This window comes from Enterococcus sp. FDAARGOS_375, from assembly GCF_002393265.1.
GTDB lineage: Bacteria > Bacillota > Bacilli > Lactobacillales > Enterococcaceae > Enterococcus_D > Enterococcus_D innesii.
In genome coordinates this window covers 1,427,501-1,658,186 of sequence record NZ_CP023515.1, presented here as the reverse complement: position 1 = coordinate 1,658,186, position 230,686 = coordinate 1,427,501, and the positions used below count along the sequence as shown (strand labels likewise).

Here is a 230,686-nt window from a genome sequence, read left to right as displayed (position 1 = left end):
GTTGGCCGATCAAACAATGTACTTTCTTGGACAGTTACTTGATGTTTCGCCAGATGTTCTTGCCAATAGGCACTGCTGTCTTTTGGAATGCGAAACGCGATCGTGCCGACTTGTCCGCTTCCTACTCGCCCAGGATGGGCCTTTGCCCAAGGGAAGAAGGTGATGATGGTCCCATTTTCTAACGCTTGATTGCTGTAATAAAGATGATACGTGTAGGGATCATCAAAATTGACGGTTTGTTTGACGAGGCGCAACCCCAACACGTCGCGGTAAAAGGCAACGTTCGTTTGCGGATCGCCTACGATGGCTGAAATATGGTGGATCTGTTGAATGGGTTGCATACTGTGTGCCTCCTTAGGCGCGTTTTGTATTGAAGGGTTTGATGACTCCTTCGATGTATTCACGGCGATTTTCTAAAAATGGTGCCAATGATAAGGACTCACCCAATGTTTCGTATGGCTCATCCCCCATGAACCCTGGTTCATCTGTTGCTAGTTCAAAAAGAATATGGCCGATGCGCACATACAAGGATTCAAAATAGTAGCGATCCACATAGCCGGAGTTGGCCAATCCCAAGTTATCAAAGATTTCTTGCCAAACTGCTAATGAGTCGTGGTGAGCTAAACGAAAAGCGACATGATGCACTTCGCCATCGCCTTGTTGTGCTTGCGGGCTCGTGGTATCTTCCACTAAAACGACTTGAGCGCCATTGCCGCCTTCACCGACTTCTAGCAAATAGCGATTGTCTACTTGATCAATGGTTTTGAAATCAAAAACGGATTCCAGCAGCCCTTTGAAATCTGCCAAGTAAGAAACAGACATTTCGACAGGACCTAAGCCATAAATCGCAAATTCAGTAGGAACCGGTCCTTTTTTCCAAGGGGTACCAGCTTTCACGCCAGTATTGTGTTCATCAGAGATCAATTGATAGGCTTGCGTATCAAAATCCCAAAAGCGCAACACTTTTTTCCCAAATTCGGTGGTGATTGCTTCGTGTTTTACCTCAAATTCATCAAAGCGTGCGGCATAATAATCAAGGGCAGCATCACTGGGTACTCGGAAACTGGTGCGGGTGATCGAGTTGGTTCCTTTGCTACCGCGAGCGGTATTGGGAAAATCAAAGAACGTCATGGTCGTTCCCGGTGTCCCTAAATCATCCGCAAAGTAGGTATGGTACGTATAAATGTCATCTTGATTGACGGTTTTTTTCACTAAACGCATCCCTAACACATCCGTAAAAAAATGGTAATTCCGTTCCACATCACTTGTCATGGCCGTCACATGGTGTACCCCTAATAATTGATCTTGTTTTCTCATTTTCTTTTCCTCATTTCTGATCGTAAGTTATTTTTCGTAAAATTGTTTTTAATTGTTGCAATTCTTCACTGCTGAGTTCGGAAAAACTCGCCGCAATCTTTTGTGCATGACTGGGAAAAATTTTCTCCATCAATGCCCTGCCTGCTTCCGTAATACTGACGTAAGTTACTCGTTGATCTTCTTGGCTAGGTTCCCGTTGCACGCAGCCTTTTTTGACTAATTGATCGACTACATAGGTTGTCGAGCTGCTGGCGATCAAGATTTTTTCCTTGATGGCTTGCGTCGTATGGGTGCCTTTATGGTAAAGCAATTCCAGTACGGAAAACTCCGTGATGTTTAAGCCATAACAACGGACATCTTTTTTTGCCACTTGTTCCAAACGACTCGCCGTGCGCAGCAAACCGATGTACGCTTTGAGCGCTTCTTCTTGATGCGCCATTTTCCTCACCTCTTTATTTCGAATTCGAGATAATCATAACTTACTTTTTGTAAGTTGTAAAAAGATATGCTTTGGTTGTTTAAGAAAATCATTCAATGCTTATTTTTATAGAGGTTAAGAACGGTTAGACACTAACGAAGGTCCCACCTTTTCTCTATGTCCCCTTCAAATCTAATAAAAAAGCAGAACTCATGAAAGATTCCATAAGTTCCGCTAAATATATATTTTACTGAAGAGGATTCGATCCATTCCATGTACTGATCGATGAAGCGCTGATTCCTACGCATAGTTATCTCTTTTTAGATCATTGTGGTCGGCTGCACCTGCTTTTCCAAAGCCAGTAACCACTTTTTGCGTTCGACACCGCCGCCATAGCCGCCGATGCTGCCATCACTATTGATGACACGGTGGCATGGAACAATCAACGCCAATTGATTTTTTCCGTTGGCATTAGCAACAGCTCGGGTGGCTTTTTCATTGCCGATTCGCTGTGCCAATTGTTTGTAAGAGTATGTTTCTCCAATCTTCATTGTCAACAGCTGCTGCCAGACGGCTTTCTGAAAATCAGAGCCGATCAATGCGATGGGTACCGTGAAGGCAGTTCGATTCCCTGCAAAATATTCCGTCAATTCTTGCTTGAGTTGCTGAATGATTGCTGTTTGCTGGGGAATAATCACTGCATTCAAGCGGCTTCTCAAAACAGCAATCTCCGTTTCTAGCCCTCTGCGATCCACGAATTCTAACAAGTAAAGCTGCTGCTGGTCGCTGATTGCCAGCATCGATCCCAGCTTAGTCTCAAGCCAAGCAGAAGAAAGAATCGTTTTTTCGCGGCTGTTGGAAGGCAATTCCCCCATAATCCGGGAAAACGCATCTCGAAAGCCGTTGCCAGAATCGAAGCCGGCTTCTAATTGTGCTTGGATCAGCGGTTCTCCTTCACGAATCTGCTTAAACGCTAACCCTAAACGGCGTGCACGGGAATATTCGATAAAGGTCATGCCAAAATATTTTTTAAATTGTCGACGCGCGGTATTGGGATGGATCGCTAGCGCTTCAAAATCTTTGTCGGTCCACTTTTTCTCCGGGTTGCTCTCCACCGCTTCCACAAGGCTTTTCACGTCAGGGGATAAGTGGCTAGGTGAGCTGAGCGGGCGACATCGTTTACAGGGACGATACGCCGCCAGCAACGCTTCTTGTGCCGTCTGAAAAAACTCGCAATTTTTTTTGAGCGGTTTTTTCGCTGAGCAGGTGGGACGGCAAAAGACGCCGGTGGTTTTTACCCCAACGTAAAAGATCCCTTCATATTGGGAATTTTTTTCAATCAGCATGTCGTAATAGTGGTCCCGTTGTCGGCTATCTTCAATCATCTTGCGCACCCTCCTTCCTTTCTACACTTACAAAAATACTTCGTGCCTGTCCAAACACACGATCAACCAATGCAACAGCCTGCATTGGCAGTTCGAAAATTTGCCCACATCCTTCTGATGACATACGATCACCCTTTCCTCTGAATGACCTTAGTGTACAAAGAATGGTCTTGGCACATCCCATAAAAATTAACACCAATTTTTTAAAAAGGATCGAAGGTAGTTATCCTCCGATCCTTTTGATTTCCCGTTGACCTATTTTTCAGCGAATCTTAAAGCGACACCTACAGGAACCTAGACCGTCGCCTTTCGCTTGACTTGCAGGGCACTTTTTTTCCGCAATACTCGCTCTAAACGGGGGCGATTGTAGCGTTGGATCATGATGAATGGGCAGTTAGCCAATAACGCATAGACGATCATCACCCAGCCCGCCCACGCAGGATTCCAGAGGAAGAAGAACGGTGCTGGAACCATCAGCAGCCAATGGGTCAGCTCTGCTCGGCGTGTCTCGATGACGAATTTTTCCAGATAGTCCTTTTGCTGTTGAGCCAAGCGGGATTTGTCAAAGCCTTTTTTGGCAATCACAGTGCCGTCGGGCAATTTGTCTTTCCACTGACGAATACGAAATACCTCCGCCCAGATCCTACCGCCTTTTTCAAAGGCAAAAGAACGGAACCAGTTGGCATGACGTTCAAAAAAAGCATCACTGACTTTGCGCAAGCCAAAGGAGATGCCTAGATGAAACAGCAGCCAAGCCAAGCTGTCTGTAATGAGCAAGAGCAGTGGGGATAAGGTGATCAACGGCATGTACATCGCCTCCTATAAATTGATTTTGCGTCCTTTCCAGGTCACGGATTTCAACAAATGGGTTTGGATCCATGACCAACCAAATAAGCCTAGGAAAAAAAGAAAGTAACATGGAAAAAAAAGCAGCAAGACTCGGTTGAAGTTGCCGACACGGCGAGCAAAGCACAGAGTTTGTCCAAAATAAGCAGCATAAAAAAGCAGGCCTAACCAAAGCGGTTCCATCAGAAACGGTGCCGCCAGTACCCCAATGCCGCCGCTGATCCACAAGATGACCCCCGCCATAATCAAAGGGTGAGTGGATTGCGAAGCAGTGGCAAAGTCCTTCGTCCAGCCTTGAACAAGTGGACGAACACCAGCTGGATACATCCGAAAGGCCAACAGGTCTTTTCCACCATACAAGGCGATCGGCAAGCGTTTTTTCTTAAAGCGTCTCGCTAATGCTAGATCATCTAAGATTCCTTGGGGCATGTCCTGATGCCCATTGGCTTGAAGGTACGCTGTTTTGCTGCACAAAATACACGGACCAAAGGCGCCGCCAGCTGAGAGTTTTTCGCCTACGATAGAAAAACGGTTCAACCCGACAGGTAAGACGACATTAAAGACGGCAGATAGTTGTTCATACAAGCGCTTCGTTTGATGATAGGGCTGCACCGAGAGCAGTCCTTGTCCCAATCGCTCCTCAAACGCAACGAAAAGACGCTCTAAGCCATCTTCTGCTAGAAAGAAGGTATCAGCATCCAAAAATAATAGATACTTACCCACCGCTTGTGAGGCGCCTAACCAGCAAGCCGCCGCTTTTCCAGCAGAATCAGCAGCGGTTTGCAAGACCGTCACACCGAAGCCCTTGGCACAGGCGATCGTCTCATCTTCCGATCCGTCATCAACCACCAAAATCTCCACAGGATGGAGGGTTTGCTGCTGCAAGGATGCCAACAATTGCGACAAATTTTCTGCTTCATTGCGGGCGGGGATGATGATCGACAGTTCTCCCCTCACCGTAAAGTCTTTGGATGTGGCTGTCTCCTTGCGGGTGGGTATCGTCGGCAGGCGGAAAAAAATCAGCCAGCCTGCCAGCCAAGCAGCGCAGATACCAGCGAGCAGTAGATACACAGTCATCATCCTTTCTTGTCTTAGTGTTCTCTTTTGGTGATCATCTCACTGACTTGCTGGCCACTGAGGGTCACCATCGGCATGCCGGCACCGGGATTGACCGTACCGCCAACGAAGTAAAGATTGTCGTAGCGTTCGCTGTGTTTCGGGTGTTTAAAGCCATGATTTTTCTTGCGATTAGAGACCGTGCCGTAGATGGCGCCGCGATGTGACAAATAATTCTTTTGGATGTCTTCAGGTGTCCAGCGGTCTTCATACACGATGTGCTTGCGTAGATCCGTCAAGCCCATGTTTTCCAGCTTGATCAAAATCCGTTCACGAAAGGCATCGTATTCCGCTTCCGTAAAGGGTTTATCCTGCAAATAAGGGATATGAGGCAAGATTTTGATGTTTTCATGCCCTGCCACTGTTTGCGAAGGATCGGTTTTGTTGGCATTGACCAAGTAGATCGTTGGGTCTTCCGGCAGCTGATGCTGATGGAAATTTTGATCAAAGTTTTCTTTTGAGGCATTGGAAAAGAAAAAGTTGTGGTGCGCCAGTTGCGGATAGGAGGTTTTGACCCCTAAGTGCAAGACGAAACCAGAACTTGCTGGTTCAAATTTTTCTTCCAGTTTTTGAGTAAAGGTCGGCGCTTCTTCTAACAGCTCTTCATAAGCCGGGATCACTTCCATGTTGGAAACAAAATAGTCGGCTTCGATCAACGTACCATCATCCAAACGAGCGGCACGGATTTGTTCCTGTTCAACGATCAATTTTTCCACTTTGTGTCCCGTGTGGAAATTGACCCCAATCTCTTTTGCTAAGCGAACGATGCCTTCGGCTAAACGATGCATCCCACCTGGCACGTACCAGACACCTTGGGCATGCTGCATATAGATCATCATGTTCAAGACAGCTGGGGCGTCATAAGGAGACGAGCCGACATACTTGATAAAATAGCTCAGCATGTCTTGCAGCTGCGGATTGCTGACACGTTTTTGAATAGCATCATGCATCGAAGAGAAATAATCAAAACCTTTCAACGCTTTGATTACGCCATGATACTTCAAGATTTCTTTCGTGGTATCTAAGCCTTTCTCGAAATAGCCTTTTTCCGTGATTGCATAAATCTTTTGCGCATAGTCCAAAAAGTCTTGGTACTCTGCCATGTCTTTTTCCGACAAGTGCGGGTTTTCCTTTGCCATGCGGGCAAGATCGCCATAGAGATCGATCTTGGTGCCGTCGGGGAAAAAGGAGCGCCATTCCAATGGCAATCGGCGAATCGCAACATAATCCGCCATATCGCGATTGCTGCCAGTAAATAATTTTTCGAAAATCTGCGGCATCGTCAAAATCGAAGGACCTAAGTCAAAGCCGAAGCCGTTTGTTTCCAGTCGGTTCAACTTGCCGCCTAAATGGTGATTTTTTTCATATAATGATACATCAAAGCCATTTTGGGCTAATGAGACCGCCGCTGATAGACCACCAAGTCCGCCGCCGATCACTACAACTGTTTTTTTCTCTTTCATTGAATTGCTCCTCGTTTGCTTTAATGAACGTCCCTATTTAGCCAAACCTTCTCGTCAAAACAGACGGTTGTGTCTCACTGCAACTGCGTGTCTTGACACTGTTTTGGTATTGACGACTTAAATCAAAGGATCGTTTTTCTAGATAATTCTATAGTATCACACCTTTGAAAAAATGACGGAGATGAGCCTAGCGCCCATGGGATGACAGGAAAGCCTTCAAGCGTTCGCCAACTTCACACGAAACACATATTGACCACATATTCGGCTAACCTTCTTCCTGTATACTTTCGCATATCAAAGGAGGAATTTTATGAACTTTTTTACTCGTATCATCAAAAGTATCACCAGTCTCAAAAAACGGACCGCAATCATTGGCGGGTTGTTTCTGGTCGTCTCAACGTTTTTGATCACGGCGAGGCTGACCCAATACGAACTGCAAAAAGTATTGGAAAATGTCCAAAAAGACTTGAATTCAATAGTAACCATCGAGCTGGATTATGAGAAAATCCTTCAGTCCATGTATTCCGGCGATCTGCAATCTGGTACCGATGTGTTGAATGAAGAATTGCTGGAGAAAATTGAAAAATCCAGTTATGTCGAAGATTTTTCCGTCAGCGCTGCGACCCAGCTATTCACCCAGTATGCTGACCGGACACCAAAACATGAAGACAAGGTGCCGGGAGGTATAATCGAACCTTCCAATGAAATCGAAATTTATGACAGCAACGATCCTGAATTAGCAAAATACAATCTGCAGATCATTGAGGGCGATCTTACTACCAATAACAAAGAGACTTATCCAATCATGGTCTCGAAAAAGTATGCGGAAAAACACAAACTAAGCATTGGTGACCCTTTAACGTTGGATTTCAATTCGGGTTTCGATGAAGAACAAGAAGCTTTGAAAAAAAGCGGAGTTATCACTGGTATTTATGAGTTAGCTGCCAATAGTCCTCGCCCCCACAAAGATAATGAAGAGCGGTTATTTTTTTCGACACGAAGGGTTCTCAAAGAAGTCAAAGAACTGCAATTTGGTGAAAACACTCCTTTGATGGCGGGTTATGACAAAATCAAAGTCAGCTTGAAAGATCCGATGGATACTCAAAAGTTCTTGAATGAATTAGATGCTGAAAACAGCAAATACCAGCAGGTCGCATTCAAAAGCTCCTACGAGCAATACAAAACGATCCAATCAATGATTACAGATTTTTCTTCGATCTTGAACTTCATTCAGCTTTTCTTGATCCTTTTTGCCTTGATCGTCATCGGGTTGATTATGATGCTCTCGTTACGAGAGCGTAAATACGAAGTCGGCTTGTTACTGTCATTGGGAGAAACAAAAATCAACATCCTTTTGCAGATGTTATTAGAAGTCGCAATCGTTTTGGTCGTCAGCTTCGGTATCAGTTTCGCCTTATCCACCACAGTGATCGCACCTCAAGCAAGTGCAGTCGTCAATGAACAAATGCAAGCTTCTATGGGGGAACTTAGTGACAATAGCAGCTTGAGCATGCCGCGAGGAGACAATTATGTGGAAGATGAAAGCACCAAACTCAACACCGAGGTCTCTATCCAGCAAACCGATTTCAAAGAGTCGCTCATTTTTTCTTCAGTCATCTTTTCATTATTGGCAGTCATCACTTGTGTCACAACGATCCTGCCAACTATGAAGATCATTAAGAGAAGTCCCAAAGAGATCTTGTCCAATAACGAATAAGAAAAATGTTAAAAAAAGTTAAAAATACCTATTTTTTTAAAGAAACCTTCACAGATTTGATGAATACTAAAGGAGAAGATCAAATGCTCAAAATTACAGATATCAGTTACTCATACAAAGATGAGACTATTTTGCAAAATGTCAGTCAAGTGTTTGACGCTGGCAAGATCCACACGATTATTGGTCAATCTGGTGTCGGAAAAAGCACTTTTTTGTCTTTGATTTCCGGTCTTGAATTTTTGCAAAGCGGTTCAATCGAGTTCAAAGGCCAGTCAATGACGAATTTAGTCTCCTATCGCCGGCAAATCAGTTACATTTTCCAGTCCCTCAACTTGATCCCTTATTTGTCACCGTTGGAAAACATCACGATCGCCACAAATATCCACAAAGTTAAAAACCCTCAGTCTCCCAGCAGCTATTTAAACAAAGTAGGGATTTGTGGCGATATACAGCACAAAAAATGTCACCAGTTGTCTGGGGGACAACAGCAGCGGGTGGCAATCGCCCGAGCTCTCGCCTTAGATTCTGATCTGATCATCGTCGATGAGCCGACTGGCAGCTTGGATCTGGCAAACAGTGAAAATGTCATGACGATCTTTAAAGACTTGCGGGATGCAGGCAAGTGTATCATCATCGTCAGCCATGACTTAACTTTTAAAGAAATCTCAGACTATGTATATACGATCAAAAACGGACGATTGACCCTTCTTTAGTAATAGAAAGGAGTAATCCATGGCCACAGAAATTCTTCTTATTGAAGATACCGATGAAATCAGAAGAGGCATCCAGTTGAGTTTACAAAAAGAAGGCTATCAAGTCACAGCCTTTGATGAAGCGGAAGCTGCTTTGAACGCCCTAGAGACAAAAACTTTCGCTTTGATTTTACTCGATTTGATGTTACCTAAAATGAGCGGAGAAACGTTTTTAAATGAGTTAGGCGAAAACAACCCGATCCCGGTAATCGTGATCAGCGCATTGAACGATGAATTCACTCAGATCAACCTTTACAGCAAGCGGATCGATGATTATGTAATCAAACCTTTTTCTACCAACATCCTCGCTTTAAAAATCGATGCGATTTTGCGCAGAGTCGGTCACAAAGAAAATGCGGCGGTCACGTATAACGACTTGACATTGGAGATCAATAACTATCAAGTTCACAGGCAAGGCCAGTCGATCGAATTGACTTCAAAAGAATTTGAGCTCTTGCAAATGATGCTCTTAAGTCAAGGAAAAGTCTTTTCCCGTGAAGAATTTTTAGACACAATTTGGGGCTATGACTCCTTTGTCGACTCTAGGGCGATCGATGTTCACATTAAAAACCTCCGTAGCAAATTAGGCAAAGACATCATCCAAACTGTTAAAGGGATCGGGTACCGAATTGAAAAAGAAACGAATTAAATGGAAAACGACTCGCATCATCTGCTTCTTTACATTGACAATGTCATTCGTGACTTTTGTGAGCGTGATAGGTTTTTTCTTACTAAATATCGGTCCTCGGATCGAAATGAAACAACAAGCGGTCTTTGACACTGTAGTCCGGGAAATTTTTGATATTGTCAATGACGATGAACTTTCTTTCCAACGTTTGGACAGTTATCGAATCGATGGCTATACCATAATCATTTTTGATGCCCAGCAAAATACCATCTATCCCATCCAGCAACCCATCACCGCAAAAAATGGTGAGCTGATCCATCTCACCAATGGTTATCAATCGACGTTTGACACTAATGGCTACAAAGTTTATGTTAGTTACCCTGTCCAAATCAGTGCCGTCGATGTAAAAGAGATCATTTGGCTAGCAACGCCTTTTGTTTTGCTGCTAGTTAGCCTATTGTCCTTGGCTGGAAGCGGCTTGTATACCTACTTATATCGAAACGAAAAGAGCAAACTGGCGTCTGTCTTCCACATGATGGAAAAAAATATTCCGTATGAGGAGATTCATGCCGTAAATACCATGATCAAATTGCATGATTATCTAGTGATCGAAACTCAAGTAACTGCCCTATATCAACAACTCCAATGTGCCCAGCGGGCCACCTTGGAACAAGTTCAGCAGATCAAACAGCTGGAGTTAGAGAAAAAAACATTGCTAGAAGGATTCACCCATGAGATGAAAACACCGATCATGGCAAGCCAACTGCTATTAGCGAATGTCAGAGATGACTCTTTATCTGAAGAACAGCAAGAGTCCCTTCTAGCCACAGAAAATGAATTGAAAAAGCTGCAGCAGTTGATCAAAGAAATCCTGTTCGTTTTTCACAACCAACAGGCCCATGACGACCAACCACTTTCTGTGCGGGAAATGATCGATCACTTGATCGAAGAATATGAAGTTTTATGGAGTGATAAAGGTTTGCGGATCGAAATTGATCAACAACAAGAGCTGACGTTTTTCTACAACCCGAAATTGGCAAAGAAAATTTTCTCAAACCTTTTGAGCAATGCGATTTTTCATTCCCCACCCAACAGCGTCGTCACGATCATTCTTACTAACAAACAATTAACGATCAAAAACCCTATCAAAAAAACTGGGCCGCTGAAACACTCAGATTTGGCCAAACCCTTCTTTTCTTATGGAGAAGAGGCTGGTACAGGTTTAGGTCTGTATATCGTCAAAACAATGCTAAAACACTCGCACTATGGTTTTACATTTGACTGTCAAAAAGATTTCACCGTATCCATATATCTAAAACAGGACTAAGCCGCTATACTCGCCCTCTTTTATTTTTTATAACAAAAGATATCGTATATTCTCGACTTTATTGACTGATTCATCAACGAAAAAAAGTTCTTCGTATGGATGCGAAAAAACGCGTTTGAGACTCCATGAGAAATCAAGTACATTGGATGTAACGAAAGTCCTCGTTGATACTGCGACTGCAAAACGCTCCTGTAAATACGAGTGCCTCCTGTCAGATACCCAGTTGCCGCAAATGCTTTCGATGATCGAATCAAATAGGTTTCACTACAAGTCAACTATAATGAAGGAGTATCGATATGAACTTAAAAACGATTCAATCAGCTGAAGAATATTTAAACTTTTTCGATGAAGAATTTATTCATTCTAGCTGTTCTAGCGAAGACCCTAAGATCTTTAACTTTTATTTATCCTTGCGCCAACGTTTTCTAAACATCTACAACGACTCCGATAATAGTTTTTTCAAAAAGATGTCGTTGTTGCTGGACATTGATGCTCAGTTGCAGATCTTAAAAGAGCTGTACAACTTAAAAAAAAGTGCTTTAAACGAATACACGCAAGAAGAGATCATTCAGCTGACTGTCAAAGACAAAACCTGTTTTTATCGGGAATTGACCGGAATTCAACTGAATCAAAAAGCTCCTTGGAGCTTGATTTATTTAAGCGAAGCACAGTAAATAGCTAAACTGGTTCTCCCTAACTCATTTGTTTTAAAAGGCTTGTACTCACTATCATTGACACTTCCCCATCCCCAAAATCGATGTTTTTTGTGTAAAAACAAGCCTTTAAAACCAAAGCCCAATTCCTTGACTGCTAGATAGTTTGAAGGAACTGGGCTTTGCTTATGCTATTCGTATAGAATTGGAATAGACCTTTTCTAGCGACTCTTCATAATTGCAGATGAAGAGAAATTAGAAGAGGTCTTTTAGCGCGAACTGTCGCGTGACATCCGGGTTGATTCTTTCCAATAGCCGATTCCAATCAGAGGAAGAAGGAATCGTTTTGAAGACAATGCATTCGATGGTATCGCGAAAAGCGGACGCATGCTCTGCATAGTTCGTTACTATCAGGTCGATCTGATTTTGCTTCAAATAGTGGGGGGTGACTTCGCCAGAATCCGGATAAAATGCTCGGTGAGAGCAGCTGAAATACCGATTGGACCACCCTTCAATGTACTGAACGATATGGTGATTGCCCTCGAAAATAAAGGCAATGTTTTTTCGGGGAAACCAATAGCGCTCACGAACAGACTCGATATAAATAACTAAATTCGCGCAAAAATCCGGCAAATATTGAGGAGAATACAACTCTTGATAAAAAGGATTGTTCTCTAAGAATCGTTGATAAAAAGCAAATTCTTTCGGAAATGTTTTACGAATAAAAGTATTGACGTCCCAAATATTGCGATTCGCTGAAGTCGATAAGCATTCCCTCAATTTAGCAGTAGTAAAAAAAGATTCAATCAAAATCAAATCATTTTTTGGGTTTGGACTGGTGACATTCAAGAGTTGATAAAAACTGTTGGTCAATTCGCGAATTTTTGGCCAGTGATTATACGAGAGACAGAATTTTTGCTCTACGATGACATTTTGCAATTTTCTTTTAGTGATAATACTCACAAACAAAAAGACCAACTCATCGTGAGGAAACTGAAACTCAAAATACTTGTCTATCACTTCATTGATCCGTTGAAAGTGCATCAGTTGGATACTATGTCTCAAAGCATGGTATAACTCTTCTTTTACCTGAATCCTTTGCCCTTGTAAAAATCGCTCGATCGAAATATGCAGCAGATAACTGTATTGAGAGAATGAGGCGGTATGATAGCTATTTTTTTCAAACATCCCACTGATTTCAGTGACTGCCTGTTGAACCGCTACCGACGGAAAAACCGTGTGAGGGGTAATATCTGTCTCGTAGAAAAAGGTACAGAAGAAATTCCGAATATCTGCTTCCTCGCCTACGATATTCACAGGATCCAGTGTTAAGGTCAAATCAAAATGAGTAAGCTGTTGATGGATACGCCGCAAATATTTCGATAAGGTGCTTTTAGATAGAAAAAGACAGTCGGTCCACTCATCAATAGATTTCAACTCACCCATAAAAATATTTTCCAGCATAAGAAACAAGGGCTCATTCGCTAGCAGGGATGCTTTTTTCTTTTCATAACTTGGGTAGTTGTTCAATTCAAATAAATACCCTTGATTCGTCGAAGAGATTTGCAATAAGCCAGCAAAGTACTCATTGATGCCGCCAATATCTTTTCCAATCGTTCTTGTAGTACTTTCTGTGACTTCTGCCAAGCTACTCGCACTGCAGATCTCACTTTTTTCAAAGGCATTGAGAATTTGGAACCATCTAGCCGTTGATTTATTTGTGACAAAACTTAACTGGAAATTCTTCAAAAATAAGCTCCTTACTGAAAAACATCGTTTTTACTGATTTGCGCAAGAAGGCGCCTAGGAGATGTCATTATACCGGGTTTTCTTTCAGCTAAAAAATTTGTTTTTTCATAGACGGGTGAAAAAAGTTGCTTTCCCCCATTCTGTTGTACAACAATAATTGTAACTATTGATTAAAATAGTGCAAGGAATTTGCGTTTATTTAAGAAAAATAGTAAATTTCAGGATGGTTCTTTGATTTGACAGTCGAAACTCTTTCAGTTGATACATATCTGACAACGAAGGAGGCATCTTTTGGCTATCATGGAAATTGCATGAAGGCTCCGTTTTAGCGTCAGATTGTTTCCATGAGTCGCTTTGCGTTATTCTTGCTAAAAGGCCATCGATGACCGACACAAACCAAAGGATTGCACACCTTTTTTATAAACGGCTATTTTATATGATGGGAGACTACTATGAAAACATTTCAATTAAAATTCATGAAAAATCGTTCTCTTGTTCGTTGGTTACAATTATTAGATGAATTTGAAAAAAATCCCACTTGTACTCTTAACGACTTGGCTAAAATAACCAAAAGTAGTACGCGGACGGTTATCTCAGATATCGCCAGTATTCGGAACTATTTTAGTGACTCAATCGAAATCCATGCGGCTAAAGTCGGGTATTTCTTCGAAGAGCTTGATCACGAATCTTATCGCAGAAAAAAACAAGCCATGGTCAAGGATGAACCAATTTTTTTGATTTTCGAAAGTATCTTTTTTAATGAGGTCCAATCATTGATGGATTGGAGCCTTTCACTCAACCTTTCTGAGCAGTCATTGCTTAGTTATTTTAAAAAAATCGAAATTTACTTACATCCTTTTAACCTTCGTCTTAAGACTAATCCAGTGACATTTGCAGGATCTGAAATTGATATCCGTAAATTTTTTTGTCTTTTTTACTATGAGTCTGACATCAACATCAACACGATATTTCCTTCAATCAATGTACAAGAAGCGATCAAGGAGATCACTACTCTTCTGCAAGCAAAACAAATGCAGTCTTCTTCCTTCTCCTATTTTGCCTATGTTCTTTACATCAGCATCGAGCGCAGCAAACGAGGTCTTTTGGCAAAACCATCTTCTGAGCTCTATGAACTGATCAAGAAAAATAATTTGTTATCACAATATCAAGAGTTGCAAAAAATCATGCAACGACATTTTAATTATGAACTTCCTAAGGCGGAAGCTGTTTATATTTTCACCTGTATTATTTGCCGTCGTAAAATCAATAGTCCTTCTTGCGAAGAATTTTGTCGAACATATAACTATTGGCCTGAAATTAAACAGATCGTCAGCGATTTTTATGCAGAAAACCAAGGCAACAGTCTCGATGAACGAAAAGACTTCCTTTGGCTTGAGTCTTTTTTCATCGTAGTAAAGTTACGAGAGTTGCTCTCTTTGACGATGAACATAAACATTGATGATTTAAATCAATTTGTCAAAGAGAAGTTCGCAAAAGAGTATCAAAAAAATTATGATTTCCTCTTTACACACACCTTAGTGAAAAAGCTCTATTCTCGAAAATACTTAGATGACTTTTGTGCCAGTCTCACTATGTACATGGAATCCATCAAGGAAGCAAACTGGGGCTCCCCACGGACGATTGCCGTGATTTTTGAAGGCAATGAATATGTCTGCGAGTATGCTGAAAATATTATTCGTCGCTACCTAGGTGCCTATCATACGATGTACTATCCTGATTCGAATGAACTGTCACACGAATATTTGAAGGAAAAAAATATTGAGCTTTTGATTACTAATTACTCTGAATATGCCACAGAGTATTTATTGGACGTCGAAAGCATCTTGCTAAAACCGATCCCCGATGCCTCCGACTGGAATCGATTATTGAATAAAATCAACACACGAATATTACGCTTAGTCGTATTAGATAACAATTGATTTGCGATTTCTGAATCAAAGGAGATCTCAAGGGAACACGGGTAGCTTATCATGCTACAAAAAACCGTCCATAACAAAAAGCAAGCTAGAATGCGATTCTAGCTTGCTTTTTATCGTTTGTCTATTAAGAAATCTACTGTTGCTTATTCCGCTGATTCAATATCTTTGGCGATTTTTGCAACATCGATCTCCCGCTGCAAGTAATCTTGATTATCAATAGGAAAATGCTGACGAAATTCAGCTAGTTCCATCAATTCGACTTCGCCTGCCGCCACTTCAAAGTCCAAGACATGACCAGCAAATGTGCGGTCATCACTAATAAAATGCAGGTGGAAACCGGCGGCCGCAGCACCGTGGAACAACAACGGGGTAAAGAACCCGACGATCGTACCACTGATATCTTCTGCTTGAAATTCCGGCTGATGCTGGATGATCTCAATGAATTTTGGGTATGGTTTTTCTTGCTTTGGGGCAACGCGGACGTGCATCTTGGCAAATACCCCATGGATTTTGACAGCGGAAAACAAATTCGGACTGACTTCTGTCAGGACGTGATTTTTCACTTCTTCATCGGTCATCTCTTGACTGATCTGTAGGTGCTTCGCCGCAGAAAAATCAACGACTGCCGCATAAGGGGTTCCTTCATTTCCTTGGAGCACTTGCACCTTGCCCGATTCGTCTACATGGTAGATTTCACCATCTAAAATGATTACTTCCCCATTGGAACCAGCCAACGTACCGATCCCAAAATTGCCATATTCAAGCATTTTGCCGATTTGCTCCGTGCCATCCATTAAATCCTGCATCAACCCACCTAGGGTGCCATGCTGATATAAATAACTTTTGTTTTTCACTTTCATTTTGCTGCTCCTTTGGTCTTAATAAAATTGATCAGGTAGGATCGTTTTGCCTAGATCGGCATTATCTGAATAATCCACAGGGATGTCAATGATCACTGGACCATCCGTTGCAAACCCTTCTTCGATGGCTGCCATCAATTCCTGTTTAGTGGTTGCCCGTAGGCCTTTGGCACCAAATGCTTCGGCATATTTTACGAAATCAACTGGTCCAAAATCAACCCCAGAAGCACGATCATATTTCATTTCTTCTTGGAATTTCACCATATTGTAGGTACCGTCATTCCAAATCAAGTGAATGATGTTTTGTTTCAAACGGACGGCTGTTTCTAACTCTTGGGCAGAAAACAAGAAGCCACCATCGCCAGATACAGAGATCACTTGAGTATTTGGTCGCACGAGCGCTGCAGCGATCGCCCATGGCAAAGCGACTCCTAAGGTCTGCATGCCATTACTAAAGAGCAGGTGCCGTGGCTCATAGCTGCGGAAATGACGGGCCATCCAAATGTAGTGGCTGCCGACATCCACCGTCACCGTCATGTCATCGGTCACTTCTTGTTGCAAAGCATCGATGATTTCTAGGGGATTTAAGGTATTGTTGCTGCCTTCGACATCCGCTGGTTTTTCATTGAGTTTGGTTTGCAGCGTCGTTAAATAGTTGTGAGCGTCTTCGCTCAAGTGATACTGATCGATGGCTTTTGATAGCTGTTCAATAATTTTCGCGATACTGCCCATCAGTTCAACTTCGGGCTGCATAAATGGATCGATCTCCATCGGTACTTCATCGATGACGATCACGCGGGCATCTTTTTCCGCATTCCAGTTGCGAGCTTCGTATTCGATCGGGTCGTACCCCACAGCGATCACTAAGTCGCTGCGTTTCAACAGCATATCACCGGGCTGATTGCGGAACAAGCCGACGCGGCCAAAGAAATGCTCTTCTAATTCACGAGAAATGATCCCAGCACCTTGGAAGGTCTCTACGACAGGCAACCCAGTTTTTGCAACTAAATGACGAATCGCTTGTGTTTCTTTGACGCCTGAAGCCCGCATCCCTAAGAGTAAGACAGGCAGTTTGGCTTCTTTGATCCGATCGACGAGTGCCTGGATATCTTCTGCATCGGCACTGCCTAATTTAGGCGAAGATAGTGGTTTGATCGCTGGCCCTTGGACAGTTCCGTCTGTCACATCTTGAGGAATGGATAAAAAGCTCGCCCCTTTTTTGGCTGTTTTTGCGATGCGAAAGGCGTTGGCAATACTTTCAGAAAGGGTTTCAGGATCTTGGACTTCACTGCTGAATTTCGTGATCGGCGCAAACAATGCCGCATTATTCATGCTTTGGTGGGTCAATTTTGAAAGGTCAGAACGCTTCACTTGGCCTGCTAGTGCCAAGACGGGATCACCTTCGGCAGTTGCCGTGACCAACCCAGTCGCTAAATTACTGGCTCCTGGTCCACTTGTTGCAATGACGACTCCTGGCTCTCCTGTCAGGCGACCGATTGCTTGTGCCATAAATGCCGCGTTTTGTTCATGTCGTGCCAAAATCAACTCTGGTCCCCGATCACTCAACACGTCAAAGACGCCATCGATTTTTGCACCAGGAATCCCAAAGATATAAGGCACCCGATGATTTTCTAAACTTTCAACAATGATTTCTGATCCTTTTGCACTCACTGTATTACCTCTTTTCAAAAACTGTATTAATCACAATACATATAATAGCACTTTTTATTTATTTATCAACGAAAAACACTTATTAACATCTGTACTATTAAAACGCAGTTTTTTAGAGAGCGTTTGCATCTGCTTCAGACTGCAGGTGTATGTCTTTCCATTTTTCCGACAAAAAAGGAGTGGATCGCTCCACTCCATACATCCTTTTCTATATCAGAACACCGCTTAAAAAGAAGTTCTTTCGTCGGTTTCTTATTCTGCGGGGACATTTTTTTCCGTCAGCCAACCGACAGCCAGTGTCATGGCAGCTCGTGCGGCTTGGGTCTGATCCATCGCATTGACCATCACAAAATCATGGATGATCCCTTGCATCCGTGCTTGGGTGACTTCCACGCCAGCTGCTCGTAAATGCTGCGCATAGGCTTCCCCTTCATCCCGCAAGACATCTGCTTCGCCTGTAATGATCAACGCTGGCGGCAGATCGGCTAACTCCTCTTTGGTCGCGCGTAGAGGAGAAGCGGTAATTTGATCCCGCTGTGTTTCATCCGTCGTGTATTGATCCCAGAACCATTGCATCCCTTCTTTGGTCAGAAAATAATTTTCACCGAATGCTTCATACGAAGGCGTATCAAAGCGGGCATCTGTCACAGGATAGAACAATAATTGTTGTGCGATCGGAATGCCACCACGAGCTTTCGTTAACAAGGTCATAACGGTCGCCATGTTCCCACCTACGGAATCGCCAGCCACGGTCAAACGGCTAAGGTCTAAGCCTTTGACATCGACAAATCCCGGTAATTGCTGCAAGACCGCATAATTTTGTTCGATTACCGTTGGGTATTTTGCTTCTGGTGAACGACTATATTCAGGAAAAATGACGATCGAGTTGGTTCGTACCGCCAATTCACGGATCAATTTATCATGAGTCGCGGCACTGCCGAAGACCCAACCCGCGCCATGGAGATAATAAATGACAGGGAGAATCGCATGATTTCCTTCAGGACGAACAAAACGAACATTGATGGTCCCCCATTCGCCTGTATCAACGGTCTGATCTTCTATCTCAACCGCCAATTTATTGACGGGTGACTCTTGGACTTGTTCCAATAATGCGCGCCCTTCTTCTGGCGGTAATTCATAGATCCGTGGGTGCGGTGCATTTGCCTCACTAAATTCAACGGCTGCTTTTTCCAACGAAATTCTATCTGTCATACGATTCTCTCCTTTTGTTTGAAATCGTTCATGTTGACCTTAAGGGTACCACCAAGTCATTCTGATGCAAAGAATCTTGCTTTCTTCTGTTTCCAGGCATTTTGTTCGACAAAAAAGGTGGTTTTTGCACTCTTAACTGCCTTGCCTTCATGACCGATAACTGTAAGACACTCGCTGTGTAAACTTCCCAAAAACTGAAAGGCGTAGGTAAGTACGTATGAAATTCACATTAGATGAAACACAAAATAACCGTCTGCTCGCTGCTATTTTTCAAGAACTCGCTGTCATAGTCTTTGATCCGCAAAAAGAAGTTGTTTTCGCCAATGCCAACATGACTGATATCCTAGGGTACAGCCAAGAAGAAATCATTGGCTTACCGCATCGGACCTTTTGTTTTGACCATTATGCTGTCAGTACGGATTACCAAGCTTTCTGGAATCAACTGCTTTACTCAAAGCAACGGTTTCAAGACAAAATCATTCGGAAAAACAAACAAGGAGAAAAACTGATTTTAGAAGGGAGCTACTTCCCTGTCCTCGATGAGCAGCAAGAAGTCGTCAACGTCGTCAAAATCGCTTTTGACATTACCCAAAGAGAACAAGCCTTAGCGGTCACTATCAAAAAAGTGCAAGAAAGTGCTGCCTCCCTGACACGACTTTCTGCCAACGGGCACCAGCAAGTCGATCATTTGTCAGAGAACTTGGCGCAAGTCAAACGGCTGTCTGATCAAAATCAAGCAACGACCCATGCCTTAGAAATGGATAGCCAACAGGTGACAGCGGTGCTGCATGACATCGACCGCATTGCACAACAAACCAAACTGCTATCCTTCAACGCTTCCATCGAAACAGCACGGATCGGCGAACAGGCAGCTGGTTTTCGGGTAGTTGCCGATGAAATGCAAAAATTAGCCGAACAGACCAAGCAGTTGACCCAAACCATTGCCGCAACCATGCAAGCCATCAACCAACAAGCCTTAGTCGTGTTAGATAGTGCCGATTCGACGACCATGAAAATCAGTGATTCACAAAAAAGCCTCGCTGCCGTTTTGCATTCTTACGACACGCTGCGAACGACGGCCAGTCTTTTAAACGATGAAGCCGAGTATTTATCAGAAACCAACGACGCTGAGTTGGAAACCTAGAAACCAAATGAATAAAAAAAGAGCGCCGCTGTTTGCGACGCTCTCTTTGTTTTTTTTGACCAATAAATTGATCCGTTATTTGATTTTATTGATACTCAGCACTAGCCAGCCTCCCACTCTTGCAACAACTGCTGTAATTCTTGCAAAAATGATTGGGTCGTAAAGCCCAATGCTTGGAGAGGAACACGATATTCCTGTTGAACCACCAAAAAACTGCCAAAGATTTTATGTTGGAACGAAAAGGAAAGAGTTTTCCAAATACTCCACGAAAAACTGGCTATTCGTTTTTCTTTCTTTTCGTACGTGCACAAATACACTCGCTCGATACCAAAAAGTAGCCCCGCATTCGCTTTCTTGCCAGTCATCTTTGCCGTTAGCAGCGCCAGAGGTGTCTCCGTTTCAGGCACTTGAAAACTAGCAAGGACTTGGCTTTGCCATTGCCGTGGCAGCACTTGTCTTTCTCCAGAGAAATAGAACAAAAAATTTTGTTTTTGAAAAAAGGCAGTCAAACGGTTTTGTCGCTGGTTGTGCTGATGGATGGGCGCCCTTTGAATCGGAGACGCCTGGTTTCCTGACGTTGGTTTTGGCTGCTCCCGTCCAACGAAAACGTCGGCTGATGGTGCGTTTTCCCTAGGAGCAACAGATGACAGACTGATTTTCTTCAGGAGAGCTGCCAGCTGGGTCAGCGCAAGCTGTTTGTCCGTCAGGGAACTGGACTGGTCAATTTTGGCGTGGTCAAAGGGCAATTTGATGACCATTTTGCCTCGGCAATACAGACAGACTGCCGTGCCAACACCCCAGTTTACTTCTAGTTCCCCTAAACAATGGGGACATTGAATGGGAATGATATCCATGAGATCATCCTTTCGTTTTGATACAGGTATCGGAGCTATTCGTTGTAAAAATACGGATCGTATTCCAGCTGACAAACGCCAGCAGCACTAGAAGCGATAAGCCATAAAAACCGAAATACCAAATCAGGAATGCTAAAAAAAGGATCAAGGCGAATTCAAACGCCATATTTTCGAGACTGCTGTAAAATACTGTTTTCCGGACGAGTTTCTTCCTACGCGCATCAAAAGCTTTCTTCACGGCAGCTGTTGATGCATCCGGCTGACTCAATGCTTGAGAAAGTTCCGCTTTGAATCTGCCGTATTCTGAGAAAAACTTGACCTCTGGTACGAGCAAGAAATACCAAGTCGCAAGACAAGCAATCAGCAAGATGACCGCTGAAGCGAGCAGACTAAAGGCAACAGCCGGTAATAAAAACCCATCAAATAGAAGATTCGAAGTAATTCCAGAAAAAAATCCCACAAAAAAGAAGGTATAGCAGAACCGCCAAAGAACACTGCTGGTCCTAGAAAAACTTTTCTTGACTTGCACCAGCTGTTCACATTCAGGAAGCTCGGTTGGAAAGAGCTGTTCAGCATCGGTACCATCAGCCACGAAAGAATAGGTTTGGTTTTCGTACCTGAATTCGCCGATGTAATAAGGAAAATACAGTTTTTCCGTATCACAATGCTTAGGAAAAAGGGTTAGTTGAAGCTCGCTTGGGGTTTCTGTTCCAATCAAATAGTCTCTCGCTCCCGCTTCAAAGGCTTCCAATAAATGGGGATCAGCGAGTGCCGTTTCTCTAGAAATATCAAAAGGTAGCACTTGGACGTCTTGGTTATGTGCCGAAAACTGCTGCATCTCTGTGCAATAAGCGGCTCCTTTTTTAATATGCAGCGGCAGTTTGCCATTGATACTGTAGTCAGCCTCTTTTTGGGCATCCGTCGGAAACACTTCACTGAAAACCGTGGTGTTGCCACTGCTATGTAAATGAATACTGGCACTGATACGCCCCTGTCCCCTCTGCTGTTCCTGATGCACATAAGCCCCTCTTACTTGGGCTTCATAGTCGATCTGAAAATAATACAGGGGGATAAATACACGTTTCAGCTGAACTAATTCGAGCTCAAAAAAGACACTTTCCGAAATGGTGTCCTGCCAAGCCAGCTGCTTTTTCAAGGCCTGGAGACACCCCTCTTCGTCATAGGCAAAGGGATAGAAGCCTTCTTTGACTGATCCTTGAATGTGCGCTAAATCTTTGAGTGTGGCCTCTGGTTTCTTTTGTTCCGTTTTTTGAAGTTCCGGTTTGATCAGCAACTCGTTCAAACAATACTGACAGACAGCTTTTCCTGAGTCCCAATCAACTTCTAGACGTCCCAAACAGCTGGGACATTGAATTTGGGTGATTTTCATTTTTACTCCTTTTTTTGAATACATATTTTCTTGTTGATAACCTAGTTGATTTTTTAGAGGGGAGAACCGTCTATTTTTATGGCGGCTTTTGGGGGAAGATACCACAGGAACCTGCTGATTTACAGATGTTTGCTCGTTTCATTATGTATGATCTTAACGTCTTTTTTCAGTGATGAAGTAAAAAAACGTACTAAAACTAAGTGCCCTTTCGAAAAAGACAATACAGATAAAACAGCCAGTTACGTATAATATTATAACAAAAAATAAAGTAAATCTATTTTTTATTGATAAAAATAGACATTGATTTGCGATTGCTCCTCCCTTCTACTCTTATCAGCATTGATTACCGGTTATGGATGGCTTATAAGTTAGGAAAAATGTTATAATTGAAATATTCACAAGAAAGGAAATGAAGAAAGTTATGGGGATGTTTATTTTTTTTATTGGTTTTTTGACAATGGTTGTAAGCGGAATCTTTTTTATTCTTGGGTTGATCAAGAAAAAGCCGCTTCGCAACAAGATCGTTATTTTTATGGGTGGTTTTCTCTTATTGATTGGCGGGGCATTATTGACTCCTGCAGCAACACCGGAGCTTCACGTAGATGAAGCAGAACTGGTTACCAACGAGCAAGGCGAAGCGGCGATTACGGGTCAAACCAACCCAGAAGCGCAACTGACGATCAACGGGGTGGAGGTTTCGCTGGCGGACGAAACATTTTCTTACACCGTGCAACTTGAAGATGAAGAGGAACAGGAATTTACTCTCCAAGCCTCAATGGGTGGAAGCACCAAAGAAGAAGTCGTCACCGTCAAACCTTCTCGCGCATTTCTAGCAAATTTACAAGCTGAAAGACAAGAACAAGCAGCACTGGAAAAAGCTGAGACGGCACTGGCTCTTGCCGAAACCCAGCCAAACCAAAAGAATTATGACGAAGCCGTGACGCTGATTCATGCTTTAAGTAAAACCTACGAAGATCTCGCTACTCGGCTAGCTGTAGTTGAAGAACACCTTGCCATCGGCAAAGCCCTTGATACCGCTGAAGCTTCTCTTGAGCGCAGGGATTTCGATCAGGCAAAAGAATTGGTCGCACAAGCGGTTTTGAACAAGGAAACGTTTGAAGGTCGGTTATCCACTGTAGAAACTAAGATTTCTGAGAAAGAAGCAGAAGCACTCGTTGCAGAAGCTGTCCAAGCGGTGGAAGCGGCAGAGGCGGAGCCGACAAAAGATACCCTTGCTCGTGCAAAAGATGCTGTCGCTCGTCTCAAGACCCCCGATGAGGAATTAGCTGCTCGAACGAAAACAGTGGCGCAAACGATCACTGCCAACGAACAAGCAGCCGCACAAGCTAAGGCGGAGGAAGAACGGCAGGCAGCCGCCGCTGTGCCAGAACAAAGTCAGCCAGCCGCTGCTAGCAATCAAGCCCAAACGTCGGTCCTCGTTACACCAACAGGTTCGAAATATCATACGAGAAAATGCGGCAACGGTACCTACACGCCTGCCACTTTAGCAGAAGCGCAAAGTCGCGGACTTACTCCTTGCGCAAAATGTTTTCCGTAATAGTCACTAATATTTTGCAACGAAAAAAAACAAACCTCATTTTTGCCTAAGGTTTGTCCACAGTCTGAAGCGGTTGTCTCTTCGGAGACAGCCGCTTTTTTATCACTTGCTATTTCTCATCGTAAGAAAACTCGTACTCGTTTTGTTCGTCATCGATTAGACGCTTGTCATTGTTGTCCGCCATTTTGAATACTTTCTCAAAATCATCACCAGTCATGCGCACTTCCTTTTTCTCTTGATCAATGATCACATGGGCATTTGTCACTTCAAAAGTGTGCATAGGACCAATGTCTGCCGCAGTCAGTGCTTTGCTTTTGGGAAACTCTGCTTGCAGATGTTCATTGATCTGCGCTAACTGTTCTTCTTGTTTCTCCGCGATATCCGCAGGTGATTGATTCGGATTGGTAAAAAAAGTCAGCGTTTTATTGACAGTGATCTTTCCATCTTCAAATAGATACAAAGCATATTGTTGATGACTGTTGCTATTGGTCAATACTTGATTCGCAGCTGCAGAGTCAACCCCTGAGCGACTGCAGCTTGCCAAAAAAAATAACGCCGCTAAACAAACGGTAGCAAATATTCCTCTACCTAACTTGCTTTTCACTTTCATTTCCCCCTCCTCGTTGTGCCTCAGTTTCCTTCTTTCATGATTTTTCGCGTGGTTTGGTTTATCCTATTCGATTCAGTTGCTTTCAGTATAGCACAAATTATTTGCTTACATAGCTGTTTTTTGTAGTTACGTTAATTTTACACAAAAAACCAACCTTATTAAAAAGATTGGTTTTCTACATTTATTAGGATTACTTGCTTCATTTGATGTCGTTGAAAGCCCGTTCCGTAGTATGATCGCTGCCTATTGTCCAATTAGTCCGACAACAAGTCCTAAAACGATCACTCCTAGAAACCCATTCACAAGGTGCAACCCGACTAATTTGCGGGACTGTCCCGAGTAAACAGCCATCACGAAGGTGGCGACCCCATAAACCCCTAACCACAATAAGCAAGCGACTTGCAAGGAGGTCATCAGCCAACCATCATGATCGAATGTGGCAAACCAATAGACGACTTGATAGGTCGCTGCCGATAAGAGAATCCCACCAACGATCGTTCCGCCAAAGGTAAAGAGCATGTCTCCGGTCGTCATCTGTTGACCGTTCATCTTCTCTGCCATTCCTGATTCTTTCGCCCAAAACTTGCCCCACTTATGCATCGGATTGTAAAGCAGACTTTCCACCACGACCCAGCTGAGGGTACCGAAAATCAATGTCCAAAAATTAACCATTATCGTTTTCTCCTACACTTTATTTTATCGTCACATTCCTGAGAACCGAAGAAACAACCGAACGCGGGGTTCCTTCTCCATCAGTTTATGTCTTAAGGGATGTTTCTTCAACTTTTTTCACTGGTTTCCCCTATTTTTCGATGGTTCCAATAAAAACTAAGAAAAATGATCGTATACAGCAATGCGGTGAAACCTGTGACCGCTAATGGGTTAGTGATCAAGATACCGGCAAACAGCAAAAGCAACGCAAGGATCGCCCCACCCAAAAAAATCGTATAGCCCATTTTCTGCTGCTTGCGTACCAAAACAAACGCCGCCACACTGATCAACAACCAAATCAGCAATACAGTATAAGACAGGGAGCCTGCTAGATAATTGAAGAGTTTGTCGCCTAAAAAGTAAGAAAGAACGACTCCAAGATATAAAGTACCGCTGCAAAACATGATCGCTCGTTGGGGCACGCTGTTTTTATTCAGCATCGTAAAGCGGCTTTTTTTCTGGCCATTGTTGCTTAATCGGAAAAACAACGTTCTTGAAGAAGCATAGACTCCAGAATTGATTGACGAAAACAAAGCCAAAATAATCACTAAATTGACGATGTCGGAGGCAAACGGGACATGGATTTTTTGAAACACCATCACAAAAGGACTGACATTTGGATCGGCTAATTGATTCCACGGATAAATGATCAGTAAAAGAAACAAGGGAATGATGTAAAAAGCGGCAATCCGAGTCATCACTCCTTTGATTGCTTGCGGGATCGCTTTTTTGGGATTTTCTGCTTCACTGATCGTAATGGCTACTAATTCAGAACCGCCGTACGAATAGATTACGACCAATAACGAATTGATAAATCCTTTGAGACCATGAGGGGCAAAACCACCATAGTCTGTCATTTGGCTCATCGTCGGGAAAAAGCCCAAATCAAAGATTTGCGTGGCAACCAGATAGAGACCCACCAAGATCAACGCGATCACCACACTGATTTTGGCCCAGGAAAGCCAGTATTCCGTTTCCGCAAACAAGCGAACCGAAAACAAATTGATGATGGTCGTGAGTAGTGCCAAAATCAACACAAAGATCCAAGCTGGAATATTGGGAAACCACAACTGCAAAAAACTTGCGGCAGCAACTGCTTCGGCGATGACGTTGATCATCCACATCGACCAGTAGATCCAGTCGATGAAATCGGCTGTATGCACGCCAAGATATGGCTGGACTAAGCCCGAAAGGCCATGTTGTTTTTGGTCAGATAAGACCAACTGTCCCAGTCCTGTCATGACGACAAATAAGATCAGCCCGCAAAAAATAAACGCCAGCAAGACCGCAGGTCCCGCTAACTGGATCGCTTCACCGCTGCCTTTGAATAGGCCAGCACCGATGGCGCCACCTAGTGCCAACATAGTGATATGTCTGGTTTTCATCTGCTTTTTTAATTGATTTTTTTCTGTCATAGGTTCCTCCTTGAAAACCGTTGATCCTCCATACAAGGTGATTCTCTCACTGTTGCTATTTTTAATTATATAAATGATTTTTTTAAACTACCTCATAGAGAATACCAGACGCTTCTGCTATTGCAACTAAGAATTGAAAAAATTATCTATTTTTTCTGAAAATTCTATCATCCTCTAATCTTTTTCACCTAAATCAAATCTTGGCGAGCTTTTCTCTAAGTGAATGCACGAAAAAAGCCATCTCCCAACTTGCGGGAAATGACTTCCTGTCCTTTTTTTCAAGCAGGCTTGATGATCAATGAGTCGTAACCAACTCGTCTTTGACGGCGTCAGGGAGATCTTGCTCGGTCACCTCTTGATACGACTCCACATGTTTGCCCTTTGCATCAAGCTCTAGGTAGGCATTTTCTTTTAGCTTTTGTGGTGTCCAAAACGTGATTTTGATCTTTTGCCCATCTTCATTGACTCCTTCTTGTGTATATTCGTAGGAATCGTGTTCTTGCAACACGCCATACTCGTCGGATGTTTTGACATAGACCTTTTTCTCCGGTACGAACGGATTGAAACGATCCACCAGCTGAACCAGTTCGCTGGAATCATCTTTCGTAAAATAAGACCATGTAACCAATGTGACGGTCCCGATCGTTAACACGAGCAGGATCATACTAATTGCTTTCTTCAAGTGATTGTCCTCCGTTTTTTCTATCTACCTTCAGTATAAAAAAACAAGCGATAAATATAATCAAACTTAAGGCGTATTTTTCCGTCGGTCATTGTGACTAAGGTATCAATGGAATATTTCTGCTTTTTCCAACCTCAACGTATAGACAAACAACTAAGTTCTCCTACAAAATCGTCCCTTCTCACAGGAAGACTAGACTGTTTAATAAGTATCGTGATTTTTCATTCTTTGTAGTAAACTAAACTGCAACAACTTACTTTTAAATACTCATGATTGAAATCTATAGAAAATCGAGGTGCCCCATGCTAGAAATCAAACGGATCGATCAAGAACACCAAGCTGATATCCGCTTGAAAAACGAACCCTTCTCCTTATGGGGGAAAATGCTGCCGTCTTATAATGAGGGCAGCTGGCAGTACACGATCTGTAAATTTGCACCTGAAGACATTCAGACGATGCGTTTCCCAGATGAAAATTATTGCTATGATGAAATGAGCCGAAACAGTCTGTTTATCGGTGCTTATGATGATGGAAAATGCATCGGCTTAGCAATCGTTCAAGACGCTTTTTTCAAGTATCTGTACCTCTATGACTTAAAAGTCAACACAGACTACCGCCAGCAAGGAGTCGGTCAACTGCTGATCCAACAGGCACTGAAAGCGGCCCTTGCCAAGGGCTATCGCGGCATCTACACGCAAGCGCAGGACAACAATCCTTCTGCCTGTCTGTTCTACTTGCGGGCAGGCTTTCGCATCGGAGGTCTGGATACGGAGGTATACAAAGGCACCAATCAGGAAGGCAAAAGTGACATTTTGTTTTATTTGGATGCAGCGGAAACGGCAGGCAAAAAATAGCTGAAAAAAGAAAAAAATTCCTCCTGCCAGATGGTACACTTAAGGCAACAATGTTTTAGAAGGTGAGGAAGAAGAATGTACGTAGGATTTGATATTGGCGGAACAAGTATTAAATATGGTGTTTTGGATGAAACCGGCGTGATCCTTGAAAAATCAGCGATCCCCACAAGTTATGAGCCAGCGCAGTTTTATCAGGATCTACTCACGATCATCGAAGATGCCCAGAGCCGCCACACGATTGATGGTATTGGGATCAGTGCCCCAGGGATCGTTCAAAAAGACGGGTTTATGTTAACGGCGGGCGCTATCAAATCGTTGTATGGTGAAAATTTTAAAGCAGCCTTGGAAGCGCGTACAGGATTGCCTGTGGCGGTGGAAAATGATGCCAATGCAGCAGCGATTGCTGAAAAATGGATCGGCAATGCGCAAGAGGCTGCCAACTATTTGTGTCTTGTCCTAGGCACTGGTGTAGGCGGTGGGATCGTGATCAATAACCAAGTCTACCGAGGTGCTCATGGCATGGCTGGTGAATTTGGCTGGATGGTGATCGATCAGCTGCCAGAAGAAGGCAATATCGAGGAAAGTTCCATCAATAAAAAAACTGCCGTCGTGGGCGGCTTGATTCGCCTCTACAATTTAGCTGGCGCAGCAGTTCCTGGCTTTGAACCCACCCAAGACGCCAAAGAAATTTTTGACCGCGCGCAGCAAGGCGAAGCGTTGGCGCTGAAGCTGACGGACCAATTTCTAACGGATTTATCTGTAGGACTGATCAATTTGATTAGCTGTTTTGACCCAGAATTGGTGTTGATCGGCGGCGGCATCAGCGCCAATCCTTATTTCTGGGAACGCCTGCAGGCTCGCTTGACGATCACGGAAACACGGCATGAAGCGATCAATTATTTGCGCGGACAAACCATCGCGCCTGTTCGTCCAGCGAAGCTAAAAAACGATGCCGGCTTGATCGGCGCAGTCTATCAGATCCACCAACAGCTGCACCGTTAAAAGTTCGAATATGCTATACTGGTGTAAATTGATTATCTAGGACAGCGAGGAACCAGCATGGCGCTTTTTGAACAATTAAACTTGAACAAGCTCTCTGCGGTAGAACAAGAAATCTACCGTTTTATCGTCAATCACTTAGAAAAGATCCCGTATATGCGCGTACGCGACATTGCCGATGATGCTCATGTCTCTTCGACTTCGGTCTTTCGTTTTATTCAAAAAGCCGGCTTTCAGTCGTTTCCAGAATTTCGCTTCTATATCAAAAATCATTTAGAAAAAGCTCATTTTGATGCGCATCCGGAACACTTAGGTTTAGAAGCGCGCATCAAAGGCTTGAATATGCAGATCTTCCACCCTGATGCGGAATACCAAATACGAAAACTTGCCGAAGCGATGCGGGATGCTGATTTGATCTTATTTATGGGGATGGGGGCATCCGGTGCGATCGCGCAATACGTTGCCCGCAAGTTGGCCAGTCTCGGTTACTTTAGTATCAGCATAGACGAGCTGACCTACCCGATCAAAAGTTTTTTGCGTAAAGATCAAAAAAATGTTTTGGTTTTTCTGAGTGTCTCTGGTGAAACCAAAGAACTGATCGAAGTCATTACTGGCTTAGAGAATCAGGCAATCGTGCAAAAATATTGCATTACCCCCAATCGGGAAAGTACGTTGGCACGCCTGTGCGATTATTCGATCGAGTATGCGATCAAAGAGGAACGCAAAGACATCTTTCTTGATTTGACTAGTCAATTGCCTTCAGTAGCGATTTTAGAAACACTGATCGGTTATTTGCAAGATTATCGTTCCAACCCTTGATGGTTCAGTTTACTGAACCATCTTTTTTTGTAACACTGTGTTCCGGCTGCGGAATTTTTTTCATTTCTTGAGAGATATGTACGGAATCCGTATCCGCTTACTTTTAGCCGCTTTCATTCGCTATAATGATGGCATCAATTAAGGAAAGGTGTTATTATTATGCAAAAATTCAATGACCTGTTAGACCGCTCGTTGGTACCAATCGCAACAAAGTTGAACAATCAACGCCACGTAGCAGCGATCCGGGATGCGTTCATGCTGATTTTCCCACTGACCATCGCTTCTTCTCTCGTTATTTTGGTCAACAATATTTTATTTTCCAATGAAAGTTTCATCGTGCAATTATTTCAACTGAATCGACTTTTCCCAAATCTGGAAAGTGCCCAGCAAGTCCTAGCTTCCGTGGCGAACGGGACCATCAACATCATGAGTTTATTCATTGCGTTTCTTGTTGCCCAACTTTTAGCCAAACATTTCCAAGCAGATGCTACGCTAGTTGGTTTGACAAGTGTCGCTGCCTTTATGATCTTGTACCCGACCTCCTTTGCAGTAGAAGATGTCAATGTGATCTCCACACAATATTTAGGCGCCCAAGGGTTGTTCGTAGCTATGATCGTGGCTTGTTTGGTCGGTGAATTCTTGCCGAAGCTTTTCAAAGTCAAACGACTGCAGATCAAAATGCCTGAAATGGTACCGCCAGCAGTTTCTCGTTCCTTTTCTGGCATGATTCCGATCGTGATCATCGTGGCAGTCACTGCTTTGATCAATTTCTTAGTTTTGATGATCGCACCAGAAGGCATCAATGAACTGATTTATAATGGGATCCAAAGTCCATTGCGGGATCTGGGGGGCAATGTCGTCGGTGTCTTGATCTTGGCGTTCTTGCAAACTACGTTGTTTGCGATCGGGATCCATGGACCAAATACTTTGAATGCGGTTCGTTCAGCGATTTTTACCGAACAGGACCTAGCTAACCTAGACTTTATCAACCAAGGCGGCTCCTTGTGGGACGTTCCTTACAAAGAAACTTGGGGCGTTTTAAATGATATGTTCGCAAATATGGGCGGAACTGGTATGACATTGGGCTTGATCATTGCGATTTTCATCGCCTCAAAACGTCCAGAACAACGTGAGATCGCTAAGATGTCCTTAGTTCCAGGGATTTTCCAAATCAATGAGCCGATGATCTTCGGTCTACCGATCGTCTTGAACCCAATCATGATCATTCCGTTTATTTTAACGCCAATGGTCAATATTTTAGTGGGTTATTTTGTCACTGTTGTCTGGCCGATCATGCCGACCCCAGCGATTGGGGTACCATGGACGACCCCCGGAATCATTAATCTCTTTTTAGGAACTGGAGGAAATGCGATCGCTGCGGTTGTCGGTGTCGTTTGTCTTGCGATTTCGGTCTTGATCTATTTGCCATTCGTGATCGCCTCTAACCGTTCCCAAAAAGTAGAATTATAAGCAAACGAATGAGTCGAGGAGGAATGAAATTTATGTCCGCAAAAATGCCAAAAGATTTTTTATGGGGCGGCGCGATCGCTGCCCATCAAGCGGAAGGCGCTTGGAATGTTGCTGGTCGTGGAATGAGTACCGCCGATGTCATGACGGCCGGCGGCAACGGTATTCCCCGTAAAATCACCAAAGGCGTCATTGAAGGGGAATATTACCCGAACCATGAAGCCATTGACTTTTATCACCGCTACAAAGAAGATATCCAGTTATTCAAAGAACTGGGCTTGAAATGTCTACGGACATCGATTTCTTGGAGCCGGATCTATCCAACTGGAACAGAAGAAGAACCAAATGAAGCCGGTCTCCAATATTACGATGATCTTTTCGAAGAATTGCAGGCAAATGGCATCGAACCCGTGATCACTTTGTCCCACTTTGAAATGCCCTACGCTCTCTATGAAGAATTTGGTGGGTTTGCTAACAAAGAAGTGATTCCCCTCTTTGTCAAATTCGCTAAGACTGTCTTTCAACGGTATCGTGACAAAGTGACGTATTGGATGACTTTCAATGAGATCAATAATCAAGCAGATGGGCAAGAGCCGCTGCACGTTTGGACCAATTCTGCCATGATCATCGAGGATGACAGTCAAAAAGAAGCACTCGTCTTTCAAGCGGGCGTCAATGAGTTGATTGCCAGTGCGGCAGCCGTGATCGAAGGCAAAAAAATCAATCCAGAGTTTCAGATTGGCTGTATGATGGCCTATGTCCCGGTCTACCCCTACTCTTGTGCGCCAGCTGATTTGATGGCATCCGTCAAAGCCAATGAACGGCGCTATTTTTACAGCGACGTCCACGTACGAGGCAAGATCCCAACCTATGTGCAAAAATATTGGGCAAAAAAAGGCATCACGATTGAGATCACGCCCGAGGAACAAGCGCTATTAAAAGGGGGAACCGTTGATTATATTGGGTTCAGCTATTACATGTCAGGAACGATCTCAACCCTTGATGAAGTGGCTGGCACACCAACTGAGGATATCCCGGGAGCAAAAATCGTGAGGAATCCTTATATTAGTGCTTCTGATTGGGGCTGGCCTATCGATCCAGTCGGGTTGCGCTATGTGTTAAATACGATCTATCAACGCTATGACTTGCCGCTATTTATCGTAGAAAATGGCTTTGGTGCTTACGATCAATTAACCGATGAACAGCAAGTCCATGATGACTACCGCATCACTTACCTGAAAGAGCATATCGAACAGATGGAAAAAGCGGTGGTTGAAGATGGTGTACCGCTATTAGGCTATACGCCTTGGGGGATCATTGACATCGTCAGCTTCGGCAGCGGCGAAATGGAAAAACGCTATGGCATGATCTATGTCGACAAAGACAATACCGGCAAAGGAACCTTGAATCGTTTGAAAAAAGATTCCTTTGCGTGGTACCAGCAAGTGATCGCCTCTAATGGTGAAACGCTCTAATTACTGCTTCCATGACGAACACAAAAACCGCCCCCTCGTTGCGCCATACTCCTTTTCACATTAGGAGCCTGGCAACGAGGGGGCGGTTTTCTTATTAAAGAGGGGCGCCATTGCGAGGATGGCTTTTCTTATCATCACTAAACACTACCTCGATGCTGTGGTACACTATAGCTATTCATTTACTTTTACGTTAAGGAGGAACTGCATGAAGCCGATATTTCGTCCGATCCAATCTCAAGATGATGCGCCCTTAGCCGCTATCATTCGCAAAAGCTTGACCGACCACCAGTTGGCGGTTCCAGGAACTGCCTATTTTGATCCCGAGTTAGACCACTTAAGTGAATTTTATGCAGCGGATCCTGCTACCCGCCATTATTTTGTCGTCACCGATGAATCGGGTACCCTTTTAGGTGGCGGTGGTCTTGCCGCTTATGATTCAGAAGGGAAAATCGCCGAGCTGCAAAAATTTTATCTCAGTGATGCCGCCAAAGGGCAGCGCCTCAGCTATCCCCTGCTGGCGAAGATCGAGGCCAAAGCTTTTCAACTAGACTATCGGCAACTCTATTTAGAATCCCATCATTCTTTAGAAGCTGCCTTGCATGTCTATCAAAAAGCCGGCTATCGCGCATTGTCCCAACCACTACTGGCGGCACAGCATACCACGATGGATCGCTTTTATGTGAAAACATTAGAGCCGCAGCAACCAGATCAATGCAACAGCACCCACGGTTTGGACGGCGCCAACGGAAAGACCATAGAATAAAAAGCGCGGGCCTTCTTTTAAAAACTTGCGGAAATCCAGCCGCAAACCGATGGCTGCCAACGCCGTCGTTTCAAACCACGTACTGATAAAATGAGCCCCCTCATTCAACCAGCTAGGCAGTGGCAAGAAGCTGTTCAAGATACAGATGGTCAAGAAGCCCAACACATACCAAGGGATCGGCAGCCGTAGTTTGCCTTTTCCTTTGGTTTTGGTGGGGGTCTTTGTCGTCATTCGTTCAAAAACAATGACGACGACTGCCAACATGATGATGCGCGCGATTTTAAAGAGCATCGCGTATTTGACGGTGTCGGCATCAATCAAACTAGCCCCCGCCACGACTTGCCCGACGGATTGCAGCGTGCCACCAAGTAAGGCGCTTTTTTGCAATAGATCATCGCCGTATAAGGCCAAGCCTAAAAACGGCAGCGTCAGCATCATCACCGTTCCTAAAAGATTGACCAAGGTGATGATCTGCCCTTTTTCTTCATCATCGGCATCAATGGCTGGTGCGATCGCCGCAATCGCAGAGGACCCGCAGACAGCGTTGCCGCCTGCCATCATCAGGCTCATCTTTTGATTAAAGCCCATTTTTTTCCCTATCAAATAAGCAGCGGTAATGACCAAGCTCATCATCAGCAAAATAAAGAGAAAGCCCCGAAGGCCCATTTCACTGATGGTCTGGAAAGTGACGGTAAAGCCCAGCAAAACCACCGAATATTCCAAGAGCCGACTTTCCGCAACCTTCGTCCCGACTTGATAGCGTTCTTGCTTGAACAGTGTATTTCCTAAAATGATTCCTAATAAAATAGCAAGGGTTGCTCCCCCTAATTTTGGCACAGCCAAAGCCATGATTCGGGCGATGACGGCTACCGAAAAGGACAGGAACAAACCGGGAAGTATCAAAGCTGTTTGTCGTTGCTTCATTGCTTTCATCCTTTCATATAACATCCATTATACACAGATTGACCGATCAGTAGGATTTATTGGTATAATAGTTATGATTGAATTTTCTAATGGAAGGGATTGCAATGCTAAAATTACTGGAGACCTTTAAGATGGTCTATGAAACGAAAAATTTTTCGAAAGCTGCCGAATTGCTGTTTATTTCGCAGCCCACGGTTTCTGCTCAAATCAAGCAGTTGGAACAAGACTTGGATACACCGCTTTTTTTACGCAATGGTCGCAAAAACGTGATCGCCACGCCCCAAGCAGAGTACCTTTACGAAAAGGCACTGAATTTATTGGATGAGTGGTCGACGATCGCCAGCGAGATCCATACCAACACGCAACATCAAAGTCACTGTGCCCTAGGCATCTCTCATACCTATGCGATGGCGTTGATGCCTGACTTGATGATTGCTTTATACAACGCCTTTCCCACGGTGCGTTTTCGGGTATCGATGATGAACTCCGCTGAAGTCTTAACAGCGCTTGAACAACATCAACTGGATTTAGGGATCATTGAAAAACCCTTATCCGCACCAAGTATTTTGCGTTTCCCGATTTTGAAAGATCAACTCGTCTTAGCTGGCGATCCCCAAACCGGACCTTGGCTCGTCCGAGAAGCGAGTTCTGGTGTCTACTATTACACTAAGCGCTATCTGGAGGAACAGAACATTCAAGGATCGATCATCGAGATCGCCAGCAATGAACTGATTGTCGCTTTGCTGAAAAAAGGTTTCGGCTGTTCGATCCTTTCCAAGCGAGCCGCCCACGGCATTGGCTATCAACTGCTGGATAAAAACTTTGAGAGGCAATTTTACCTCATTCAGCGCAAAGTAGTCACAGAACCAGCCATCGAGGGATTGCGGACCTTCATTCAGGAGTGGTCTCAAGAGGATTCCTTACAAGCAGAAAGCAAATAAATTCACCTGTTTTTAAGGGAGGAAATCACCGCCTCGTGGGATTTCTTAACCTTTTCTTACGATTACGCTTCCTCGCTGCCGATCTGGTCCGATTGATTGTTTCTTAAGAAATTTGTGCTAAAATGAAGAGTACTGGCTATGGGCTCTAATGTTCCCCTTTTTGAGGAGAGCTTAGACCACCCTTTGACTACTTTTGCAGTTCGTGAAGCAAACCAGTAAGAAAGGATCTTGAAATGAACGAACAAATCAAGAACAAATTAGCGCTGCTTCCTGATCAACCTGGTTGTTATTTAATGAAAGATAAAAATAACAAAATCATCTATGTTGGGAAAGCCAAAATTTTAAAAAATCGTGTCCGTTCGTATTTTACCGGCAGCCACGATACGAAAACCGAACGGCTCGTTCAAGAAATCAATGATTTTGAGTACGTCGTTACCGAATCAAATACGGAAGCCTTGCTGCTGGAAATCAATTTGATTCAAAAAAACAAACCAAAATACAATATCATGTTAAAGGACGACAAGTCGTATCCTTTTATTAAAGTGACCAAAGAGCGCTATCCGCGTCTGATCATCACTCGTAAAGTTTTAAAAGACGGGGCTTTATATTTTGGCCCTTATCCTGATGCACGAGCAGCCAACGAAACCAAACGGGTGCTAGATCGCCTCTTTCCTTTGCGAAAATGCGGTCCTTCTCAAAAGCGGCCTTGTCTTTATTATCATTTGGGTCAATGTGTCTGTCCTTATGTCAACAATGTAGACCCTAAGGATTATCAGAAGATCGTTGATCAAGTCAAACACTTTTTCCATGGCGGTCACGTCGATATTTTGAAAGATCTGAAAGAGAAGATGGGCGAAGCCATTGAAACGTTAGAGTTTGAGCGAGCGGCTGAGCTGCGGGATCAGATCCAAGCGATCGATACCGTCATGACGCGACAAAAAATGACTCTGACAGATCTGATGGACCGTGATGTCTTTGGCTACAGTGTCGACAAAGGCTGGATGTGTGTCCAAGTCTTCTTTATCCGTCAAGGAAAGCTGATCGAACGAGAAGTCTCTTTGTTTCCTTTCTACAATGAAGCGGATGAGGATTTCTTGACCTTCGTCGGCCAGTTTTACCAAAAGAATGAACACTTCATTCCCAAAGAAGTCTTTGTTCCGCAAAATGTCGATGCCGCACCGTTAGAAGCGCTGCTGGAAACCAAAGTCCTGCAGCCCCAACGAGGCGACAAAAAGAAATTGGTCGATTTGGCCAATAAAAATGCCCGCATTGCCTTGGCACAAAAATTTGCGTTGATCGAGCGTACTGAAGAACGGACGATCGGTGCAGTGGATCGTCTAGGCGAAGCCATGGGGATCCCGACACCTTATCGGATTGAAGCCTTCGATAACTCCCACATCATGGGGACCGATCCGGTTTCTGCAATGGTGGTTTTTGTCGACGGGAAGCCGTTTAAAGATGATTATCGGAAATATAAGATTCGTACCGCACAAGGCGGCGACGATTATGGCTCTATGCAAGAAGTCATCTACCGCCGATACTCTCGTGTCCTAAAAGAAAACCTGCCTTTTCCTGATCTGATCATCATCGATGGCGGGAAAGCCCAAGTCGGTGCTGCCCAAGAAGTGCTGCATAACCAGCTAGGTTTAGATATTCCCGTTGCCGGTTTAGTGAAGAACAACAAACACAAAACCAGTGAGTTAATTTTCGGAGAATTTTTAGATCCGATCCAGCTGGAACGCAATTCTGTAGAATTCTTTTTGCTGCAACGGATCCAAGATGAGGTCCATCGTTTTGCGATCACCTTCCATCGCCAACTGCGCAGTAAAAACAGCTTTTCTTCCAAGCTAGATGAAATTCCTGGCTTAGGACCAAAACGCAAGCAACAGCTCATGAAAACCTTCAAGTCGTTAAAAAACATCCAAGCAGCTTCCGTGGAAGAGATCCAGCAAGCTGGTATTCCCAAAGCCGTTGCGGAAACTATCTTAGCCAAACTAGGCGATCAAAACCAACCCACTTCTTAAGTCAAAACAAAAACGCTCCATAGCCAACAGTAGCTATGAAGCGTTTTTTCGTTGAAGAAGCATTTTGTAAGCCGTTACTTTTTGCGGTGCTGTAACAGATCAGGCTTCATGTCTAACATGGAATAGCCACGAACATCATACCGATTGCGGCTGCAGGAATAGTCCACTGGCCGTCCCGATTCTAAATAGATGATCTGTTCTAATTCCAATACTGGATCATCTACTTGGCACGCTAAATAGGTTTGATCGTATTCATCACTTTTGGCGGCCTGAAAGGTCCGATAAGCACCAGCAAATTTGTAGCCTAAATCTTGCAACAGATAGTCATAGACGGATTCTTCCAAGATCTCTTTCGTCAAACCGCTGACCAGATCCAATGGCATATAGGAATGCTCAAGTATGTAGGGATTGCCTTCTAAGATCCGCAAACGGATCACATGGTAGATTGGTTGTTCAGCAGTGATCTGAAGCATCTCTTGAATTCTTGTTGTAGGAAAACAGACTTCAAAGGTGATGACTTGGCTAGTCAACGTCCGTTTTTCTTGTTTCATTTGATAGCTCAGGCCTTTGTATTCTGTCACCGATGAGGTATCTTTGCCCCAAAAGGAATGATTCAAAACTTTGGTCCCTAAGCCGCGCTTTGTCAGCAGCAAACCTTCCATAATCAGGATATTCACCGCATTTTTAATCGTCATTCGGCTGACGCCAAACTCTTCCACTAACTCTGTTTGATAAGGTAAAAGACTGTCTTTCGGATAAGTTCCGTCCTTGATTCTTTTACGCAGAACATCTGCGATCTCCATATATTTGGGCATTTTGCCACCTCCAAAACGTGTGTTGTATTGTATTGATTGAAAAATGAGAAAAGAACCGGCCAAACGAAAAGAGTGTCATCACACCACTGCACCTTCCAATGAAGCAGTGTGATAAGGGGTATTGCACTCTGATCGCGGCCGGATAAGGTCTATTACGTTTGGCGCTTGTTTCTAATCGACTCGATCAGACATTACGCATTTTTTAAACGGCGTGTTTCTTGAATTTGCGCCATTTTCACGAACGGCAAGTAGATAACGATCGACAAGATCAAGTTAACAGCTGCCAAGATTCCGCCAGCAATACTTTGTGTCGACAAAATACCGCCGATGATTGGTGGCGTCGTCCATGGTGCGATGACGGTACTTGCAGGAACTAAGCCAGTTGCGGTTGCAAAATAAGCAGTCGTTACTAAAACAAGTGGTGTCAACACATATGGGATGAACAAGATTGGGTTCAAGACAACGGGTAACCCAAACATCACTGGTTCATTGATCATGAACACACCTGGTGCAACGGATAGTTTTGCGACAGTCATATACGCTTTATGATGACGAGCAACTAAAAAGATCGCAATCAGAAGACCTAGTGTCGCCCCTGTTCCGCCGATGTTCACGAAAGAATCAAAGAATGGTTTGTTGACGATATAAGGCAAATCTGTGCCTGCTTCTAATGCTCGTGCGTTTGCTTCGATCGCTGGCACATTGATCGTTTGCATGAACGGGTCGATGATGTTGGCACCATGCAAACCAAAGAACCATAAGAATGCAGAGATAAAACCTAATAGCAAAGCAGCTGGATAAGAGTTTGCCAAGCCCATGAATGGTTGTTGCACCAATTCATAGAAGGACAATACGATACTTGTCACACCAAATGCTTGGAAAATTGCTGTAAACAAAGCAAAGATCGATACGGTGATCATTGCTGGGAATAACGCAGCAAATGAACGTGATACTGCTGGTGGTACGCCATCAGGCATGTTGATGACTAAGCGTGGGTTGCCAGCTAGACGACGGAAGATCTCAGTAGAAATGATCGATACGATTAATGCTAAAAATAATCCTTGAGAACCAAGTCCGGCAGCTGTTAACAAACCATCTGGGCCTGTCGCCATTGCACCTAATGCGAAGAAACTTGCAACTGAGATCGCCCCAGCACCTAATGCGTCTTGATTGTAGCTTTTAGCTAAATTATACGCTACTGTGAAAGCGATTAACAGACCAAGTATTGAAAAAGTACCTGCTGACAAGTTGTTCCCAAAGGCTTGCCATGTCCCTTCACCAAAAATGCCATTCATAAAATCAATATAGGCAGGAATTGGTAAGTTGTTGATCAATACCCCAAAAGAGCCTAAGATCATCAACGGCATCGTTACGATGAATCCGTCACGAATGGCCACTAGATGTCTTTGAGAGCCTATTTTAGAAGCGATCGGAATAAAGTGCTTCTCCATAAATCCAATAAATTTATCCATTGTTTTTTCTCCTTTCAAACCCAAAACAAAATAATGAAACCGATTTCTACTAAAGAATACCACGAGAACGTTTCCATGTCTAGTCTTTTCTTTATCAAAACTGTTCTTTTATTTAACCCAGCTTATCATTTGCAAAAACAGGTGGTTTTTTAATAGAATACCCCCTTTGAAATCAGCCAGAAAAATCCGCGATTTTACACAAAAAAAGCAATGCTGATTCCTACAGCATTGCTTTTTTCATTGTTATTAAAAGCCGTTATTATCTGAAACTTCTTTAAACCAACGACCTGATTTTTTCACCGTTCGTTTAGCATCATTTGCTAAGTCAACGGAGATAAATCCGTAACGGTTCTTGTAAGCATTGGTCCATGACCTGTTGTCCATGCAGGTCCACATATGGTAGCCGACACAATTGGTTCCTTCTTGGATCGCTTGGTGGACGTACTTTAGGTGGTCAGAGACAAATTCGATGCGGTAATCATCTTCGATCACGCCATTAGCATTGACGAAACGTTCTTCTCCTTCGACACCCATGCCATTTTCAGAAATGTAGCACTTGATATTGCCATAGTTTTCTCGCGTGTTCGTCAAAATATCATAGATCCCTTTTTCATAGATTTCCCATCCGCGATACGGGTTCATTTTCTTGTTTGGCATATCATAGTTATCAAAGTAATCATCAGGCATTGGACTTTTCGCTTCATCGATCGGTGATTCTTTCTTCATGATACGACGAGGTTGGTAATAATTGATCCCCAACAAGTCGATCGTATTTTCGCGAATCGTTTGTAAATCATCTGCTTCCATTGCTGGTACCATATCCAATTCCTTGACGATGGTCACTAATTCTTCTGGGAACGTCCCTTTGACCGCTGGGTCTAAGAAAGAACGATTAAAGAAGGCATCTGCGATTTGCGCTGCTTTGACATCCTCTGGATCGTTCTCATCTCTTGGATAGCTTGGCGTCAAGTTCAAGATGATGCCGATCTCCCCATCAAGGTTCATCTCATGATAGACTTTGATGGCTTTGGCACTCGCCAACGTTTCGTGGAACCCAACTTGGACTGCATGTTTCATGTTGATCTCATTCGGATAATGGAATTGGTAAAGATAGCCGCCTTCAACAGGGACAATCGGTTCATTATGAGTGAACCATTTCTTGACACGATCACCAAATAATGTAAAGCAGGTTTGCGCAAATGCGACATAGGCATCCACGGTCTCTCGGTTCAACCAGCCGCCTTTTTCTTGCAGCGCCATTGGCATATCGAAGTGGTATAAATTCATGAAAGGTTCGATCCCGTTGGCGATCAGCTCATCAATGTAGGCATTGTAAAAATCAACGGCTTTTTGATTGACTTCTCCTTTGCCTTGCGGGAAAAGACGACTCCATTGGATCGACGTCCGAAACGTCGTATGGCCGGTTTCTTTCATGAGTTGAATATCTTCTTGATAGCGTGTGTAGACTTGCGAGGTTTTTTCAGGACCTACCCCATTGAAAAATTTCTCTGGTTCTTGCTGATACCAGTAATCCCAGATGCTTGCCCCTTTGCCATCACCTTCAAATACACCTTCTGTTTGTGGGCCACTAGCGGCTGACCCCCACCAAAAGCCTGCTGGAAATTGATAATCCATCTTCATTCACTCCTCATTTTTTCTTTGCTGCCCTAATCATAAAGGAAGCAGTTACAAAAATCAATCTTTTTTAAAATAAATGTATAGACATTTAAAATAAAACATGATACATTATCAATGTAATCGATTGCAAAAAGAAATTTAAGGAGTGAACTAATAATGAATGGTTTTATGGATAAGTTATCTGAAAAGATTTTGCCTTTGGCGAATGCCTTAGGACAAAATCGCTACCTGACCGTCTTGCGGGACGCGTTTATGCTTTCGTTCCCAATCACTATGTTTGGATCGATCGTGGTCGTTTTAAACAACCTGCCCTTCTTCAGTGATGCCACTAAAGGAACATTAGGAACACTGTTTGGTAATGGGCAAAATGCAACAATGAGTATCATGACTGTTTTCGTTACTTTCGGTATTGGCTATTATTTATCAAAATCATATGATGTGGAAGGGATTTTTGGCGGTGCCGTTTCTTTTGCCAGCTTTTTGATCTTGACTCCTTTCTTTATGACTACTGAATCTGGCGAAACGATCTCCGGTGTGCTGTCTCTTGATCGTCTTGGCGCAAAAGGGATGTTTATCGGGATGATCGCAGCATTTTTGGCAGCTGAAATCTATTGCCGCATCACAAAACGCGGCTGGCAGATCAAAATGCCTGATGGGGTGCCACCAGCAGTTTCTAAATCTTTTGCCGCTTTGATTCCAGCAATTATCACCTTAACGGTATTCTTAGTGATCAATGCCATCATGACGGGTGTCTTCAATGCCAACTTGCATGACTTGGTTTATGAATTGATCCAAAAACCATTGACTGGACTAGGCAGCAGCTTGCCAGCAACTCTACTGGCTTTGTTCTTTGTTCAATTCCTTTGGTTCTTCGGTCTACATGGTCAAATCATCGTCAACTCTGTGATGGACCCGATTTGGAATACATTGATGTTAGACAACTTAGAAGCGTATCAAAATGGGGATGCACTGCCGCATATCGTCACAAAACCATTTATGGAAACCTTTACCGTTGGATTAGGCGGTTCTGGTATGACGTTAGCCGTTGTTATCTTGATGGCTTTCGTATTGAAGAAAAAACAATACCGCGATGTGGGTCGTTTGGCTTTAGCACCAGGGATCTTTAACGTTAACGAACCAGCCATCTTCGGTATGCCGATCGTCTTGAATGCGACGATCCTGATTCCTTGGGTCGTGGCACCTCTTGTGGTAACGACCTTCAACTACTTAGTGATGGCGGCTGGACTTGTTCCTGCACCAACTGGTGTATCTGTCCCTTGGACCGTTCCAGTGGTCTTCAGTGGTGTCTTAGCAACCAACTCTTGGTTAGGTGGTTTGCTACAAGTCATTGACGTGGTGATCGTCGGCTTAATCTGGTATCCATTCTTACGTGTGTTAGATCGTCAAGCAGAACCATCGATCGATTAAGCGCAACGGCTGGCTGAATTTTTTCAGTCAGCCATTCTTTTTATAAAAAAACCAAGGTTTGATTGTCGAAACCGCTTTTTTCAGCTATACTTCTTGCGAGGTGATCAGATGCCAAAATACCAAGAAATTGCCAATATTTTACGCACACGTATCAAAAACAACACGTATCCGCCTGACAGCTTACTTCCGAATCAAACTGATTTAGTCGAGGAATTCGGAGTCAGCCGGATGACCGTCAAAAAAGCCATCGGTATTTTAGCCATGGAAGGACTGGTTTATTCTCAGCGGGGCGCTGGAACAAAAATATTGAACCACCCATTCTTAAAAAAAGACACCACTGCTTTAACGGTCTATGAAGGCTTGTCAACGGAAATGGGCAAAGCTGGCCGCAAGCTAGTCAGTCAGGTCATCGATTTTCAAGTCGAATTTCCTGACCAAACGATCCAAGAAAAGTTGATGTTGACGGAAGAACAGCCGATCTATAGTATTGTCCGCTTGCGGATTCTTGAAGACCAACCGTTTATTTTAGAATATACCTATATGCCCGTCCATTTGGTGCCCAATTTAACTCGTGGCCATTTAGAAAGTTCTATCTACCGTTATGTCAAAGAGGAACTAGGGGTCCAGTTTGCTGGCGCTTACCGCACCATCGCCGCTGATAAAAGTACCGCGTACGATCAACAGTATTTGGACTGTAAAGCCGATGATCCGGTCTTAGAGATCGAACAGATCGTCTATCAGAAAAATGGCTCACCCATTGAATTTTCCCGTAGTCGCAACCGTTATGATGTGCGGGCCTACTCTTATTTAGATGTCCAGAACTAAAAAGACCTACCCACGGTTTCTGATGGAAGAAAACCGTGGGCAGGTCTTTTTGTTGTTTCATTCGTTACTTCGGTTATTTTTTCGCTGAGGGTTGGAATCGTTTCAGCCGCAAGGCATTTAATAAAACGGATACCGAGCTGAAGCTCATGGCCGCCCCAGCGATCATTGGATTGAGCAAGGGGCCGCCGAAAAGATGCAGCACACCCATTGCAACAGGGATGCCTAAGACGTTATAAGCAAAAGCCCAGAAAAGATTTTCTTTGATGTTTTTGATGGTTGCCCGACTTAACTCGATCGCGGATGGGACGTCCATCAGATCGCTGCGCATCAGTACGATGTCTGCCGATTCGATGGCGACATCGGTACCGGAGCCGATCGCGATCCCTACATCGGCTTGGGCTAACGCGGGCGCATCATTGATCCCGTCACCTACCATCGCAACCTTTTGGCCTTTGGCTTGCAGGCCAGCTACTTTGGCGGCTTTATCTTCTGGCAAGACGTCACTGATCACTTCATCGATACCGACTTGTTTGGCGATGGCTTGGGCCGTTCGGGCATTGTCGCCCGTGATCATTGCTACGTACAAGCCCATTTGATGCAACCGTTCAATAGCTTTTCGACTGCTTTCTTTGATAGTATCTGCCACAGCGATGATCCCGATCGCTTCGCCGTCTTTGGCAACATACATCGGTGTTTTCCCTTCGTGAGCCAATTGTTGGGCTTGCTCGATCAGGCCATCGAGGGCAACGTTTTGTTTTTCCAGCCATTTCTGGTTGCCTAATAGGACTGGACTGCCAGCAATCGTGCCTTGTATCCCATGCCCTGGGATCGCTTCAAACCCGTCAACTTCTTGCAGGGAGAGCGCCTGCGTGCGGGCTTCGATCACAATGGCTTCGCCTAATGGATGTTCTGAGCCTTTTTCAACAGAAGCCGCCAGCTGCAGCAATTCCGTCGGCGTGTGGTTGCCGGCAGGCAGGAGATCGGTTACGACTGGTTTGCCTTCTGTGATCGTGCCGGTTTTATCAAAAACGATCGTCGTCACGTTTCTAGCTGTTTCTAACGCATCGCCGCTTTTGATCAAGACGCCATTTTCTGCCCCTTTGCCCGCACCCACCATAATGGCGGTCGGTGTCGCTAATCCTAAGGCACACGGACAAGCAATCACTAATACAGAGATCGTAATGGTCAATGAGAAGATCCAGGTTTCTTGTCCTAAGAAAAACCAGGCAAGTCCTGCAAAAACCGCCAAGACCATGACGATCGGGACAAACACACCCGAAACTTTGTCAGCCATGCGGGCAATCGGCGCTTTGGAACCTTGGGCATTTTCTACTAACTGAATGATTTGCGCTAACGTTGAATCTTCTCCCACATTGGTGGCTTCATATTGAAACGAGCCGTTTTTGTTGATACTGGCGCCGATCACCCGATCACCGACTTGTTTTTCGATAGGTAAGCTTTCTCCGGTGATCATTGATTCATCGATGGCAGAGCGTCCTTGGGTAACGATCCCATCCACAGGAATCTTTTCACCAGGTCGTACGACTAAGATATCGCCGGCTGCGACTTCTTCAATACCCACTTCGACTTCTTCGGCTTGATGCCCGCTGCCGCGAAGCACACGGGCTTTTTTCGGTGCGAGATCCAACAACTTCTTGATGGCTTCGGAGGTTTTGCCCTTCGAGACCGACTCAAGGTATTTTCCTAAGGTCACTAATGCCAAAATAACGGCGGCCGTTTCATAGTACAAGTGCATCGCATAGTGGGTCGTGCCCAGGTAGACCATCACGGTCCCATAAATACTATAAAAGAAGGCAGCGCTGGTTCCCAATGCGACGAGGGAATCCATGTTGGGATGGCCTTTCCAAAGCGCTTTGAAACCAGCAATGTAAAAGGCGCGACCGAGGACCATCACCGGTAAGACCAAAAGCAATTGAGTGGTAACGAAATTGACTGGATAGGCCATCGGATCTAAAAAGCCAGGGATCGGCAAACCGATCATTTCCCCCATCGTCAAATAGAACAAGGGGATCGTAAAGAGCGCTGAAATCCAAAACCGTTGCCATAAAGCACGAATCTCTGCCTGTTTTGAATCCACCTTGTCGGCAGAAGCGGTCGGCAGCTGTGCATCATAGCCCGCCTCTTTCACGGCAGCTGCGATCTTCGCGGCGGTCACTTGATCTTGTTGATAGCTGACCGTCAGTTTTTCTGTTGCCAGATTGACGGAGGCTTGCTCCACACCCGCTAATTTTTGGACAGCTTTTTCTACTGTTTGGGCACAAGACGCACAGGTCATGCCCGAGATGGCAAAGGTCTCTTGTCTTTGAGAGCCGATCAGTTGATAGCCCGCTGCTTTGATGGCCGCAGCGAGTGTTTCTTCGGTGAGCTGCTGCTCATCATAACGAATATGTAATTTTTCAGTAGCCAAATTGACCGCTGCTTGGTCGACCCCCGCCAGCTTGTTGACTGTTTTTTCGACTGTCTGGGAACAAGACGCACAGGTCATCCCTTTTACCCCATAATTCTTTTCGATCATTGTTTCCTTCCTCCTTGCTTGCTAGGCAAACCCATTAACCTTTTATGTTTACAGTTGTAATCTTCTTCTACTTTACAATTATCGTTTACACTTGTCAACGATAATACTCAAAAAAAGGACGTTCTCCTTTGAAGCACCCCAAAAAGCGAGACTTTTGGTCTACCTTTGGGCGGTCGCTACAGGTGGATGGGCAGCTAAAAGATAGCCTAACGAAGTAAAGATATTTTGTTCATTCAAGCTGACCCAATAGTGGACTTTGCCGCGAAAGGCTTCAAACAATACGGCCGCATAGTTGGTGAAATCTTCAATGATTTTGCGAGATTCCCAGCCACCGTATTCTTCTTGCAAAGCTCGTGGCAGATCCCAATGGTACAAGGTCACCATCGGTTCGATCCCTGCTTTTATCAGTTCATCGATCAAGGCTAAATAAAAGTCTAACCCTGCTTGATTGACTTCTCCTCGTCCTTCTGGAAAAATCCGTGTCCAAGCAATGGAAAAACGATAGGTTTTCAATCCTTGTTCTTTCATCAAGGCAACATCTTCTTTGAAGCGGTGGTAATGGTCGACCGCGACATCTCCGTTCGTTGCTTTAAAGGTTTTTCCTGGAATGCGGACAAAATCGTCCCAAACCGAAGCGCCTTTGCCGTCTTCTTGCCATGCGCCTTCTACTTGATAGGCTGCTGATGCTGAACCCCATAAAAAATCATTGGGGAATTCTTTTAGTTGTTTATGATCCAATTGTTTCCCTTCTTTCTGTTTGATGATACCCCTTTCTTAAGTATACCGATAATTGCCTGATTTGTCATAAGAAGATTTTGTACCTATGCCAAGAAAGCCGATGGCACGCAAAAAACATCCGTGCAAGCAGTGGGTTACTCCTTGCAAGGATGCGGACTAGCTATGGATAATGCGTCAAATTGTGCCTGATAAAGTGCGGCATAACGCCCCTCTTTGGCTACTAACTCTTCGTGGGTCCCTTGCTCTACGATATTGCCCTGTTCCACCACGAGGATCGTGTCGGCATGTCGAATCGTGGACAAGCGATGGGCGATCACAAAGGAGGTTTTGCCTTTCATCAATTTGGTCATCGCTGCTTGGATCAGCAGCTCTGTTTGCGTATCGACATTCGATGTGGCTTCATCAAGAATCAATAGATCGGCATCCAACAGCATCGCTCGTGCAATCGTCAACAGTTGTTTTTGTCCTTGTGAAATACCGGTTCCGTCTTCAGAAATCAAAGTATCATAGCCTTTTGGCAGGCTCATAATAAAGTCATGGATATGGGCGGCTTGTGCAGCAGATTGGACTTCTGCCATCGTCGCATTCGCCTTGCCGTAGGCCAAATTTTCAAAAATCGTTCCCGTGAACAGCCACGTGTCTTGCAGCACCATTGCATAGCTTTGCCGTAAGCTGCGGCGTGTCGCTTGGCGGATATTTTTGCCGTCTAAACGAATCGCTCCTTGGTCAGGGTCATAAAACCGCATCAAGAGGTTCACAATGGTGGTTTTCCCGGCTCCGGTCGGTCCGACGATCGCGACCAAGCTGCCAGCCGGTACTTCCAGCGAAAGGTCTTTGATGATGGGCTGCTGTGCTTGATAGCCGAAGGTCACATGGTCAAAGGCGACCTCACCAGACACCTCGTGGTATTCGTAGGCTCCAGGAACATCAGAAACTTCCGGTTCTTCATCCAGCAAACGGAAGATCCGTTCTGCCGCCGCCAATGCCGATTGCAAATCACTGAAGATGTTGGCTAACTCATTGATTGGTCCTGAGAATTTTCTGGAGTATAAGACAAAAGAAGAAACGTTTCCGAGTGTCAGATGACCGAACAAAAACAGCAAGGCGCCAAACATACTGATCAAGGACAACGACAGATTGTTGATAAAGTTGATGGAAGGACCAGTCATACTGCCGTAGTACTCGGCATTGTAATAAGCATCCACCGCTTCTTGGTTTTTTTCGTCAAAACGGCTGATGATCGCTTCTTCTTGGTTATACAGCTTGATCGTTTGCTGACCAGAAATAATCTCTTCCACAAAGCCGTTCAGCTCACCTAATTTGCGGGACCGACGGCGAAACAATGGTTGAAATTTGCTCATCAAAAAACGAGTCAAAAAGATCGAAGCGGGAACCGTTACGACAAAAATCAGCACCAGCAGCGGCGAAATCAAAACCATCATCACAAACGAACCAATGATCGTCACAAGACTGCTGAGAACTTGAATGGCATCGCTGGCCAATGACGTATTGATGGTATCGACGTCATAACTGATGCGGCTGATGATATCCCCAGTGGCGACCCGGTCAAAATACCCCACTGGCAATTCGGTGATTTTATCAAAAATCGCCTTGCGCATCGCTGCCACCACCCGCTGACTCAAGCGGATCATCATGAGCGAAATCAGATAACTAAGAAGGGAAGACGCAAGATAAAACAGCAGCATCAGCCCACAATAAAAGAAGACTCGGTCAAAAATGACCTTGCCGGGACCCGGTTGAATGGCATCAATGGCGTACCCTGAAAGCAAAGGGCCCACCAAGGCGAAAATATTGCTGGCCATCATCAATACAGCGGCTGCCAGCAGGAGACCTTTGTACCCGTAAAGATAGCCCCACAAACGCCGTAGTGTTTTCTTACTATCCTGCGGTTTTTCCGTTTTTTTCTTCGGCATCGTCGGCACCTCCTGTCTGACCTTGATAAATGGCTTGGTAGATCGCATTTTCTGCTAGTAATTCTTGGTGACTGCCAAAGCCGTTCATTTGACCGTTTTCCAGTACCAAAATTTTGTCGGCATGCTGGATCGAGCTGATCCGCTGCGCGATCAAGACCGTCGTCGTCTGTTGAAACTGCTGTTTCAGGACCTTGCGCAACTGAGCGTCGGTCCGATAATCCAGCGCACTGGCAGAATCATCCAAAATCAAAATCTCTGGATCCCCCGCCAATGCCCGCGATAACAAGACCCGCTGCTTTTGACCGCCGCTTAAATTGCTGCCTTTGGCATGCAGTGGATGAGCTAAGCGCTTGGGCAGTTGATTGATAAACTCCTTGGCTTGGGCGCGAGCCGCCGCTTCTTCGATCTGCTCTTTGGAAAACCGCCGGCCAAAAGCGATATTTTCTTCGATCGTTTCCGCAAAAAGCACGTCTTTTTGTAAGACGACACCGAATAACTGATGCAACTCTGTCGGATCGATGGAGCGAATGTCGCGACCAGCGATGCGGATCATACCCTTCGTTGGGTCATAGAGCCGCAGCAGTAGTTTGACGATCGTTGATTTTCCACTACCAGTCGCACCGATGATCCCTAAGGTTTCTCCCGGCTGCAAGGAAAAATCGATGTCTTTCAGCACCCGAGTGCCATTAGGATAGGTGAAGGAAACTTTTTCAAAAACGATATGCGCCGACTCTTCTTTGACAGGCGCCTCAATGACTTGCATATTTTGCGGCAGGCGCAAGACGGATTGGATCCGATCGGCAGAAGCCAGCCCCTTCGACACGATCACAAAGATGCGCGTGATGCTGAGCATGGCATTCAAAATGATCGTAAAATAGGTCAAAAAGGCGATGATGACCCCTGGTTGGGTCAACCCTTGATTGACGCGAAAGGCACTGACAACGATCACCAATGTCAACCCGATATTCAAAAAGAGGTCCATCAGGGGTGGTGTCGCAGCCATCGTTCGATTAGCAGTGGTTTCCGCAGCTACTACGTCTTGATTGACGTGGTCAAAGCGTTTTTTCTCGTAATCTGCTTTGGACAAGGCCTTGATCACCCGAGCCCCAGTCACATTTTCACGGACAGTTCGCACCAACACATCCACTTGCTTTTGCAATGAGGCAAACAAGGGAATCCCCCGTTTTGAGATGGTGACTGCCGCCACTAAAGTGAAGGGCAAGACGCCTACTAAGACCAGTGTCAACACGGGATCTAATGTGGCAGTGATCATGATCCCCCCTAATAACAGAATCGGGGCACGAATCCCCATCCGCTGGATCATCCCTACCGTTTGATGGATGTTGTAAGTGTCTGTCGTCAAGCGAGACACCAAGGAAGGAATCCCGACTTCTTCGACTTGCGGAATCGACAGATAGGAAACTTTTTCAAATAAATCATGGCGAATACTACCGGTGGTATCGCGAGCAACACTAGAGGCCATCCGATTAGCGATGATATTGGTGACGACTGCGATGATGGAGCAGACCACCATCGCCCCACCCCAAGCAAAAATCGCAGATACTTGCTTCGTGGGAATCACAGAATCGATGATATACGCCAAAATCCAAGGCAATAGCAAGTCCATCAATGACCCGAAGAATTTGATGCTGACGCCAAGGGAGATGCGGCCGATATAGGGTTTTAAATACTGAGTCAAAAGATTCATTCCATCGCCTCATCTTTCGCTAAAAGCCGCTGGGAATTTTCTTTGACGATTTCCAGATCAGCGATCAACTGCTGCTGTTGGGCAGCAGAAAAACCTGCTACGACTTGTTCATTCCAGCTTTGAAGCAGCTGTTGGATCGCTGGTTGGACGGCGAGTGCTTTTTCGGTTGGATAAACCAGTAATTGTCGTTTGTCGGTGGGACTGCTGGTTCTAGTGATAAATCCTCGTTCTTCTAGGATCGCAAGTTGACGGGCAACATTGCTTTTATTCACAAAAATCTTCTTGGCTAAGGCTTCTTGACTGATCCCCGGTTGGCGGCAAATGTTTAAGATATAGGTATGATGCATCCCGCCTAAACCAAATTTTTTCAGTTCTTTTTCCCGATAAAGGGTGGCGAGACGGGCAATATGATTGATTGAGCGGATAATGGCTTCCATGAGCACTCCTGCCTTTCTTAGTTCTTCAAAGTGTCTTATCTATTATACGGAATAATCGTTGCGTGCGCAACGATTATTGTTTCTCTCGGAAAAAAATAGGTACACTGTTGCTGATCAACAAAAAAAAGAACTTCAGCCCTCTCGCTGAAGTTCTTTTTTGATTCATTTTATTCAGATTCTTTCAATAAAGCTTGTACGACCTTACGACGACGATACAGCTGTCTTGTTTTCCAGCTGATAAAGCCGATGAGTAAAGCGAGCCAAGAAATGATCGTCAGCCATAAAGCTCCGTCGAAAAACCAAGGTGCGTCATAGTCAACGACTAAGACATTCTCCCCTGCTTGCTGTTGGACAGAAACGGCACCAATAGCACTCAAAGAGACATCTTTCTCAGTTAGTGGCTGCTGATTGAGGGTCAATTCAGTATATCGGTAATTGATGATCGGTAACGCCTTCCACGCCTCTTGATCACCTTGCCAACGTAAAGTAAGTTTCCCGTTTTCCACGGTTTTTGCCACGGTATCATTTTTTTCAATGATTTCTTCCCCGTACAAATTGTACTTGTTCTTCTTGGTCTCTTGATAGAGGGGCAGATAATCTGGGGTAGAACGTTGATACAGCGCTAAGGCTAAGGACTTGTCTTTACTAAAATAGGCTTCCTTCAATTGCGCTTCAGATTCCGCCGAGAGATAGGTGTGGTTTCGCAGTGAAACCGCCGCTTCATCGGAGTGCCAATCCTGCATTTTGACCGTGTTTTGGATCAGGATTTGACCAACACTCAAGACTAAAACGAGGACGAACCAACGCGGATTTGCCAATGGCTTGCCCCGATAATAAGGAACTAGCAGGCACAAACCGACTAAGATCAAAATCGTGGCCGGAACAAAGAACCGAAAAGGAAATTGCAGTAAATTGATCACACCATTGTCCAGACTGCCTAGCCATTGCCAAGGAACAGCGTTCGATGATAAAACGAAAAAGACTCCTGCAGCTACCGTCATTAATTTGAAGCCACCAGATAGTCGAGGCCATACACGGATCGCACCGCAAAAGAACAGGGCACATAAGATGGGTAGCAGGTACGGAGTCGTCCACCAATAGCTACTGGTTCCAGTAATGGTATTGTTCTGCATGTTGCGATTCACAAAAGGCGCGATCAACGTGTTACTCGTATAAAGATCCAACATCCCTAACCAAATATTGGCGGTCAGCAGCAAGAAGATCCCGATCGCTCCTGCTAAGCGCAGCACCAATTGTCGTTTTTCTTCGCCGGAAGTTCCAACAAAAAAGGCGCGTAAGAAAAAGGGCACATATAAGAGCACTAACAAGATGCTTGAAAACACATGGATTTGAAATAAGACCGCCACGGAAACTCCTACCGCAAAAGGCCGCAACCGTTTATGTTCCCCTAGTGCGATCAGTGGAATCAGGCACAGCGGCAGCACAGCCGCCCCCCAAGCAGAAAAGCCCTGCCGCTCAATCCAATACTGGACAGAATAGGTCGCCATAAACAGGATGCTCATCCCCACTGACAGCCAGCCATTGACTCGTAATTTCTTTAATAAGCCAAACATCGAAAACCCTGCTAGCAGATAGAGCAGCCCATTAGCGAGCAGCTGGTAAGAAAACCACGAAGGACTCAGCAAGACCAGCAGTCCTTGGAAGTAGGCAAAAAAGGGACCATATAATGCATTGACGATACGAGCAGATTGCTGAAACCCGTAGATAGAAAGAAAATATTGAAAATTGCCCTCTTTGATCTGCTGGCTAGTCTCATAAAAACGATTGAAGTGAAAGACCACATCAGAGCCCAAAATCATGCCTTGGCCTAAGATCTGCGGTAATAAAAAAACACCACTCATTGTAATCAGAATCACCACTTGCCAGAAAAGCGGCTTTTGTACTATTTTTTGTTTCAAAAAAAAACCTCCTTGCACCTTTTCGGTACGCTCATAAAAAGAGTACCAGATAGGGACGAGGAGGGGAAAAAGAAAGCTTAGTGAAAAGGGATACATGGTAAAAATTTAACCAATTACTAAACTTTTCTAGGTTTTAGGTGGTCGTTTCTTTGCTTTTTCTCAAATTTATTGGGTGATCGTTTGCCAGCTTTCCAGTAGTTCGCTTAAAAGCGGGACGACCGTCTCTGCAGGGGCTGCCTCTTTTTGGACATTGGCACTGACCAGCTGATCGTACATATAGCCATACAGCTGATCGAGATCTTCAGCAATAGCGCCGCCTTGCTCACGGTCTAAAGAGACCCGTAATTCCAATAAAATATTCTGCGCCTTGACAAATTGCTGATGGGCTTGGCTCAACTCTTCTTTTTCCAATGCGATCACTGCTAATTTGATATTTTTGATGGCTGCTTGCAACAGCATTTCAATTAGTTTGTTGGGGGAGGCACTCATTACTTGGTTCTGCAGATAGTTGTTTTGCATTTTTTGATAATTCATCTTTTTTTTCCTCACTATAAATCAAATTCGACGAAGGCGGCACTATCTTCTTGCTGCAAATACGTTTTGACAAGATTGTTTTTGCGGTTCAAACGCCCCAATTCTTGTTTGATCTCTTGCTGCTGGGCTTTGACCTGGTCTAAGAACGCTTGATACGCTTGGATCACTTGTTGCGCCAATACACTGGTTTGTGGACTATGGCTCTGTGCTTCTGCTTGCATGGCTGCTATGACCGCTGCATTGGCTGCCATCAAACGACTGGCTTCTTCGCTGTCGCCGCGCCATTGGGCAAAACCAGTTAAGATCTGATTCAAACGTTCATCTAATGATACGTGTGGCTCCATCGGTTGTTTCCTTTCATGTTGACGAGGGTTTCTTATGCGAATGAAAAAATGACTGCTTTAATCGGCTATCCAGCCTAGTTTGACGTATTGGCAAACTGATTGCTTAGGTAGCTCAGCTGATTTTCAGCCTCCATCATCACGGAGTCTAACTTGGTAAACATTGTGATGTAACGCTCTTTTTTCATTGCTAAAATATCATCAAACCGTGTGATCTGCTTGTTTAAATCCTTGATGGTACTGTCATAGGTCGCAGATTTGGTGGCAATGATCCCTTTATTGGCTGAAGTATTGACGACATAGCTGTTGGCTAATTCTTTTAGGGCTAGTGTATAGCCGGTCTCTTTCGTGCTCGCAGTACCATCAGCTTCTTTGGTTTTCGTACTTGCATAAAAGAAAGACTTCACAGCAGCGGGATCTTCCGCTAAGGCTTCTTTTAACTTTGTCGTATCCAATCCCAATGTACCATCATTATCGACGGTGGAGATGCCTAGCTTATTGGCGGTCAGCTTTGAGCCGCTGACGGCTGGAATGGTGATCAAATTTCGCAATTGGGTCTGTAGACGGGTCAACGCACTGTCTCCCACCAAGGTCCCCGTCTTGTTGTTTTCACTACTAGGATCTCCCACGGTCAAATTGTCGCCGATAAAACTCATCAAGCTATTGTATTGATCCACTAATCCTTGCACTGCATCAACGACTTTCGAGGTATCATTGGCTAAAGAAAGCGTCACATGCTCCTCGCTTTTTTTCGCTAACGTCAGCGTGACACCATCGATAACATCCGTCACACTGTTGCTGTCGCGAGTGATCTTCATGCCGTCTAGCTCAAAAATAGCCGGTTGGCCTTGCGTCGTTGTCGCAGTTGAACCGATTCCTAACCCTTCGGCGGCATTGCCGTCGATCAAGAAATTTTTGTCGCCCATTTTGGTATTTGTTAAAATCAAACGGTTATCCACAATGCTCGCCGCGACGAAGGTCGTCTTGCTTTGGCTATTGATCTTGGCTGCCACATCTTTTAAGCTGTCTTCGGCCGTGATCTCGATCGAAGCGGTGATCGGTTTGCCATCTTCATCGACTTCCGAACTGGTCAATGACAGCTGACCACTGACATTTAGGGCCGTTTTGCTGCTTTGAGCTACTTGACTCCCCGTCACCTTCGTGGCTGTTGCTAGTTGGTTGACTTTTAGATCATAGGTGCCTTCTGGAGCTTCCGTTGTTCCTGCAATTGAAGCGATGCTGCTATTGGTGGTCGTCGCTTTTTTCGTTTGATAAGCATCATCTTTTTGTAATGCATCGACTTTTGACAAAAAGTTAGTCAAGCGAGTGCTGATATCACTCCATGCCGTTTTTTGTGCTTTTAGCGTCGTGATTTTATTCTCAGCGCGGGTCTTGTTGATCGCATCTGCCGCCAATAATTTTTCAATATCTTCTGAAGTCACGCCAGAATAACTCCCTAGCGTTGTACTGATTCCTGAACTGCTGGTTACACTTGCCATGTTTTCATCCCTTTCGATCGACCGCGATGCCCATGTCATCCCATATTTTCCCAATCACATCTAGCATGTTGGCGGGCGGGATCTCTTTGATCACTTCGTTGGTCTGCATATCCACTAAACGCACCATCGTACGCCCCGTGCGCTCATGTACTTCATAAGCCAATTTCATATCTTTGCCAAGTAGTCGCTGATTCACTTCCTCCACGGAGGCTGCGATCTTGTGCTGATCGGCTACTGAAAAATAGTGGATCGGCGGTTCAGTGGCCACTGTCTGTTCCTTTTTCTCCGCCAGTTTCCCCTCTTGGTGTTGCGGCTGAAGGTTGGCGGTCTCTTGATCTAGGGATTCGATCGGACGTGCTTTAGCGACCGACGCAACGGCTTCGATCGGGTGTATTCCTGACATCGGCTGAATATCCATCAGAGCTTCCTCATTTCTAAGCGTTTTTGTGCTGCTATGTAAAACACAAGAACTGCGCTTCCCCTAGGCAGTCCTTGTGTCAGTGGTTCACTTGATCAAAAATTATCCTTGTAACAAGCTCAATACGCTGTTAGGCATTGAGTTTGCTTGTGCCAACATTGAAGTTGCTGCTTGAGAAAGGATGTTGCTCTTCGTAAAGCTCATCATTTCTTGCGCCATATCAACGTCACGGATACGTGAGTTTGCTTCAGATAGGTTTTCTTGCGTTGTACCTAAGTTGTTGATTGTGTGTTCTAGACGGTTTTGCGCCGCACCAAGATCCGCACGTTGTGCAGAAACTGCTTTGATCGCTTCATCGATTTTTGTGATTGGGTTGTTATCACCGCTGACAGTTGCCGCTGCTGCTGCTTTGCCTTCAACAGAAGCGGTAAATGTTGCTAAAGCATCATCGTATGTTTTTTGAGCTGTTGCTTTTGCTGTATCATCCGCTGCTGTATCGATGGCTGTTTGTAATTCAGCAACTGTTTTACCAGCTGCCGCATCAACTGTGCCGTCCTCTGCATATTTTGTTGTAGTATCTGCTTCGAAGGCAGTCGCTACTGCTTTATCTTTTGCTGCAGCAACAGCTTTGACATCGCTTGTGTCAAATGCTTGTGTTAAATCTAAGCCTTTTACTTTCAAGACAGATGAGCTCATGTTATTGATCGAAACGCTCATTGTTTGGTTTGCGTTGGCACCGATTTGGAAAGTGAATGATTTCGCATCATCACCTTCACCAGTTAACAATTTTTTTGTATTGAATTCAGTGGTATTGCTGATACGGTCGATTTCATCAGACAATGCGGTGTATTCTTTTTTGATCGCATCGCGGTCATCATTACTTAACGTACCGTTTGAACTTTGTACCGCAAGATCACGCATACGCCCTAAGATGCTGTGGGTTTCATTTAATGCACCTTCTGCTGTTTGGATCAATGAGATACCATCTTGTGCGTTGCTTTTTGCTTGTGACAAACCGCCGATTTGGCCTTTCATTTTTTCAGAAATTGCTAAGCCAGCTGCGTCGTCCCCAGCTTTGTTGATGCGTAAGCCTGAAGATAATTTAGACAAAGAATTGCTTTTAGAAGCATTTGCTGCCGTTAGGCGTGAGTAAGTATTCAATGCTGAAACGTTTGTATTGATTCTCATGTGTAGTTCCTCCTAATTTTTATTCGCTAAGGTTTCCCTCTGCTACTATTTATCGGAAGAAACCGTTCAGGGTTAAGCCTTTTTTCTAAAAAAATTAAAAAACTTTTGCTCTCAGCAAAGAACAAAAGTTTTTGGGTTAATTTAAATAATCTAGAATGGACATCTGCATGATCTTTGTTCCCATCGCTAATGTTGAACGGTAGGCAGTCATTTGATTTTGATATTCCATATACTTTTCCGCAATATCGACGTCTTGTTTGTTGGACAGTGTTTCGGTCAAGTTCAGCTTTTCCGTCTCATTTCGATCAGCTGCCGCCTCCAAGCGATTGTAGAGGGTGCCGATCTGCGCCCCTACATTCACCACATTAGTGGCATGCTGGTCATGAGCGGTTAAAAGCTCGCCCCCTAAGGCATCTTTATCATCACTGCGCAATGCAGACAACAAATCATTGAAATAGGTGCTTAAATTTTGGGGATCCGCAGCTGTGCCCGTCTCGTTCATCAGACGATCACCGCTGGCTAACAGATCCACTGAGACCCCATTTGCGATTTCTCGCGGCAAGTCTTCGCTGGTGCCATTGTATTTGATACCGACGATGGCGTCATTTTCTTTGACGATCTCAAAAGGCGCCGTCGTCGTATTCGTTCCGCTAAATAGATAGCGGCCATCAAAGTTGGTGTTTAATGATTCAACGATGCCTTCGATCTCTTGCTCGATCTCTGAACGATTTGCCCCTAATTCCTCACTGCCAGCTGTCGCATTGGCAGAAGATTGAACCAACGAGCGAATCCGCAGCATCGAAGTACTGACGCTTTCTAAAGCAGAATCTTGGGCTTTTGTCCAAGAAATACTGTCTTTGATCGTATTGTTGTAAGTTTTGTTTTGATTTAACGACACATTGAGATCCATGATTTTTGAAACCAGCAGCGGATTATCCGAGGACTTGCTGACTTCTTTTAAGCTCGATAGCTGATTCAACGTGGATTGGACTTTGGAGGCGTTGGTTCCTAGATTTCGTAAAAAATCATTGTAGGTGATTGAATTGGAAATACGCATGGTCTACACTCCTGTTCGATTGATCAATGTGTCTAACATTTCAGAAACGACCGATAATATGCGGGCATTGGCCTGAAATCCTTGTTGGAAACGAATCACATCTGACATTTCTTCATTTAATGAAACCCCAGACACCGATTGATTTTTGTATTCTAGTTGATTCAGCAGCGACAATTGGGCACTGACCGTATTGTCGGCTTGCTGTTTTGAGATTCCGTTTTTGGTGACAATGCTGTTAAAATAACTGTTGACACTCATGCCCGATGCTACATTAGCAAACGTCAATGTCTCAGAATCAAAAGAAGCGATCGTCTTTTCTGACAACGGGAAATCCAATTTGGCACTGCTGAGTTTCGCCATTGCAGCAGCTCTTGAACCATCTCCTGCTGCATTGCTCGTTCCGCCGGTCACCAGACTTGGGTTATCTAACAGTGCTTGGCTGACCCGAATCGTCGTCGCTGTGCCGGTATCATCTTGGCCGATCTCAAATAGTCCGCTTGTGCGAGAAGCGCCGCCGATAAAGACCATGTTCATGGCTTGCGCGATCGTCGTCGTAAAGTTGTTCAATTCCGTCAAGCGGCTGCCGATTTCACTAGATGATGCTTGCAGGCCACCAATCGCGCCTTCTTTGATCGGCAATTCTGTATAGGCGGTTTCGCCATTGTCGGTGGTTTTCGTCAACAAGACGGTTCCAGCTGGATAAGACCCTGTAATGGTTTCGGCAGGATTCAAGGCGTTGCCGTCTTTGGAAACCAAGGCGCCTGTATCGCTTTGTCCCACCACCACACTAAGGGTATTGCGTTCCTCCGCACTTAAAATCGTCTGTCCGCTCATGGATACAAACCCACGGCCATACTGATCGGTCTTGGTTTCGATCCCTGCTAGACCCGAGAGATCTTTCAACAGACTGTCTCGACGATCTAAAAGATCATTGGGTGTCTCACCACTCGTCGTCAACCCATAGATCTGTTCATTCAAGGATTGCAGCTGTTTGACCTTTTCATTGAAGTCCAGCGCGGATTTTTCGATGGTATCCAGCGTGTCGCTTTGCAACTGCGTCATTTGTTTGCCCATTTGGTTGATGGTATCGGCAAACGTACTGCTGTTTTCCAGCACGAGGGTCTTAGACGTATCCAGTTCAGGATTGTTGGCTAATGCGGTCCAAGAATCAAACATCGTTGCCAGCTGTTTGGACAGTCCATTGTCAGAAGGCTCATTCATTAAACTTTCCAGCTGTCCTAATATGTCTGCTTTTTGTTCATAATATGTATAGGTAGAATTGGCATTGCGTACTTGTCCAATGACAAAATCATCGACGATCCGTTCGACACTGCCGACTTTCACACCCATACCGATACTGCCGACACCCGCTAAATGATAAGACGCTTCGGCTTGCAAGTTGACTCGTTGTCTTGAGTAGCCGTCTGTATTGGTATTTGCAATGTTATGGCTGCTGGTTTGCAACGCTGCTTGATTGGCGGTCATGCCCCGGGTTGCGGTGCCTAATGAACCAAATAGTCCTGTCATAGAAGTACTCCTTACATTTTTTGATCGATGATCGCTGTTGAGACAGCTTGTTTTTCTTGGTATTTCGAATACGTATTTGCCGGTGTCTTGATATTTTCTTTGACTGCATCCATCAAAACAGTTTGGAAACTAATGGCTTGCTCCGTCAGCAGGAGATTTTCGGCTTGCTGCACTTGGATCTGGCGGATGAGTTCTTTGATCGCCACTGAAAGAGTTCCTTCATACGTGGAAAAAACGGGTACGAAGGCGGTTTTTTTCTCGACGAGTTCTGGTAATTTTTCTGCTTGATTTTTGATCAAGCAGGTCTTTTCTTTTTGCAGCAACCGCAAGAACTGCTGAAGCTGACGCTCAAATTCCCGTTCTGTCATCTAGTCGACCTGCTTTTCATCTTGTTGCAGCATTTTATCTGCGATCGTTTCGGCAGATACTTGGTAGGTGCCTTCTTTGATCGCTCGTTTCAATTCTGCCACTCGCTCACTGCGACTGGCTGTTTGATTGGCACTCTTTTGAATGGCTTGAGCTGTTTCGGACAATTGAACATCGACGGTTTTTTCTGTCTGAGCAGCAGATGGCTTTTCTTGTTTGACCGCTTCACGTTTGATGGCCTTGTCGCTGTATTCTGCGTAACCTCTTTCGATTTTCATAGGTTCTCCTCCGTTCTCATTCTTCTACCCTCTACTATCGGTCAAATCACAAAAAAGTTAAACCCATATGTTTAACTTTTTGCGATTTCTTCAAATTAATGCAAATTGTGGATGCGTTGTTTTTGCGAAAGAATGTTGGTGATCCGCACACCAAAGTTTTCATTGATGACCACGACTTCCCCAGTGGCGATCAGTTTGCCGTTCAACAAAATCTCTAGCGGTTCATCCGTCAGTTTTTCCAGCTCGATGACGGACCCCGTATTGAAAGATAAAATATCCTTAATGGTTTTTTTGCTGCGGCCTAACACGACACTTAGATCCAATGGCACATCAAGGATCAAGTCCAAATTATCCCCATCGCTCACTCCGCTGGAGGCCAATGTTTGAAACGCCGGTTTGCTGACTTCCACGGGCTTTGATGCAGCCGCTGGTTCTGGCGTAGGTGCAGCAACGGGTGCCGTTGGCTGCGGTGTTGGTGTTTCCCGAGTAACGACAGTCGCTTCATCGGACAGCATCGCACTGGCGATATCGTTGACCACCGGATCCGTAAAGATCTGCATGATTTTGCTTTTGATCAGACCTTCGACGCGCAAAGAAAATGAGATACAATAAATCTCTTCCTCTGCCTCGATCCCGCTATACTCAATGTTTTCTGGCGTCTCCCATAGTTTGACGATCGGCGGTAAGATATCCACTTTGCGGCTGATCATCGTTGCCATCGAAGTCGAGGCCGTCCCAATCATTTGGTTCATGGCTTCGGCCACAGCACTTAGCTCTAATTCTGTAAATTGAGTGTTGCTGGTTTCACCGGTTCCACCCATCATCAAATCAGCGATCACGATGGCATCCTTGACTTCTAACAGCATCAAATTACTGCCTAAAAGGCCTTCTTTAAATTCAACTGTCGTCGCTACTTTTGGTGCAACGAGGTCGTTTAAGATCTCACCAAATTTGATTTTAGACACCCGGGGAGTCGTGATGCTGACCCGACGATCAAGAATGGAAGACAACGTCGTCGCCGCTTGCGACATGGAGATATTGCCAACTTCGCCGATAATGTCGACTTTGACTTGCTCTTCTAATCCTTGCGGCTGGGTTGGGGCACTTTGATTCAACAATGCATCGATTTCTGCTTGGGATAAACGTTCACTCATAGTTCTTGCTCCTCTTCTAACTTGTCTAATAATTCAATGGCTAAACGGTCCTCTTGCTTCCCAGGTTTTGCTCGGAAGTAAGGTTTTCCATCGATGAAGGTCTCTAATGGTTCAGTAATTTTTTTATCTAGTTTGATGACATCGCCTTCTTCTAAGTGGAGAAACTCAGAAAGACTCATTTGAGCATGGCCCAGCAGAACTTCTAAATTCAAACCGACCCCATTCAAACTTTTTTGCAACTCGCGGCTATCGTCTTGGTTGACGGGCTGATTGCTATCAAACCAATTGCGGAAACTTAATTTATCAATGATCCCTTCAAAAAAGACATAGGGGATACATAGATTGATGAAATGTTTCACTTCAAAAATTTTGATAGTAAAGGTCACTAATACGACGGGTTCGTTGGGCGACATGTTTTGCATCAATTGCGGATTCGTATCGATTCCATCCAAAACCGAATCCAAGGCAACGATGTCCTTCCAAACATTTTGGTAGACCCGTACAAATTGTGCTACTACTTCTTCCAAGATCGCTGTTTCAATATCAGTAAAACTTTTTTTCTCGCTAAAATCCATTTCGATCGGCTTGTTTTGATAGACATCCAAGCCGCCGCACAACAACTCCACCAACATCATACACAGTTGTGGGTTCATCTCGATCATTTGGATCCCGCTCAAAGGCTGCGAATGAAAGAGCCCCAACAAAGTAAATTTTGGTATCGAATGGATAAATTCGTCATAACTGACTTGTTCGATAGCTGCCAACTGCAAAGAAACATTGGTCCGCAGTTGGGTAGAAAGCATGCTGCTGCTCATCTTCGAGAAATCCTCGAAGATCATGTGCAGGGTATTGACGTATTCTTTCGACAGCTTTGTTGGTCGGCGAAAATCGTAGGCTTTCACTTTGGCTTGTTTGTCTTCTATCTCAATAATTTCTTGATCGATCTCTCCGCTGCTCATCGCATTCAACAATAAATCAATCTCTTGCTGCGTCAATACCTGATCCACACTAATCCCCCATTTTTTTAAAAAATCATGTGATCGATTTGAATCACACTGGCTACTTTTTCACCGATCGGCACGACCCCAACGGCGTGTTCTGTCTCTTGATTGCCTAGTTGGATATCGTCTTCGGTGATATCAAGAACTTCAATTACTTCTTCTACGAGGACCCCTTTGGTCTCCTCTTGCTTCTTCATGATCAATATGTTTTTTTCGTAGGCTGGTTCCATGATGGGAATCAATTTTGCCAAACGAATCACCGTTACGACAGACCCCCGCAGATTGATCAACCCTTCCACCCACTCTGGTGCTAAGGGCACCTTCGTAAAAGAAGGGGCATCAATGACCTCGTCCACCGAGTCCGCCGAGATCAAATAGTACTGCTGAGCCATTTTGAAAAGAATCATCTGCATGTCGCTATCCTCCTAGGCATTAGGCAAAGGCTTTGTCGATGGCAGTGATTACGCGGTCCGTATCAAAGGGCTTCACGATAAAGTCCACCGCACCGGCGCGAATCGCATCCGTCACCATTCCTTGTTGTCCCATGGCACTGCACATTACGACTTTGGCCTGCGCATCAAACGTGCGGATCATTTTTAATGCCTCTAAGCCATCCACTTCTGGCATCGTGATATCCATGGTCACTAAGTCTGGTGTCGTTGCTTGGTATTTTTCAAAAGCCTCTTGGCCATTTTGGGCTTCCCCCACGACTTCATAGCCGTTTTTTTCTAAAATATCCTTTAATTTCATGCGCATAAATACCGCATCATCCACGATCAATACTTTTTTTGACATTGTATTTGCCCCTTTCAAATTCCTAATGAATCAAATATGTTTTCTAGTACACCGATTTCTGGAATCAAAAATAACGATGCCTCTAATGTTTCTTTGGCGTAGACGAACTCATTACGGATCACCATCACCTGCTCATCATACTGGGCCATCGCCAAATAGATGGAGCTGATCGCTGCGCCAAAGAAATCATAGCTGGCGCTTGGTAAAGACGCACTCAGCTGGGTTTCCAACAGTTGCCCGATCGCGATCAAAAAAGAATTGGTAAGGATGTTGGTCAACTCGTTGATGACCGATTGCTTCAATTCTTCAGACGGATCGCTTTCTTGGATCATCAACTGACGCAATTTTGCGGCGGATTCATCCGTTAAGACAAACAAGAAGATCCCTCGAAATGCCCCTTCGATCTGGCTCATCACCACATGAACTTCTTTGTCTTCCGCCATGATCTGCTGATACAGGTCCTCATACGCTAGAATCTCGACTTCCGGTACCCGCATATCGATCGGTTGTTGGACGAGCTTTGATAAACTAGTCGCAGCGTGACCACCGCCGATATTGATCAGTTCTTTTAGGCCATCGATCTGCAGCGCTGTATAGCTCATAAGCGGTCATCCTTTTTTTCCTGACAGATGGCATGAATGTCTAGGATCAGTGCGATCGAGCCGTTGCCCATAATCGTTGCCCCTTGATAGCGATTCAGCTTTTGCAGCAATGGATCGATTTTCTTGATGACGATTTCTTGCTGGCCGATCAGCTCATCTGCCAAAATGCCGTGAAACTGCTGGTCATTGTTGACGATGATGGCGAATTTTTTCTCAGATGGATCGCCTTCGATCGCTAAGAGTTGATCGGTCCGAACCAAGGGAATCAACTCCTCTTGAAAACGATAGACCTCATCCGAGACCGTCTGGATGATCTCTTCTTCTTTGACCATCACCACGCGTTCGACGAGATTTAGTGGGATCGCAAAGGTTTCTGCTCCGACGCGAACCATCAACGCTTGAATGATCGACAGAGTCAATGGCAATTTGAACACAAACTGCGTGCCTTTATTTGGCTGACTCTTCATTTCGATCGTGCCCCCTAGTTGGGTGATCTTGGATTGCACGGCATCCATCCCGACACCGCGCCCAGAAATGTTAGTCACTTCTTGCGCAGTTGAAAAACCAGGATGGAAAATCAGCTGCTGCAACGCTTCATCGGAAAGACCTTCCGTTGCTAAGCCTTTCTTTTCAGCACTTGCTTTGATTACTTGCGGATCAAGGCCTTTGCCATCATCCTCTAAAGTAATGATCACGCGATTGCCTTCTTGGTAGGCCGCCAAGCGAATCGTGCCCTTGCGCGGTTTGCCCAGTTTTTCCCGAACATCGGGTGCTTCGATGCCGTGATCGACAGAATTACGCAATAGATGGACCAGAGGTTCACTCAACTCAGAAACCACTGTTTTATCCAATTCCGTTTCTTCCCCAAAAATGACAAGTTCCATTTCCTTTTGCAGTTCATTGGATAAGTCCCGAACCATTCGCGGAAAGCGACTAAAGACGACATTGACTTGCTGCATGCGGATCCGCAAGACCAAATCTTGCAGCTCAGAGGTCAATCGTGAAACTTGCTCTAAGGGGTCTTTGACTACTTCGATGTTTTCCCGCTCACTGACATCTTCTAATTGATTGCGATAGACCACCAATTCGGACACGAGATCCAAGAATGAATCTAAGCGATTCAAGTCGACTCGGATCGATTGATTTTGGGCGGACGCATGATGCGCGGGCGCCGGCGATTTTTCTTTCGTTTCTGTTGTCGCTTGCTGAAGAGCAGAAGTCTCTGACTCTGGGGTCGGTGCTGGTTGAAGCAGCTCTTCTGCCTCCTCCAACACAGCAGCTGAAGGATCAAACGGTGCCACCACGAAGGCTTCGATTTCACTATTGCTGGCGATGTTTTGCTCGACATCAGCCAGTGTTTGCTGCGTCAAATACAGCAGTGAAAAATCTGATTCAAAGGTGCCTTCTTCGAGTGTTTGGGCATCTGGTTCTGTATAAAGAACATCCCCTGCTTGGCCAAGCTTTTCCATGATCAAGAAGGCACGAGCACCTTTTAACATGGATTGGGCATCTAAGCGAACAGCAATTTGGACCGCTTGATAGCCATCTCCAGCCGCTTGCTCGATCACATACAGATCAGAAGGATCGATCTGTTGAAGCTGTGGGGTTAACGCGCCCACTGCGGTGGGGTTTTGGCTTGCTTCTGTCTCGGTTGATATACCGCCAGAATGTTCCGTTTGGTCAAGTTCGGCCAATAAATCGGCAATTTGAGCTGGCTGCAGGTCTCGTTCTTCCCGCAAGTCCTCCACAAGTTCTGACAGCCGATCCAGACATTTGAAAATCAATGAGATCGATTGCTGGGTCACTTGCAAGGTCCCAGTTTTAAATAACTCAAAAATATTTTCCATTTTATGGGTCAGCTGCGTCATGACGTCATAGCCCATCGTTGCCGCCATCCCTTTAAGGGTATGGGCAGAACGGAAAATATCATTCAGCAAGGCGCTATCTTTTGGATCGTTTTCCAATTGCAAGACATGATCATTCAACTGCGCTAAATGATCGTCTGTTTCTTCAAAGAAAAGGGTACGATAGACACTATTGTCATCCAAATGGGTCCCTCCTTTACAAAATTATACTTTTTGATAGATAAACGAATCGATTTTCTTGAGGCCGAATTGCTCCGCAAAATTGATCGTTTCTGTCGCTCCCGTAAACAAAATGCCCCCTGGGACCAATGCATCGCTGAATTTTTGATAGACGGCATCCCGAGCATCACTTTTGAAATAAATCGTCACATTGCGGCAAACGATCACATCAAAAGGCCCATTGTACGGGTCTTTCAAAAGATCGTGTTGCTTAAAATGAACCCGCCGTTTGATTTCTGGTTTGATCTGAAATTGGTTCTTTTCTTTTGCATCAAAAAAACGGGTACGTTCTGCCGCTGAGACATTCCGCAATTCGTGGTCTCGATAGAGTCCTTGCTTGGCTTTTGCCAAAATTTGCGTATCGATATCGGTAGCCAAGACATTGGCTGCGGCAATTTGGTTTTTTTCTAGCAGCATCGCGATCGTATAGGGTTCTGCCCCAATCGAACATGCGGCACTCCAAATTTTGGGCAGCGGGGTTTTCGGGAGAACAATGGTTTTCAAGACGCGTTCAAAGGCGTCAAACAGTTCTTTGTTGCGATAAAATTCCGTTACGTTAATGGTGATATGAGCTAAAAAAGCCGCCCGCACCCCGTCATCGCCTTCGATCAATTGCTGGTATTCCCTCAACGTCTTTGCCCCGCTGTTTTCCATGATCGTAAGGATGCGGCGCTGCATTTGATTTTCTTTGTATGCGGCTAAGGGAATCCCTAATCGGCGATCCACCCACGCATTAAATAAGGCAAATTCTTCTTCCATCTTCTTCACCTGACCATCTGTGCAATTTTTGCTTCAATGCCCTGCAATGGCAGGACTTCATCCACGATTCCTTGTTCAATGGCATACCGCGGCATCCCAAAGACTGTACACGTTTCTTTGTCTTGAACGATCGTATAGCCCCCAGCCGCTTGGATCTGTCGTAAGCCAGCGGTGCCGTCTTTTCCCATCCCCGTCAAAACCACTGCCGCTAGTTGCGGGCCATAGTAGTCAGCTGCTGAGGAAAAAAGATAATCGACGGTTGGCCGCGTCCCATGCCGTTTTTCTCGCTGGTCCAGCTGCAGGTGCCCTTGTTGGACCGTCATGTGGTAATCCCCTGGACAAAGATACACTTGATTTTCGATCCGCATGCCGTCGACTGCTTCTTGTACTCGGACGGTTGTCTCTGTGTCTAAGCGTTTTGCAAAGGAAGCCGTGAAGCCCGCTGGCATATGCTGAACGATCAAAATCGGGCAACGCAAACGTGCAGGCAGACGGCGAATAATTCCCAGCAAAGCACGGGGTCCGCCTGTTGAAGCACCAATGACTAGCGCATCAAGTGATACAGGCAAGCTGTTTTGTGTCAGCTTAGTGGGCTGGGCAATCGTTGGCACTGGCGGGTGAACCGTACCGACTTCATGATCCATCGCCAAAATCTTTTGATGAAATTCAGCGATCCATTCTTTTTCGATCATCGATAGACTGACAGGTTTTTCCACAAAATCTCGGGCGCCAAGCGCCAAAGCCTCAATCGTGGTTTCTTGATTGGTTAATGAACTAAGCATGATAACGGGAATGGCTGATTGCTGTTTCATCCTCCGCAAGGTCTCTAATCCGTTCATCACTGGCATCTCCACATCCATTACTACCAAATCGATCGCTTCTTTGGTCAGATAGTCCAATGCTTGTTTGCCATTGCGGGCAGCGACGGTCACCTCGATATCAGGCAGCTGATTCAATAAATCTGTCACTACTTTCCGCATGAATGCCGAATCATCGACGATCATTACTTTTTTCATGTCCCTGTACTCCTTTTACAAATAAACGATTTCTTGTTTGACTTGCCGAACCATGGTCTTGAAATCCTGAAGATCCACGATCATCGTTCGACCAGCGCTGCCGCCAACATGTTTGGCTACGATCGGAATGTTTAGCCGAGCCAAGACTTCCTCGACGGCTTCAATATTGCGCTGACCAATATTGCTGGCAGCGTTAAGCGTCTGGAACTGAAACATATTGGCGCCACCAACGATTTTCGCTTGAAAGCGAGGCCGACGGATCTTTTGTTCCAGCTCAGCCACCATCGCTGGCAATGCCAAGTCCGCAAACTTCTCGGGCTTGATTTCCCGCTTGTGCAAAAAAGGCTGACTATCTGGCAGCATAATATGACTCAAGCCGCCGATATGACTGGCTTCATCGTAAATGATCGTGCCGATGCAAGAACCTAAACCCACCGTGATCAAACGCGTCGGCGCTTGGGCGATCTTATACTCCGAGATCCCCACATGCAGTTCCTCATTCACGGTCATCATTGTCATGGTCATTGGCGGCTGCCAATTCCTCTGTCTGATAGGCGTCTAACTCCGCCGTCATCTCAGCGGCTTGTTCATAGCTGAAGAGAAACGGCAGCTCCAATGCCAGCACAAGTTCATCGTCTTTTTTCAGAAAGGCTTCGATATAGTTTTGCTTGAGTCCTGATGTATTTAGTTCCGCATTGCTAGGACTTTCAACGAGCGGTAAAATGCCGACGATCTCTTCCACGTAAAGGCCGATCGCCTGCTCTTGCCAGTGACACAACAAGACCACATTTTGCCCGGTTTCCGGTGTAAATTCATCAAACAGCTTTTTGCGGATGTCAATGATCGGCACCATCGCCTCTTCAAAAGGCTGGATCCCCAGCACGAAATCCGCCACTTCTGGCAGCTGTGTAAAAGGAGCAGCCTCAATGACCCGTACCACATAGTCGATACGCAAGGCAAAGAGTTGTTGATGACTTTTAAATACAACGTATTGTTCCATTGGCGTCACTGCTCCTTTTTAGAATTTGAAACTATCCACTTGGAATTTAAGGATAGTGGCGATCGTTTCGATCTCTTGCACATTCCGTTCAAAGTCTTCGATGACTAAGTAGAAGTCTTCTAAGTTTGCCGTTACTTCTTGGGTGCCGGCAGAGGTTTCCGAAACAGCAGCCGAAATGTTGCTGACGGAAACTTGAACCATGTCTTTTTTCTCAACGATCCCGGTAATATGGGCTTCCACGGCTTGAATACTTGAAACCAATTTTTCGACAATATCAGAGATCTCATTGGCTGACTCGATCGCTTTGTTGATATTGTTGGTTTGTTTTTCGCCGCTTTCAAAGGAATCCGTCACTGCAGAGACCACTTTTTCCGATTTTTTGCGGATCGTTTCAATGATCGAACGAATGCTTTTCGTTGATTGACTGCTTTGTTCCGCCAAGCTGCGGACTTCTTCCGCAACGATGGCAAACCCTCGGCCCGCTTCTCCAGCTCGAGCTGCTTCAATGGATGCATTCAATGCCAGTAAGTTGGTCTGATCAGAAATGTCATTGATCAGCTGAACGATCTTACCGATGCTTTGGACATCTTCGTTCATGTCGTTCATGCTTTCTACTAATTCTGCTTGGTTTTGCCGTTCGATCTCCCAGCTTTCAAATACATGGAACATCATTTCTGAATTGTGGACATTGCTGCTTTGGGATTGACCGACATAGTCATTCATCAATTCGATCTCTTTGTAGATCTCTTCGATATTTAAGGCTAGCTCGTCCATATCAAAGGAGGTTTGTTCCGCTTCGGAGGCTTGTGAACTAGTGGCATCTGCGATGGCATTCATCGTCTGACGCACATTTTCAATTGAATTTTTGGCATTTTTTGAGGTTGTCGTTAGGCCGCCTACCATTTTTTCCATTCGGCTGCTTTCTTCGTACATACCAACGATCACCGCTTTGAAGGTGTTTAAAACCCCTTGAAAACGATTTTGAACTTGCCCAAAAAGAGAAGTCTGGTCGCTGCTGCCGATCTCATCGATATGCGACAGATCGCCAGAACCGACTGCTTCTAGTTCTGTCAATAACGTATCCATGCCCGAATGGGTCTCTTTTTTTACCAAATAGGTCATTCCTACTAACACTGCGATTTCTAGCAGCAGTACGATTACTGAAAAAATAAAGAAACTTTTTGCTGCTTGTCCGTCTCCGTGGGTGCGGATCACGAAGAAATAGCATCCTAATAATACGATCAGGGTAAATCCTAGCGGAATCAACGCCGCCAAGCGGATTTTTTTGATGATAGCTTGTACCTTCTTCTTCATAACAGTATCCTTTCCTATGCAAAATGATCAGTCGTGCTGTTTATCAAGATTCGCTCTTCACTTGATAATCGTTGGGTCACTCCTTCTTTATCCGATTATGAAAACAATCTTCTAGTTCTTTAATCGGATCTTTTGCTAGAAAAGTTAAGCATCTTCACCAGACATATGTATCTTTTGGATCAGCAAAGCGCGTATAGCCGCCTTGGTATTCATCCCGAACCAAACGACCGTTTTGCAGCTCGACTACTCGATTACGGACCGTATTGACCATCGTACTGTCGTGGGTCGCCAAGAGGATCGTGGCACCGACTTGATTGATCCGCAAGAGTAGTTTCATGACTTCAACGGCTGATTTGGCATCCAGATTGGCAGTGGGCTCATCGGCGATCAAGACTGCTGGCTCTGTGACGATCGCTCGCGCGATCGCTACTTTTTTGCGCTGTCCCACGGAAAGCTCCTCAGGATAGTGATCCTTTTGAGGAAACATGCCTACCAGTTGTAGCGCTTTGGCGGTTTTTTCCTGACGCAGCTTGCGGGGAGTGCCTAGTACTTGCAGCGCATAATCGACGTTTTTGGCAACCGTCAGATAAGGAAGCAAAAGGTCTTCTTGTCCGACGATACCGACTTGTCGTCGAACCATATAGAGATGACGGTCTTTGAGTTGTTCCAACAAGACATTGCCGACTTGGATAGAACCAGCCGAAAGCTCTTCTTCTTTCAAGAGCAATTTGAATAAGGTCGATTTGCCCGCACCGCTGGGACCCACCACATAGATAAATTCTCCTTGAGGGATCGCAACAGAAATATCGGCCAATGCCAACGTACCATTGCTGAATTTTTTACTGACCTTGGTTAAGCGAATCATGTTCTTTCTCCTCTAATCTGTAAAACGATTGATCACAGACCACATCTCATCGGCTGTCTGCATGGCTTTCGTGTTCAATCCATACGCACGTTGGGTCGTTAACAAGTCTGTCATGGAAGTCGCTAGATCCACCGTCGACTGTTCTAACTGTCCTTGCAAAACGCTGCCAAAGGCTGCCGGATTGGTTTGCGAAGTAAGCAACGCTTGATCACCGGCACGGTACAGTTGGTTGCCCACTGGTGTGATGTTTTCTGTATTCGTTGGCTGATAAAGGGTCAGCTGCCCCAACACGCGAGTCTGACCATTTTCTTCCGTCGTCAACTGACCGCTGGCACCTATTGCGATTTGCTGCGCATCTGGCCACTGCGCGGTTGGTACGTTTGTGGTCATTGCCACAGGGTACCCTTCACTATTGACTAATTGCTTGTTCTCACTTAAATGAAAATTGCCTGCTCGACTCAGCAGTAATTGACCGGTTTGGTCCCGAACCCCGAAAAAGCCATTGCCTTGGATCGCGAGATCTAATGGCTGAGCAGTGCCCGCCAGATTGCCTTGGGCAAAACTGGTAGTCGTAGTCGCTTTTGCCCCCATTGACGCACCATATTGGGCGGCGTTGCCATTAAATAGCGTTTCTTCTGCACCGATGGCATTTTCCATCAATGTTTGAAAGTGCGTCGTTTGTGCTTGGTAGCCATTGGTATTGACGTTGGCGATGTTGTTGGCTGTCGTGTCTAAGTTTGTCTGCAAATGATTCAACCCAGAACGGCTGATTCCTAATAATCCACTGATATTCATTGACTCATCCTCAAATCTTTCCTAATTCGTTGACCGCTTTTTGCAATGTTTGATTCGTTGAACTCAAGACTTTCTGATTGGCTTCAAATTCCCGAGAAGTCTGGATCATCGCCACCATTTCATCGGCAACCGCTACATTGGCTTGTTCTAAGGCACCTTGCTGGATCACTGGTGCATTCACCGTGGTTCCTGCTGCGTTGCTAGTCACGTAGTTTTGACCAGCTGTAGTCAATGCTTCTTGGGGGAATGTTTGGATCTGAAAGTTCGCTGGTCCTAAGGCGCTGACTGCTTGTCCATTGGCACCCAAGACAAGATAGCCTTCTTGTGTCACGTATTGATTCTGCTGATTGACGGTAAAGTCGCCATTTCTCGTATACAACCGCTGACCCGCATTGTTTTGAACGACAAAGTAGCCTTCGGAAAGCAGTGCAAAATCGCTGGCTTGTCCCGTCTGTTTGACAGCACCTTGGTCTTGACTGATCGTACTGCCTGCCAATTGGGTCCCTAAAGACAATCCACCAATGTCACGGCGGGTATCCGCATTGGGCCCGCTTTGGTAATTATGCAATGCCACTTCATCTAGCGCCGACTGGAATAAGGTTTTTGCTTGATATCCTGTTGTATTGACATTAGCAATATTGCCGCTCGTCGTCTCTTGTCGCTTTTGTAATAATGAAATGTTCCGTGATAAGACATCCAATCCTCGAATCATGCCAGTTCCTCCTCAATCAATGTGCGCAATTTGGCAATCGTTTTGCCATGAATTTGTGAAACTCGCGGAATCGAGACTTCTAAGATTTCAGCGATTTCTTTTAACGTCAGTTCTTCGGTATAGTACAAACTTAAAATCAATTGTTCCCGTTCCCCTAATTTTTTGATGCACGCCACCAAGGCGGTGCGTTTTTCTTCAGCGACCAAGGTCTCTTCGACATTTTCGGCTGGATCCCGAACCATATCTTTTAAGGTCATGCCTTCTTCTTGGTAAGCAAACAAGGTATCTTCCAAAGAGACGCTGGCTAAGTAGTGCAGACTCTCATAAATATCCGCTAGTTGACTTTGGTTGATTCCCAGCTGTTTGCAGATCTCGGTGTCGGTCGCTTCTCTTTTGAGGCTTTGCTCCAACTCTTGCCGTGCTTGATAAAACTGATTGACTGCCGCCATTTTGTATCGGGAGATTTTGGCGTGCTTGCGTACTTCATCAATAATTGCCCCTTTGATGCGAATCGCTGCATAGCTTTCAAAAGGAACTTTTTTTGAGGGATCGAATTTCCGCAAGGCATCCATCAGCCCAATCACCCCAATATTGTAGAGATCGCCTGATTCATAATCGGCGGTTTTGATAGACAGGCGCTGAACCACCCGTTCCACTAGCGGCAAATACTTGATGATCTCCGCTTCTCGATCGACTTCATACATCGGCGATGCCCCTTCCTAAGAAAATTCTGCTTAAATGTCAATACTGCCCACCGTTTCGATCGCAATTTCATTGGGAATCTCATTTAGAGAAAGAACGGCGATATCTGGAAAATTAAAAACGATCATTTTTTTGAATGCTAACCGGATCTTAGGCGATGCCAGAATCACGAAATTGATATTTTGAGCGATCGCTGCATGTTGGATCCCACTGATGGAATCCAACAGCTTGGTCACGGTATCTGGTTTTAAGACCGGGTACGAGCCAGTTGCGGTTTTTTGGATACTTTGAGCGATGATTTCTTCTAGTTTCGGCTGGATCACCGCTACTTGCAGCTCGTGGTTCTCATTGGCATACTTGGCAGCGATCGTCCGTTTCAATGCTTGGCGGACATATTCTGTCAAAACTTCTACGTCTTTCGTGACAACGCCGTAATCGGCTAAAGTTTCTAAGATCGTTGCTAAGTCATTGATGGGAATTTGCTCATCCAATAAATTTTGTAAAACTTTTTGGACCTCGCCGAGCCGTAAAATATCGGGGATCAATTCATCGATCACGACATTGTACTGCTCTTTGATGCCCTCCAATAATTTCTTGACTTCTTGGCGACCTAACAGCTCTGGTGCATGGGCATAGATGATTTCTTTTAAGTGTGTTGCGATCACGGTCAACGGCTCGATAATCGTAAACCCTTGCAGATCCGCCATCTCCTTATCGGATTCATCGATCCACATAGCATCCAGATGAAAGGCTGGTTCTTTTGTTGCGATTCCTTGAAAAGGAAACGGCTCTTCATTCGGACTGATCACCATGACTTTATTCGGGTAAATATCGCCGCGGCCGACTTCGTTGCCGCGGATCTTGATCACGTAATCGTTGGCATCCAAATAGAGATTGTCGCGAATACGAACGGGACTGACTAAGATCCCTAATTCTCTAGCACTCTGTTTACGGATCGCCACGATGCGGTTCATCAAGCTGTTGTCGATCGAACGATCCACGATAGGGATCAGACCATACCCGATTTCCACTGAGATTGGTTCCACTTGGAAGGAAGCCACGGAATCGTCTTCTTCCTGTGCTTCTTTTTTGCGTTCCAGTGCCAATTTTTGTTCCCATTGTTTTTGTTCCACTCGCTGCTTTTCTTCTTTTTGCGTCACCAGAAAGCTGGCTGCGAAAAGGCCTAAGCCAATCAACACAAAAGGCACAAACGGAAACCCAGGAACTAAGGCTAAGACGAAGAGAATCGCCCCCACGATCCGAAACAGTTGGGGATTACGCATCACATCTGACGCAATATCTAAACCAAAGGAACTATCGTTATCAGAACGAGTCACGATCACCCCAGAAGCAATGGAAATCAATAAAGAGGGAATCGAGCTGACCAAGCCATCCCCGATTGCCAGTTTCCCGAATTGGGCGAAGGCTTCCATGACGGTCATTTGTCCCCCCATGGAGAAAATGATCGCCCCGCCGACTAGATTGATGACAGTGATCAAAATCCCTGCGATCGCATCCCCTTTGACAAACTTGCTGGCACCATCCATCGAACCAAAGAAGTCAGCTTCTCGCTGCAGATCTTTTCGTCGTTTGCGGGCATCCGCTTCCGTGATCAATCCGGCATTTAGGTCGGAATCGATCGCCATTTGCTTGCCGGGCATCGCATCTAATGTGAAGCGAGCAGTTACCTCGGAGACACGCCCTGCACCATTGGTCACGACGACTAGCTGAACCACCATGATGATCACGAACAAAATGATCCCCACGATATAATTGCTGCCGGCAACGACATTGGCGAAGGCATCGATCACGTGTCCGCCATTTCCTTGGGTCAAGATCAACCGAGTGGAAGATAGGTTCAAACCTAAACGAAACATCGTTGTGATCAGCAGCAAGGTTGGAAACGTAGTGAATTCCAACACTGATTTTGTAAACAGGGTGATCAGTAAAATGTTGATCGCGATCGTCAAATTGATAATGATCAAAATATCTAATAGTGCACTCGGTAATGGAATAATAATCAAACCAATAATAGCTAGGATGATCACCGAGATTAAGATATCCGCCAGACCAATGCCTTTTTTCGGTTTTGAGGCAGCCTCATTCATTTTTGTTCCTCCTGTTTCCTTAAATCTTGCCGCGTTGGCTTTCTTCTAACTGATAGACCAAAGCGATGATTTCGGCAATGGCTTCATACATTTCAACAGGGATCAGATCCCCGGGTTCTACTTGGCGATAAAGGGCTCGTGCCACTTCACGATTTTCGATCTGTGGAATATTTTCTTTCAGTGCTTCTGCTTTCATCCGCTGCGCCAGCTGATCTGCCCCTTTGGCCAAGACCCGCGGCACCCCTTCACTGCTGGCATCGTAACGAATCGCAATGGCGAAATGGGTCGGATTGGTGATCAAAACCGTCGCTTCTTTGACGTTGGCGATGGCATTTTGGGTCATCGCACGGTACTTCGCTTTGCGCTGTGCTTTGACTTGCGGATCACCTTCCATTTGCTTGAACTCTTCTTTGACTTCCTGCTTGCTCATCATCAAGTTCTTGCGATGGCTATAGCGTTGGTAGCCGTAGTCGACTACTGCCAATATGATCAAGAAAATCGAGATCTGTAAAAACAATTCTTTGGCCCGCAGCAGCATGAACAGGATCGTTTTTTCCAACCCCACTTCACTCAAACCCAGTAAAACAGGGACGGCGGCTAAAAATTGTTGATAGCACAAGTAGACGATCACGCCGAATTTCGCCAATGTTTTGCCTAAATTCATCAACGAGCGCAAACTGAATTGCTGCTTGATCCCGCTGATAGGGTTCAGCTTTTTAAAATCTGGTTTGACGGCCTTGCCAGAAAACAACAGACCGACTTGGGCATAATTCGTGATAAGCCCGACTCCGAGCGCGACCAAAAAGACGGGCGCACACAACAAAAGCAGCAGCAAGATACTCTGCACCCCTAGTTTCGGCAGATCTGCCAAACTGGTTTGATAATCAGCCAGCTGCGCCAAACTTCGGGAAAAATAAGGCAAAAAAGAAGCGGCGAAAAACTGCCATAAAGACAGGATCAAAAACGAGAAGACCAATAGCGAAACAGCTGCTGCTAATTCCTGGGTCTTAGGGACCTCCCCGCGTTTGCGGGCATCCCGCAGCCGCTTGGCACTGGGTAGTTCGGTTTTGCCATCTTTTTCTGCCATCTTCTCACCTCCTGCTGGCTACCTGTTACTTTATTGAAAGGACTCGATAAACTCCTGCAAGTAGCGGACCGTATCTGGCAAGTGTTTGCCTAAGTACGAAAGGACATTGGGTAATAGCAAGAGAAACACCACAAAACTGATGGCAGTTTTCATCGAGAGACTCATCATCAAAATATTGATCTGGGGGATCGAACGAGAGATCACACCTAGCACCAGGTCCACCAACAGCAGCGCAATAATCATTGGTGCCGCAAGATTGACTGCCATCACCATCATTTGGCTGAAAAGTTTAACGATGCCTTCAACCGTCGTGCCTTGGATCACCACAGAACCTAAGGGCACGATCCGAAAAGACAACAGCAGTGCTGTGATCAGTCGATGATGCAGATCAAGTCCAAAAAACACAGCGATCGTCAGCCAATAGTACGTTTTGCCATACTGGGAAGAGGCGATTTGCAACGTCGGATCATAGGCTTGCGCCATCGAAAAGCCTACTTGAAAGTCGATCAGTTGGCCTGCAATTTCTACACCGGTAAAGACCAGCTGACTCAAATAGCCCATCGCCATCCCAAACAGTACTTCCTTGATGACGAAAACCGTCAGCATAAAGAGGGAAAGCTCGGGAATCGCAGGTGCCGTCGGCAGACATAGGACCGTCAACGCCATGCCGATCACGATTTTTGCCAGTGACGGAAAATTTTGCTGTGAGAAGATCGGACAAAGGACGACAAACGCCAATATTCGACAAAAAATCAACACCGTCGCTTGAATCGGCGCCATCAGGTTTCCTCCTTACATTGCCGCAATCATCTTGAAAATCATTTTGGTAAAATTCAACAAGAGATTCAGCATAAAATTCCCCGCCAAGATCAAGGTCAAAAAAATCGCTAATAGTTTCGGCACAAAGCTCAACGTTTGTTCTTGGATTTGGGTAGTGGCTTGAAAAATACTGATCACCAATCCAACGAGCATGCCAACCAATAAGGCAGGGCCAGATATCGCTAAAATTCGAAGAAAGGCTTCCCTTAGCACATCAAGTACCATTTCTACTGTCATTTCCTCTTGGCTCCTTTCTTAGCGGCTATTGAAAGCTCTTGATCAGCGACTCCACGATCAGATACCAGCCATCCACTAAAACAAATAGTAAGATCTTGAAGGGCAGTGAGATCATGATCGGCGACAGCATCATCATCCCCATCGACATCAAGATACTGGAGACGACCAGATCAATGATCAAAAAGGGGATAAAAATCAAAAAGCCGATACTGAAAGCCGTTCGTAACTCACTGATAATAAACGCCGGTACCATAACGGTCAGAGGAACATCGTCAGAAGAATGATATTTTTCGGTCTCCCCATCAGCTTCCGCAAACAAGGCAATGTCTTTTTCCCGTGTCTGTACCATCATAAAGGCCTTGATCCGTTTTTCTGAGCGGTCAAAGGCTTCGGCTTGGCTGATCTCTTGTCGATCAAACGGTTCGATCGCTTGCTGGTAGACGTCGGTATACACAGGTTTCATAATAAAAAATGTCAAGAATAAGGCCAACCCGATCAACACTTGATTGGGCGGGTTTTGCTGTGTACCTAACGAACTGCGCACAAAGGACAGGACCATGATGATACGAGTAAAAGAAGTCATCATGATCAGCAAGACTGGTAAAAGGGAAAGCAGCGTCAGCAACAAGAAGGTATTGATCGTATCACTTGAGCCATTCCCATTCGACAATAAATTGTTGATGGTGGAACTGACGTCTTCCGTGTCTAGCGCAAATGCCGTCTGCGGAAGCATCAGACTGCTGAAAAGGACCGCAGCCATGATCTTGATATCTCTGCCTTTGATCTTCATTTTTGCTTGCCTCGTTTTCCAGCAATTTCCGCCTTGGCTTTGTTGAGCCATTCAGAAAAGTCTTTGCCAGCTTGCACTTGGGTGCTTTCTAGGCTTTGCTGTAAAAAAGCGGCCGTTTCTTCTGGCGTCAACTCTTTGATGATTTGGTTTTGCTGTTCAGAAAAGCTCATGACATAACATTTGTCCATGATTTGGACGATCCCGATTGAAGACGACTTGCTGACGGCGATTTTTTGCAAAATACGCAGCTGGTGATTGTGCTGGTTCGTGTAACGATTCAAGTATTTCAAACTGATGTTGATCAAATAAAGAATAAGCAGCAAAAACCCAATCATTTTGACCAGCGATAAAAATGTTTCCATCAACATGCCTCTTTCTATTGGATCACTAAATCCGTCACATAAACATCCTTGGCGATTTCTGATCCGTATTCCTGATTAATTGTTTCTTTCAATGCTTTTTTTAAATTCGGTACACTTTCGGCGGAGCTCAAAATACCGCTGGCCTTTTGTTGGCGCAATAAATTTACGACGCTGTCACGAATGACGGCCACATTTTTCGTGGCTTCCGCGCTTTTTTCCTCATCCGCCACTAAAATCGATAAATTGACCTTCATGTATTGCTGCTCTTGGTTGTCTTCTTTGGCCAGATTGACTAAAAATTCATCCAATGCCACGATCGCTTCGTCTGAGGAGATTTTGCTGCTGTCTTTTGCTGTTTCAGCAGCTGCTGTTTTTTCCCCCGTCAAAAAGTGATTCGTCACTAAGGTTCCACCGATACTGCCGCCGACTACCACGATCAAGAGGATCGGCAGTAAAACAACCATACTCAAGCCTTTTTTCTCTTTTTCTGCTTTTGGTGCTTTTTCTTCTTTTGCCATCTTTCCCACCCTTACGTTTTCACTTGGTTCGAATGGATCACCGTATGATACTCGATCACCCGCTGCGCAACTTCTTGCGCAGCTTCCGTCACCACTAATGTTTTGCCGTCTGTCAGTGTGATCAATGTATCCGGCATTTCTTCGATCCGATAAATCAATGTTGGATTTAAATAGAATGGCTTGCCATTCAATGCTGTCACTAGAATCATGGTCAAACTCCTCTCAATGATGAAGCGTCACGTTCTTAACGTTTTAGATTCAATAATTCTTGCAGCATTTCATCAGAAGTCGTAATACTTCTTGAATTTGCTTGATAGGCACGGCTCGCAATGATCATTTCGGTAAATTCTGTCGAAAGATCGACATTGGACATTTCCAAGGCACCTGCTTGCAGCGTTCCTGCGCCATTGTTGCCAGGTCCTGCAACGATCGGATTCCCTGAGTTGCTGGTTTGGATATAGTTGTTGCCGCCGACTTTTTCTAAGCCTTCTGGGTTATTGAAGGTTGCGACACCGACTTTTCCCATCACAAAGGTTTGATTGCCGTATTTTGCCAACACTAAGCCATTGGCATCGATCGCCATGGAGTTATAGGTCAAGGTTTCCCCATTGACGGTCAGTGTGCTTGGGATCGACAAGGGAGATACCGCATCTTGTCCGCTCAATGCCGTGTTTTCATCAAAGTTGTCATCATAGACAACTGGTTGACCGCCATTGACTGAACGACCTAAGACTTGCATCCCATCACTATTGGTCAAGGTTCCGTTGCTGTCGCGCACGAATGCGCCATCTCGTGTGTAATAGGTTTCGCCATTTGCTCCTGGTCCTTGTACCATAAAGTAGCCCTGTCCGCTGATATAAAAATCCATGCTGCGACCTGTCGATTGCGGGGCACCGACTGTATTGATAGTATCGATGGAGCCCGTCTGAACCCCTAAACCGATCTGCGTTGCGTTGATCCCGCCTAAGCCATTGCCTGGCGCAGTTGCGTTAGACATCGTTTGGCTCATCATGTCTTGGAAAAGTACTCGACTTGATTTGAATCCAACCGTATTGACGTTGGCGATATTATTGGAAACCACGTCCATTTTCGTTTGAAGATTTTTCATTCCACTGACACCTGAATATAATGATCGTAACATGCTTGTTTTCCTCCTTATGGTTGGCGTATTTTCCTCTGTCATTCAGAAAATACTTGCAGCCCCTTTTCAGTCCAGCTGCTATTTGATAAATGTGGCGCTGTCAATATTGGTGACGGTGTGAAGCTCATTCATCCCCATCGCCGTAATGATGGTTCGTGAATGGACATCGGCGATCAAGCCCATATCTTTGTACACGAGCAGTGATTCTTTGCTGCCTTTTTCCGCGAGCTCACTAAGCGCCGTTGAAAGGGATTGATAATCATCGTCTTGTAAGGTCAATTCTCTTGCGGTCAAACGCTTTTGCGCATGATGGGAGACTTTGATGTCGCTTTGTTTTTGTTCAAGCATTGCAGAAAAGGCTTGTTTGTCCACGCCTTTGCGGGGATGTTGATAAGGCTCCCCGGCAACTTTTTGCAGCCCCTGTTGAATCGTCAAACTCATTTTGCTTCGCCACCAATCTCTTGGATCGCACTCATACTGTATTCTTTGCCATTTACGACGATCGTGGCGTAGCCATTGGCAAAGCGGACTTTTTCGATGGTTCCTGACAATGTTTCTGTGCCGTCCATCAGAGTGACTTGTTTATTGATCAAGCTAAAGGCTTGCTGCTGTTGCTGTAAAATCACCGAGGTCGTCAACGTTTCGCTCAATTCATTCAAGCTCTCTAAGGTCGTAAATTGAACCAGTTGCGAGATATAGTCGGTGCTACCACCACCAGAAGAATCGCTGCCTCCCATCGATGGGTTGCTCATAGATGCGGCTAAGATCTTCAAAAAATCATCCATGGAGATATCTGAAGATTTTTTTGTTTGCGTTAATGCCGATGTATTGGCAATACCGGCCGCAGCTGCTGTAATTTCATCTGCCATAGGTCTCCTCCTTTACACTAAAATACTGATCGCATGATCGATCGGTGCTAATTGCTGCTCTTCTTCAGCCGTATTGCTTTGATGAAACGGCTTTTTACTTTGTCCTTTTTGGGCCTGTAAAAAACGTTGTTGGCTTAACTGACTGTCACTTGCCATCATACTGCTGGCAAAGGATTGATTTGCCAGCGAACTAGCCTGCTGGACAGAAGCTAACGTAGGTTCTTTGATCGCTAGGATCGGCTGCTCTTGCTTTTGCAAAACTTGCTCTAGCTCATGCTTGATGGACAGCAATAATTCTTTGGCTTGTGGCTGCTGAACGGTCAGTTCTAAGCGGCTGCCTTGGGCATTCGTTTCTAGGGAAAGCTGGATCGTGCCTAATTTTTCGGGAACGAATTGCAGCGTGATTTTTTTCTCGCTTGCCGTGCTGCTCGTTTGGACGAGTTGGGCAGTCGCTTTTGCTAAGGGTAGGACCGCTTGTTCCATATTCGCTTTTGTTGGCGTTGGTCCTTGCTTGGTCAAAAGGGGAGAAACATCAAGCAGCTGCAGTGCTGGTGCCGCCATTTCATTGTCAGTTACTGCTGAAGAAGCAATGGCTTGTGCAGAAACAGCTTCCGCTTTTTTGGCGACTGTTTCATTCGTGCGTTGCAAGGTGCTAGTCGTATCCGTCGCTTGGTTGGTCACTGGCGACACTTGATTTAATGGTCCCGTTTGGCCCAATTGCGCGGTCCCTTCGGTGGACTGTTTCCGCTGTGCTTCTGTCGTCTGCGCAATCGCGGCTTTTGTTACTAAATCGATTTCCTTGAAAGTCGCGATCCCTTTTGCCGTGGACTGCTCTTCGCTTACTAAGTCTTCTGGCAAAGGCGTTTCAAGCGTTGGTGCTGCGGCTTCACTTCTGTCATTTGTCATCAAAGCTAGACCTTCAAGCGTAGACTCGGAGGGGTCGATGACTGTGGTGGCTACGTCTATTGGTGCTAAAGTTGCTGTGGCGCTCGTTTGGTTCTGCTCCGTCGTTGCCATTGATGCCTGTGGCGCTTCTTGAACCAAGCCTGCAAAAGGTGCCTGGCTGATCTGGCTCATTCCTGGCGCTTGTGTCGTTGCAGGTTGTTCGACTGCTGGAGTGATTTCTGGCTCCTGCGGCAGATGTTCCATACTGCTGGCAACCCCCATTTCTGGTGCGGCGACGGTTTGCTCCGTCATCCCTGATGGTTCGATAGGGGCTGGCAGGTTGCTGTCTGCTTGAGCTGTCAGCTGTTGCATCAGCAAACTGAAGACTTCTGGTGAAGCCTCCATCTTTTTTGATTTGCTACCGACAGGTACAGCGGTTGCGGCACTTGTTGTGATCTCTTTCATTGTTCACCTCCTCTCAGCTGATGCTTTGAACCCAAGGTCATCTCATCACTAAAACATTAGTGCTTTAAGAAAATAAGGCGCGATTGCCGAACTCATCCAATTGTTTTTGCTCTTCCAATTGCTGTTCATAGGTGTATTCAGCAAATTGTTTTTCTCGCAGCTTTTCCACGATCTTGCGTTCCTGCTGCGCTTCTACCACCACCGATAAAGACTCTGCCAATTCTTGCTTCACGTGAAACATTTTGTTCTCAACCTCATCGATGGTGGCATTCAAAGCAAGCAAATAGCGTTGCTGCACTTGCATCCGCCCGATGGTCATCTCATTGACATCAAAAAGCTGGGCTTTTTCCTGTGCCAGCGTATTCAGGTGCTGTTCTTGCTGAATCAACAATTGTTGTTTTTGGGCGTACGCTCGTTTGGCTTCTTGCTCAATGGTTTTTCGGTGATCCAATACTTTTTCTAAGGAAAAGTGAAATGCTTGCATGGTTGCTCCTTTATGATCTGTTTTACATGGTCGAACGCTGGCGCTCGATCAGCGCTTCTTCACTGAACAAATGCGCCAATTCAAAAATCGTTTGTTCAAATGGGATCCGCTCATCCACTTTTTGCTGTAAAAACCGTAGGATGGGGTGATGCAACGCGATCGCTTGGTCGGTCAACGCATTACTGCCACTCTTGTAAGCACCAATATCGATCAAATCCTTGGCCTCTGCATAAACGGCCATGTTTTCTTTTAGTTCCCCCGCATGTTCATGCTGTTCCTCAGAAACGAGGGTCTTCATCAAACGGCTGAGGCTGTTTTGAATATCGATGGCAGGATAATGATTTTGAGCGGCGATTTTTCGGGACAACAGAATATGACCGTCAAGAATCCCCCGCACCGCATCAGCGATCGGTTCATTCATGTCATCCCCTTCTACCAAGACGGTATAAAAGGCCGTGATCGAACCTTTGTCCGACATCCCACTGCGTTCTAACAACTTCGGTAAAGCTGTAAACACAGAAGGGGTATAACCTTTGGTCGTCGGTGGTTCACCTGTCGATAGACCGATCTCCCGCTGCGCCATCGCAAAACGGGTCACCGAATCCATCATCAATACGACTTTCTTACCTTGATCGCGGTAATACTCAGCGATCGCTGTTGCCACATGAGCCCCTTTTAATCGTACGAGAGGCGGCATATCGGAAGTAGCACAGACAACGACCGACTTGCGGTAACCTTCTGGGCCTAGATCATTTTCAATAAATTCTTTGACTTCTCGTCCCCGCTCGCCGATCAAGCCGATCACGATGACATCGGCTTCGCAATAACGAGCCAACATCCCCAATAAGGTACTTTTACCGACCCCGCTGCCGGCAAAAATGCCGATCCGTTGGCCAAGGCCGACGGTCAAGAGACCATCGATCGCCCGGACACCTGTCGGCATGATCTCAGCGATTTTCTGACGGCGAAAGGGGTCAGGAGAATCTTGACTAACTGGATATTCTGGCGCACTTTCCAGCTCCAGCGCCATATCTAACGGTCGCCCTAGTCCATCTAAGGTGTGCCCTAGCAGCGTATCATCGATTTTTACCGTCAATGATTTGCCAGTTGGCCGCACCAAACAGCCGGGTCCGATGCCTTCTAGCTGATCAAGGGGCATCAGGAGCACGGTTTTTTTCACAAAGCCCACGACTTCGGCTAAGGCTGTATGTGTCTTGTTTTGCAGTGCGACTTCACAGATTTCTCCTATGAAAACCGCCAGCCCTTCGACTTTGATCAACAGACCTACGACTTCGCTGACTTTGCCGTAAGTGGTAAAAAACGGCTGTGCTTGCGCTGTTTTGCGCAGTGCTGTGATCGGTAATTCAAACGTCATTCCTTCACACTGCTTTCTAGAAATTGGCTCAAAAAGCGCGCGATTTCTTTCCTCAGTTCAAAAACCACCAAGGCATTTTCAGATTCGATACAAAAATCATGTTCCGCCAAGCTGTCATCTGCCATGAGTAAATAGCGAAACCCGCTGATCGTCTGCTTTTTGGTTTCCAACAATTCTCGCAACCCTGCAAGATGCTGCTCTTGGCTGCGAACAGTCACAAATTGATCGGGTTGTTCAAATTGCCATAGCACAGACTCCACAAAAGGCAGGAAGCCTGCTTGCTCATCTGTAAAACGTTGATTGATCAAGGCTTCGGCGATTGCCGTGCCGTAAGCGATCATTTCTTGCTTTTTCTCTGAGCGAAAGGTGTTGATCTCAGAAACGGCTTCAGCGACATTGGCTTGGGCTTGGGTCATCAATGCTTGCGCGGCTTCTTTGCTGGCATTGAGTCCTTCTTGATAGCCTTGCTGAAAGCCATCTGCTTGTCCTGCTTGAAAGCCTTCCGTTCTCGCTTCTGCTAGAATTTGAGCTGCTTGTTCTTGTGCATCGGTCAAAATCTGCTGCTTCAAGGCTTCCATTTGCTGCAGATGCCGTTCCTGCTCCAACTGGCGTGCACGTCTAGCCGCTTGCAGTTCTGGGTCTAAGCTTGGTTTCTCAATCGGCGCTTTGATGGTCGTATCCGTCAAAATACTGCGCGCAGCTTCGGTCGTTTTGACCGCCTGCTGCTTCAATAAACTGCTATTTGACCACTGCATCTTGGTCGCCCCTTCCGATGTAGATCTCACCGGTTTCATCTAGCCGTCGAATCACAGCCACCACACTTTGTTGGGCTTCTTCTACAGCAGACAAGCGAGTAGGACCCATAAATTGAATTTCTTCTTGCAGATTTTCCACCGCCCGTGATGAGAGGTTGGAGAAAATAAAGTTCTTGATGTCATCGGTCGTGCCTTTAAGCGCTAAGACTAACACATCGTTTTGAACATCTCGTAAGACTTTTTGAACATCCAAGCGATCGAGGGTCACGATATCCTCGAAAGTAAACAAGCTGGATTTCACTTCGTTGGAGAGTTCTGGTTGCCGCTTTTCTAAGTCGTTCAAAATGTTCTTTTCGGTGCTGCGGCTGACTGAGTTCAAGATTTCTACCAGTGTGTGTACACCACCGACATTTTCCGTATCGTTCTCAATGTAATTCGAGAATTTGTTCTCGATCACTTTTTCGATCCGTTCGATCACCAAAGGCGACGTACTGGAGATCGTCCCGATCCGTTCAGCGATCTCCACTTGCAAATGATCGGGAAACTGCGACAAGACGCTGGCCGCTTTGTCCGGCTGCATGTAGCACAAAATCAACGCTACTGTTTGTGGATGTTCACCGATCAACAGATTGGTCAACTGTTGAACATCGGCTTTGCGAGCGATATTAAAGGGCCGTTCCCGCAGCTGGATCTGAGTCAATACGTCAATGACTTCTTTGGCTTTTTGAGGGCCTAATGCTTGGTTCAGCAAATTTTTGGCATAATCGATCCCGCCGTCTAAGACATATTTGCGGGCCGTGGCGGTATGAGAAAATTCCTCCAACACTTGATCCCGCTCTTCGGGACTGACAAAGTCGATGTTGGCGATCTCATAGCTCACTTTTTGTATAAATGATTCTGGCAGCAGCTTCATGATCTTTGCAGAGGTATCTGATCCTAGAGAGATCAGAAGAATCGCTGCTTTTTTTACCCCGTCTATTGTATCCATGGCTGCCCCCTTATTTTTCTTTCATCCAAGCTTTGATCAATTCCGCCGCTACTTCAGGATTGCTTTCGGCATAATTTCTAGCCGTTTGATCCAATGTTGGTTCTCCTGTATGTTCTGCTGCGGCTTCTTGTGTGGATGCTTCTGGCACCGCTGGTTTCGTTTCAGCAGACCGATTGCCGACACCGCCAAAAACGACTTCTTGTGCAACTGGGTTACTCGCTCCGGTGCTGACTGCGGACGGTTGTGCAAAGGAGACCATCTCCTCCGTCACATCGACTTCCAGCTCGTCTTCTTTACGTCGGCGTCGGATCACGCCAACGATCATTAAGATCACCAAGAACAAGGTCAACACGATACCGCCGATGATGGCGTACTTGAGATAACCTTTGGCAGCTGCAATCGGTTCATTTCCTTGCGGATCAGCGGCTGGATCAACCTCTGCTTGGGCAAAGTCAAATCCTTGGATCGCGATTTGATCACCACGGTCATTGTCATAGCCGACGGCACTAGCAATCAACTGCTGCAATTCTGCTTGATCCGCTTGCGAAAGGTTCGCATTGATCACGATCGAGCTGGTCATTCGTTCGATCATGCCAGGGGCCGTAATGGTCGTGGTGGTCTCGGTATCCAATTCATTTTCAACGGAGCGACTGTAGGAATTGTTTCCTTCTCCATCCGTGCCCGTCACATTGGAGACATTGTCATCCACCGTCCCTGTTTGGGCTTCTTGGACGGTCCCTTGCGAACCAGCAGCCTGCACTGTCTCACTCTTGATCTCTGGGTCATCATAAGTGACTTTCTTCCGCTCGATCGAATCAAAATTCAAGTCTAAATTGATCGACACTTGGAATTTGTCTGCACCATAGATCGGTGTCAGCAACTTCGCTACTTTTTCTTCTAGCATTTTTTCATAGGAATCTTTGATGGCAATGTATTTATTGTTCAGGCCACTTAATTGACTGGCTTCATCTTCGGTTCTCGTCAAGGTATTGCCCGCGCTATCAACGACTTTTACATTTTCTGGCTTCAGCTTTTCCACTGCCCCTGAAGTCAAGGTAACGATTCCTTGCACGGACTCGTCTGAGATCTGCTGATTTTTTAAGGTCAACACGATAGAAGCAGTTGGCGCACTTTCCTCAGAAGAAAAGACACTTTCTTCTGGCATCACGAGTAAAACTTTGGCGGATTTGACCGCATCGATCGACTCGATCGCTCGTTGCAGTTCGCCCGTTACTGCCCGCTGATACATGATCTTGCGGTCTTCGTCTGTTGTCATCATGTTGGCATCATCAAATAATTCAAAGCCCGTACTGGTATTTGGTAATTTATTGTCCACGGCAAGATTGATGCGGTATTCATCGACTTGGTCTTTATCGATCAAAATCGTCGTCCCATTGTCGGCTAATTTGTAGGCGATCTGCTGTTCCTCCAAATCCTTGCTGATCGTTCCCGCATCGGCATCGCTTAGATCCGTAAACAAGATACCGTATTCAATTCGCGTATTTAAATAATACACAGCTGCTGTGATTCCGAGAACGCTGATAACGGAAAGAACAACGATCATTTTCTTTAAAGAGCTTTGCATTTGCCAACGGTCTTTGAGTTGTTCTGTCCATTCTTTCACTTTATCCATCATTTATCCTTATTCCCTCACCCACTGCTAAAACTGCATATTTTTCACGTCATTGTAAGCTTCTAAACACTTGTTTCGTACTTGAACGGCTGTTTGTAGCGCCAATTGCGCCTCCGTCATGCGAATCATCACATTCCCTAGATCGCTTTCATCGCCGGTGATCAAATTTACAGTATCTTGATCCATGACCGCCGTTTTTTGATTCAACTGATCGACCGCATGGGTCAAGTAAGAAGAAAACTGATTTTCCTCGGCGCCTGCAACACTGGTCTCGTTTGAAGCAGCCCCCGTGCCTAGTGTCCGCAAAACGTTTTGGTAGTCCGTTAATCCTGTCGTTAAAAGTCCATCCATTTTCTCGTTACCCCTTTGATATTTCTAATGCTTTTTTCAAGATCGTTTTATTCATTTCTGAAGCAGAAACATTGGCTTCGTACGTTCGAACCGCTTGCAACATTGCCACCATTTCATCGGCAATATCCACATTTGATTGACCGACATATCCCTCATCATTCGCAGCGGGATTGGTAGGATCATAGGTCAGTTTTTCCGTCTCATCGGCAGCGATCCCCGTCACTTTGACACCGTATGTAGCCGGTGTTCCTTCGCGACTATTTTTTAAATTTTCTGAAAAAAGAATACTCTTTTTTTGATAAGCAGCGGTTGTTTGTGTTTGATTCGTATTTACATTTGCGATATTGCTGGAGATCGTATCTAGTTTTAACCGTTCCAATGCTAGACCGCTCGCGTTGATCGTTAGTCCATTAAACATACCCATTTGTTTTTCCTGCGCTTTCTATCAATTACTCAATACAAGGTTCATCATTTGCAAGCGACCGTTGACTTGTGCGGTCAATGCACTGTAATATAACCCATTGGCTGCTTGATCCAACATCTCCACTTCAAGATCCACGTTATTGCCGTTGTCTTTGATGCTAGTAGTTGCATTTTCAGTGATTTTCGGTTTTACTTGAGAAACTGACGCTTCGGTTGCAGCGTCAGTCCCTGATGAAGCGAGTGCCTGCTTTAATTCGCTTTCAAACACGATGCGTTTTGCTTTGTACCCATCCGTGTTGACATTGGCGATATTAGACGAAATCAATTCTGCGCGTTGGGCAGAAACGTTCATGGCTGTTTTTAATAAATCATAGGTATCCAACAATAATTGCTCCTTCCACCTTCTGTACCAAACGTTTTTTTCAGCGATGGAACAGAAACAAATATATTTATTTATTTTTTTGTTATAGATTAAAAAAACAAGAAGACGTGATGTCATTATAGTAGAATTATTTTTATTTTACAATTTGATTTTTGCAACTTTACGGATATGACATTTAAGTTACAACCATGTTATGTTATTTGTTAAACACTGTTTCATCGCAATTTCGTCCCCAGTTATAAAAAGTAAACGATCGATATAAAGCGTTTTACAAGCATATCTATGCTTTTTGATCAAAAGATGATTTTTGATAAAAAAACAAGCATTATTCGAAAAATTGATTAAAATATTTTCATTTGTGCTGAATGACATGACAAACCCTGAGAAACGCTTCACGAAAAAAAACGGTACTATCTATAAATATTCACAAAAATTGCAAGCTGTACCATTTCAAAAATTTGCCGCCACTTGCCCAAAAAACAACAAAAAAAGAAGAAGCTGAAAATTTATTTTAGTTATTTTTAGGATTATTTTTTTTTGCTATTAAGAATGATTTTAATTCACCGATAAAATAAATGAGGGTTTAAAACCTGGAAATAGAATTTAGGAGGACGCAACAAATGGATTTTTTCTTGCTGATCGGTATTATTTTAGGATTGATATCTGTGGTGGTTGGGATGATTGTAAAAGGTGCCAATGTGGCCGTTTTGATCAATCCGGCAGCCGCGATCATCATTTTCGTTGGTGTGATCGCAGCCGTTATCAATTCATTTCCCAGCAGTGATATCAAAAAAATCCCGAAGATCTTCGGCGTTCTGCTGAAAAATAAAGAATACGACTTAAAAACAACCATCAATACCATCGTTGAATTAGCCAACCAAGCCCGGCGCGACGGTTTGTTATCTCTTGAAGGTGCCATCCAAAACTTAGAAGATCCTTTTTTAAAAAAGGGCTTGGAAATGGTGGTTGATGGCATCGCTGCCGAACAGATCCAAGAAATCATGGAGAATGAGATTTATGGGATCGAAGAACGGCATCGCATCGGCTCGGCTATTTTTAAAACCGCCGGCACGAGTTCCCCGACCTTAGGGGTGTTAGGAGCCGTGATCGGGCTGATTGGGGCGCTAGGTAATTTAGAGGATGTAGAGGCACTGGGGCACATGATCTCGGCGGCCTTCGTGGCGACCCTTTATGGTATTTTCTTCGGCTATGTCCTGTTCATTCCCTTTAGCTCACGCCTGACCTTGAAATCGGAGCAAGAGGTCCAAATGATGTCGATCATCGTGGAAGGGGTCTTAGCGATCCAAGCCGGGCAATCGCCGAAAAGCATTGAGAAAAAATTATACAGCTTGATCGATCCGAAAAAACGGCAAGAACAATTATAAAGGGTGAAGCGACATGAAGCGAAAAAAGAAACATGAAGAACATATAGACGAAGCGTGGCTTTTGCCTTACTCGGATATGTTGACCTTGCTGCTGGCTTTGTTCATCGTCATGTTTGCCATGGCGAAAGTCGATGATGAGAAGTTCCAAGAAATCAAAAGCGAATTTGGCACCATCCTTTCCAGCCACCACAGCAATTCATCTGTGATTGGGTCGGTGATCGATATGGGCGAGACCACGCCGCGAAAAAAAGCCGCCACTTCTGCCGAAGCACAAGCGCAAGAAGCAGCAGTTCGGACCCAACTGGAAAATCAACAGCTAGAAAAAATCAGCGACCAGCTGGCACAAGAACTCGCCGCTTCTGGCTTAAAAGACCAGACAGAAGTTCGCTTGGAATCTGATGGCTTGCATATCACGTTAGCTAGCAGTATTTTGTTTGCCTCTGGCAGCGCCGAGATCACGGACACCACTCGTCAGTCACTGGATCTACTCTCGGACTCACTGAAAAAACTAAAAGCTAACAAAATCGTGATCGCCGGGCATACCGATAACGTACCGGAAAAAGGCAATGGCCGCTACCAATCTAACTGGGATCTTAGTTCCGCTCGTGCGATTACCGTTATGGAATACTTCATTAGCAAAGGCGCTGTTTTAGAAAAAAATGCTGCCATCCAAGCCTTTGCCGATACCGAACCGAAAGCCGATAACAACACCCCCCAAGGCCGCTCGGAAAACCGCCGCGTGGAGATGATCATTCAGCGGACTGAAACGGCACAATAGCCCATAATACGGTTTTATAAATATCATTATGAAAAGCCAAGACGACCAATATCCGTCTTGGCTTTTTTTGTAGTCTCCTATTCACTAAACAAAAATCACCCACGAGCCATTCTTGCGAATAGCTGATGAGTGATTTTTTTGCTTGGTTTATTTTTCCACTTCAAACCGATTGGTCAATCGCTTCAACTCTTCTGCAATGTCTCTGAGATCGGCCACATGGTTGGTAAATTCATCCATGGTTGCCAAGACTTCTTCTGCATTTGCGGAAACTTCTTGTGTACCAGCGGCATTTTCTTCCGTTGATGCGGAAATGTTTTCTAAGTTTTCCAGTACACTGTTTTGAATGTTTTCGATACGGGCACTGGCTGCTTCAATATGATGGATGCCTTCGATCATATAGCTGCTGCGTTGGAAAACTTCTTTTGAAGACGAGATCGCTTCTTTGATCAAGTTGGTTTGGCGAACGCCGCCTTTGACAGATGCCGACGTTTGTTTGACCATTTGACTAGACTGCTCACGAATTTCTTCAATGATCGCTTCGATCTCTTTGGTAGAAGCCTTGCTTTGTTCCGCCAATTTACGGATCTCAGCAGCCACGACGGCAAAGCCTTTGCCCGACTCACCTGCACTTGCGGCTTCGATCGATGCATTCAAGGCTAGCAAGTTGGTTTGGTAAGAAATATCGTTGATGACCCCAATGATCGAGTTGATGTTTTGGATACTATCATTCATTCCCGTCATGTTCGACATCAAACGCTCCATCTGTGCCAACTCTTGTCGCCAGCTGTCATCGACTTGATCCATGATCGTTAAGTTTTCTTGATTGATCTTCGTAGATTCTTGTGACTTGCTGCTCATGCCGCCAACATTTTCTCGTAATTCTTTCACGACTTGCGACAGATTTTGCATTTGTGACACGCTGTATTCTGTTTCTTGGGCTTGCGCACCGGTCACTTCAGCTATCCCTGTAATTGTTTGAGAGACTTCTTCTGTCGCAATATTGGTTTGTTTTGACAATTCTAATAAAGAATCCGACATTCCTGCGACACTGTTGCTTTCTTTTTGTACTTTTTGGATCAATGCACCCGTGCCTTCGATCATCACATTGTAATTGTCCGCCATTTGCTGGATCTCATTGCCTGCTTTGTCTGGATATACAACTCGGCGTGCCAATTGATCCCATGTCCATTTTTCGCCTTTGGCTCTTTTGGTTTTGCTCATCTTCTCTAGTTTGCCTTCACCGACTTTTCTAAAGTAACGATTGAAGCAATCGATGATCGCTGCGACTACTTTGATCGCAGCATAAGAAACCAGTCCTACAAAGAGCAACATCAAGATCGTAACGATAATGGTGGTGCGGACTAACGCTCCTAATTCTTTGTCTAGATCACTAGCTTTGACTTCGGAGTACGCCCAAACATTGGAATCAGCAGACTTGTCATACAACACATCGTTGACTTTATTCGAGTCGCCTAAGCCAACCATGCCTGTCGGGTTTTTAGCTTCTTTGATTTTTTGGAATACTTCTTCTTCTTTGATATTCTTACCGATTTGTTTGGTGTTTTTTGAGGTCACGATGACCCCAGATTCTGAAACTAAGGTGACATTCCCAGTCCGCCCTACGGTAAAGGAAGACAAGATGTTTTGAATGCTTTCATAGGAAACATCGACGCTTAAAACCCCCACTTGATTATGGGAATTTTTGACCCTGATCGAAGCCGACGTCACAAATTGATTCGACACCGTATCTAAATAAGGTGCTGTCCAATACACTTCTCCTTCGGCTTTTACGGCCCCTTTGTACCATGGCCGAATCGTAGGCTTATAATCATCTGGTAAGGGGTTGAAGGTCACATATTCATCATCTTCTGTCCCAAAAGTCACCGCTAAGAAGCTGTTGCTCCCAGCAATCGCTAAAGAAAGATCTGAACGGATGCGCCCCATGCTGAATTCTGTTTTCATCGCTGGCAGTTCAGCCATTGACTTCAATTTGCTTTCCGTCGATCGGCGCAAACTCTTTTCTTCCGCCAAGATCAAATTGACGGCACTTTCTTTGTTCAAATCATTTCGTTCAATCAATAAGTTCTTGGTGGTTAAATAGGAACTTGTCAGCATGACAATGATCGGGATCCCCGCAACCAGCATCAAGGTGATCATCACATAAATTCCTATCGTCTTTTTTCTTTTTTTCACAACTGTGCCACTCCTTCATTTCCAATTTCACACGATCCAATGAAGACTCGTCCGTAGACGACCCTTAGTAAGGATAATCGGTTATTTCTTTGAATGATTAAGAGGGTTCATTGGCAGAAACGGCTGCAAGCGCATTTTCTTTTTTGCTAAGGCTTACGGTTGCTGATCTAACGAATAGAAAAGCTCCTCAGTCATGAAGGAGCGTTGCGACTGCATAAAAATAGCCAGCACGGAAGTTTCCGCACTGGCTGTAGGGGCCCCTTTAATGGGACTGCTTTTTATTGCCTATAATTCTTTGATGACGGCTTTTTCTTCCGCAGTCAAAGCGAAATCAAAGAGCGCTAAATTTTCGGCTTGATGTTTTTCTGAATGGGATTTCGGAATCACGATCACCCCACGCTCGATTTGGTAACGCAAGACCACTTGGCTCCAGGTTTTTTGATACGCTTCACCGATTTGGGTCAAGGTTTCCCGTGCCGCTTCTGAAATCCGTGAAAGTGGCCCCCAGGCTTCTGGAACTACCTGATTGGCTAAGGAATAGGCGATGATCGCATCGTTCCACTTGCCTGGATGCGATTCGATTTGATTGACCGCTGGTTTGATCCGACTGTTTGCCAATAAATAGCTAAGTTCTTCTTCTTGGAAATTGGACACCCCGATCGCTTTTAAGACTCCTTTATCGACATAAGCCTCAAGAACCGCCCAGACAGCTGCGATCTCTGCCAAGTTGTCCCACGGATGATGGATCAAATAAAGATCGATCGATTCCGTCTGCAAGGCTGCTAAACTCGCTTCGACAGACGCTTTCACGGCAGCTGCATCTTGCGTATGCTCTGGTTTGCCAGGAATCTTAGAAGTCAGGAAAAATTCGCTGCGGTCGATCCTGCTTTCCTTGATGGCTTTGCCTACCACGGCTTCGTTGCGGTAAGAAATCGCTGTATCAAAATGCCGATACCCAAGCTTGATGGCAGTCAACAGCTCTGTCGTATCATCATTGATCGCACCTTGGTATTCTCGGTTTTCTTTCCCAAATGTATTCGTCCCACTGCCGATCACTGGAATCTGAATGCCGGTATTCAATTCAATCGTTTCCATGCTGCTTCCCCCTTTGTGTTGTTTCTAGTCTATCAAAAAAGCAGGAGTATGGGGAAGAAAAACTCTTATTGCCGCTAAAAAACGGGGAAAAACACAAAACGCATGTTCAAGCTGCCCCTCCTCCGTTATACTGAGGGTAAGACACGAAACACCCAAATAAGGAGGGTTACTTTTGAAAAAAACACTATTTTTTCTTTGTGGATCACTGACATTCGGTCTAGGTACTTTAGGAATCTTTTTACCTTTCTTACCCACAACGGTCTTTTACTTGCTGACGGCTTATTTCTGGCTGCGGAGTTCCGATACCTATTATCAACGCTTGGTTCAATCAGAAAATTATCAAAAATACATTGAAAAACCACTCGTACAAAAACAGCTGAGCACCAAGGGAATGGTTCGGATGTTTGCCATGATGCTGGTAGTCTTTGCCATTCCTGCACTATTGATCCCCAATCTGCTGGTACGTTTCGTCCTCGCTGCCATCTACCTCGCCCATGTCATTGGGATCACTTGGTATTTAAAAGGACGCAAACCCGCGATTCAAAAAACGGATCAGCCCCTGTAAGAACGACGCTGCACGAACACACCGTAATCCACCAAGCAGGCGAGCCTTGCTAGTGGACTGCGGTGTATTTTTTTCTCCTATTTTAGCGGGAGCCCACTGACGCCTCTTCGATGATGGGGGCGGATTGGGCGATCGCTAACCAGGCAGCAGGGATTCGGTATGGGGAGCAAGAAACATAGTCGATGCCGATCTCTCGCAAAAATGCAATGGAATAGGGATCGCTGCCGACTTCGCCACAAACACCGATCGAGTGCTCTGGCTGACGATCTCTTACGCCAGTGATCGCTTGGCGCATCAACGTGCCAACACCCGCCTGATCTAAGTGCTGGTAAGGATCTTCTTGTAAGATCCCCGACTGCAAATAGGCTTGAATAAAGCTGCCTGCATCATCCCGCGAAAAGCCAAAGGTCATTTGGGTCAAGTCATTGGTACCAAAACTAAAGAACGCAGCATCTTCAGCACACTCCCCAGCGATCAAGCACGCTCTAGGTGTCTCGATCATCATGCCGATCTCGATGTGCAATGGTTGCTGCAGGGTTGCTTCTGCTTGAGCGATCACCTGCGTCAACGTCGCTTTCAACACCTGCAGCTCTGCGGGCAAACTGATCAGGGGCAATAAGATCGCCGCCTCTACCTCGACTCCTTGCTGCCGCAATTCCACAGCCGCTTCACAAATCGCCGCTGTTTGCATTTCATAAATTTCTGGATAGCTCAGTCCTAAACGGCTGCCGCGATGCCCCATCATGGGATTGACCTCTTGCAGCTCGTCAATTCGCCGCTCGATCACTGCCAATGATTTTTGACTACGGCGAGCCATTTCAAGGCGTTCATGCTCATGGGGCAAAAATTCATGAAGTGGTGGATCTAATAAACGAATCGTGCACTTCTTTCCTTGCGCGGCCTGCAGCATTTCTTGGAAATCGGCTTTTTGATAAGCCTTGATCTCAGCCAACGCCTTCAATCGTTCCTCCTTCGTTTCTGCCAAAATGACTTCCCGCATTTTCCACAAACGCTCTTCCCCAAAAAACATATGCTCCGTCCGTGCCAGACCGATGCCCGCTGCCCCAAAGGCCAGCGCAGCCTCAATGTCATTTTTTGTTTCCGCATTTGCGTAAACCTTTAGATCTGCCTGGGCTTGTGCCCACGTCAAAAGCTGATCCAGCAAGACCCGCTCCTGGACACTGGTCATAGGCAGCTGCCCTTGATACAGTTTGCCAGTGCTGCCGTCTACCGAAAGCACGTCACCTTCTTCAATCAGCAGCTCGCCGCAGCGAGCCTGCTTCAAAAATACATCGACACTTAATGCCTCGCACCCTACCACACAGCAGACCCCCAGACCACGGGCGACCACCGCTGCATGCGAAGTCATCCCCCCACGAGCGGTAATGATCGCTTCACTCACCACCATGCCTTCAATATCTTCAGGTGAGGTTTCCTGCCGCAGCAACAGGACTTTTTCTCCTGCGCGGCTGGCTTTTTCCGCCGCCTCTGCAGTGAAATAGACATGTCCTGAAGCTGCTCCTGGACTAGCCGGCAAGCCCTGCGCAAAGGCTTTGGCTTGCTGTAAGGCTTCGGGGGCAAATAACGGGTGCAGCAATTGATCGATCATTTCTGGTGTGATGCGATCTAGTGCTTGCCTGATAGTGATCCGACCTTCTGCGACCATATCCGTTGCGATTTGCGCTGCGGCAACGGCGGTTCGTTTGCCGTTTCTCGTTTGCAAGACAAACAGCTGGCCGTCATCGATGGTAAACTCAATGTCTTGCATGTCTTGATAGTGATCCTCCAAACGCTCAGCCAGTTGCTTTAATTCCTGATAGATCATGGGATGCTGCTGTGCCAACGCTTGGATCGGTTGCGGTGTACGAATCCCTGCAACCACATCTTCCCCTTGGGCACACACTAAAAATTCGCCGAAAAGTCCCGGTTCCCCGGTTGCTGGATTGCGGGTGAAGGCGACACCCGTCCCGCTATTTATCCCGCTGTTACCAAAAACCATTTCTTGAATCGTTACGGCAGTCCCTAGATCGTCAGGGATGCGATGGAGAGATCGGTAGGTCTTTGCCCGTGGGTTGTTCCATGAGCGAAAAACCGCCGTGATGGCTGCCAACAATTGCTGAAACGGGTCTTGCGGAAACGCTTCTTGAGTATGTTCCATATAAATACTTTGAAACACGCGGCAGATCATTTGCCAATCATTGCCGGTCATCATTTGGTCTGACGCATAATTCTGCTGTTTCTTATAATCTGTCAAGTAGGCTTCAAAGTGCTCTTTTGCTACACCTTTCACCACATCCCCATACATCTGGATCAAGCGGCGGTAACAATCATAAGCAAAAACGGGGTCCCCCGTCTGCTGAGCCAAGCCTTGGACGGTTTCATCATTCAACCCAAGGTTTAAGATCGTATCCATCATCCCTGGCATGGAAAACTTAGCCCCACTGCGGACAGAAACCAACAACGGCGACTGCAGTCCGCCAAATGTTTTGTTCCTGCGGACTGCCAATTCTTCGATGGCAGCTTTGACTTGCTTGATGATCGCCTCAGGAAGAACCTGTTCTTCTAAATAGGTCAGGCAAATAGTCGCAGGGACGATAAATCCCTGGGGAACAGGCAAACCCAAATTGGTCATCTCCGCAAGATTTGCCCCTTTCCCGCCTAATAGTGCTTTTTGCTCTTTTGTGCCTTCTGAAAACCATACGACTGCTTTTTCCATCATGTTCCTCCTTTTAAATGTTATATACTATTTCGATTAATTAGCAGTATATAGTATGACACATTTAATCGTCAAGCTGAAAAAAGAAAACTTTTAAGGGATTTATCCTTTTTAAAAGAGAAGGATTGCCTTTTTATTCGGAAAATCATATAATCAATAGCATAGCACATAAAAGAAAGAAGGTGACACATTGGAATTAAGCCAAAGACAAATGAAAATCATTGAGATCGTCAAAGAGCATCAGCCGATCAGTGGGGAGACCATTGCGAAGCAGTTGGGCTTGAGCCGCGCAACCTTGCGGAATGACTTATCGATTTTGACCATGACCGGTTTATTAGACGCCCGACCGAAAGTCGGCTATTTCTATACAGGACAAACCGTTGAGCCTTTGCTTTTCGAAAAACTCTATCATACCAAAGTTGCAGAAGTCATGATCCCGCCGTTGCTGATCTCACAAACGGTCTCCGTTTATGAAGCGGTCACGACTTTGTTTATGTACGATGTCGGTTCCCTCTATGTCAAAAATGACCAAGACGAGCTGATTGGGGTCCTCTCCCGCAAAGACCTACTGCGCTTTGCGATCAGCAATGCCGCACCAGAAAAAACACCTGTAGCGATGATCATGACTCGCATGCCAAACATCGTGACCATCACACCGGCAGAAACGATCTTGACGGCTGGTACGTTGTTAGGACGACATGAAGTCGATACCTTGCCTGTGGTCGATCCGCAGGAACCAAAAAAAGTCATCGGCAAAATCACGAAGACACGGCTGATGAATTACTTTATTCAAGCAGGCAATGACAGTGACAACACACACTTTTAGGGGGCAAAAACAATGAAGAACGTTCGAATATATTTGATTTCAGATTCCGTAGGCGAAACGGCACAAAAGCTGATCGCCGCCGTTTCCGCGCAGTTTCCCACGATCGACCTTTCAGATATCCAGCTCTTTCCCTTTACTAATGATGAAGAGAGCTTAGGCGAGATCCTCAAAGATGCCTTGCTAGACAAATCGATCGTCGTTACCACCTTAGTTAATAAAGAATTAGTCGCTTTTGTTGATGCCTTTGCCAAACGGACTGGTTTGCAGTATGTCGATTTTATGTCGCCTTTGACCACGATGCTAGAAAAAACATTCGGTGTAGAAGCCGTCCAAGAGCCTGGTGCCTTGCATCGCTTGAACCAAGCATATTTCAGCCGGGTGGCAGCGATGGAATTTGCCGTAAAATACGACGACGGCAAAGACCCACGGGGATTTCTCGATGCTGACTTTGTCCTCTTAGGGGTTTCGCGAACCTCAAAAACCCCATTGAGCCTATACATGGCAAATCGTGGCTACAAAGTGGCGAATCTGCCTTTGATTCCTGAAGTCGCTTTGCCAGCCGAAGTGCACCAAGTAGACCCACGGAAAATGGTCGGTTTGACTACGAATCCAGAATCCCTGACCGAGATTCGGCGGTCCCGGATGCATTCATTGGGTTTGAAAGAAGAGACCCATTACACCAATTGTGAACGAATCGAAGCAGAATTAGCTTACGCGAATGAATGGTTCAAAAAGCTGAACATTCCGGTGATCGATGTCAGCAAACGCTCCATTGAAGAAAGCGCGATGCTGATTGAAGAACAAGCCAAAGAACAGGCCCATGTTCAATAAAGACGCCTTGGCAAACCTGACCGAGATCATCAACTTGGAAGCCATCCAGCAGCTGCCGAAAGCCACCGAGCACTTTGTCAGCGATCTGCATGGCGAGTACGATGCCTTTGACCATATTTTGCGGAATGGTTCTGGCAGTATCCGAGAAAAAGTCGAGATTTTGTTTACTGGCGTCTTGACGAAAGAAGAACAGACCGAACTTTGTTTTGTCATTTATTATCCAGAGGAGCTATTACAAGAACAGGCATGGACCCCTGCCGATTGGCGCTTGAAGATGGCACAGCTAGTGAAAGTTGCCCGCTTTACTTCCAGTAAATACACACGCTCCAAGGTACGCAAAGCATTGCCGACTTCTTTTGCTTACATCTTAGAAGAACTGTTGTACCAATATGATGCCGACTTCAATAAAGAAGCTTACTATCAGGCGATTTTTGATAAGATCATTGAATTAGAGGCAGCTCCGCTTTTTTGCCAAGAACTGGCGTACTTGATTCAGCGCTTCGTAGTGGATCATCTCCATGTCTTAGGCGATATCTATGATCGAGGACCGGCGCCAGACAAAATCGTCGATCGCTTGATGACTTTGCCTTCACTGGATATTCAGCTAGGCAACCATGATATCTTGTGGATCGGTAGCTTTTGCGGCTCGCTGCCCTGTTTGGCCAATACGATTCGCATCGCTGCTCGCTACGGCAATCTGGCATTATTACAAGATGGTTATGGGATCGATCTATCAAAAGCACTGGCTTTTAGCCAAAAATATTACACAGAAAATGCCGGCTTTTATCCGCAAAAAACAGTGGACCCTTTATCAAGCCAGCAAAAAAAAGCAGCCATGCTTTTGCAACAGGCGTTTGCCATCATCCAATTCAAAGTCGAAGCAGCCGTGATCCAGCGGCGGCCAGCATTTGCGATGGCAGAGCGCTGCTTGTTGCATCGCTTGTCTCAAGATCGGCAACAAATCCAGCTAGACCAGACCTATCCTTTGATCAACGGCTGTTTTCAACTAGTAGATCCCGATGATCCTTACCGTTTGACAGCCGAAGAACATGAGGTACTGCAAGATTTGCTGAGCCAATTTCAACGCTCGCCCCGCTTAGCTGCGCATATGCGCTTTTTAGTTGAGCATGGCACCTTGTACCAGCGCTTCAACGACAACCTGCTGTATCACGGCTGCCTGCCTTGTCAGGAAAACGGCGATTTCCTGGCCTTTACTTTCCAGCAGCAGCCCTTAGCAGGCAAAGCGTTGATGGACTTTTTTCAGCAATGTTTGCAGGAAAGCTTTGCCCAACCAGAAAAGCAAACAGACCTTGCCACCGATATGATCTGGTATCTTTGGTGCGGCGAAGGCTCTTCCCTCTTCGGCAAAAAAGCCATGAAAACCTTTGAGCGCTACTTTATACCAGATCGCAACACCCATACGGAACAAAAAAATGCCTATTATTCTTTAAGGGAAAACGAAGACTTCTGCTGCCGTGTCCTAGCTGCCTTCGGTCTGCCGCCGACAGGTCACATCATCAATGGCCATACCCCTGTCAAAGTGCGTAAAGGTGAGACGCCCATCAAGGCAAATGGTCGTTTATTGGTAATTGATGGCGGACTTTCCCGCTCCTACCAATCCGTCACAGGCATTGCCGGTTACACGCTGTTGTCAAATTCCTTTGGTATGACCTTAGCAGCCCATCAACCCTTTACAGATCGCCAGCAAGCTATCCAGCAGCGGCGTGACATCGTCACTCAGAAAAAAATCGTCGTGCGGCAAACGGAAAGAACCACGGTAGGCCAAACAGATATCGGCAAGCGGCTACAGCAAGAAAGCCTCGTGCTTTTTGAAGAATTAAAAAATCATCCGATCCCTTGACGAGTCATTCGTCAACCAATCGGATGATTTTTTTTACAGTCCTTTGGAACTATGAAAGGCTTTGAGTTTTTCCAACGCCTGCAGCACAATGATCAAGACCAAGATCGCTAAGGCTAAAAAGAGCGTTTCTAACCCTTTTCCCTGCGCTAAAAGCAACTCCCTTAAAATCGCTGTGATACTGATCAAAATCAAGTAGCGCACCGGAATATGGTGACCTTCTTTTACGTAACGCAATAACATCAAAATAATTTCCAGTAAAATAAACAATGTTGCGATCTCTTCGATCAATAAAGAAAGATCGCTAACTTCATGCAGTGGGATCACATGGACAACGATTTTATAGATCGCTTCCGCCATCACCACCAAAACCAACAGAACCAACAGTCCTAACATAATATCAACCACAACACTAATCAGTTTTTCGAAGTGCTTAAAATACTTTCCCATAACACCCCTCCTCGCACTTATTATAGCGAAACTACTCAGAATCACTTTATGATATGCTTGCAAGTGCAGCTTTTTTTAGGAAGGAAGGAAATAAACACGCAGGACTGAGGGTAGTCGCTTTTTTCACTAGTCAAAAGGGATAGCTGCTTTCTGCGACTTTACGGAAACACAGCCACGAAAAAGCCTATTTATAGCAATGGCCGGGCGTGACCTCCTTCACACAAGCAAATAAAAAAGCTAGGCATAAAGCCTAGCTGAAATGGTGCCTTTGGATTGGACTGGTTTTCCTTATAAACTGGGATCAGTTGACCCCTTCGACTGTTAGATCAACGTTTTCACTCGTATCTTCCGCAGCTTCGTCATCGCTATTGGAGGTTTCCGAAGACGGTTCAGTCGTTTCACTGCTGGAGCTGCTTGTTGTAGTACTGGTCGAACTCGTAGACGAAGAGCTTGAAGAACTGCTGCTAGCGCTACTGCTGGAGGTATCGCTGGTGGTGGTTGATCCGCCACTGGGCGCGGTACTCGAACTGCTTTCGCTACTTGCAGAAGTACTGACGCTAGGCTCTGTCTCTACTTCGCTTACAGAAACAGACGTGCCTTCATTTGTCGACGCTTCGATCGAGCGACTAGTCGTTGAAGACGGTGTATACGAACTAACACTGGCTTCATAAAAAATCTGACTGGAATCAGAGGTTTCTTCGATACTGCTGCTTGCGGTCTGGTAAGGTGGCTCGGAGGAACTACTGGAAGAATCTCGAACAAAGGGCGCGGCAACAAAGGCATTGGCATCTTGATTGATCGCCACACTCAAAAAAACCGCAACAAAACAACTGACTAATGCCGACTGCATATTGAACTTGAATTTCATCGCACTCCCCATCCTTTCCCAAAAATATGGTTGGACCTTCCGTCAATGATCTATCTCATTCTTATATTATACAAAAAAAAGCAATCGTCAACAAATTAAGTTTTATTTTCAAAGATGACAAAGACATGAATGCCCGTTGCGCAACAAAAAAAGCCCGAGGGCGACGGTCGATCACCTGCGGGCCCATCCCTTTACTAAGGGTTGGCAGGTGCGACGGATGCTCGTTCCTCTGGCTTTAATAGTTCCTTTACTTAAGAAATTCTTTTACTTATAAGTTTCGCAGATGATTCGGGTCATGGATCGGTGCTTCAATATCACTGTCTCCCATGCGCGGTGTTGGATGAACGGACTCATCGGGCATCGCTGTTTCACCTGGTAACGGTTGATCGATGATTGGCTCAGTATCTGCATCACGATCCGTTATTTTGTCCATCGGCTGATAATCGTAGACGCCGACAACGAGTTTGTCTCGTTCGATGTCATCTCGGTAGCCGTATAATGGATCATGTTCATCGTCTCTGTGATCTGAATCGCCAAAAGAAAACGCATCTTTGATTTTTTCCCAAAGCGAACGATCTTCGTCTTCACTAGCAGCATGCTCCACTTCCACATCATCGATGGATTCTAACCCAAATTGATCGATGACTGTTTGATTCGCATACAGCACGATATCGTCTTTGCCATAGCCTTCGTTTGTCAATTGCTCAATAACCGGTAATACTTCTGTTCGAGTGTCGTAACTGCCAATAATCGTTAGGTTTCTGTTGTGCATGTGAAATCCTCCTTATTTTGTGTACGCTTCGATTGTTCTGGTTCTGAAGCAATTCTTTTAAAACTAGCAATTTCTATTGCTTCTTTCATTCTAACGCAGGGTTCTATGATTGACCAAATAGTTTGATTGCGCTTACGAAAAACAAGTAGTTTCTTGATAAACCGCTAGCAGCTTAGTGAACGCTTGATCCAGCATAAAAAAAACGCGTGAGCCAATGGCTTGCACGCGGTTTTTTTGCTTGTTACTTGGAAACGATCAGTTTTTGTCCGACAAAGATCGTATAGCTGCTGTTGATGTTGTTCCATGATGCGAGTTGACTGATACTGGTGTTGTATTTTTGTGCCAGTGACCATAAGCTGTCACCTGATTTCACCGTATGCGTCTTCGTTGAACTACTGCTGCTGGTATTCGTATTAGAAGCCCCACTGCTAGCAGCTGTTAAGTAGGCACCGCTGACCCAACCTTTGCCAGAAACATAATACCATTTGTTCGTGCCATTGACGGTCGTCCCGGTTTTTGTTGCGGTAACTGTGACGGTTGCCCCTTTACTTAAAGAACCAGTAATACTGCTGCTGGTAGAAGCATCGGAACGAACATTTAAAATCTCGGTGGTTTTCATTTTTTGATTTGTGGTTGTTGAACCGTTATTATTGGAAGAGCTGCTGGTTGTTGTCAAGTAGGCACCACTGACCCAACCTTTGCCAGAAACGTAGTACCACGTTTTATTGCCTTCCACTGAAGTGCCGTTCTTTTTCGCTGTCACGGTAACGGTTACCCCTTGACCAAGCGTTGTCACGACACGGCTGCTAGTAGAAGCATCGGAGCGAACATTCAATGCGGCCGTCGTTTTCATTTGTTGATTGATGCTTGAACCATTGTCTTCTTTTTCCGATTCAGAAGCATTATTGTTGGTCACTTCAGTAAGGTAGGCGCCGCTGACCCAACCTTTGCCAGAGACATAGTACCAATTTTTATTGCCGTTGACTGATGTACCGGTTTTCATAGAAGTGGCAGTAAAGGTCGTGCCTTTGCTAAGTGATCCTACCACTGATCCGCTAGTGGACGCGCTAGAACGAATATTCATCGCTTCCGTCGTCTTCATTTGCTTATTGATCGTCGTACCAGAATTGCTATTGTCAGAACCGGTATTGCCTGATCCGCTATTGTTATTTGAAGAATCGGTCGAAACTTTCGTCAAATACGCGCCGCTAACCCAACCTTTGCCAGAAATCTTATACCACGTGGTGTTGCCATTGACGCTGGTGCCGGTTTTGGTCGCCGTTGCCGTAAACGTTGTATTAGCTGCTAACGAACCAGTAATAGAGGCACTGGTGGAAGCATCGGAACGAATATTCATAGAGGCCGTGGTTTTCATCTGCTGATTGATCGCTGTTTCATCACTGACGATCGTTTCATTGCTATTGCCGCCGCCTGCATTTGAGCTGCCAGTGTCATATTGCGTTAAATTATACGTACTGATCAAATTGTTTAATTTGCTGGCATAAGAAGTATCGGTTGCATACCGCCCTTGCAGCCAAGCGGTCGCTTGCGTGTAAGAGGTCGTATTGCTTTTCCACGCACCGCTGTAATAGTAGTTGCCGCTAGAAAAACTCGTGTTGCGCAACACATACGCATTGTCTTCAAAAGACTCTTTTAATGATGGGTATTTCCGAAACTTGGCGCTGATCAAATAATAATTGCCTGAACCATCATCTTCATACGTATCCATTGTCACGTATTGGCCATTATAGCTACCTTTGATCCCAAACATATTGTTGGCCGTGGTCGTCAAAGTTGATGCGCCCCAACCAGATTCCAAAATCGCTTGTGCCATCATAACAGAGGCATACAGATCGTTTGCTGCCGCCACTTCCGTTGCATAGCCGCAAATCTGACTGATAAAGGCAGCCGGATCGATCGTTGCCCGTGAAAATAATGCCCGACTAGTCAAATCAGAAAGGGCTGATGGTACTTCATCTGCTTCCAAGACTTCATCACTAGCGACTGTTGTGCTTTCTGTCGTCGCTGTTTCTGATCCCTCAGTAACTGCTTCCGTCCCTGACTCCTCCGTCGTTTCCGAGGTTTCTTCGGTCACAACAGGTGCTGGCGTCGATTCTGTGGTTTCCTCAACTGGCGTGCTGTCGGTTTCAGGTGTACTGCTGATTGTTGTTTGTTCAACAACTTTAGGGTCGTTGCTGGTTTCTGTCGTTGCCGTTTCAGCCGCATGCCCTAAGGTCGGGATAAACGTTGATCCCGCTACTAAAGTAGTAGCCATCGTAATACTTTTTTGGGTATATTGCGTGCGCTTCAAGCGCTTTTCTAAGCGGCGTCGTTCTTTACGAATTGTCATTTAATCCCTCCGTCGTATTAGCCTTTTTTTATTGTAACACGATTTATTAAAAAATGGGGGGTTAAGATGAAAAAACAGTGAAATCAACGAGATAAGTTCTTGCTATGAAACAGTTTTCTCTTTTGCTTCATCTGCCAATCCTCTGTTTTAAAAAAAAGAAAAAAGAGTGGTTTTGGCACCAAAAAAGCAGCCTTTATCAAAAAGACTGCTTTGGTTGAATTGTTATTTAATAACAGGTGCGGGCTTTTGGGCCTTTTTTAGCATCGCATAGCCTATGTTGAGAACAAGCCCAAAAACCGCCAAGAAAATTGCCGTATAGAAGGCTTTTGTATAATCTCCTTGGTTACTTTCTGCGATTGCTGCTGCCACTCTAGGACCAAAGAATGCCGCCGTAGAATAACCAACAAAGACGATTCCATAGTTGACCCCTTGATTGATCGGTCCGTAATTTTCCATAACGATCGATGGGAAAACCCCCATCACGCCCCCGAAGCACAGTCCTAAACCGATGATCCCGACAGTGAAGATCACAGTTGTTTGACCAAGCGTCAATAGGAATAAGGACAATGCCACCACGCCATAGATGATCATCAACGTATTCGTCCGACCAATTTTATCAGAAACGGTGCCCCAAAGGACACGACCAAAACAGTTGCTCAATGAGTACAAGCTGACATAAAAAGCAGCGGCAGCCGCCGTCAAACCAAACATACTTTGCCCGATCACTGAGGCGTTAGAAGCAATCATCAAACCTGAAAAAGCCCCTACCCCTAACATAACAATAATCAAGTAAAAAGTTGGTGTCTTCAGCATGTCCAGCCAATTCAGATTGATTTGAGGACCATTTTTTCCTTGATTCGCTGGTTGCCAACCCGCTGGACGGTAATTTTCTGGTGCTTTACGAATAAATAGACTAGCCACCAAGACGATCACGATATAGGCAATTCCTAAAATCCGAAAGGCTGCTAAGACATCTTGTGATTCGATCAAACGATTCGCAATTGGTGCGGCAATAATCGCTGCTCCACCCATGCCTGCTGTGATCAAGCCCGAAGCCAGTCCCCGTTTATCCGGGAATAGCCGAATCGTATTGCTTAAACAAGCCGAATAGGCAAAGCCTTGCCCTAAACCAGCAAAAACTCCATAAGTCAGGTACAGCATGGCGGGTGAGTTGACCAAACCCGTCAGGAAGAAGCCCGCTCCGAACAACACGCCTCCACCAGCGATGACCCACCTAGCAGCTCCTCGGTCTGTCAGCAAACCACCCAAAATCATGGTAATCGGGCCAACTGCGGCATTGATGGTAAAGGCTAGCATGATCTCTTCCATGGACCAACCTTTTAATTGACTAAGAGGTCCTGCAAAAACACTAAAGGCGTAAACAGCGCCCGTACACAATAATACAGCGGTCGAAGCGATCAGAATCAGCCAACGATTGATTTTTGTTTCCATTTTTTCTCTCCTTTGTTTTAAGCATGTTACTTTATTCACATATTATTTCAAAAGCTAGCGCGCGTGACGAGTCACAACGCGCAAGGCTTTTTATTCGAGATGTTCTGCGACTGCTGTCTTTCCAGCAATCCGGCCAAAAGTAAAGATGTCTGTCAACGAGTTGCCGCCTAAGCGATTGCCGGCATGGATCCCCCCAGCAACTTCCCCTGCTGCATACAGCCCTTCAATGATTTGATCTTCCTTCGTCAACACGTGGGTTTGCGGGTCGATCTTCAATCCCCCCATCGTGTGGTGAACCGCTGGTTTTCTTGGTGTGGCATAGAAAGGCGCTTTTTCCACTTTCAAGTCGAAAACATCTTTGCCAAACTCTGGGTCTTTCCCAGCATCCACATAGCTGTTGTATTTCGCAACGGTGGCCTCTAAGACGGCTGGATCAACATTGATCTGCTCTGCCAGGCCAGCCAAGGTCTCACTGCGGAACAGCGTACCAGCAGCTACTTGCTTATCGATTTTTTCTTGGCTCGTGTTATAAGCGGTTTTCTTGATCTCTTCATCCGCGATCAAATAGAACAATCCGCCATTATCGATCGCCGCTTGGGTCAATACATCGCGGCTTTCGTACTCATTGACAAAGCGCTCACCCTTTTGATTGACCATCACAAAGTTAGCTGGTGGCACTTGCAGCCCACTGAATAAAGCCCCTGTGTTTGGATCAGATACGGGCATCATTTGCGAAAAGCCCATGCCAACAAGGTCCGCGCCAGCACTTTCCCCTAGCTTGATCCCGTCACCAGTAATCGCTGGTGAATTTGACGTTTTGATATCGTCTTCGATCTCTGTCCAATAGGTATTGTATTGTTTCAACATTTTCGTGTTCGCTCCGAACCCGCCGGAAGCCAAAATCACTGCTTTGGCATGGATCGTGACTTTTTGACCGTTACGGCCTTCCCCGATGATTCCAGTAACCTTGCCATCTTCGATCAATAATTCTTTGACAGGCGTATCGGTTAAGATCGTTCCCCCATGTTCTTTCACGAATTGATGCAAAGCAGAGACAAAGGCATACCCTTCGTTTTTGACTGGTTTATGCCCTCGGCGCCATTTCGCTCCTACTGGCATATCGACATTGTTCATATCAAATTCTACGCCGATTTCTTCTAGCCATTTCACTGAGGCCAATGCTTGATCCGTCAAGATTTTCACTAGCTCGTACTTCCCATAGATCGGTTGCCCATTCAAATCTTTGCGTTTTCCGCCTAGATAAGTTTGGATTCGATGCCACAAAGCAGAATCAAACAAGTATTCTTTTTCTGGCGTCGTTTCTGAAAGATACGCAGTGATTTGTGCCTTCAAAGCTTTGAAGTCTGGCAAGTATTCTGCATCGATGTCTTGTTCATCGATCGTCAGCACTTCTTCTAAAGCACTGCGTTCGCCAGGCAATGCGGAGAAGCCGTTTTGCCATTTTGGATCCGCAGCATTCATCGGTCCTCCAGTACGTACGGTATTGCCGCCGATCGCTGGGAATTTTTCTACTAAGATCACGTCTTTATTGGCTTGCAGCACACTGGCAGCTGCACTCAGACCCGCGCCGCCACCACCTACGACAACGACATCGGTGGTATACGTTTCATCTTCTGTTTGCAAAGCACTGGCGGCTTTTGGACGTTTGCGCAAGACATCTGGGTTCGCACCAGCCATTTTCACAGCTTTTGCTACCCCATCGACGACACCGTTACTCGTAACGGAAGCACCAGAGATCGCATCGACATTCAAGGTTTGCCCTTCAATAATTTCTTGAGGGATCCGTACGAAAACGACATCAGCGATCCCTTCGGATTCACCAGACGTATCGATATCGATGGCTTCGATCCGTTCTTCGCTCAATTTGACGACCATTGGTAGATCCCCGTTATGTCCTGGTGCTGTGACGGTGTATTCGCCAGGCTCATAAACGACTTCTTCTGGTACGTTCAACAAATTAGCGACTTCCGTAAACCGAACGAACTTGCGGAAACAGCTTTCCAAAAAGTCGATCGTTCGTTGATCTTTTAAATTGCCTTGTTCATCAAAGGCTTGATGCGCACGTCCCAACAAGAACTCATTTCCTGGCATAACTGTTGCATTGACACCCGGTGCATCAAGGATTTGGCGCAAATGCAGCTGTGCTCGCGAGGAGCCTTGTACATCGTAGGATGCACCGACGATCATCACCGGTTTGCCATCAAAGGGATGGAGATTGAAGGAGAGCCATTCCAAGACGCTTTTCAATGCGGAAGGAATCGAATGGTTATGCTCTGGTGTCGCAATGATCACCCCATCGGCTGCTAAAATCTTGCTATTTAACCGTTGAATCACTTCACTATTGGTTTGATCTTGTGTTTCATTGAACATTGGGACATCCTTGATTTCCAGCAGTTCAATTTCTGCTAGGGCAGCAAATTCCCGCTGCATAAACGCCACTAATTGGCGATTGGTCGATTTTTTGGCGTTCGTTCCGATTAGGCCGACAAATTTCATGACTAGTTCCTCTCTTTCTTATGCTTGTTCCCACGAAAATTTCTTTGCACGTTCTTTAGCCGTTGAATATTCACTGACCAGACGGTTCGTGATTTCGACAAACAAGACAAATTCATTGAAACAATCTTCTAGTTCGGCAACTTTTTCGTTATCGATCAAGTTTCCTTGTTCATCGAAGGCTTGCATGGAATGCCCTAACAAAAATTCCGCACTCGGCATGATTCGGGCTTTGACTTCAGGAGCATCTAAAATCTGACGCAAGTGGGCTTGGGCTCTCGAAGAACCTAGTGCACCAAGAGAAGCACCCGTGATCATCACTGGTTTATCGATCAAAGGGCGCGTCGTATAAGAAAGCCATTCAATCATGCTTTTTAACACCGCTGGGATCGAGTGATCGTATTCTGGTGTACTGATGATCACCCCATCCGCTGCTTCGATCTTCTCTGACAAGGCTTGGACTGCCGCTGGTGCCGTCCGATCTTCTGGTTCATTAAATGCTGGCAGATCACTGATTTCGCAAAGTTCGATCTCCGCTTGGTCACTAAAATGGCTTTGAATAAATTGCAGTAAGCGACGGTTGGTCGAACGCGTCGAGTTGGTTCCTACGATTCCAATCAATTTCATTATCATCTCTCCTAATTGTGAATAATTTAACATTTAACCATAAATAAAAAGTTTTTGACCATTGGCTTTGATTTCTTTTTTCAATCGTTTCTCAAGTTGGTTTTTACGAACTACTGAGATGAAAGGCTTCTTCCTAAACAAAAAAATCTTCCCCAAGTACCCATTTAGTGTACGACTGAATTCTTCATTTGTGAAATATTTATTTAATTATTCATCGATAACAAATTTGTTATAATGAAAAAAATGATTAGGAGGACCACGCAATGGTACTTAAAGATTCCCATCTGATGTTGCAATACCTTGATACCTTGTTAAAGCATAGCAACTACACCAAAGCCGCCAAAGATCTCTACATTTCACAGCCTTACTTGACGCAAACCGTGAAACGTGCCGAACAAGAGCTGGGAACGCCCATCATCAATCGGCTGCCGGGACATTTTCAACTGACGGAAGCTGGTAAAATCTATTATCAATATCTGGAAACCTTGGAAACAGAGTCTGCCAAATTGAAAAGTCGGCTGTCTTGGTATACCGCGACCGAGAAGCGTTCTTTGCGCTTAGGCATCTTGCCGAGCCTTGGCTCTTACCTGCTGCCGCTCTTTTTGCCTGCGTATTATGAACACTACCCCAACGTGCACTTTTTCTTGCGGGAAGACCTGCCCAAGCACAATGAAAGACGCCTGCTGAATGGGCAGCTGGACTTTTTTATCGGACAAAATCCTGAGACGATCGCACCGAATCTAACAGTCCACAGTACCAATCAAGAACGGTATCTAGCGATCATTCCGCCTTGTTCTCCCCTGTATCAACCAAAGAAGCGGTATTTAGCACCTGATTCATTGGCTGTCAAAGACTTGCTGCAAAGTCCGTTGATTTTGACCGCCAGCGGCTCGGCGATTCGGCGCCAAATCGATCAATTGCTGCAAAAATACAAAGTAGAGGCGATCGTTCTCATAGAAAGCAGCAATATTTATACAGCAGCGGCATTGGCAGAAAACAACCTTGGGATTGCGATCGTACCAGAAAGCGTGCTACAAGCTGCTACTGCGACCACTTTTAATCTTTATCCAATGCCAGAGGAACTCTTGTCCCTCACCTATTTTATTGCCCATCAAGCCGAACGGGCATTGTCAAACAGCGAAGCCGCCTTGATCGAGACCTTTTTGCAACACGTCTAGCTTTCCTTTTTTACCAAAAACAAGCAGCGATCACCTATATTCCTAGGTAGTCGCTGCTTGTTTTCATTCTGCTGTTGGCGTTTCGATCAAACGTGCTAATTCTTGCGGATAGATCAATTCACCTTGTTTGGTAATGACTAATCCAGTAATCCCTTCTAACGGCGCCAGCTCCTGTAAGATGGCTTGTGGCTCTTTGCCGAATAAGCGGGTCGTCCAAATCTCTCCATCAACCGATCTGTCGGAGAGAATCGTGACACTGGCAATGGCTGACTCTAACGGATAGCCCGTTTCTCGATCAAAAATATGATGATAGGTCTTGCCCGCTACCTGATAGGTTCGTTCATAGATCCCTGATGTAACAACTGATTGATTGCGCACCTTCAATGCGGCGACAAAATTCCCTCTCGGTAAGAAAGGGTTTTGGATCCCGATCCGCCAATAGCCATCAGCATGGCTCGGGGCATCGCCGTAAGTCATCACATTGCCTCCAAGATCGATCAAAGCGGCTGCGACACCAACCTGTTTGAAATACGTCATCAACAAATCAGCAAAATATCCTTTTGCCACAGCCCCTAGATCAAGCTTCATGCCGGCAGCTAACCCGACGGTTTGCAACGCTTCATCCAAAACGATTTTGGCAGGATCAGTCTTTGGCAGCAGCTCCGCGATTTTCTCAGGCGTTGGTAGATGGGCATCTTGGAACCCGATCCGCCATTCCTGCACTAAAGGACCGATGGCAATATTTAAGTAGCTATCTTTTGGCAAGCTATGGGTTTTCCCTAGTGCGATCAATTCAAACAATTCCGGTGCGGTGGCGATCGCTCCTTGTCCTTCCTGCTGATTGATCTGCATCAACTCAGACGTCGGGTCATTGGCACTAAATCGCTGTTCAAAGGCCGCAGCTCTTTGAGCAGCTTCCTCTAAGATCACTTCTGGGGTTTCATGCTGCACCCAAATCGTGATCACCGTTCCCATTCCCTGTAACACTCGTTGGCCTTCTGGCATTGTCCTTGCTCCTTTGTCCTCTTCTTTTGGCTATCATAGCAGTTTCTGGGAGAAAAAAGTAGTCTGCGGGATGCCGCCACTGCTTTTTTTGAAAAAAACTGCGAGGTCTCCCTCGCAGTCTGCTGTTTCTATTGCTCAATGATAAAAGTCGAAGCGGCCTTTCGCCAATACTTCTTTGACCCCACCAGTTTGGTACAAGGAACGGTCCATAATGGCTTTTTTCACCACGGAAGCGGGATAGCCTTTGATGCCCATTTTCCCTACTAAGCCAAAGGCATGGGTATTGCCGATCGACGCCACTGAACCTAATGATTCAAAGTGGAAATCTGCTGGTTTTTCCCCGTTCATTTGACGTAAGATATTTTTACCCGCATGCTGCCCCATCTTCAAAGCGATTTGAGCCGTTGTTGGATACGGGCGATTGGTCGCTGGGTCCATGACTGCTGAAACATCACCGACAACATAGACGTTACTATGATCAGGGTCTGTTAGGTCTTGATTGACCATCACACGACCCCGACGAGCAGAAAAGTCTGATTCAGCCATCACATGGCTGCCGCTAACGCCTGTGGTCCAAACGATGGTTTTGGCTGATAATTCTGCTGTTGCTCCTGTATCGGCATCATCTTGATAGACAACGACACCTGGTTTGATTGCTTTGATGGGTTTACCAGTCAGGAAGTTTACGCCCCATTTAACGAGATTTTTGATCCCGTAATCCGATAGTTTTTCATCAAACATCGGTAATAAACGAGTCACTGCTTCGACACAATACAGTTTGATGTCTTCTGGCTTGACGCCTGCTGCTTTCGCAAAGGTTTTACGGTTTTCCACCAATGAACCTAGCAATTCGATTCCGGTAAAACCAGCACCGCAGACAACGATTTTTAGGTAGTCAGGATTTTGTGTTTCTTTGTATGCCTTCATTTGTTTCAACAAATGATGATAGATGTTTTCTGCGGAGTCGACATCCACCATTTCCAACGCATGCTCCTCGACACCAGGGATCCCAAATGATTCTGATTCAAAGCCTAACGCCACGATCAAATAATCATACGTGCACGTGGATTGATCTTTAAAAACGATCACTTGCTGGTTACGATCGATCGACGCCACTTCCTTTTGAACAAAGCTCGTCTTTTGGGGACGAACGACATCATTGATGGGATAGCAAATGCGGTCTCTTGGTTGCGTACCAGCCGCAACTTCATGAAGATCGGTTGCCTCATAATGATAATCGTTTTTGTCGATCAATGTGATGTGAAACGCTTCTTTTGCTCCTTGCAGTACGTGCAATGCTCGCAATCCAGCATAACCTGCTCCTAAAATGACAACTTCCTTCATGTTTCCTTACTTCCTTTCTTTGCTGTAAAAATTATAAAATCAAACCAATCGCAAAACTCAGCACTTGTACGCATGCTCCGACCGCAAGGATCCGAACGGCACAAATGAAGGTCTCTCTTTTGATTTGTTTTTGCATAAATCGTTTTGTCTGTTGCCAGACAAAGGGCGCCGCGAAAAAGGTCAGAACCAGTGACCAAGGCGCAATGTTGAGGGCAACTGAGGCAATGATCGCAACAAACGCCAAGACGTTCATCGCGATAAATAATTTCAACGCACGGGCTTTACCAAGGTAATGCACCAGCGTATAGCGCTCATTTTTTTCATCCTCTTCCAAATCACAAATATTATTTGCCAGCATCAAGTTGGCAATCCATAATGTGTTGGGTAATGAGATCAAGAAAATACTACCAATCGTGGCAATGTTCCATTCAAAGGTTTGATAGGCATTGAGATAGACACAGATCAATGAGATCATAAAGCCCATCGTAAAGCCGGAAAAGAACTCGCCTAAAGGCAAACTAGAAAGCGGCCGTGGACCAGAGGAATAAAAGATCCCGACTAGGTAACAATACAGCCCCATCCAAAAGAGCGGCCAGCCAACTACCATTGCCAAGGCGATCCCCATAGCGGCGGAAATGATGATCATGGAGACCATCAACCAAAAAACCAATTTGACAGACAACTGTTCCCGACCAATGATATTGGTTTTTTCTTTGTAATCATGCCCTTCTGTGGCATGATGGTAATCGTTGTAGTTATCTAAAATATCCACCGCCATATTGAAAATCAGCATGGCAATGAAATACAATAAGACATAGCCAAGATGAATCGTTTGATAATTGTACCAGCTGTAGCAGACACCAATGAAAAATGGCAAAATACTGGCGGTTTTTGCTTTAAATTCGACAAGTTCTAAAAATACAGGTAGCGTCACAACTTCACCTCCTTTAGTGAGTGCATTAAACTAGTCAATCACGCCCCTTTACGCTAGAATAAGGGCTGAATGACTGTTAGAAAGGGTTATACTATGTTTGACTTTTGGATCGATTATCCGACGATCGAACAACGATTGAAAACCGTATGTTCCATCATTGAAGAACACGTTACTGTTCGTAACAAAGAGATACAAGATGTTTTGATCGACTTTACTTATTCAGGTGGAAAAATGCTGCGGCCAGCGCTCTTTTTTTTGTTTGCTGACTTAGGTGATCCCCATTATAAAAAAACCGACCAATTAACAAAAATTGCTGCTTCTCTAGAAATTTTACACATGGCCACTTTGATCCATGACGACATTATTGACGATTCGCCGCTGCGGCGTAGTCAAGTCACTGTTCAAGCCAAATATGGCAAGGATATCGCGGTCTACACGGGTGATCTTTTGTTCACCCAATTTTTTGAGCTTTTGATCGAAAGCATGAATGGCTCCCCGTTTTTAAAAACCAACGCACAAGCCATGAAACGGCTCCTTTTAGGTGAACTTGATCAAATGCACACTCGCTACAACATCCATGAATCGATTGACGACTATCTGCAAAGCATTAACGGCAAAACCGCTGAACTGTTTTGGCTCGCTTGTCTCGAAGGCGCTCATTTTGGCGGCCTCGATACAGAAAACCAAGAACGGGCGGGTGAGATCGGTCGCAACATCGGGATCGCCTTTCAAGTATTCGACGATATTCTCGACTACACCTCTGATAGCGGCACCTTGAAAAAACCGATTCTAGAAGATTTGGCGCAAGGGGTCTATACCTTACCGCTGCTATTTGCCAAAGAACAGGCACCTGCAGCATTCGCTCCTTATTTGAATAAAAAAGCAGCACTCTCCTTGGCAGAAGCCCAAGAAGTTGCGGATCTTGTCGTCCGTTACGGTGGTGTCGAAAAAGCGCGTGCTTTCGCGGTCACCTACACGCAAAAAGCCTTAGACGACATCGATCTACTGCCAGAAGCACCTAGCAAAGCCAAAATTCGTTCATTAACTGAACTGCTCTTGCAGCGCAATTACTGAGCCATACAGCAATGAGAAGAAAAGCGTCCATCACTGATTGATGGACGCTCTTTTTTATCGTCGTCCTTGGTCAATGGCCAATAAGTATTGAAAATGTTTGTTTTCTGCTGCCAATTCGGCAGGTGTTCCGCTCATGGTCAACTGACCATCTTCAATAAAGAGCACACGGTCCATCATCGAAATTCCTTGCAAGTGGTGGGTGATCCAAATGATCGTTTTGTTCTCCAGCACTTGGAAAAAGGTTTCAAGTACGCCTTGCTCCGTGATCGGATCTAAGCCGACGGTTGGCTCATCCAATAAGATGATCGGAGTATCTTTTAGCAAGATCCGCGCCAAGGCCAAACGATGCCGTTCTCCACCAGAAAAACGCAAGCCGGCTTCATCCACCATCGTCGCCAAGCCGTTAGGCAAAGCTGCCACCATTTCTTTCAACCCGACTTGCTCCAGTACGCGCCAGACTTCTTCTTCCGAAGCCGACTCATTGCCTAGCCGAATATTATTCAAGACGGTCGTATGGAAAAGATAGGGACTTTGATTGATGACACCGATCAAGTCACTGATCGACTCACTCAATGCCGTCACAGGCACGTCGTTTAAGGTGATCGACCCTTGCGTCGGTTGCAGATCGCCTCGCAACAAGGAGGCAAAGGTACTTTTCCCAGAACCGCTGCGACCAAGGATCGCTAGTTTTTGATGCGCAGGAATCGTTAGATCCAACCCATGAAGCACTTCTTTGCCTTCAGGATACTGAAAATGCAAGTCCTTGACTGTGATCGACACGAGGCCCGTCACTTCAGGTACTAACGGTTGCTCCATGGAGACTTGGCGATTTTCTTCTGGCAATGCATTGAAGCGATCGATAGAGTCTTTGTAGCGATTGGTTTCTTGAGCAGCAGACGGTAATGGCGCAAATGCATCAACTAAAGGAAAGACACACAGGACAAAGGCAGCGATCCAGTTGGCTGCTCCTCCGTGGTTACCTGGAAAGCGAATGCTGGTCCAAAGTAGCAATGCGACAGCGATCACCCCAAAGATGCTTTGTAAAAGAAAATCACGCCGGCGATCAAAGGACAGCATCTGTTCATCCACCGCCCGCAACTGCGTTTCCAGTTCCTTATGGGCAGCCACGTACTCGCTGCCTCTTTGAGAGAAGACCCAATCAGAAACCCCTAATACATTATCCGTCAGTGTCGTATACAAGTTGTTTTTCATGTGTTTTTGCTTTTCTTGCCGCGCGCCATTGATGATCACCGACCAAAGTGGCAAGACAAAGACGATGATCCCTAATAGCAGCAGCATCACCAAAGCAAACCACCAAGAAAAATAGCCGAGTCCAATGATTAAGAACGCATACAAGATCCAAGCGATCACAGTAGGAAAGATCGTCCGCAAATACAAGTTTTGAATATGGTTGATATCTTCTGCCAATAAGCCCAAGATATCCCCCGTGCGATGCGCTTGCTTAAAGAAGATCGCATCTTTTTCTACTACGTTGTACAGTTTCAATCGTAAATTAGAAGTCATGCGCAAGACCCAGCTATGACTGGTCAACCGTTCCAAATAGCGAAAAACTGGACGGCCGATCCCAAACGCTCGGGTCAGTACGATGGGGATGTAAACCAATAGAATGTTTTCTGGGATCGACGCCGAGCGGCTGATCAGGTACCCCGAATTAAACATCAGTGCCCCACCACAGAAAAAGGTCAAGAAGCCTAGGAATAAGGCCAGCGCCAAAACGTTTTTGTATTTTGACAAGAAAGGCTTGACCCACGTATCAGTTTTCAATGAGCGCAATAAGCCGATTTTATTCAAGCTGTTCCCTCCTCATTCCATTGACTAGTTCTGTAAAAGCACCTTGCTTTTGCTGCAATTGTGCCAAGGTTCCTTGTTCCACGATTCTTCCTTGATCCATCACGATGATTTCATCCATTTCTTCCATCCAGTGCAAGCGATGGGTTGCAAAAAAGACTAACCGGTTTTCCATCAGCGGCAGCATCCGTTCCTTTAAGGCCACTTCGGTTTCAATATCCAAATGAGCCGTTGGTTCATCAAACAAAAGAATCTTTCGTTGCTGGTCTAAAAAGGCACGGGCTAAAGCGATCCGTTGGGCTTGCCCACCACTTAGATGCCGTTCCCCTTCTCCTAACATCGTGTCCAACCCTTGCGGCAGCTCTGCCAAAAGCTCAGTCAAGCCTGCCACTTCAATGGCTTTCAGTACGGCTTCTTTGGTAGCTGTCGGCTGATAAAACGCGATATTTTCCTGCAAGGTCAACCGATAGATATAAGGATTTTGCGGAATATAGATCAGCTGTTCTTGCCAGCTTGCTTGGCGAAAGGCCGTGGTTTGGGCCCCTCCGAGAGTGATCTCGCCACTGTCTGGCACGAGAAAGCCACTCAAAGTATTGATCAAGGTAGACTTGCCAGAACCGCTCAGACCGATGATCCCGATCTTTTTGAAGCCAGTCACGTTCAAGTTGATATCCGTCAAAGCCGCTTTTTCCTCGTAGGAAAACGCCAGCTGATCGATCGTTAACTGGGCGTCTTCCTGCCAACGAGGCACCGTTACTGCCGGTACTTGGGCTTCCGGCTGATGCAAGATCTCCGTCACCGCAGTCATCGCATTTTTCCCGTCTAAGGTTGCATGATAATCACTGGAAAAGTCGCGGATCGGCAAGAAATATTCTGGTGCTAAAATCAAGATAGTTAACGCCGGAAACAGCAAGATTCCTTCATTGATCAGCCGCAAGCCTAGCAAGACTGCCACGACGGCAATCGATAAGGTCGTGAAAAAGTCTAAGGCGAAGGTCGATAAAATACCGACTTTTAATGAAGCCATCGTCGCTTTCCGAAACCGTTCGCTGGAAGCAAAGATACTTTTGCCATATTTTTTACTGACCCCAAATAATTTCAGCGTGTCAATCCCTCGCAGGGAGTCGATGAAATGATTGGACAGTAATTGAAAGGTTCGGTATTGTTTTTCCGCTTTGCTTTGGGCGGCATAGCCCAAGATGATCATAAAAATGATGATCAAGGGGAACACCAACAGCAAGACCAAGCCCGATTCCCAATCCAGATAAAAAACGAGTGCCAAAATGACCCAAGGAATGATCGACATATTCATGATTTTGGCAAGAATCAATTTCAAGTAGTTTTCGACTTGATTGATCCCTTCCAAGACCATCGTTGTTACATTCCCAGTCCCTTGCTGTTGTGCGATCTGAGGACCGACCCGAAACAATTTCTCCAACAATTGATCCCGCAAATCGGCGGCTTGCTGGTAACTGTAATCATCGAGTCTTTTGGAACGGAAATAGATAACAGCTTGTCGGGCGATAAACGAACAAAAGAACAGCAGAATCCAGCCCCACTGTTCCTCTAATGGTCGTCCTTCCCATAAGCCAGTGATGGCACGTGCCAATCCATACGCCTGCCCAATAATGAAGAGCGCCTGCAGGAACGAAAGTCCCGCAAGCAGCCCTAAAAGTTGTTTCATTCCTGGGAGCTTCATGATTTGTTTATCAATCATTTATACCCCTCCAACGCCTCCGTATGACTGATCCGTTTACGGAAGATATAGTAACTCCAAGCCGTATAGGCCAAGACGAAAGGCAAGATCGTCAGTGAAAGATAACTCATGATCTTCAATGTGTAGCGGCTTGAAGACGCATCAGCGATCAACAGGTCATAGCTTGAATCGATCGAACTGATCAAGACTCTTGGGAATAACCCTGTGAAGATCAATGCCACCAAAGCGATCAACGTCAAGCCGCTCGCAATGAAAGCCATCATTTCTTTGCCTTTAAAGACGCCGATATTTGCAATCAGTGTCAGTGCAACGATCACCAGCAACAAACCAAGCGTTGTCGCAAAATGATTCTCAAAGAAATCCGTTTGGAAGTAAAGCATCACAGCAAAGACGACTAAGCCTGCATATAAGATGCCATAAAAAATACTTGCATAGTTGCGTGCCCGTGCCCGAATCGGACCTTCCGTTTTCAAAGCGATATAGTTTAATCCGTGCAAGTAGCACAACAAGGTCAACGCGATCCCGCCAACGATTGAAAAGGGATTGACGTAATCCGTAAAGGTTGCCGTCATGTTGCCATCTTCACCCAAAGGCATTCCTTGGATCATGCTGACAAACATCAGACCGAAGAAAAACGGTACGATCGTACTGCCGATCGTCAACGTCCAGTTCCAAATGTTTTTGTGTTCTTTCGGGAAGTTCGCTCGAAACTCAAAGGAAACACCGCGAATGATCAACCCGACTAAGATCAATAACAAAATCAAATAAAAACCACTGAACAAAGAAGCATACCAGTATGGAAACGAGGCGAACATCGCTCCGCCAGCGGTCAATAGCCACACTTCATTGCCATCCCAGACAGGCCCGATCGTTTTAACGATCTGGTCTTTTTCCTCTTCATTGTGAGCCAATGTCTGCACAGACATCCCCACACCAAAGTCAAACCCTTCTAAGAAGAAGAAGCCAGAAAATAAAAGCCCAATCAACGTGAACCATAGTAATTGCAGACCGGTCATCCTTCAAACGCCTCCTTATCAAATGGGTCTTCGTACCCATCTTGGTTGTCTCCTTGGCTGATTTCACCAAAGGCTTCTTTTTCAGGTCCATGATCCATTTCCCGTTTCACAAGATAGACCATCGTTCCACCTAAGCCAGAGAACAAGAGGAAGTAAACGATGTTTGAGATCAAGAGTGAGGTCACGGAAACGTTTGGTGACACACTATCTTCGATCGTAAACAAGCCGTAAACCGTCCATGGGTAACGTCCTAACTCCGTGATCAACCAACCAGCTGTATTGGCAATAAATGGGGTGAACAAAGTGATCGCCACTACCCAAAGCAGCCAGCGTTTTTCAAAGAGCCACGGTTTCTTCTTACGCGTAAAATACAACCCCAGACCAGAAACCAACAGCATCAAGGCACCAAAACCAGCCATGATCCGGAAGCTCCAAAAGAGTGTGTTGACCGGCGGGTAGTAATTACGGTCGCCGTAGGTTTCAATCAATTGCTGATTGACCGTATCCATCCCATCGATTGAGCCGAAGGGTTCATTGAAGGCTAAGATACTCAACATATATGGAATCGAAATACCGAAGACTTGGTGATGCTCCGCTTCATTCGCCCAAGCAACGACAGTCCAAGCTGCAGGACTCCCGGTATCTTCATAAGTTCCTTCCATTGCGGCAAATTTCATTGGTTGTTCTTCAACCAAGTATTTCATTTGTTCATCCCCGGCTAGTAAGACGGTGAATGAACCGAACAATGCCACCGCAAAACCGATCCGCATTGATTTTTTGAAGAAGTCGCGGTCAATGTCTTTGTCTTTCTTCAATAGACGAAAGGCTGATAAACCGGCAACAATGATCCCGCCCATCGTGATGGCTGCGGTGATCACGTGTAAAAACTCATACCACACTTGTGGATTTGCCAATAATGCACCGAAGTCAGTCATTTCTGCCCGGCCATTGTTTAAGGTATACCCCACTGGATGCTGCATAAAACTATTGGCAGCTAAGATCCAAAACGCCGATAGCATCGAACCAAGCGTCACCAACCAGAAAAAGGTGGCGTGCAGCTTCGGACTGACCCGATCCCATGTAAAGATCCACAATCCTAAGAACGTCGATTCTAAGAAGAACGCCAACAAAGCCTCCAAAGCCAAGGGCGCACCAAAAATATCCCCGACAAAACGAGAATAGTCTGACCAGTTCATCCCAAATTGAAATTCTTGAATGATCCCTGTCACGACCCCGACAGCAAAACTCAATAGAAAAATATTTCCCCAAAACTTCGTCATCCGGCGATATTTTTCATCTTTTTTGATCACATAAAGTGTCTCCATAATTGCAACGACGACACCAGTTCCGATCGAAAACGGTACAAAGAAAAAGTGAAAAATCGTCGTCATCGCAAACTGGATTCGCGCTAGTGTCACAATATCCATCCTACATCCTCCTATTTCATAAAAAAGTGCATTAAAATAATTCTAAAGAAAGAAAAATTCCAACTTCGAATATACTCCTCTAATCAGTAAAAAAGAAGCAAATTGCTTGCATTTACTGATTTTTAATCACTTCCTCTCCGATTCTTAAACATAAGGCGCTTTCATCAGCGGAATATAGCTTTTTCTAGCTACTCCCAGCCAAAACGGGTTCCTTCAGAAAGCAATGGATCACTCAATAAAATCCCTGGAAACTCTTCCTTCAATACAGATGTGCTTAATAATTGATACATAGCAAACGTGTTCTTCATGCCTAATCTTTCCAATTGATCTAACGTTTGTTGCATCAAGTCCGCCGCTTGTGCCTTATTTTGTTTTAATAGACATGTCCAGCCTTCAAAAAACGGCATAAAGACCGCTTGTTCAATGTGCTCTTTTTCATAAACATGATCTCGCCATAAATGGAAGGTTTTTTCCGCATAATCCGCCTCATCAAAAACAGCAAAGACGGAAAACACCGTCTCAAAGGTGTTGTATAGAATATCTTTGTTGCCGGGGATTTTTGCAAAGCGCTGACTCTTTTTGATGGCGATCGTCAAGCAGCGCCAAAGCAAAGTTGGCTCCATCGAAATTGCTACGCGGGCAAACAGCCGCAGCTCATAAACACCCCATGTATCGGTATTCAGCAAGTAATGCTTGGCAGAGTCCAAACAGTAATTGTGTTTCAGGTAAGCCTCCTCGATGGGCACCCCTTTAAAAAGCTCCGCTTTCATCAAGTAGTCAAAACGGATCAGTTGTAAGAAGTGGTCCAGCTCCAAGGAGTAATGCTGTTGAAAGTACGTGGTCAGCTTTTGATATTTCTTTTTTAATTTAGGTACTTCATCAATGGATTCGATCCCCATCGAACGGACATAGTCAACCATTAGCTTTTGAGCCTCCGAATGATGCTCCCCCGTATGTAGCAGCTGAAATTCGGCAAAACTCACTTCTAGTTTATCTAGCAAACGATGAAATCGTTCGCAGGAAATCGTCGTTTTGCCATTTTCAAATTGCGATAACAAAGACATCGACAATTGTTCATCCACTAATTCCTTCAACAGCAAGCCTTTGCTTTTGCGAAGCTCTTTCACTGTCGCACCATAATTGTTCATTTTTTCACCTTCTTTTTCAATATATTGAAATAAGCAGTTGCTTTTCCCAAAGAGCCTTTATAGTTGAATTATCTTATAGAAACAAGGGAAAAGCTATGGATACCCATATAAAAAAGAAAATGCTTCACGTGAAACATTTACAAAAAAGCTTCAAAGACAAAACCGTTTTGAAAGAGGTCACTTTTGACGTCACTCCTGGCGAAGTATTTGTCTTACTAGGATCAAATGGCGCTGGAAAAACCACTCTAGTCAAAATTTTGTCCACTATCCTGCCTTTTGACCAAGGAACCGCGCTGATCGATGGGATCGACTTGACCAAAGATCCAGCAGCGATTCGCGAGAAAATCAGTCTGACGGGGCAATTTTCCGCCGTCGATCAAGAACTGACCGGTCGAGAAAACTTGCTGATGATTGCTGCCTTGCGCCATGTCAAAAACAAACAGTTGATCGTCCAACAGTTGTTAGAGCGTTTTGATTTGGTGGATGCCAGCAACCGACTAGTCAAAAATTATTCTGGTGGCATGCGACGACGCTTAGACATCGCCATGAGTTTTATCGGCGAACCTGACCTGCTCTTTTTGGATGAACCGACGACCGGGTTAGACCCGCAAAACCGCTTAGCCACATGGCACATGATCAAAGAGATCGCTGCTCAAGGACGAACGATTTTCCTGACGACCCAATACCTAGAAGAAGCTGAATTTTTAGCAGACCAAGTCGCCATCTTGCATGAAGGGAAAATCATCTTGCAAGGAACACCAACGGAAGTCAAAGCACTGCACCCTTCGCAAACGATGGAAATCAGCGTATTGACGAAAGAACACTTACAGACCGTGCGTCAGCATCTGTCTAATTTTCCGCTGCAAGTCAATGATTCCAGTCTCTCTCTGACATTCCCCGTCAGTCAAGACTTCCAGCATTCCTTCACGCTGTTGCAGGAACTCAATCAACTACCTATCACCATCACCAGTTTTAATCAAAAGAATGCTTCTTTAGAGGATATTTTTCTAACACTTGTCCAAGGAGGAAACCAATGAAAGCAATTATAGAAACCAACACCTTATTCAAGCGCAATCTCTTGCTATCGATTCGCAGTATGGAGACTTTGCTAAGTGGAATTTTGACCCCAGCGATTTTAATGATCCTCTTTGTCTATGTTTTTGGGGGAGCCATGAACGTCGGTGATACCTCTTATGTCGATTTTGTCGTTCCTGGTGTTCTCGTCCAATGTATCGCCCAAAGCGCCTCCTCCGTTGGGGTAACGGTGACGGAAGATTTGAAATCCGGCATGGTGGAACGGCTGATGACCTTGAATATTTCTAACTCAGCCTTTTTAAACGGCCATGTCTTCGCCGCGACCCTTCGGAGCTTGATCAGTACCTTGGTCGTATTGATCGTTGCCATGGTCATCGGTTTTCGCCCTCAAGCCACAGTTGCTGGCTGGGGGCTCGCCTTCCTATTGATCTTTTGCTTCACCTTCGCTTTTACTTGGGTCTCAGTTCTGGTTGGTCTCATCGCCAAAAGCCCCGAGACAGCTACCTTGTTTACTGTCTTGATCACCCTTTTGCCCTACTTAAGCTCTGGTTTCGTCCCTACGGAAACCATGCCGCGCCCGTTAGCCATTTTTGCTGAATACCAACCAATGTCGCCGATCATCCATTCTTTGCGAGGGCTTTTGTTAAACTTGAAAGATACCACCTTGATCAGTGCCTTTAGCTGGTGCGGCGGTATCGTAGTCGTGAGCTGGTTCTTGGCACGAATGCTTTATCAGAAACGGTTACGCTAGATAAGAGGAAACAGTGGTATAGTATAAGTAGTTTTCTATTATAAAAAGGCAGGGATACCCATGGATCTTAAAAACCGTCTGATCGCCTTCGCTCAGACCTTCAATGATGTTCAGATCGACCATCCATTTGCAAAGTTTCCCGAGTACCAAGTCTTGCGGCACCGTAAAAGCGGCAAATGGTTTGGCTTGCTGATGACTGTAGAAAAGCAGAAATTAGGCCTGGAAGGAACAGGAATGATCGAGATTTTAGATGTCAAAGCAGCGCCCGAAATGGTTTCGATCATCAATCAAAGTCGCGGTTATTTACCCGCTTATCACATGAATAAAAACCATTGGCTCACCGCATTACTAGATGGCTCTGTATCAGAAAAACAACTCCAATCTTTATTACGAGACAGCTATGAACGTACCCGTTAAACCAAATATCAAAAAAAAACCGATCAACGATGCACCTGTATAGGCGCACCGTTGATCGGTTTTCTTTTATAACGGATCCTGTGTCATCCGTGAGTCTAACGAAACACTTAGGCCAACTCTTCTCCGTTTGTTGCAATGACTTGTTTGTACCAATCAAAGGATTTTTTCTTGGAACGATCCATCGTGCCATTGCCTTCGTCATCAAAGTCAACATAGATGAAGCCATAGCGTTTGCTCATTTCGCCTGTTGAAGCACTGACAAGGTCGATACAGCCCCATGGCGTATAACCGATCAAGTCTACGCCATCAGCAATCGCTTCCCCCATTGCTTCAATGTGGCGGCGCAAGTAATCGATACGATAGTCATCTTCGATCTTACCTTCTTCGTTAAAGGTATCAATGGCCCCTAAGCCGTTTTCCACGATAAACAACGGTTTTTGGTAACGATCATACAGTTCATTCAACGCGATGCGCAGCCCTTCTGGGTCGATTTGCCAGCCCCATTCACTTGCTTCTAAGAATGGATTGCGGACACCACCCAACAAGTTTCCTTGCACTTCATCGGCTTCTTCTGTGGTGATATCCACGGCAGAAGACATGTAGTAGCTGAAGCCAACATAGTCAACAGTATGTTCAGCAATCAAGGCTAAGTCTTCTTCGGTAATCTCAAGATCCTCTTTATTGACGCCGTGTTCTTTGTACAAACGATCCGTAAAAGATGGGTATTTTCCACGTACTTGCACGTCGGCACAGTAGTAGTTGAAGGCTTGATTATGGATCATCGTCGCCACTTGGTTGACTGGGTTCGCATCAATGCTGTAAGTCGTTGCATAAATGATCATACAACCGATCTGTAACTCTGGGTTTAATTCATGGCCGATTTTGACTGCTTTACTGCTGGCAACAAATTGGTTGTGCCACGCTTGGATCACGTTTGTAAAGTCGCTGGCACCTGTCCTGTTGACCATTCCTTGACTCAATGCGGAGAAATGGAAAGCAGAGTTTATCTCATTGAAGGTCATCCAGTATTTGACTTTGCTGTGGAACCGTTCCAAGACAACTTTTGCAAAACGTTCATAGAAATCGATCAACGCTCGATTTTTCCAGCCACCGTATTCTTTGGCTAAATGCAAAGGCATTTCATAGTGAGAGATCGTAACCACTGGCTCGATCCCGTATTTCAAACATTCATCGATCAGCGCATCGTAAAATGCTAGCCCAGCTTCGTTTGGTGTCGTTTCATCGCCTTTTGGAAAAATACGTGTCCATGCGATGGAAAAACGATAGCTCTTGAAGCCCATTTCTGCAAACAACGCAATGTCTTCTTTAAAACGGTCATAATGGTCGATCCCGCGATGATTTGGGTAGGTGTATTTGTCCTCATCGATCGTCCAATCAAACGTATCACTGCCTAAGATCGCTAAACGCTGTTTGCCGCCAGGCATTGCATCCGCCACTGACAAGCCTTTGCCATCGCGATCGAACGCCCCTTCTAATTGATTCGCTGCGGTCGCGCCGCCCCATAAGAAATTTTCTGGAAATTTTGCCATTTGCTCGTTCTCCTTTTGTTTTCTTTTGATAAACCTACCTAGCTGATTACTGAAAAATCCCCGATAAAAAACAAAAAACCTAAATAAGAGCCGCTGCTAAAACGAGAAGAGCGCTTTCTTATTTAGGTCTTGCCTGATCGAGTCAGTAACAATCCACGTGGGTTTTCTTTCTTTAACTATAGCACTAACTCATTGGCTTGTCATCATAAAATCGGTTTCTTTTAAACCGTTTCCCCCGTTGCATCGATACTTTCAGTTTGAACCTCCGCTTGCGCTGCTTCTGCTTCGGTTTTTAATTTTCCTTTATCTAAGACTTTAACAAAAGGAATGTACAGCAAGCAGCCTGCCAAAACGCAAACGACTTGTAGAACTGCGACCTGCCAGCCTCCAGCTAGAAACCCATTTAGAAAAATCGGTGTGCCAAAGGGAACTTGTACGCCACTAAGTCGTGGGACGATCCCACTCCAGATCGCTAGGTACGCCACAAGCACTTGAACCAATGGTGTTAATATGAACGGAATCGCCATGATTGGATTTAAAATCAGCGGTAAGCCAAAAATCACCGGCTCATTAATGGTGAACAATCCAGGAACGGCACTTAGGTTAGCAACTGTCCGTGATTGTTTTGATTTCGCTAACAGCAAAATAACGATAATCAATGACAATGTTCCCCCAGCCCCACCAATACCAGCAAACAAATCATAAAACGACTTGCTCAAAATATTCGGCAGCTCGGAACGAGCAACACCGCTAGCTAAAGCATCCATATTTTCCACATCCATTGGTAAGTACAAAGCGGTGACAAAGCTACCCACCACCAACGAACCATGGATACCGAAGAACCATAGCACCATTTGGATCAGTACAATAAATAGCAACGAACCGACACTAGAAGACAAGCTTTGCAGCGGCATTGCCAAGATTTGATAGATGAAATCTGAAAATGAGCCATAAGAAGTAAAACTGAATGCCCAGCTAATGACGATCGCGGTAAACCCAGAAATAATTGCTGGAATCAAACCGGCGAAGGTATCCGTCACAAATTGCGGCACGCCTGCTGGCATTTTGATGGCGATATTTTTTTCTAAAATAAAGCAGTACAAACGAGCAAAGACTAAGCCGCAGATCATAGCGGTAAACAAGCCTTGAGCGCCGAGTTTGCTCATGTCGAGGGTCGTTGTTTCCTCCAAGGTGACCATTGGCGTCATCATCAAAAAGGCAAACAGTGAAACGATGCCGGCAGGAACCGCCGATTGCTTAAATTCTGTCGCTAAACGGTGACCGACCAGAAAGGAAGCGTACACTGAGATAACCCCGACGGTCATACTGTAACCGACGGAAAAATAGCCGCCAATATTGATCGAATTGATAAAGTCTGTCCATCCTTGAATCGGCAAAACTGCTAACAATAAGGCGATCGAACCAATAATATTGATCGGAAGCGTCGCCATCAACCCGTTTGAAATTGCCTTTAAATACCGATTGTTGGAGATTTTATCTGCAAATACTAATACCTTATCCATATATTTATCCATTTTCTTTTCACTCCTTTATTTGGATGACGAACAATACATCTTCGTGACAATTGTGGGGATGGAAAACAGTGATACCATCAGTAACTGTCAGTTTTGGTTTCAAGAAACGATTGGTGTTCAAATCGATCAATGTGACGGTCGCTGTAGAAAGATCTCCTTGCAGGCGAACTGTTGTATTGCTTGGCAAGTAAAGCAAGGCATCCTTCCTTCCTGCGATAGCTGCCATACGAATCTGTTCATCTGCATCGATCAAGCGCTCTTGGCAAGGCACAAGCTCCTGAATATTTAATAATTCAAATAATTGCTTGATAAAGCCATAATCATCTGCCCCAGGAAAAGACAAAGCTTCTGGCCAAATCATCGGACGGTCAAACGCTTCCCCGATTTCTTCCGCAAAGGTTGCCGTCGGGGTTTGCCAACTCCAGATGCCGTGGGCACCGTACGTGATCCCAGCCGAGCCGCCGGCTAACAATGATTGCCATGCTGCTTTGCGGACATCTTTTTGACCAAATCGACCGTATACGTGACGGGCATAGCCCATTTGTTCATAGCAAGGTTCTGAGTTGATGATCGGCAGTTGCGGTTCTCGTTGATAAAAACGCTCTGCCAAATAATAAGGCATATTCAAAAAGGCGCTGTTATGACCTGATTGATATAAAAATAAGTCCAAATGTTCGACGATAGGTTCAGGGATTTCTTCAAAACGTCCCTTGATATGAATCGTTTTCAGGGTACTGGGCGAATGCTTTTCAAAGAAAACAAAGGCTTCTAGATACGTATCGATGGTTGGCTGAGTTGGGAAGTCCGTATCGCCACCAATAAAGTAGATCGGATGGAAGGCATCAAACGTCTTAATCACTTTTTGATAGTAAGCCTGGCGGCAATCCTCCGGCAACACGTTGCGTTCTTTGTCCAACTGGCTAGCCCAAGTGCCAGCGACATAGTTTGACCACAAGACAACCAATGCTAAAGTAAACCCTTTTTCATCGGCAATTTTACAAAGACGCTGAGCCCGTTCGAAATAGGCATCCTCCAAAACCGTAAAATCAAAGACACCCGCATCAAGGGGAAACGGCAAGCAGTCAAATTGACCACGGCTGCGATCCCATTGCGGTAACACATTGATTTGAAGGGTGTTGAATCCCTGCTCTTTGCGTTTGTCTAAGTAGGTGATCCAGTCATTTTCTTGAATACTAGTAAAAGTACTCCAGCAAGTATCGGCTAAATAAAAGAAATGCTGTCCGTCTCGCAATAAGGTGCGTTTGTTTTGGTTTACGGTGATTTTCACGGTGGAGCTCTCCTTTCATCGGCACAAGTTGTGCACTGGCGGTTATTAATCAATATAACTACTGAGCCAGCCTTCGCACAGCTCAAACCATTTGGCGACATGGGTATTGAGGTGACTTGGCTTGCGTGCCGTTGTTCGATCCGCTAATGCCAGTCCATGTTCGCCTTTTTCAAAAATATGCAGTTCAAATGGAATCTCTGCTTCTCTTAATTTGACCGCCAGCTTCAACGAGTGTGCCACATCGACTAAGACGTCTTCCGTCGTATGCCAGAGAAACATCGGAGGTGTCCACTGATCGACATGATGCAAAATGTTCATGGATTGAATGGCTTCTTCCGTCGGTTGTTTACTCCCAAAAAAGCGCTCGTTGGCAGTTAAAGGTGTCTCGATCAGACTAGCGGCAAAGCCTAGCTCATCGATTGGGAAGGCATGCTCTTGATAAACCAATGGGTAGCCGGCGATCGCCAAATTCACTTTCAGTAAGTCACTGCTGACGCCCAATGCTTCTGCCAGCTCAGCATCGTGCCAGCGCGTCGCTAACTGCAACGCTAGATGTCCGCCTGCTGAAAAACCGCAAACAATGATTTGCTCCTCATCCACCAACCATTCTAGAGCATGCTCACGAATGATTTTGACGGTTTGGGCGGCTTCTATCAAGGCGTTGTGGGGAACGTTTTTCACTTGGTCACCGGTGGTGTATCATAAAACAACGCTATTTAGCCCGATACTATTGAATTTCAAGGCAATGACTTCCGCCTCTCGATCACTGGTAAAGGCGTAGCCGCCGCCTGGACAGACGATCACTAGCGGTCGTTTCTTGCCGAAATTGTACTCTTTGGATTGGTGCAATAAATAGGTAGCCACGTAAGCCGTTTGATTCAGTTGAATTCGTTGGGTCTCCATATAGTTCCTCCTCTATCCTTCACTAAAAGCAGCTGACTTCTCAATGAACCGTTTCCATTTTTCATATTTCAAACGGATCACGGCCTGTTCGGCTTGCGGAACGATCGTGGTTTGTTGAATAGCTGGTTCATTCATGGTTGGATTGGCAACAAGCATCGTGCCGATGGCTGAAAATTCTTCGACTTCGCTGACGATGACGGGTTTATTGATCAAAGTCGCCAATAAGCTCATCAAGGCGCGGTTTTTCGAAACACCGCCATCGATCATTACCTGATTGATCAGTCGTTCAGCGACTTCTTCCATCACATCGATCACTGCTTTGATTTGAAAAATGATGCTTTCTAACACGGCTTTCAACAGCTCATGAGTCGTCGTCGTGCGTTTCATGCCGACAAAGCTGGCGGTCATCGTATTATCCCAAAATGGGGCACCCATTCCTTGCAATGCTGGGATAAAATAGATGTCTTCTTGACTGTCACTGGTCAGCACTTCTTGACAGATCTCAGCTACATCTGGCAGCGGAGCCACTTGCTCACTGAACCAGTTGATGGCGTCACCACAGGAACGGATGATGCCTTCTAGCGCAAATGCTGTTTCCTGGCTAGTTTGCCAGCCGACCGTCGTCAAAATGCGGCGATCCCGCAACGTCTGCTCCTGCTGCACTTGCATCATGATCGAACAACCGGTGCCCATCGTGATTTTTACATCCCCAAGGCTTTGACAACCTTCCCCGAATAATGCCGCTTGTGAATCGGCTAAGATCCCTTTGATAGGGATTCCGTGATAGCTACCGAAAACCGTATCAGCAGGTTTGATCGCTGGCAAGTCTGCTAAATGGATGCCAAAAAGTTTGACGAGCTCTGCATCCCAACGGCCCTCTTCAATATTGTAAAACAATGTTCGGCAAGCGTTGCTGGCTTCTGTCGCAAATACTTTCCCTTGCGTTAAATTCCACAGGAGCCAACTGTCCATAGTACCGATCGCCAATTCGCCAGTCCCCGACTTTTCCTTGATGGCCGATAATTCTTGGGCCAACCATTTCACTTTGGTGCCAGAAAAATACGGGTCTAAGCGAAAACCAGTCTTTTGATTGATCGTCCTTTCCCAGCCTTGTGCCGTCAATTCTTCACAAATCGCGGCGCTGCGGTTGCATTGCCACACGATCGCATTGTACAGGGGATTGCCGGTCAATCGATCCCAAGCAACGATCGTTTCCCGCTGATTGGTCAATGACAAGGAAACGATTTGATCTGCAGTGATCGCTTGGTCTTGAAACACTTGTGCCAGCAATTCTTGGACATTTTGCCAAATCTCGAGGGGATCATGTTCGACCCACCCGACTTTTGGATAAATTTGGCGATGTTTTTTATCGTAACGCTGCAGGATTTTCCCTTCTTGAAACAGTAAGAGCTTGGTACCGGATGTACTCTGATCTAAAACCAGCTGATAGGTCTTGTCCATCTTAAGCTCCTAGAAACGCAACCGCTGTTTTCGCTATGGAGGCACCGTCTAATCCATAATGGGCAAACAGTTCTGCCGAAGAACCAGTAATCAAGGCTTCATCCGGAAAAGCAATGATTTTTTGTCGAATGTCCGTTTCTTCTGCCAGCGTTTCCGCCACGGCAGCTCCTAAGCCGTTGTATCGGCTATGTTCTTCCACAGTGATCACGGTGCCTGTTTCTTTCGCCACTCGTTTGACCGTTTCTGAATCAAAGGGCTTCAAGGAATGAACATTTAAAACGGTAGCAGTGATGCCTTGTTTTTCCAATAGCTCAGCAGCATCCAACGCTTGGCGCACGGTTTCGCCGGTGGCGATCAATGCGACATCTTGACCGCTTCTCAGCTCAATGGCTTTGCCGATCTCAAAAGGATAATCTGCAGAATCATAACAATCTTCAACAGGATTACGACCGAGACGGATATAGGCTGGTTCATTTGATGCCGCTAAGGCTTTAAACATTTGGATCGTTTCAAAGCGATCTGCTGGCAACAGCACTTGCAAATTAGGGATCGCTCGTGCCACTGCGATGTCTTGCAAGGAATGATGACTCATGCCTAATGCCCCATAACTGACACCGCCGCTGATGCCTAAGAGTTTGACATTTTTATTCGAATACGCGACATCGACTTTGATCTGCTCGATACTGCGCATGCTGAGAAAACAAGCTGGGGATGCAACGAAAGGGCGTTTGCCCATATGGGCTAAGCCGGCCGCAATACTGACGATGTTTTGCTCTGCGATCCCTACTTCCACCAATTGTGTCGGTAATTCCTTGGCAAAAGGTGCTAACGAAGCGGAACCACGAGAATCACTGGTCAACACCGTGATCGCAGGATTCTTTTTTCCTTCTTCAATCAATACGTCGCACATCGCTTGGCGATTGGCAATATTATTTTTTCCCATGAGTCAAAACCTCCATTTGCTGATCAAGTTCGGCAATAGCTTGTGCAAGCTCTTCTGCCGTTGGCACTTTATGATGCCATTGCGCTTGATTTTCGGCTGCAGAATAGCCTTTGCCTTTGATGGTTTTAGCAATGATCAGCTTCGGTTGATTGGGCTGATGCGGTTTTTCTAATGCAGCCACTAAGGCAGCCATATCATTGCCATCAACGATATGCACATCCCAACCAAAGGCACGCCATTTTTCATCTAGCGGCTCCACTGCCATCACATCTTCCGAGGCTCCAGTGATCTGCAAGCCGTTGCGATCAATGATGGCGGTCAAATTGTCCAGCTGGTAGTTGGCAGCCGCCATGGCCCCTTCCCATACCGAGCCTTCTGCTAATTCGCCATCTCCCAACAATGTATAGGTTTGATACGTGCGGTGATCCAGTTTGCCTGCCAAGGCGATCCCTACTGCGACGGGTAAGCCGTGGCCTAGCGAACCAGTATTCATCTCAACACCAGCTACTTTATTGTTTGGATGACCGATCAGTCGTGAACCAAATTGCGAAAAGGTGGCTAATTCTTCTTTTGGCAAAAAACCTTTGTCCGCTAAAACGGCCCATAGTACTTCTGCCGCATGTCCTTTACTTTGGATATACTGGTCACGATCTTGCTTTTGGGGGTCTTTCGCATCGACATTCATTATCCGATAATACAAGGCCACTAAAATATCGGTACAAGAAAGATCCGAACCAGTATGACCCGTTTTTGCTTGATAGATCAGCTCTAACACGGATTTTCGAATCGTTAAAGCCTTCATCTCCAGCTCGTTTATTTCCATGATTGATCCCCTCTCAAGTATGCTTTGACGTCTTCTTCGATCGGATCATAAAAATCTGGCTGCACGCCGATGTATTTGCACGCTTCGTACAAAATCGGCACCACATTTTTTCTGACCGCCGCAACGTGATGAATATAAGGGCCCTCAACAAGTTTGAATTCCAAGCGATTCAAATTCGCAAATTCCAGATAGAGATAGGTCCCTTGATTGTATGGGCCATCGATCCCTTTACCAGTGCCCATCAGTAGTGAGTACTCGCCGTTGTCCCCATCAAAGCGACACAGCGTATACTCGTCTTTGATTGCCCGAAAAGCGACTGATCCTGGATAGTCAAAAACAAAATGTCGTTGCGGCAAGATCGGTTTGGTCTCTGCGGTGGAATAAGCAAAAACTCCTAAGTGTTGAAGCAATTCGCCATTCTCGTTCTCTGGATGGCGGCAGTTGACATCCGCAAAGATCGCTCGGTGTTCCCCCAACGAAGCGGCTTCGACCAACAGTTCCGAGATTGCCCCATGGACATCCGTCTCACAGACAAAAGGCAAACCTTCTTCTTGTAACAGTGACAAGGAGGCATACGGTAAAATACCGATTTCGTCTTGTAAGGCCGTCCAACACTGGATGACTCCTGCATTGCAGCCGTAACTTTCACATAAGTTTTGCAAAGCCACTTTAAGGGCTGCCACCATTTCCAAATCTTTCGCCGAAATTTGGACTTCCGTATTGGTTTCAAAATAATCAATGACTGCTTGCAATTTATCTGGCTGCTGTTCTTTGACTTTCTTGATTTCTTGCACCACTTCTTGGATCGGTACTGGTGATAGCGAAATATTGAAACGCTCCAATAGTTCGCCTTCGTTGCAGATCACAGTCCAAAAATCAAAGGGGCGTGGGCCAACTTGCAAGATTCGTGTTTGTTTGAAGGTCTTGACGACATTGCAGACTTTGATAAAGTCTTGCAAGCCGCGGGCAAATTCTGGTGAATCAATATCAGAATTTTTGACATAGGTGAAAGGTACCTTGAAACGGCGCAAGACTTTCCCAATAGCGAAAAGACCGCATTGCGTATCCCGCAAACGTGAACCGTCGGCGGCTGGCGTCTCATCTTTGGGTCCCCACAGTAAGACGGGAACATCTAGTTTTTTGGCTAGACGAGCACAGGCATATTCCGTACCAAAGTTTTCATTGGCTAGAAAAAGACCGTCGATTTTTGCTGCTTTGAATTTTTCGGCGATTTTTTCAACCCCTTCATCATCGTATAGCAAGCCATCTTCGTTGATATCTAAAATATCTACATAATCAATGGCCAGTTCGTCCATTTTTTGTCGTGTCAGATTGGCGTACTCAATGGCTGCTTCTGCACTAAATAAATTTCTTCTAGTCGGGGCGAACCCGATGGTTACTTTATCCATAAAACCACCCTTTGCGTTTTAGTATATTTAGCTAAATTTTTATTTCTTCGACGATTCGTGCTACATTTTTGCTCAGAAATTCCTCATCCGTCAGTAAAACGATTTTTTTATCAGGAAAGGCTGCGGCGACTTTCGCTTGATTGAAGCGGGTTTGAGGAGCTAAAATCAAAAAATCATAGTCATTCCCCACCATAAATATTTCTGAAAAAGGCGCGGAATTCACTTGGTAATGCTGATCATCCGCTAGTTGTTCTTTGAGCGCTTTGACGAGCAGTACGCTGGAGAGCCCAGTTGCACAAAAGAGACCGATCTGTGTCATCTATTCACTTCCTCAAAATGTAATCCCTTACTTTTTACACCTTAAATATAGCATAAGCTAAATTTTTTGCAATAGTTTTAGATAAATATTTTTGTTTAATAACTAAAAAAGGACAAAACGCTTGCTAAACGTTTTGTCCTTTTTCTTATTTTTATCTTAATTGATGCTTTCACGTTCGACGATCGTCGTGGCGACCAGCATTTTCAGATGGTTTTCATCTTCACTGGTGATTTTCTCGATCAAGCGTCGCACGGCTTGGCGACCAAGGTACACTTTATCTACTTTGACGGTGGTCAGTGGTGGGTTGCAAAATTCCGCCAAAGGAATATCATCGAACCCAACGATGGTCAACGGATGATCGGGAAACACTTCGCGAATGGCTTTCATTGCACCGATGGCGATATTGTCATTGACCGCAAAAAAGGCGCTTGGTAACGGTCGCTGATCGTCACGCATGGATTCCAAATAGACCTTCATGTCTTGATAGGAGCCTTCCAAGGTGGGTTCTACTAAGGCTTCCGTCTCTTCATAATGGATCAGATCATGCTCTTGGATCGCTTGGACGAACCCTTGCTTGCGTTCACGGAAGTTGTTGATTTGAAAGGTTGAATTGATGATCCCGATGTCACGGTGGCCTTTTTCGATCATCTTTTCAACGATCTCATAGGCGCTGTCACGATTATTGATGGCGACAAAATCAAAGTCCTGCGAATTAAAAATCGTATCTAAAATCACTAAGGGTACTTCCAAATGACGGAAGACTGCTAAATCTTGTTTTTCCAATTCCGTTCCTAACAATAGCAAACCATCTGCTAATTCTGGACGGATCTTTTCAATCGGGTCTTCTTCTGGTGCCAGTGTGATATGGGAAATGACCAGTTCATAGCCTAACGTACTGCACTCCATTTCGATTCCTCGGATCAATTCAGAAAAGAAAGGCGTATCCCCTACGACATTTCCTTGTTTGTTCATTATGACAAATTTGATTTTTTGACTTTCCGTTTTTTTAATTTCTCGCTGATCAAAATACCCCATCTCACGAGCGATCTTCAAGATCGCTTGCCGTTTTTGTTCACTGATCCCCTTTCGATTGTTGATCGCATTAGAGACTGTTCCGCTGGAAACGCCAGCTTTTCGGGCAATATCAGAGATCACAACTTTCATTTGCTCACCGCTTTCTGCTTCTCATTCTGTTAAAAGTATAGCAAAAGAATTGTTTTTTTACTACCAAAAAAGCTAAAACAAACTAAAAATTTTAGTTTGTTTTAGCTTCTACTTTGATTAGTTACTTTGTTCCGCCAAAATGCAGAAAGACAATGGATCGAGGGTTATCCCTGACGCTGCTACGCCACGAGAAGTGATCCCAGCTCCTTTGGGGTCAGCAACGATGTGCCAAGAAGCATTTTCTGTTGTCGTCGGTAAGTCAAAGGACCAGCTTTCTTCCGTGCTGTTGAGTATAACGAACAAAGAACGCCATGGATGCTGTTTGTCACGATTGGGTACTTGATACGCCAAGCGATTTTCATCCTTTGTCTCATAAAAGACCATGCTTTCAGCCGTTTGGGTCGTGGCATCTCTCAATGGTGCATAGGACTGCCGCAATGCCCACAAGCCCCGATACAGCTCGCGCAATTCTTTGAAGGTTTTGGCACGTGCCCAATCCAGCTGATTGACTGCCAGTGGCGAACGGAAGGAATTTTCATCGCCTTCTTTGGTACGGCCAAATTCTTCCCCTGCTTGGGTCAGCACTGCTCCTTGGCTAGTAAACAAAATGGCTGCTGCTAGTTTGTTACGGGCTAAAAGCTCAGGATCAAACTCATAATTTCTTTCCTTCGCTGAAGCTTGCATGGTTGCCACCAGTTTGTCCCATAAAGTCAGATTATCATGGACTGACGCATAGGCAATCACTTGGCGGGGCGATTTTGCCCAGCGCTCGGCGCCTTCTTGCCCAGCAACTTTTGTATTTCCTTGAATCGCCGTTGCCAAATTTGCCGCATAAAAGGTTTGCTTGACTTGCGGTTGACCATTCATTCCTTGAATAAACGCGCCGTCTGTTTCTTCAAAGACATCGCCTTTGATACTGTCTCTTAAATCATTACTAAAAACCGCAACTCCTTCTGACAGGGCCCAAACATTGCTTTTATTGGCTGGGATATTCGGCTGAATGATTTGATTACTACCGGCATCCCATGGCTCGCCGTATAAGATCACATGACTGAAGCCGGCATCATCTAGGCGTTGCCGCAACTGGTTCATGGTTTCCACATCGATCAAGCCCATCAAATCAAAACGAAAGCCGTCGATTTTGTATTCTTGCGCCCAATATAAAACTGAATCAATGATAAATTTACGCATCATTTTCCGTTCAGAAGCCACTTCATTGCCGCAAGCAGAACCGTCCGCAAAATTCCCTGCATCATCTTGACGGTAGTAATAATCAGGCACCGTCAAATTAAACCATGATTCTTCCGTGATCGCAGTGTGATTAAAGACCACATCCATCACAACGCCGATGGCTTCTTCGTGCAGCGATTGGATCATTTGCTTGCATTCACGAATCCGCGCCTTGGGATCACTAGGATCAGAAGCGTATCGTCCTTCAGGTACATTGTAATTTTTCGGATCATAGCCCCAGTTGTAGGCAGACGAAGTTTCATCATTGTCAAAATCGAAGATCGGCAGCAGATGAACATAATTGATCCCCAGCTCTTTTAAATAGGCTATGCCAGTTGGTTGACTTTCATCTCCCACCAGATGGGTCTTTTTTTCAGTGAAGGCTAAATATTTTCCGCGATTTTCTGGTGAAATCCCGCTGTTTTCGGCGCCACTGAAATCTTCGACATGTAATTCCCAAATATAGGCATCTGTGATCGACTGCTGACCGACGCCGTGACTTTCCTGCCAACCTTCAGGATCTGTTTCCTTTAAATCAATGATCGCACCGCGGTTTCCGTTGATCCCTACTGCCTTGGCATAAAGATCCACCGCTTCGATTTTCTGCCCACCTCGTTGAAACTCAAAGGTATAAAACAGCTCCTTGACGTTTTCTTCCGTCGTGACTTGCCAACAGTTGTCTTCTTGAACCATTGGCAGCGTCAGCAGACGATCGTCAGTCCCAGCAACACCGCTTTGATAAATCAATACTGAAACGGCCTCTGCTTCTGGTGACCAGCATTTGAACGTGGTTTGCTGTCCTTGAAAAGTCACACCAAGATCATTCCCGTGATACGTATGTTCTTCTAAAAAACCGATCCTGCGATCGATCGCAATCTTTTTTTCTCCATACTGCGTGTTTTGTCCCATCAAAATTCCTCCATTCAACGTTGCTAACTATAAAACCCAGTTACTTTTCTGCTATTTCTACCTTCTCATATTTCTTGAAAATTGCCAACAATAACTGACAGCGTACATACAAAAAACAGCTAAGACCAAAAAAGCAGGCAATGTACATGCTGAAAACCAGCGCATAGGGTGAAAGAAGCATGATGACAATAGGGGCTGCAGTCAGAAGATGAAGACTAAGTATTTTAAACGGGTGCTTTGCGGCGACTTTGATGCTGTTTAAAAGGATCGTTTTGATTCCGCTATCGTAACGTGCAAGTAAGAAAAACGAAACTTGGAAAAATTGAAGCCACATGAATGTACAAATTACTAAGCCTACGGTAAAAAGATCAGGCGTCCCTTTTAGTTGGAAATAATACAACCAATCAGCAGTCAAGAGCCACAAAGAAATAAGCAGACCGAGCCAGATAAGAGTGCTTTTTCGAAAGCTTTTTCGAAAGCTTTGACAAAAGGTCGACCAAAACTGCTGAACAACAGCCGGTGCTTTTCCTTCTATCAGGTCAGTCGCCACTTTTGAGCCAGCAGTGATGGCTGCGCCGATCGTGAAGAGCGGCAAACTAAAAAACAAGAGTAGTACATTTAATAGGAGCAACTGGCTGAATTTCCAAGCGATTCGTGCGAAGAAGTTTTCTGAATGAAAAAAGTGTATCATGTGGGTTTACTCCTTTACTGATCCGACAACGATTCCTTGAACGAAATATTTTTGTAGAAGCGGATAAATAATCAATAACGGCACCACTGCCACCACGATCTTCGCTGCATTCAAGTTTCGATCAGAGACCGCTAGTAGACTTTGTAGCTGCTCGGAAGTCAAATTCCCGGCTTGTTGCATTGTTTCAGCAATGTTGACTGATAGTGTTTGGATATAGGTCATTAAAGGATAGTTTTCAGTCTTGGTCATATAGATCAGTCCACTGAAAAAATCATTCCAACTACCGACAATACTGAATAGAGAAACGGTTGCCAAACACGGCAAAGACATTGGAATATAGATTCGTCCCAAAATCTGCAGTGGGTTGGCACCATCGATCCGAGCAGATTCTTCCAATGATTTGGGAATTCCCCGAAAGAAATTCATCACCAAGATCACACTGCCGATAGGAACTGCACTAGGTAAAATCAGGGACCAAATCGTATTCAATAACCCTAGATTTCGAACGACCAAATACGTTGGGATCATGCCGCCACTGAAGAGCATAGCGAAAACCATCACACTCATGAATAATTTTCTCGTTCGAAATACTTTTTTTGATTTAGATAGCGGATAAGCCATCGTTACGATCATCACCAAATTCAGCAATAAAGAGATCACCACACGAATGACTGAAATACCAAAAGAACGCCAAAACTGCTGATCGCTCATGATGCGCTCATAAGCCGCTAAGGTCAGATCCACTGGCCATAGCCCCACAGCATTTGCCGCGACCGCACTGCTGCTGCTTAAAGAAAGTGCCACGACATTCAACATCGGTACTAAACAAGAAAGAGCCAAAACAATGACGATCAAATAAATTACTGCATGCCGTATACTAAATTTTTCTTTCATCTCTTTTTTCCTTTCCTTAAAACATCACTCTGTCAGTCTTCTTCTCCGCAATTTTGTTGGAAGACCAAATCAAGAATAGACCGATCACCGATTTGACCAGACCAACGGCGGTTCCTAAGCTATAGTCTCTACCGATCAGACCGATTCGATAGACATAGGTATCGATAATATCACCGCTTTGATACACAACCGGAGAATACAGGTTATAAATTTGGTCGAAGCCGGCATTCAAGATATTAGGCAGCGACAAAATCGTCATCAGCAAAATAAAAGGCAGCATCCCCGGCAAGGTTACGTGCCAGACTTTTTTTGACCAAGAAGCACCATCCATCGTTGCTGCTTCATATAATCCCGGATCAATCGAGGTAATGGCAGCAAGGTACACGATTGAACTGTAACCAAAACTTTTCCAAACATCGGTCCCGATCAGCAAACGAGGAAACAGCTGATTACTACCCAAAAAGTTTAATGGTTCTACACCAAAGTTTTGTAAAATCTGATTCACCGTTCCATCAAGACTGAATAAATTGACCACTACTGAAGCCAATATGACCCATGAAAGAAAATGGGGCAAATATACGATGGTCTGAATGGAGCGTTTCATCCACTTTACACGTACTTCATTTAATAGAATCGCAAAAAGAATCGGTACGATCGTATTAAAGACAATTTTCCAGAAAGCGATAAAAATCGTGTTTTTAGTTACTAAGAAAATATCCGGTAAACTGAACAGGTAGCGAAAGTGCTCGAATCCCACAAATTCAGAACCAAATACACCTTTCGCTGGCACATAATCTTGAAATGCCATCAACAACCCAAACATAGGACCATAAGAAAAAATCAAAATAAAAATGATGCCTGGTAAAATCATCCCTAGAAAGAAAAGCTGATCTCGAGAAAACCACTTTTTCTTTTCTTTTTTGCTTTCTTTTTCAACAGAAAGTTCCATTTACTTACTCCTCCATAAATTTTTTGCCTCACCAGCCGCTTGATGAAAAAATTCGAACAAAGAAAAGGCACCTGCAGTCGATTTTCCTGCATACAACCTTGCTTTTCTTTGTTCGAAAGACGAGTGTCAGAACCGCTGGAGTGGCCGCTTAATTATCTGCTCGCTGATCTACTACTTCTTGCATTTCTTCAAGTATGGCTGTCCCACCTTGGCTATTCCAGGTTTCCACGTAGGTGTCGAAATTCTCCAGGGGTTCTTCTCCAGTGATAAACTTAATGAAGGTCTCTTCCTCCAGTTTCCCTACTTGTGCGCCGTTTCGTTCATTGGCTTTGATCGAATCAAAACGCGGTGGTTTCACTTCATTCAAGCGTCCTTGCTCTCTGATACCGCCCATCACATTATTGACGGCTAAATAGCGAGAGGCATAGCGGGTCCAGTCCACCGGATCGGTTTCTTCAGGGCTATCCAGATATTGCTTGATTTTTTCGGCATTTTCTTTGATGAAGAAGTTAGAGATATCATCGATAGATGTTTCACCAACCGCCGCCTTGGAAGCTTCTACAGCATCATCAATCTCACTATAGGCTTTTAAGAAAACAACATTCCATGGACGAACCGTCCCATCGACATCCACTTTCGCATAGTCATAAATTTCCGGAAACTCGGTTTCAATATCTTCCGAGTTGGCAACTTCACCATAAATCAGATTGATCATCTCCATGATTTTTTCCGGCTCAGAAAAACCTTTGCGCACCACGATGTATTGCCCAGTGCCACGGTTAGCCACGGCATTGACCTCGCCATCGCCGTTAGCATTTTCAAGAGCATAAGGAACAAATTCAGCATTCGGATCATTTTGTTTAGCTTGTACTAACCCCCAGTCAGGCATGTGCCAAGGACCAAAAGCGATGCCCGTTTCTCCATTAACCATCATGGCATGGATATCGTCATACGTCCGGGTACCAAATTGCGGATCCATGAACCCTTCATCTTGCCATTCCTTCAGCAGCGTTAGTGCTTCTTTCATTGCTGGCGTATTGGATCCATAAAACATCTGTCCATTCTCATCTTGGAGATACGATTTTGGGTAGGCTCCAAACGCATTCATAATGGCTGTGCCGGTATATGCCGTGCCCCCATGATTTGGCGAGGACAACCAGAAGGCCAATGGCAAACCAACCGCTTTTCCGGTGTTGGCTAAATCATTTTCTTGAAAAGCAATCGCTGTTTCCTTCAACTCATCCAATGTAATTGAGCGATTGCCATCTTTATCCAGTTCAATACCCAGCTCATCTAGCCAGTCCTGGCGCAACCAGACAAGATTGGGCCCGAAGTCATCGCTAGTAGATGGGATCGCCATCAAGCGATCATCAAACGTAGCTGCTTCTAACTGAATCCCATCAAACGAATCATAGATGTCTTTTAGAAAATCGTCGGCATGCTCCTCAAATACTTCGGTCAAGTCTTCCACTAAATCATTGTTAACTAATTCTTCCAATTCATCTCTTGATCCGACGATCATTGTATCCGGTAATTCCCCTGAAGCGATCGCTAGCGATACTTGCCGATCGTAATCTTCCCCGTGGGCTTCAAAGGCACTCTCCAGTTCGATGCCCAAGCGTTCTTGAATCAATCGAGTATACGCGTTGTTGCTGTAAGAGTCCCCCTCCGGCAGTTTCGAGTTCGGTGCGGTCTGGCGTCCGATCGTAATCACGGTATCCCCATTTTCATTGGTCTTTGCTTCTTCTGAACTGCATCCTGTCATAATAAGTACTGAAGCAACTGCTGTTAACATTGCTGTTCCCCGCCTAAATTTCATTGTTTTCCTCCTCAAACTTTTTTGATATCCTTATTATACGCAATCGCTTCCACAGAAAATATAGCACTTTTTTCAGATTCATAGCACGATTTCCAGAAAAATAAAACGTTTACAAATTCGCTCTGTTGCTTTTTTTGTTTATCGCTTACTATAGAAAGAAGAAGCGACTGCGTAATATTCTCTATACGAAAGGACGGCGAAAACCATGTACCGACTGCTGCTTGCTGATGACAGCTACGATCAAAGAGAAGTGATCAAATACTTCTTGAGTCAGCATGAAAAAGAATGGCTGATCGAAGAAGCCAAAAATGGCCGCGAAGCCTGGCAACTTTTTCAGAAACAGCCCTTTGACTTGATAATTACCGACGTAAAGATGCCCTTTATGGATGGACATGCCCTCGTAGCGAGAATCAAAGAAGCAGCTCCTGAAATTCCTGTGATGTTTATCAGCGGCTTTGAAGATTTTCATTATGTAAAAAAAGCCATACAGTTACAAGCGGTTGACTACCTCTTAAAACCAATCGACCCTGATGGTTTTTATGAACAAATAAATAAAATCATTCTTTTTATTGATCAACAAAAGCAACGTGCTTACACAAAAACAATCGCACAAACTCATTACTTGAAAGAGATTTTGAGTAAACTTTTTTATGGCTATCCTTGGCATTCACTGCCGAAGGAAGAGCAATCGATTGCACAAGATTTTTTTAAGACTCATCCCTCTTTTTTTCTCGTTACTTGGCCGCTGGATTCTTGGAATGCGCCGGATTTTGTCCCTTCGCTGTCTGCTGCATTTCCTGAAATGTTCAGTTTGTTTTTAGCTCCAGCACAACTGCTCTTTTTTAACGAACCTTTGCCAAAAAGGGAAATCGAAGAGCGAAAAAACAACTTAACTACCTATTTTTCCGAACAGTTTCAGCAAAAAATAACACTTTTTGACAGCGGGCCAGTTCCCCACCATTCAGGGGTGTATGGCACCTATCATGACTTACTGAGAACCAGTCAGCGGTCTTTTTATCAGCAAAACAAAGGGAAAATCTGCCAGCTGCTTCCGGGAGATCACTACATCGTCAAGAAAGCGCTTTTCGAAAAAACCGTTTCGTATGTGAATCAATACGAAAGTAAAAAAGCACACGCGCTTGTGAAAACAGTCTTCGACTGCTTTGAAACAAATGGACGTGAAGAACCAACCAATGCCAAATTTTATTTTGCGACCTTTTATCAAACCATCATCGATCAGTGCTCGATCGCCTTTGATGCAGAGCATGGCGCTAATCAGATTGGAAAAATACTGGAAGCGCCAAGTCTGCAACTAATTGCGGATATTTTTGATGCCCTCTTTCGTTATATCCATGATGCATTGCTTCAAATCAACGGGAGCCAGTCAAATGACTATGTGCGCCAAGTAAAATCCTATATATTCGCTCATTTTCACCAAGAGTTGAGCTTGGAGCGCTTAGCAAAGGAAGTCAATATCAATCCTAACTACCTAAGCGAATTATTCAGCACTTCTGAAGGCATGGGTATCACCAAATACATCAAGTCTTACCGTATCAAACAGGCTCAGAAGCGTTTAAAGAACTCGAACTGCAGCATTCGAACTATCTCCAAACAAGTTGGCTTTAATCATTATTCCTATTTTTGCAAAACGTTCCGAGAAATTGTCGGAATGACGCCGGATGCGTATAGAAAGAGAGGTCCCTCTTGTTAAGAAAAGTCCACGATTGTTTTAAAAATTTTCGTTTTCAAAAAAAGATCGCCCTTATTTCAATTCTTTCAAGCATTGTTCCTCTGATCGTTTTGACCTTTGTCGGGGTATCTATCATCCGAGCCTTTATCCAACAACAGGAAAAAAGTGCTTACTCCGATAATCTCAAAAGTATCAGCTATCAGTTAGAAAGCAAGATCCATACCTATCGGGACAGCCTGCTCTTTTTAGCCAACAATACCGCCTTGACGCAAGAACTTTCTAGTCAACGCTTCTCAAACTTTGATCAATACAATCTCTTTCAAAATACGATCGTACCTTTGTTTCATAGTGTTCGTTTTCCGCAAGCAGATATTAAAGGCATCACGCTATACACCACGATCGATCTTTATGATCATGGGCAATATGTCAAAAAAATCACTGCTGACACGGCGCTGCCTTTTCTCAAAGAGAAACCCTCTACTGAAATTCGCACATATTTTGACAAAGAACGGGAGGAACTTTCATTTTATACCAACCTTTTTTTAAAAGGCCATACCGCAGATTCCTTAAACTACATCGTTTTGACCATCGATCGAGCAGCATTGTTCACGAATCTTGATGCAGTCACTGAGGAGCCTTACGATTTGACGATCCAGTCAGAAACCGGGCAGACGCTTTACCGCATTGATTATTTGACGAAGCAGCAGCGTACTCAAAAACAGTGGTTGGTTGGAAGCGCAGTTATTGAAGAAGCCCCTGTACTGCTGGATAATCATTGGCAAATCGTTTTTGTTAAAACCGCACAGTCATTTTTCAGCAGTCTACTGTATCTAGTTGGTGCGGCGCTCATTATCTTTGGTTTTGTATTAGTGATATTGGTTTTATCCAGCTGGTGGCTAGCAAAAACAGTGGTACAGCCGATCAATTCTTTGGCCCAGCAAATGGCTTCTTTATCAATGGATCAATTCAAAATCGAGCACACATATTCTTCAAAAGATGAAGTCGGACAGTTGTACACCAATTTTCAAGAAATGTTAGATAAAATCGCTGAGCTGATCAATGAAGTATACGAAGCGGAACTTAAACAAAAAGAATACGAATTGCGGGCTCTGCAAGCCCAGATCAATCCGCATTTCTTTTATAATTCCTTAGCACTGATCAGCAATACTGCCACACTAAACGGCAATCACGAGATCCGTGAGATGGCTCAGCTGCTGTCTCGATTCTACCGTCTCAGCCTAAACCAAGGATCCAACCGGCTATCCGTCAGCAAAGAACTCGATCTGACGATCACCTATGCGAAAATTCAGCAAAAAATGCATCACCATTCCTTTGATTTAGTCCTCGAAATTGACTCAAATATCGATGAATATCCGATGATTAATCTGCTCTTGCAGCCGTTTGTCGAAAATGCCGTCTTTCATGGGCTGGATCATATTGAAGATGGGCGCAGAGGCGTATTGACGATCCGCTGTCTTAAAGAAGAGCAGCGGCTGCGGTTCGAGATCCAAGACAATGGTTCCGGGATTGATCCTGAACAGCTAAAACAACTGGAGCAACCTTCTGATCAACACTATGGTATCAACAATGTACGCCAGCGGCTAGCATTGTACTATGGCACGCAAGCTTCCTTATCGATTCAATCGGTAAAAGGTAAAAAAACCACCATTGTTCTACTCATACCGCAAAACTTACCGCCTCAAAAAAACCGTTAGTGAAGAATGCTTGATCACTACCGGTTCTTTTGATGTCACAATATTCAGATATTTAAACTAATACTTGGTTTCAAGCATCTATTCTTCTACAGCAAACGCACCAACCTCTAATAATCCTTGCCGACCCTGGTCTCGCGTCACGCCTTTTGCTTTCTTTAACATTCGTTCCCAATACTCCATGGTATCTTTTATAAAATCCTTGTTGCCGTCAGTACACCCTTCACGAATAAACAGCAATACCAACCCACTAAAAAAAATCAAGGCTTCTTCATGGTACTTCCTCAGATCGTTTTCTTGCGCACATTGAAAAACAGCTGATTCAGCAATTGCTTCTTGAAAATATGCAAAAGAACGCTCTTTTATGTAAGGACCACAACCAATATCATTTAAAAATAATGCAAAAAAGAGGGCCCGATTGCGACTGGCGAACACGTAATAGTTATGCCAAAAACTGTATAAAGGATCTAGTGTCGCCACTGACTCTTTTTTTGCTTCATGAATATCGCGAAACACATCCTCGACCATCGCCTGCTTGAAATTCTGCATGTTTGAAAAATTCAAATAGATTGGTTGAGTCGATGTTCGTGCGTAATTAGCAATGTCGCGGACAGTGAGTGGTCGATAAAGATACTCCACCAGATATTTTTTTAAGCAATTGATCAAATATTTTTTCGTAATCGTTGCTTTTCTCATAATACCCCTTCCTTTCTGGACGTCACCAATTCTTGCTGACGTTCGTCTCATTCATTTTGACTACTTGCAGCTTTTAGAAACACAACCAACGCCCATTTTCTTACTGAAAGTAATCTATATACTTCTACTTTAACAAAAAAGAGCACGTTAACCTATACTTTCTGCCGATTTTCTTAATTTTATTTTTTATTTTTGACCATTTTGTCGAATGAGCTCTTGTTGTCATATGGTGCTCAGACTTAAGGCTGATTTTGACTGGTGCTGCTTGTGGAATGATACTATGTAATGTATAGTATGAGTATGAACAGGAGGAGAGCCTTTGGATGCCCAATTAAAAAAAGGATTATTGGAAATTTGTGTTTTAGCCTATTTGCAGCATGGTGACTCTTATGGCTATGAATTAGTCAAAAACATATCTCCTTTACTGCCAATCTCAGAATCAACGCTCTATCCTATCTTGAAGCGCTTAGAGGCCAGCCGAGCGGTTGAGACTTATAATAAAAGCCATCAAGGACGGACGCGAAAATATTACCGCTTGACCAGACTTGGCAAACAGCGGATCGATGATTTTTTAACCAACGACTGGCCCCAATTGACATTGATCCAGCGATTTATTAAAGGAGGAACATTAGATGAACAGAGTTGATTTTATCAAGGCATTGGCTGCAGAATTATCTGAAAAAGTCAGACCTAGCGAGATTCATCAGCTGATCAACTATTATGACGAGATGATCGAAGATTTGATGGAAGAAGGATACACCGAAGAAGAAGCCGTGGCACGCCTTGGCTCCCCAAAAGAACTGATCCAAGCAGTCACCGAAACGGAAGAGGTCGTAGTAGAGATTCCTCGCCGCTTTCATCCCTTTTTGCTTTTGATTTTAGTACTAGGCTTCCCATTGTGGGGCAGCTTATTGTTAAGTGCCGCATTGCTGATCCTAAGCTTTTTAATAATCATCTGGTGTGTGCCTTTCACCACTGGCATGATTGGTGTCACTACGTTTATCGGTGGGATCGCCAGCGTTGTCTTAAGTCCCATGCTGATGGCGGATGGTTTCTATCTCTTTTTAAGTCAGTTAGGTGTGGGGATTTTCTTATTTGGTTTAGGGCTGCTTTGCCTGATCGCCACTTTTAGTATGAGCCGACCTTTTTCACGCCTTACCCACTCCCTTGTCGTTTGGCCGAAATCATTTGTTCAAAACTATCGAAAGAAGGCAGTCCTATGATCAAAATCAATAAGCGCTTTTTCGTTTTTCTCAGTCTGTTGTTTATTATTATCGGACTGGTCATCACCTTTATCGGTTTTTCAATGTCAGGGTACTCACCTGATGCCTACCATATTGAGCATCGCCGCTGGTATCAACTCGTTGGTTTCTATACGGAATAACAGACGGAAAATAATTATAAGTTGATTTTTTTGTCATAAAAACAATCGATTTTCAACAATTTCATGTTTTGATGAAAAAATTGAACTTTCCTTTTTGATCTTACCATATTACTATATAGGTACATCCTGTATCCTATTTCATAGGGTAACCAGAAAAACCCATACCATCCTATGGGTTTTTTTGCTGTCTATAAAAGCAAAAAAACGTGCCGCAAGTCCAGTTATCGCCAAGCCAGCTATTTTAGCTAACCTTGGCAGAGCCTGTCTGCAGCACGTTTTTTCTAATGATCGATTATTCTCCTAGTGCTGGCTGTTCTTGCACAGTGCCAATAGGAAACAAGGCGCGAAACACCCGGCGAACGATTGGGCCTGCAATAAACAATTGCAATGGCAATGCGACGATCACATTTTTCCCAATGTTGCTTAGCCAATTGACGAACACCGAGTGATCAGGGTTTGGGTGCATCAACGCACCAAAAAATGACATACAGATCACCATGCCGGCGATCATCAATGAAGAAATCAACCCGATTTTTTTCCAAGTAGCTGATTGATGGTCCAAAAATCGAAACGCCAAACCTTTTGCCGGACCAGAAACAATGAACCAATCCAAAATAAAGGCGACACAAAGGGCTAATGGCAATTCATTCCACGCCAATTGGAATGCCAATGCAGAAACACCGACTTGAAACATGAGGTTATAAACACTCATAAAATACACCATGAAAATACACATAAGTGTCGTATAGATCAAACTTTCTTTTTTGTTGATGGGCATGTAACAACTTCCTTTCTCTTTTTCGTACTCGACTATTCTAGCAGAAGAAAATTTTTCGTGTAAGTAAAAGTTTGAAAACTTTCAAAAAAGTTTTTTGCTATTTTTTTATCCACTTCTCTTGACACTTTCTTATGAAGTCAGTAGAATAGCGATAGATTAAATCGTACAGATAACAAGCGGGTTCGCTTGTCGAGAGAGAGGCGGTTTCTATGAGAATAGAAACGGTCTCTTTTTTTGCGAATTTTTAGAGGTGAGAATATGGAAAACAACAAAAAACTCGTGGGGGCGATCCTCGCAACCGGATTGATGTCATTTGCAGGCGTTCTGATTGAAACAGCTATGAATGTAACGTTTCCGACATTGATCGATCAATTTACGCTTTCAACATCCGATGTGCAATGGGTGACGACCATCTACTTACTGGTCATCTCCATCATTGTCCCAATATCGACCTACCTTTTGAAACGATTCTCATTGAGAACCTTGTTTCTAGCTGCCAACGCCTTCTTCCTTGTTGGCTTGGTGATCGACTTTTTATCGCCGACGTTTGCCATTTTGCTGATTGGCCGCTTTTTCCAAGGTGCCAGCACAGGGATCGCACTGCCTTTGATGTTCCACATCATTTTGACTTACTCCCCCTTTGAAAAACGGGGAGCGGCAATCGGCTTAGGGAATTTGACCACTTCCATCGCTCCAGCGATCGGACCGACATATGGGGGCTTATTGACCGCCCATTGGTCTTGGAATGCGATCTTTCTTTTCTTGATCCCAGTCTTGCTGATCTCCCTAGTACTCGGCCTTTACTCGATCCCTAAAACGGCTGGGGCAAAAGACACTTCCCTGGATTTACTGAGTGTATTAGGAATCGTCTTGATGTTCAGCGGCTTCTTATTGTTCTTGAATCAAGTAGGCACCTTAGCGAGTCTACTGCCGCTGCTTTTCGGTTTCATTGGTGCTGGCTTGTTTTATCAACGCTCAAAAGGCTCGAACCCATTGATTCGTTTGGCTGTTTTGAAAAACCGCAGCTTTAGTTTGTTTCTGTTTGGCTTTCTTGTTTGTCAATTCCTTTTACTGGGCATTTCCTTTGTCTTGCCGAACTTTGTCCAACTCGTCTTGGGAAAAGATGCTTTTACTGCAGGATTAGTTATGCTTCCTGGGGCGGCCATCGGTGCGGTCCTTGCGCCGATCTCTGGTCGGTTGCTGGATAAAGTTGGACCGAAAAAACCGATCCTGTCTGGTTTGACATTGATTGCCATCGGTTGGCTTGCCTTAGCCCTCGTTTTGCGTTCGCCTTTCATTTGGAGCCTAGTTGCTGGACATGTCTTTTACATGATCGGGATCGGCTTAGCCTACAGCAATATGATGACCACCGGCTTAAACAAGCTGACTCCTGCGTTGTACGCGGACGGTAATGCGATCTTTAATACGCTGCAGCAGTTTTCTGGCGCAGTGGCGACGGCTGTGGTGGCGACCATTATCAATTTGGCACAAAATGCGGCGACTGATTACACCCAAGGGACGGTCATCGGCTCTCAAATCGCCTTATTCTTTTTGTGGGCCCTGGTCTTACTGACTTTCCTATTAACGATCAACTACTTCCGCAAAAACACCGACAAAAAAGCTGTCAGCTAACTGTAGATTTGCCCATTGAAAAACAACGAAAAAAAGCCGCTCTCTCTTGAGGGCGGCCATAAAAAATCCGCTTCCGATCCCCCTTCTTAGTCAAGGGCGCTCTCGGAAACGGATTATTTTTTTAGTTTAATTCAGCGGAACCAACCGCTGTTTTGGCTGTCACTGTGCCTGTAGTCGTCAATGAAAGCTGACGCACTTTTTCGGCATTCGTGATGACCGTCAAAACATCGGTCTGTTTGCCAGCTGCGGTAACGGCATCTAGATCCATCACTGCAAGCTTCGTTTCTGGTGTGACCGTATCACCTTCAGAAACAAGGACCTCAAATGGCGCACCTTTTAATTCCACAGTATCTAAGCCCATATGAACAAGAACTTCCGCGCCACCAGGGGTTAAAATCCCGATTGCATGCTTTGTTTCAAAAATGCTAGAGATCGTACCTGCAACAGGAGCATAAATCGTTCCATTCGTTGGCTGAACAGCAAAGCCGTCACCCATCATTTTTTGAGAAAAGACAGGATCAGAAACTTCAGTGATGGCAACTACATTCCCATCAGCTGGAGCATAAAGGGTTTCTTCTGAAACTTGTGCTGCTTCTGGGGCTGCAGTTGTCGGTGCAGCAGTCGTTGGTGCAACAGCCGCTGCTGCAGCTGTATCAGCAGCCAATTGCGGTTCTAATTTATTTAAGAAGGTAACTTTTCTAAAGATGATGGTGCAAACAAACGTGATCGCAATCGTCACCGCCATTGAGATGAAGACCATTGGATAGTTTTCAATTTTAAATGATAAGAAGCCAGGTAGTCCCCCTACACCAATACCTAATGCACGGGTATTCGTTGCAGTGATCAGCATACCACCAAAGGCAGAACCTACCATTGCTGCGACAAATGGGTAAACATATTTCAAATTGATCCCGAACATCGCTGGTTCAGTAACCCCCATGTAAGCAGAAATCGTTGCTGGAACAGAGACTTGTTCTTCTTTTTTATTGCCACGGTGAAGGAACCAAATCGCCAATACTGCCGTACCTTGCGCAATATTTGACAGCATGATCATTGGCCAAAGGTTGGTTGTCCCAAAATCCGCTACTAATTGAGAGTCGATCGCCAGCGTTGTATGATGCAATCCGGTAATAACCAAAGGCGCATACAGGCCACCGAAAATGAAACCAAATAACCAGTTTAATGGTGAGGTCAAGCCAGCATTTACGACCCAAGAAATGCCTGATCCGATTTGCCAACCGATTGGACCTAATACCATGTGAGCTGCTAAAATAGTTGGCAGCAATGAGAACAATGGAACGAAGATCATTGAAACCGCTTCTGGAATCCATTTCCGGAAGAATCTTTCAAGATAAACCAATAAGAAACCTGCCAGCATTGCTGGGATTACTTGTGCTTGATACCCAATTTTATCAATAGTGAAGAACCCGAAGTCCCACGTATAATTTTGAGCAATTTCTGCAGCAGAAGTTGAACTTACTGAATAAGCATTTAATAATTGCGGTGAAACCAATGTAATCCCTAAAACAATCCCTAATATTTGCGTGGTTCCCATCTTACGTGTAATACTCCAAGTAATCCCTACTGGTAGAAAGTGAAAGATCGCTTCACAGGGCAGCCATAAAAAGCCATTGACACCGTTCCAAAAAGTAGAAGCTTGCGTAATGGTTTGTCCACCTAGAGCTTCTAGCGGTACACCTTCTAAGAAATTTCTCAGCCCTAGCATCAAACCACCGACAATAATCGCTGGTAATAACGGGGTAAAGATCTCAGCTAACGTAGCGATCGCTCGTTGCACGATATTTTGATTGTTTTTTGCAATCGCTTTACTTTGTTCTTTAGAAACACCTTCTATTCCTGATACATCGGTAAAATCATTGTAAAACGTTGAGACATCATTGCCGATAATGACTTGGAATTGTCCCGCATTGGTAAACATTCCTTTGACACTTGGAATTTCTTCAATTGCCTTTTCGTTTGCTTTTGACTGATCGTTCAAAACAAAACGCATACGTGTCGCGCAATGTGTTACTGCGGCGATATTTTCTTTGCCGCCAACATATTCCAGCAGCTTCTCAGCATCATCACGATACTTTCCCATAATTAATAAACCCCTTTCACATCCACTTGTATATATATGTTTTGATTACGCACTAATCATAACTTGATAGTTTTGATATTGCAAGCGTTTCAAACCATTTTTTTTCACTTTTCTATAAACAATACAAGTGAATAGAAAATATACCGTATTAAAACCTTGATAAATAAACGTTCTTTAAAATATTTGATTAATATAAAATAATATTGCCAATAACTTTATTTACTGTTTATTTGACAAAAAAGAATAAAAAAACAGGTGAGATAAATTGAAATAGCTTACAACTTACGTTATAATCATCTTGCATGTATAGACAAGTTTAAAGGAGGACAACTACTGTGAATACGATTATATTGTCTAAGGAAGAATGGCTATTAACGGATCAAACTGGTACGACCTATCCGTTTTCTGGGACTGACAGTGAACGAGTTGCCGCACTGACCGCGCAGCTGCAGCAAATGGAAGGTGGCGGGATCATCTCTGAATCGCTGGTGTTTACGAATGAAGAAGGGACTTTTTCACTGGACCAATGGTTGACAGAAAAATTGAATCGTCCCTTTGTTTGCACCACGAAAGAACAGTATGAAGAAAAAAGTGCTGAAATTCCTTGGACCCTCGAATACTATGGCTACACCCCTGGTAAAGATGAATACTCGGTGGAGTCACTTTTAACCGTCGGCAACGGCTATCTAGGGCTGCGAGGCACGACGCCTGAGATGACCATTTGTGAAGCGAACTATCCAGGGCTGTATTTAGCAAGTCTTTACAATACGGTAGAATCGGATGTTTCTGGTCATACCATCAGCAATGAAGACTTCGTCAATGCACCGAATCTGCAAAAAATGTACGTGAAGATCGATGATGAAGTGATCGACATCGCCAACAATCAGCTCCTTTCCTTTAAACGGACATTGGATCTGAAGACCGGCTTGTTCCAATCAGTGGCAGAAATTGAAACCAAAAAACAAAAGCGTCTGCGAATCGAAACGAAGAAAATCGCCAATATGCAAGACGTTCACCAATACAGCTTGGTCTATCAGTTTACCCCACTGAACTTTTCCGGCACCGTTACTTTCGTCAGTGAAGCCGACGGATCGGTTTATAACTATAACGTCGCTCGTTACCGTAGCTTAACCAACCAGCATTTGACCGTGAAAGAGGCAGCAGCTGAACAAAACAAAGCGCATTTAGTGGTCACCACTAACCAATCACAGATTACCGTTGTCCAATCCTCTGAACTGTTTTCACAGGACCTGCCATTGGCTGAGCTGCACGCTGAAACAAACGACCAGCTCGTCCGTCAGCAAGTAGCCCTTGAGGTGACGGAAGGCCAAACTTATCGGGTCGAAAAATCAGTCACTGTTGCCGCTTATCGCCAAGAAGAGCCGCAACCGGCATTTACGTTTTCTTCCTTAGCATTACCTGATTTTGCGACGATGTATACCGCCTCAAAACAAGCCTGGGATGAATTATGGGCGAAAGCGGCCATCGAAGTCACTGGTGACTTGATGTCACAAAAAATGCTGAATCTGCATACGTATCATCTGCTAGTCTCCGCAGCACCGAATGCTTATCAGGAGTCCTTAGATGCCAGTATCACTGCCCGTGGCCTACATGGCGAAGCCTATCGCGGTCATATTTTCTGGGATGAACTGTTTATCTTACCGTTTTACATTCTACATTTTCCTGACACCGCCAAAGAAATTTTGCTGTATCGCTACCGCCGCTTAGCTGCTGCCAAAAAAGACGCCCAAAAAGCCGGCTACCAAGGCGCCATGTTCCCATGGCAATCTGGATTGGATGGCAGTGAGCAATCCCAAGAACTGCATTTGAACCCTATCAGCGGCGAATGGAAAGAAGACCACAGTCGCTTGCAGCGCCACGTCTCCTTAGCGATCGCTTATAACATTTGGCAATACTGGCACAACACGCAAGATCGGGTCTTCATGGAACAATATGGGTTAGAATTGATGTTAGAAGTCGCCCATTTCTGGCAAAGTGCTGCCACCTGGGATGATGCTACTCAACGTTACTTTATCGATAAAGTCATGGGACCAGATGAATTTCATGAAAGCTACCCAAATAGTGAACAAGGTGGCTTGAAAAACAACGCCTATACCAATATGATGGTAGTATGGTTGTTTGAAGAGATCGAGAACCTCCAACAACAACTATCAGCAGAGAGCTTCCAAGCAGTATTGGAGAAAACGGCTTTAACCCCAGCGGATATTGCTGCTATGGCAGATATTCGTACCAAATTAGGCTTAGAGATCGATCAAGAAGGTATCATCGCACAGTTTGAAGGGTACTTCCAGTTGGAAGATCTGGATTGGGCCCATTATAAAGAGAAATATGGCAACATCTATCGGATGGACCGCATCTTGAACGCTGAAGGCAAGAGTGCTGACAGCTACAAAGTCGCGAAACAAGCCGATAGTCTGATGATTTTCTACAATTTCTCAAAAGAGCAAGTCAATCAGATTTTGGCAGATCTTTCTTACCAACTGCCAACAGACTATATTGAAAAAAATCTCCATTATTATTTGGCTCGCACCTCCCACGGCTCGACTTTGTCGCGGATCGTTCACGCTCAGTTAGCGGCAATGGTGGATGATCAGGAATTGGCTTGGTCGTTATACCAAGAAGCGCTCTCTTCTGATTACCGTGATATCCAAGGCGGAACCACGGCAGAAGGCATTCACGCCGGTGTCATGGCCGCTACGTTGTTTATTCCGTTAACCACTTTTGCTGGGATCGATATTCGAGAAGAGCAGTTGCAGATCACACCGAACTTGCCAAAAGCCTGGGACAGCTTAGCCTTCCAGCTAGAAGTTCGCGGCACCCACTTTGCAATGAATGTTACACATGAAACATTGACGATCACTGCTGATCAGCCAGTCACGATCTTAGTGAATGGGCAGCAAGTTTCGTTAGAAGCAAACAAAGAAGCAACGATTACTTACTAAAAGGAGTGTTCCACATGAAAAAAGGTTTTGTTTTTGATTTAGACGGCGTTATCACAGATACAGCTAAATACCACTACATTGCATGGAAAGAATTAGCTGCGGAGATCGGGATCGAGATCGATTTGAAATTCAACGAGCAGTTAAAAGGCATTAGCCGCATGGACTCTTTAGAGCGAATCTTAACCCTAGGCAATAAAAATGATGCCTACACAGAAGTCGAAAAAGAAGCCTTAGCGACGAAGAAAAATACCCACTATGTACAATTGTTACAAAGCTTGACTCCTGATGATCTATTGCCAGGGGTGAAGACATTCCTTGATGAAGCCAAAGCAAAAAACATTCCTTGTGCCATCGCTTCGGCGTCCAAGAATGCGCCGTTTATTTTGGACAAACTAGGTGTCATGCAAGACTTTGATACGATCGTTGACCCAGCAACCTTGAAAAAAGGCAAACCAGATCCAGAAATCTTTATCCAAGCAGCGCTGGCACTAGGCATTGAACCGGCAGAAGCAGTTGGCTTTGAAGATGCTCAAGCAGGGATCGACGGCATCAAAGCTGCTGGTATGTATGCGGTAGGCGTTTATTCAGGAGAAGAACTACACGGTGCAGATGTGATCGTTGAAAAATTGACGGACCTAAACATTGACGAACTTTTGGCGAAATAGTCGATTGCATTTCCAATTTGGCCTCGCTATAATAGCCAAAGAGGGGGCAATCCGATGAACAAGTTCAAAGAGATATTTTTAGATTTAGAACAAAAAATTCTAGCAAACGAATACCCTCCGCATTCTTTGCTGCCTAGCGAAAACCAATTGATCAAAACTTATGGTGTCTCCCGCGAGACTGTCCGTAAGGCATTGAATTTATTGCGGGATGCTGGTTATATCCAAAAGAAACAAGGGAAAGGTTCGATCGTTTTAGACTTGAATCGCTTTGATTTCCCGATTTCCGGCTTGACGAGTTTTCGTGAGCTGCAAGATACCCAACGCATTCCTAGTGAAACAAAGGTTGTCGAGATCCGTAAGATCGCCGTGTCGCCAAAGCTGCACGAGACCACTGGTTGGCCTGTCGCTTCTGAGGCATGGAAACTGATCCGTCAGCGGAGAATCGATGGAGAAGTGGTGATTTTGGACAAAGACTACCTTGATGCTTCTATCATCGAAGAGTTGCCAGAAAACCGAGCGAAAGTATCGATTTTTGATTACTTTGAAAATGATCTTGGCCTTGAGATCGCTTATGCACAAAAAGAAATCACTGTTGACCCCGTCAACAAAGAATTGCGGGATCTAATGGATCTGCGTCCTGAAGATCAGCATGTCGTTACGGTTCGCAGCCTCGTGTATCTAGAAGACACGCGCTGTTTTGAATATACCGAATCGATCCACCGACTGGATAAATTCCGCTTTGTGGACTTCGCCCGTCGGCGCAAGATTTGATGGACGTATAGACGTGAAAAAGACAAAACAGACCTAGACTTCACCGAGAAGTCTGGGTCTGTTTTGTCTTTCAATAGCCCCCCACTCGATGATGCTGGGATCGATACTCCCTCTTTTCGCCTCTGTCGCTAACGATTCATCCTTTGCTTTCCCGGCGTTTAGCTGCCTGCCAAGGAACAAAAAAGGCGCGATCATTTATGGGACTGATAAAATAGAGTTGATCTTGAACAACTCAGTCGTCCTTATTGACAATCAGCCACACAAAAAAGCAGTATCCTCTGAGAGGATACTGCTTTTGCTTGCTATTTGGCGTAATCCGTTGCGCGGGTCTCGCGAATAACGGTTACTTTGATATGACCTGGGTAATCCAAATCATCTTCGATCTTCTTGCGGATGTCGCGAACCAATCGTACAGCATCCAAATCAGAAATCTCTTCTGGTTTGACCATTACACGGACTTCACGTCCGGCTTGGACTGCAAAACTGGAATCGACACCTTTGAAGCCGTTGGCGATATTTTCTAGGTTTTGCAAGCGGCGAATATAATTTTCCAATGATTCGCTGCGGGCACCTGGACGGGCTGCTGACAAGGCATCTGCGGCTGCAACTAAAACAGAGATAACCGATGTTGCTTCAACATCTCCATGGTGAGAAGCGATCGCATTGATCACCACACCATTTTCTTTGTATTTGGCAGCTAACTCAGCCCCGATCTCAACGTGAGAGCCTTCGATTTCATGGTCAAGGGCTTTCCCGATATCATGCAAGAGTCCGGCACGTTTGGCTAACTGAATATCTTCGCCTAATTCTGCGGCAAGAACACCGGTTAGTTTTGCGACTTCGATCGAGTGGTTCAAGACGTTTTGTCCGTAGCTGGTACGGAAACGCAAACGACCTAAAATCTTGATCAAGTCTGGATGAAGGGTGTGAGCACCGACTTCAAAGGCTGCTTGTTCCCCATATTCACGAATATGTTCATCCATTTCTTTCCGAGATTTTTCGACCATTTCTTCAATTCGAGCTGGATGGATCCGGCCGTCTTGAATCAGTTTTTCAAGGGTCATACGAGCAATTTCACGGCGAATCGGATCAAATCCTGATAAGACGACTGCTTCCGGCGTGTCATCGATGATCAAATCGATCCCTGTCAAGGTTTCAAGGGTGCGAATGTTCCGACCTTCTCTTCCGATGATTCGACCTTTCATCTCATCATTTGGTAATGATACGACCGATACCGTGGTTTCAGACACTTGGTCTGCGGCACAACGTTGGATTGCTAGGGACAAGAGATTTTTTGCTTTTCGATCTGCTTCTTCCTTCGCACGCTGTTCAGATTCTTTGACCATGATCGTTAATTCATGGTTCAATTCCTCTTCTGTTGATTTCATGATCAACTCTTTTGCTTCATCTCTAGACAGCGCAGCGATGCGCTCTAATTCTTTCTGTTGTCCATCGATTAAGTTTTCTACTTCTTTTTCTCGCTCGTCAATTAATTGTTGTTTCTCACTAAGTCTGCCTTCTTTATCTTCAAGTGAGCGTTCTCGTTTTTCCAAAGAATCGTCCTTACGATCAAGTACTTGTTCTCTTTGGAGTAAACGATTTTCTTGTGATTTTAAATCAAGTTTGCTTTCTTTCAACTCACTTTCAATCTCTGACCGATACTTCTGATTTTCTTCCTTAGCTTCTAACAATGCTTCTTTTTTAAGAGTTTCTGCTTCTTTCTTAGCGCTTTCGATAATTCCAGCTGCAGAATTTTGGGCGCCGTTGATTTCTTTCTCATGACGAGATTTCGTCACATAAACTCCTAATCCAAGACCGACAATTAAACCGATGATAGCGAGGAGAATGTAAAGTAGTTCCAATGAATCCACCTCCATACTATCTTTTTAAATATTTTGTAATTTTGATTAACAAAGGATAACAAAATTATCAATTCGCTACTTCTTATGTGGAAATCCACATACGTTTATTCTAATGTTTGAACACAAGAGTGTCAACTTTAAATAATAAAGTAAACTTTCGCAACCCTTCCTTTTTACGGATGTTTTTTCAACAATGGACGAATCTGGCAAAAACCACAAAAAAGCCAAACAACGAGGTTGTTTGGCTTTTTCAAGACTTAGTCGTCTAATGGTAATTCTTCTTGCGCTTCCTCAAGGGTTACGGTCTCTCCTGTTCCAATCCCGTAAGCATCGCGGACGCGAGCAGAAACTTCTAGCATCATTTCTTGGTGTTCACGCATGTAGTTTTTGGCGTTTTCACGACCTTGACCGATACGATCCCCTTTATAGGCATACCACGCACCGCTTTTATCGACGATGTCTTGTTCCACGGCCATATCCAGCAATTCACCTTCTTGGGAAATCCCTTGACCATACATCATGTCGACTTCTGCTACTTTAAATGGTGGCGCTACTTTGTTTTTGACTACTTTGATCTTCGTGCGGTTCCCGATGATATCTGTACCGGATTTCAATTGCTCAGCACGACGTACTTCCAAACGGATGGTTGAATAGAATTTCAACGCACGGCCACCAGGGGTTGTTTCTGGATTCCCGAACATGATCCCAACTTTTTCCCGAATTTGGTTGATAAAGATCGCGATCGTTTTCGTTTTGTTGATGGAACCAGAAAGTTTCCGTAATGCTTGTGACATCAAACGAGCTTGCAAACCAACGTGGGTATCACCCATTTCACCGTCGATCTCCGCCCGTGGGACTAAAGCTGCTACCGAGTCAATGACCACGATATCAACCGCACCACTTGAAACTAAGGCGTCAGCGATCTCTAATCCTTGTTCCCCTGTATCTGGTTGTGATAACAAAAGATCATCGATATTTACGCCTAATTTTTGCGCATATTGAGGATCTAACGCATGTTCGGCATCGATAAATGCTGCTGTTCCGCCATTTTTTTGGACTTCCGCAATGGCATGTAAAGCAACTGTCGTTTTACCAGAACTTTCTGGGCCGTAAACTTCTACGATCCGTCCTCGTGGGTAACCACCTACACCTAATGCAACATCCAAGGCCAATGAACCACTTGGGATCGTTGAAATTTGTTGATCAACTTTTTCGCCAAGCTTCATGATGGCACCTTTACCATAGTTCTTTTCAATCTTCTTTAGTGCAGCATCTAAGGCTGCTTTACGATCATCTGCCAAACGGATAATCCTCCTTATATTCATCACTTTCGTGTGTCGTTCATAAGATAATAATAGTCCTTCTGACGGGAAATTGCAAGAAAAAACGAACAAACATTCGCATTAATTTAATAATTCCTTACGTATTTGATTTAAGCCCGCCATGACGGCACTATGCCGAATATAGGCGCGGTCGCGGTTGAAGTGATACAGCTGGCTCGAGACGCCTTTGTCAGAAGCTAAGGCGATCCAAACGGTGCCTTTGGGCTGACCTTCTAACTCGTCTGGACCAGCAACACCCGTAAACGCCACCGCATAATCAGTCTCGGCTTGTTTGCGGGCATAGACGGCCATTGCTTCTGCACATTCCTGACTAACAGTTCCATAGCTTTCCAAAAGCCCTGGATCGATGCCTAAGAGCTTGCTTTTTGTTGCAGCAGAATATGTCACGAACCCACCGGGAAACACCTCAGAGACGCCAGGAATCCCTCCTAGGGTCGCTTGGAACAAACCAGCGGTCAAACTTTCCGCTGCGGTGACGGTTTTCTTTTTCTCGATCAGTCGCTCGACGACTGTTTCTGCCAGCGAATTTTGTTCCCCATACCCATAGAAATACGCACCGACCCGTGCTTGGACGGTTTCTTCTAACGCATCCAATTGTTTGATCCCTTGCGCCTCGTCTGCAGTTTTGACCGTCAGACGCAGCGTGACCTCATTGGGTTTGGCATAAGGAGCGATGGTGGGATTGACTTGATTCTCGATCAAATCGGCCAATTCTGTGACCAATGCCGATTCCCCGATCCCGTAATAGCGCAAAACGCGAGACAGCAAGACCTCTTCTTGGGGAAACTGCTCTAACAGAAGTGGTTTTGCGTGGGTAAGAAACATCGCCTGTAGTTCACTTGGTGGTCCTGGCAGCAGCAAATAACTGGTAGCGGCTGTCTGATAAAAGATCCCGATCGCTAGTCCATTGGGATTTGGCAAAGACACACCGTCCTTAAAAACGAGGGTCTGCCGCAAATTGTTTTCCGTCATCCTCCGTTGACTGTTTTCAAAGAAGGCTTTCAATTGGTGATAGCCTGGTTCATCTCTGACTAACTCTTGTCCCACATGACGGGCAGTGACTTGTTTCGTCAAGTCATCGTCGGTGGGCCCTAAGCCGCCGCACAATACGATCAAGTCGCTGCGTTTGTCGGCGATCGTCAGCAATTCTTCTAAGCGATTGGGGTTGTCCCCGACAACACTATGATAAAAAACATCGATCCCAAGACTTGCCAGTTCTTCTGACAAGAAGGTTGCGTTCGTATTCACCACCTGTCCTAAAAGTAATTCGGTCCCGACTGCAATAATCTCTGCTTTCATTCGTTTACTCCTTCATTTATCAGATACGTAAAAGTCTTTCATATTGACAAAAAAAGTCCAGAAAACTTCTGAACTTTCGTGACTTGTATCCTTGTTTTTATCGCTTCTTTATCTAGATCTAGAACTTTTACATAGAATCTTTAAAAACATTCGTATTTTTTATGAAATAATCGACCCCGGAATAGATCGTGAAGATCAAACATAGATACAACATGATTTGATCGATAGGCAAACCGATCATTGAAAAGGGAATGTTGTTCAAGAACAAGAAAATGATCGCAACCATTTGTGTCGCGGTTTTGATTTTTCCTGGCCACGCAGCAGCCATGACTTCCCCGCTTTGTTCCACTAACAACAAGCGTAACCCTGTCACTGCCAACTCGCGGCAAACGATGATCGAAACTACCCAGCCTGGGGCTTTGTCTAATTCAACCAGCATGATAAAAGCCGTCATGACGAGCATTTTATCTGCTAACGGGTCAGCAAACTTCCCGAAGTTGGTAACAAGGCCTCTGGAACGAGCGATCTTGCCATCTAGCCAGTCTGTAATGCTGGCTGCCGCAAAAAGGATCGCTGCAATAAGGTGCGTGTTTTCTAATTGTGTCGTACCAACGGTCAGCGTGCCAAGATCGATTGGCAAAACCAAGACCAAAATAAAGATGGGGATCATAATGATCCGTAATACAGTTAATTGATTGGGCAAATTCACGAAATAGACTCCTCTCTGCCGACTATTGTACGAAATAATGGCAAATCATGCCACTACTTCTGCTTTTCAATGGTCGGATGCAACAGATAACTTTTTAGCTAATGATACCTCAATAAGGCGCATTTGTCAGATTTATGCCGCATCGTCTTGGTATTCAATCACGAGGCGGACTGTCTTTTGTAACAATTCAAATTGCGGGTCAGAAAAGTCCACTTCCTGACCATTGGCAGTGATGGAGATATTTTGACTTGCGCCCAGGGTCAAGGTCGCATTCGTGGCGCCTTCTGGCAGCGTCATCGATTGCGTTTCTCCCGCTTGAACAGTGTATTGGTACACATAAGCGTTGTCGACTTGTACACCGACCCAACAAGAAGCATCTAGCCCAGTAAATGCTAATTCAATAGGATTTTCCGCATCTTTCATCGTGATCGTGATCGACGATTGCGTCGAATCACTGGCAGTCATCGTCATTTTCGCTTCGCTGGATTCCGTCGTACTTGAAGACTCCGTCGCTTCACTCGAAGTACTGGTTTCTTCCGTACTTGACGTGGTGGAAGCGGTAGACGCTGAATTTTCTACCACAAGAGAAGAGCTTCCTTGGATCATCGGCGTTGTATTCCGGTCTTGCCAAGCCATGTAGCCCACGATACTCACGATCGTAATGGCCACCAGACCTAATAGAATCATCGGCAAATAGCGGACGACAAATGAGCCGCTTTTTTCTTCTACGTGCTGTGCTTTTCGTGAGCCGCTGACGGTTTCAGGCTGCGGTCTTTTTGGTAAGGGGGCGTCTAACGTATCTTTGCCATCAAAAACGGCTACCAATTTGTCGCCGTCTTCTCCAACCGCTGCTGCATATTGGCGAATAAACGCACGGACATAAAAAGTGCCTGGCAATTGATCAAAACGCTCTGCTTCAATTGCTTCTAAATAGCGTTTTTGGATCTTTGTCATTTGTTGTAATTCAATCAATGAAATGTTTTTATCTAAACGGGCTTGCCGTAATTTTGCTCCAATCGTTGTTTCGTTGGCCACTCGATCATCTACTCCAGTCTTTTATTCATCTTTAAAAAAAGCCCTAAAATCGCTTCGCTGCTTGTCGTAAAGTCAGCAAAGCTGCTCTATCATTTTAAAACAGGGGTTCCCTGTATACGTCAATAAAAAAAACTCCGTCACGCCGATTGTTATCTGAGCGCGCCGTCTTCTAAATATAACATTTTTTCCGTGGTTTTTTGTAAAAAACCAAAAAAAGATTTTGCTTCAATAATTAAAGAATACCATAAAAGAAAAAGTCTGAGGATAGCCTAACCACAACTCGCAAACAAATTTTAATACTTTTCGCCAAATTGGCATCAAATTGCAAGAAAAAACCACCCTTTGACGCAAAAAGAAAACACTGAATGACTCAGGAGTTGGCCAGCCCTTGTTCTGTTGGGCGTTCCTCCTTGAATCAGTCAGTGTCGCTTAGATGACAGCTGTTTGACAAAACCAGCCTTCGCTTAGGCTTTTTCCGTTGGATACATGTAAAAACGACTAAACGCTTTAGGATCGATAAAGGAACGAGCCGCTTGCTGGACATCTTCCAAAGTGATCGATTGGATCACCTCTGGCAGATCAAAGAGCGTCGTTTCACCAAATAAACTTTGGGTAAACTGGTTTGCGATAAACTCCAGTGAGTTCAGTGATTGGAAATATTTCCCTAGCATTTTCTTCTTCAATAACGTCAAGTTTTCTTCATTGATCTCTGGATCTTGCTGGAAATTCATTACGATCGCTTCGATCTCTGCCAACATTTTTTCTGGCTCTTCAGAATCCCCCGAGAAGTCGGCAAAGTAAAAGCCGCGATCCAAGTTCACTTCAAACCCAAATGTGTCGTCGATAATGCCTTGATCATACAAACGCAAATAATTGGCGGAAGTATTGCCTAAAACCAATTGGCAGAAAAGATTCAACGCATTTTTGAAGCGCAAGAGCTCTCTTCCTGATTTCGGCAGTTTGTTCAAGTCCCCTTTGATCCCTAATACGCCTTTGGCACGTGTTACTGGCATGGTAAGACTTGATTCTGCTTGAATATCGGCAAAGGTTTCTTCAGGAAACTGGCGAATGATCGCCTGCGTTTCTGGAAAGGTCTTGGCCGCTTGATTGGTCCGAATCCACGCCATCGTTTCTTCAGGATCGATATTGCCTACCACAAAAAGCGTCATGTTGCTTGGGTGATAGAAGGTATTGTAGCAAAGATACAAGTCTTCTGCGGTGATCTGCGCAATGCTTTCCACCGTACCAGCGATATCGATATGCAAGGGGTGCTTCGGATACAGATTTTTGATGATGCCGAAAAACTGCTGCCAGTTTGGATCGTCATCATACATTTGGATTTCTTGACCAATGATCCCTTTTTCTTTTTCGACGGTTTCTTCTGTGAAATACGGGGCTTGAACGAAATCGATCAACGTTTCAAGGTTCAGCTTGATTTGATCGGTTGCCGAAAAAAGGTAGCTAGTTTTCGTGAAACTGGTAAAGGCATTGGCAGACGCCCCCTGCTGACCAAAGGTTTGAAAGACATCGCCGTCTTCTTTTTCAAACAGTTTGTGCTCTAGAAAATGGGCAATGCCATCAGGGACTTGATGCAATGCTTCGGGTGAAAACCCGAAATGATTGTCGACAGAGCCATAGTTCGTACTGAAAAGTCCGTAAGTTTTATGGAAATCGGCTTTTGGCAGCAAATAAACTTTCAAGCCGTTTGGCAATACTTCTTCATAAAGGGTCTCATTGATTTGCTGATAGACTTTTTTATTCATCGGTCGTCTCCTTATCCAGGAAGAATACAGCTTGCAAGGACACGTTTTGAGCCAATGCTTGGACATCTGCCACGGTCACTTGTGCCAATTTCTGCATAAATTCATCTTCCGTCATTTTCGTATTCGGTACCCACTGATTCAGATAGGCTGTTTCGATCAGTGCTTGTGGGTTATCCAATGAAAGCAAGTACTGGTTTTTCAACATCGCTTTTGTTTGTGCCAGTTCTTCCGCGGTGACTTCGCCTCGCTGCAAGCTTTGCAGCTGCTGTTCGATCAATTTGAAAACCTTGTCGCGGTTTTTGCCATCGATCCCTGTTTGGACCGACAAATACCCACGAAACGTATCGATACTGCTGGAAGCATAATAAGCCAAACTTTCTTTCTCTCGGACATTCATAAACAGTTTTGAATGAGGGAATCCGCCAAACAACCCGTTGAAGACCATAAAGGCGATCCGCTCGGCTTGGTCATAATACACGCCAGTATGATAGCCTAAGTTCAATTTGGCTTGGATGATTGGTTCCCGCAAGATTTTCTCGCGAATGATATTTTCCGCCGCTTGCTGATAAAAAACCGGCATTGCTTGGTCTGGCCGATCGGTAAAGGCCATGTTTTGGAAGAGCGCTGCAACTTCTGCTTCAACCACATCGCCGATCACGAAAATATCGATTTGATCATTGTCCATCATTGAGCGATAGGTTTGGTAAAGCTCTTTTGCGGTCACAGCTTCTAAGTCTTGGGGACGGCCAAAGCTCGGATACTTCTGATTCTGATCGTTTTCGAAATACAACTCTTGCAGCCCTAAAGAAGCCAATGCTTGCTTATCTTCTGCCACGCTGTTCATATAGGCGATCAAGTTGTGCTTTTCGATGGTGAAGTTCTTTTCTTCAAACTGCTCCTCGTGGGCATTCGGATGGAACAAAACTTCTGCTAAAAAAGCGGCTGCTTGCGGCAATACTGCTTCATCTGACACGTACTTCCCGTTGACAAAGGACATCGCTGCATTGATTTGATGCAGATTGCCCCGTTTGTTGACATTCATACCAAAGCTGGCACCGTAAAGCTCTGCCAGCTGACTGCTAAATGCGGTCTGTGTCGGATAAGCCAAACTAGTCGTTTCTAATAAACTGGTCAATAAGGTCCGTTTGGCGGTCATTTCAGCCTGCAATGGTGCAGTAAACCGAACGAAAAAACGGATCGTTTTATACTTTTTGGTCGGTAGCACCGTTAACCGAACACCTTTTTTTAATTCAATAGACATGTGACACCCCTTCTAGAAGCAAAATTATCTCTTCAATTATAGCATAGCTGACAAACTTTCTCCTCGGCTCACTGATCAAACCTGTTGCAGCGAGCGTTTTTTTTTATAAATCCCGCGTTTTTCGCTATACTGTCAGTAAGATTTAGAAGGGAGGATACAGGATGATTAAAGAATTTAAAGAATTTATTTTACGAGGAAACGTCATTGACTTGGCGATCGGGGTCGTGATCGGGAGTGCCTTCACCGCAATCGTCACTAGTTTAGTTGAAGGATTGCTGACACCATTGGTTTCATGGATCTTATCACTCTTTGGTAACGCAGATGCCTTTTCTGGCTTGGTCTTTGAACCAGCCAAAAATGTGGTCTTTGATTTCGGCCGCGTAATTACTGCCATTATTACGTTCTTGATTACCGCATTTGTCTTGTTCTTGATTGTCAAAGCAGTCAACAAACTACGCAATCTGAAACAACAACCTGAGGAAGAAGAAGTACCAGAAGTCACTGCAGAGGATTATTTAGAAGAGATTCGTGACCTTCTAAAAGCGCAAACGCCTCCTGCCAACACTGTGGATCCACGTCCAACATCATTGGATGATACGATCCGATAAAAAAACGGCTCTTAGTCAATAAGGTCGAAAGAAGCGATTCGGATTCATCCGATCCATCAATCATAGCGCTAAAAGAAGCAAGCACGCGAACCTCGCTAGAGAGTCGCTGTGCTTGCTTCTTTTTTCATCCCGACATGCAGGATCCCGTCTTCATAAAAAGGCGGTGTAATGGTTTTAAAGCCATACTGGCCGTAGAATTTTTCTAAGTGGGCTTGTGCTTCGATCTCAATAGGCAAAGCTGGATAACACTGCTCAATACGATGCAAAACTTCTTTGATCAGACGATGGCCTTCTTTTTGCCCCCGGTATGCTGGTGCCACAATGACCCGACCAAAATGCACCGTTTGTTCCTGCTGGAAAATACGGGCGTACGAAACGATCTGCCCTTCCTCATCAAGGGCCCATAAATGTTTGGCTTGTGCATCGATCGCATCGATCTCTTGATACGCACACGCTTGTTCCACCACAAAAACCGCTGTACGCAAACGGGCAAGCTGATAAAACTCCACCCCAGTCATTTCCCCTAACTCTTTTAGAAAAAACGCCATCCCATCACTCCTTATCTTATTGAACCAAAAAAGAGTCAACAAAGTGTCAACTCTTCTTGTTTCAAACAGCTTCTGATAAAAATTCAATCTCAACAGTTCTAGTTAAAATATCTGAATAACTATAAGAAACCCGCTCGAATGAATTCTCATTTGGATCCAAATCTACAACAAAAACTGAAGGATAAGTTTCTGTCAAAACGCCGCGACGTTCAGTTTGACGCTTACGTCCAGTCTGAGCAACTAGCATAATCTCACTACCGATACGGCCTTCTAAATCTTTCTTGATCGTAGCTAAAGTTGTTGGCATCGCATTCACCTCGAGCATCATCATACCACGAAAAGCAGAAAATTTCAAGTTTACCATAAAATAATTCTACTTTCAATAAGATTTTTGTTAAACACCCTTGATAAGCGTTATCAACTTTGTCCGACCGCGACTGAAAGCGCTTTTTATTTTTTCATAAGGCAGCTTTTCTTGAGCGGCAATCTGATCAAGTTCTAATCCTTTTAAATAATTCATTATAACCATTCGTTCTAAAGACGACAAACTTTTCGGATACTCTGCCAACGATTCATTAACGAACAAGTAGGTCTCTGCAGTTTCCGCACAGCGATTATGATCGGTCAAAAACCGATTGCCTTCTTGTAAAAGCTTTTCTTCCAGCGAGCAGGCATCGACTTGGGCTTTGCGTTTTTGGGCATGCTGCGCCCGCAACAGGCTGCAGATACGGTTCTCAAAGGAACGCTTAAACAAGATACCGATGGTCGTTCCTTTGTCCTTATCGTAAGTCTTTAGACACTTATTAAAAACGATCCTGCCTTCTTGCAGCCAATCGTCTAAGTCATAATCCCGCAGATAATATTTTTTATGCAAAATCTCAACGATCGGTCGATATTTTCTGAACAACTCTTCAAATCTATCTGAACGGTGCGATACTTGTCTTTCCTTTGTGCGCATCGAGATCACTCCTTTTGTTTTTGGTTCATTTGCTACAAAAGGAGCGTATCATAAATGGCTGGGACATCTTCTAATTTACCAGACCAACTTTGTCCCTAACTAAGGTCTTGCAATTTCTTTTTAAGTTCGGCTAATTGTTCAGGTGACCAAGGGGAATTGCGTCGGAAATTTTCAAACCGCAAGTCGGCTTGATGCTCGTGGATGTCTTTTTCCGTTTTTTCCACGCTTTTGTACAATTCCCGTGCCGAAGTTCGCAAAGCACCTTGAGAGAAGATCACCCACTGTTCGGCTAAATCGCTGGTAGCGACGGTGACTTGGGTCAATCGATTGTTTAATTCACCAGCGATTCGTTCGATGTAGCTGTCGGCGGTCTCTCCTTCTTCGGTAAAAATAACTTCCAGCTGATATTTGGTGAAACTTTGGGTCACACCAGGCACCAGTTGAGCATCAAAAACAACGATGATTTTCAACCCTTCATATTTTGCATAATTCGACAGCCGATTCAGTAAGGCTTCTCGGGCATCTTCTAAACGGTCCTGATTTTTCAAAAGAACCAGCTCCGGCCAAGCGCCAATCATATTGTAGCCATCCACGATCAGCAAAGGGGTTTTCATTGGGACGCCCCATTTCGGCTAGTAAAGGCCTGATACATCAACAAGCCTGCCGCCACACTGGCATTCAAGCTCTGCACGTGCCCGGTCATTGGGATCGTCAGCATTTGATCCACTTCTTTTTTCAAACCTTCTCCCATGCCGCGACCTTCGTTGCCGATGATCAAACCGACCGCCCCTTGGGCATTCCATGTGCGGTAATCACTGCCACTCATATCAGTACCGAAGATCCAAAAACCAGCTTTTTTCAGCTGCTGGACTGCTTGGGTCAAGTTGGTCACGCGGGCCACAGGGATATGTTCCACTGCGCCGGTCGACGTTTTCACCACGATCGGCGTGATCCCCACCGCACGGTGTTTTGGAATGATGATCCCGTCTACGCCGCTGGCATCAGCGGTTCGCATGATGGAGCCGAAATTATGGGGATCTTCTAGATTATCTAAAATCAGATACAGCGGCTGTTCTTTCGTTTGGGCCAACAATTCATCCAAGGTCAAATACTGATAAGGGGTGATCGCCAAGATCATGCCTTGATGGACCCCTTGGTCACTCATCGTATCCAGCTTTTGTTTTGGCACCCATTTGACCGGAACTGCCTGTTCCCGCGCCATTTCTTTCAGACGATCGATTTTTTCTCCCCGTGCTTCTTCGGAAAGAAACAGCTTGTTGCCTCGCCCTTCTTTCAAGGCTTCAGCAACCGCATGATAGCCAAAGACAAAATTATCTTCGATGGCTTCTCCAGCGGCTTCTTTGCGGCGATCCGGTCTATTTTCTTGTCTGGCTTCTGATCGGCCAGCTGTTTTTTTATTTGGACGCTTTCTTTGCGGTTTTTCTCGCATCTTCTTCTCCTACTTTCTTTATACACCAGTCTATTAGCTCGTCTAAGCGTTCTTGTTGCTGCGTGAGGTGCAAATACCCGATCAGCGATTCAAAGCCAGTAGCGATACGATACGTCGTGACATCGGCATTTTTGGCACCCGTATGGCTTTTACTATTACGGCCGCGGCGGTAAAAATCATGTTCTTCTTCGGTCAGGATCTCTTCATCCAACATCTTTTGGATCAATGCCGCTTGGGCTTTGGCAGACACATAGTGGGTCGCCATATGGTGCAGTTGGTTCGGTCGGGTTTGGCCTTGGGCGACTAAATAATCGCGAATATAGACTTCATAGACCGCATCTCCCACATAGGCCAATGCCAAACCATTCAATTGTTTATAATCTCTCATGCTTCTCGTCTCCATCGGGTTCCTTGCGGGGTATCTTCTAAGATGATCCCTTGTTCTTTCAACTCATCACGGATTTGGTCGCTGCGGGCAAAATCTTTGGCTTTGCGGGCGGCGATCCGTTCATTGATCAGCTGTTCGATTTCTTCATCCAGCAATTCTTCGGATACAAAATAAATCCCGAAAATCGTCAGCCATTCGCTGAATTTGGCTAATCCAGCCGCTAATAAAGCCAAGTCTGTTTCTGGGTCTTCGCTAGCTAAGTTCAGCCACTTCGCCAATTCATAGACCACAGTGATCCCGTTAGCCGCGTTGAAATCGTCGTCCATTTCTTTGACGAAACGTTCTTCAAATTCTTCCAGAACCGCTGCATTGACTTCCTCATCGCTGGCTTGATAATGGCTGCTATTCAAGCGGAATTTGGCATTTTCATAAGTCGTCCGCAATTTTTGCAGGTTGGTTTGTGCTTCATGCAAGGTAGTCTCACTGTATTTGATTGGTCGGCGGTACTGGGTCGTTGCCAAAAAGAAACGCAGCACCTGCGGATCAACTTTTTTGACCATCTCATGCACTGTGACGAAGTTGCCCAGTGACTTACTCATTTTTTCTTCGTCTTCACCGATCGTCACATAGCCGTTATGCATCCAATAGTTGGCGAAGGTCTTGCCCGTTTTCGCCTCGCTTTGGGCGATCTCATTTTCATGATGCGGGAAGGTCAAGTCTTGTCCGCCTCCATGAATATCGATGGTCTCGCCTAGGTGTTTGGTCGCCATCACCGAGCATTCGATATGCCAGCCAGGACGACCGGCTCCCCAAGGAGATTCCCAAGCGATCTCATCGCCTTTTGCCGCTTTCCACAAAGCAAAATCCAACGGATCTTCCTTGATTTTTTGTTCTTCACCGGTCCGCTGGCTTGCGCCGACTTCCAGCTCATCGATGGATTGGTCGCTTAATTGCCCATAGTGAGCAAATTTACGGGTACGGTAATAAACATCGCCATTGACTGGATAGGCATAGCCTTTTTCTACAAGAGCAGCAATAAAGGCAATGATGTCTTCGATATGATCCATCACACGAGGATTCATCGTAGCAGGTTTGACATTCAGCGCTGCGGTATCTTCATTGAAGGCGTTGATAAAACGCTCTGCCACTTCTGGGGCCGTCGTGCCTAATTCTTTTGCCGCACGAATGATTTTATCATCGACATCGGTAAAATTCATCAAATAGTCCACTGTATAGCCGCGGTATTCAAAATAACGACGTACGGTATCAAACGACACAGTACTACGGCCATTCCCGATATGGATGTAGTTATAGACGGTGGGTCCGCAAACATACATTTTTACTTTTTTTTCTTCTAAGGGCTGAAACACTTCTTTTTCCCGTGTCAGCGTATTATAGATTTTAATCATCGTGGGTAACCTTCTTTCCTTTGATTCGAACGATCTTTGCTGGGATGCCGACAGCAGTTGCTTCTGCGGGGATATCCTTCAAAACCACTGCATTGGCGCCGATCTTTGCACGCTCACCGATCGTGACAGGGCCTAAGATCTGCGCATGGGCTGAGAGAAATGCACCAGTTTTGACCGTGGGATGACGCTTGCCCCGCTCTTTACCGGTTCCCCCTAGGGTGACCCCGTGAAACAAGACGACATCATCTTCAATGATCGCCGTTTCCCCGATCACGACGCCCATCCCATGATCGATAAAGACCCCTTGGCCGATCTGCGCACCAGGATGAATCTCGATCCCAGTCAAGAAACGCCAAAACTGGGCCGTCAGTTTTGCCAAAAAATACCAGCGATGCTGAAACAAAAAATGCGACCAACGATGCCAAAACAAGGCATGAAATCCTGGGTATGTAATGATGATCTCCAACGTTGATCGTACCGATGGATCATGTTTTTTTGTTGCCGCAATTGCTTTTTTGAACCAAGTCATCTTCTCACCTACTTTATCCAAACTTCTTGATACGAAAAAAGCGTCTTTCAAATAAGTTTCCTTATTCAAAAGACGCTTTTTTGCGTGGTCCCACTTTTGTTCGCAGTTCGGCACTGCCTTCAAGCGGGTAACGTCCGCTGCTTCGTCTTTGACTTGCGCCAAAGCCACTCCTAGGTGCATTTCCTAGCCTTTTTTGACCACTCTCACCTTCCGTGGTCTCTCTGAAAAAAATCGGCTAGTACTTCGTCTATTCGCTGTGTTTATAACACGTTATTCAAATGATCAAGGGCTTTTTCTTTCCCTAATAATTCAACGGTATCTGGTAGTTCTGGTCCGTGGGTTTGGCCTGAGACCGCCACGCGGATCGGCATGAATAAATTCTTGCCTTTGATGCCTGTTTCTTTTTGGATCTCTTTGATGGCTGCTTTGACTGCCGCAGCCTCAACGACTGGCATCGCCTGTAATTTTTCTTTAAAGGCTGTTAAAACCGTCGGTACAGTTTCTCCTGCTAAGACTTCTTTGGCTGCATCATCTAATTCAGGGTGTTCTTCGAAGAACAATTCCGAAAGGTCGACGATTTGTGCCGCAAAACTCATTTGCGGTTGATACAAGGAAACGATTTTTTTCAACCAGGCAGCTTTTTCTTCGGTCAATGTTTCTTCGATGCGACCGGCTTTTACCAAGTAAGGGACGCACATTGCCGTCAATTCATCCAGATCCATTTGTTTCATGTATTGGTTATTGACCCATTCCAACTTTTTGGCATCGAAGGCAGCTGGTGATTTGCTCAACCGTTCAGGATCAAAGATTTTGATCAATTCTTCTTGAGAGAAGATTTCTTCTTCCCCTACTGGTGACCAGCCTAAAAGTGCAATGAAGTTGAACATAGCGTCTGGTAGATAACCCAACTCACGGTATTGCTCGATGAATTGCAGAATCGATTCGTCCCGTTTGCTTAATTTTTTCCCGGTTTCGCTATTGATGATCAACGTCATATGCCCGAATTCTGGTGCTTGCCAGCCAAATGCTTCATAGATCATCAACTGTTTTGGTGTGTTGGCGATGTGGTCATCTCCACGCAGCACATGGGTGATTTTCATATGATGGTCATCGACTGCTACTGCAAAGTTGTAAGTCGGCATACCGTCACGTTTTTGGATGACAAAATCGCCACCGACATTATCTGATTCAAAAACGATCTCGCCTTTGACCATGTCGTGGAATTTGTATTCAGTATTGCGAGAGACACGGAAACGAATCACTGGTTTCAAGCCTTGTGCTTCTTTTTCGGCTTGCTCTTCTGGTGTTAAGTTGGCACATTTCCCTGCATAATGGGGCATTTCGCCACGAGCTCTTTGGCCTTCACGTTCGGCTTCCAATTCTTCTTCCGTACAATAACACTTATACGCACGATTGCTTGCAAGCAATTGATCGATCAGTGGTTGGTAGATATCGCCGCGTTCTGATTGACGATACGGACCGTATTCTCCTGGATTTTCAGGTGATTCGTCCCAATCCATTCCTAACCATTGCAAGTTTTCAAGCTGGCTTTTTTCACCATCTTCAATGTTTCTTTTTTGATCGGTGTCTTCGATTCGGATAATAAATTCACCGTCATTATGACGAGCAAACAAATAATTGAATAAAGCCGTCCGAGCATTCCCGATGTGTAAATGTCCTGTTGGACTTGGCGCGTAACGTACACGTACTTTTGTCATTGTTTTCCTCTTCCTTCATCTGATTTCCAAGCCAGCCAAGCTGCTTGGGGCTTATTGTTCAGTTTAGTGGGAAAGACCCGCGTAAAAAACAGAACCCTCAAGTTGAATTGTACAATCAATAACCCAATTAGTAAAGGCAGCTGGCATATTTTACGCCAGCTGCCTAGGATTATTTCTCTGATTTCGATCCTTCTTTGTTGTCGATGCCGCGACCAGAATGGGCTGGTTTGGCAAAAATCATCCGCCCAGCTGCCGTTTGCAAGGCGCTGGTGACGATCACTTCGATGTGTTCATTCATGTAATGCTGGCCATCTTCCACCACGACCATCGTCCCGTCATCTAGATAAGCGACCCCTTGCTGGCGCTCCGTGCCAGCTTTCACCACTAAGACGTGCATGCTTTCTCCTGGAATCACCACTGGTTTGACCGCATTGGCCAACGCATTGATATTCAAGACAGGCACATTTTGAAATTCAGAAACTTTGTTTAGATTGTAATCATTGGTCACGACGACACCATCCAGCATCTTCGCTAACTTGATCAGCTTGCTATCAACTTCGGAAATGTCTTCAAAATCGCCTTCATACATCTCCACTGCGATTCCTTCTTCTTTTTGCAAAGCATTCAAAATATCCAAGCCGCGGCGGCCCCGAACCCGTTTCAAACTATCGCCAGAATCTGCGATGTATTGCAATTCGTACAAGACAAAATTCGGGATCAGCAAGACGCCTTCTAAAAAGCCCGTTTTAGCAATGTCATAGATCCGACCATCAATGATCACGCTGGTATCCAAAATTTTGTATTTGTGGAAATGGTCCGCGATCTTTCTTTCCAGCATCTGCTGTTCATCTTGCTCTTGGGGCTCTGCCTTTTTGTTTTTCGGGGCAAAGACTTTTTTCCATTCATCGATCCGTGTCGTCCCGATCTGAAAACCGAGATACCCTAACAGGACCATCACTAAGATTGGGGCGATCCCGTTGATAAAAGGAATATCCCAATTGTAAAAAGGAATCGACACGATCACACCGATCATCAGACCGATGATCGAACCAATTGCGCCAAACAAGAGATACGTTAAGCTCAATTCACTTAGTTTTTCTTCAATTTTGCGAATACCGGCTGCAATATATTTCGCTAATAGTAAAGATAATAAAAAGAAAATAAGGGCTCCAAGCAAACTATTAGTGATGTTATTATTCAGCCATTCATTTTGGGTTTGCCCAATGGCTTGCCATGCGATAGGCATCAGTGAGATCCCCAGACTTGCTCCGGCAAGTACCATTAGTGCGGTAATGACTCGTTTCTGCATACATGTTCCTCCATACTCCAGTAAGTTTCTTTTGTTCAAAAATCCGTGCTGCCAGACAGGCTCCTTCCGCCAGTCAGCGGCTGTCGGTCGGTTGGTTCAACCAAATGAACCAGCAGCGTCAGGGCAAGAGGAGAGGCGATTGCCCCTTGCTCTTGCATTGACTCCACTTTAACGGAAGACTTTCCGCAAGGTTTCGGCTAAGGTAGACACGCCTTCGACTTCGATGCCTTTGGGCGGCTGCCAGCCAGTCAGATTATTTTTCGGCAAATAAACTTTCGTAAAACCTAGTTTTTGCACCTCTTTGACCCGTTGCTCGATCGCGTTGACTCGGCGAATCTCACCCGTCAAGCCAATTTCACCGATAAAACACTCCGTCGGGCTGGTGCCTTTTTCTTTGTAGCTAGACGCGATACTAACAGCGATCGCTAGATCGATCGCGGGTTCATTTAATTTGACCCCGCCGGCTGCTTTTAAGTAGGCATCTTGATTTTGCAGCAGCAAGCCTGCCCGTTTTTCTAAAACCGCCATGATCAGCGAGACGCGGTTGAAGTCTAGCCCCGTCGTCGTGCGTTTGGCATTGCCGAACATCGTTGGCGTGACCAGTGCTTGGATTTCCACCAAGATTGGCCGACTGCCTTCCATTGCCACTACGATCGCCGATCCAGTTGCGCCTTCTAAGCGTTCTTCCAAAAAGACTTGTGACGGATTGGCGACTTCTTTCAACCCGCCTTCTTCCATTTCAAAAATCCCGATCTCATTGGTGGACCCAAAGCGGTTTTTGACGGCCCGCAAAATTCGAAAACTGTGGTGCTTTTCGCCTTCGAAATACAAGACGGTATCCACCATATGCTCCAGCATCCGCGGTCCTGCGATCGAGCCTTCCTTCGTCACGTGGCCAACGATAAAGATGGCGATGCCATTGGTTTTGGCGATTTTCAGCAATTCTGCGGTCGTTTCTCGCACTTGGCTGACACTGCCTGCCACGCTGGTGATATCCGGTTGGGTCATGGTTTGGATCGAATCGATGATCACATAATCTGGGCGGATGTTTTCGATCGCTTTACTGATCTCTGACATGTCCGTTTCCCCATAGAGATAAAATTCTGTGTCGATGGCGCCTAAGCGCTGCGCCCGCATTTTGATTTGTTCGGCACTTTCTTCTCCTGACACATACAAGACCGTCCCGCCGATCGCTGCTAATTGCTGGGAAACTTGCAAGAGCAGCGTCGATTTTCCGATCCCTGGATCCCCACCGATCAAAATCAAGGAGCCTGGGACCACGCCGCCGCCTAAGACGCGATTCAACTCAGCAAGTTTCGTTTGGACCCGCGGTTCTTTTTTCGGTACGACATCGGCGATTTTCGTCGGCTGCATCTTTTGCCCCGTCAATGTCGTACGTACTCGACGATCGGCGGTTTCTTGAATCACTTCTTCCACCATTGAATTCCAGCTGCCGCAATTGGGGCATTTCCCTAAATATTTAAGGGAACTATACCCACAATTTTGACAGACAAATTGACTTTTTGCTTTTTTTGCCATTGATCTCCTCCACTACTTCTATCAAACAGACCCCCAGGCAGGATTTACTGATTCGAGGAGCCAAAGCCGCCGGTTCGGCTGGCAGTGGTTGTATCTTGATCAGCTTTTAAGAACGGCAAGAAAATTCCTTGGCCGATCCGTTCGCCTTTTTTAATGACGACATCTGTGGGGCCGAAATTGGTAAACTGAAACATGATATGCCCTTCATTATCTGGATTGTCATAGTAATCGCTGTCGATGACGCCGACACCATTCGTCAAGACTAAGAAACGTTTCAAAGGATTGCTGGAACGATTTGTCAGCTGCAAATACTCGTCTTCCCCCATATAGGCTTTGATCCCCGTGGGAATCAAGGTTGGCTTCAACTGTTTTGCGGTCTCTTTCGCAAAAAGCGCTTTGACCCCGTCGATCACGCCCGCTTTCCAAATGCTTGGCACCACGATTTCTTCCGCTGCTTCAAAGTCGTAACCAGCCGCATGATGGGTGGCACGTTGAGGCAAGGTGATGCTTTTTTCTTTATATGCTGTAATAATTTCAAATCCTCGTAATTTCATGGGTTCCTCCAATAATAAAACATATAGCTATTTTAGCATAGGAAGAACTATTTTCTTCATGGAAAACACAATTATCGAAAAGTCTTTACAATTTCTTCGTTTAAAAATAGACCAAAAAGAAAAAAGGACATGACGAAACGCCCGTTTGCGAGTACAATAGAAAAAATATCAAAAAATAGGCGGTGGCATATGCGCGCAGATCTTTCAAACAAAAACCGAATCGTTGTAAAAATCGGCACCAGCTCGTTGATTTATCCCAATGGTGCCATCAATCTAGCTGGCATCGATGAATTAGCCTTTGTCTTAGCAGCTTTGCAAAACCAAGGCAAAGAAATCATCTTAGTTTCTTCTGGTGCGATCGGTGTTGGCATGAACAAGTTGAATTTGAAAGAACGACCCGTGGAGATCCCGCAGCAGCAAGCCGTGGCCGCCGTTGGCCAATCGGAACTGATGACGATCTACAACCAGCGTTTTCAAAGCTATAGCCAGCAGACTGCACAGATCCTGCTGACCAGAGACATCATCGAATTTCCCCAAAGCCGTCAAAACGTTAGCAACACCTTAGAGCAATTACTTACGATGGGGATCATCCCGATCATTAATGAAAACGACACGGTAGCAGTGGATGAATTGGATCATCTCACCAAATTCGGCGACAATGACCAGCTGTCAGCGATCGTCGCTCAGTTGACGAAAGCCGAGCTTTTGATCATGCTTTCTGATATCGACGGCTTTTATTCCGCCAATCCGCTGAATGATCCTGATGCCGTTTTGTATTCCGAGATCAATGAAATCACCCCAGAACTTTTAGAACAAGCTACGGGAAAAGGCAGTCCTTATGGAACCGGCGGTATGACCAGTAAACTAAAAGCCGCCCAACGTATCTTAGACTTGAACAGTCACATGCTGCTGGCTAACGGCAAGCAGCCGAAAATTATTTTTGACTTGCTCGCAGGGGAACCTGTCGGCACCCACTTTTATCAACGAACGGAGGATGAGCAATGAGCAACTTGCAAACGATCGGTCAACAAGCTCAAGCAAGCGCCCAGACATTAAGCTTACTGAGTGCCAGCGAAAAAAACCACCTACTGGCAGCGATGGCCAATGCTTTAGAAAAAGCTACCGAGACGATTTTAGCTGCTAATCAACAAGATCTAGCCGCCGCAAAAGCCAAAGGAACCAGCCAGACAATGCTGGATCGACTGTTGCTGACAGAACAACGGATCACCGAGATGGCTAACGGCATCCGAGAAGTCGCCCAATTGCCCGACCCAATCGGTGCCGTGGATAAAATGTGGCGCAATGCTGACGATCTTTTGATTGGTCAACAACGAGTGCCTTTAGGGGTCATCGGCATCATCTACGAAGCCCGCCCTAATGTCACCACTGACGCAGCTAGTCTGTGTTTCAAATCAGGAAATGCCGTGATTTTGCGTGGTGGAAAGGAAGCCTTCCACTCCAATCAAGTCCTCGTGACTATTTTACAAGAGGCTTTAGCTGCCAATGGACACTCCCGCCATGCGATCCAGTTTATCGAAGACACGAGCCACGAAACAGCGGCTGAGCTGATGCGGCTGACAGATTACTTGGATGTTTTGATCCCTCGGGGAGGCGCCGGCTTGATTCGTCGTGTCAAAGAGACCGCCACGGTGCCAGTGATCGAAACCGGCACCGGCAACAATCATATCTACATCGACCAAGCAGCCCAGCTGCCGATGGCACTGGCGATCGTCACGAATGCAAAGACGCAACGCCCTTCTGTCTGCAATGCCATCGAAACGATCCTCGTCCATGAAGCAGTGGCAGCGGAGTTTTTGCCTATGGTAGAAAAGCAGTTTGCCGATCAAGTCGAATTGCGAGGGGATCAAAAAGCATTGGCGTTTTTGAACAATGCACAGCTTGCCACTGAAGAGGACTGGGCAACCGAGTTTTTAGACTATATCTTAGCGATCAAAGTGGTGGCTTCGCTAGAAGAAGCCATTGCTCACATCAATCGCTACAATACGAAGCACTCCGAAGCGATCATCACCGATGATTATTTCGCTTCCCAACGCTTCTTGAAAGAAGTTGATGCGGCGGCGGTTTACGTCAATGCCTCGACCCGTTTCACGGATGGCTTTATGTTTGGCTTTGGTGCCGAGATCGGCATCTCGACGCAAAAACTCCATGCCCGTGGGCCAATGGGGTTAGAAGCACTGACTTCTACCAAATACATTATTTATGGCGAAGGCCAGATCCGTAAGTAACGATACGAAAAAAACAGCCACTTGCTGTCATGACTCCCAATAGTTAGACTAAAAAGCTAACTTTAAAAGGTCGGTACATGCGCAAGCGGCTTTTTTTCGTCCTCTTATGCTTGTGCAGCCCGCAGAACGAAGGAAATCGGTTCGATGCCAAACAATTCTGTCAGCACTTGATTGGTTGTGGCAAAGACGTCAGCTTCGCAACTCTTTTTCGGACAAGAAATCGTCTTTCCTTTGCTGGAAAACGTATCCTGACGGCTGCCCTCTACGAAAATTACTTCTTGCGTTCCTTTTTGATAGATCAATCCTTCGTCTTCTTCTAATAATAAGCGCGTCTGCCACTGATTGATCTGGGCAATTGGCATCACCAATGCAGCAGCATCCAAGTTTTCTAACGAAAAACTACGACCATCCGGCAGCTGCAGCGTGAAGTTATTGAGTTCATAAGGCAAACAGGCATTGCACCCTCCTTCTGTGATGACTTGGCTCGTGAGAATTTCTGCATTCATTCTTTTTGACTCCTTTCATGATTCATTCATGTTTAGTTTATCACAAACCTATGGCCCACGGCGGAGCAATTATTCCGTCTTAAGTTGGATGTGTTTCTTTTTCTTTCTTGTTATGCTAGGGATAAGAAAAAAAGTCTAGGAGGAGTCACAATGAATACAGAAAGTTTATTAGGAAGAATCGTTACTGTCGTGGCAGTTTTAATCGCAGCATCCCTTGTTTTATCCGTTGTATTAGGCATTATTGGTGGGTTGATCGGATTGGTCTTCCGTTTCGGGATTCCTTTGCTGCTAGCCGTTTTGATCGTTCGCTGGTTAACATCGATTCGCCAAAAGCCAAGAAAATATTATCGTTAATTACAAGTAAATCAAAAACACCTGACTTTTGGAAAGTCAGGTGTTTTTTTATCGATCAGCCTAATGCTACATCTAAAACCATCATTAAGATAAAGCCTAGCATGACGCCAAAGACCGCAAAATGGCGGCGACTCGTCAAGGTTTGCTGCGCTTCTGGAATCAATTCTTCCACCACTACATAGATCATAGCACCCGCTGCAAAAGCCAACGCATACGGCAAGACAGCGGACATACTCGTTACCAACAAAGCCCCGATCACACCGGCGATCGGTTCTACGATTCCGGACGCTTGCCCATACATAAAGGCTTTGGTTCGGCTTAACCCTTCTTGACGCAAGGGGATCGAAACGGCTGCGCCTTCTGGAAAATTCTGAATCCCGATCCCGATCGCTACCGAAAGCGCCGCTAAGATCGCTGCTCGCGGATCATCGGCACTAGCCGCCGCCCCAAACGCTACTCCTACCGCCAAGCCTTCTGGGATATTATGCAGCGTGATGGAAAAAACCAGCAAGATCGTTCGCTTCAAATGACTGGGCAAACCTTCTGTTTCATGATTTGGACCAAAATGCATATGCGGGAGCGTCTTATCTGCTGCATATAGAAACAAACCGCCCAAACCAAACCCGATGCTGACCACGAGCCACGGAATGTCGCCATTTTCTTCGGCTCGTGTGATCGCAGGATCTAATAACGACCAGAAACTAGCAGCGATCATCACGCCAGAGGCAAACCCCAGCATCGTATTCAGGACATTTTTATTGATTTCTTTGAAGAAAAAGACTAGCGCTGCCCCAAACGCCGTCATACCATACGTAAAGATCGTCCCCGCCAGCGCTTGCTGCCATGGCGACAATCCAACCAACCAATCCACCATTCGTCTGCTCCTTGTCTAACTATTCTACCAATACTCTAGCATAGGAAGCCGTCAGGTTCTACTAGGAAGGCAACAGCAACCATAATTTTTCTTTCACCAGGCCTATGCCTTTCCTGACGAAATCCTCGGCTTTACTTGAAAGTTTCAACATTCATCGCTATAATGCTAGGAGACTCCATGTCAATTTATATAAAGTGAGGAAAAGAATTGATTACAGTAAGTGATGTAAGTTTGCATTTTTCAGACCGCAAACTGTTTGATGATGTTAATATTAAGTTTACGCCTGGTAATTGTTATGGTTTGATTGGTGCAAATGGTGCTGGTAAATCAACTTTTTTAAAAATTTTATCTGGTGAGATCCAACCTTCGACCGGGAATGTTTCTTTAGGTCCTGATGAACGGATGGCTGTCTTGAAACAGAACCACTATGATTACGAAGAGTTTCCCGTGATCGAAACGGTTATCATGGGCCATAAACGTCTCTACGAAGTGATGAAAGAAAAAGACGCGATCTACATGAAGGAAGACTTTTCTGATGAAGATGGGATTCGTGCCGCCGAACTAGAAGGCGAATTTGCGGAACTTGATGGTTGGGAAGCAGAGCCAGAAGCAGCCGTTCTTTTGCAAGGCTTGAACATTCCCGATGAATTGCATCATGTCTTGATGAAAGATCTAACTGCTGGTCAACGGGTAAAAGTCTTACTGGCACAAGCCCTTTTCGGTAAGCCAGACGTCTTGCTCCTAGATGAGCCTACCAACGGATTGGATATCCAATCTATCAACTGGTTAGAAGAGTTTCTGATCAACTTTGACAACACTGTCATCGTTGTTTCCCATGACCGCCACTTCTTAAATAAAGTTTGTACCCATATGGCCGATCTAGACTTCGGCAAAATCAAATTGTTTGTCGGCAACTATGATTTCTGGTTGGAATCAAGCCAATTAGCAGCGAAATTACAATCCCAATCAAATGCCAAAAAAGAAGAGCAGATCAAAGAACTGCAAGACTTTATCGCACGCTTTAGTGCCAATGCATCAAAATCCAAACAAGCAACGTCTCGGAAAAAAATGTTGGATAAAATCACCCTTGATGATATTCAACCTTCGTCCCGCCGCTATCCGTTTGTCGGATTTAAACCAGAACGTGAAATCGGGAATGACTTGCTGCAAGTCGACAATGTCAGTGTGACGATCGACGGCAAAAAGATTTTAGACAATATCTCTTTCACCTTGAATAAAGACGACAAAGTCGCTTTTGTTGCCAATAGCGATATCACCACCACGACGCTATTCAAAGTCATCATGGGGGAAATCACTCCTGATACAGGTAGTGTTCGTTGGGGCGTCACCACGCAGCATGCCTACTTGCCAAAAGATACGACCAGCGAATTCGATACGGATACCCCGATCGTTGATTGGCTGCGTCAATACGCAAGCAAAGAAGAAGACGACAATACCTTCTTGCGCAGCTTCCTCGGTCGCATGTTATTCTCTGGTGATGAAGTATTAAAACCCGTCAACGTCCTTTCCGGGGGCGAAAAAGTTCGCTGTATGTTGTCGAAAATGATGCTTTCAAAAGCCAACGTATTGGTGTTGGATGATCCAACCAATCACTTGGACTTAGAATCGATCACCGCATTAAACGATGGTTTGATGGCCTTCACCGGCTCATTGTTGTTTGCTTCTCATGACCACCAATTTATTCAAACCCTTGCGAACCGTATCATTGCGGTCTCTAGCAAAGGCGTGGTGGATCGTGCCGAAACGACCTACGATGAATTCTTAGAAAACAAAGATGTCCAAAAACGCGTAGCAGAATTGAATCAATAAGCTGCTTTTAAAAAAAGAACGCTCCAGTTGCCCGCCACCAAGGCTGCAACTGGAGCGTTCTTTTTATTTTGTCTAATACTTCGGGCATGTTGGGCAGGTTACGCTTGTTCTAAACGGGCTTTGCCGAATGAAAACAGCGCCAAGCAGCCATAGCCGGTATGACTGGAGATCGTTGGACCTAATGGATAATGATGAATAATAATGTCAGGAACTTTTTCGGTCAAACGTTTGATGACTTTCTCCGCTGCTTCGGCATCGCCGGCATTGGCAAAATAAACCGTATTGGTTTTTGATTCGTGAAGATTGGCGATGGTTTGATCCACGATTTTTTGGATCGCTTTGTTGCGTCCCCGCACTCGATCAACGCTGCGTAATTTTCCCGCAGTATCGACGGTAATGATTGGTTTCACGTTCAGCAATCCGCCGATCGCTGCCGCCGTTTTAGAGATTCTGCCGCCGCGTTCCAACTGTTTTAAATCATCGACGGTGACCCATGAATCTAAACGCAGTTTGTTTTCTTCTACCCATTGGCTGACTTCCAGCAACGAACGTCCTTGGGCTTTTTGTTGGGCTGCTTCAGCCACTAAGAAGCCTTCCCCTAAACTAGCTGAGCGCGTATCGATCAAGGTGATCGCAACTTCTTTGTATTCTTCTTTTAGTAAGGCTACGGCTTGGACGGCACTTTGGAATGAGCCGCTCATTCCTGAAGAAAAAGCTAAATAAAGGACCGGTGTGCCCGCTTCGACATATGGCCGAAAATATTCCATATAACGTCCGACATTGATTTGAGAAGTCGTCGGTTGCGCATGCTCTTTTAGTTTTCCTAAAAACCATTCCGTATCAAATTCTTTGCCCATATCATCGATATATTCTTTGCCGTCTAATTCAATCAGCATTGGAATATAAGCGACATCTAGCTCCGCTAATCTTACTGCTGGTAAATCACAGCAGGAATCTGTCATGATTTGAAACATGGTTTCACCCCTCTCGTTACCCCCTATTATAGCAAAAAAAGAACAAGACAGAAGAAATTCTCATCAAAAGCAGCCAAACTTATCGTTGAATGCTTTTGACGTAGGAGTTCTTTGTCTTGTTCTGATGCTTTTGCGTCAGGTTAGATTTGCGCCCAAACACTTTCTAAGATGTTGGTTTGGCTGCGGTCTGGTCCTACCGAGAAGGTCGAAATGCGGACACCGACTAATTCAGAGATGCGGTGAACGTAATTGCGTGCATTTTCTGGCAGATCTGCCAATGTTTTACAGCCAGTAATGTCTTCAGACCAGCCAGGAAGTTCTTCGTAGACCGGTTTGCAGCGGTTCAACTCTTTCAAGCTTGCTGGGTAATGATAGATCAATTCGCCGTCTAGTTCATAAGCGGTACAGATTTTCACGGTTTCTAAACCGCTCAAGACATCGATCGAGTTAAGGGATAGGTTCGTAATCCCTGAGACCCGTTTTGAATGGCGCATCACGACGGTATCAAACCAGCCCACACGGCGAGGACGTCCTGTCGTTGTTCCGTATTCACGACCGATCTTACGAATTTGTTCACCTGTTTCATCAAACAGTTCCGTTGGGAAAGGACCATCGCCTACCCGAGAGGTGTAAGCTTTGCAGACACCAACGACTTTGTTGATTTTTGAAGGACCCACACCACTACCGATAGTGACACCTCCAGCAACGGGGTTGGATGACGTTACGAAAGGATAGGTTCCTTGGTCGATATCCAGCATCACGCCTTGTGCCCCTTCAAATAAAACCCGTTTGCCTTCATCTAAGGCATCGTTAAGGATCACCGAAGTATCCGTCACATATTTTTTGATTTGTTGGCCATATTCGTAATACTCTTCAAAAATGTCTTCAAAGGCAATTGGTTTTGCATCGAACATTTTCACGAATTGACGATTTTTTTCTTCTAAGTTGATGCGTAGACGTTCTTCAAAAATTTCCTTGTCTAAAAGATCAGCGATCCGAATGCCGACTCTGGCCGCTTTATCCATGTAGGCTGGTCCGATCCCTTTGATCGTCGTACCGATCTTGTTGTCACCTTTGGCATCTTCTTGCAGCTGATCCAAATGGATATGGTAAGGTAAAATAACATGTGCACGATCAGAGATCTTTAAGTTTTCTGTTATTATATTGTTTTCTTTCAAGTATGCTAATTCTTTAACTAATGATTTCGGGTTCACAACGACCCCGTTTCCAATGACACTGATTTTATCTGCGTAAAAGATCCCTGAAGGAATCAAATGCAGTTTATAGGTCACACCGTCAAATTTAATCGTATGGCCGGCATTGTCTCCACCTTGATAACGTGCAATGACTTCCGCGTTTTCACTCAAAAAGTCCGTAATCTTTCCTTTACCTTCATCGCCCCATTGTGTACCTACTACTACTACAGATGACATATAATGACCTCTTTCTTTAATTAGTGCATTCCTTAAGTATTGTAACAAGATTCGCAAGCTCTTTCAATCTAAAATCGAATAATCGTTTTAAATTCTCATTTTTCAGGGGTAAAAAACGAACTATTTTCTTTGGAATAATTATTTATACACGTAAAAACGAATAAAGTCGGCACATAAAAAAAGCCCTACTACCATCAGCGCGATGCGGATGGTAGCAAGAGCTAGTGTTTCTCAGATAGCTAGTTGTCTTACCCGAACTCTTCTCGTGGCGAGACCGAGGAGAATTTATTGTATTCTTTGATGAATAGAAGTTCGACCGTCCCCCGGGCACCACTCCGGTTTTTTTCAATAATGACTTCGATCACATTGTTGTTTTGTTGTTCCTCTGGTTCATCGTCATCGTCGCCTTCACTGCGGTAGTAGTCATCCCGATACAAGAAAGCAACGATATCGGCATCCTGCTCGATCGACCCTGATTCCCGGATATCACTTAAAACAGGACGTTTGTCTTGTCGCTGTTCCACACCCCGAGAAAGCTGAGACAGTGCAATCACCGGCACTTTCAATTCCTTCGCCAGTTTCTTTAATTGGCGAGAGATCTCAGAGACTTCTTGTTGGCGGTTTTCGCGACCCGTTCCTTCAATCAACTGCAAATAGTCGATCAATATCAAGCCGAGATTGCCTTTTTCTTGCGCCAGTTTCCGACAACGTGCCCGAATCTCAGAGATCTTGATCCCGGGGGTATCATCGATATAGATATTGGCGTTAGAAAGACTGCCCATGGCAACGATCAAATTCCGCCACTCTTCTTCTGAGAGCTGCCCCGTCCGCAAGTGACTGGCCTCAATCGAGCCTTCCGCACAAAGCATCCGGTTGACCAATGATTCAGCCCCCATTTCCAGACTAAAGATCGCCACGGAACGATCGGTTTTCGTTCCGACATTTTGTGCGATATTCAAAGCAAATGCGGTTTTCCCTACCGCGGGGCGGGCAGCCAGAATAATCAGCTCTTCTTTTTGCAGCCCCGCCGTCATTTTGTCTAAAGCCGCATAACCCGTAGGTAATCCGGTGATTTCTTCGTTGTTTTGCGCCAGCTGATCGATCGTTTCGATCGTCCGATTCAAGACTTCCGCTATCGATTGGAAGCCATTGCTGTTGCGCTTTTCGGATACTTCTAAAATACTTTTTTCTGCTTGATCAATGATCGACTGCACATCTTCATCTTGTTCAAAGCCTTTGGTTACGATACGGCTCGCTGTTTGAATCAGATTGCGTAACGTAGCTTTGTCGTCAACGATCTTCGCATAATAAGCAATACTTGCTGCTGATGGTGAAGCTTGACTCAATTCAGTCAGATACGTCAGGCCGCCAACATCTTCAAGACTATTGCTTTTTTCAATTTCTGCTTTCAACGTGATCAAGTCGATCGATTCACTACGGTCGTTCAACTGGATCATTGCTTGAAAAATTATTTGATGGCTGCGGCGATAAAAATCTTCTGGGGCGATTACTTCCATTGCATCGATGATCGCATCGGCATCTAAAAAGACTGCCCCTAGGACCGCTTGTTCCGCTTCAATATCTTGTGGGGGAACTTGATTTTGCCAAACTTCATTCATGCCATTCGCTCCTTCGTCCATTCATTCTACAAGATTCCCATCCAAAGTACAAGATTGCTTGGACGTTTGCCGAAAAAAAACCAACATATGACTGTTGGGAGTAATGCTTATTCTTGAATGGTATGAACATTGATCGTTGCTGTTACTTGTGGGTGCAATTTTACAGGTACTTGCGTGAAGCCTAATGCACGAATCGGCTGATCCAATTCGATTTTACGTTTGTCGATCTTGATTTTGTATTGCTTGTTCAAGGCATCTGCGATTTGTTTTGATGGGATCGAACCGAACAAGCGGCCATCTTCCCCTGCTTTGGCATTGATCTTCACAACGGTTTCTTCTTTTTCAAGAAGTGCTTTTAACTCTTTCGCTTCTGCTAAGACTTCCGCATCTTGTTTTTCTTTGGCTTTTTGTTTGCCTTTTAATTCTGCCATGCTTTCATTGTTGGCAGGTTTGGCTAAGTTGTTTTTGATCAGAAAGTTTTGTGCGTAGCCATTAGGGACTTCCTTGATATCGCCTTTTTTGCCTTTGCCTTTGACATCTTGTAAGAAAATAACTTTCATCTTGGTCACTCCTTGTTATTGTTCATTTTTCGTTAATTCCGCTCGCAGCTGGTTTTCTACATCACCAATGCTGCTGTTCTTTATTTGCGTGGCTGCGTTGGTAAAATGTCCGCCGCCGCCTAATGCCTCCATCAAGGTTTGTACATTGACTTTACCAGTGCTTCTAGCACTGATACCGATCAAATCTCCTGGTTGTTTCGTAATGACAAATGCGGCATGGATCCCATTGATCGATAGCAGAGTATCGGCCGCTTTCGCAACAGTGACACTATCGTACACCCGATCTTCATCCGCTGCAGCAATCACGATATCTTCTCGGAAATGCTGGCTGCGAGAAACCAGTTCACTGATCATCAAATAGGAATCGAGATCCGTACTCAACATGTATTGAACCAATGACGTATCTGCGCCTTGGTTTTTCAAATAACCAGCAATATCAAAGGTCCGACCAGTGGTTCGCACCGTGAAGTTCTTCGTATCCACGTAGATGCCCGCTAATAAGGAAGTCGTAATAAATTTCGGGACTTGCGATCTGCGAGAAGCACGATACTGGATCAATTCTGCTACCAGTTCCGATGCCGAAGACGCGGAAGATTCAATATACGTCAATAGTGGCTTATCGGGAAACTCATCCCCGCGACGATGGTGATCGATCACTGCGATTTTGTCAAATTCATCATAGACCGCTTGCGAGATCGACATCGACGGCTTATGGTAATCTACCATCACTAGCACACTTTCTTCATTTGATAAATTAACTGCTTCTTCCCCAGTGATCACAAATCGTTCCAGCTCGGGGTATTTTTTCAATTCTTCCAATGCCCGTTGAATGTCTGCGGTGATCTCTTTTGGATTTAAAATGATGTAGCATTCTTTATCGCTCATCATCGCCATGTAAGCCACCCCAAAAGCCGAACCTAAGGCATCCATGTCTGGGTAACGATGACCCATGATAAAGATCCGCTGGTTTTCAGCAAAAATCTTTCTCAACGCCGTACTCATGGCACGAGAACGAACACGCGTTCTCTTGGGTGTGCCGTCTGTATTGCCACCAAAGAATTGCGGTTTTGCTTCTTCTTTGGCTTCTTTTAAAACGACTTGATCACCGCCGCGAACTAACGCAATGTCGAGATTGTTTTGTGCCACTTCCCCGATCTCTTCAAAAGACTCTTCCCCATAGGAGATCCCCATACTGATCGTTAATGGCAGATCATTTTTTTCCGCAACTTGCCGTACTCTAGTCAAAAATTGGAATTTTTCTTCCTTCATCCGCTCAATATCTGAATACTTCGCGACGAAAAGAAACCGCTCGGAATTGATTCGTTTGTAAAAAACATGATTCTCACTTGCCCAATCAGAAATCAATGTCGTGATCAGCGAGTTCAAATAAGAAACTTGTTTGTCGTCTTTTTTCTCAATCAAATCATCGTAATTATCAATTGAAATCAACCCAATTGCTGCCATCTTTTTTACCCCTCAATGTATCATCCCATTTTTTTGAAGCTTTGTTCCTTATTTTACCACAAAACAATCAAATAGGCGATTGATGCAAAAAAGTTCCACGTGAAACTTTTTTGGTGAACCAACCAGGAAAAAATTTCTATCATTCGTTATTCTATCTATATATAAAATAACAAGTTACTCTTCGATGGATAAAAAAATTGACAAGCTTCAAAAGAAACTTGTCAATGAAAATCATTCGATTTATTCTTCGCCTACGAATGGAAGTAATCCCATGATACGCGCACGTTTGATTGCAATGGTAAGTTTGCGTTGGTTTTTCGCACCAGTACCAGTTACACGACGTGGTAAGATTTTACCGCGTTCTGAAATGAAACGTTTTAGTAATTCAATATCTTTATAATCGATATGTTCAATATGGTTTGCAGCAATGTAGTCTACTTTACGACGTTTGCGTCCGCCTCTTCTTTGTTGTGCCATCCTATTTCCCTCCTATCAATTTCTTAGAATGGTAAATCATCGTCTGAAATGTCGATTGATGAGTTTCCGAATGGATCGGAGTTGTCTCGATCAAAATTAGGCATTCCTGATGGTTGAGAGGATTGAGTTTGATTTGAGTTATTGTTACCAAATCCAGAAGAACTGTTTGAGTTATACGTATTGTTACTGCCAGATCCGCTATCAGTTGTGCGTCTTTGCTCGGAAGCATTCCGCGACTCTAATAATTGGAAGTTGTCAGCAACGACTTCTGTTACATAAACACGTTGGCCTTGTTGGTTGTCGTATGAACGGGTTTGAATACGTCCAGTAACCCCTAATAAAGTTCCTTTGCGTGCATAGTTTGCTAATGTTTCCGCTGGTTTTCTCCAAATAACACAGTTGATGAAATCAGCTTCGCGCTCTCCACTTTGGTTGGTAAAATTGCGGTTTACCGCCAAGGTAAAGGTTGCGACACCAGTGCCATTAGAAGTGTAACGTAAATCAGGATCTTTGGTTAGTCTTCCTACTAGTACAACATTATTAATCAAAGTTCATCATCTCCTCATCGCTTTTGTTTCATGTGAAACAATATTATGCTTCTTCTTTGACAATCATGTGACGGATAATGTCATCATTGATTTTCGCAAGACGGTCAAACTCGTTGATTGCACTTGCAGTTGTTGAAGAAGAAACTTTAACGATGTGATAGATACCCTCACGGAATCCATCCATTTCATACGCTAGACGGCGTTTTTGCCAATCTTTTGATTCGATAACTTCAGCGCCGTTATCAGTTAAGATTGAGTCAAAACGAGCGATCAATGCGGCTTTTGCTTCTTCATCAATGTTTGGACGAATGATATATAAAATCTCATATTTCGTGTTTTCCATTGATTTTTCACCTCCCTGTGGACTTTGGCCCCTAGTTTTTCTAGGAGCAGAGAGAGTGGTCTAATTAGACTACTCACAAATAATTATTATACACTTTTTTCGTCCTTACTGCAAGCTGTTTTTTTGCGTCCCTGCATCTACCCATCACCGCAAACAATCGCTTACACTGATAAATACGTCAGCTGCTGCCGATTTTTTGAAAAAGAGTAAGAAGACAGCAAGCTGCAGGTTCGCAGGTTGCTGTCTTCCTAGAAAACGTATTGCTTATTCTTGTGTATCCGTGGTGTCTTCCGTTGCTTCTTCCACAACTGGTACGTCTTGTACCGCTGTTTCTTCAGCAGTCGCTAGTTCTTCTTCGACTTCTGGTTCAACCGTTGCCATCGTCACTACTTTGGCATTGTTTTCCATCTTCATCAAACGAACCCCTAAGGTTGCCCGACCAGTTTGGGAAACAGTCGCTACATTGAAACGAATCAAGACGCCTTTATCGGTGATCACCATGATGTCTTCCTCACCGCTGACCGTCGTCAAGCCGGCTAATGGACCGTTTTTCGCCGTAATATTGGCTGTTTTGATCCCTTTTCCGCCACGACCTTTGATTGGGTATTCAGAGCCTTTGGTACGCTTGCCATAGCCGTTCTCAGTGATGACCAAGACTTCACTGTCTTCTGTGATCACAGCGGCGCCTACCACGTAGTCTCCGTCTCTTAGACGAATGCCTCGCACACCAGCAGCTGTTCGGCCCATATCCCGCACAAGCGCTTCTTTGAAGGTCACAGAGTAGCCATCGTGGGTTCCGATGATCACGACATCTTCGCCGTGGGTTTCAATTACATTGACCAACTCATCATTTTCCCGAAGACCGATCGCAATCAGACCATTGGCACGGATATTTGAAAAGGCCGTCACTGAGGTCCGTTTGACCACACCTAGACGCGTCGTGAAGAACAAGTAGCGTCCTTCTTGAGGCCCACCAGAAGCCGAAATGATCGCTTCGATCCGTTCGCTAGAATCGATCCCTAGGAGATTGATCACAGGGATCCCTTTGGCTGCCCGACCATACTCAGGAATTTCATAGCCTTTGGCTTTGTAAACTTTCCCTTTATTGGTGAAGAACAGTAATGTGTCATGAGTCGAACAAGAAACCAACGTCTTCACGAAGTCTTCATCGTGGATCCCCATTCCTTGAACGCCACGTCCGCCGCGGCGTTGTGCACGGAATTCAGACTTAGCTACTCGTTTGATGTACCCATTGTTCGTCAAGGTAATGACGATTTCTTCTTCTTCGATCAAATCTTCATCTTCAAGACTTAAGACTTCCCCAACCAATAATTCAGTCCGCCGATCATCACCAAAGCGTTGGCCTAATTCTTGCAACTCCGTTTGAATGATCTCTAGGACTCGTTGTGGATTTGCTAAAATGTCTGTCAAATCAGCGATAAATTCTAACAAACCTTGGTACTCGTTTTCGATCTTGTCGCGTTCCAAACCAGTCAAGCGACGCAAACGCATATCTAAAATCGCTTGCGCTTGGCGATCGGACAATTTGAAGCGCTCCATCATGCTATTTTTCGCTTCATCATCAGAATTTGATGCCCGGATCAAAGCAATGATCTCATCGATATGATCCAATGCGATCCGTAATCCTTCCAAGATGTGGGCACGAGCTTCTGCTTTGTTTTTATCAAACTGTGTCCGACGAGTCACCACTTCTTGTTGGTGCTCGATGTAGTTTTCTAAAATTCGTTTCAAGCTCAAAATCTTCGGCACGCCTTTTTCAATGGCTAACATATTAAAGCCAAAAGAAGATTGCAGTGCAGTCATTTTGTAGAGATTGTTTAAGATCACCGACGCACTGACGTCGCGACGAACGTCGATCACGATCCGCATGCCTTCACGAGATGATTCATCCCGCAGATCGGTGATTCCTTCGATCCGTTTGTCACGGTGCAGCTCAGAGATCCGTTCGATCAACTTCGCTTTATTGACCATATACGGCAATTCAGTCACTAAGATCCGTTCTTTGCCGTTGGGCATTTCAGTCACTTCGACTTTTCCGCGAACAGTGATCGAACCTTTCCCTGTTTCATAGGCACGGCGAATACCGGATTTTCCCATCACGATCCCGCCAGTTGGGAAGTCTGGTCCTGGTAGGACTTCCATCAATTCACTCGTTGTGACTTCTGGATTTTCCATCAATAGATCGATGGCTGCAATGACTTCATTCAAGTTATGAGGCGGGATATTGGTCGCCATCCCAACAGCGATCCCAGTCGTCCCGTTGACCAAAAGGTTCGGGAAGCGGGCAGGTAATACCGCTGGTTCTCGTTCTGTATCATCATAGTTGCTTTGGAAATCAACGGTATCTTTGTTGATGTCCCGCAGCATCTCCATCGCCAGTTTACTCATGCGGGCTTCGGTATACCGCATCGCAGCGGCACCGTCACCATCGACTGAACCAAAGTTTCCATGGCCATCGACTAGCATGTAGCGATAGCTAAAGGGCTGTGCCATCCGCACCATTGATTCATAGATCGCACTGTCACCATGGGGATGGTATTTCCCCATGACATCGCCGACGATCCGGGCTGATTTTTTATGGGGCTTGTCTGGTGTGACCCCTAATTCATTCATTCCATATAAAATTCGGCGGTGAACCGGCTTTAAGCCATCCCGCACATCTGGTAAAGCCCTAGCAACAATTACACTCATTGCATAATCGATAAAGGACTCGCGCATTTCACTGGTCAGATTGACGTCATGAATATTTTGTTTTGCTTCTTCACTCAAGCTGTTTCCTCCTCTACGATTGGCTAGATGTCAAGATTTTTCACGTAGTGCGCGTTTTCTTCGATAAAGGCCCGTCTTGGTTCGACGCGATCCCCCATCAGCATTTCAAAAATTTGATCGGCTTCTATGGCATCATCTACGCTGACCCGCAGCATCATCCGGTTTTCAGGGTCCATCGTGGTTTCCCATAACTGGTGATCATCCATTTCACCTAGACCTTTGTAGCGTTGAACCGTTGGTTTTGGTGTCGCAGGCAGTGATTCAATCGTATTTTTCAAATCTTGTTCGGCATTCTTGCCGGGTTGGATATAGTGGATATTTTTCCCTTGTTTGACACCGTACAATGGCGGTTGTGCGATATAGACATAACCAGCTTCAACGATTGGACGCATATAACGATAGAACAGCGTCAAAAGTAGGGTCCGGATATGGGCACCATCGACATCGGCATCGGTCATGATAACTAGCTTGTGGTAACGGGCTTTTGCTACATCAAAATCAGCACCAAACCCAGTTCCCATTGCCGTAAACAATGAACGGATCTCTTCGTTTGCTAAGATTTTGTCCATGCTGGCTTTTTCGACATTTAAAATCTTCCCACGGATCGGTAAGATCGCTTGGAATTCGCGACTGCGGCCTTGTTTTGCTGAACCGCCGGCAGAATCTCCTTCGACGATAAACAATTCGCATTTTTCTGGATCATTACTGGAACAGTCGGCTAATTTCCCAGGTAAGTTACTGATTTCTAACGCACCTTTTCGGCGAGTCATTTCCCGCGCACGTTTGGCTGCTTGACGGGCTTTTGATGCCAAAAGTCCTTTTTCCACGACTTGACGACCCACATTCGGGTTTTCCATCAAGAATTTCGTGAAATGTTCGGAAAAAAGACGATCAGTGACTGTCCGCACTTCCGAATTTCCTAATTTGGTTTTCGTTTGTCCCTCAAACTGAGGATCTGGATGCTTGATAGAGATAACTGCCGTCAATCCTTCCCGAACATCTTCTCCGGTCAGGTTTTCGTCGTTTTCTTTCATCAATTTTGACTTGCGGGCGTAATCGTTGATCACCCGTGTCAAGGCAGTCTTAAACCCGAATTCATGGGTTCCGCCTTCATAGGTATGGATGTTGTTGGCAAAACTCAACAGATTGCTGTGGTAGCTATCGGTATATTGCATGGAAACTTCAACCGTGATTCCTTGTTGTTCTCCTTCTAAGTAGATCGGATCTGGGAAAATCACTGTTTTACTCGCATTCAAATGCTCCACATAGCTCTTGATCCCGCCGTCGTAATGATATTCTTTCAAGACGGGTTTTTCTTCCCGTTTGTCTTCGATCGAGATTTTTAAACCTCGGTTCAAGAAGGCTAATTCCCGAACCCGCGTCGCTAATTTGTCAAAATTGAATACAGTTGTTTCCGTAAAGATCTCTGGATCTGGAACAAAGTGGACGGTCGTTCCGTGGCGGTCGGTTTCATCGATCACTTTTAAGTCATCAACGACTGCCCCACGATGGTATTCTTGATAATACACTTTACCTTCCTTGTAGACTTTTACATCTAAAGTCGTGGATAGCGCATTAACGACGGAGGAACCTACCCCGTGCAGTCCACCAGATACTTTGTAGCCGCCGCCGCCGAATTTCCCGCCGGCATGCAGGATCGTAAAGACGGTTTCTACCGCTGGACGACCTGTCTTGGCTTGGATATCAACGGGGATCCCCCGACCGTCATCGACGACCGTAATACTATTATCTGGTTCAATGATCACTTGAATACTTGAGGCAAAGCCTGCTAGTGCTTCATCGATCGAGTTATCGACGATTTCCCATACTAAGTGGTGCAAACCTTCTGAACTGGTAGAACCAATGTACATCCCAGGTCGTTTGCGGACGGCTTCTAGCCCTTCCAGCACTTGGATCTGACTGGCATCATAGGCTTTCGCACGTTCAACTAAGCTTTTTTCTTCTTCTGTCATTCAGTCTATTCTCCTTTAATATGTCCTTGCTCTACATAAAAAATCTCTGCTTCCACAGACATTTTGTCTTTCACATGTTCTAATGTCGTCGTTGTCAGAAAGGTCTGAACTTTTCCTTCAATGGTCTCCAATAAATGCAGTTGTCGGGAATCATCCAGCTCACTCATGACGTCATCTAATAAAAGGACGGGATATTCTCCCGTTTCTTCTTTCATCAAATCGATTTCTGCCAATTTAACACTTAAGGCCGTCGTTCGCTGCTGTCCTTGCGAGCCAAAGGTCTGAACATTTTTCTCATTGATCAAAAAATCCAGATCGTCTCGATGGGGACCTGCCAGCGTGACTTGCCGAAATCGTTCACGGTCTTTGACTTGTGCCAAGGCTTTGACAAATTGCTGTTGGATCTCCTCCAGCGTATTCGCCTCACCGGGCACATTCGATAAGTAGTCGATCTGCAAGGTTTCTTTTCCTTGGCTGATCTTTTGGTGCAGCTGATTTGCCCAATACGCCAAGCGCTGAACAAACCGTTGTCTGGCTAAAATGATTTTACTGCCGAAAGCCACCAGCTGTTCCGTCAAAACATCTAAATAGATCTCATCGGTCTGTTTTTTTTCATTCAGCTGTTTTAAGTATTGATTGCGCTGTTTCAAAACGGATTGGTATTGAACGAGATCATAGAGATAGATTGGATCGATCTGCCCAATTTCCATATCGAGAAATTTGCGGCGGACTTGGGGACTTCCTTTTACAAGGGAGAGGTCTTCTGGAGCAAATAAAATGACATTCAACTGCCCTATGTAACTACTGAGCTTTTTTTGCTCAATGTGGTTTACTTTCGTTTTTCGTCCTTTTTTTGACAAAAACAGTTCTAACGGGATCGTTGAGCGTCCCCGACTGACACTGCCAGAGATCCGCGCACCTTCTGTGTCCCAGCGAATAAGTTCTTGCTCACTGGAGGTGCGGTGGCTTTTGGTCATCGCCAATACATAGATGCTTTCTAAGATATTGGTTTTTCCTTGCGCGTTTTCGCCTAAAAAAATGACCAGACCTTTCTCAAAAGTCAGTGTCAGCGAATCATAGTTCCGATAATTGCTTAAATGCAACTCATTCAGCCGCATCGGCGTCTTCCTTCTTCACCATAAAAAAAGTACCTTCATCAGGTAGCTCAATACGCATTCCCGCATACAATTTGCGCCCTCGTCGATTTTCTGGCTCGCCGTCGACAAAAACGGTGTGCTCTACAAGGTACCATTTCGCTTGGCCGCCGCTGCTGATCACACTGACTTCTTTGAGCATTTGTCCAAGTGTCATATATTCCGTTTCTAACGGTATTTGCATTTTCATAATTCCCCTCAATTCTATCAAAGAGCGTTTAGCTCTATTATACTCTTTTTTTGCCAAGAAAACAAATTCATCGGCATATTTTTCATTCTCAGAAGACTTACTGCTTTTAGATAAAAAAGAAGCCAAAATAGAAAAAAGGGCTTAAAAACGATTTTAAGCCCTTTTAACTCATTTATTCATTTTCAGATGATTGTTTCAACTTTTTTCAAAAGACATGAAAAACTAGTTGGTGCGCACCGGTGTGATCAGCTGGATAAAGCTGCCTTTGCTCTCTGTTGGCTCCAACGTAAAGGGACGAATCGCTGAGATAAAGCGGATCACGATGCTGGTGTCACCAAATGCTCGTAGTGCAGCTTTCATATAGTCAGGATTGAAAGAGATCTCTAATGGGTCGCCGGTCACTTTTTCAAAAGAAAGGTCTTCTTCCACTTTCCCGATTTCTGGTGAGTTTCCATATAAGACAACGGCTTCCTCGGAGATCGCCAAACGAACGATGTTGTTACGGCCTTCATGAGAAAGCAATGACGCCCGTTCGATAGCTTGTAACAATTCTGGCACAGAAAATTCAATTTCAGTATTGAAGCTTGAAGGGATCAGACGATTGGTATCTGGGTAAGTTCCTTCCAATAAACGAGAATAGAATTTCATAGTTTTCGTTTGGAACAATACTTGGTTATCCATAATGCTGATTTGGATCGCTTCTTCCTCATCCGTTAAGGAACGAGAAAGTTCCGTTAAGCTTTTGCCGGGAATCACGATATTGAAGGCTGTTTCCCCGCTTTCCAAGGGAATCACCCGTTGGCTCAGACGGTGTGAGTCCGTCGCAACAGCTAATAATTTTTGATTTTCTAAGACAAAGTGGACCCCAGTCAAGATCGGACGGCTTTCGTGTTGCGAAACCGCAAAGACTGTTTCACTAACGACCTTATTCAATACGTGCGCTGGAATCTCGATCGAATCTTGACTTTCGACAACTGGTAAATGTGGATAACTATCGGCATCTAAGCCGTTGACGGTAAAGTTGGCTTTTCCAGAAGTGATCGCTACTTGATTATTGTCTAAAACTTCTAACGTTAAGGTACTTTCAGGCAAACGACGAACGATTTCACTAAAGAAACGTGCTTGTAAAACGATCGCTCCTGTTTTTTCGATTTGCATTTGCGCTTTTTCGTTTTCCACACTTAAAAAAGTTTCAATGGAAATATCGGCATTGCTCCCAGTCATGGTCAATCCTTTTTCTGAAAGGGACAATTTTACCCCAGTTAAGATCGGGATGGTGGTTTTGGTTGAAATTGCCCGTTGGACAGTTTGTAATTCTTGCATGAACTCTGTTCGATTTAAAGTTAGCTTCATAGCGATACTCCTTTAATTTATAGTTATTAAATAAAAGTAATAGTAGTAATAGGCTTGTTAGTAATGTGGATAACTCGAGAAAAGAGTGATTAGACTAACGAAAACGCCTGTGAATAACTTGTGGACAACTTTTTTGGTTTTTTATTTATTATCCACAGATCAGCTGAAGAGGATTTGTTTGATTTCAGCGATCTCATTTTTGATCGTAGGATCTGTTTCGACTAAATGCTGAATTTTTTCGTGGGCATGAATGACCGTGGTATGGTCTTTGCCGCCAAATTCGCCGCCGATTTTTGGTAAAGAACTATCGGTCAATTCTCGAGAGAGATACATCGCGATCTGCCGTGGCACGACGATGCCTTTGACCCGTTTTTTCCCTTTTAGATCATTGACATGAATGTGATAGTATTTTGCGACTTCTTCTTGGATCTGTAAAATCGAAACTTGGGTCGAGCCATGGCTTGATTTCAAGGCTTTGATGGCTTCAGCTGCCAAGCTGGTTGTAATGTCTGAGTTTTGCATCGTAGCAAAAGCTTGTACCCGGACGAGTGCTCCTTCAAGTTCCCGGATATTCGAATCGATCTGTCCAGCAATATAACTTAAGGTATCGTCGGGGATCTCCAAGCGTTCGGCTTCGGCTTTTTTCCGCAAAATCGCGGTCCGCGTCTCTAGATCCGGCGGGGTGATGTCAACGGACAAGCCCCAAGCAAAACGAGAAACCAAACGTTCCGGCAAAGTTGGGATCTCATTTGGCAAACGATCACTTGTCAGGACGATCTGTTTATTATTGCGATACAGTTCTTCGAAGGTATTAAAGAATTCTTCTTGGGTTCCTTCTTTATTGACTAAGAATTGAATATCATCCACCAACAAAAGATCAACATTGCGGTATTCGTTTCGAAAATCTTCCATTTTGTTCTTTTGAATAGAAGTAATGAAATCATTGGTGAAATTTTCACTACTAACATACTTGATTTTGGCATTGGGACGTTTCAGCAACATTTGATGACCGATCGCATGCATCAAGTGGGTTTTCCCTAAACCAACGCCACCATAGAAGAACAGCGGATTATAAATAGACCCAGGATCTTCAGCAACAACTAAAGCAGCAGCATGGGCCATTTGATTGCCTTTCCCGATGACAAAGGTATCAAATGTGTATTTTTCATTTAAAATCGATTTCGGCGGCTGCTCGTTTTCTTCTGCAGTTGTTTTAATAGTAGATGGGGCTGTTTTTAAAGCTTCTGCTTCTTCGACAGTCACAAAACTAGGAATCAATTCTTCACCAGTTTTCATAAATCCCATTTCAACAATTTTGGCAGCTAGATTTTTTTCCCAATAAGATTTATGAAGATCGCTGGGTACTTCGATCAGCAGCTGATTTTTTTCAAACGACAAGACATTGGCAGTCTCGATCCAAGCGCTATAGCTGGCCGGATTCAGCTCTTCTTTAAAGGATCGTTGAAGATCTTGCCAAATAGAATCAGCAGATGGCATAAATTGTCCTCCTATAACTAAGAATAGATATAACTAAAATAGCACGGATTGAAAAAGTTTTCCACAGATTACGATAAAAAAGGTTAGAAAAAAATACTTTTCCACAAAACGGGATAAATGAAAAAAGGAAATGCACATATTCGAAATTCGACTATCCACAGGCAGAAAAAGAATGTGAATAACTGTAAAAAAATCTCCTTTATCCACAGATCAATGTGAAGATCACGCCTTGACAATACTAGGTTTTAGGGCAGTTATCAACAGCTTGGAAAACGATTGTGGAAAACTTTTCTACAGGCTGTTTGTTTGTGGAAAAAGCCAAAATAACTCTGGGGAAAAAGTTATCCACAAAAATTGGCTATAAACAGCAAACCCACACAAATCAAGGGGATTGTGGATAAAGAATGCCCGATTTTGAGCAAACTTCTTATTGACAAACTAGTACTTGACTCGTTATACTATCAAAGTATGTCTGTGCGCATAAGCATTATCCTGATGGAGGTGGAAATAAATGAAAAGAACGTATCAACCAAATAAACGTAAACGTCAAAAAGTTCACGGATTCCGTAAACGTATGAGTACAAAAAATGGACGTCGTGTTTTAGCTAGCCGTCGTCGTAAAGGCAGAAAGGTTATTTCTGCGTAAGCCACTGAATGCCAGTGGTTTTTTTTTATGCCGTTTTTGCGGAATATAGTGTCTGACTTTTGGCAAATATGGTATTATTGACAGGTGAGTGGTTACGGATTCAATCCGTTTCGCGAAGCTTAATTGAAAGAAGTGAAGGAACCGAAGATGAGAAAATCCTATCGAGTAAAAACAGAGCAAGATTTTCAAAAAGTTTTTCAGGCAGGAAATTCTTTTGCAAATCGGAAGTTCGTGGTGTATATCTTACCTAAAGAGCAATCACATTTTCGAGTTGGTTTATCTGTAGGGAAAAAAGTCGGTAATGCAGTGAAGCGAAATGAGATCAAGCGCAAGATCCGTGCGAGTTTAACGGAAATGAAGCCGCGGATCGAACCAGCGGTCGATTTCATCGTGATCGCTCGTCCAAGTATCGCCACTTGTTCCTCAAAGGAAATCTACTCGAATTTAGAGCATGTTTTAAAGCTTGCCAAAATTATTCATTAATGGAAAGGAATTAGTTACGTGAAAAAAGGGAAACGCGTCTTACTATTTTTGGGAGTTCTCTCATTAGTAGTTGTCTTATCTGCCTGCGGTGCAACAGGTGAAGTAAATGCACAAAGTACTGGTCTGTGGGATCGTTACATCGTTTATTATTTTGCAGAGGCGATCAAAGCCCTCTCCTTCGGCAATGCCGGGATCGGGATCATCCTCTTTACATTGATCATTCGGGTCATTTTGATGCCGTTGATGCACTTTCAAACCAAAAGCATGCGCAAAACGCAAGAATTACAACCGAAGCTAAAAGCGCTGCAGCAGCAATATGCATCAAAAGATACAGAAACACAAAGCAAGTTAAAAGAAGAAACACAACGTTTGTATGCGGAAAACAATGTCAATCCCTATGCCGGCTGTCTGCCATTATTGGTACAAATGCCGATTTTGATGGCCTTGTGGCAATCGATCTCACGGGTTCCTGCTTTGCAAGAAGGAAAATTCTTATGGCTGCAGCTGGGTGATCGTGACCCATACTTCATCTTGCCGATTTTAGCGGCGCTCTTTACTTTTGCAAGTACCTACTTATCAAGTATGAGCCAAGTGGAATCAAATGCGAGTCTGAAAATTATGAATTTCGCTATGCCGATGATGATCTTGCTGATGGGGATCAACATTGCCAGCGGACTTTCCTTGTACTGGGTCGTTTCCAATGCATTCCAAGTTGTGCAAACGTTGATTCTAAATAACCCATTCAAGATTCGCCAAGAAAGAGAAGAAGCCGCCCGCAAAGAACGCGAGCGTGAACGTGCGCTGAAAAAAGCAATGAGTCCTAAAAAGAAACGGAAAAAATAAGAGGAGGTTGCACTGCAATGCCGATTTATGAAAATCTGACAGTAGCTGAAGCAATTCAAGAGGGATTGCAAGTCCTTGGTATTACCAAAGATCAAGCAGTAATCGAAGTCCTGGATGAAGGTAAAAAAGGCTTCTTGGGGCTAGGAAAAAAACAAGCACGGGTCTCCATTGAAAAAAGAATCGTTGAAGAACCGGCACCCGTTGAAGAAGTACCAGCAAAACCGCTGGTAGAACCAGATCCTGTGACGACAGAGGATGCAAGCAGTGTGATGGAGGCGGCCGCGAGCGAACCTGTTTTGCTGACGGATCTTTCCGATGAGGAAGCACTGGCTCAGTTGGGACTCTATCTGACAAATATTTCAAAAGCATTGAATGCACCTGCCTTAGTAAAAACCGCTCGTCAAGACGGCGTGATCGTTTTTCATTTAGAAACGCAAAAACAAGGCATTTTAATTGGGAAGCACGGCAAAACCTTGAATGCATTGCAATATTTGGCGCAAGTTTACATTCACCGCATCGCGAAAAACAAATTATCGATCGTTGTGAATGTCGGGGATTACCGTGAAAAACGTCAAGCGATCTTAGAACGTTTGGCCAGTCGTACTGCTGAAAAAGTCAAACGAACTGGTCGCCCGGTCTTTTTAGAGCCGATGCCGGCGTTTGAAAGAAAGCAGATTCATTCCGTATTGAGTAAAGATGCGTATGTTCAAACTCATTCTGAAGGGGATGAACCGTATCGCTACTTAGTAGTGGAACCTGCGGACAAACGAATTTAATGAAAAAAGGGAAAGGCGCTCTGACAAGCCTTTCCCTTTTTTGATGGGAAAAAGCGATTGACAACAAATTTAAAACCAAGTATCCTTGACTAGAAATCATTCTTATCAAAGTCAACATACGTTACGTAGGTCAGCCTTTGGTATCAAAAAAGAGTCCGTATGCCGCGGACTCTTTTTTGTATTTTTTTTGATGATAGAGGGAATTAGCCGCCGATGGTTGATTGAGTAAATTGAACCACCGTACCATAGGCAAAGATCTCAAGATAGGTTTTGTCGCCTTCGACGATGCGATCGTGTTCGAAATGACAGTTGATCACCGCGTTCGCGCCATAGCTGTGGGCGGTTTCTTTTAAGCGATAAGTCACATCTGCCAACAGGTCGTTCAAGTTCACAGATGTATCAAATAGATCTACTTCGATTTTGTCTGCCGCAAAGACGATATCCCGCACGACATAAGGCCGATTCACGTTTCCTGTCGATAAAATGATTTCCTTAATGCGGGCAGCACTGTTTGATGATTTGATGGTTTCCATAATAGATCACTCTTTTCTTATTTCTTTGCTTTTATTTTAAAGGTTTTTGCCTACAGATGCAAAATTTAAAAGTTTTTCAAGGAAGCTTGCGACTGGCGCCAAAATGTGCTAATCTATTTCCAGAATTTAATTGACAAGCAGTCAAAGTGCTAAGTCTACTCGTTTTTATTGATTTTCAATCAATTTGACGGGTGGAGTGGGCACTTTTTTTATGTGAAAAAATAGGAGGAGTATGCAACATGGCGAATATTACGCAAGAATTTGATACGATTGCCGCAATTTCCACCCCGCCCGGCGAAGGGGCCATCAGTATTGTGCGATTAAGCGGGGAAGAAGCGATCGCAATTGCGGATCGGATTTTTCAAGCAGGCACTAAAACCCTCGCCCAAGTCCCAAGTCATACGATCCATTATGGTCATATCGTGGATCCAGAGGAAAGTCGTTTGATGGATGAAGTGATGCTTTCAGTGATGAAAAAGCCACGGACCTTTACCCGAGAAGATGTCGTTGAGATCAACTGTCATGGCGGGATCGTGGTCGTCAATCAACTCTTGCAGCTGGTTTTACGCCAAGGGGCACGGCTGGCTGAGCCGGGGGAATTCACGAAGCGGGCCTTTTTGAATGGACGTGTCGACCTTTCTCAAGCCGAGGCGGTGATGGATCTGATTCGTGCCAAGACCGATAAAGCGATGAACCTCGCCGTCAATCAGTTGGATGGCAATCTTTCCCACTTGATTCGGACTTTACGCCAAGAGATTTTAGAGACGCTGGCGCAAGTTGAAGTGAATATCGATTACCCTGAATACGATGATGTGGAAGAATTGACGACCCGCTTATTGCTAGAAAAAGCCACGATGGTCAAAGGGCAGATCCAAGCCTTATTAGCGACAGCCCAACAAGGAAAAATTTTGCGAGAAGGTCTGAGTACTGCGATCATCGGTCGGCCAAATGTTGGCAAATCCAGCTTATTGAACCATTTATTAAGGGAAGAAAAAGCCATCGTGACAGACATTGCTGGTACGACTCGAGATGTCATTGAAGAGTATGTCAATGTTCGCGGGGTACCGTTGAAACTGATCGATACGGCTGGTATCCGCGAAACAGAAGATGTCGTTGAGAAAATCGGGGTCGAACGCAGCCGCAAAGCACTGGCAGAAGCGGAGTTGATTTTGCTGGTTCTCAACCAAAGCGAAGGATTGACCCAGGAAGACAAACAATTGCTGGAGCTAACTGCTGGCAGCCGTCGGATCATCTTATTGAATAAGACCGACCTTGAGCCAAAATTAGCACCCGCTGAGTTAGCGCAGTACGCAGCAGATGAACCGATTTTTTCTGTCTCTGTGTTGACGAGTGAAGGCTTGGATCAACTGGAACAAGCCATTGCCGATCTATTCTTTGGGGGGAAGACCACTGATAAGGATGCTTCCTATCTTTCTAACACCCGCCACATTGCCTTATTAGAAAATGCCGTTCAGTCGTTGTCTGAGGTCATCCAAGGGATTGAAGCAGGAATGCCTGTCGACTTGGTTCAAATCGATATGACACGCTGCTGGGACTATCTAGGAGAAGTTGTCGGCGATAGTGTCCAAGATGAGTTGATCACCCAATTATTTAGTCAGTTTTGTTTAGGAAAATAAAGAATGCGCCACTGGCGTAAAAAGGAGAACACCATGCAAGAATATCAAGCAGAAAGTTATGACGTGATCGTTGTTGGGGCCGGCCATGCCGGATCAGAAGCGGCCTTGGCAGCTAGCCGCATGGGGGCAAAAACCCTCTTGCTGACTATCAACTTAGACATGGTCGCATTCATGCCTTGCAATCCCTCCGTCGGCGGACCAGCGAAAGGTGTCGTGGTGCGCGAAATCGATGCTTTAGGCGGAGAAATGGGCAAAAATATCGACAAAACCTACATCCAAATGCGGATGCTCAATACAGGAAAAGGTCCCGCTGTGCGGGCCTTGCGGGCGCAAGCCGATAAACATGCCTATGCGGCTGAAATGAAACGAACGATCGAAAAAGAAGCCAATTTGACACTGCGCCAAGGAATCGTTGAAAAGCTGATCGTTGAAGAAGGCGAATGTCGTGGCGTCGTGACCTCTACAGGCGCTCGTTACCAAGCCCAAGCTGTAGTGATCACTGCAGGAACAGCGTTGCGAGGAGAGATCATCATTGGAGAGTTGAAATATTCTTCTGGTCCAAACAACTCGCAACCATCGATTGGACTAGCCGATCATTTGAAAGAGCTTGGTCTAGAGATCGCTCGTTTTAAAACCGGTACACCACCGCGGGTGAAATCCAGCACCATCAACTATGAGGTAACGGAGATCCAGCCTGGCGATGAACAACCGAATCACTTTAGTTATAGCACACCCGATGAAGCCTACAATCAAAACCAAGAACCTTGCTGGTTGACCTATACGAACGAAGGGACCCACCAAATCATCAACCAGAATTTACACCGGGCGCCGATGTTTACAGGGATCGTCGAAGGAGTAGGTGCCCGTTATTGCCCATCCATCGAAGACAAAATCGTGCGTTTTGCAGACAAATCTCGTCACCAACTATTCTTGGAACCAGAAGGGTTGAACACCGAAGAAGTGTATGTTCAAGGGCTTTCTACTTCTATGCCAGAAGACGTCCAAGTCCAAATGCTGCATTCCATCGCAGGTTTAGAAAAAGCGGAAATGATGCGGACGGGCTACGCCATTGAATATGATGTCGTGGTACCTCATCAATTGCGTCCAACATTAGAAACCAAAGTCATCGAAAACCTCTTTACGGCAGGACAAACCAACGGAACCAGCGGCTATGAAGAAGCGGCCGGTCAAGGCTTGATCGCCGGCATCAATGCCGCTTTGAAAATTCAAGGCAAAGAACCCTTCATTATGAAACGCAGCGACGGTTATATCGGTGTAATGATCGATGATTTGGTGACTAAAGGAACCAATGAACCATACCGTTTATTGACCTCTCGTGCCGAATACCGCTTATTGCTGCGTCATGATAATGCCGATCTGCGTTTGACCGAAGTGGGACATCAAATTGGGCTTGTACCAGAAGCGCAATACGAAGCATATGTAGCGAAAAAAGAAGCTGTTGAAGCAGAAATCAAACGTTTATCCAAAATCCGCATCAAACCAACGCCAGAAGTACAAGCGTATTTGACTGCCAAAGGGACGGCCACCTTGAAAGATGGCGTTTTAGCAAATGAATTCTTGCGTCGGCCTGAAGTGACGTATGCCGAAATGCTGCAATTTATCGAAGCCAATGAAGCATTGAAACCCAAAGAAATCGAACAAGTCGAAATCCAAATCAAATACGAAGGTTATATTAAAAAAGCCCTCGAAAAAGTGGAGAAACTCAAACGGATGGAAGCCAAACGTATTCCTGAAAACATCGACTATGCCGCTATCAATGGCTTGGCAACAGAAGCCAAACAAAAACTGCAAAAAATCCAACCCGAAACCATCGCCCAAGCGAGCCGTATCAGCGGAGTAAACCCAGCTGATATTAGTATTTTGATGGTGTATATCGAACAAGGGAAGATTGCAAAGGTTTAAAGACGGTTAATATTCTTTGAAAAACCAATTTATAAATGGTAAATAGAGTGTCAAAAGCCCGCTGCGAAAACAATTCGCAGCGGGCTTTTTGTGTTAGCAATTGAATTATTCCACTTTTTCAATCGTAGTGGTTCCCCAATTCATGATGTTGCTGAGATGGACATAGCCATCGTACAAATTCAAGAAAATCGAGAAGGCACAGACGATATAGATCAATACATAAAAATTATTGGCTTTTTTGTTACGCCATAAAACAAAGCCATCTAAGATCAGTCCTAAAGGAAAAAGAAAGGAGCCGATTCCAGCTAACAGTAGCAAGAGCAGACTTTCATCTTTATCTGCTGCCATCGTTCTTTGGAGTAACGACAATTTTTCTTTTTTGTCGTTGATTTCTTGATTATTGGTTTCGATCCGCTCTTTTAAGGCTTCGTTCTCACGTAAAAGCTCATCGATCGAGACTTGATAGAGATCGCTCAACAAAATCAAATTCTCAATATCTGGATAGCCGCGCCCATTTTCCCATTTCGAAATCGACTGGCGTGAAATCTGTAATTTTTCTGCGACTGCTGTTTGCGACAATCCCGAAGACTCGCGACAGCTTTTTAATTGTTCTGCTAAAGCCAATGTATGCTCCTATCTGCTATTTAACAACTAGCTTCCCATTTGAGATCGTGGTTACGACACTCCCATTGGTAGTGATTATACCTGCTTTTTGCTTAAACGTACAGGTGGCTTTGGTGGACGTGTGAGTTAATGAACTAGAAGTGATACTTCCTCTGTGAGCAACTAAACTTAAATTCGAAGTGCCTGTAAATTGATTGCGGCTATTGACCGTTACATTATAACTAGCGGTCCAATTACCGGCGGATGTTTTGGACACACGATACGTTCCCGCTGCCAGATTTGCTCGGAATGACGGCAATTTTTCAATGGTCAAAATTACCTCATTGCCTTCTTCATCTACCGTGATCAGCTGCTCATAGGGACTATCTGATGCTAGGTCATAAACGAGTTCTGGTTCTTCCACTGTCTGGGCGGCAGCTGGGAGAGCAAAGAGGAAACAAATAAAAATAAACGGCACAAAAAATAATTTTTTCACAAACACCACTCCTTGTACTTTTGATAATTCAAGTATACAAGGTTTATTTAGTTAAAGAAAGCACAAGCTAGTTTACAGGGGTAACGGATGGTTTACAGTTGTTGCTAAATCAGCATTTCATAGGCTTACTTTTTAGGATGTCGAGAAATTTTAAAAGTAATAGTTCATTCAAAAGGTCTTCGTTTTTTAGGTTTCTGACAACGAACCGCTGCTTTTAAAGAGAAACGTTAAAGAAGCCGTTGCTTTAGTTTTCACTAAACCTAGCTGTGAAAGGAAACAAAAAAGCGAAAGAGTAGGCAACGTTTCACGCCGTTAAAACGACAAACGTAAGGCCTCCTTCCGCTTTTTTGCAGCCAATTTTATTCTCTCAAATCAATATCCTTTTGATGGTCGCCGTCTTTCTTATAAACGTTCACCACGGATTCTTTGTTTTCGGCGATTTCTTTGGCACGGGCGATGGCGTCTGCTTTCTTATCGAAATGATCACTGGCACGTTTGGCCCCTTTGGAACGGACTTGCCATTGGTCGTCTTCATACACAACTTCTACATCCGCATCCATTAAGTTTTTCGCATTCTTATTGGTTTGATGGGCATCGTCTTTTTGCGGATTTTTCTCTTTCTGAAAAGCTTTTTTCTCCTCTTCATCTGCATTGTCATACCATTTTTCTGCTTGACTCGTGGCGATCGGGATCGCCCGATCGTCAGAATAACCATCGGTTAGTAGCGCATTGGCGATATCGATCGCTTTTTTACGAACTAAGGGGTCTAGATTCTTCATTGATGCAGGATAATCACGGACATTCCAAGGCATTGTTTGTTTCCTCCTTTTTCTTGATCCAAGGTCTTTTTCTTAAGAGGCGTCCTTTTTCAGGTGCCACCAGTTACTACTCATTAGTTTACGCCCTTCTATAAAAAAGGGAAATCATTTGCTTTTGGTCAAAAATGAGGGAACTTTCTTTTTTCATTTTCTAATAAACGAGGATTTATTTTTGTTAACAAAGCGTTATATTTCCCAAAAAAAAATGAATGGTTTAGAATTTTATTATAGAGAAAAGGAGGACGTAAGAATGAGTGAACCTATTTTGACTGATCCACGGGAACTTTATCACACGGGTAAATACAGCAAACAGGAACAAGATACGCCTGCTTTACAAGAAGAAATGCGACCAAAACCTGATTGTGGCGAAGACTCTTATGAGGGAAGTCAGCAGTTAGAAAACCGGCGGGTACTAATTACCGGTGGGGATTCTGGGATCGGACGAGCAGCAGCGATTGCCTTCGCCCGAGAAGGAGCAGACATTGCTCTACACTTTTTCCCAGGTGAAGAAGAAGATGCCGAAGAAGTTGCAGGGTACATCAAAGAAGCCGGACGTAAAGTGATCTTGCTACCCTATGACCTGCGAGACGAAGCGGCACCACAAGAGATCGTTGACAAAGCGGTAGCAGCATTAGGTGGGTTAGATACATTAGTATTGAACGCAGCACAGCAAATCACGCGGCCATCGATTGCAGAATTACCGATTGAACAAGTGAAAGACACCTTTATGGTAAACATTATCTCAATGTTTGCATTAGTGAAAGCTGCTGAGCCACACTTACCGGCTGGGGGAGCGATCGTGACAACGACTTCTGTCCAAGCCTTTAGTCCAAGTGCTCATTTAATGGATTATGCGGCAACCAAATCGGCGATCGCCAGTTTTACAGTTAGTTTGGCGAAACAATTTGCTGAAAAAGGGATTCGCGTCAATGGGGTAGCTCCAGGACCAATCTGGACACCACTACAATTAGACCATGGTCAACCGCAAGACAAGCTGCCTGAATTTGGTCAGCAAGCATTACTGGAGCGGGCAGGACAACCAGCTGAGCTGGCACCCGTCTATGTCTTTTTAGCTTCCAATAAAGCTAGCTATGTGACAGCACAGATTTATGGTGTTACCGGAGGAGAAGCTATCAACTTATAAGCTTATCAAAAAATCGGAGAAAAAGGAGGAGGTGTCCTATGAGTAAAGTGTGGAAAATCGTATCAATCATCGTTTCGTTGATCTTTATCACTGTCTTATTACCAATCGTATTAATGAGTAATCCTTATATGCAGCTGCCATTTGGTTTGGACAGCAGAGGCAATGTCGTCACGTATTTCTTTGACAACTTGTTTATGCGTCAATATATGTTTTGGGTAGCCGTTGTTTTAATCGCCGTATTCTTGATCGTGATCTTAGTCGTGCTGTTTTATCCAAAAACTAAAACAACCTTTGTTTTGAAAGAGGATAAGGGCGCATTGACGATCGATAAGAAAGCGATCGAAGGACTTGTACGTACGAAAGTAAATGAAAAAGAATTTGTTGAAGGACCAAAAGTGCATGTCAAGGCGACCAAAAATCGAATTTTGATCAAAATCAAAGGCCGCTTGAAACGGACGTCCGCCTTAGTTGGCAAAACCGAAAACTTAATGGCGGAAATCCAACAAGATGTCCAACGAGTGCTTGGCTCAAGTGAAAAAGTCAAAGTCGAAGTCAATTACGCGAATTTTGAACAAAATGAGACTCCGGAAAACCCGCGAGTAGAATAGGAGGGCTATGATGAACGAACTACAACAATACAAAATCCCATTGATTTTTGGAGCAATCGGCCTTGTTCTGGCTGTGTTGTTTGTAACGATCGGTTTTTTCAAAACATTGCTGATTCTACTCCTAACAGGTTTGGGTTTTGCGCTAGGATTGTATCTCCAACGTACCGGTATCATCGACGAATTTTTTAACCAACAATAACGTATTTTATAGGAGGAATTTTTAATGAATAACGATAAAAACGAATTAAACAATGAAAAAAATGTCAGCGCACATCCAGATCCAGTGGTTCCCAACACCAATCATCAAGCCAATGAAAATGCAATTCCAATGACTGAATCACCTGATCCAGTCGTGCCAAATGCTGAAAAAGCAGTAGCAGGACAACAAAACGGACCAAAACCAGGGGATCATCCAGCACCAGGAAATCCAAATCCAGCCGGACATCATCCAGCACCGCCAAAACCTGACCACAACGATTTTGAAGGACCAACCGGGGATGCACCCGTTCATGGTTCATTGACCTATGATGACAAAGTGATCCAAAAAATTATCGGGATCGCATTAGAACACGTGGATGGTCTGTTGACGGTCGATGGTGGTTTCTTCTCTAACATTGCGGAAAAATTAGTCAATACAGACAATGTGACTGCCGGTATCAATACCGAAGTAGGGAAAAAACAAGTAGCCGTTGATTTAGATATCGTGGTTGAATATGACCGCAACATCCCAGAAATCGCTGACCAAGTCAAAGAAGTCATCCAAAAAGAAGTAACAACAATGACCCAATTAGAAGTGATCGAAGTCAACATCAATGTTGTAGATGTAAAAACGATCGCTGAATACGAAGAGGAACAAGAAACGGTTCAAGACAAAGTATCGTCAGCTGCATCTAAAACCGGCGACTTTGCTTCACGTCAAACCAACAAAGCCAAACATGCGGCTTCCCGCGCGTCTGATCGTATCGAAGAATACAACGAACCTCGCGTGAAATAAAAAGTTTCATATGAAATAAAAACAAGCATTGATCCTGAGATCAATGCTTGTTTCTTTGCGAAGAAAAGCTGACCAGCAAGGTTGGCAGCCTTGCTGGTCAAGGAAAAATGAAAAAAGTTTTTTGGATTGAAATGAGTATAATTTCTATGCCTTAAACCAACCTTAAAGCCCCAGTTAAAAAATGGTAAATTCTCCTAGAAAGCAATCTCTGGCTATTGCATCACATTGCTTTTTGCGTTAAAGTAGGAACTAGTCTGTGAAACATTTTTCTGTTTCACAAAATAGAAAGGATTCGTTATGCTACCTGAAGAATTTCATGAAGAATTACGCAAAAACGGGATCGTTTTAACCGAAGAACAAATGGAAAAATTCGCTGTCTATTTCGAGCGTTTAGTCGAATGGAATCAGAAGATGAATCTAACCGCAATCACGGAAAAATCAGAAGTGTATTTGAAGCATTTCTACGATTCTGTTTCCTTAGCTTTTGAAACCGCCTTTGATCCGCAAAGTCATTTGTGCGATGTCGGTTCAGGTGCTGGCTTTCCAAGTATTCCACTAAAAATCGTGTTTCCTGAATTAGAAGTGACGATCGTCGACTCTTTAAATAAGCGCATCACCTTTTTACAAACCCTTGTGACGGATCTACAATTGGAAAATGTCCACTTGTACCATGACCGTGCAGAAACATTTGGTCAAAACCCGCAATTTCGTGGGCAATTCGATTATGTGACCGCTCGTGCGGTTGCCCGTTTGAATGTGTTAACGGAACTCTGTGTGCCATTGGTGAAAAAAGCAGGCTATTTTTATGCGCTCAAAGCTGCCAAAAGCGAGGAAGAACTGGTTGAAGCCAAACCAGCGATCTCACTCTTAGGCGGCAAATTTATTGAAGAAAAAAGCTTTACCTTACCGGTCAGCGGCGATGAACGCCATCTTTTGATCATTCAAAAGAAAAAAGAAACGCCAAAGAAATACCCCCGCAAACCGGGAATGCCAGCGAAACAACCAATTAAATAGGAGGAAAATCAATGGCCCGTATTATTTCTGTTGCAAACCAAAAAGGCGGCGTAGGCAAAACCACCACAACGGTGAACCTAGGTGCGTCCTTAGCATTTGTCGGCAAAAAAGTGTTACTCGTAGATATTGATGCCCAAGGCAACGCCACAAGCGGTGTCGGCATTCGCAAACCAGATGTGGAACAAGACATCTATGATGTATTAGTTAATGAAACACCGATCGTTGAAGCGATTTTACCTAGCAGCCGAGAAAACTTGGATATCGTTCCAGCGACGATCCAATTAGCTGGTGCGGAAATTGAATTGACCTCCATGATGGCACGGGAATCTCGATTGAAATCGGCTTTGAATGAAATCAAAGAACAATACGATTATATCTTTATCGATTGCCCGCCATCTTTAGGTCATTTGACGATCAATGCCTTTACCGCCAGTGATTCGATTTTGATCCCAGTCCAATGTGAGTACTATGCATTAGAAGGGCTGAGCCAACTATTGAATACCGTGCGTTTAGTACAAAAACATTTTAACCCTGAGTTAGAGATCGAAGGGGTCTTACTGACGATGTATGATGCCCGTACGAACTTAGGCGCGGAAGTCGTGGAGGAAGTCCGCCGCTATTTCCAAGAAAAAGTATATGAAACCATTATTCCGCGGAATATCCGGTTGTCTGAAGCACCTAGTCATGGATTGTCGATCATTGATTATGATCCACGCTCAAAAGGAGCCGAAGTCTATCAGACGTTAGCAAAGGAAGTGTTAGCCCGTGAAGAATAAAGGGAAAGGATTAGGGCGTGGGATCGATGCGTTGTTTCAAGACCTGCAAGGGTTAGAAGAAGTCGATATCAAGACAGAAAAAGTCGTTGAACTGCCTTTAAACGAATTAAGACCCAACCCTTATCAACCGCGAAAAACCTTTGATGAGCTTTCATTACAAGAACTAGCCAATTCGATCCAACATTCGGGGGTCTTTCAACCGATCATCGTGCGGCAATCATCCGTCAAAGGCTATGAGATCATTGCTGGTGAACGCCGGTTTCGAGCATCCAAATTAGCTGGCAAGGAAACGATCCCCGCCATCATCCGCAATTTTGATGAAGAAGCGATGATGCAAGTCGCCGTTTTAGAAAACTTGCAGCGGGAAGATTTAAATCCTTTAGAAGAAGCAGAAGCCTATGACATGCTGATGAAGAACTTGAAATTGACCCAAGCACAAGTCGCTGAACGTTTAGGGAAAAGCCGCCCGTATATCGCCAATTATTTGCGGTTACTGTCCTTGCCGAAACTCGTCAAAGAAATGGTTCAAGATGACCGTTTGTCTATGGGGCAAGCTCGGACATTATTAGGCTTGAAAAACAAAGAACAGATCTTAAAATTAGCCAATCGTTGTGTCAAAGAAAATCTGACAGTCCGCCAATTAGAACAAATGGTCGCTGAGATGAACGACACGAAAAACGAAAAGAAAAAAGTGCCGCGTCTGATTCGGGAAAAACCGTACTATTTACGAGAAAGCGAAGAACGGTTAATGGATAAATTCGGCACGAATGTCGAGATCCGCGAAAAAGAAGGCAAAGGAAAAATCGAGATCGAATACCTGTCACAAAAAGATTTAACCCGTATTTTAGATTTATTGAACATTCAATTTGATGAAGCTTGAGGTGATAAAGATGTATGATCTTGGGGATATTGTCGAAATGAAAAAACCGCATGCCTGCAAAGCCAATCGTTGGGAAATCATCCGCATGGGGGCAGACATCAAAATAAAGTGTACGAATTGCGGCCACATCGTCATGATGACGCGCCGAGAATTTGATAAAAAGATGAAGAAAATCCTAGAAAAAAAAGAGAAAGAGTGAAGTGAAGCATGGCGTTAACTGCCGGAATCGTTGGATTGCCAAATGTGGGCAAATCTACTTTATTTAATGCAATAACCAAAGCAGGAGCAGAAGCCGCAAACTACCCGTTTGCGACGATCGATCCGAATGTAGGAATGGTGGAAGTGCCAGATTGGCGCTTACAGCGTTTAACAGAATTAGTCCGTCCGAAAAAGACGGTCCCAACCACCTTTGAATTTACGGATATTGCCGGAATCGTCCGCGGTGCCAGCAAAGGGGAAGGATTAGGAAACCAATTTTTGAGCCATATCCGCCAAGTGGATGCGATCTGTCATGTCGTTCGTTGTTTCGACGATGACAACATCACCCACGTAGAAGGCCGCGTGGACCCATTAGCTGATATCGACACCATCAATTTGGAGTTGGTTTTAGCAGATTTAGAATCCGTCAACAAGCGCTATACTCGGGTCGCAAAAATTGCCAAAACCAAAGACAAAGATGCAGTTGCGGAACTGGCCGTTCTTGATAAGATCAAACCGGTCTTAGAAGAAGGGATCTCTGCTCGTTCGATCGAATTTACAGACGAAGAACAGCGCATCGTCAAAAGTTTGTTTTTACTAACGACCAAACCAGTCTTATACGTTGCCAACGTAGCAGAAGAAGACGTGGCAGACTATGAAACCAATGACTATGTCAACAAAGTGAAAGAATTTGCAGCAAGCGAAAATGCGGAAGTGATCGTCATCAGTGCTCGTGCTGAAGAAGAGATCGCTGAGCTGGAAGAAGAAGACAAAGCAGAGTTTTTAGAAGCATTAGGAATTGAAGAATCAGGGTTGGATCAATTGATTCGTGCCGCCTATGATTTGCTGGGTCTAGCAACGTACTTTACTGCTGGTGAACAAGAAGTGCGTGCGTGGACGTTCCGTAAAGGCATCAAAGCACCGCAAGCAGCGGGGATCATCCATACGGACTTTGAGCGCGGCTTTATTCGTGCGGAAACTGTTTCCTTTGAGGATCTGAACCAATACGGCACGATGCAAGCGGCCAAAGAAGCCGGTCGGGTACGTTTGGAAGGAAAAGATTATGTCGTGCAAGATGGCGACGTGATGTTGTTCCGTTTTAACGTATAAAGGGCTTTCTTCCCAGTGAATTTGTGGTAAAATGTCCATTGTGAAGAAAACGCAGAAGGGAGAATCAATTCATGGAACCAGAAACTCTGCGAAATTATGTTTCCGAAAATCGTGAATTAGAACAACAATTAACAAAACGAAACCAACAATATATATTTGATTTAAAAAAATCGCTAGAGGCAGCCAACCTTTCTGAAGAAGAAAAAACGATTGCCTTGCATGAGATGCTGCCGGTCTTAGTCAAAGAACAAAAAGGCGGCAAAACGGCCCGCCAATTATTTGGTACAGTGTCTGAACGTACCGAAGCCATCATCAACAAACCCATTGAGCAAAAAGAATCAGGCCCCTTCTTGATGTGGTTGGATAACACCTTGCTGATTTTAGGGATTTTTGGGTTGATGTTAGGGGTTATGGGAATCTTTACTAGAGGACAAGCACAACCTTATGGCTTATTGACCCTCTTCTTGATGGCGATGCTTGCTGGTTGGGTCTTCTACTTGATGTACAAATACATGTATCAATATGAACGCCCAGGTGCCGATAAGAGCAAACGGCCGAAGATGTGGAAGATCATTTTGATTTTAGTCGCAGCCTTCATGCTATGGATCGTTGTGATCTCGCTTTCTGCGATGATCCAACCACCATTGAATCCACAAGTGGATCCTGTGATTGAAGCCTTGATCGGGGCAGTGGCATTAGCAGCGAAGTACTACTTGAAACGCAAATACAATATCATCAGCAGTCTGTCTGTTCCTAGAGGCTGATGGCTACACGTTGATCGTGCGCCTTCTTTTGTTAAAAAAGACCGCACGATCAGCGTGTTTTTTTAGAAAAAATGGCGAATTATGAGATTTGACCAAAGGTTTGAAGAGGATTATTAAGAAAGCTTTCCGAATGGTTGACTTATGAAAAAATCTTTGCTATTTTTTTTAAAATACCTAAAAACTTTAAGGAGTGGTTACAAAAATGTCCAACTGGGAAACCAAATTTGTAAAAAAAGGGTTAACGTTTGATGATGTCTTATTGATTCCGGCAGAAAGTCACGTCTTGCCAAATGACGTGGATATGAAAGTGCAGCTTGCCCCGAATATTACACTAAATATTCCAATCATAAGTGCCAGTATGGATACCGTAACTGATAGTAAAATGGCGATCTCAATGGCGCGTCAAGGCGGACTTGGCGTGATTCACAAAAACATGAGTATCGCAGCGCAAGCAGATGAAGTGCGCAAAGTAAAACGTTCTGAAAGCGGCGTGATCATCGATCCGTTTTTCTTAACACCAACCCACTTAGTTGCTGATGCAGAACATTTGATGAGCAAGTACCGCATCAGTGGGGTACCGATCGTAGAAACGATGGAAAACCGCAAATTAGTCGGTATCATCACGAACCGCGACATGCGTTTTGTCACGGATTATACGATGCCGATCAATGATGTGATGACCAAAGACCAATTGATCACAGCACCTGTCGGTACTTCGTTGAAAGACGCGGAAAAAATCTTACAACAACACAAGATCGAAAAATTACCGATCGTTGATGAAGCAGGGATCTTAAGCGGGTTGATCACTATCAAAGATATTGAAAAAGTGATCGAATTCCCGAATGCAGCCAAAGACACGCATGGACGTCTATTAGTGGCAGCGGCAGTCGGTGTTACCAGCGATACCTTTGAACGAGCACAAGCATTATTGGATGCAGGCGTGGACGCAATCGTTATTGATACTGCCCACGGACACAGTGCCGGTGTTTTACGCAAAATCTCTGAAATTCGCGCGCATTTCCCAGAAGCAACATTGATTGCTGGAAATGTTGCCACTGCCGAAGGCACGAAAGCATTGTATGATGCTGGTGTCGATGTCGTAAAAGTCGGGATCGGTCCAGGATCGATCTGTACTACTCGGGTGGTAGCCGGTGTCGGAGTTCCTCAATTGACCGCGATCTATGATGCAGCCTCTGTGGCACGTCAATACGGAAAAGCAATCATTGCTGATGGTGGGATCAAGTACTCTGGCGATATCGTCAAAGCTTTAGCAGCTGGCGGTCATGCCGTAATGCTAGGCAGCATGTTGGCAGGAACCGATGAATCACCAGGTGAATTCGAAATCTATCAAGGCCGTCGCTTCAAAACGTACCGCGGAATGGGTTCATTGGGGGCAATGGAAAAAGGCTCCAGCGACCGTTACTTCCAAGGGGGCGTAAACGAAGCCAACAAATTGGTTCCAGAAGGCATTGAAGGGCGTGTCGCTTATAAAGGCAGCGTTTCTGATATCATCTTCCAAATGATCGGCGGGTTGAAATCAGGGATGGGTTATGTCGGTGCTGGCAATCTACAGCAATTACGTGATGAAGCACAATTCATCCAAATGAGCGGCAACGGACTAAAAGAATCACATCCCCACGATGTTCAAATCACGAAAGAAGCACCGAACTACTCTGTAAAATCATAAAATGTTTCACGTGAAAACAAACGACCCCCTCTGTTCAAAAGCGGACAGAGGGGATTATTTGTTCAAAAAAGGACGTCACTCTCAGCTATCTAGGCAAGAGTGGCGTCCTTTTCTTGGCTCTTTGTCAATAAGGACTGATGAGTTGTGCAAAATCAAATCTGGGTCAGAATGAACCACATTCTGGCTCAGATTTTTTGTTATCTTACATTGATTAATTGATTGATCAAAAAGATTCTAATTCTCATGTTCTCGAATGATTTAAATCCGTAGGATACTCGTTTCATTGTCTTTATGTGGGTATTCTTCGCTTCTATTTTTCCATTGGAATAAGGATAGATCATTGCGTTGGTGATGCCTTCTTCATGGGTAAGAAGGTTTTGAAGCTTTTCCCGAAAGCTGTCATCTAACGTTTCGGGAAGTTCTGCCAATAAGGAGAAAAATAAGTCAGGGTCTTTGTCTCGAAAGGCTTCAACTAATTCATGAAAAAAGGGATACGCCTCCTTTAGGGGCGGAGAAAACTCAAGCAATCGATCAATCATCATTGCTTCAGTAAGAAATGGGTATTTTGGTGCTCGGAAACTTTTCCATGTTTTGTATTCATAATGGTTGATGTTTGCACGATTTTTTAGCAAAAAGCGCCAGTTCTTTTTCAGTTTTTCTGCCTGGCTTTTCTGTCCGGCTTTACGAAGTCCATTCATTTCACGGATACGCAACTCATTGAACGCTTGATTCATGTGTTTGACAATATGAAACCGATCAATCACTACTTTCGCATTTGGCAGAACACGTTTGGTGAGCTGGAAGTAGGCGGCGTTCATGTCTGTCACCAAGAATTCTACTTCTTCCGGATTGGTACAACCTAAGAAATAACTTGTTAATCGGGGTAATTTACGCGTAGGCAAAACATCTATTAATTTTCCTGTTTCGCCATCTGCACAAATAAAGCTCATTTTATCTTCTATGGAAGCATGCGAACGAAATTCATCAACCATCAATACTCTTGGGAGAATCTTCTTAGATTGCTTTGGTAAATAGCTTTTAAACTCTTTCAATGTACGAATAACGGTGGTCAAAGATACCTGACAGCTTTTCGCAATAAAAGATAAAGATACTTTTTCAGTCAGTAAAGAAGCAATTTTATATCTAACATGATTTGCGATTGAATGTCTGGGTTGGACAAAATAACTTTGAGCAGTCCAATGGGTGCGACAGTTTTTACAGGTATAGCGCTGCTTTTTTAGGCGCATAACCAAAGGCATATGATTGTATTGTTCAAAACGGACAATCGTTTCCTTCTTCCCATTTTTCACTATAATTGCTTTCCCGTTTCCATCTACCACAGTAGAACCACAACTTCTACAAGCACGAGGAGTAGGCGAGAGAACAGCATCGACGACCAACGTCTTTTTCTTCTGAAGGGTCTCGTAAGAGACCTCTGTAATCATCAAATCTTTCTCTATTATTCTCAGCATTTTTTTGATAGAATCATTCATATAGCATATCGTCCTCTCAGTTGTTTATTTTGTGGTGATTTAATCATACTAGAGAACGATATGTTTTTTAATACCTAAAATGAAAATGGGGCTGAAGAATCAATTCTGATTCATCAGTCCCATAAATTATAGAGCCCTTTTCTTTAAAATCACTGCTGGATGATCAGCAAATCGCTTTAGCAGCAGCTTATTCGTTTGATTTCAATGCATCGATCATGTTGACATGAGTCAGCTTCACATGGGTGACGTACATCACGATGATCGTAAAGAGAATCGTCATGCCGCCGGCTAAAGCATAGGCCGGCCAATTGATCACTAATGGAAAGACCATGTTTTCCATCGAAGCTTGGATCAAAATAAAGTCAGTCAAGAAGTAACCTACCACGTAGCCTGCGAGAATCCCAAATAACGTAAAGACGATATTTTCCCGTACGATGTACATGGTGACTTCCTTATTGTAAAACCCTAATACTTTAATGGTAGAAAGCTCGCGAATCCGCTCGGAAACATTGATGTTGGTCAAGTTATACAAGACGACAAAGGCTAATGCCCCTGATAATACAACTAAGATCAAGACAATGGAGTTCAAGTTGCCCATCGAATCATCCTGCATTTTGATCTGAGTGGAAAGGAACGTCGTGTTTTTGACTTTGTCGGTATCTAACAAGGCTGTTGATAAAGCTTCCTCTTGCTTTTTCGTCATCGTCTTGCTTTTGACTAAGAACGCATTCGGTTCAAAGGTACTATTGGTGATTTCTTCGTAAACGGTTGGTGACAGATAAAGAGAATTGCCTAAATAATTTTCTGCGATGCCACTAATAGGTACTTCAAAGGCTTCTTGATCGCTGGTATAGAAGGTCAATGTATCGCCAACCTGCAGATCATACAATTCTGCGTACTTCATAGTCAGTACGGCGCCCTCTGTTAATGACAGCTTCTGTCCTGCCGTCGTTTTCAAATGGACATAGTCTGCAAAAGCATCCTGATCTGCCGGAACCATCAAGGTCAAACTTTGTTTTCCTTGGTTAGCCGGTCGAATCTCGATCGTTTCATTGTAGACTAGCATCGAATGGGTCACAAGAGGCTCGTCTGTTAAAACCGTTTCAGCGGCAGCAACGGTTTCTTCCTTCGCATCATTTAAGGTCACGACGGCTTGATAATCCGTAATGGGCCCAAATTGTTTTGCAGTCACGGCACTTAGAGAATCTTTCAACCCAACGCCTGCCACCATCAGTCCCGTACAACCGGCGATGCCAATGATTGCCATGATCATTCGCGATTTGTAGCGGAAGATGTTACGGAAGCTGACTTTTTGATTGAAGCTTAAACGGGACCATAAGGGGATAATTGCTTCTAATAAAATCCGTTTCCCGGGCTTTGGTGCGCGAACTTGCAGCAGCTGAGCGGGTTTTTCCCGCAATTCTTTGATCAGAACAAACAGACAGGCACCAAGCGTCGCCAGTAAAAAGGCGATTGCGGCCAAAATAATTGGCGACCAGACATAATAGACGCGAATCCCGTCTAAAAGATACCGTTCGCTGGATAGGAAATAGATCAAACGCGGCAACAGTTCGGTTCCTAATACGGCCCCACTAATAATGCCAATGGCCGAAGAAAGGAGGGCATAAATCAAATATTTAAGGGAGATCTCGACTTTGCCATAGCCCATCGCTTTTAAGGTACCGATCTCTTTACGGTTTTCTTCTACCATCCGCGTCAGTGTCGTAAAGGTGATCAACGCAGCGATAAAGAAGAAGAAGACTGGGAATACATTGGCAATCGCGGCGATACGATCAGACAGCCCGCCATATTCTTGGAAACCGGGATTGTCTTTGCGCTGGTTGTAAAGATACGTGGGCTCTGCCAAGTCTTCGATCTCTGCCCGTTTTTCTGCCAGTGTTTGTTGGGCATCAGTTAGTTCTTGTTGCTGTTCATCTAATTGGGCTTGCTGCTGTGTCAATTCTGCTTCCCCAGCTGCCAATTGGCCTTCGAGGGCTGCTTGTTGTACGGGCGGCAGCTGTGCTAAGGCGGCTTGCTGTTGTTCTAGTTCCGCTTTGGCCTGATCCAGTTGGGCTTGTCCATCAGTTAACTGTTTTTGTCCATCGCGGACTTCTTTTTCTGCAGGGGCTAATTCATCAAAAGCGTCTTGTTGAATTTCTGCTAAGCGTTCTTTAGGACGGTCCGCAAACAGTTCCTCAATCGTTTCTTGATGGGCTGCCATCTTGTCGGTGTACGCATCGGAGTATGTTTCAAGCCCGGCGACATCATCAAAGGCGAGATAGAGGATCGATTTGACCTCCATCGTGAACTGTTCTTCCGGTACATAAGCAAAATACGTCACGACACCGCTGCCGACATTCGCATAGCCCCGTTCGGCAGCACTGATATAAATCGGAGAAGTGGCAAACCCAACGATCGTATACTCTTTGTCCGACAGATTATCGGCATCATCGATCGTAAAAGTATCCCCTATTTGCCAGCCATAATTTTTTGCTTCGGTGTCCAGCACGATTTCATCGGCTTTTTCTGGCAGTCGGCCATCCTTCACCAGTAACTGGTTGAGTTCCTGTGAGGGATCATAGGAGGTCACTTGCACGACTTCATCTGAGTTGGCAGCGTAATAAAATTGATAGGCGGCTTCTGTGTGAGCACCACTTTTTTTCGCCGCATCAATGTCGTCCTCCGTCAATCCCAGCGTGGAAGTGACTTGCAGATCTGCTAAATGCTGGCTGTTGACATATTCACTTGCGGAATGATTCAGGATCGGGCCGGTCGCTTTGACACCGACAAAGAGAAAAGTTCCTAAAAAAATGATCAAGGTGATTGCGATAAAGCGGCCTTTTGATTGGCGAATCTCTCGCAAACTTGCTTTAAGATAGGTCTTATTTTTCATCAGATCCTCCTACCAAACGATTTCATCGATCGAGATGGGATGAGGATTCTCTTCAATGGAACGGACAGTGGCATCGTTGATATGGATCACCCGATCGGCGATCGGGGCAATGGCGCTATTATGGGTGATGATCAACACCGTATTGCCATTTTTCCGGCTAGCGTTTTGCAAAAGCTTCAACACTTGTTTTCCTGTTTCAAAGTCCAAGGCACCAGTCGGTTCATCGCATAGCAGCAGTTTCGGGTTTTTGGCTAACGCCCGAGCGATCGATACCCGCTGCTGTTCCCCACCAGAGAGCTGCGAAGGAAAGTTGTTTTTGCGGTTTTCTAACCCGACTTGGGCTAAGACTTCATCAGGATCGAGTGCATTCGGTGAGACTTCTGTTGCCAATTCAATGTTTTCTTTCGCTGTCAAATTCGGGACTAAATTATAAAACTGGAAGACGAACCCGACGTCTGTGCGGCGGTATTCCGTCAGCTGTTTGTCGTTAAACTTCGCGATATCGACATTGTCGATAATGATTTCTCCTTCATCTGGCGAATCCATCCCGCCTAAAATATTCAAAACGGTCGATTTTCCGGCACCACTGGGTCCAAGGATCACCACTAATTCGCCTTCTTCAATGGCAAAGGAAAGATCGTTGTTGGCAGTGATGGTGGTTTCGCCCATCTGATAGCGTTTATATTCATTCTTTACTTCAACATAACTCATTAATAAAGCCTCCATTTTTTAAACACGTGTTGATTTAATCACATGGTGTTAGTATACTAAGAAAGAAAAGTAAGAGCAATCCTCAATGCTTACGTATTTGTCATTAAATAGACAAATATTGATCAAATGTACAGAGAAAAGGGGAAACGATATGGTAGGGACTGTGGGGAACCGTCGAACGATCTACTCGAAAAAAGTGATCCGGCGCGCCTTTCAGGAGTTATTGTTGGAAAAAGAGTACCGCAAAATCACGATCAAAGAGATTGCGGAACGAGCAGATATCAATCGGGGAACATTTTATAAATATTATAAGGACACAGCCGCTTTGTTGGAGGAGATCGAAGGGGAGCTCGTTGAGCAGATCGCATCGAACTTGCAGCAGGAAAATTTGTCATTGGATCTTTGGCTGGAAAAGCTATTGACGATTTTGTATGAGAATCCTAGTACCACCCATTTGATTTTGTTGAACAACAGCCATTTGCTGAATCTTTTGTTGTCTGAGATTAAACCGGAGACCTTGAAACGGTTTGCCCAATACTTTCAAGATGCTTCCGAGGAAGAATTGGAGCTGTGCCTGAGCTTTTTTGTCTGCGGATCTATCGGGTTGATCGAACGCTGGCTCAAAGATTTTTCAACGATGCCGCCAAAAGCTGTCGCTGATCTATTGATTCAAATTTTTGTGACTAATGTGTATGAAGAAAAGAAGGGCTAAAAAAGAGGGAACGATCCAATAACCAAAAAGGAACGCAGCAAGAGACAATTTGCTGCGTTCCTTTTTCTCTTAATCAACGAGGCGTTCATCGTTCATCCTAAAGTATTGATGCAGCGGTTTTTGCCGTGCGCCTAATAATTGATCGACGGTCACGAATTCGTAGCCTTCGTTTTTGAGCGTTTTAATGACTCCCGGTACAGCTTTCACAGATTTCGGGTGGATATCATGAATCAAGATCATGGCACCATTAAAGACATTTTGTTGAACCAAGGCATTGATTTTCTTCGGATCCTTCAATTTCCAGTCTTGAGAATCGATGTCCCATTGAATGATCGGCATGCCGATGGTTTCTGCGCTTTGTTTGTCGATAGCGCCATAAGGGGGCCGTAAATTCCTAGGTAGTAAACCCGTCGCATTGTAAATGGCTTTATTGGTTTTCGTGACTTCTGCCTGCAAATCTTCCGCTGAAAGAGTATTCAGCTGCGGATGAGAGTAAGAATGACTGGCGATCTCGTGCCCAGCTTCTTGGACTTTTTTGGCAGCTTGCGGATATTGCTCAACCATTTGTCCTAGCATAAAGAAGGTCGCTTTGACATCATTTTCTTGTAAGATGTTCAACAGATCCATGGTGGAGGTGTTGTTGGGTCCATCATCAAAGGTCAATGCCACGTATTTTTTATTGGGGTCAAGACTTGGCAAGGCATTGTCGAGTTGGTCAGCAGCCACGAGATCAGGATCAATGAATGGGGCGATCTCGCTGTAAGACAGGGTGATTTCCGTCGCTCCCGTCTGATTTTTTGGCAATTCGATGGTCAGCTTTTCCGGATCATAAGTAAATTTCGAATCGAAGGTGATCCGCTCCATGGCCAAGACGGCGTCGATGATTTTTGCGGGTTCCTTAGCTTGATCCAGCAGTTTCTGTTGAATGACTTGCTGAATACCTAATAAGCTGCCTTCATCAGGAACCAGTTCTTTCAAAGACAATTCGGTTTGTGTCTTCTCTGAAACAAAGATCGGTGCATCTGTTAAACGATCAGCATCTTCAAAACGACCGGTTTCTCGATTCCATACATAGCTGTCGGCTTTTAATGAATAGGTAGAGACTTTTGCAGCTACCGTTTGTGCTTGGATACGGGCAACGGTGACGACTTCTTTTTCCGTTTGTTTTTTGCGCAATGACTCAGCGGCTTTCGTCAACCGATCTTTGATATCTTTGATGGGAAACGTATCGAGGTCTTGCGGGCGGTAGATCAGTTCTTTGTTTGCTCCTTCTGAGAGCACTTCAGGCGTTGTTTTTAACCCATTTTGGCTTTGTTCTGCTTGGATTGATGCCAATAATTTCTCCGCAGCTGCCTCATATTTTGCTTTGGCGGCAACTTCTTGTTGGTGCAACGTGTAAAGGACTGAGCCAGCCGTTGCGATCAAAACGATCAATAATAAGGCGAATAAGGAAAAAATTGCTTTTCGATACGGCTTCTTTTTCGAGGGTGGTCCTTTCGGTCTTTCTTCAGCGGATGCTGTTCGTTTTTGATTATTGTTTGGTTTCTTGTGTAAGTCACTCCGACGGGCATAGGTCTTTCGTTCGGGCATTGGTGAAGCTCCCTTCATTCCATCCTAAATTATGCCCACGTTACCATAAGTCACAGGCACTTTCAACGATCATGCCCGGTTTCTGATAGAGGATTAAAAAGACAAAGGGATTTTTCTAATTATTCGCTTAAAAATTACAACCTTGTTGCGTTGTTTCTCTTGCAAGAAGCGATCAAAGTGGCTAGGGGGGATTGAAACCACTACAGGCGACGTGAACAAGAAAACCCCTAGGGAACGTTCACGCGGTGTGACTGTTCTCTAGGGGTTGCTACTGAGGTTACTAAGGCTCAGGCTTTTTCAATTTTTGTCAGTCCGCCCATGTAAGGAACCAGAACTTCCGGTATCGTTACACTGCCGTCTTCGTTTTGATAATTTTCAAGCACTGCAGCCACCGTCCGACCGACAGCCAGACCAGAGCCGTTTAGTGTATGCATGTAGTGAATCTTGCCCTCTTGATCGCGGTAACGGATCATAGCACGGCGTGCTTGGAAGTCTTCACAGTTTGAGCAAGAGCTGATCTCACGATACATCTCTTGGGCAGGGATCCATACTTCTAAATCATAGGTCTTCGCTGCAGAAAAGCCCATATCTCCTGTACACAAGCTAAGCACACGGTAAGGCAAATGGAGTTTTTGCAAAATGTTTTCGGCATTAGCCGTCATTTTTTCTAATTCTTCATAAGAATGTTCTGCATCACTGAATTTCACCATTTCGACTTTATTGAATTGATGCAAGCGAATCAAGCCGCGAGTGTCACGGCCAGCGCTGCCGGCTTCCGAACGAAATGATGGGCTCAAGGCAGTGAAGTAGGCAGGGAGCTGCTCTTGTTCTAAGATCTCCCCTTGATAGTAGTTGGTCAAAGGTACTTCCGCAGTCGGGATCAAAGTCAAATCAGTGTCTGCCAATTGGAAAACATCTTCTTTGAACTTCGGAAATTGCCCAGTACCGAACATTGCTTGGCTGTTGACGATATACGGGGTGATCATCTCTGTATATCCATGCTCATAAACATGCTGATCCAACATGAAGTTGTATAAGGCACGTTCCAAACGAGCACCTAAGCCTTTGTAGTAAACAAAACGGCTACCAGAAACTTTGGCACCCCGCTCAAAGTCGAGGATCCCCAAGTCTTCTGCGATCTCCCAATGGGGTTTTGGTTCAAAGTCAAAGGTTTTTGGTTCTGCCCAGCGGCGGACTTCTACATTGTCGTCTTCATCTTTGCCCACCGGAACAGAATCATTCGGCAAGTTCGGCAATGTCGTGGCGATCTCTTTGATGTCTTCATCGATTTGGGCGATTTCTTCATCCAATTGCTTGATTTGGCTACCGACTTCTTTCATTTGGGCAATTTTATCTGCCGCGTCTTCTTTCGCCCGTTTCAAGGCAGCGATCTCACCAGAAACATCGTTGCGCAATTTCTTGCGTTCTTCCGTTTGGACTAAGAGTTCTCGGCGACGTTCGTCAAGCGTTAAAAAGCGGTCCAACACTTCTTTTTGCACGCCGCGTGTTGCGAGTTTGCTTTGTACTTCAGCAAAATTTTGGCGAATCATTTTTACATCTAACATAGTGATACATCCTCCTTTGATTTTTCCATAGAAAAAAGGCCATTCCGATCCCGTATTGCTTGGGACGAAATGACCATTCGCGGTGCCACCCAAGTTCAGCTTGCGCTGCCCTTGCTGCTCGTATCGTGAGCCAACGATTTTTCTTTCGAAAAATACACGTTAAAGAACTGGATTCTATTTTTTCCAACACTGATTTTCACCAACCATCAGCTCTCTATACAGATGAAAAAAATATACTAGGTTCTGTGCCTTGATTATTTTCTCTAGCATACCCAAAAAATGTTGGGTCGTCAACCATAGGTTTGTGTGTTGGATAAGTTGTTGCGTTTCAACGGGAGATGGATAATAAAGGACGTCCATTCCGGCGTTGACTTGGCATAGATATAGCCGCCATGTAAGGCGACGATGCTTTGAGCGATCGCTAGACCTAAGCCAGTTCCTCCTGTTTCTTGAGAGCGGGATTCTTCCACTCGGTAGAAACGGTCGAATAGAGAATCAAGGGCTTGCTTAGGGATCATTTGCCCATTGTTTTTGACTGTTAAGATCGCTTCGGTCCCGACTTTCTCGACTTCCATGCGGATCTTATCGGCGCCTTTGCCGTATTTCAAGGCATTCGAAAGCAAGTTATTGAAGACCCGCACCAGTTTTTCGGTATCGCCATCCATCTCGATATGCTCTGGACGGGTGTACGTTTCAATCTTGATACCTTTTCGGCTAGCTTCTAATTCAAAGTCCGCCGCCAATTGTTCCACTAGCTGAGCCATATCAAATTCCATCACATTGATTGGCACGCTAGGCTGGCGCACTTTTGTGTATTCAAACAAATCATCGACGAGGGATTTCATTTGCTTGGCTTTGACATACGCCGTATGGGTATATTTCAGCAATTCTTCTTCTGAATGGTATTGTCGATCTTCAATTAGACCTAAATAGCCGATGATCGAAGTCAATGGTGTTCGAATGTCATGACTGACATTGGTGATCAGCTCATCTTTGGATTGCTCGATCCGCCGTTCATCTTCGATCGCCGCCACCGTACTGTCGACTAAGCCGTTGATATTAGAAACGATCCGACTTAAATCGCCCCGTAACTCGAAGGGGATGCGATGATCGTAATTGCCTTCCGCAATAAAATGAAGCTCACTGATGATGTGACGTAGCTGCATTTGATGGTAGCGGCGAATCAAACGCCAATATAAGACGATCACATCTAATAGGAAGAACATCGGTAGAATGAAGTTACGCCCACTGCGGAAGATATCCGTATTAAAGGCAGACGTGAAAGCATTCTTCGATGCGTAGATGGCATCAACTAAATCTGGTGAGTTTTCAACGATTGAGGTCAAGATGACCAAAATAGCGATATTTAATAGAAGTAAAAGAACAATCGTTACAATTCCTTCGGCAAATAACTCACTGATTTCCTTTGAGGTCAACGTGATCCGTTTCTTTTTTTCGATTGGTGTGTTGCGCTTTTTTTCAGTTGGTTTACTTCGCATCTATTTTGTAGCCGACCCCCCATACTGTTTGGATGACTTTTTCACCATCCGTGGCTTCTTCGATCTTATCTCGTAAGTGACTGACATGGACCATAACTGTTTTGGCAGAAACGACACTTTCTTGTTTCCAAACTCGTTCAAAAATCTCATCGGCGCTAAAGACACGGTTGGGATGCGATGCCAGTAAGTAGAGGATACCAAATTCTAATGCAGTCAATTGAATTTCGTTGCCATCGACGGTTTTTACTTCATGGGAATCGCGATTGATAATAAGAGAGCTTACTTCCAGAATCTCTGGTTGATTTGAAGCAGCCTGCATCTTGGTTCTTCTCAATAACGATTTTACCCGGGCCATAACTTCTAATGGGTTGAAAGGTTTTGTGACATAATCATCCGCACCGGCGACCAATCCACGAATCTTATCCATATCGGTTGTTTTAGCGGTCAGCATAATAATAGGGATTTGGGATTCTTTTCTCAATTCTTTCACGACTTGCATGCCATCCATTTCCGGCATCATGATATCTAAGATCAATAGTTCGATATCAGAAGTGGTGCGGATCTTGGTCAGTGCTTCTTTTCCATCATATGCTTTGACCGATTCATAACCTTCATTGTGTAAATAAATGCTTAATAGTTCTACGATCTCTTTGTCATCATCTGCTACAAGTATTTTCATACTGGGTCCTCCTAGGAACAATATTCTTTTCTCCATTTTAGCAAATATTCCACAAAATAGATAAAATCATACTTAAATTTATAAGAATGATAGGAATTAAGAAAACACAAAAAGGAAAAAGACGAACGATAGGCAAATAATAACGGAAAAAGTCCTTAAAAAAGGCGGAAATCACGGACTAAAAATCACGAATCATCTTTGGAAACGGAGTAACTAGAAACGTTGGTCTATCAATCATTTTATGGTTGACGAATAGCGCAAGTCTTGGTATATTATTACATGTGCCAAATGACTAATTGAATTCCTAAAAAGAATTGAAAAAAGTAGTTGACGCACAGCTCGACAGATGATATTATAACGAAGTCGCAATTTTGAAACAGTTAATCAATGTTGATACATCAACAAAATTAATTGAAAAAAGTTGTTGACAAATAACAAATCATTTGTTATTCTAATAAAGTCGCTGAGACAGCCGCTACGAAGTTGAAAAACAACGAGTGAAAAAAACTTTTAAAAAAAGAGTTGACAATCAAACGTCGCTCTGATATGATATAAAAGTTGCTAACACAGCACGGTAGACCTTTGAAAACTGAACAAAGCAAGCAAACGAACCAATGTGTAGGACGTTTCAATTTATTGAAACAAATACATGCAAGCAATAGCTAGCAAAGTTAATTTTTATGAGCTTAATGACCGTATGGTCATTCAAACAAATCATTATGAGAGTTTGATCCTGGCTCAGGACGAACGCTGGCGGCGTGCCTAATACATGCAAGTCGAACGCTTTTTCTTTCACCGGAGCTTGCTCCACCGAAAGAAAAAGAGTGGCGAACGGGTGAGTAACACGTGGGTAACCTGCCCATCAGAAGGGGATAACACTTGGAAACAGGTGCTAATACCGTATAACACTATTTTCCGCATGGAAGAAAGTTGAAAGGCGCTTTTGCGTCACTGATGGATGGACCCGCGGTGCATTAGCTAGTTGGTGAGGTAACGGCTCACCAAGGCAACGATGCATAGCCGACCTGAGAGGGTGATCGGCCACACTGGGACTGAGACACGGCCCAGACTCCTACGGGAGGCAGCAGTAGGGAATCTTCGGCAATGGACGAAAGTCTGACCGAGCAACGCCGCGTGAGTGAAGAAGGTTTTCGGATCGTAAAACTCTGTTGTTAGAGAAGAACAAGGATGAGAGTAAAATGTTCATCCCTTGACGGTATCTAACCAGAAAGCCACGGCTAACTACGTGCCAGCAGCCGCGGTAATACGTAGGTGGCAAGCGTTGTCCGGATTTATTGGGCGTAAAGCGAGCGCAGGCGGTTTCTTAAGTCTGATGTGAAAGCCCCCGGCTCAACCGGGGAGGGTCATTGGAAACTGGGAGACTTGAGTGCAGAAGAGGAGAGTGGAATTCCATGTGTAGCGGTGAAATGCGTAGATATATGGAGGAACACCAGTGGCGAAGGCGGCTCTCTGGTCTGTAACTGACGCTGAGGCTCGAAAGCGTGGGGAGCGAACAGGATTAGATACCCTGGTAGTCCACGCCGTAAACGATGAGTGCTAAGTGTTGGAGGGTTTCCGCCCTTCAGTGCTGCAGCAAACGCATTAAGCACTCCGCCTGGGGAGTACGACCGCAAGGTTGAAACTCAAAGGAATTGACGGGGGCCCGCACAAGCGGTGGAGCATGTGGTTTAATTCGAAGCAACGCGAAGAACCTTACCAGGTCTTGACATCCTTTGACCACTCTAGAGATAGAGCTTCCCCTTCGGGGGCAAAGTGACAGGTGGTGCATGGTTGTCGTCAGCTCGTGTCGTGAGATGTTGGGTTAAGTCCCGCAACGAGCGCAACCCTTATTGTTAGTTGCCATCATTTAGTTGGGCACTCTAGCGAGACTGCCGGTGACAAACCGGAGGAAGGTGG

At 44.8% G+C, this 230,686-nt stretch carries 215 protein-coding genes, 1 rRNA gene, 1 pseudogene and 1 other annotated feature (2 of these 218 cut by a window edge); of the genes and pseudogenes, 62 read left to right on the top strand and 155 right to left on the bottom strand.

The features are described 5' to 3' along the window. The 7 genes from CO692_RS09000 to CO692_RS08965 all read right to left on the bottom strand — a co-directional run. Positions 1-341: the 5' portion of a VOC family protein gene (locus tag CO692_RS09000; RefSeq protein WP_096742080.1), read on the bottom strand. It extends 553 nt beyond the left edge of the window; 341 of the gene's 894 nt are visible here — the first part of the coding sequence; the start codon lies at positions 339-341; its stop codon lies off the left edge, out of view. Between the two features lie 13 nt (positions 342-354). Beyond that, positions 355-1,317, bottom strand: coding sequence for a ring-cleaving dioxygenase (locus CO692_RS08995; protein WP_016611543.1), 963 nt, complete (start codon positions 1,315-1,317; stop codon positions 355-357). A 10-nt stretch (positions 1,318-1,327) separates the two neighbouring features. Further along, complete coding sequence (locus tag CO692_RS08990; RefSeq protein WP_010748593.1) at positions 1,328-1,756, bottom strand: MarR family winged helix-turn-helix transcriptional regulator; 429 nt, start codon at positions 1,754-1,756, stop codon at positions 1,328-1,330. A gap of 299 nt (positions 1,757-2,055) precedes the next feature. Then, positions 2,056-3,120, bottom strand: coding sequence for a bifunctional transcriptional activator/DNA repair enzyme AdaA (locus CO692_RS08985; protein ID WP_096742079.1), 1,065 nt, complete (start codon positions 3,118-3,120; stop codon positions 2,056-2,058). 294 nt (positions 3,121-3,414) lie between these two features. Then, positions 3,415-3,927 (bottom strand): glycosyl-4,4'-diaponeurosporenoate acyltransferase, encoded by a 513-nt coding sequence (locus tag CO692_RS08975; RefSeq protein WP_226818293.1) that lies wholly within the window; start codon positions 3,925-3,927, stop codon positions 3,415-3,417. Positions 3,928-3,939: 12 nt separating this feature from the next. Beyond that, entirely contained in the window at positions 3,940-5,046 is a 1,107-nt protein-coding gene (locus CO692_RS08970) for a glycosyltransferase (RefSeq protein ID WP_096742076.1), read from the bottom strand. A gap of 11 nt (positions 5,047-5,057) precedes the next feature. Continuing rightward, positions 5,058-6,545, bottom strand: coding sequence for a phytoene desaturase family protein (locus tag CO692_RS08965; protein WP_096742075.1), 1,488 nt, complete (start codon positions 6,543-6,545; stop codon positions 5,058-5,060). Between the two features lie 310 nt (positions 6,546-6,855). On the opposite strand from CO692_RS08965, the gene CO692_RS08960 reads away from it, so the two are divergent. The 5 genes from CO692_RS08960 (at position 6,856) to CO692_RS08940 (ending at position 11,643) form a co-directional block, all read left to right on the top strand. Next, the gene (locus CO692_RS08960; protein ID WP_096742074.1) at positions 6,856-8,262 is read left to right on the top strand and encodes an ABC transporter permease; all 1,407 of its coding nucleotides are present in this window, start codon (positions 6,856-6,858) and stop codon (positions 8,260-8,262) included. A gap of 83 nt (positions 8,263-8,345) precedes the next feature. After that, complete coding sequence (locus CO692_RS08955; RefSeq protein ID WP_192940733.1) at positions 8,346-8,975, top strand: ATP-binding cassette domain-containing protein; 630 nt, start codon at positions 8,346-8,348, stop codon at positions 8,973-8,975. Between the two features lie 19 nt (positions 8,976-8,994). Beyond that, entirely contained in the window at positions 8,995-9,663 is a 669-nt protein-coding gene (locus CO692_RS08950) for a response regulator transcription factor (RefSeq protein ID WP_096742072.1), read from the top strand. Then, on the top strand, positions 9,644-10,969 hold the full coding sequence (locus tag CO692_RS08945; RefSeq protein ID WP_096742071.1) for a sensor histidine kinase: 1,326 nt from the start codon (positions 9,644-9,646) through the stop codon (positions 10,967-10,969). Before CO692_RS08950 ends, CO692_RS08945 begins: the two co-directional genes overlap by 20 nt. Positions 10,970-11,265: 296 nt before the next feature. Continuing rightward, on the top strand, positions 11,266-11,643 hold the full coding sequence (locus tag CO692_RS08940) for a DUF7006 family protein (RefSeq protein WP_096742070.1): 378 nt from the start codon (positions 11,266-11,268) through the stop codon (positions 11,641-11,643). Positions 11,644-11,877: 234 nt separating this feature from the next. On the opposite strand, the gene CO692_RS08935 is transcribed toward CO692_RS08940, so the two are convergent. After that, on the bottom strand, positions 11,878-13,371 hold the full coding sequence (locus CO692_RS08935; RefSeq protein ID WP_096742069.1) for a helix-turn-helix domain-containing protein: 1,494 nt from the start codon (positions 13,369-13,371) through the stop codon (positions 11,878-11,880). A gap of 452 nt (positions 13,372-13,823) precedes the next feature. On the opposite strand from CO692_RS08935, the gene CO692_RS08930 reads away from it, so the two are divergent. Next, the gene (locus CO692_RS08930) at positions 13,824-15,311 is read left to right on the top strand and encodes a helix-turn-helix domain-containing protein (protein WP_081117696.1); all 1,488 of its coding nucleotides are present in this window, start codon (positions 13,824-13,826) and stop codon (positions 15,309-15,311) included. A gap of 143 nt (positions 15,312-15,454) precedes the next feature. Here the strand turns inward: CO692_RS08930 and budA are convergent, their stop codons facing one another. The 3 genes from budA to CO692_RS08915 all read right to left on the bottom strand — a co-directional run bounded on the left by budA (position 15,455) and on the right by CO692_RS08915 (position 19,054). Next, on the bottom strand, positions 15,455-16,171 hold the full coding sequence (gene budA / locus CO692_RS08925; RefSeq protein ID WP_081117695.1) for an acetolactate decarboxylase: 717 nt from the start codon (positions 16,169-16,171) through the stop codon (positions 15,455-15,457). An 18-nt stretch (positions 16,172-16,189) separates the two neighbouring features. Continuing rightward, positions 16,190-17,842 (bottom strand): acetolactate synthase AlsS, encoded by a 1,653-nt coding sequence (alsS, locus tag CO692_RS08920; RefSeq protein WP_096742068.1) that lies wholly within the window; start codon positions 17,840-17,842, stop codon positions 16,190-16,192. Between the two features lie 252 nt (positions 17,843-18,094). Beyond that, a complete protein-coding gene (locus tag CO692_RS08915) occupies positions 18,095-19,054 on the bottom strand; it encodes an alpha/beta hydrolase (protein WP_096742067.1) in 960 nt (319 codons plus the stop codon). 217 nt (positions 19,055-19,271) lie between these two features. On the opposite strand from CO692_RS08915, the gene CO692_RS08910 reads away from it, so the two are divergent. Beyond that, positions 19,272-20,198 carry a methyl-accepting chemotaxis protein gene (locus CO692_RS08910; protein ID WP_086293656.1) on the top strand — a complete coding sequence of 309 codons (927 nt, stop codon included), beginning with the start codon at positions 19,272-19,274 and terminating at the stop codon, positions 20,196-20,198. A 101-nt stretch (positions 20,199-20,299) separates the two neighbouring features. On the opposite strand, the gene CO692_RS08905 is transcribed toward CO692_RS08910, so the two are convergent. Further along, positions 20,300-21,052 carry a hypothetical protein gene (locus CO692_RS08905; RefSeq protein ID WP_170924055.1) on the bottom strand — a complete coding sequence of 251 codons (753 nt, stop codon included), beginning with the start codon at positions 21,050-21,052 and terminating at the stop codon, positions 20,300-20,302. A 4-nt stretch (positions 21,053-21,056) separates the two neighbouring features. After that, positions 21,057-22,442 (bottom strand): hypothetical protein, encoded by a 1,386-nt coding sequence (locus CO692_RS08900; RefSeq protein ID WP_096742066.1) that lies wholly within the window; start codon positions 22,440-22,442, stop codon positions 21,057-21,059. Between the two features lie 421 nt (positions 22,443-22,863). Here CO692_RS08900 and CO692_RS08895 point away from each other — a divergent pair, with 421 nt between their 5' ends. Beyond that, positions 22,864-24,000, top strand: coding sequence for a serine protease (locus tag CO692_RS08895; protein WP_096742065.1), 1,137 nt, complete (start codon positions 22,864-22,866; stop codon positions 23,998-24,000). 109 nt (positions 24,001-24,109) lie between these two features. On the opposite strand, the gene CO692_RS08890 is transcribed toward CO692_RS08895, so the two are convergent. From CO692_RS08890 to CO692_RS08875, 4 genes are all read right to left on the bottom strand, one after another. Next, positions 24,110-24,610, bottom strand: coding sequence for a hypothetical protein (locus tag CO692_RS08890; RefSeq protein WP_086293650.1), 501 nt, complete (start codon positions 24,608-24,610; stop codon positions 24,110-24,112). 243 nt (positions 24,611-24,853) lie between these two features. After that, a complete protein-coding gene (locus CO692_RS08885) occupies positions 24,854-25,282 on the bottom strand; it encodes a DUF1761 domain-containing protein (protein ID WP_086293648.1) in 429 nt (142 codons plus the stop codon). Positions 25,283-25,389: 107 nt separating this feature from the next. Continuing rightward, positions 25,390-26,736, bottom strand: coding sequence for an amino acid permease (locus CO692_RS08880; RefSeq protein WP_096742064.1), 1,347 nt, complete (start codon positions 26,734-26,736; stop codon positions 25,390-25,392). Positions 26,737-27,031: 295 nt separating this feature from the next. After that, positions 27,032-27,400 (bottom strand): YxeA family protein, encoded by a 369-nt coding sequence (locus CO692_RS08875; protein WP_096742063.1) that lies wholly within the window; start codon positions 27,398-27,400, stop codon positions 27,032-27,034. Between the two features lie 320 nt (positions 27,401-27,720). Here CO692_RS08875 and CO692_RS08870 point away from each other — a divergent pair, with 320 nt between their 5' ends. The 6 genes from CO692_RS08870 (at position 27,721) to CO692_RS08845 (ending at position 33,795) form a co-directional block, all read left to right on the top strand. Continuing rightward, positions 27,721-28,272, top strand: a complete 552-nt coding sequence (locus tag CO692_RS08870) for a GNAT family N-acetyltransferase (RefSeq protein WP_086293644.1) — start codon at positions 27,721-27,723, stop codon at positions 28,270-28,272. 75 nt (positions 28,273-28,347) lie between these two features. Further along, entirely contained in the window at positions 28,348-29,274 is a 927-nt protein-coding gene (locus CO692_RS08865) for an ROK family protein (RefSeq protein ID WP_086293642.1), read from the top strand. A 57-nt stretch (positions 29,275-29,331) separates the two neighbouring features. Further along, the gene (locus CO692_RS08860; RefSeq protein WP_096742062.1) at positions 29,332-30,090 is read left to right on the top strand and encodes a MurR/RpiR family transcriptional regulator; all 759 of its coding nucleotides are present in this window, start codon (positions 29,332-29,334) and stop codon (positions 30,088-30,090) included. 159 nt (positions 30,091-30,249) lie between these two features. Beyond that, a complete protein-coding gene (locus CO692_RS08855; RefSeq protein WP_086293639.1) occupies positions 30,250-31,560 on the top strand; it encodes a PTS sugar transporter subunit IIC in 1,311 nt (436 codons plus the stop codon). A gap of 32 nt (positions 31,561-31,592) precedes the next feature. Continuing rightward, positions 31,593-33,032 carry a 6-phospho-beta-glucosidase gene (locus CO692_RS08850; protein WP_086293638.1) on the top strand — a complete coding sequence of 480 codons (1,440 nt, stop codon included), beginning with the start codon at positions 31,593-31,595 and terminating at the stop codon, positions 33,030-33,032. Between the two features lie 205 nt (positions 33,033-33,237). After that, positions 33,238-33,795 (top strand): GNAT family N-acetyltransferase, encoded by a 558-nt coding sequence (locus CO692_RS08845; protein WP_096742061.1) that lies wholly within the window; start codon positions 33,238-33,240, stop codon positions 33,793-33,795. Here the strand turns inward: CO692_RS08845 and CO692_RS08840 are convergent. Continuing rightward, positions 33,721-34,743, bottom strand: a complete 1,023-nt coding sequence (locus tag CO692_RS08840) for a YeiH family protein (protein WP_016619553.1) — start codon at positions 34,741-34,743, stop codon at positions 33,721-33,723. The two genes, CO692_RS08845 and CO692_RS08840, sit on opposite strands and share 75 nt — an antisense overlap. 65 nt (positions 34,744-34,808) lie before the next feature. On the opposite strand from CO692_RS08840, the gene CO692_RS08835 reads away from it, so the two are divergent. After that, positions 34,809-35,660 (top strand): LysR family transcriptional regulator, encoded by an 852-nt coding sequence (locus CO692_RS08835; protein WP_096742060.1) that lies wholly within the window; start codon positions 34,809-34,811, stop codon positions 35,658-35,660. 233 nt (positions 35,661-35,893) lie between these two features. Continuing rightward, on the top strand, positions 35,894-37,684 hold the full coding sequence (gene uvrC / locus CO692_RS08830; RefSeq protein WP_086293632.1) for an excinuclease ABC subunit UvrC: 1,791 nt from the start codon (positions 35,894-35,896) through the stop codon (positions 37,682-37,684). 74 nt (positions 37,685-37,758) lie between these two features. Here the strand turns inward: uvrC and CO692_RS08825 are convergent, their stop codons facing one another. The 3 genes from CO692_RS08825 to CO692_RS08810 all read right to left on the bottom strand — a co-directional run bounded on the left by CO692_RS08825 (position 37,759) and on the right by CO692_RS08810 (position 41,606). Then, on the bottom strand, positions 37,759-38,499 hold the full coding sequence (locus CO692_RS08825) for a GntR family transcriptional regulator (RefSeq protein WP_005226685.1): 741 nt from the start codon (positions 38,497-38,499) through the stop codon (positions 37,759-37,761). Positions 38,500-38,690: 191 nt separating this feature from the next. Continuing rightward, the gene (locus CO692_RS08820; RefSeq protein WP_005232725.1) at positions 38,691-39,971 is read right to left on the bottom strand and encodes a PTS sugar transporter subunit IIC; all 1,281 of its coding nucleotides are present in this window, start codon (positions 39,969-39,971) and stop codon (positions 38,691-38,693) included. A 246-nt stretch (positions 39,972-40,217) separates the two neighbouring features. Beyond that, positions 40,218-41,606, bottom strand: a complete 1,389-nt coding sequence (locus CO692_RS08810) for a glycoside hydrolase family 1 protein (RefSeq protein ID WP_413464657.1) — start codon at positions 41,604-41,606, stop codon at positions 40,218-40,220. 159 nt (positions 41,607-41,765) lie between these two features. Between CO692_RS08810 and celB the strand changes: the two genes are divergently transcribed. Together celB and CO692_RS08800 are read left to right on the top strand one after the other, a co-directional pair. Then, positions 41,766-43,037, top strand: coding sequence for a PTS cellobiose transporter subunit IIC (celB, locus tag CO692_RS08805; RefSeq protein WP_005226670.1), 1,272 nt, complete (start codon positions 41,766-41,768; stop codon positions 43,035-43,037). A gap of 108 nt (positions 43,038-43,145) precedes the next feature. Continuing rightward, complete coding sequence (locus tag CO692_RS08800; protein ID WP_086293627.1) at positions 43,146-43,862, top strand: GntR family transcriptional regulator; 717 nt, start codon at positions 43,146-43,148, stop codon at positions 43,860-43,862. Positions 43,863-43,935: 73 nt separating this feature from the next. Here the strand turns inward: CO692_RS08800 and CO692_RS08795 are convergent, their stop codons facing one another. The 50 genes and pseudogenes from CO692_RS08795 to flgB all read right to left on the bottom strand — a co-directional run bounded on the left by CO692_RS08795 (position 43,936) and on the right by flgB (position 88,813). Continuing rightward, positions 43,936-46,398 (bottom strand): heavy metal translocating P-type ATPase, encoded by a 2,463-nt coding sequence (locus CO692_RS08795; protein ID WP_096742058.1) that lies wholly within the window; start codon positions 46,396-46,398, stop codon positions 43,936-43,938. Between the two features lie 171 nt (positions 46,399-46,569). Continuing rightward, positions 46,570-47,136: pseudogene (locus CO692_RS08790) on the bottom strand (glycoside hydrolase family 1 protein); the annotation flags it as partial. Positions 47,137-47,270: 134 nt separating this feature from the next. Then, on the bottom strand, positions 47,271-49,070 hold the full coding sequence (locus CO692_RS08785; protein WP_096742057.1) for an ABC transporter ATP-binding protein: 1,800 nt from the start codon (positions 49,068-49,070) through the stop codon (positions 47,271-47,273). After that, entirely contained in the window at positions 49,036-50,778 is a 1,743-nt protein-coding gene (locus tag CO692_RS08780) for an ABC transporter ATP-binding protein (RefSeq protein ID WP_096742056.1), read from the bottom strand. Before CO692_RS08780 ends, CO692_RS08785 begins: the two co-directional genes overlap by 35 nt. Next, positions 50,775-51,215 carry a MarR family winged helix-turn-helix transcriptional regulator gene (locus CO692_RS08775; protein WP_096742055.1) on the bottom strand — a complete coding sequence of 147 codons (441 nt, stop codon included), beginning with the start codon at positions 51,213-51,215 and terminating at the stop codon, positions 50,775-50,777. The genes CO692_RS08780 and CO692_RS08775 overlap by 4 nt, the downstream gene beginning before the upstream one ends. Before the next feature lie 167 nt (positions 51,216-51,382). Next, on the bottom strand, positions 51,383-53,134 hold the full coding sequence (locus tag CO692_RS08770; RefSeq protein WP_081117666.1) for a hypothetical protein: 1,752 nt from the start codon (positions 53,132-53,134) through the stop codon (positions 51,383-51,385). Positions 53,135-53,299: 165 nt separating this feature from the next. After that, entirely contained in the window at positions 53,300-53,668 is a 369-nt protein-coding gene (fliS, locus tag CO692_RS08765; RefSeq protein WP_008376567.1) for a flagellar export chaperone FliS, read from the bottom strand. Between the two features lie 14 nt (positions 53,669-53,682). Next, positions 53,683-54,012 (bottom strand): hypothetical protein, encoded by a 330-nt coding sequence (locus tag CO692_RS08760; protein ID WP_005226646.1) that lies wholly within the window; start codon positions 54,010-54,012, stop codon positions 53,683-53,685. A 74-nt stretch (positions 54,013-54,086) separates the two neighbouring features. Further along, positions 54,087-55,508: a flagellar filament capping protein FliD gene (gene fliD, locus CO692_RS08755; RefSeq protein ID WP_096742054.1), complete on the bottom strand. Its 1,422-nt coding sequence runs from the start codon at positions 55,506-55,508 to the stop codon at positions 54,087-54,089. A gap of 4 nt (positions 55,509-55,512) precedes the next feature. Next, complete coding sequence (locus CO692_RS08750) at positions 55,513-55,926, bottom strand: flagellar protein FlaG (RefSeq protein WP_016609033.1); 414 nt, start codon at positions 55,924-55,926, stop codon at positions 55,513-55,515. A gap of 102 nt (positions 55,927-56,028) precedes the next feature. Beyond that, entirely contained in the window at positions 56,029-57,114 is a 1,086-nt protein-coding gene (locus tag CO692_RS08745) for a flagellin (RefSeq protein WP_096742053.1), read from the bottom strand. Positions 57,115-57,250: 136 nt separating this feature from the next. After that, a complete protein-coding gene (flgL, locus tag CO692_RS08740; protein ID WP_096742052.1) occupies positions 57,251-58,171 on the bottom strand; it encodes a flagellar hook-associated protein FlgL in 921 nt (306 codons plus the stop codon). A 3-nt stretch (positions 58,172-58,174) separates the two neighbouring features. Further along, entirely contained in the window at positions 58,175-59,698 is a 1,524-nt protein-coding gene (gene flgK, locus CO692_RS08735; RefSeq protein ID WP_096742051.1) for a flagellar hook-associated protein FlgK, read from the bottom strand. A gap of 11 nt (positions 59,699-59,709) precedes the next feature. Next, positions 59,710-60,066, bottom strand: coding sequence for a hypothetical protein (locus CO692_RS08730; RefSeq protein WP_016609029.1), 357 nt, complete (start codon positions 60,064-60,066; stop codon positions 59,710-59,712). Beyond that, the gene (flgM, locus tag CO692_RS08725) at positions 60,067-60,342 is read right to left on the bottom strand and encodes a flagellar biosynthesis anti-sigma factor FlgM (RefSeq protein WP_005226638.1); all 276 of its coding nucleotides are present in this window, start codon (positions 60,340-60,342) and stop codon (positions 60,067-60,069) included. A gap of 95 nt (positions 60,343-60,437) precedes the next feature. Beyond that, a complete protein-coding gene (gene fliY / locus CO692_RS08720; protein ID WP_096742050.1) occupies positions 60,438-61,496 on the bottom strand; it encodes a flagellar motor switch phosphatase FliY in 1,059 nt (352 codons plus the stop codon). Then, positions 61,493-62,503 (bottom strand): flagellar motor switch protein FliM, encoded by a 1,011-nt coding sequence (gene fliM, locus CO692_RS08715; RefSeq protein ID WP_005232756.1) that lies wholly within the window; start codon positions 62,501-62,503, stop codon positions 61,493-61,495. The genes fliY and fliM overlap by 4 nt, the downstream gene beginning before the upstream one ends. Before the next feature lie 17 nt (positions 62,504-62,520). After that, positions 62,521-62,910 (bottom strand): chemotaxis protein CheW, encoded by a 390-nt coding sequence (locus CO692_RS08710; RefSeq protein ID WP_096742049.1) that lies wholly within the window; start codon positions 62,908-62,910, stop codon positions 62,521-62,523. A 19-nt stretch (positions 62,911-62,929) separates the two neighbouring features. Further along, a complete protein-coding gene (locus tag CO692_RS08705; protein ID WP_096742048.1) occupies positions 62,930-63,292 on the bottom strand; it encodes a response regulator in 363 nt (120 codons plus the stop codon). A 14-nt stretch (positions 63,293-63,306) separates the two neighbouring features. Beyond that, entirely contained in the window at positions 63,307-63,894 is a 588-nt protein-coding gene (locus CO692_RS08700; protein WP_005226634.1) for a chemotaxis protein CheC, read from the bottom strand. Then, a complete protein-coding gene (locus tag CO692_RS08695) occupies positions 63,891-65,942 on the bottom strand; it encodes a chemotaxis protein CheA (protein ID WP_096742047.1) in 2,052 nt (683 codons plus the stop codon). The genes CO692_RS08700 and CO692_RS08695 overlap by 4 nt, the downstream gene beginning before the upstream one ends. A 21-nt stretch (positions 65,943-65,963) precedes the next feature. Beyond that, positions 65,964-66,737, bottom strand: coding sequence for a CheR family methyltransferase (locus CO692_RS08690; RefSeq protein ID WP_096742046.1), 774 nt, complete (start codon positions 66,735-66,737; stop codon positions 65,964-65,966). Between the two features lie 5 nt (positions 66,738-66,742). Further along, on the bottom strand, positions 66,743-67,753 hold the full coding sequence (locus tag CO692_RS08685; RefSeq protein WP_096742045.1) for a protein-glutamate methylesterase/protein-glutamine glutaminase: 1,011 nt from the start codon (positions 67,751-67,753) through the stop codon (positions 66,743-66,745). Positions 67,754-67,768: 15 nt separating this feature from the next. Then, positions 67,769-68,278, bottom strand: a complete 510-nt coding sequence (locus tag CO692_RS08680) for a chemotaxis protein CheD (protein ID WP_005226629.1) — start codon at positions 68,276-68,278, stop codon at positions 67,769-67,771. Further along, the gene (locus tag CO692_RS08675; protein WP_081117656.1) at positions 68,250-68,753 is read right to left on the bottom strand and encodes a chemotaxis protein CheW; all 504 of its coding nucleotides are present in this window, start codon (positions 68,751-68,753) and stop codon (positions 68,250-68,252) included. The genes CO692_RS08680 and CO692_RS08675 overlap by 29 nt, the downstream gene beginning before the upstream one ends. A gap of 18 nt (positions 68,754-68,771) precedes the next feature. Next, the gene (locus CO692_RS08670; RefSeq protein ID WP_096742044.1) at positions 68,772-70,067 is read right to left on the bottom strand and encodes a methyl-accepting chemotaxis protein; all 1,296 of its coding nucleotides are present in this window, start codon (positions 70,065-70,067) and stop codon (positions 68,772-68,774) included. Between the two features lie 154 nt (positions 70,068-70,221). Then, positions 70,222-70,932 (bottom strand): cell division ATP-binding protein FtsE, encoded by a 711-nt coding sequence (locus tag CO692_RS08665; RefSeq protein ID WP_005226626.1) that lies wholly within the window; start codon positions 70,930-70,932, stop codon positions 70,222-70,224. 12 nt (positions 70,933-70,944) lie between these two features. Beyond that, entirely contained in the window at positions 70,945-71,727 is a 783-nt protein-coding gene (locus tag CO692_RS18045; protein ID WP_096742043.1) for a flagellar hook-basal body protein, read from the bottom strand. A 10-nt stretch (positions 71,728-71,737) separates the two neighbouring features. Further along, positions 71,738-72,439 carry a flagellar hook-basal body protein gene (locus CO692_RS08655; protein ID WP_077453119.1) on the bottom strand — a complete coding sequence of 234 codons (702 nt, stop codon included), beginning with the start codon at positions 72,437-72,439 and terminating at the stop codon, positions 71,738-71,740. Next, positions 72,436-73,143 (bottom strand): sigma-70 family RNA polymerase sigma factor, encoded by a 708-nt coding sequence (locus CO692_RS08650; RefSeq protein ID WP_005226623.1) that lies wholly within the window; start codon positions 73,141-73,143, stop codon positions 72,436-72,438. The genes CO692_RS08655 and CO692_RS08650 overlap by 4 nt, the downstream gene beginning before the upstream one ends. A 30-nt stretch (positions 73,144-73,173) precedes the next feature. Further along, positions 73,174-75,249: a flagellar biosynthesis protein FlhA gene (flhA, locus tag CO692_RS08645; protein ID WP_096742042.1), complete on the bottom strand. Its 2,076-nt coding sequence runs from the start codon at positions 75,247-75,249 to the stop codon at positions 73,174-73,176. 19 nt (positions 75,250-75,268) lie between these two features. Further along, on the bottom strand, positions 75,269-76,336 hold the full coding sequence (locus CO692_RS08640) for a flagellar biosynthesis protein FlhB (RefSeq protein ID WP_005226621.1): 1,068 nt from the start codon (positions 76,334-76,336) through the stop codon (positions 75,269-75,271). A gap of 30 nt (positions 76,337-76,366) precedes the next feature. Next, positions 76,367-77,116 (bottom strand): flagellar biosynthetic protein FliR, encoded by a 750-nt coding sequence (gene fliR / locus CO692_RS08635; RefSeq protein WP_005232781.1) that lies wholly within the window; start codon positions 77,114-77,116, stop codon positions 76,367-76,369. A 12-nt stretch (positions 77,117-77,128) separates the two neighbouring features. Beyond that, positions 77,129-77,392, bottom strand: coding sequence for a flagellar biosynthesis protein FliQ (gene fliQ / locus CO692_RS08630; RefSeq protein WP_005226613.1), 264 nt, complete (start codon positions 77,390-77,392; stop codon positions 77,129-77,131). Between the two features lie 25 nt (positions 77,393-77,417). Beyond that, positions 77,418-78,182, bottom strand: a complete 765-nt coding sequence (fliP, locus tag CO692_RS08625) for a flagellar type III secretion system pore protein FliP (protein ID WP_005232783.1) — start codon at positions 78,180-78,182, stop codon at positions 77,418-77,420. Then, complete coding sequence (locus CO692_RS08620) at positions 78,179-78,544, bottom strand: flagellar biosynthetic protein FliO (RefSeq protein ID WP_005231716.1); 366 nt, start codon at positions 78,542-78,544, stop codon at positions 78,179-78,181. The genes fliP and CO692_RS08620 overlap by 4 nt, the downstream gene beginning before the upstream one ends. A gap of 14 nt (positions 78,545-78,558) precedes the next feature. After that, complete coding sequence (fliL, locus tag CO692_RS08615; RefSeq protein ID WP_005472968.1) at positions 78,559-79,062, bottom strand: flagellar basal body-associated protein FliL; 504 nt, start codon at positions 79,060-79,062, stop codon at positions 78,559-78,561. Between the two features lie 11 nt (positions 79,063-79,073). Further along, a complete protein-coding gene (locus tag CO692_RS08610; RefSeq protein ID WP_005226609.1) occupies positions 79,074-79,271 on the bottom strand; it encodes a flagellar FlbD family protein in 198 nt (65 codons plus the stop codon). A gap of 35 nt (positions 79,272-79,306) precedes the next feature. Next, positions 79,307-80,203: a flagellar hook-basal body complex protein gene (locus tag CO692_RS08605; protein ID WP_010748537.1), complete on the bottom strand. Its 897-nt coding sequence runs from the start codon at positions 80,201-80,203 to the stop codon at positions 79,307-79,309. 78 nt (positions 80,204-80,281) lie between these two features. Next, positions 80,282-80,644 carry a flagellar protein gene (locus tag CO692_RS08600; protein WP_015508733.1) on the bottom strand — a complete coding sequence of 121 codons (363 nt, stop codon included), beginning with the start codon at positions 80,642-80,644 and terminating at the stop codon, positions 80,282-80,284. Continuing rightward, a complete protein-coding gene (locus CO692_RS08595) occupies positions 80,641-81,072 on the bottom strand; it encodes a flagellar hook capping FlgD N-terminal domain-containing protein (RefSeq protein WP_003129052.1) in 432 nt (143 codons plus the stop codon). The genes CO692_RS08600 and CO692_RS08595 overlap by 4 nt, the downstream gene beginning before the upstream one ends. 12 nt (positions 81,073-81,084) lie before the next feature. Continuing rightward, positions 81,085-82,422, bottom strand: coding sequence for a flagellar hook-length control protein FliK (locus tag CO692_RS08590; RefSeq protein WP_096742041.1), 1,338 nt, complete (start codon positions 82,420-82,422; stop codon positions 81,085-81,087). 64 nt (positions 82,423-82,486) lie between these two features. After that, positions 82,487-82,906, bottom strand: coding sequence for a flagellar export protein FliJ (gene fliJ, locus CO692_RS08585; RefSeq protein ID WP_096742040.1), 420 nt, complete (start codon positions 82,904-82,906; stop codon positions 82,487-82,489). A 22-nt stretch (positions 82,907-82,928) separates the two neighbouring features. Next, complete coding sequence (fliI, locus tag CO692_RS08580) at positions 82,929-84,281, bottom strand: flagellar protein export ATPase FliI (RefSeq protein WP_077453131.1); 1,353 nt, start codon at positions 84,279-84,281, stop codon at positions 82,929-82,931. Continuing rightward, positions 84,278-85,036: a hypothetical protein gene (locus CO692_RS08575; protein WP_096742039.1), complete on the bottom strand. Its 759-nt coding sequence runs from the start codon at positions 85,034-85,036 to the stop codon at positions 84,278-84,280. The genes fliI and CO692_RS08575 overlap by 4 nt, the downstream gene beginning before the upstream one ends. Continuing rightward, a complete protein-coding gene (gene fliG, locus CO692_RS08570) occupies positions 85,020-86,024 on the bottom strand; it encodes a flagellar motor switch protein FliG (RefSeq protein ID WP_005226586.1) in 1,005 nt (334 codons plus the stop codon). Before fliG ends, CO692_RS08575 begins: the two co-directional genes overlap by 17 nt. A gap of 10 nt (positions 86,025-86,034) precedes the next feature. Next, complete coding sequence (fliF, locus tag CO692_RS08565) at positions 86,035-87,657, bottom strand: flagellar basal-body MS-ring/collar protein FliF (protein WP_186366365.1); 1,623 nt, start codon at positions 87,655-87,657, stop codon at positions 86,035-86,037. A 27-nt stretch (positions 87,658-87,684) separates the two neighbouring features. Beyond that, positions 87,685-88,008: a flagellar hook-basal body complex protein FliE gene (gene fliE, locus CO692_RS08560; RefSeq protein ID WP_016608997.1), complete on the bottom strand. Its 324-nt coding sequence runs from the start codon at positions 88,006-88,008 to the stop codon at positions 87,685-87,687. Positions 88,009-88,015: 7 nt separating this feature from the next. Next, entirely contained in the window at positions 88,016-88,432 is a 417-nt protein-coding gene (flgC, locus tag CO692_RS08555) for a flagellar basal body rod protein FlgC (RefSeq protein ID WP_003129038.1), read from the bottom strand. Positions 88,433-88,453: 21 nt separating this feature from the next. Beyond that, positions 88,454-88,813 (bottom strand): flagellar basal body rod protein FlgB, encoded by a 360-nt coding sequence (gene flgB / locus CO692_RS08550; RefSeq protein ID WP_017144455.1) that lies wholly within the window; start codon positions 88,811-88,813, stop codon positions 88,454-88,456. A 620-nt stretch (positions 88,814-89,433) separates the two neighbouring features. Here flgB and motA point away from each other — a divergent pair. Further along, the gene (gene motA, locus CO692_RS08540) at positions 89,434-90,198 is read left to right on the top strand and encodes a flagellar motor stator protein MotA (protein WP_005232810.1); all 765 of its coding nucleotides are present in this window, start codon (positions 89,434-89,436) and stop codon (positions 90,196-90,198) included. Between the two features lie 13 nt (positions 90,199-90,211). After that, positions 90,212-90,976, top strand: coding sequence for a flagellar motor protein MotB (locus tag CO692_RS08535; protein ID WP_096742036.1), 765 nt, complete (start codon positions 90,212-90,214; stop codon positions 90,974-90,976). 147 nt (positions 90,977-91,123) lie between these two features. Here the strand turns inward: CO692_RS08535 and CO692_RS08530 are convergent, their stop codons facing one another. Together CO692_RS08530 and CO692_RS08525 are read right to left on the bottom strand one after the other, a co-directional pair. Next, on the bottom strand, positions 91,124-93,169 hold the full coding sequence (locus CO692_RS08530; RefSeq protein WP_005226571.1) for a methyl-accepting chemotaxis protein: 2,046 nt from the start codon (positions 93,167-93,169) through the stop codon (positions 91,124-91,126). Positions 93,170-93,454: 285 nt separating this feature from the next. Then, positions 93,455-94,264: an aldo/keto reductase family protein gene (locus CO692_RS08525; protein ID WP_096742035.1), complete on the bottom strand. Its 810-nt coding sequence runs from the start codon at positions 94,262-94,264 to the stop codon at positions 93,455-93,457. A 172-nt stretch (positions 94,265-94,436) separates the two neighbouring features. Between CO692_RS08525 and CO692_RS08520 the strand changes: the two genes are divergently transcribed. After that, positions 94,437-94,829, top strand: a complete 393-nt coding sequence (locus tag CO692_RS08520) for a YbaN family protein (RefSeq protein WP_005226569.1) — start codon at positions 94,437-94,439, stop codon at positions 94,827-94,829. An 82-nt stretch (positions 94,830-94,911) separates the two neighbouring features. Here the strand turns inward: CO692_RS08520 and ppdK are convergent, their stop codons facing one another. Continuing rightward, a complete protein-coding gene (gene ppdK, locus CO692_RS08515; RefSeq protein ID WP_096742034.1) occupies positions 94,912-97,545 on the bottom strand; it encodes a pyruvate, phosphate dikinase in 2,634 nt (877 codons plus the stop codon). Positions 97,546-97,735: 190 nt separating this feature from the next. Between ppdK and CO692_RS08510 the strand changes: the two genes are divergently transcribed. The 3 genes from CO692_RS08510 to CO692_RS08500 are packed head-to-tail and all read left to right on the top strand — an operon-like array spanning position 97,736 to position 101,063. Beyond that, positions 97,736-98,371 (top strand): helix-turn-helix transcriptional regulator, encoded by a 636-nt coding sequence (locus CO692_RS08510; protein ID WP_077453152.1) that lies wholly within the window; start codon positions 97,736-97,738, stop codon positions 98,369-98,371. 12 nt (positions 98,372-98,383) lie between these two features. Further along, positions 98,384-99,202 carry a pyruvate, water dikinase regulatory protein gene (locus CO692_RS08505; protein WP_005226564.1) on the top strand — a complete coding sequence of 273 codons (819 nt, stop codon included), beginning with the start codon at positions 98,384-98,386 and terminating at the stop codon, positions 99,200-99,202. Continuing rightward, a complete protein-coding gene (locus CO692_RS08500; RefSeq protein WP_096742033.1) occupies positions 99,192-101,063 on the top strand; it encodes a fructose-1,6-bisphosphatase in 1,872 nt (623 codons plus the stop codon). The genes CO692_RS08505 and CO692_RS08500 overlap by 11 nt, the downstream gene beginning before the upstream one ends. A 33-nt stretch (positions 101,064-101,096) precedes the next feature. On the opposite strand, the gene CO692_RS08495 is transcribed toward CO692_RS08500, so the two are convergent. The 7 genes from CO692_RS08495 to CO692_RS08460 form a co-directional block, all read right to left on the bottom strand. After that, positions 101,097-101,510, bottom strand: coding sequence for a phosphate-starvation-inducible PsiE family protein (locus CO692_RS08495; RefSeq protein WP_005232820.1), 414 nt, complete (start codon positions 101,508-101,510; stop codon positions 101,097-101,099). A 301-nt stretch (positions 101,511-101,811) separates the two neighbouring features. Next, positions 101,812-102,378 (bottom strand): hypothetical protein, encoded by a 567-nt coding sequence (locus CO692_RS08490; RefSeq protein ID WP_015508723.1) that lies wholly within the window; start codon positions 102,376-102,378, stop codon positions 101,812-101,814. A 268-nt stretch (positions 102,379-102,646) separates the two neighbouring features. After that, a complete protein-coding gene (locus CO692_RS08480) occupies positions 102,647-103,150 on the bottom strand; it encodes a general stress protein (protein ID WP_005226556.1) in 504 nt (167 codons plus the stop codon). A 241-nt stretch (positions 103,151-103,391) separates the two neighbouring features. Beyond that, on the bottom strand, positions 103,392-105,500 hold the full coding sequence (locus CO692_RS08475; RefSeq protein ID WP_096742032.1) for an SH3 domain-containing protein: 2,109 nt from the start codon (positions 105,498-105,500) through the stop codon (positions 103,392-103,394). A 222-nt stretch (positions 105,501-105,722) separates the two neighbouring features. Further along, a complete protein-coding gene (locus CO692_RS08470; RefSeq protein WP_096742031.1) occupies positions 105,723-106,952 on the bottom strand; it encodes an OFA family MFS transporter in 1,230 nt (409 codons plus the stop codon). Between the two features lie 90 nt (positions 106,953-107,042). Then, complete coding sequence (locus CO692_RS08465) at positions 107,043-109,469, bottom strand: flavocytochrome c (RefSeq protein ID WP_096742030.1); 2,427 nt, start codon at positions 109,467-109,469, stop codon at positions 107,043-107,045. Between the two features lie 18 nt (positions 109,470-109,487). After that, positions 109,488-110,093 carry an NADPH-dependent FMN reductase gene (locus CO692_RS08460; RefSeq protein WP_008376652.1) on the bottom strand — a complete coding sequence of 202 codons (606 nt, stop codon included), beginning with the start codon at positions 110,091-110,093 and terminating at the stop codon, positions 109,488-109,490. Between the two features lie 263 nt (positions 110,094-110,356). Here CO692_RS08460 and CO692_RS08455 point away from each other — a divergent pair, with 263 nt between their 5' ends. Next, positions 110,357-111,271: a LysR family transcriptional regulator gene (locus CO692_RS08455; RefSeq protein WP_096742029.1), complete on the top strand. Its 915-nt coding sequence runs from the start codon at positions 110,357-110,359 to the stop codon at positions 111,269-111,271. A gap of 63 nt (positions 111,272-111,334) precedes the next feature. On the opposite strand, the gene CO692_RS08450 is transcribed toward CO692_RS08455, so the two are convergent. The 3 genes from CO692_RS08450 to CO692_RS08440 form a co-directional block, all read right to left on the bottom strand. Then, positions 111,335-112,276 carry an FAD:protein FMN transferase gene (locus CO692_RS08450; RefSeq protein WP_096742028.1) on the bottom strand — a complete coding sequence of 314 codons (942 nt, stop codon included), beginning with the start codon at positions 112,274-112,276 and terminating at the stop codon, positions 111,335-111,337. A gap of 135 nt (positions 112,277-112,411) precedes the next feature. Further along, entirely contained in the window at positions 112,412-113,620 is a 1,209-nt protein-coding gene (locus tag CO692_RS08445; protein WP_096742027.1) for an NAD(P)/FAD-dependent oxidoreductase, read from the bottom strand. 31 nt (positions 113,621-113,651) lie between these two features. Next, complete coding sequence (locus CO692_RS08440; RefSeq protein ID WP_096742026.1) at positions 113,652-114,554, bottom strand: prenyltransferase; 903 nt, start codon at positions 114,552-114,554, stop codon at positions 113,652-113,654. Positions 114,555-114,647: 93 nt separating this feature from the next. Here CO692_RS08440 and CO692_RS08435 point away from each other — a divergent pair, with 93 nt between their 5' ends. After that, positions 114,648-115,628 (top strand): polyprenyl synthetase family protein, encoded by a 981-nt coding sequence (locus CO692_RS08435; protein WP_005226544.1) that lies wholly within the window; start codon positions 114,648-114,650, stop codon positions 115,626-115,628. Positions 115,629-115,682: 54 nt separating this feature from the next. Here CO692_RS08435 and cydC read toward each other — a convergent pair whose 3' ends face one another. The 5 genes from cydC to CO692_RS08410 form a co-directional block, all read right to left on the bottom strand. Continuing rightward, the gene (gene cydC / locus CO692_RS08430) at positions 115,683-117,440 is read right to left on the bottom strand and encodes a thiol reductant ABC exporter subunit CydC (protein ID WP_096742025.1); all 1,758 of its coding nucleotides are present in this window, start codon (positions 117,438-117,440) and stop codon (positions 115,683-115,685) included. Then, positions 117,433-119,154 carry a thiol reductant ABC exporter subunit CydD gene (gene cydD, locus CO692_RS08425; RefSeq protein ID WP_086293526.1) on the bottom strand — a complete coding sequence of 574 codons (1,722 nt, stop codon included), beginning with the start codon at positions 119,152-119,154 and terminating at the stop codon, positions 117,433-117,435. The genes cydC and cydD overlap by 8 nt, the downstream gene beginning before the upstream one ends. Next, the gene (gene cydB / locus CO692_RS08420; RefSeq protein ID WP_016619517.1) at positions 119,151-120,170 is read right to left on the bottom strand and encodes a cytochrome d ubiquinol oxidase subunit II; all 1,020 of its coding nucleotides are present in this window, start codon (positions 120,168-120,170) and stop codon (positions 119,151-119,153) included. Before cydB ends, cydD begins: the two co-directional genes overlap by 4 nt. Next, the gene (locus CO692_RS08415; RefSeq protein ID WP_005232838.1) at positions 120,167-121,597 is read right to left on the bottom strand and encodes a cytochrome ubiquinol oxidase subunit I; all 1,431 of its coding nucleotides are present in this window, start codon (positions 121,595-121,597) and stop codon (positions 120,167-120,169) included. Before CO692_RS08415 ends, cydB begins: the two co-directional genes overlap by 4 nt. 188 nt (positions 121,598-121,785) lie before the next feature. After that, positions 121,786-122,745, bottom strand: coding sequence for a helix-turn-helix domain-containing protein (locus CO692_RS08410; protein ID WP_096742024.1), 960 nt, complete (start codon positions 122,743-122,745; stop codon positions 121,786-121,788). A 95-nt stretch (positions 122,746-122,840) separates the two neighbouring features. Between CO692_RS08410 and CO692_RS08405 the strand changes: the two genes are divergently transcribed. From CO692_RS08405 to CO692_RS08395, 3 genes are read left to right on the top strand one after another with little or no spacing between them, the layout of a single operon-like run. Further along, on the top strand, positions 122,841-123,782 hold the full coding sequence (locus CO692_RS08405) for an ATP-binding cassette domain-containing protein (RefSeq protein WP_096742023.1): 942 nt from the start codon (positions 122,841-122,843) through the stop codon (positions 123,780-123,782). Further along, a complete protein-coding gene (locus CO692_RS08400; protein ID WP_008376673.1) occupies positions 123,779-124,531 on the top strand; it encodes an ABC transporter permease in 753 nt (250 codons plus the stop codon). Before CO692_RS08405 ends, CO692_RS08400 begins: the two co-directional genes overlap by 4 nt. Positions 124,532-124,591: 60 nt before the next feature. Then, positions 124,592-124,948: an MmcQ/YjbR family DNA-binding protein gene (locus CO692_RS08395; protein WP_087664744.1), complete on the top strand. Its 357-nt coding sequence runs from the start codon at positions 124,592-124,594 to the stop codon at positions 124,946-124,948. A 107-nt stretch (positions 124,949-125,055) separates the two neighbouring features. On the opposite strand, the gene CO692_RS08390 is transcribed toward CO692_RS08395, so the two are convergent. The 16 genes from CO692_RS08390 to CO692_RS08320 form a co-directional block, all read right to left on the bottom strand. Beyond that, the gene (locus CO692_RS08390) at positions 125,056-126,498 is read right to left on the bottom strand and encodes a glycoside hydrolase family 1 protein (protein WP_096742022.1); all 1,443 of its coding nucleotides are present in this window, start codon (positions 126,496-126,498) and stop codon (positions 125,056-125,058) included. 221 nt (positions 126,499-126,719) lie between these two features. Next, complete coding sequence (locus tag CO692_RS08385) at positions 126,720-128,033, bottom strand: PTS sugar transporter subunit IIC (protein ID WP_096742021.1); 1,314 nt, start codon at positions 128,031-128,033, stop codon at positions 126,720-126,722. Positions 128,034-128,040: 7 nt separating this feature from the next. Beyond that, the gene (locus tag CO692_RS08380; RefSeq protein WP_096742020.1) at positions 128,041-129,321 is read right to left on the bottom strand and encodes a DUF4038 domain-containing protein; all 1,281 of its coding nucleotides are present in this window, start codon (positions 129,319-129,321) and stop codon (positions 128,041-128,043) included. 45 nt (positions 129,322-129,366) lie between these two features. After that, positions 129,367-130,002 carry an alpha/beta hydrolase gene (locus CO692_RS08375; RefSeq protein ID WP_226818286.1) on the bottom strand — a complete coding sequence of 212 codons (636 nt, stop codon included), beginning with the start codon at positions 130,000-130,002 and terminating at the stop codon, positions 129,367-129,369. Between the two features lie 18 nt (positions 130,003-130,020). Further along, on the bottom strand, positions 130,021-130,224 hold the full coding sequence (locus tag CO692_RS17905) for a hypothetical protein (RefSeq protein WP_226818284.1): 204 nt from the start codon (positions 130,222-130,224) through the stop codon (positions 130,021-130,023). A gap of 12 nt (positions 130,225-130,236) precedes the next feature. Beyond that, positions 130,237-131,685 carry an FGGY-family carbohydrate kinase gene (locus CO692_RS08370; RefSeq protein ID WP_096742019.1) on the bottom strand — a complete coding sequence of 483 codons (1,449 nt, stop codon included), beginning with the start codon at positions 131,683-131,685 and terminating at the stop codon, positions 130,237-130,239. Position 131,686: 1 nt separating this feature from the next. Then, positions 131,687-132,628: a transketolase family protein gene (locus tag CO692_RS08365; RefSeq protein WP_096742018.1), complete on the bottom strand. Its 942-nt coding sequence runs from the start codon at positions 132,626-132,628 to the stop codon at positions 131,687-131,689. After that, a complete protein-coding gene (locus tag CO692_RS08360) occupies positions 132,615-133,451 on the bottom strand; it encodes a transketolase (RefSeq protein WP_005231740.1) in 837 nt (278 codons plus the stop codon). Before CO692_RS08360 ends, CO692_RS08365 begins: the two co-directional genes overlap by 14 nt. Further along, positions 133,442-134,860 carry an L-fucose/L-arabinose isomerase family protein gene (locus CO692_RS08355; RefSeq protein ID WP_005226500.1) on the bottom strand — a complete coding sequence of 473 codons (1,419 nt, stop codon included), beginning with the start codon at positions 134,858-134,860 and terminating at the stop codon, positions 133,442-133,444. The genes CO692_RS08360 and CO692_RS08355 overlap by 10 nt, the downstream gene beginning before the upstream one ends. A gap of 31 nt (positions 134,861-134,891) precedes the next feature. After that, positions 134,892-135,179, bottom strand: a complete 288-nt coding sequence (locus CO692_RS08350; protein ID WP_096742017.1) for a PTS cellbiose transporter subunit IIB — start codon at positions 135,177-135,179, stop codon at positions 134,892-134,894. Positions 135,180-135,335: 156 nt separating this feature from the next. Next, a complete protein-coding gene (locus tag CO692_RS08345) occupies positions 135,336-136,343 on the bottom strand; it encodes a LacI family DNA-binding transcriptional regulator (RefSeq protein WP_081117619.1) in 1,008 nt (335 codons plus the stop codon). A 117-nt stretch (positions 136,344-136,460) separates the two neighbouring features. Continuing rightward, positions 136,461-138,482: a type I pullulanase gene (gene pulA / locus CO692_RS08340; protein ID WP_096742016.1), complete on the bottom strand. Its 2,022-nt coding sequence runs from the start codon at positions 138,480-138,482 to the stop codon at positions 136,461-136,463. A gap of 40 nt (positions 138,483-138,522) precedes the next feature. Then, positions 138,523-139,173, bottom strand: coding sequence for a DUF624 domain-containing protein (locus CO692_RS08335; protein ID WP_096742015.1), 651 nt, complete (start codon positions 139,171-139,173; stop codon positions 138,523-138,525). Positions 139,174-139,179: 6 nt separating this feature from the next. After that, positions 139,180-140,067, bottom strand: coding sequence for a carbohydrate ABC transporter permease (locus CO692_RS08330; protein ID WP_005232877.1), 888 nt, complete (start codon positions 140,065-140,067; stop codon positions 139,180-139,182). A gap of 16 nt (positions 140,068-140,083) precedes the next feature. After that, positions 140,084-141,016: an ABC transporter permease gene (locus tag CO692_RS08325; protein WP_096742014.1), complete on the bottom strand. Its 933-nt coding sequence runs from the start codon at positions 141,014-141,016 to the stop codon at positions 140,084-140,086. A gap of 148 nt (positions 141,017-141,164) precedes the next feature. Further along, entirely contained in the window at positions 141,165-142,835 is a 1,671-nt protein-coding gene (locus CO692_RS08320; protein WP_096742013.1) for an extracellular solute-binding protein, read from the bottom strand. 205 nt (positions 142,836-143,040) lie between these two features. Here CO692_RS08320 and CO692_RS08310 point away from each other — a divergent pair, with 205 nt between their 5' ends. Next, positions 143,041-144,546, top strand: a complete 1,506-nt coding sequence (locus CO692_RS08310) for a response regulator transcription factor (protein WP_096742012.1) — start codon at positions 143,041-143,043, stop codon at positions 144,544-144,546. Next, positions 144,540-146,240, top strand: a complete 1,701-nt coding sequence (locus CO692_RS08305) for a sensor histidine kinase (RefSeq protein ID WP_096742011.1) — start codon at positions 144,540-144,542, stop codon at positions 146,238-146,240. Before CO692_RS08310 ends, CO692_RS08305 begins: the two co-directional genes overlap by 7 nt. Before the next feature lie 78 nt (positions 146,241-146,318). Here CO692_RS08305 and CO692_RS08300 read toward each other — a convergent pair whose 3' ends face one another. Further along, positions 146,319-146,984 carry a TetR/AcrR family transcriptional regulator gene (locus CO692_RS08300; RefSeq protein ID WP_096742010.1) on the bottom strand — a complete coding sequence of 222 codons (666 nt, stop codon included), beginning with the start codon at positions 146,982-146,984 and terminating at the stop codon, positions 146,319-146,321. Between the two features lie 268 nt (positions 146,985-147,252). On the opposite strand from CO692_RS08300, the gene CO692_RS08295 reads away from it, so the two are divergent. The 3 genes from CO692_RS08295 to CO692_RS17675 are packed head-to-tail and all read left to right on the top strand — an operon-like array spanning position 147,253 to position 148,317. Beyond that, the gene (locus CO692_RS08295) at positions 147,253-147,579 is read left to right on the top strand and encodes a PadR family transcriptional regulator (RefSeq protein ID WP_081117612.1); all 327 of its coding nucleotides are present in this window, start codon (positions 147,253-147,255) and stop codon (positions 147,577-147,579) included. Further along, positions 147,566-148,156, top strand: coding sequence for a DUF1700 domain-containing protein (locus tag CO692_RS08290; RefSeq protein ID WP_077453200.1), 591 nt, complete (start codon positions 147,566-147,568; stop codon positions 148,154-148,156). The genes CO692_RS08295 and CO692_RS08290 overlap by 14 nt, the downstream gene beginning before the upstream one ends. Then, complete coding sequence (locus tag CO692_RS17675; RefSeq protein ID WP_167822213.1) at positions 148,153-148,317, top strand: hypothetical protein; 165 nt, start codon at positions 148,153-148,155, stop codon at positions 148,315-148,317. Before CO692_RS08290 ends, CO692_RS17675 begins: the two co-directional genes overlap by 4 nt. A gap of 292 nt (positions 148,318-148,609) precedes the next feature. Here CO692_RS17675 and CO692_RS08285 read toward each other — a convergent pair whose 3' ends face one another. Then, the gene (locus tag CO692_RS08285; RefSeq protein WP_096742009.1) at positions 148,610-149,095 is read right to left on the bottom strand and encodes a DUF2798 domain-containing protein; all 486 of its coding nucleotides are present in this window, start codon (positions 149,093-149,095) and stop codon (positions 148,610-148,612) included. Positions 149,096-149,353: 258 nt separating this feature from the next. Between CO692_RS08285 and CO692_RS08280 the strand changes: the two genes are divergently transcribed. Further along, positions 149,354-150,727: an MFS transporter gene (locus CO692_RS08280; RefSeq protein WP_077453203.1), complete on the top strand. Its 1,374-nt coding sequence runs from the start codon at positions 149,354-149,356 to the stop codon at positions 150,725-150,727. Positions 150,728-150,848: 121 nt separating this feature from the next. Here CO692_RS08280 and treP read toward each other — a convergent pair whose 3' ends face one another. Next, positions 150,849-152,828, bottom strand: a complete 1,980-nt coding sequence (gene treP / locus CO692_RS08275) for a PTS system trehalose-specific EIIBC component (protein ID WP_077453205.1) — start codon at positions 152,826-152,828, stop codon at positions 150,849-150,851. 335 nt (positions 152,829-153,163) lie between these two features. Between treP and CO692_RS08270 the strand changes: the two genes are divergently transcribed. The 3 genes from CO692_RS08270 to treR are packed head-to-tail and all read left to right on the top strand — an operon-like array spanning position 153,164 to position 157,227. After that, the gene (locus tag CO692_RS08270; protein WP_086293493.1) at positions 153,164-155,791 is read left to right on the top strand and encodes a glycoside hydrolase family 65 protein; all 2,628 of its coding nucleotides are present in this window, start codon (positions 153,164-153,166) and stop codon (positions 155,789-155,791) included. A 14-nt stretch (positions 155,792-155,805) separates the two neighbouring features. Next, positions 155,806-156,456 carry a beta-phosphoglucomutase gene (pgmB, locus tag CO692_RS08265; RefSeq protein WP_005232889.1) on the top strand — a complete coding sequence of 217 codons (651 nt, stop codon included), beginning with the start codon at positions 155,806-155,808 and terminating at the stop codon, positions 156,454-156,456. Positions 156,457-156,510: 54 nt separating this feature from the next. Further along, a complete protein-coding gene (gene treR, locus CO692_RS08260) occupies positions 156,511-157,227 on the top strand; it encodes a trehalose operon repressor (RefSeq protein ID WP_005226457.1) in 717 nt (238 codons plus the stop codon). A gap of 302 nt (positions 157,228-157,529) precedes the next feature. Here the strand turns inward: treR and rny are convergent, their stop codons facing one another. From rny to yfmF, 7 genes are all read right to left on the bottom strand, one after another. After that, complete coding sequence (gene rny, locus CO692_RS08255; RefSeq protein ID WP_005232891.1) at positions 157,530-159,104, bottom strand: ribonuclease Y; 1,575 nt, start codon at positions 159,102-159,104, stop codon at positions 157,530-157,532. Between the two features lie 242 nt (positions 159,105-159,346). After that, positions 159,347-160,390 carry a recombinase RecA gene (gene recA, locus CO692_RS08250; protein ID WP_005226448.1) on the bottom strand — a complete coding sequence of 348 codons (1,044 nt, stop codon included), beginning with the start codon at positions 160,388-160,390 and terminating at the stop codon, positions 159,347-159,349. A gap of 102 nt (positions 160,391-160,492) precedes the next feature. Further along, complete coding sequence (locus CO692_RS08245; RefSeq protein WP_005226441.1) at positions 160,493-161,731, bottom strand: competence/damage-inducible protein A; 1,239 nt, start codon at positions 161,729-161,731, stop codon at positions 160,493-160,495. Between the two features lie 127 nt (positions 161,732-161,858). Then, positions 161,859-162,440, bottom strand: a complete 582-nt coding sequence (gene pgsA / locus CO692_RS08240; RefSeq protein WP_005226440.1) for a CDP-diacylglycerol--glycerol-3-phosphate 3-phosphatidyltransferase — start codon at positions 162,438-162,440, stop codon at positions 161,859-161,861. A 132-nt stretch (positions 162,441-162,572) separates the two neighbouring features. Then, on the bottom strand, positions 162,573-163,475 hold the full coding sequence (locus CO692_RS08235) for a helix-turn-helix domain-containing protein (protein WP_016608952.1): 903 nt from the start codon (positions 163,473-163,475) through the stop codon (positions 162,573-162,575). Between the two features lie 464 nt (positions 163,476-163,939). After that, positions 163,940-165,238 (bottom strand): EF-P 5-aminopentanol modification-associated protein YfmH, encoded by a 1,299-nt coding sequence (gene yfmH / locus CO692_RS08230; RefSeq protein ID WP_074934338.1) that lies wholly within the window; start codon positions 165,236-165,238, stop codon positions 163,940-163,942. Further along, a complete protein-coding gene (gene yfmF / locus CO692_RS08225) occupies positions 165,231-166,499 on the bottom strand; it encodes an EF-P 5-aminopentanol modification-associated protein YfmF (RefSeq protein WP_096742008.1) in 1,269 nt (422 codons plus the stop codon). Before yfmF ends, yfmH begins: the two co-directional genes overlap by 8 nt. A 161-nt stretch (positions 166,500-166,660) precedes the next feature. Here yfmF and mscL point away from each other — a divergent pair, with 161 nt between their 5' ends. Further along, positions 166,661-167,107: a large conductance mechanosensitive channel protein MscL gene (gene mscL / locus CO692_RS08220; protein WP_005226421.1), complete on the top strand. Its 447-nt coding sequence runs from the start codon at positions 166,661-166,663 to the stop codon at positions 167,105-167,107. 95 nt (positions 167,108-167,202) lie between these two features. On the opposite strand, the gene CO692_RS08215 is transcribed toward mscL, so the two are convergent. The 13 genes from CO692_RS08215 to CO692_RS08160 form a co-directional block, all read right to left on the bottom strand. Then, positions 167,203-167,655 (bottom strand): GNAT family N-acetyltransferase, encoded by a 453-nt coding sequence (locus tag CO692_RS08215; protein WP_010748489.1) that lies wholly within the window; start codon positions 167,653-167,655, stop codon positions 167,203-167,205. Positions 167,656-167,716: 61 nt separating this feature from the next. Beyond that, complete coding sequence (locus tag CO692_RS08210) at positions 167,717-167,962, bottom strand: Veg family protein (protein WP_005226417.1); 246 nt, start codon at positions 167,960-167,962, stop codon at positions 167,717-167,719. A gap of 87 nt (positions 167,963-168,049) precedes the next feature. Further along, positions 168,050-168,613: a sigma-70 family RNA polymerase sigma factor gene (locus CO692_RS08205; protein ID WP_096742007.1), complete on the bottom strand. Its 564-nt coding sequence runs from the start codon at positions 168,611-168,613 to the stop codon at positions 168,050-168,052. Between the two features lie 95 nt (positions 168,614-168,708). Continuing rightward, complete coding sequence (locus tag CO692_RS08200) at positions 168,709-169,227, bottom strand: NYN domain-containing protein (RefSeq protein ID WP_096742006.1); 519 nt, start codon at positions 169,225-169,227, stop codon at positions 168,709-168,711. Next, positions 169,224-170,063 carry a 23S rRNA (guanosine(2251)-2'-O)-methyltransferase RlmB gene (rlmB, locus tag CO692_RS08195; RefSeq protein WP_010748485.1) on the bottom strand — a complete coding sequence of 280 codons (840 nt, stop codon included), beginning with the start codon at positions 170,061-170,063 and terminating at the stop codon, positions 169,224-169,226. The genes CO692_RS08200 and rlmB overlap by 4 nt, the downstream gene beginning before the upstream one ends. Further along, positions 170,029-170,451: a Mini-ribonuclease 3 gene (locus tag CO692_RS08190; RefSeq protein WP_005226405.1), complete on the bottom strand. Its 423-nt coding sequence runs from the start codon at positions 170,449-170,451 to the stop codon at positions 170,029-170,031. The genes rlmB and CO692_RS08190 overlap by 35 nt, the downstream gene beginning before the upstream one ends. Then, a complete protein-coding gene (gene cysS / locus CO692_RS08185; RefSeq protein WP_015508686.1) occupies positions 170,448-171,860 on the bottom strand; it encodes a cysteine--tRNA ligase in 1,413 nt (470 codons plus the stop codon). Before cysS ends, CO692_RS08190 begins: the two co-directional genes overlap by 4 nt. Then, positions 171,853-172,389 (bottom strand): serine O-acetyltransferase EpsC, encoded by a 537-nt coding sequence (epsC, locus tag CO692_RS08180; protein WP_026008130.1) that lies wholly within the window; start codon positions 172,387-172,389, stop codon positions 171,853-171,855. Before epsC ends, cysS begins: the two co-directional genes overlap by 8 nt. 65 nt (positions 172,390-172,454) lie before the next feature. Further along, positions 172,455-172,653: a binding site (T-box leader), on the bottom strand. Beyond that, complete coding sequence (gene gltX, locus CO692_RS08175) at positions 172,650-174,107, bottom strand: glutamate--tRNA ligase (protein ID WP_016608945.1); 1,458 nt, start codon at positions 174,105-174,107, stop codon at positions 172,650-172,652. (Overlaps the previous feature by 4 nt.) Positions 174,108-174,276: 169 nt before the next feature. Continuing rightward, the gene (locus CO692_RS08170) at positions 174,277-175,416 is read right to left on the bottom strand and encodes a PIN/TRAM domain-containing protein (protein WP_005226396.1); all 1,140 of its coding nucleotides are present in this window, start codon (positions 175,414-175,416) and stop codon (positions 174,277-174,279) included. A gap of 35 nt (positions 175,417-175,451) precedes the next feature. Then, positions 175,452-175,583, bottom strand: coding sequence for a hypothetical protein (locus CO692_RS18040; RefSeq protein WP_254907659.1), 132 nt, complete (start codon positions 175,581-175,583; stop codon positions 175,452-175,454). Position 175,584: 1 nt separating this feature from the next. Continuing rightward, complete coding sequence (gene radA / locus CO692_RS08165) at positions 175,585-176,955, bottom strand: DNA repair protein RadA (protein ID WP_096742005.1); 1,371 nt, start codon at positions 176,953-176,955, stop codon at positions 175,585-175,587. Positions 176,956-176,999: 44 nt separating this feature from the next. Beyond that, the gene (locus CO692_RS08160) at positions 177,000-177,509 is read right to left on the bottom strand and encodes a hypothetical protein (protein ID WP_010748479.1); all 510 of its coding nucleotides are present in this window, start codon (positions 177,507-177,509) and stop codon (positions 177,000-177,002) included. Between the two features lie 189 nt (positions 177,510-177,698). Here CO692_RS08160 and proB point away from each other — a divergent pair, with 189 nt between their 5' ends. Together proB and CO692_RS08150 are read left to right on the top strand one after the other, a co-directional pair. Beyond that, the gene (proB, locus tag CO692_RS08155) at positions 177,699-178,514 is read left to right on the top strand and encodes a glutamate 5-kinase (protein WP_008376761.1); all 816 of its coding nucleotides are present in this window, start codon (positions 177,699-177,701) and stop codon (positions 178,512-178,514) included. After that, positions 178,511-179,755: a glutamate-5-semialdehyde dehydrogenase gene (locus CO692_RS08150; protein WP_096742004.1), complete on the top strand. Its 1,245-nt coding sequence runs from the start codon at positions 178,511-178,513 to the stop codon at positions 179,753-179,755. The genes proB and CO692_RS08150 overlap by 4 nt, the downstream gene beginning before the upstream one ends. Before the next feature lie 104 nt (positions 179,756-179,859). Here CO692_RS08150 and CO692_RS08145 read toward each other — a convergent pair whose 3' ends face one another. Further along, the gene (locus CO692_RS08145) at positions 179,860-180,261 is read right to left on the bottom strand and encodes a DUF4809 family protein (protein WP_096742003.1); all 402 of its coding nucleotides are present in this window, start codon (positions 180,259-180,261) and stop codon (positions 179,860-179,862) included. A 150-nt stretch (positions 180,262-180,411) separates the two neighbouring features. On the opposite strand from CO692_RS08145, the gene CO692_RS08140 reads away from it, so the two are divergent. Then, positions 180,412-180,615 (top strand): hypothetical protein, encoded by a 204-nt coding sequence (locus CO692_RS08140; protein ID WP_010748476.1) that lies wholly within the window; start codon positions 180,412-180,414, stop codon positions 180,613-180,615. A gap of 55 nt (positions 180,616-180,670) precedes the next feature. Here the strand turns inward: CO692_RS08140 and CO692_RS08135 are convergent, their stop codons facing one another. Next, the gene (locus CO692_RS08135) at positions 180,671-181,489 is read right to left on the bottom strand and encodes a ZIP family metal transporter (protein ID WP_077453236.1); all 819 of its coding nucleotides are present in this window, start codon (positions 181,487-181,489) and stop codon (positions 180,671-180,673) included. Positions 181,490-181,696: 207 nt separating this feature from the next. Here CO692_RS08135 and CO692_RS08130 point away from each other — a divergent pair, with 207 nt between their 5' ends. After that, a complete protein-coding gene (locus CO692_RS08130; RefSeq protein WP_081117596.1) occupies positions 181,697-183,319 on the top strand; it encodes an ABC-F family ATP-binding cassette domain-containing protein in 1,623 nt (540 codons plus the stop codon). Between the two features lie 98 nt (positions 183,320-183,417). Here CO692_RS08130 and CO692_RS08125 read toward each other — a convergent pair whose 3' ends face one another. The 14 genes from CO692_RS08125 to dnaA all read right to left on the bottom strand — a co-directional run bounded on the left by CO692_RS08125 (position 183,418) and on the right by dnaA (position 199,694). Then, positions 183,418-184,293, bottom strand: a complete 876-nt coding sequence (locus tag CO692_RS08125) for a DegV family protein (protein ID WP_096742002.1) — start codon at positions 184,291-184,293, stop codon at positions 183,418-183,420. 140 nt (positions 184,294-184,433) lie between these two features. Next, positions 184,434-185,726 carry an adenylosuccinate synthase gene (locus CO692_RS08120; protein WP_005226376.1) on the bottom strand — a complete coding sequence of 431 codons (1,293 nt, stop codon included), beginning with the start codon at positions 185,724-185,726 and terminating at the stop codon, positions 184,434-184,436. Between the two features lie 248 nt (positions 185,727-185,974). After that, positions 185,975-187,345 (bottom strand): replicative DNA helicase, encoded by a 1,371-nt coding sequence (dnaB, locus tag CO692_RS08115; RefSeq protein ID WP_005226374.1) that lies wholly within the window; start codon positions 187,343-187,345, stop codon positions 185,975-185,977. A gap of 107 nt (positions 187,346-187,452) precedes the next feature. Further along, positions 187,453-187,905, bottom strand: a complete 453-nt coding sequence (gene rplI / locus CO692_RS08110; protein ID WP_005226371.1) for a 50S ribosomal protein L9 — start codon at positions 187,903-187,905, stop codon at positions 187,453-187,455. A gap of 15 nt (positions 187,906-187,920) precedes the next feature. Then, positions 187,921-189,369, bottom strand: coding sequence for a DHH family phosphoesterase (locus CO692_RS08105; protein ID WP_015508681.1), 1,449 nt, complete (start codon positions 189,367-189,369; stop codon positions 187,921-187,923). 240 nt (positions 189,370-189,609) lie between these two features. After that, positions 189,610-189,846 carry a 30S ribosomal protein S18 gene (rpsR, locus tag CO692_RS08100; protein WP_005226367.1) on the bottom strand — a complete coding sequence of 79 codons (237 nt, stop codon included), beginning with the start codon at positions 189,844-189,846 and terminating at the stop codon, positions 189,610-189,612. Positions 189,847-189,869: 23 nt separating this feature from the next. Then, positions 189,870-190,394 (bottom strand): single-stranded DNA-binding protein, encoded by a 525-nt coding sequence (gene ssb, locus CO692_RS08095; RefSeq protein WP_005226365.1) that lies wholly within the window; start codon positions 190,392-190,394, stop codon positions 189,870-189,872. 43 nt (positions 190,395-190,437) lie between these two features. Beyond that, positions 190,438-190,737 carry a 30S ribosomal protein S6 gene (rpsF, locus tag CO692_RS08090; protein ID WP_005226363.1) on the bottom strand — a complete coding sequence of 100 codons (300 nt, stop codon included), beginning with the start codon at positions 190,735-190,737 and terminating at the stop codon, positions 190,438-190,440. A 264-nt stretch (positions 190,738-191,001) separates the two neighbouring features. Continuing rightward, a complete protein-coding gene (gene gyrA, locus CO692_RS08085) occupies positions 191,002-193,527 on the bottom strand; it encodes a DNA gyrase subunit A (RefSeq protein WP_010748472.1) in 2,526 nt (841 codons plus the stop codon). Positions 193,528-193,550: 23 nt separating this feature from the next. Then, entirely contained in the window at positions 193,551-195,500 is a 1,950-nt protein-coding gene (gene gyrB, locus CO692_RS08080; protein ID WP_005226359.1) for a DNA topoisomerase (ATP-hydrolyzing) subunit B, read from the bottom strand. A 5-nt stretch (positions 195,501-195,505) separates the two neighbouring features. Continuing rightward, the gene (recF, locus tag CO692_RS08075) at positions 195,506-196,618 is read right to left on the bottom strand and encodes a DNA replication/repair protein RecF (RefSeq protein WP_077453246.1); all 1,113 of its coding nucleotides are present in this window, start codon (positions 196,616-196,618) and stop codon (positions 195,506-195,508) included. Beyond that, entirely contained in the window at positions 196,605-196,844 is a 240-nt protein-coding gene (gene yaaA, locus CO692_RS08070) for a S4 domain-containing protein YaaA (protein WP_096742001.1), read from the bottom strand. Before yaaA ends, recF begins: the two co-directional genes overlap by 14 nt. 222 nt (positions 196,845-197,066) lie before the next feature. Next, the gene (gene dnaN / locus CO692_RS08065) at positions 197,067-198,197 is read right to left on the bottom strand and encodes a DNA polymerase III subunit beta (RefSeq protein WP_005226354.1); all 1,131 of its coding nucleotides are present in this window, start codon (positions 198,195-198,197) and stop codon (positions 197,067-197,069) included. A 159-nt stretch (positions 198,198-198,356) separates the two neighbouring features. Then, entirely contained in the window at positions 198,357-199,694 is a 1,338-nt protein-coding gene (gene dnaA / locus CO692_RS08060; protein ID WP_077453250.1) for a chromosomal replication initiator protein DnaA, read from the bottom strand. Positions 199,695-200,205: 511 nt separating this feature from the next. Here dnaA and rpmH point away from each other — a divergent pair. The 4 genes from rpmH (at position 200,206) to jag (ending at position 202,442) form a co-directional block, all read left to right on the top strand. Then, the gene (rpmH, locus tag CO692_RS08050) at positions 200,206-200,340 is read left to right on the top strand and encodes a 50S ribosomal protein L34 (protein WP_002356012.1); all 135 of its coding nucleotides are present in this window, start codon (positions 200,206-200,208) and stop codon (positions 200,338-200,340) included. 147 nt (positions 200,341-200,487) lie between these two features. Further along, entirely contained in the window at positions 200,488-200,823 is a 336-nt protein-coding gene (gene rnpA, locus CO692_RS08045) for a ribonuclease P protein component (protein ID WP_096742000.1), read from the top strand. Positions 200,824-200,841: 18 nt separating this feature from the next. Then, complete coding sequence (locus tag CO692_RS08040) at positions 200,842-201,666, top strand: YidC/Oxa1 family membrane protein insertase (RefSeq protein WP_077453252.1); 825 nt, start codon at positions 200,842-200,844, stop codon at positions 201,664-201,666. A gap of 17 nt (positions 201,667-201,683) precedes the next feature. Continuing rightward, complete coding sequence (gene jag, locus CO692_RS08035) at positions 201,684-202,442, top strand: RNA-binding cell elongation regulator Jag/EloR (protein ID WP_005232929.1); 759 nt, start codon at positions 201,684-201,686, stop codon at positions 202,440-202,442. Positions 202,443-202,645: 203 nt separating this feature from the next. On the opposite strand, the gene CO692_RS08030 is transcribed toward jag, so the two are convergent. Next, a complete protein-coding gene (locus CO692_RS08030) occupies positions 202,646-202,975 on the bottom strand; it encodes a heavy metal-binding domain-containing protein (protein ID WP_005226284.1) in 330 nt (109 codons plus the stop codon). A gap of 239 nt (positions 202,976-203,214) precedes the next feature. Here CO692_RS08030 and mnmE point away from each other — a divergent pair, with 239 nt between their 5' ends. Both mnmE and mnmG read left to right on the top strand, forming a co-directional pair. Further along, positions 203,215-204,612 carry a tRNA uridine-5-carboxymethylaminomethyl(34) synthesis GTPase MnmE gene (gene mnmE / locus CO692_RS08025; protein WP_086293473.1) on the top strand — a complete coding sequence of 466 codons (1,398 nt, stop codon included), beginning with the start codon at positions 203,215-203,217 and terminating at the stop codon, positions 204,610-204,612. Positions 204,613-204,645: 33 nt separating this feature from the next. After that, positions 204,646-206,535, top strand: coding sequence for a tRNA uridine-5-carboxymethylaminomethyl(34) synthesis enzyme MnmG (gene mnmG / locus CO692_RS08020; protein WP_077453256.1), 1,890 nt, complete (start codon positions 204,646-204,648; stop codon positions 206,533-206,535). Between the two features lie 105 nt (positions 206,536-206,640). Here mnmG and CO692_RS08015 read toward each other — a convergent pair whose 3' ends face one another. The 3 genes from CO692_RS08015 to CO692_RS08005 form a co-directional block, all read right to left on the bottom strand. Then, positions 206,641-207,159, bottom strand: coding sequence for a helix-turn-helix domain-containing protein (locus CO692_RS08015; RefSeq protein ID WP_005226263.1), 519 nt, complete (start codon positions 207,157-207,159; stop codon positions 206,641-206,643). 16 nt (positions 207,160-207,175) lie between these two features. Next, positions 207,176-207,643 carry a DUF5626 family protein gene (locus tag CO692_RS08010; RefSeq protein WP_081117589.1) on the bottom strand — a complete coding sequence of 156 codons (468 nt, stop codon included), beginning with the start codon at positions 207,641-207,643 and terminating at the stop codon, positions 207,176-207,178. A gap of 350 nt (positions 207,644-207,993) precedes the next feature. Further along, positions 207,994-208,446: a DUF2188 domain-containing protein gene (locus CO692_RS08005; protein ID WP_096741999.1), complete on the bottom strand. Its 453-nt coding sequence runs from the start codon at positions 208,444-208,446 to the stop codon at positions 207,994-207,996. 256 nt (positions 208,447-208,702) lie between these two features. On the opposite strand from CO692_RS08005, the gene CO692_RS08000 reads away from it, so the two are divergent. From CO692_RS08000 to guaB, 11 genes are all read left to right on the top strand, one after another. Beyond that, on the top strand, positions 208,703-209,596 hold the full coding sequence (locus CO692_RS08000; protein ID WP_008376956.1) for an SDR family oxidoreductase: 894 nt from the start codon (positions 208,703-208,705) through the stop codon (positions 209,594-209,596). Positions 209,597-209,634: 38 nt separating this feature from the next. After that, a complete protein-coding gene (gene amaP / locus CO692_RS07995; protein WP_086293470.1) occupies positions 209,635-210,204 on the top strand; it encodes an alkaline shock response membrane anchor protein AmaP in 570 nt (189 codons plus the stop codon). 7 nt (positions 210,205-210,211) lie between these two features. Then, the gene (locus CO692_RS07990) at positions 210,212-210,403 is read left to right on the top strand and encodes a DUF2273 domain-containing protein (RefSeq protein WP_005226258.1); all 192 of its coding nucleotides are present in this window, start codon (positions 210,212-210,214) and stop codon (positions 210,401-210,403) included. A 24-nt stretch (positions 210,404-210,427) separates the two neighbouring features. After that, positions 210,428-211,198, top strand: coding sequence for an Asp23/Gls24 family envelope stress response protein (locus CO692_RS07985; protein WP_086293468.1), 771 nt, complete (start codon positions 210,428-210,430; stop codon positions 211,196-211,198). A gap of 297 nt (positions 211,199-211,495) precedes the next feature. Then, positions 211,496-212,212 carry a 16S rRNA (guanine(527)-N(7))-methyltransferase RsmG gene (rsmG, locus tag CO692_RS07980; protein ID WP_005226256.1) on the top strand — a complete coding sequence of 239 codons (717 nt, stop codon included), beginning with the start codon at positions 211,496-211,498 and terminating at the stop codon, positions 212,210-212,212. A gap of 11 nt (positions 212,213-212,223) precedes the next feature. After that, positions 212,224-212,988, top strand: a complete 765-nt coding sequence (locus tag CO692_RS07975; protein WP_005226255.1) for a ParA family protein — start codon at positions 212,224-212,226, stop codon at positions 212,986-212,988. After that, a complete protein-coding gene (locus tag CO692_RS07970) occupies positions 212,978-213,868 on the top strand; it encodes a ParB/RepB/Spo0J family partition protein (protein ID WP_005226254.1) in 891 nt (296 codons plus the stop codon). The genes CO692_RS07975 and CO692_RS07970 overlap by 11 nt, the downstream gene beginning before the upstream one ends. A gap of 10 nt (positions 213,869-213,878) precedes the next feature. Beyond that, entirely contained in the window at positions 213,879-214,067 is a 189-nt protein-coding gene (locus CO692_RS07965) for a DUF951 domain-containing protein (protein WP_005226253.1), read from the top strand. 8 nt (positions 214,068-214,075) lie between these two features. Then, positions 214,076-215,176, top strand: a complete 1,101-nt coding sequence (ychF, locus tag CO692_RS07960; RefSeq protein WP_005226252.1) for a redox-regulated ATPase YchF — start codon at positions 214,076-214,078, stop codon at positions 215,174-215,176. A 71-nt stretch (positions 215,177-215,247) separates the two neighbouring features. Beyond that, a complete protein-coding gene (locus CO692_RS07955; RefSeq protein WP_086293466.1) occupies positions 215,248-215,940 on the top strand; it encodes a DUF1129 domain-containing protein in 693 nt (230 codons plus the stop codon). 202 nt (positions 215,941-216,142) lie between these two features. Then, positions 216,143-217,627 carry an IMP dehydrogenase gene (guaB, locus tag CO692_RS07950; protein WP_074535545.1) on the top strand — a complete coding sequence of 495 codons (1,485 nt, stop codon included), beginning with the start codon at positions 216,143-216,145 and terminating at the stop codon, positions 217,625-217,627. A gap of 197 nt (positions 217,628-217,824) precedes the next feature. Here the strand turns inward: guaB and CO692_RS07945 are convergent, their stop codons facing one another. From CO692_RS07945 to CO692_RS07935, 3 genes are all read right to left on the bottom strand, one after another. Beyond that, positions 217,825-219,120 (bottom strand): ISL3-like element ISEfa11 family transposase, encoded by a 1,296-nt coding sequence (locus CO692_RS07945; RefSeq protein ID WP_096741998.1) that lies wholly within the window; start codon positions 219,118-219,120, stop codon positions 217,825-217,827. 187 nt (positions 219,121-219,307) lie between these two features. Further along, positions 219,308-222,013, bottom strand: a complete 2,706-nt coding sequence (locus tag CO692_RS07940; RefSeq protein WP_096741997.1) for an FtsX-like permease family protein — start codon at positions 222,011-222,013, stop codon at positions 219,308-219,310. A 9-nt stretch (positions 222,014-222,022) separates the two neighbouring features. Next, positions 222,023-222,724: an ABC transporter ATP-binding protein gene (locus CO692_RS07935; RefSeq protein ID WP_008376960.1), complete on the bottom strand. Its 702-nt coding sequence runs from the start codon at positions 222,722-222,724 to the stop codon at positions 222,023-222,025. An 85-nt stretch (positions 222,725-222,809) separates the two neighbouring features. On the opposite strand from CO692_RS07935, the gene CO692_RS07930 reads away from it, so the two are divergent. Then, positions 222,810-223,436 (top strand): TetR/AcrR family transcriptional regulator, encoded by a 627-nt coding sequence (locus CO692_RS07930; RefSeq protein ID WP_086293459.1) that lies wholly within the window; start codon positions 222,810-222,812, stop codon positions 223,434-223,436. 69 nt (positions 223,437-223,505) lie between these two features. On the opposite strand, the gene CO692_RS07925 is transcribed toward CO692_RS07930, so the two are convergent. From CO692_RS07925 to CO692_RS07910, 4 genes are all read right to left on the bottom strand, one after another. After that, entirely contained in the window at positions 223,506-225,026 is a 1,521-nt protein-coding gene (locus tag CO692_RS07925) for a polysaccharide deacetylase family protein (protein ID WP_096741996.1), read from the bottom strand. 287 nt (positions 225,027-225,313) lie between these two features. Then, positions 225,314-226,591: a serine--tRNA ligase gene (serS, locus tag CO692_RS07920; RefSeq protein ID WP_096741995.1), complete on the bottom strand. Its 1,278-nt coding sequence runs from the start codon at positions 226,589-226,591 to the stop codon at positions 225,314-225,316. Positions 226,592-226,881: 290 nt separating this feature from the next. Beyond that, on the bottom strand, positions 226,882-228,090 hold the full coding sequence (locus tag CO692_RS07915) for a sensor histidine kinase (RefSeq protein WP_005232945.1): 1,209 nt from the start codon (positions 228,088-228,090) through the stop codon (positions 226,882-226,884). Beyond that, on the bottom strand, positions 228,080-228,769 hold the full coding sequence (locus CO692_RS07910) for a response regulator transcription factor (protein ID WP_008376963.1): 690 nt from the start codon (positions 228,767-228,769) through the stop codon (positions 228,080-228,082). Before CO692_RS07910 ends, CO692_RS07915 begins: the two co-directional genes overlap by 11 nt. 715 nt (positions 228,770-229,484) lie before the next feature. Here CO692_RS07910 and CO692_RS07905 point away from each other — a divergent pair. Next, positions 229,485-230,686, top strand: a 16S ribosomal RNA gene (locus tag CO692_RS07905) (it continues 357 nt past the right edge of the window).

Coding starts and splice junctions, on each gene's coding strand:
- CO692_RS08995 (WP_016611543.1), bottom strand. CDS start 1,317: ATGAGAAAACAAGATCAATTATTAGGGGTACACCATGTGACGGCCATG.
- CO692_RS08990 (WP_010748593.1), bottom strand. CDS start 1,756: ATGGCGCATCAAGAAGAAGCGCTCAAAGCGTACATCGGTTTGCTGCGC.
- CO692_RS08985 (WP_096742079.1), bottom strand. CDS start 3,120: ATGATTGAAGATAGCCGACAACGGGACCACTATTACGACATGCTGATT.
- CO692_RS08975 (WP_226818293.1), bottom strand. CDS start 3,927: ATGCCGTTGATCACCTTATCCCCACTGCTCTTGCTCATTACAGACAGC.
- CO692_RS08970 (WP_096742076.1), bottom strand. CDS start 5,046: ATGATGACTGTGTATCTACTGCTCGCTGGTATCTGCGCTGCTTGGCTG.
- CO692_RS08965 (WP_096742075.1), bottom strand. CDS start 6,545: ATGAAAGAGAAAAAAACAGTTGTAGTGATCGGCGGCGGACTTGGTGGT.
- CO692_RS08960 (WP_096742074.1), top strand. CDS start 6,856: ATGAACTTTTTTACTCGTATCATCAAAAGTATCACCAGTCTCAAAAAA.
- CO692_RS08955 (WP_192940733.1), top strand. CDS start 8,346: ATGCTCAAAATTACAGATATCAGTTACTCATACAAAGATGAGACTATT.
- CO692_RS08950 (WP_096742072.1), top strand. CDS start 8,995: ATGGCCACAGAAATTCTTCTTATTGAAGATACCGATGAAATCAGAAGA.
- CO692_RS08940 (WP_096742070.1), top strand. CDS start 11,266: ATGAACTTAAAAACGATTCAATCAGCTGAAGAATATTTAAACTTTTTC.
- CO692_RS08930 (WP_081117696.1), top strand. CDS start 13,824: ATGAAAACATTTCAATTAAAATTCATGAAAAATCGTTCTCTTGTTCGT.
- budA (WP_081117695.1), bottom strand. CDS start 16,171: ATGAAAGTGAAAAACAAAAGTTATTTATATCAGCATGGCACCCTAGGT.
- CO692_RS08915 (WP_096742067.1), bottom strand. CDS start 19,054: ATGACAGATAGAATTTCGTTGGAAAAAGCAGCCGTTGAATTTAGTGAG.
- CO692_RS08910 (WP_086293656.1), top strand. CDS start 19,272: ATGAAATTCACATTAGATGAAACACAAAATAACCGTCTGCTCGCTGCT.
- CO692_RS08905 (WP_170924055.1), bottom strand. CDS start 21,052: ATGGATATCATTCCCATTCAATGTCCCCATTGTTTAGGGGAACTAGAA.
- CO692_RS08900 (WP_096742066.1), bottom strand. CDS start 22,442: ATGAAAATCACCCAAATTCAATGTCCCAGCTGTTTGGGACGTCTAGAA.
- CO692_RS08895 (WP_096742065.1), top strand. CDS start 22,864: ATGGGGATGTTTATTTTTTTTATTGGTTTTTTGACAATGGTTGTAAGC.
- CO692_RS08890 (WP_086293650.1), bottom strand. CDS start 24,610: ATGAAAGTGAAAAGCAAGTTAGGTAGAGGAATATTTGCTACCGTTTGT.
- CO692_RS08885 (WP_086293648.1), bottom strand. CDS start 25,282: ATGGTTAATTTTTGGACATTGATTTTCGGTACCCTCAGCTGGGTCGTG.
- CO692_RS08880 (WP_096742064.1), bottom strand. CDS start 26,736: ATGACAGAAAAAAATCAATTAAAAAAGCAGATGAAAACCAGACATATC.
- CO692_RS08875 (WP_096742063.1), bottom strand. CDS start 27,400: ATGATCCTGCTCGTGTTAACGATCGGGACCGTCACATTGGTTACATGG.
- CO692_RS08870 (WP_086293644.1), top strand. CDS start 27,721: ATGCTAGAAATCAAACGGATCGATCAAGAACACCAAGCTGATATCCGC.
- CO692_RS08865 (WP_086293642.1), top strand. CDS start 28,348: ATGTACGTAGGATTTGATATTGGCGGAACAAGTATTAAATATGGTGTT.
- CO692_RS08860 (WP_096742062.1), top strand. CDS start 29,332: ATGGCGCTTTTTGAACAATTAAACTTGAACAAGCTCTCTGCGGTAGAA.
- CO692_RS08855 (WP_086293639.1), top strand. CDS start 30,250: ATGCAAAAATTCAATGACCTGTTAGACCGCTCGTTGGTACCAATCGCA.
- CO692_RS08850 (WP_086293638.1), top strand. CDS start 31,593: ATGTCCGCAAAAATGCCAAAAGATTTTTTATGGGGCGGCGCGATCGCT.
- CO692_RS08845 (WP_096742061.1), top strand. CDS start 33,238: ATGAAGCCGATATTTCGTCCGATCCAATCTCAAGATGATGCGCCCTTA.
- CO692_RS08840 (WP_016619553.1), bottom strand. CDS start 34,743: ATGTTATATGAAAGGATGAAAGCAATGAAGCAACGACAAACAGCTTTG.
- CO692_RS08835 (WP_096742060.1), top strand. CDS start 34,809: ATGGAAGGGATTGCAATGCTAAAATTACTGGAGACCTTTAAGATGGTC.
- uvrC (WP_086293632.1), top strand. CDS start 35,894: ATGAACGAACAAATCAAGAACAAATTAGCGCTGCTTCCTGATCAACCT.
- CO692_RS08825 (WP_005226685.1), bottom strand. CDS start 38,499: ATGCCCAAATATATGGAGATCGCAGATGTTCTGCGTAAAAGAATCAAG.
- CO692_RS08820 (WP_005232725.1), bottom strand. CDS start 39,971: ATGGATAAATTTATTGGATTTATGGAGAAGCACTTTATTCCGATCGCT.
- CO692_RS08810 (WP_413464657.1), bottom strand. CDS start 41,606: ATGGATTATCAATTTCCAGCAGGCTTTTGGTGGGGGTCAGCCGCTAGT.
- celB (WP_005226670.1), top strand. CDS start 41,766: ATGAATGGTTTTATGGATAAGTTATCTGAAAAGATTTTGCCTTTGGCG.
- CO692_RS08800 (WP_086293627.1), top strand. CDS start 43,146: ATGCCAAAATACCAAGAAATTGCCAATATTTTACGCACACGTATCAAA.
- CO692_RS08795 (WP_096742058.1), bottom strand. CDS start 46,398: ATGATCGAAAAGAATTATGGGGTAAAAGGGATGACCTGTGCGTCTTGT.
- CO692_RS08785 (WP_096742057.1), bottom strand. CDS start 49,070: ATGCCGAAGAAAAAAACGGAAAAACCGCAGGATAGTAAGAAAACACTA.
- CO692_RS08780 (WP_096742056.1), bottom strand. CDS start 50,778: ATGAATCTTTTGACTCAGTATTTAAAACCCTATATCGGCCGCATCTCC.
- CO692_RS08775 (WP_096742055.1), bottom strand. CDS start 51,215: ATGGAAGCCATTATCCGCTCAATCAATCATATTGCCCGTCTCGCCACC.
- fliS (WP_008376567.1), bottom strand. CDS start 53,668: ATGAATTATCAAAAAATGCAAAACAACTATCTGCAGAACCAAGTAATG.
- CO692_RS08760 (WP_005226646.1), bottom strand. CDS start 54,012: ATGGAGCCACACGTATCATTAGATGAACGTTTGAATCAGATCTTAACT.
- fliD (WP_096742054.1), bottom strand. CDS start 55,508: ATGGCAAGTGTAACCAGCAGTTCAGGAATCAGTACAACGCTAGGGAGT.
- CO692_RS08750 (WP_016609033.1), bottom strand. CDS start 55,926: ATGGATATTCAGCCGATGTCAGGAATACACCCGATCGAAGCCGTTGCG.
- CO692_RS08745 (WP_096742053.1), bottom strand. CDS start 57,114: ATGAGAATCAATACAAACGTTTCAGCATTGAATACTTACTCACGCCTA.
- flgL (WP_096742052.1), bottom strand. CDS start 58,171: ATGCGTATTTCCAATTCAATCACCTACAATGATTTTTTACGAAATCTA.
- flgK (WP_096742051.1), bottom strand. CDS start 59,698: ATGACAGGACTATTTGGTTCATTAGGCACCGCAACCCGGGGCATGACC.
- CO692_RS08730 (WP_016609029.1), bottom strand. CDS start 60,066: ATGACAGAACGGGAATTTGAGCGTCAGCTTCAGCAGTTCTTGCGGTTG.
- flgM (WP_005226638.1), bottom strand. CDS start 60,342: ATGAAAATCGAAAGAGGTTACGCAGAATACAGCGACAAGGCCATCAAA.
- fliY (WP_096742050.1), bottom strand. CDS start 61,496: ATGAGTGAACGTTTATCCCAAGCAGAAATCGATGCATTGTTGAATCAA.
- CO692_RS08710 (WP_096742049.1), bottom strand. CDS start 62,910: ATGCAGATGATTCTTTTCAAAATGGCTCAGCAGTACTATTTGATCTCG.
- CO692_RS08705 (WP_096742048.1), bottom strand. CDS start 63,292: ATGTCAAAAAAAGTATTGATCGTGGATGATGCGGTATTTATGCGCATG.
- CO692_RS08700 (WP_005226634.1), bottom strand. CDS start 63,894: ATGAGCTATACAGCGCTGCAGATCGATGGCCTAAAAGAACTGATCAAT.
- CO692_RS08690 (WP_096742046.1), bottom strand. CDS start 66,737: ATGGAAGAAGAATTTGCCTTATTTAATGCGTGGGTGGATCGCCGATTA.
- CO692_RS08685 (WP_096742045.1), bottom strand. CDS start 67,753: ATGAAAAAAGTAATGATCGTCGATGATTCGGCATTCATGCGGAAAGTA.
- CO692_RS08680 (WP_005226629.1), bottom strand. CDS start 68,278: ATGACCATGACAATGATGACCGTGAATGAGGAACTGCATGTGGGGATC.
- CO692_RS08675 (WP_081117656.1), bottom strand. CDS start 68,753: ATGGAACAATACGTTGTATTTAAAAGTCATCAACAACTCTTTGCCTTG.
- CO692_RS08670 (WP_096742044.1), bottom strand. CDS start 70,067: ATGAAGAAGAAGGTACAAGCTATCATCAAAAAAATCCGCTTGGCGGCG.
- CO692_RS08665 (WP_005226626.1), bottom strand. CDS start 70,932: ATGATTCGCTTAACCAAGGTCAGTAAAAAATTCAGCAATGGTACGTTG.
- CO692_RS18045 (WP_096742043.1), bottom strand. CDS start 71,727: ATGAATATCAGTGGATTATTAGGAATCAGCCGTTCTGGGTTGAATCAT.
- CO692_RS08655 (WP_077453119.1), bottom strand. CDS start 72,439: ATGATTCGAGGATTGGATGTCTTATCACGGAACATTTCATTATTACAA.
- CO692_RS08650 (WP_005226623.1), bottom strand. CDS start 73,143: ATGTATGAAGTCGATCGAGAAGCGGAGATCATCAAGTATTTGCCGCTA.
- flhA (WP_096742042.1), bottom strand. CDS start 75,249: ATGAATGAGGCTGCCTCAAAACCGAAAAAAGGCATTGGTCTGGCGGAT.
- CO692_RS08640 (WP_005226621.1), bottom strand. CDS start 76,336: ATGGCAGAAAAAGATGGCAAAACCGAACTACCCAGTGCCAAGCGGCTG.
- fliR (WP_005232781.1), bottom strand. CDS start 77,116: ATGGCGCCGATTCAAGCGACGGTGTTGATTTTTTGTCGAATATTGGCG.
- fliQ (WP_005226613.1), bottom strand. CDS start 77,392: ATGACAGTAGAAATGGTACTTGATGTGCTAAGGGAAGCCTTTCTTCGA.
- fliP (WP_005232783.1), bottom strand. CDS start 78,182: ATGAAGATCAAAGGCAGAGATATCAAGATCATGGCTGCGGTCCTTTTC.
- CO692_RS08620 (WP_005231716.1), bottom strand. CDS start 78,544: ATGGAAACATTTTTATCGCTGGTCAAAATGATTGGGTTTTTGCTGCTT.
- fliL (WP_005472968.1), bottom strand. CDS start 79,062: ATGGCAAAAGAAGAAAAAGCACCAAAAGCAGAAAAAGAGAAAAAAGGC.
- CO692_RS08610 (WP_005226609.1), bottom strand. CDS start 79,271: ATGATTCTAGTGACAGCATTGAATGGCAAGCCATTCTATTTAAATCCA.
- CO692_RS08605 (WP_010748537.1), bottom strand. CDS start 80,203: ATGTTACGATCATTATATTCAGGTGTCAGTGGAATGAAAAATCTTCAA.
- CO692_RS08600 (WP_015508733.1), bottom strand. CDS start 80,644: ATGAGTTTGACGATTCAACAGGGGCTGCAAAAAGTTGCCGGGGAGCCT.
- CO692_RS08595 (WP_003129052.1), bottom strand. CDS start 81,072: ATGGCAGATGAAATTACAGCAGCTGCGGCCGGTATTGCCAATACATCG.
- CO692_RS08590 (WP_096742041.1), bottom strand. CDS start 82,422: ATGAAAGAGATCACAACAAGTGCCGCAACCGCTGTACCTGTCGGTAGC.
- fliJ (WP_096742040.1), bottom strand. CDS start 82,906: ATGCAAGCATTTCACTTTTCCTTAGAAAAAGTATTGGATCACCGAAAA.
- fliI (WP_077453131.1), bottom strand. CDS start 84,281: ATGACGTTTGAATTACCGATCACAGCACTGCGCAAAACAGCGCAAGCA.
- CO692_RS08575 (WP_096742039.1), bottom strand. CDS start 85,036: ATGCAGTGGTCAAATAGCAGTTTATTGAAGCAGCAGGCGGTCAAAACG.
- fliG (WP_005226586.1), bottom strand. CDS start 86,024: ATGGATACAATAGACGGGGTAAAAAAAGCAGCGATTCTTCTGATCTCT.
- fliF (WP_186366365.1), bottom strand. CDS start 87,657: ATGGATAAAGTGAAAGAATGGACAGAACAACTCAAAGACCGTTGGCAA.
- fliE (WP_016608997.1), bottom strand. CDS start 88,008: ATGGATGGACTTTTAACGACAGGATTAACGGACTACCAAAACGTTTTG.
- flgC (WP_003129038.1), bottom strand. CDS start 88,432: ATGGGTATGTTTAATGGACTAACGATCAACGCGAGCGGTCTAGCATTG.
- motA (WP_005232810.1), top strand. CDS start 89,434: ATGGATTTTTTCTTGCTGATCGGTATTATTTTAGGATTGATATCTGTG.
- CO692_RS08535 (WP_096742036.1), top strand. CDS start 90,212: ATGAAGCGAAAAAAGAAACATGAAGAACATATAGACGAAGCGTGGCTT.
- CO692_RS08525 (WP_096742035.1), bottom strand. CDS start 94,264: ATGGAAACGATTGAATTGAATACCGGCATTCAGATTCCAGTGATCGGC.
- ppdK (WP_096742034.1), bottom strand. CDS start 97,545: ATGGAAAAAGCAGTCGTATGGTTTTCAGAAGGCACAAAAGAGCAAAAA.
- CO692_RS08505 (WP_005226564.1), top strand. CDS start 98,384: ATGAAGAACGTTCGAATATATTTGATTTCAGATTCCGTAGGCGAAACG.
- CO692_RS08500 (WP_096742033.1), top strand. CDS start 99,192: ATGTTCAATAAAGACGCCTTGGCAAACCTGACCGAGATCATCAACTTG.
- CO692_RS08495 (WP_005232820.1), bottom strand. CDS start 101,510: ATGGGAAAGTATTTTAAGCACTTCGAAAAACTGATTAGTGTTGTGGTT.
- CO692_RS08490 (WP_015508723.1), bottom strand. CDS start 102,378: ATGAAATTCAAGTTCAATATGCAGTCGGCATTAGTCAGTTGTTTTGTT.
- CO692_RS08480 (WP_005226556.1), bottom strand. CDS start 103,150: ATGCACAACAGAAACCTAACGATTATTGGCAGTTACGACACTCGAACA.
- CO692_RS08475 (WP_096742032.1), bottom strand. CDS start 105,500: ATGACAATTCGTAAAGAACGACGCCGCTTAGAAAAGCGCTTGAAGCGC.
- CO692_RS08470 (WP_096742031.1), bottom strand. CDS start 106,952: ATGGAAACAAAAATCAATCGTTGGCTGATTCTGATCGCTTCGACCGCT.
- CO692_RS08465 (WP_096742030.1), bottom strand. CDS start 109,469: ATGAAATTTGTCGGCCTAATCGGAACGAACGCCAAAAAATCGACCAAT.
- CO692_RS08460 (WP_008376652.1), bottom strand. CDS start 110,093: ATGAAATTGATTGGAATCGTAGGAACCAACTCGACGCGTTCGACCAAC.
- CO692_RS08455 (WP_096742029.1), top strand. CDS start 110,357: ATGGTACTTAAAGATTCCCATCTGATGTTGCAATACCTTGATACCTTG.
- CO692_RS08450 (WP_096742028.1), bottom strand. CDS start 112,276: ATGCCAGAAGGCCAACGAGTGTTACAGGGAATGGGAACGGTGATCACG.
- CO692_RS08445 (WP_096742027.1), bottom strand. CDS start 113,620: ATGAAGGAAGTTGTCATTTTAGGAGCAGGTTATGCTGGATTGCGAGCA.
- CO692_RS08435 (WP_005226544.1), top strand. CDS start 114,648: ATGTTTGACTTTTGGATCGATTATCCGACGATCGAACAACGATTGAAA.
- cydD (WP_086293526.1), bottom strand. CDS start 119,154: ATGATTGATAAACAAATCATGAAGCTCCCAGGAATGAAACAACTTTTA.
- cydB (WP_016619517.1), bottom strand. CDS start 120,170: ATGACCGGTCTGCAATTACTATGGTTCACGTTGATTGGGCTTTTATTT.
- CO692_RS08415 (WP_005232838.1), bottom strand. CDS start 121,597: ATGGATATTGTGACACTAGCGCGAATCCAGTTTGCGATGACGACGATT.
- CO692_RS08410 (WP_096742024.1), bottom strand. CDS start 122,745: ATGAACAATTATGGTGCGACAGTGAAAGAGCTTCGCAAAAGCAAAGGC.
- CO692_RS08405 (WP_096742023.1), top strand. CDS start 122,841: ATGGATACCCATATAAAAAAGAAAATGCTTCACGTGAAACATTTACAA.
- CO692_RS08400 (WP_008376673.1), top strand. CDS start 123,779: ATGAAAGCAATTATAGAAACCAACACCTTATTCAAGCGCAATCTCTTG.
- CO692_RS08395 (WP_087664744.1), top strand. CDS start 124,592: ATGGATCTTAAAAACCGTCTGATCGCCTTCGCTCAGACCTTCAATGAT.
- CO692_RS08390 (WP_096742022.1), bottom strand. CDS start 126,498: ATGGCAAAATTTCCAGAAAATTTCTTATGGGGCGGCGCGACCGCAGCG.
- CO692_RS08385 (WP_096742021.1), bottom strand. CDS start 128,033: ATGGATAAATATATGGATAAGGTATTAGTATTTGCAGATAAAATCTCC.
- CO692_RS17905 (WP_226818284.1), bottom strand. CDS start 130,224: ATGGAGACCCAACGAATTCAACTGAATCAAACGGCTTACGTGGCTACC.
- CO692_RS08370 (WP_096742019.1), bottom strand. CDS start 131,685: ATGGACAAGACCTATCAGCTGGTTTTAGATCAGAGTACATCCGGTACC.
- CO692_RS08365 (WP_096742018.1), bottom strand. CDS start 132,628: ATGGGAAAAAATAATATTGCCAATCGCCAAGCGATGTGCGACGTATTG.
- CO692_RS08360 (WP_005231740.1), bottom strand. CDS start 133,451: ATGGAAATAAACGAGCTGGAGATGAAGGCTTTAACGATTCGAAAATCC.
- CO692_RS08355 (WP_005226500.1), bottom strand. CDS start 134,860: ATGGATAAAGTAACCATCGGGTTCGCCCCGACTAGAAGAAATTTATTT.
- CO692_RS08350 (WP_096742017.1), bottom strand. CDS start 135,179: ATGACACAGATCGGTCTCTTTTGTGCAACTGGGCTCTCCAGCGTACTG.
- CO692_RS08345 (WP_081117619.1), bottom strand. CDS start 136,343: ATGAAAGTTGTGATCTCTGATATTGCCCGAAAAGCTGGCGTTTCCAGC.
- pulA (WP_096742016.1), bottom strand. CDS start 138,482: ATGGGACAAAACACGCAGTATGGAGAAAAAAAGATTGCGATCGATCGC.
- CO692_RS08335 (WP_096742015.1), bottom strand. CDS start 139,173: ATGATACACTTTTTTCATTCAGAAAACTTCTTCGCACGAATCGCTTGG.
- CO692_RS08330 (WP_005232877.1), bottom strand. CDS start 140,067: ATGAAAGAAAAATTTAGTATACGGCATGCAGTAATTTATTTGATCGTC.
- CO692_RS08325 (WP_096742014.1), bottom strand. CDS start 141,016: ATGGAACTTTCTGTTGAAAAAGAAAGCAAAAAAGAAAAGAAAAAGTGG.
- CO692_RS08320 (WP_096742013.1), bottom strand. CDS start 142,835: ATGAAATTTAGGCGGGGAACAGCAATGTTAACAGCAGTTGCTTCAGTA.
- CO692_RS08310 (WP_096742012.1), top strand. CDS start 143,041: ATGTACCGACTGCTGCTTGCTGATGACAGCTACGATCAAAGAGAAGTG.
- CO692_RS08300 (WP_096742010.1), bottom strand. CDS start 146,984: ATGAGACGAACGTCAGCAAGAATTGGTGACGTCCAGAAAGGAAGGGGT.
- CO692_RS08290 (WP_077453200.1), top strand. CDS start 147,566: ATGAACAGAGTTGATTTTATCAAGGCATTGGCTGCAGAATTATCTGAA.
- CO692_RS17675 (WP_167822213.1), top strand. CDS start 148,153: ATGATCAAAATCAATAAGCGCTTTTTCGTTTTTCTCAGTCTGTTGTTT.
- CO692_RS08285 (WP_096742009.1), bottom strand. CDS start 149,095: ATGCCCATCAACAAAAAAGAAAGTTTGATCTATACGACACTTATGTGT.
- CO692_RS08280 (WP_077453203.1), top strand. CDS start 149,354: ATGGAAAACAACAAAAAACTCGTGGGGGCGATCCTCGCAACCGGATTG.
- treP (WP_077453205.1), bottom strand. CDS start 152,828: ATGGGAAAGTATCGTGATGATGCTGAGAAGCTGCTGGAATATGTTGGC.
- pgmB (WP_005232889.1), top strand. CDS start 155,806: ATGAAAAAAGGTTTTGTTTTTGATTTAGACGGCGTTATCACAGATACA.
- treR (WP_005226457.1), top strand. CDS start 156,511: ATGAACAAGTTCAAAGAGATATTTTTAGATTTAGAACAAAAAATTCTA.
- rny (WP_005232891.1), bottom strand. CDS start 159,104: ATGGAGGTGGATTCATTGGAACTACTTTACATTCTCCTCGCTATCATC.
- CO692_RS08245 (WP_005226441.1), bottom strand. CDS start 161,731: ATGAAAGCAGAGATTATTGCAGTCGGGACCGAATTACTTTTAGGACAG.
- yfmH (WP_074934338.1), bottom strand. CDS start 165,238: ATGAATAAAAAAGTCTATCAGCAAATCAATGAGACCCTTTATGAAGAA.
- yfmF (WP_096742008.1), bottom strand. CDS start 166,499: ATGTCTATTGAATTAAAAAAAGGTGTTCGGTTAACGGTGCTACCGACC.
- mscL (WP_005226421.1), top strand. CDS start 166,661: ATGATTAAAGAATTTAAAGAATTTATTTTACGAGGAAACGTCATTGAC.
- CO692_RS08215 (WP_010748489.1), bottom strand. CDS start 167,655: ATGGCGTTTTTTCTAAAAGAGTTAGGGGAAATGACTGGGGTGGAGTTT.
- CO692_RS08210 (WP_005226417.1), bottom strand. CDS start 167,962: ATGCCAACAACTTTAGCTACGATCAAGAAAGATTTAGAAGGCCGTATC.
- CO692_RS08205 (WP_096742007.1), bottom strand. CDS start 168,613: ATGCGCACAAAGGAAAGACAAGTATCGCACCGTTCAGATAGATTTGAA.
- CO692_RS08200 (WP_096742006.1), bottom strand. CDS start 169,227: ATGAAAACCCCTTTGCTGATCGTGGATGGCTACAATATGATTGGCGCT.
- rlmB (WP_010748485.1), bottom strand. CDS start 170,063: ATGCGAGAAAAACCGCAAAGAAAGCGTCCAAATAAAAAAACAGCTGGC.
- CO692_RS08190 (WP_005226405.1), bottom strand. CDS start 170,451: ATGAGAGATTATAAACAATTGAATGGTTTGGCATTGGCCTATGTGGGA.
- cysS (WP_015508686.1), bottom strand. CDS start 171,860: ATGATTAAAATCTATAATACGCTGACACGGGAAAAAGAAGTGTTTCAG.
- epsC (WP_026008130.1), bottom strand. CDS start 172,389: ATGACTTGGTTCAAAAAAGCAATTGCGGCAACAAAAAAACATGATCCA.
- gltX (WP_016608945.1), bottom strand. CDS start 174,107: ATGACAAAAGTACGTGTACGTTACGCGCCAAGTCCAACAGGACATTTA.
- CO692_RS08170 (WP_005226396.1), bottom strand. CDS start 175,416: ATGCAGAAACGAGTCATTACCGCACTAATGGTACTTGCCGGAGCAAGT.
- radA (WP_096742005.1), bottom strand. CDS start 176,955: ATGGCAAAAAAAGCAAAAAGTCAATTTGTCTGTCAAAATTGTGGGTAT.
- CO692_RS08160 (WP_010748479.1), bottom strand. CDS start 177,509: ATGAAATTACGAGGATTTGAAATTATTACAGCATATAAAGAAAAAAGC.
- proB (WP_008376761.1), top strand. CDS start 177,699: ATGCGCGCAGATCTTTCAAACAAAAACCGAATCGTTGTAAAAATCGGC.
- CO692_RS08150 (WP_096742004.1), top strand. CDS start 178,511: ATGAGCAACTTGCAAACGATCGGTCAACAAGCTCAAGCAAGCGCCCAG.
- CO692_RS08145 (WP_096742003.1), bottom strand. CDS start 180,261: ATGAATGCAGAAATTCTCACGAGCCAAGTCATCACAGAAGGAGGGTGC.
- CO692_RS08140 (WP_010748476.1), top strand. CDS start 180,412: ATGAATACAGAAAGTTTATTAGGAAGAATCGTTACTGTCGTGGCAGTT.
- CO692_RS08135 (WP_077453236.1), bottom strand. CDS start 181,489: ATGGTGGATTGGTTGGTTGGATTGTCGCCATGGCAGCAAGCGCTGGCG.
- CO692_RS08125 (WP_096742002.1), bottom strand. CDS start 184,293: ATGTTTCAAATCATGACAGATTCCTGCTGTGATTTACCAGCAGTAAGA.
- CO692_RS08120 (WP_005226376.1), bottom strand. CDS start 185,726: ATGTCATCTGTAGTAGTAGTAGGTACACAATGGGGCGATGAAGGTAAA.
- dnaB (WP_005226374.1), bottom strand. CDS start 187,345: ATGAATGAAGTTTGGCAAAATCAAGTTCCCCCACAAGATATTGAAGCG.
- rplI (WP_005226371.1), bottom strand. CDS start 187,905: ATGAAAGTTATTTTCTTACAAGATGTCAAAGGCAAAGGCAAAAAAGGC.
- CO692_RS08105 (WP_015508681.1), bottom strand. CDS start 189,369: ATGGCAGCAATTGGGTTGATTTCAATTGATAATTACGATGATTTGATT.
- rpsR (WP_005226367.1), bottom strand. CDS start 189,846: ATGGCACAACAAAGAAGAGGCGGACGCAAACGTCGTAAAGTAGACTAC.
- rpsF (WP_005226363.1), bottom strand. CDS start 190,737: ATGGAAAACACGAAATATGAGATTTTATATATCATTCGTCCAAACATT.
- gyrB (WP_005226359.1), bottom strand. CDS start 195,500: ATGACAGAAGAAGAAAAAAGCTTAGTTGAACGTGCGAAAGCCTATGAT.
- recF (WP_077453246.1), bottom strand. CDS start 196,618: ATGCGGCTGAATGAGTTGCATTTAAGCAATTATCGGAACTATGATTCG.
- yaaA (WP_096742001.1), bottom strand. CDS start 196,844: ATGAAAATGCAAATACCGTTAGAAACGGAATATATGACACTTGGACAA.
- dnaN (WP_005226354.1), bottom strand. CDS start 198,197: ATGAAGCTAACTTTAAATCGAACAGAGTTCATGCAAGAATTACAAACT.
- dnaA (WP_077453250.1), bottom strand. CDS start 199,694: ATGCCATCTGCTGATTCTATTTGGCAAGATCTTCAACGATCCTTTAAA.
- rpmH (WP_002356012.1), top strand. CDS start 200,206: ATGAAAAGAACGTATCAACCAAATAAACGTAAACGTCAAAAAGTTCAC.
- rnpA (WP_096742000.1), top strand. CDS start 200,488: ATGAGAAAATCCTATCGAGTAAAAACAGAGCAAGATTTTCAAAAAGTT.
- jag (WP_005232929.1), top strand. CDS start 201,684: ATGCCGATTTATGAAAATCTGACAGTAGCTGAAGCAATTCAAGAGGGA.
- CO692_RS08030 (WP_005226284.1), bottom strand. CDS start 202,975: ATGGAAACCATCAAATCATCAAACAGTGCTGCCCGCATTAAGGAAATC.
- mnmE (WP_086293473.1), top strand. CDS start 203,215: ATGGCGAATATTACGCAAGAATTTGATACGATTGCCGCAATTTCCACC.
- mnmG (WP_077453256.1), top strand. CDS start 204,646: ATGCAAGAATATCAAGCAGAAAGTTATGACGTGATCGTTGTTGGGGCC.
- CO692_RS08005 (WP_096741999.1), bottom strand. CDS start 208,446: ATGCCTTGGAATGTCCGTGATTATCCTGCATCAATGAAGAATCTAGAC.
- CO692_RS08000 (WP_008376956.1), top strand. CDS start 208,703: ATGAGTGAACCTATTTTGACTGATCCACGGGAACTTTATCACACGGGT.
- amaP (WP_086293470.1), top strand. CDS start 209,635: ATGAGTAAAGTGTGGAAAATCGTATCAATCATCGTTTCGTTGATCTTT.
- CO692_RS07990 (WP_005226258.1), top strand. CDS start 210,212: ATGATGAACGAACTACAACAATACAAAATCCCATTGATTTTTGGAGCA.
- CO692_RS07985 (WP_086293468.1), top strand. CDS start 210,428: ATGAATAACGATAAAAACGAATTAAACAATGAAAAAAATGTCAGCGCA.
- rsmG (WP_005226256.1), top strand. CDS start 211,496: ATGCTACCTGAAGAATTTCATGAAGAATTACGCAAAAACGGGATCGTT.
- CO692_RS07975 (WP_005226255.1), top strand. CDS start 212,224: ATGGCCCGTATTATTTCTGTTGCAAACCAAAAAGGCGGCGTAGGCAAA.
- CO692_RS07965 (WP_005226253.1), top strand. CDS start 213,879: ATGTATGATCTTGGGGATATTGTCGAAATGAAAAAACCGCATGCCTGC.
- ychF (WP_005226252.1), top strand. CDS start 214,076: ATGGCGTTAACTGCCGGAATCGTTGGATTGCCAAATGTGGGCAAATCT.
- CO692_RS07955 (WP_086293466.1), top strand. CDS start 215,248: ATGGAACCAGAAACTCTGCGAAATTATGTTTCCGAAAATCGTGAATTA.
- guaB (WP_074535545.1), top strand. CDS start 216,143: ATGTCCAACTGGGAAACCAAATTTGTAAAAAAAGGGTTAACGTTTGAT.
- CO692_RS07945 (WP_096741998.1), bottom strand. CDS start 219,120: ATGAATGATTCTATCAAAAAAATGCTGAGAATAATAGAGAAAGATTTG.
- CO692_RS07940 (WP_096741997.1), bottom strand. CDS start 222,013: ATGAAAAATAAGACCTATCTTAAAGCAAGTTTGCGAGAGATTCGCCAA.
- CO692_RS07935 (WP_008376960.1), bottom strand. CDS start 222,724: ATGAGTTATGTTGAAGTAAAGAATGAATATAAACGCTATCAGATGGGC.
- CO692_RS07930 (WP_086293459.1), top strand. CDS start 222,810: ATGCTTACGTATTTGTCATTAAATAGACAAATATTGATCAAATGTACA.
- CO692_RS07925 (WP_096741996.1), bottom strand. CDS start 225,026: ATGCCCGAACGAAAGACCTATGCCCGTCGGAGTGACTTACACAAGAAA.
- serS (WP_096741995.1), bottom strand. CDS start 226,591: ATGTTAGATGTAAAAATGATTCGCCAAAATTTTGCTGAAGTACAAAGC.
- CO692_RS07915 (WP_005232945.1), bottom strand. CDS start 228,090: ATGCGAAGTAAACCAACTGAAAAAAAGCGCAACACACCAATCGAAAAA.
- CO692_RS07910 (WP_008376963.1), bottom strand. CDS start 228,769: ATGAAAATACTTGTAGCAGATGATGACAAAGAGATCGTAGAACTATTA.